The sequence below is a fragment of the Flagellimonas sp. 389 genome, from assembly GCF_018449435.1.
GTDB lineage: Bacteria > Bacteroidota > Bacteroidia > Flavobacteriales > Flavobacteriaceae > Flagellimonas.
This window is the reverse complement of sequence record NZ_JAHCMU010000008.1, coordinates 1-186845: the sequence shown is the minus strand read 5'-3', so window position 1 is coordinate 186845 and position 186845 is coordinate 1. Positions and strand designations below refer to the sequence as shown.

175 protein-coding genes are annotated in these 186845 nt (G+C 38.7%); 92 read left to right on the top strand and 83 right to left on the bottom strand.

Annotation, left to right across the window (positions count from 1 at the left end):
• The 5 genes from KIM67_RS09040 to KIM67_RS09020 all read right to left on the bottom strand — a co-directional run.
• Positions 1-497, bottom strand: a 497-nt coding sequence (locus KIM67_RS09040; protein ID WP_213831011.1) for a hypothetical protein, incomplete at its 3' end; no start/stop codon positions are given.
• 113 nt (positions 498-610) lie between these two features.
• Positions 611-1504, bottom strand: a complete 894-nt coding sequence (locus tag KIM67_RS09035) for a DMT family transporter (protein WP_213831010.1) — start codon at positions 1502-1504, stop codon at positions 611-613.
• A complete protein-coding gene (locus KIM67_RS09030; RefSeq protein ID WP_213831009.1) occupies positions 1501-1854 on the bottom strand; it encodes an arsenate reductase family protein in 354 nt (117 codons plus the stop codon). The genes KIM67_RS09035 and KIM67_RS09030 overlap by 4 nt, the downstream gene beginning before the upstream one ends.
• A 47-nt stretch (positions 1855-1901) precedes the next feature.
• Positions 1902-2594, bottom strand: a complete 693-nt coding sequence (locus KIM67_RS09025) for an aspartate/glutamate racemase family protein (RefSeq protein ID WP_213831008.1) — start codon at positions 2592-2594, stop codon at positions 1902-1904.
• 181 nt (positions 2595-2775) lie between these two features.
• Positions 2776-3078, bottom strand: coding sequence for a helix-turn-helix transcriptional regulator (locus tag KIM67_RS09020; protein WP_213831007.1), 303 nt, complete (start codon positions 3076-3078; stop codon positions 2776-2778).
• Between the two features lie 163 nt (positions 3079-3241).
• On the opposite strand from KIM67_RS09020, the gene KIM67_RS09015 reads away from it, so the two are divergent.
• Positions 3242-3793, top strand: a complete 552-nt coding sequence (locus KIM67_RS09015) for a conjugal transfer protein TraO (RefSeq protein WP_213831006.1) — start codon at positions 3242-3244, stop codon at positions 3791-3793.
• Between the two features lie 28 nt (positions 3794-3821).
• Here KIM67_RS09015 and KIM67_RS09010 read toward each other — a convergent pair whose 3' ends face one another.
• Positions 3822-4565 (bottom strand): DUF3298 and DUF4163 domain-containing protein, encoded by a 744-nt coding sequence (locus tag KIM67_RS09010; protein WP_213831005.1) that lies wholly within the window; start codon positions 4563-4565, stop codon positions 3822-3824.
• Between the two features lie 85 nt (positions 4566-4650).
• On the opposite strand from KIM67_RS09010, the gene KIM67_RS09005 reads away from it, so the two are divergent.
• From KIM67_RS09005 to KIM67_RS08990, 4 genes are all read left to right on the top strand, one after another.
• Entirely contained in the window at positions 4651-5805 is a 1155-nt protein-coding gene (locus KIM67_RS09005; protein ID WP_213831004.1) for a cystathionine gamma-synthase, read from the top strand.
• Between the two features lie 131 nt (positions 5806-5936).
• The gene (gene gdhA / locus KIM67_RS09000; protein ID WP_213831003.1) at positions 5937-7280 is read left to right on the top strand and encodes an NADP-specific glutamate dehydrogenase; all 1344 of its coding nucleotides are present in this window, start codon (positions 5937-5939) and stop codon (positions 7278-7280) included.
• 180 nt (positions 7281-7460) lie between these two features.
• Entirely contained in the window at positions 7461-8180 is a 720-nt protein-coding gene (recO, locus tag KIM67_RS08995) for a DNA repair protein RecO (RefSeq protein WP_213831002.1), read from the top strand.
• Position 8181: 1 nt separating this feature from the next.
• A complete protein-coding gene (locus KIM67_RS08990; protein WP_213831017.1) occupies positions 8182-10596 on the top strand; it encodes a TonB-dependent receptor in 2415 nt (804 codons plus the stop codon).
• A 67-nt stretch (positions 10597-10663) separates the two neighbouring features.
• On the opposite strand, the gene KIM67_RS08985 is transcribed toward KIM67_RS08990, so the two are convergent.
• A complete protein-coding gene (locus tag KIM67_RS08985; protein ID WP_213831001.1) occupies positions 10664-11017 on the bottom strand; it encodes a hypothetical protein in 354 nt (117 codons plus the stop codon).
• Positions 11018-11199: 182 nt separating this feature from the next.
• Here KIM67_RS08985 and ileS point away from each other — a divergent pair, with 182 nt between their 5' ends.
• The 4 genes from ileS to KIM67_RS08965 all read left to right on the top strand — a co-directional run bounded on the left by ileS (position 11200) and on the right by KIM67_RS08965 (position 16309).
• Positions 11200-14601 carry an isoleucine--tRNA ligase gene (gene ileS, locus KIM67_RS08980; protein WP_213831000.1) on the top strand — a complete coding sequence of 1134 codons (3402 nt, stop codon included), beginning with the start codon at positions 11200-11202 and terminating at the stop codon, positions 14599-14601.
• A gap of 5 nt (positions 14602-14606) precedes the next feature.
• Positions 14607-14990, top strand: coding sequence for a TraR/DksA C4-type zinc finger protein (locus tag KIM67_RS08975; RefSeq protein ID WP_163417429.1), 384 nt, complete (start codon positions 14607-14609; stop codon positions 14988-14990).
• Between the two features lie 75 nt (positions 14991-15065).
• Entirely contained in the window at positions 15066-15641 is a 576-nt protein-coding gene (locus KIM67_RS08970; protein ID WP_250149209.1) for a hypothetical protein, read from the top strand.
• Between the two features lie 32 nt (positions 15642-15673).
• Positions 15674-16309 (top strand): lipoprotein signal peptidase, encoded by a 636-nt coding sequence (locus KIM67_RS08965; RefSeq protein WP_213830998.1) that lies wholly within the window; start codon positions 15674-15676, stop codon positions 16307-16309.
• On the opposite strand, the gene KIM67_RS08960 is transcribed toward KIM67_RS08965, so the two are convergent.
• Positions 16306-16866, bottom strand: coding sequence for a 5-formyltetrahydrofolate cyclo-ligase (locus tag KIM67_RS08960; RefSeq protein ID WP_213830997.1), 561 nt, complete (start codon positions 16864-16866; stop codon positions 16306-16308). The genes KIM67_RS08965 and KIM67_RS08960 overlap by 4 nt on opposite strands.
• A gap of 566 nt (positions 16867-17432) precedes the next feature.
• Here KIM67_RS08960 and uvrC point away from each other — a divergent pair.
• The 8 genes from uvrC to KIM67_RS08920 all read left to right on the top strand — a co-directional run bounded on the left by uvrC (position 17433) and on the right by KIM67_RS08920 (position 30527).
• Positions 17433-19223 carry an excinuclease ABC subunit UvrC gene (uvrC, locus tag KIM67_RS08955; protein ID WP_213830996.1) on the top strand — a complete coding sequence of 597 codons (1791 nt, stop codon included), beginning with the start codon at positions 17433-17435 and terminating at the stop codon, positions 19221-19223.
• Between the two features lie 3 nt (positions 19224-19226).
• Positions 19227-21506, top strand: a complete 2280-nt coding sequence (locus KIM67_RS08950) for a patatin-like phospholipase family protein (RefSeq protein ID WP_213830995.1) — start codon at positions 19227-19229, stop codon at positions 21504-21506.
• A gap of 425 nt (positions 21507-21931) precedes the next feature.
• Positions 21932-22711, top strand: coding sequence for a DUF3108 domain-containing protein (locus KIM67_RS08945; RefSeq protein WP_213830994.1), 780 nt, complete (start codon positions 21932-21934; stop codon positions 22709-22711).
• Between the two features lie 5 nt (positions 22712-22716).
• Positions 22717-23679, top strand: coding sequence for a tryptophan 2,3-dioxygenase family protein (locus KIM67_RS08940; RefSeq protein ID WP_213830993.1), 963 nt, complete (start codon positions 22717-22719; stop codon positions 23677-23679).
• An 8-nt stretch (positions 23680-23687) separates the two neighbouring features.
• On the top strand, positions 23688-24965 hold the full coding sequence (locus KIM67_RS08935; RefSeq protein WP_213830992.1) for a peptidoglycan DD-metalloendopeptidase family protein: 1278 nt from the start codon (positions 23688-23690) through the stop codon (positions 24963-24965).
• A 1-nt stretch (position 24966) separates the two neighbouring features.
• On the top strand, positions 24967-26604 hold the full coding sequence (gene pgi, locus KIM67_RS08930) for a glucose-6-phosphate isomerase (RefSeq protein ID WP_213830991.1): 1638 nt from the start codon (positions 24967-24969) through the stop codon (positions 26602-26604).
• 169 nt (positions 26605-26773) lie between these two features.
• Positions 26774-30001 (top strand): TonB-dependent receptor, encoded by a 3228-nt coding sequence (locus tag KIM67_RS08925; protein WP_213830990.1) that lies wholly within the window; start codon positions 26774-26776, stop codon positions 29999-30001.
• Positions 30002-30092: 91 nt separating this feature from the next.
• Complete coding sequence (locus tag KIM67_RS08920; RefSeq protein ID WP_213830989.1) at positions 30093-30527, top strand: hypothetical protein; 435 nt, start codon at positions 30093-30095, stop codon at positions 30525-30527.
• A 47-nt stretch (positions 30528-30574) separates the two neighbouring features.
• Here KIM67_RS08920 and KIM67_RS08915 read toward each other — a convergent pair whose 3' ends face one another.
• A complete protein-coding gene (locus KIM67_RS08915; RefSeq protein ID WP_213830988.1) occupies positions 30575-31633 on the bottom strand; it encodes an endonuclease/exonuclease/phosphatase family protein in 1059 nt (352 codons plus the stop codon).
• A gap of 102 nt (positions 31634-31735) precedes the next feature.
• Here KIM67_RS08915 and KIM67_RS08910 point away from each other — a divergent pair, with 102 nt between their 5' ends.
• Together KIM67_RS08910 and KIM67_RS08905 are read left to right on the top strand one after the other, a co-directional pair.
• Positions 31736-34477, top strand: a complete 2742-nt coding sequence (locus KIM67_RS08910) for a TonB-dependent receptor (RefSeq protein ID WP_213830987.1) — start codon at positions 31736-31738, stop codon at positions 34475-34477.
• Between the two features lie 25 nt (positions 34478-34502).
• Positions 34503-35870, top strand: a complete 1368-nt coding sequence (locus tag KIM67_RS08905) for a DUF5689 domain-containing protein (protein WP_213830986.1) — start codon at positions 34503-34505, stop codon at positions 35868-35870.
• A 6-nt stretch (positions 35871-35876) separates the two neighbouring features.
• On the opposite strand, the gene KIM67_RS08900 is transcribed toward KIM67_RS08905, so the two are convergent.
• Positions 35877-36140, bottom strand: a complete 264-nt coding sequence (locus KIM67_RS08900) for a hypothetical protein (RefSeq protein WP_213830985.1) — start codon at positions 36138-36140, stop codon at positions 35877-35879.
• 32 nt (positions 36141-36172) lie between these two features.
• Here KIM67_RS08900 and KIM67_RS08895 point away from each other — a divergent pair, with 32 nt between their 5' ends.
• Positions 36173-36613, top strand: coding sequence for a hypothetical protein (locus tag KIM67_RS08895; RefSeq protein ID WP_213830984.1), 441 nt, complete (start codon positions 36173-36175; stop codon positions 36611-36613).
• Positions 36614-36634: 21 nt separating this feature from the next.
• On the opposite strand, the gene KIM67_RS08890 is transcribed toward KIM67_RS08895, so the two are convergent.
• Positions 36635-37165 (bottom strand): lipid-binding SYLF domain-containing protein, encoded by a 531-nt coding sequence (locus KIM67_RS08890; RefSeq protein ID WP_213830983.1) that lies wholly within the window; start codon positions 37163-37165, stop codon positions 36635-36637.
• Positions 37166-37250: 85 nt separating this feature from the next.
• A complete protein-coding gene (locus KIM67_RS08885; protein WP_163417447.1) occupies positions 37251-37862 on the bottom strand; it encodes a DinB family protein in 612 nt (203 codons plus the stop codon).
• Positions 37863-38186: 324 nt separating this feature from the next.
• Between KIM67_RS08885 and katG the strand changes: the two genes are divergently transcribed.
• From katG to KIM67_RS08865, 4 genes are all read left to right on the top strand, one after another.
• Positions 38187-40433 (top strand): catalase/peroxidase HPI, encoded by a 2247-nt coding sequence (gene katG / locus KIM67_RS08880; protein ID WP_213830982.1) that lies wholly within the window; start codon positions 38187-38189, stop codon positions 40431-40433.
• Positions 40434-40533: 100 nt separating this feature from the next.
• Positions 40534-41019: an ankyrin repeat domain-containing protein gene (locus tag KIM67_RS08875; RefSeq protein WP_313788434.1), complete on the top strand. Its 486-nt coding sequence runs from the start codon at positions 40534-40536 to the stop codon at positions 41017-41019.
• Positions 41020-41026: 7 nt separating this feature from the next.
• Complete coding sequence (locus tag KIM67_RS08870; protein WP_163417449.1) at positions 41027-41650, top strand: NUDIX hydrolase N-terminal domain-containing protein; 624 nt, start codon at positions 41027-41029, stop codon at positions 41648-41650.
• Between the two features lie 5 nt (positions 41651-41655).
• Positions 41656-42429, top strand: coding sequence for a nitrilase family protein (locus KIM67_RS08865; protein WP_213830981.1), 774 nt, complete (start codon positions 41656-41658; stop codon positions 42427-42429).
• Here the strand turns inward: KIM67_RS08865 and KIM67_RS08860 are convergent.
• Entirely contained in the window at positions 42416-44035 is a 1620-nt protein-coding gene (locus tag KIM67_RS08860; protein WP_213830980.1) for an Ig-like domain-containing protein, read from the bottom strand. The genes KIM67_RS08865 and KIM67_RS08860 overlap by 14 nt on opposite strands.
• A 72-nt stretch (positions 44036-44107) precedes the next feature.
• Entirely contained in the window at positions 44108-44797 is a 690-nt protein-coding gene (locus KIM67_RS08855; protein WP_250149208.1) for a ComF family protein, read from the bottom strand.
• A gap of 47 nt (positions 44798-44844) precedes the next feature.
• Here KIM67_RS08855 and KIM67_RS08850 point away from each other — a divergent pair, with 47 nt between their 5' ends.
• Both KIM67_RS08850 and KIM67_RS08845 read left to right on the top strand, forming a co-directional pair.
• Entirely contained in the window at positions 44845-45741 is an 897-nt protein-coding gene (locus tag KIM67_RS08850) for a hypothetical protein (RefSeq protein ID WP_163417453.1), read from the top strand.
• A 36-nt stretch (positions 45742-45777) separates the two neighbouring features.
• Entirely contained in the window at positions 45778-47319 is a 1542-nt protein-coding gene (locus KIM67_RS08845) for a glycine--tRNA ligase (protein WP_213830978.1), read from the top strand.
• A gap of 111 nt (positions 47320-47430) precedes the next feature.
• Here KIM67_RS08845 and KIM67_RS08840 read toward each other — a convergent pair whose 3' ends face one another.
• The 8 genes from KIM67_RS08840 to KIM67_RS08805 all read right to left on the bottom strand — a co-directional run bounded on the left by KIM67_RS08840 (position 47431) and on the right by KIM67_RS08805 (position 56464).
• A complete protein-coding gene (locus tag KIM67_RS08840; protein ID WP_213830977.1) occupies positions 47431-47961 on the bottom strand; it encodes a DUF4442 domain-containing protein in 531 nt (176 codons plus the stop codon).
• A gap of 5 nt (positions 47962-47966) precedes the next feature.
• A complete protein-coding gene (locus KIM67_RS08835; RefSeq protein WP_213830976.1) occupies positions 47967-48566 on the bottom strand; it encodes a DUF1287 domain-containing protein in 600 nt (199 codons plus the stop codon).
• Between the two features lie 88 nt (positions 48567-48654).
• Entirely contained in the window at positions 48655-50322 is a 1668-nt protein-coding gene (locus KIM67_RS08830) for a formate--tetrahydrofolate ligase (RefSeq protein ID WP_213830975.1), read from the bottom strand.
• A gap of 56 nt (positions 50323-50378) precedes the next feature.
• Positions 50379-53492 carry a glycosyl hydrolase gene (locus tag KIM67_RS08825; protein WP_213830974.1) on the bottom strand — a complete coding sequence of 1038 codons (3114 nt, stop codon included), beginning with the start codon at positions 53490-53492 and terminating at the stop codon, positions 50379-50381.
• A gap of 231 nt (positions 53493-53723) precedes the next feature.
• A complete protein-coding gene (locus KIM67_RS08820) occupies positions 53724-54848 on the bottom strand; it encodes a Fic family protein (protein WP_213830973.1) in 1125 nt (374 codons plus the stop codon).
• 185 nt (positions 54849-55033) lie between these two features.
• A complete protein-coding gene (locus tag KIM67_RS08815) occupies positions 55034-55546 on the bottom strand; it encodes a hypothetical protein (protein WP_213830972.1) in 513 nt (170 codons plus the stop codon).
• A gap of 73 nt (positions 55547-55619) precedes the next feature.
• Positions 55620-56129, bottom strand: coding sequence for a hypothetical protein (locus KIM67_RS08810; protein WP_213830971.1), 510 nt, complete (start codon positions 56127-56129; stop codon positions 55620-55622).
• 110 nt (positions 56130-56239) lie between these two features.
• Complete coding sequence (locus KIM67_RS08805; RefSeq protein WP_213830970.1) at positions 56240-56464, bottom strand: helix-turn-helix domain-containing protein; 225 nt, start codon at positions 56462-56464, stop codon at positions 56240-56242.
• 125 nt (positions 56465-56589) lie between these two features.
• Here KIM67_RS08805 and KIM67_RS08800 point away from each other — a divergent pair, with 125 nt between their 5' ends.
• Positions 56590-56763 (top strand): hypothetical protein, encoded by a 174-nt coding sequence (locus tag KIM67_RS08800; RefSeq protein ID WP_250149207.1) that lies wholly within the window; start codon positions 56590-56592, stop codon positions 56761-56763.
• Positions 56764-56935: 172 nt separating this feature from the next.
• Here KIM67_RS08800 and KIM67_RS08795 read toward each other — a convergent pair whose 3' ends face one another.
• The 6 genes from KIM67_RS08795 to KIM67_RS08770 all read right to left on the bottom strand — a co-directional run bounded on the left by KIM67_RS08795 (position 56936) and on the right by KIM67_RS08770 (position 63284).
• Positions 56936-57901, bottom strand: coding sequence for a DUF4365 domain-containing protein (locus tag KIM67_RS08795; RefSeq protein ID WP_213830969.1), 966 nt, complete (start codon positions 57899-57901; stop codon positions 56936-56938).
• 145 nt (positions 57902-58046) lie between these two features.
• A complete protein-coding gene (locus KIM67_RS08790) occupies positions 58047-58829 on the bottom strand; it encodes a hypothetical protein (protein ID WP_213830968.1) in 783 nt (260 codons plus the stop codon).
• Between the two features lie 111 nt (positions 58830-58940).
• A complete protein-coding gene (locus tag KIM67_RS08785) occupies positions 58941-61001 on the bottom strand; it encodes a TonB-dependent receptor domain-containing protein (protein ID WP_213830967.1) in 2061 nt (686 codons plus the stop codon).
• A gap of 43 nt (positions 61002-61044) precedes the next feature.
• Positions 61045-62112, bottom strand: a complete 1068-nt coding sequence (locus KIM67_RS08780; RefSeq protein WP_250149206.1) for a Gfo/Idh/MocA family protein — start codon at positions 62110-62112, stop codon at positions 61045-61047.
• Between the two features lie 79 nt (positions 62113-62191).
• Positions 62192-62746, bottom strand: coding sequence for a cysteine hydrolase family protein (locus tag KIM67_RS08775; RefSeq protein ID WP_213830965.1), 555 nt, complete (start codon positions 62744-62746; stop codon positions 62192-62194).
• 22 nt (positions 62747-62768) lie between these two features.
• Positions 62769-63284, bottom strand: coding sequence for a hypothetical protein (locus KIM67_RS08770; protein ID WP_213830964.1), 516 nt, complete (start codon positions 63282-63284; stop codon positions 62769-62771).
• A 129-nt stretch (positions 63285-63413) separates the two neighbouring features.
• Here KIM67_RS08770 and KIM67_RS08765 point away from each other — a divergent pair, with 129 nt between their 5' ends.
• Together KIM67_RS08765 and KIM67_RS08760 are read left to right on the top strand one after the other, a co-directional pair.
• Positions 63414-64178 (top strand): exodeoxyribonuclease III, encoded by a 765-nt coding sequence (locus tag KIM67_RS08765; RefSeq protein WP_213830963.1) that lies wholly within the window; start codon positions 63414-63416, stop codon positions 64176-64178.
• Between the two features lie 62 nt (positions 64179-64240).
• The gene (locus KIM67_RS08760; RefSeq protein ID WP_213830962.1) at positions 64241-65281 is read left to right on the top strand and encodes an aldo/keto reductase; all 1041 of its coding nucleotides are present in this window, start codon (positions 64241-64243) and stop codon (positions 65279-65281) included.
• A gap of 2 nt (positions 65282-65283) precedes the next feature.
• Here the strand turns inward: KIM67_RS08760 and radA are convergent, their stop codons facing one another.
• The 5 genes from radA to panC all read right to left on the bottom strand — a co-directional run bounded on the left by radA (position 65284) and on the right by panC (position 70256).
• Entirely contained in the window at positions 65284-66645 is a 1362-nt protein-coding gene (gene radA, locus KIM67_RS08755; RefSeq protein WP_213830961.1) for a DNA repair protein RadA, read from the bottom strand.
• Between the two features lie 258 nt (positions 66646-66903).
• A complete protein-coding gene (locus KIM67_RS08750) occupies positions 66904-68046 on the bottom strand; it encodes an alpha/beta hydrolase (RefSeq protein ID WP_213830960.1) in 1143 nt (380 codons plus the stop codon).
• Positions 68047-68078: 32 nt separating this feature from the next.
• A complete protein-coding gene (locus tag KIM67_RS08745) occupies positions 68079-69041 on the bottom strand; it encodes a lysylphosphatidylglycerol synthase transmembrane domain-containing protein (protein WP_213830959.1) in 963 nt (320 codons plus the stop codon).
• 2 nt (positions 69042-69043) lie between these two features.
• A complete protein-coding gene (panD, locus tag KIM67_RS08740; protein WP_163417475.1) occupies positions 69044-69394 on the bottom strand; it encodes an aspartate 1-decarboxylase in 351 nt (116 codons plus the stop codon).
• A gap of 13 nt (positions 69395-69407) precedes the next feature.
• Entirely contained in the window at positions 69408-70256 is an 849-nt protein-coding gene (panC, locus tag KIM67_RS08735; protein WP_213830958.1) for a pantoate--beta-alanine ligase, read from the bottom strand.
• A 102-nt stretch (positions 70257-70358) separates the two neighbouring features.
• On the opposite strand from panC, the gene KIM67_RS08730 reads away from it, so the two are divergent.
• From KIM67_RS08730 to KIM67_RS08705, 6 genes are all read left to right on the top strand, one after another.
• Positions 70359-71168 (top strand): glycogen/starch synthase, encoded by an 810-nt coding sequence (locus KIM67_RS08730; protein ID WP_213830957.1) that lies wholly within the window; start codon positions 70359-70361, stop codon positions 71166-71168.
• Between the two features lie 5 nt (positions 71169-71173).
• The gene (locus tag KIM67_RS08725; RefSeq protein ID WP_213830956.1) at positions 71174-73015 is read left to right on the top strand and encodes a DUF4270 domain-containing protein; all 1842 of its coding nucleotides are present in this window, start codon (positions 71174-71176) and stop codon (positions 73013-73015) included.
• 108 nt (positions 73016-73123) lie between these two features.
• Positions 73124-74971: a glutamine--fructose-6-phosphate transaminase (isomerizing) gene (gene glmS, locus KIM67_RS08720; RefSeq protein WP_213830955.1), complete on the top strand. Its 1848-nt coding sequence runs from the start codon at positions 73124-73126 to the stop codon at positions 74969-74971.
• A gap of 210 nt (positions 74972-75181) precedes the next feature.
• Positions 75182-77944 carry a TonB-dependent receptor domain-containing protein gene (locus KIM67_RS08715; RefSeq protein ID WP_213830954.1) on the top strand — a complete coding sequence of 921 codons (2763 nt, stop codon included), beginning with the start codon at positions 75182-75184 and terminating at the stop codon, positions 77942-77944.
• 163 nt (positions 77945-78107) lie between these two features.
• Entirely contained in the window at positions 78108-79616 is a 1509-nt protein-coding gene (atpD, locus tag KIM67_RS08710) for a F0F1 ATP synthase subunit beta (protein WP_163417481.1), read from the top strand.
• Between the two features lie 79 nt (positions 79617-79695).
• Positions 79696-79974, top strand: coding sequence for a F0F1 ATP synthase subunit epsilon (locus KIM67_RS08705; RefSeq protein WP_213830953.1), 279 nt, complete (start codon positions 79696-79698; stop codon positions 79972-79974).
• Positions 79975-80023: 49 nt separating this feature from the next.
• Here KIM67_RS08705 and KIM67_RS08700 read toward each other — a convergent pair whose 3' ends face one another.
• Positions 80024-80554, bottom strand: a complete 531-nt coding sequence (locus KIM67_RS08700; RefSeq protein WP_213830952.1) for a GNAT family N-acetyltransferase — start codon at positions 80552-80554, stop codon at positions 80024-80026.
• 37 nt (positions 80555-80591) lie between these two features.
• Between KIM67_RS08700 and KIM67_RS08695 the strand changes: the two genes are divergently transcribed.
• Genes KIM67_RS08695 through bioD form a run of 3 tightly spaced genes read left to right on the top strand, consistent with a single transcriptional unit; the run spans position 80592 to position 82743 of the window.
• Positions 80592-81746: a pyridoxal phosphate-dependent aminotransferase family protein gene (locus tag KIM67_RS08695; protein ID WP_213830951.1), complete on the top strand. Its 1155-nt coding sequence runs from the start codon at positions 80592-80594 to the stop codon at positions 81744-81746.
• The gene (locus KIM67_RS08690; protein WP_213830950.1) at positions 81746-82129 is read left to right on the top strand and encodes a DUF2007 domain-containing protein; all 384 of its coding nucleotides are present in this window, start codon (positions 81746-81748) and stop codon (positions 82127-82129) included. The genes KIM67_RS08695 and KIM67_RS08690 overlap by 1 nt, the downstream gene beginning before the upstream one ends.
• Complete coding sequence (gene bioD, locus KIM67_RS08685; RefSeq protein ID WP_213830949.1) at positions 82126-82743, top strand: dethiobiotin synthase; 618 nt, start codon at positions 82126-82128, stop codon at positions 82741-82743. Before KIM67_RS08690 ends, bioD begins: the two co-directional genes overlap by 4 nt.
• Here bioD and KIM67_RS08680 read toward each other — a convergent pair.
• The gene (locus tag KIM67_RS08680; RefSeq protein WP_213830948.1) at positions 82735-84219 is read right to left on the bottom strand and encodes a glycosyltransferase family 39 protein; all 1485 of its coding nucleotides are present in this window, start codon (positions 84217-84219) and stop codon (positions 82735-82737) included. The genes bioD and KIM67_RS08680 overlap by 9 nt on opposite strands.
• Before the next feature lie 53 nt (positions 84220-84272).
• On the opposite strand from KIM67_RS08680, the gene bioA reads away from it, so the two are divergent.
• The 6 genes from bioA (at position 84273) to KIM67_RS08650 (ending at position 91043) form a co-directional block, all read left to right on the top strand.
• Positions 84273-85568, top strand: coding sequence for an adenosylmethionine--8-amino-7-oxononanoate transaminase (bioA, locus tag KIM67_RS08675; RefSeq protein WP_250149205.1), 1296 nt, complete (start codon positions 84273-84275; stop codon positions 85566-85568).
• A gap of 6 nt (positions 85569-85574) precedes the next feature.
• Complete coding sequence (locus tag KIM67_RS08670) at positions 85575-86807, top strand: beta-ketoacyl synthase N-terminal-like domain-containing protein (RefSeq protein WP_213830947.1); 1233 nt, start codon at positions 85575-85577, stop codon at positions 86805-86807.
• A 63-nt stretch (positions 86808-86870) separates the two neighbouring features.
• Complete coding sequence (locus KIM67_RS08665; RefSeq protein WP_213830946.1) at positions 86871-87449, top strand: hypothetical protein; 579 nt, start codon at positions 86871-86873, stop codon at positions 87447-87449.
• A gap of 4 nt (positions 87450-87453) precedes the next feature.
• Complete coding sequence (locus KIM67_RS08660) at positions 87454-88890, top strand: flotillin family protein (RefSeq protein WP_250149204.1); 1437 nt, start codon at positions 87454-87456, stop codon at positions 88888-88890.
• Positions 88891-89012: 122 nt separating this feature from the next.
• Positions 89013-90113, top strand: coding sequence for a biotin synthase BioB (gene bioB / locus KIM67_RS08655; RefSeq protein WP_213830945.1), 1101 nt, complete (start codon positions 89013-89015; stop codon positions 90111-90113).
• Positions 90114-90173: 60 nt separating this feature from the next.
• Complete coding sequence (locus tag KIM67_RS08650) at positions 90174-91043, top strand: cupin-like domain-containing protein (protein ID WP_213830944.1); 870 nt, start codon at positions 90174-90176, stop codon at positions 91041-91043.
• 123 nt (positions 91044-91166) lie between these two features.
• On the opposite strand, the gene KIM67_RS08645 is transcribed toward KIM67_RS08650, so the two are convergent.
• The gene (locus tag KIM67_RS08645) at positions 91167-93884 is read right to left on the bottom strand and encodes a phosphoenolpyruvate carboxylase (protein WP_213830943.1); all 2718 of its coding nucleotides are present in this window, start codon (positions 93882-93884) and stop codon (positions 91167-91169) included.
• Positions 93885-94221: 337 nt separating this feature from the next.
• On the opposite strand from KIM67_RS08645, the gene KIM67_RS08640 reads away from it, so the two are divergent.
• A complete protein-coding gene (locus KIM67_RS08640; protein ID WP_213830942.1) occupies positions 94222-94944 on the top strand; it encodes a hypothetical protein in 723 nt (240 codons plus the stop codon).
• A gap of 76 nt (positions 94945-95020) precedes the next feature.
• Here the strand turns inward: KIM67_RS08640 and KIM67_RS08635 are convergent, their stop codons facing one another.
• The 4 genes from KIM67_RS08635 to KIM67_RS08620 all read right to left on the bottom strand — a co-directional run bounded on the left by KIM67_RS08635 (position 95021) and on the right by KIM67_RS08620 (position 98460).
• Positions 95021-95491: a regulatory protein RecX gene (locus KIM67_RS08635; protein ID WP_213830941.1), complete on the bottom strand. Its 471-nt coding sequence runs from the start codon at positions 95489-95491 to the stop codon at positions 95021-95023.
• Positions 95491-96252, bottom strand: coding sequence for a DUF3667 domain-containing protein (locus KIM67_RS08630; RefSeq protein WP_213830940.1), 762 nt, complete (start codon positions 96250-96252; stop codon positions 95491-95493). Before KIM67_RS08630 ends, KIM67_RS08635 begins: the two co-directional genes overlap by 1 nt.
• A 94-nt stretch (positions 96253-96346) precedes the next feature.
• Positions 96347-97894, bottom strand: coding sequence for a ribonuclease E/G (locus tag KIM67_RS08625; RefSeq protein WP_213830939.1), 1548 nt, complete (start codon positions 97892-97894; stop codon positions 96347-96349).
• A 275-nt stretch (positions 97895-98169) separates the two neighbouring features.
• Complete coding sequence (locus KIM67_RS08620; protein WP_036380395.1) at positions 98170-98460, bottom strand: HU family DNA-binding protein; 291 nt, start codon at positions 98458-98460, stop codon at positions 98170-98172.
• A 122-nt stretch (positions 98461-98582) separates the two neighbouring features.
• Between KIM67_RS08620 and mutY the strand changes: the two genes are divergently transcribed.
• From mutY to gldD, 4 genes are read left to right on the top strand one after another with little or no spacing between them, the layout of a single operon-like run.
• Positions 98583-99620 carry an A/G-specific adenine glycosylase gene (gene mutY, locus KIM67_RS08615; protein WP_213830938.1) on the top strand — a complete coding sequence of 346 codons (1038 nt, stop codon included), beginning with the start codon at positions 98583-98585 and terminating at the stop codon, positions 99618-99620.
• A 23-nt stretch (positions 99621-99643) separates the two neighbouring features.
• Complete coding sequence (locus KIM67_RS08610) at positions 99644-100102, top strand: single-stranded DNA-binding protein (protein WP_213830937.1); 459 nt, start codon at positions 99644-99646, stop codon at positions 100100-100102.
• Positions 100103-100127: 25 nt separating this feature from the next.
• Positions 100128-101456, top strand: coding sequence for a gliding motility-associated protein GldE (locus KIM67_RS08605; protein ID WP_213830936.1), 1329 nt, complete (start codon positions 100128-100130; stop codon positions 101454-101456).
• On the top strand, positions 101446-102003 hold the full coding sequence (gene gldD, locus KIM67_RS08600) for a gliding motility lipoprotein GldD (protein ID WP_213830935.1): 558 nt from the start codon (positions 101446-101448) through the stop codon (positions 102001-102003). Before KIM67_RS08605 ends, gldD begins: the two co-directional genes overlap by 11 nt.
• 2 nt (positions 102004-102005) lie before the next feature.
• On the opposite strand, the gene KIM67_RS08595 is transcribed toward gldD, so the two are convergent.
• The 5 genes from KIM67_RS08595 to KIM67_RS08575 all read right to left on the bottom strand — a co-directional run bounded on the left by KIM67_RS08595 (position 102006) and on the right by KIM67_RS08575 (position 107291).
• Positions 102006-102425, bottom strand: coding sequence for a hypothetical protein (locus tag KIM67_RS08595; RefSeq protein ID WP_213830934.1), 420 nt, complete (start codon positions 102423-102425; stop codon positions 102006-102008).
• Between the two features lie 25 nt (positions 102426-102450).
• Positions 102451-103320: a DJ-1/PfpI family protein gene (locus KIM67_RS08590; protein ID WP_213830933.1), complete on the bottom strand. Its 870-nt coding sequence runs from the start codon at positions 103318-103320 to the stop codon at positions 102451-102453.
• 92 nt (positions 103321-103412) lie between these two features.
• Positions 103413-105809, bottom strand: a complete 2397-nt coding sequence (locus KIM67_RS18690; RefSeq protein WP_213830932.1) for a TonB-dependent receptor — start codon at positions 105807-105809, stop codon at positions 103413-103415.
• 9 nt (positions 105810-105818) lie between these two features.
• Positions 105819-106838, bottom strand: coding sequence for a transporter (locus KIM67_RS08580; RefSeq protein WP_213830931.1), 1020 nt, complete (start codon positions 106836-106838; stop codon positions 105819-105821).
• A gap of 78 nt (positions 106839-106916) precedes the next feature.
• Entirely contained in the window at positions 106917-107291 is a 375-nt protein-coding gene (locus tag KIM67_RS08575; protein ID WP_213830930.1) for a hypothetical protein, read from the bottom strand.
• An 86-nt stretch (positions 107292-107377) separates the two neighbouring features.
• Here KIM67_RS08575 and KIM67_RS08570 point away from each other — a divergent pair, with 86 nt between their 5' ends.
• Entirely contained in the window at positions 107378-108283 is a 906-nt protein-coding gene (locus KIM67_RS08570; protein ID WP_213830929.1) for an EamA family transporter, read from the top strand.
• An 8-nt stretch (positions 108284-108291) separates the two neighbouring features.
• Here KIM67_RS08570 and KIM67_RS08565 read toward each other — a convergent pair whose 3' ends face one another.
• Positions 108292-110364, bottom strand: coding sequence for an insulinase family protein (locus tag KIM67_RS08565; protein ID WP_213830928.1), 2073 nt, complete (start codon positions 110362-110364; stop codon positions 108292-108294).
• A gap of 1 nt (position 110365) precedes the next feature.
• Positions 110366-111688, bottom strand: coding sequence for a pitrilysin family protein (locus KIM67_RS08560; RefSeq protein WP_213830927.1), 1323 nt, complete (start codon positions 111686-111688; stop codon positions 110366-110368).
• Positions 111689-111864: 176 nt separating this feature from the next.
• Between KIM67_RS08560 and KIM67_RS08555 the strand changes: the two genes are divergently transcribed.
• The 6 genes from KIM67_RS08555 to KIM67_RS08530 all read left to right on the top strand — a co-directional run bounded on the left by KIM67_RS08555 (position 111865) and on the right by KIM67_RS08530 (position 119156).
• Positions 111865-112311, top strand: a complete 447-nt coding sequence (locus tag KIM67_RS08555; protein ID WP_213830926.1) for a DUF4199 domain-containing protein — start codon at positions 111865-111867, stop codon at positions 112309-112311.
• A gap of 103 nt (positions 112312-112414) precedes the next feature.
• Positions 112415-112969: a 50S ribosomal protein L21 gene (rplU, locus tag KIM67_RS08550; protein WP_213830925.1), complete on the top strand. Its 555-nt coding sequence runs from the start codon at positions 112415-112417 to the stop codon at positions 112967-112969.
• 25 nt (positions 112970-112994) lie between these two features.
• Positions 112995-113255 carry a 50S ribosomal protein L27 gene (gene rpmA, locus KIM67_RS08545; protein ID WP_112377668.1) on the top strand — a complete coding sequence of 87 codons (261 nt, stop codon included), beginning with the start codon at positions 112995-112997 and terminating at the stop codon, positions 113253-113255.
• A 173-nt stretch (positions 113256-113428) separates the two neighbouring features.
• A complete protein-coding gene (locus KIM67_RS08540) occupies positions 113429-115030 on the top strand; it encodes a tetratricopeptide repeat protein (RefSeq protein ID WP_213830924.1) in 1602 nt (533 codons plus the stop codon).
• A gap of 170 nt (positions 115031-115200) precedes the next feature.
• Positions 115201-118077: a TonB-dependent receptor gene (locus KIM67_RS08535; protein ID WP_213830923.1), complete on the top strand. Its 2877-nt coding sequence runs from the start codon at positions 115201-115203 to the stop codon at positions 118075-118077.
• A 65-nt stretch (positions 118078-118142) separates the two neighbouring features.
• Positions 118143-119156: a phytase gene (locus tag KIM67_RS08530; RefSeq protein WP_213830922.1), complete on the top strand. Its 1014-nt coding sequence runs from the start codon at positions 118143-118145 to the stop codon at positions 119154-119156.
• 2 nt (positions 119157-119158) lie between these two features.
• Here KIM67_RS08530 and KIM67_RS08525 read toward each other — a convergent pair whose 3' ends face one another.
• From KIM67_RS08525 to KIM67_RS08510, 4 genes are all read right to left on the bottom strand, one after another.
• Positions 119159-120271 carry an alanine racemase gene (locus KIM67_RS08525; RefSeq protein ID WP_213830921.1) on the bottom strand — a complete coding sequence of 371 codons (1113 nt, stop codon included), beginning with the start codon at positions 120269-120271 and terminating at the stop codon, positions 119159-119161.
• A 102-nt stretch (positions 120272-120373) separates the two neighbouring features.
• Positions 120374-120913 (bottom strand): DUF1569 domain-containing protein, encoded by a 540-nt coding sequence (locus KIM67_RS08520; RefSeq protein ID WP_213830920.1) that lies wholly within the window; start codon positions 120911-120913, stop codon positions 120374-120376.
• A 52-nt stretch (positions 120914-120965) separates the two neighbouring features.
• Positions 120966-121784, bottom strand: coding sequence for an SDR family oxidoreductase (locus tag KIM67_RS08515; protein ID WP_213830919.1), 819 nt, complete (start codon positions 121782-121784; stop codon positions 120966-120968).
• A gap of 11 nt (positions 121785-121795) precedes the next feature.
• Positions 121796-124183 (bottom strand): TonB-dependent receptor, encoded by a 2388-nt coding sequence (locus KIM67_RS08510; RefSeq protein WP_213830918.1) that lies wholly within the window; start codon positions 124181-124183, stop codon positions 121796-121798.
• 235 nt (positions 124184-124418) lie between these two features.
• Here KIM67_RS08510 and KIM67_RS08505 point away from each other — a divergent pair, with 235 nt between their 5' ends.
• Positions 124419-125504, top strand: a complete 1086-nt coding sequence (locus KIM67_RS08505; protein ID WP_213830917.1) for a sensor histidine kinase — start codon at positions 124419-124421, stop codon at positions 125502-125504.
• Position 125505: 1 nt separating this feature from the next.
• Positions 125506-126261 carry a LytTR family DNA-binding domain-containing protein gene (locus KIM67_RS08500; RefSeq protein WP_213830916.1) on the top strand — a complete coding sequence of 252 codons (756 nt, stop codon included), beginning with the start codon at positions 125506-125508 and terminating at the stop codon, positions 126259-126261.
• Between the two features lie 8 nt (positions 126262-126269).
• Here KIM67_RS08500 and KIM67_RS08495 read toward each other — a convergent pair whose 3' ends face one another.
• Positions 126270-127373 carry an SDR family oxidoreductase gene (locus KIM67_RS08495; protein WP_213830915.1) on the bottom strand — a complete coding sequence of 368 codons (1104 nt, stop codon included), beginning with the start codon at positions 127371-127373 and terminating at the stop codon, positions 126270-126272.
• A gap of 114 nt (positions 127374-127487) precedes the next feature.
• A complete protein-coding gene (gene ahcY, locus KIM67_RS08490; protein ID WP_213830914.1) occupies positions 127488-128804 on the bottom strand; it encodes an adenosylhomocysteinase in 1317 nt (438 codons plus the stop codon).
• 73 nt (positions 128805-128877) lie between these two features.
• Here ahcY and KIM67_RS08485 point away from each other — a divergent pair, with 73 nt between their 5' ends.
• The 7 genes from KIM67_RS08485 to KIM67_RS08455 all read left to right on the top strand — a co-directional run bounded on the left by KIM67_RS08485 (position 128878) and on the right by KIM67_RS08455 (position 134974).
• Positions 128878-129519: a 4'-phosphopantetheinyl transferase family protein gene (locus KIM67_RS08485; protein WP_213830913.1), complete on the top strand. Its 642-nt coding sequence runs from the start codon at positions 128878-128880 to the stop codon at positions 129517-129519.
• Between the two features lie 37 nt (positions 129520-129556).
• Positions 129557-129817, top strand: a complete 261-nt coding sequence (locus KIM67_RS08480; RefSeq protein WP_213830912.1) for a YkoF family thiamine/hydroxymethylpyrimidine-binding protein — start codon at positions 129557-129559, stop codon at positions 129815-129817.
• Complete coding sequence (gene pnuC, locus KIM67_RS08475; protein WP_213830911.1) at positions 129801-130439, top strand: nicotinamide riboside transporter PnuC; 639 nt, start codon at positions 129801-129803, stop codon at positions 130437-130439. Before KIM67_RS08480 ends, pnuC begins: the two co-directional genes overlap by 17 nt.
• Complete coding sequence (locus KIM67_RS08470; RefSeq protein ID WP_213830910.1) at positions 130394-130957, top strand: AAA family ATPase; 564 nt, start codon at positions 130394-130396, stop codon at positions 130955-130957. Before pnuC ends, KIM67_RS08470 begins: the two co-directional genes overlap by 46 nt.
• Positions 130954-132492 carry a DUF4301 family protein gene (locus KIM67_RS08465; protein WP_213830909.1) on the top strand — a complete coding sequence of 513 codons (1539 nt, stop codon included), beginning with the start codon at positions 130954-130956 and terminating at the stop codon, positions 132490-132492. Before KIM67_RS08470 ends, KIM67_RS08465 begins: the two co-directional genes overlap by 4 nt.
• A gap of 690 nt (positions 132493-133182) precedes the next feature.
• On the top strand, positions 133183-133488 hold the full coding sequence (locus KIM67_RS08460) for a hypothetical protein (protein WP_213830908.1): 306 nt from the start codon (positions 133183-133185) through the stop codon (positions 133486-133488).
• Positions 133489-133624: 136 nt separating this feature from the next.
• Positions 133625-134974, top strand: coding sequence for a sigma-54 dependent transcriptional regulator (locus KIM67_RS08455; protein ID WP_213830907.1), 1350 nt, complete (start codon positions 133625-133627; stop codon positions 134972-134974).
• On the opposite strand, the gene KIM67_RS08450 is transcribed toward KIM67_RS08455, so the two are convergent.
• Positions 134949-137417: an ATP-binding protein gene (locus tag KIM67_RS08450; protein WP_213830906.1), complete on the bottom strand. Its 2469-nt coding sequence runs from the start codon at positions 137415-137417 to the stop codon at positions 134949-134951. The genes KIM67_RS08455 and KIM67_RS08450 overlap by 26 nt on opposite strands.
• Positions 137418-137559: 142 nt before the next feature.
• On the opposite strand from KIM67_RS08450, the gene KIM67_RS08445 reads away from it, so the two are divergent.
• From KIM67_RS08445 to KIM67_RS08430, 4 genes are all read left to right on the top strand, one after another.
• Positions 137560-137721, top strand: coding sequence for a hypothetical protein (locus KIM67_RS08445; RefSeq protein WP_213830905.1), 162 nt, complete (start codon positions 137560-137562; stop codon positions 137719-137721).
• 112 nt (positions 137722-137833) lie between these two features.
• Positions 137834-140080 (top strand): TonB-dependent receptor, encoded by a 2247-nt coding sequence (locus tag KIM67_RS08440; protein WP_213830904.1) that lies wholly within the window; start codon positions 137834-137836, stop codon positions 140078-140080.
• Between the two features lie 3 nt (positions 140081-140083).
• The gene (locus tag KIM67_RS08435) at positions 140084-140989 is read left to right on the top strand and encodes an ABC transporter substrate-binding protein (RefSeq protein ID WP_213830903.1); all 906 of its coding nucleotides are present in this window, start codon (positions 140084-140086) and stop codon (positions 140987-140989) included.
• 21 nt (positions 140990-141010) lie between these two features.
• Positions 141011-141991 (top strand): Gfo/Idh/MocA family protein, encoded by a 981-nt coding sequence (locus tag KIM67_RS08430; protein WP_213830902.1) that lies wholly within the window; start codon positions 141011-141013, stop codon positions 141989-141991.
• Positions 141992-142143: 152 nt separating this feature from the next.
• Here KIM67_RS08430 and KIM67_RS08425 read toward each other — a convergent pair whose 3' ends face one another.
• The gene (locus KIM67_RS08425; RefSeq protein WP_213830901.1) at positions 142144-142581 is read right to left on the bottom strand and encodes a hypothetical protein; all 438 of its coding nucleotides are present in this window, start codon (positions 142579-142581) and stop codon (positions 142144-142146) included.
• A gap of 187 nt (positions 142582-142768) precedes the next feature.
• Here KIM67_RS08425 and greA point away from each other — a divergent pair, with 187 nt between their 5' ends.
• The gene (gene greA / locus KIM67_RS08420; protein WP_213830900.1) at positions 142769-143245 is read left to right on the top strand and encodes a transcription elongation factor GreA; all 477 of its coding nucleotides are present in this window, start codon (positions 142769-142771) and stop codon (positions 143243-143245) included.
• A gap of 72 nt (positions 143246-143317) precedes the next feature.
• Complete coding sequence (locus KIM67_RS08415) at positions 143318-143710, top strand: HIT family protein (RefSeq protein WP_213830899.1); 393 nt, start codon at positions 143318-143320, stop codon at positions 143708-143710.
• Here KIM67_RS08415 and KIM67_RS08410 read toward each other — a convergent pair.
• Positions 143703-144053 (bottom strand): hypothetical protein, encoded by a 351-nt coding sequence (locus KIM67_RS08410; RefSeq protein ID WP_213830898.1) that lies wholly within the window; start codon positions 144051-144053, stop codon positions 143703-143705. The two genes, KIM67_RS08415 and KIM67_RS08410, sit on opposite strands and share 8 nt — an antisense overlap.
• A 3-nt stretch (positions 144054-144056) precedes the next feature.
• Positions 144057-145208: a PAS domain-containing sensor histidine kinase gene (locus tag KIM67_RS08405; RefSeq protein WP_213830897.1), complete on the bottom strand. Its 1152-nt coding sequence runs from the start codon at positions 145206-145208 to the stop codon at positions 144057-144059.
• A 123-nt stretch (positions 145209-145331) separates the two neighbouring features.
• Between KIM67_RS08405 and KIM67_RS08400 the strand changes: the two genes are divergently transcribed.
• From KIM67_RS08400 to aat, 3 genes are read left to right on the top strand one after another with little or no spacing between them, the layout of a single operon-like run.
• Positions 145332-145709: a DUF3127 domain-containing protein gene (locus KIM67_RS08400; protein ID WP_213830896.1), complete on the top strand. Its 378-nt coding sequence runs from the start codon at positions 145332-145334 to the stop codon at positions 145707-145709.
• Positions 145710-145715: 6 nt separating this feature from the next.
• Complete coding sequence (locus KIM67_RS08395; RefSeq protein WP_213830895.1) at positions 145716-147092, top strand: short-chain fatty acid transporter; 1377 nt, start codon at positions 145716-145718, stop codon at positions 147090-147092.
• Between the two features lie 34 nt (positions 147093-147126).
• Entirely contained in the window at positions 147127-147789 is a 663-nt protein-coding gene (gene aat / locus KIM67_RS08390) for a leucyl/phenylalanyl-tRNA--protein transferase (protein ID WP_213830894.1), read from the top strand.
• On the opposite strand, the gene KIM67_RS08385 is transcribed toward aat, so the two are convergent.
• The 7 genes from KIM67_RS08385 to KIM67_RS08355 are packed head-to-tail and all read right to left on the bottom strand — an operon-like array spanning position 147778 to position 151534.
• On the bottom strand, positions 147778-148458 hold the full coding sequence (locus tag KIM67_RS08385; RefSeq protein WP_213830893.1) for a DUF2490 domain-containing protein: 681 nt from the start codon (positions 148456-148458) through the stop codon (positions 147778-147780). The two genes, aat and KIM67_RS08385, sit on opposite strands and share 12 nt — an antisense overlap.
• Positions 148445-149023, bottom strand: coding sequence for a hypothetical protein (locus KIM67_RS08380; protein WP_213830892.1), 579 nt, complete (start codon positions 149021-149023; stop codon positions 148445-148447). The genes KIM67_RS08385 and KIM67_RS08380 overlap by 14 nt, the downstream gene beginning before the upstream one ends.
• A complete protein-coding gene (locus KIM67_RS08375; RefSeq protein ID WP_213830891.1) occupies positions 149010-149573 on the bottom strand; it encodes a DNA-3-methyladenine glycosylase I in 564 nt (187 codons plus the stop codon). Before KIM67_RS08375 ends, KIM67_RS08380 begins: the two co-directional genes overlap by 14 nt.
• A 54-nt stretch (positions 149574-149627) precedes the next feature.
• A complete protein-coding gene (locus tag KIM67_RS08370) occupies positions 149628-149993 on the bottom strand; it encodes a hypothetical protein (protein ID WP_213830890.1) in 366 nt (121 codons plus the stop codon).
• An 11-nt stretch (positions 149994-150004) separates the two neighbouring features.
• Complete coding sequence (locus KIM67_RS08365) at positions 150005-150973, bottom strand: sodium-dependent bicarbonate transport family permease (RefSeq protein WP_213830889.1); 969 nt, start codon at positions 150971-150973, stop codon at positions 150005-150007.
• An 8-nt stretch (positions 150974-150981) separates the two neighbouring features.
• Positions 150982-151275, bottom strand: a complete 294-nt coding sequence (locus tag KIM67_RS08360) for a hypothetical protein (protein WP_213830888.1) — start codon at positions 151273-151275, stop codon at positions 150982-150984.
• A 19-nt stretch (positions 151276-151294) separates the two neighbouring features.
• Entirely contained in the window at positions 151295-151534 is a 240-nt protein-coding gene (locus tag KIM67_RS08355) for a hypothetical protein (protein WP_163417547.1), read from the bottom strand.
• Positions 151535-151614: 80 nt separating this feature from the next.
• Between KIM67_RS08355 and KIM67_RS08350 the strand changes: the two genes are divergently transcribed.
• On the top strand, positions 151615-152538 hold the full coding sequence (locus KIM67_RS08350) for a LysR family transcriptional regulator (protein WP_213830887.1): 924 nt from the start codon (positions 151615-151617) through the stop codon (positions 152536-152538).
• A gap of 18 nt (positions 152539-152556) precedes the next feature.
• Here the strand turns inward: KIM67_RS08350 and KIM67_RS08345 are convergent, their stop codons facing one another.
• The 5 genes from KIM67_RS08345 to KIM67_RS08325 all read right to left on the bottom strand — a co-directional run bounded on the left by KIM67_RS08345 (position 152557) and on the right by KIM67_RS08325 (position 155622).
• Positions 152557-152910: a hypothetical protein gene (locus KIM67_RS08345; RefSeq protein ID WP_213830886.1), complete on the bottom strand. Its 354-nt coding sequence runs from the start codon at positions 152908-152910 to the stop codon at positions 152557-152559.
• The gene (locus KIM67_RS08340; RefSeq protein ID WP_213830885.1) at positions 152873-154309 is read right to left on the bottom strand and encodes an NADP-dependent isocitrate dehydrogenase; all 1437 of its coding nucleotides are present in this window, start codon (positions 154307-154309) and stop codon (positions 152873-152875) included. The genes KIM67_RS08345 and KIM67_RS08340 overlap by 38 nt, the downstream gene beginning before the upstream one ends.
• A 136-nt stretch (positions 154310-154445) precedes the next feature.
• The gene (locus tag KIM67_RS08335; RefSeq protein WP_213830884.1) at positions 154446-154760 is read right to left on the bottom strand and encodes a hypothetical protein; all 315 of its coding nucleotides are present in this window, start codon (positions 154758-154760) and stop codon (positions 154446-154448) included.
• 85 nt (positions 154761-154845) lie between these two features.
• Positions 154846-155238: a hypothetical protein gene (locus KIM67_RS08330; RefSeq protein WP_213830883.1), complete on the bottom strand. Its 393-nt coding sequence runs from the start codon at positions 155236-155238 to the stop codon at positions 154846-154848.
• 12 nt (positions 155239-155250) lie between these two features.
• Positions 155251-155622, bottom strand: coding sequence for a hypothetical protein (locus KIM67_RS08325; RefSeq protein ID WP_213830882.1), 372 nt, complete (start codon positions 155620-155622; stop codon positions 155251-155253).
• A 144-nt stretch (positions 155623-155766) separates the two neighbouring features.
• Here KIM67_RS08325 and KIM67_RS08320 point away from each other — a divergent pair, with 144 nt between their 5' ends.
• The 6 genes from KIM67_RS08320 (at position 155767) to KIM67_RS08295 (ending at position 162532) form a co-directional block, all read left to right on the top strand.
• Positions 155767-156453, top strand: coding sequence for a TetR/AcrR family transcriptional regulator (locus KIM67_RS08320; RefSeq protein WP_213830881.1), 687 nt, complete (start codon positions 155767-155769; stop codon positions 156451-156453).
• Complete coding sequence (locus KIM67_RS08315) at positions 156446-158113, top strand: peptidase domain-containing ABC transporter (protein ID WP_213830880.1); 1668 nt, start codon at positions 156446-156448, stop codon at positions 158111-158113. Before KIM67_RS08320 ends, KIM67_RS08315 begins: the two co-directional genes overlap by 8 nt.
• Positions 158114-158119: 6 nt before the next feature.
• On the top strand, positions 158120-159472 hold the full coding sequence (locus tag KIM67_RS08310; protein ID WP_213830879.1) for an HlyD family secretion protein: 1353 nt from the start codon (positions 158120-158122) through the stop codon (positions 159470-159472).
• On the top strand, positions 159456-160871 hold the full coding sequence (locus tag KIM67_RS08305; protein WP_213830878.1) for a TolC family protein: 1416 nt from the start codon (positions 159456-159458) through the stop codon (positions 160869-160871). Before KIM67_RS08310 ends, KIM67_RS08305 begins: the two co-directional genes overlap by 17 nt.
• 52 nt (positions 160872-160923) lie before the next feature.
• A complete protein-coding gene (locus KIM67_RS08300; RefSeq protein WP_213830877.1) occupies positions 160924-161781 on the top strand; it encodes a YitT family protein in 858 nt (285 codons plus the stop codon).
• Between the two features lie 118 nt (positions 161782-161899).
• The gene (locus KIM67_RS08295) at positions 161900-162532 is read left to right on the top strand and encodes a thioredoxin family protein (RefSeq protein WP_213830876.1); all 633 of its coding nucleotides are present in this window, start codon (positions 161900-161902) and stop codon (positions 162530-162532) included.
• On the opposite strand, the gene KIM67_RS08290 is transcribed toward KIM67_RS08295, so the two are convergent.
• From KIM67_RS08290 to KIM67_RS08270, 5 genes are all read right to left on the bottom strand, one after another.
• A complete protein-coding gene (locus KIM67_RS08290; RefSeq protein WP_213830875.1) occupies positions 162515-163234 on the bottom strand; it encodes a hypothetical protein in 720 nt (239 codons plus the stop codon). The two genes, KIM67_RS08295 and KIM67_RS08290, sit on opposite strands and share 18 nt — an antisense overlap.
• A 75-nt stretch (positions 163235-163309) precedes the next feature.
• Positions 163310-164008 carry a tRNA pseudouridine(55) synthase TruB gene (truB, locus tag KIM67_RS08285; RefSeq protein WP_213830874.1) on the bottom strand — a complete coding sequence of 233 codons (699 nt, stop codon included), beginning with the start codon at positions 164006-164008 and terminating at the stop codon, positions 163310-163312.
• A gap of 42 nt (positions 164009-164050) precedes the next feature.
• Positions 164051-164845 carry an undecaprenyl-diphosphate phosphatase gene (locus KIM67_RS08280; RefSeq protein WP_163417562.1) on the bottom strand — a complete coding sequence of 265 codons (795 nt, stop codon included), beginning with the start codon at positions 164843-164845 and terminating at the stop codon, positions 164051-164053.
• A 1-nt stretch (position 164846) separates the two neighbouring features.
• A complete protein-coding gene (locus KIM67_RS08275) occupies positions 164847-165110 on the bottom strand; it encodes a DUF3098 domain-containing protein (protein ID WP_213830873.1) in 264 nt (87 codons plus the stop codon).
• Between the two features lie 9 nt (positions 165111-165119).
• On the bottom strand, positions 165120-165998 hold the full coding sequence (locus tag KIM67_RS08270) for an ABC transporter permease (RefSeq protein WP_213830872.1): 879 nt from the start codon (positions 165996-165998) through the stop codon (positions 165120-165122).
• An 88-nt stretch (positions 165999-166086) separates the two neighbouring features.
• Here KIM67_RS08270 and KIM67_RS08265 point away from each other — a divergent pair, with 88 nt between their 5' ends.
• The 4 genes from KIM67_RS08265 to KIM67_RS08250 all read left to right on the top strand — a co-directional run bounded on the left by KIM67_RS08265 (position 166087) and on the right by KIM67_RS08250 (position 171926).
• Entirely contained in the window at positions 166087-169491 is a 3405-nt protein-coding gene (locus tag KIM67_RS08265; protein WP_213830871.1) for a DUF559 domain-containing protein, read from the top strand.
• A gap of 103 nt (positions 169492-169594) precedes the next feature.
• On the top strand, positions 169595-169849 hold the full coding sequence (locus tag KIM67_RS08260) for a SemiSWEET family sugar transporter (RefSeq protein WP_213830870.1): 255 nt from the start codon (positions 169595-169597) through the stop codon (positions 169847-169849).
• Positions 169850-170038: 189 nt separating this feature from the next.
• Complete coding sequence (gene ald, locus KIM67_RS08255) at positions 170039-171139, top strand: alanine dehydrogenase (RefSeq protein WP_213830869.1); 1101 nt, start codon at positions 170039-170041, stop codon at positions 171137-171139.
• A 91-nt stretch (positions 171140-171230) separates the two neighbouring features.
• Positions 171231-171926: a zinc metallopeptidase gene (locus KIM67_RS08250; protein ID WP_163417568.1), complete on the top strand. Its 696-nt coding sequence runs from the start codon at positions 171231-171233 to the stop codon at positions 171924-171926.
• Positions 171927-171980: 54 nt separating this feature from the next.
• On the opposite strand, the gene KIM67_RS08245 is transcribed toward KIM67_RS08250, so the two are convergent.
• Both KIM67_RS08245 and KIM67_RS08240 read right to left on the bottom strand, forming a co-directional pair.
• Positions 171981-172451 (bottom strand): Lrp/AsnC ligand binding domain-containing protein, encoded by a 471-nt coding sequence (locus KIM67_RS08245; protein ID WP_213830868.1) that lies wholly within the window; start codon positions 172449-172451, stop codon positions 171981-171983.
• A gap of 47 nt (positions 172452-172498) precedes the next feature.
• Positions 172499-173872 carry a saccharopine dehydrogenase family protein gene (locus KIM67_RS08240; protein ID WP_213830867.1) on the bottom strand — a complete coding sequence of 458 codons (1374 nt, stop codon included), beginning with the start codon at positions 173870-173872 and terminating at the stop codon, positions 172499-172501.
• 79 nt (positions 173873-173951) lie between these two features.
• Here KIM67_RS08240 and KIM67_RS08235 point away from each other — a divergent pair, with 79 nt between their 5' ends.
• Both KIM67_RS08235 and pckA read left to right on the top strand, forming a co-directional pair.
• The gene (locus tag KIM67_RS08235; RefSeq protein WP_213830866.1) at positions 173952-174344 is read left to right on the top strand and encodes a DUF423 domain-containing protein; all 393 of its coding nucleotides are present in this window, start codon (positions 173952-173954) and stop codon (positions 174342-174344) included.
• Positions 174345-174411: 67 nt separating this feature from the next.
• A complete protein-coding gene (pckA, locus tag KIM67_RS08230) occupies positions 174412-176028 on the top strand; it encodes a phosphoenolpyruvate carboxykinase (ATP) (RefSeq protein WP_213830865.1) in 1617 nt (538 codons plus the stop codon).
• Positions 176029-176079: 51 nt separating this feature from the next.
• Here pckA and KIM67_RS08225 read toward each other — a convergent pair whose 3' ends face one another.
• The 3 genes from KIM67_RS08225 to KIM67_RS08215 are packed head-to-tail and all read right to left on the bottom strand — an operon-like array spanning position 176080 to position 179144.
• A complete protein-coding gene (locus KIM67_RS08225) occupies positions 176080-176823 on the bottom strand; it encodes a uroporphyrinogen-III synthase (protein ID WP_213830864.1) in 744 nt (247 codons plus the stop codon).
• Between the two features lie 6 nt (positions 176824-176829).
• Positions 176830-177486: a DUF4271 domain-containing protein gene (locus KIM67_RS08220; protein WP_213830863.1), complete on the bottom strand. Its 657-nt coding sequence runs from the start codon at positions 177484-177486 to the stop codon at positions 176830-176832.
• Positions 177483-179144 carry a glycosyltransferase family 39 protein gene (locus KIM67_RS08215; protein ID WP_213830862.1) on the bottom strand — a complete coding sequence of 554 codons (1662 nt, stop codon included), beginning with the start codon at positions 179142-179144 and terminating at the stop codon, positions 177483-177485. The genes KIM67_RS08220 and KIM67_RS08215 overlap by 4 nt, the downstream gene beginning before the upstream one ends.
• Positions 179145-179265: 121 nt before the next feature.
• On the opposite strand from KIM67_RS08215, the gene KIM67_RS08210 reads away from it, so the two are divergent.
• The 3 genes from KIM67_RS08210 to KIM67_RS08200 are packed head-to-tail and all read left to right on the top strand — an operon-like array spanning position 179266 to position 181771.
• Positions 179266-179994 (top strand): polyprenol monophosphomannose synthase, encoded by a 729-nt coding sequence (locus KIM67_RS08210; RefSeq protein WP_213830861.1) that lies wholly within the window; start codon positions 179266-179268, stop codon positions 179992-179994.
• A 1-nt stretch (position 179995) separates the two neighbouring features.
• On the top strand, positions 179996-181330 hold the full coding sequence (locus tag KIM67_RS08205) for a dihydroorotase (protein WP_213830860.1): 1335 nt from the start codon (positions 179996-179998) through the stop codon (positions 181328-181330).
• A gap of 6 nt (positions 181331-181336) precedes the next feature.
• The gene (locus KIM67_RS08200) at positions 181337-181771 is read left to right on the top strand and encodes a DUF4296 domain-containing protein (RefSeq protein WP_213830859.1); all 435 of its coding nucleotides are present in this window, start codon (positions 181337-181339) and stop codon (positions 181769-181771) included.
• Here KIM67_RS08200 and KIM67_RS08195 read toward each other — a convergent pair.
• The gene (locus tag KIM67_RS08195) at positions 181763-182761 is read right to left on the bottom strand and encodes an NAD-dependent epimerase/dehydratase family protein (RefSeq protein ID WP_213830858.1); all 999 of its coding nucleotides are present in this window, start codon (positions 182759-182761) and stop codon (positions 181763-181765) included. The genes KIM67_RS08200 and KIM67_RS08195 overlap by 9 nt on opposite strands.
• Before the next feature lie 83 nt (positions 182762-182844).
• Here KIM67_RS08195 and tyrS point away from each other — a divergent pair, with 83 nt between their 5' ends.
• On the top strand, positions 182845-184143 hold the full coding sequence (gene tyrS, locus KIM67_RS08190) for a tyrosine--tRNA ligase (RefSeq protein WP_213831012.1): 1299 nt from the start codon (positions 182845-182847) through the stop codon (positions 184141-184143).
• A gap of 68 nt (positions 184144-184211) precedes the next feature.
• On the top strand, positions 184212-184661 hold the full coding sequence (locus KIM67_RS08185) for a hypothetical protein (RefSeq protein WP_213830857.1): 450 nt from the start codon (positions 184212-184214) through the stop codon (positions 184659-184661).
• Positions 184662-184664: 3 nt separating this feature from the next.
• Here the strand turns inward: KIM67_RS08185 and KIM67_RS08180 are convergent, their stop codons facing one another.
• The 3 genes from KIM67_RS08180 to KIM67_RS08170 form a co-directional block, all read right to left on the bottom strand.
• Positions 184665-185651, bottom strand: coding sequence for an acyl transferase (locus KIM67_RS08180; protein WP_213830856.1), 987 nt, complete (start codon positions 185649-185651; stop codon positions 184665-184667).
• Positions 185652-185717: 66 nt separating this feature from the next.
• On the bottom strand, positions 185718-186041 hold the full coding sequence (locus KIM67_RS08175; protein ID WP_213830855.1) for a T9SS type A sorting domain-containing protein: 324 nt from the start codon (positions 186039-186041) through the stop codon (positions 185718-185720).
• A gap of 134 nt (positions 186042-186175) precedes the next feature.
• The gene (locus KIM67_RS08170; protein ID WP_213830854.1) at positions 186176-186484 is read right to left on the bottom strand and encodes a T9SS type A sorting domain-containing protein; all 309 of its coding nucleotides are present in this window, start codon (positions 186482-186484) and stop codon (positions 186176-186178) included.
• Positions 186485-186845 lie beyond the last annotated feature (361 nt).

The following is a 186845-nucleotide window of genomic DNA, read 5'->3' as shown; positions in this document are numbered from 1 at the left end:
GCACACGAACGGGCCGAGAGGCGTTTGCCCGTGAGGACATCAAAGACCTCAAAACATATCCGGTACGAACCTTCGGGTAGGGTACGTCCGTAGACCGTTGGGGAAACGCCCGTAACGTTCGCAAGTTGAAAGTAAGGGGCTAGCTCCGCCGCATTGAGCGTCAACGGAATTCCCCCGTCCAAAAAGAAGGGTCCGGTGCCCACAGGATTCGTGGTACTTTGAAAATTGATACCACCTCCTTGAAAGAACAACCGTAGTTGCACTTCCCTACCCGTAATGTTCAGATCGTTGAGTGCCAGCGTGACCCGTAGCGGTCCATTGTTCTGTGAAGCATCGGCAAATGTAGAGAGTTGTGAGGGCGAGGCGCCCAAGGTCTGGACCGTAACATGTACAGGAAACGATTGGGCGTTGCACAGAAATGGGTAAGTGAATACTACAAAAAATAGTAGAATGCTATTTTTTTTACTTTGGATACTAGGTGATGGAATAGTTTTCATAAGAAATTTGAAAACTAAAAGATAGAAGACCTGACCAGATTTGAACATGGTCAATTGATGGTTGCCCTAAATGAGTTGACGGTTTAAGAAATAATAATATGATTTTAAGATTGTCAAGGCTTTGGGCGAGACTTCTTACTTGCCAGATAAACTCCTAACAAAACCAAAGCGGTTGCCAAGACTTTGATCATTGTGAGTTGGTCCTTACCAGAAAACAAAGCGAACAATATCCCAAATAATGGTTGCACATAAACAAAGGCTCCCACGGTTGACGCTTTTAGCTCGGTTAGGGCAAAAGCATTAAAAAGATAGGTCATAAAAGTAGTGCCGATAATTACAAATGCAATAGCACCATAGGCCCAGAGTGGCATGGTCGACCATTGTATTTCCAAAAACTCCGGAAGTGTAATCGGGAAGTTGATGATAATGGCAATGGTAAACAACCATTTCATTAAGGTGAACGGATGGTATTTTTCAATCAGTTTTTTAACGACGATCAAATAAGCCCCGTAAGAAGTGGCATTGACCACGAACAGAAAATTACCCAATGGAATGTTCGGTGCGTCTTGACGTATTTCAGCTCCAAAAAGTATAAGCGCCACAGCACCGATAAAGCCCAATACAATACCGAGCCCTTTGTTTAAGGTTATTTTTTCACTCAGGAAAAATGCAGATAAGATTACCACGATGATTGGGGTAATCGTAACCAAAACAGCGCTGTTAATTGGTGTTGAGAGCTCTAGGCCCTTAAAGAATGCCAACATATTGATGACCATTCCCAAAATGGAACAAACAAGAATTCTGCCCCAATCCCTTTTTTCAATTTTCTCTTTTGGTCCAAAAAAAGAAATTCCCCAAAATAGAATAGCCGCACCGACCACCCTGAGCATGATAAACCCAAAAGGTTTTATATGGGTTGGCATAACTCCTTTGGCAACCGTGTGATTAATACCATAGATAGTGGTAGCGCCAATGGCAGCCAGAATGGCAAGGGTTCTTTTGCTCATGGGTGCAGTTTGCCTTTAGCGGCTTCGACTACTTTTTTGGAATTTCCGATAAAGATTTCATCTTCAAAAATGATAACAGGCCTTTTAAGAAAAGTATAATGTTCAAGGATAAGATTTTTATAATCATTCTCTGCTAGTTCCTTTTCATGTAATCCCTTTTGACGGAAGAGCATCGCCCTTCTGCTGAACAAAGCTTCGTAACTACCTGACATGTTTTTCATTTCTTCCAATTGATTGGCTGTTATGGGTTCTGACTTAATCTCTTGCAGAACAACGTTATCAAGTGGTTCCAACTCTTTTAAAATACGCTTGCAGGTAGAACAGCTACCTAAATGATAAATTTTTTTCATTGTAAGATTGTCTTCTTTTTAAGAACTCAAAATTAATCTATGCCTTGCTAAGAAAGTGCAAAATCAACAGCTTTTTGTGCATGAATTCTTGTGGTGTCAAATGTAGTAATGGCTACTTCATCGTTAGGAATGAGCAAAGGGAGCTCGGTGCACCCTAAAATTGCACCTTCGGCACCTTGGGCTTCCATTTTTTTGATGATTTCCAAACAAATTTGCTTGGATTCAGGTTTAAATACCCCTTTTACGAGCTCATCATAAATAATCGATTGAAGTATGTCCATATCCTCTGCATCAGGAACCATTACTTCTAAATTATACTGCTCCCGAAGGATTTTGGTATAAAAGTCTTTTTCCATGGTGAACCTTGTTCCTAAAAGTGCTACTTTCTTCACTCCAGATTTTACGATAGCCTCACCAGTTGCGTGGGCAATATGTAAAAATGGAACGTCGATTGCTTGGGTGATGGCATCACTTACCAGATGTATGGTATTGGTGCAAAGCACTACCAAATCCGCTCCAGCTTTTTCGAGTTTTTCAGCATGTACTGCCATGAGATCACCAATTTTATCCCATTCGCCAGAGAAGGAATAATGTTCAATTTGATCAAAGTCCACTGAGGTTAGTATACTTTTTGCGGAGTGGGAACCGCCCAGCTTTTCCTTGACCATCTCATTTATATATTGATAATATACTTTGGAGGATTCCCAACTCATACCTCCGATAAGCCCTATAGTTTTCATATTATTTTGTTTTAGATAAATATTCAGCTCCCTCAATCTTGAAAAAACTTAGAAAATGTATGATTCTTTTTTTGAGAGACCTATTTTGCTTCTCTTGTAACAATTCATTGTATTCAATAGTACAGTTTTTCATGGCTATCAAATTTATATTTCGCTAATTATAGATATGTTATGTTAAATTTTATAAATCGGTTTTTAATGCTTCAACATAAGCTTTGATTACTTCTTCGTTTCTTCTGTAATAAGTCCACTTTCCGTGTCGGGTTGGTATGACCAGATTTGCATTCTGCATGGAGTTCAAATAGGTTGAAATTGTGGATTGTGATAATCCAGTTTTGTCCTGTATAAAACCAACACAGACCCCATCGTCAAAATGGTCAATATCTTGGTGCGGGGGAAAGTTCGCTTCAGGATTCTTCAACCATTTTAGAATGTTGACCCTGGTTTTATTGGATAGCACTTTGCTGATTTCAACAATATTCATAAGGCAAATATATATTAAATATTCATATATCTAAATAAATAGATATGATTGTTTTCATGTCTCAATAAATTATGTTTTGAAAGAGTGTATCAAATAGAACATCCAGGTTTTATTTAATCCGATTATATTTGTAATAACAGCAAGCCCCCAAATCTTTATCGATATGAAAAAAAACTGCCTACGCTATTTGGCATTTTTGGCTATGCTCATGTTTTCCTTTGAACAAGCTTATTCTCAAAGAAGCGATTTTTTCTTTGATGTAGTGCCAAGCTACAAAACAAACGGATATGGTTTAAACGCCAATATCAACTATTTCCAAAGTACCACGGATTTTTTTAGGGTATCGTTTGTCTTTGCCTCTTCTATGGAACAACCTGTAGGGGGCATTGAGTTTCCGTATGAAGATTATTTTGTGAGCCTGGGATATTTTACAACTGTGCTTACTTCTCCAAACCGGGGTTTTTTTATTTACTTTGGTGGAGGTCCCTCTTTGGGCTATAAGCATATCAATGATGGGGAAACAGATTTTCCTTTTAATGCAGTTGATGCGGAGAGTAGCTTTATCTATGGTGGCTTTGCCACTTTTGAACTGGATTTTTTCCTATCGGATACATTTTCGATAATCGCACCAGTTACAGGATTCTATCATTTTAATAGCGACCTTAACGATACTACACTTTTAGTGGGCGCAGGGTTACGTTATTATTTGGATTAGCTATAAAACCTAGGAAAAATAAAGTGGATTAGGATTTTACCTTATTTTTCAAATATTTATTTATTTCCTTGAAAGGTAAAGTTAAAAGAATAGGGCCATCTGCATAGGAAGCCACTTCGTACTGGTTATAGACAAATCGGATTCCGTCTTCCGTGTACCCAATATTTTTGGCCAAATGGAATTCATCGTCCTCAAACATAAATCCCGTTGCGTTAATGTTCCCTTCTTGAGGAATGCTTTCCTGCGCCCTGAACTTGGCTTCCGCAAGCTGCTGAAAATCTTCTAAATCTTCAAAAAGTTCCCAATTTTCCAACTCTATTCCCTTTGTTTTATCAAAATTTAAAAATGTTGTTGCGCCATACCCATGTGCTCCACCGGTAAAAATGTAGGTGTCCATTGCGAGTGTCAAGACATTTTCATCCTCATAAACAACTTCGCCATCTACTTTAGCCTCCCACCCTATGGTATCTTCAGGAAATCTGGTTGCCAGTTCCTTAAAACTACTGGTAAAAGAAGCTATTGCATCGTTCAGATTTTCAATGTCCTCTTCCTCATCAAAAGAAAGATATGCGATAATTTCTTCTTCAGTGCTACGGTTTATCGTATTTGCAATTGCAGTGTCGTCAATGGCCTTGGGAACGTCAATGTCGATTTTGGGGCAAGTTGCACAATCCTCACCAACTATTTGTAAGGGTTCAAAAGTAAGTTTATCACTGTTTTCGCAACCAATGGCTATCAATACAAGAAGGAGTACGCCTATAGATTTTTTCATATTGGAGGTTTTAGGGGCTTCAAAAATAATACATCGTTGATTACTCCAAAAGATAACGATACATTTGTACGCAGATTTAGAAAAAATGAGCAAAAAAGACTTAAAATTCAACAGTAAGACCATTCACGGGGGACAACACCCGGATAAAGCTTATGGTTCGGTTATGCCGCCGATCTATCAAACATCGACCTATGCGCAAACCACTCCAGGAGGGCATCAAGGGTTTGAATATTCGCGTAGTGCCAATCCAACAAGAACAGCGCTGGAGAATTCCTTGGCAAGTATTGAAAACGGCACGTATGGACTTGCATTTGCAAGCGGACTTGCCGCCATCGATGCAGTTATAAAGCTTTTAAATCCCGGAGATGAGGTAATTTCAACCAATGATTTATATGGTGGAAGCTATCGTTTGTTCAAACAAATTTTTGAAAAATACGGGATTACGTTTCATTTTATAGGAATGCAAAGCGTTGCTGCAATTGAAGAACGTATCAACAACAATACAAAACTTATATGGGTTGAGACACCAACTAACCCTATGATGAATGTTATTGATATTAAAGCAGTATCTGATTTAGCTAAAAAGCATGATTTACTTTTAGCGGTAGATAATACGTTTGCCACTCCTTACTTGCAGCGACCTTTGGATTTAGGAGCTGATATTGTAATGCACTCGGCTACAAAGTATTTGGGAGGCCATAGCGATATAGTTGTAGGTGCCTTGATTGTCAAGGATAAAGACTTGGCGGACAAACTATATTTTATTCAAAATGCAAGTGGAGCCGTGTGTGGTCCTATGGACAGTTTTTTAACGTTGCGTGGCATAAAAACGCTTCATGTCCGTATGCAAAGGCACTGTGAAAACGGAAAAGCCATCGCAGAATATCTGACCAAGCATCCAAAAATTGGAAAAGTATACTGGCCAGGTTTTGAGACACATCCAAACCACGATGTAGCCAAAGCTCAAATGGATGATTTTGGTGGAATGATTTCCTTTGTTCCAGATGGAAGTAGCTACGAAGATGCAATTAAAATAGTGGAGAAATTGGAAGTTTTTACGCTTGCGGAATCTTTGGGCGGTGTTGAGAGTTTAGCGGGTCATCCTGCAAGTATGACACATGCAAGTATTCCAAAAGAGGAACGCGAGAAAAGCGGTGTAGTGGATGCGTTGATCAGGTTAAGTGTGGGAATAGAGGATGCGGACGACCTAATAGCGGACTTGGAACAGGCGATAGGATAGTAAAATTTTGCAAAATTTTTAAAAAAGGCACATTCAAATTATGCAAATAGTATAATTTTGCCGTCAAATTCATAATTTATTAAAAAAGCCCTGAAGAAAGTCTAAGGGACAACAAACTAGTAATCCGTTTTATGGAAGCAAAAATCAAAGCATTTATGGATGAGATCAAGGCCAGAAATGGTCATGAGCCAGAATTCATCCAAGCGGTACAAGAGGTCGCGGAAACCGTTATACCTTATATCGTAAAGCATGATATCTATCATGGAAAGAATATCTTATTGCGCATGGTCGAGCCAGAGCGTTTAATTTCTTTTCGCGTAGCTTGGGTAGATGATGCTGGTGAGATTCACGTAAACCGTGGATATCGGATTCAGATGAATTCGGCTATTGGGCCTTACAAAGGAGGTTTAAGGTTTCACCCAACGGTCAATGCCAGCGTTTTGAAATTCTTGGCTTTTGAGCAAGTTTTCAAAAACAGCTTGACCACCCTTCCCATGGGCGGAGGAAAAGGAGGTTCCGATTTTGACCCAAAAGGGAAATCAGACGATGAAATAATGCGTTTTTGTCATTCCTTTATGACCGAGTTATGCCGTCATATTGGGCCAAATACCGATGTCCCTGCCGGTGATATTGGTGTTGGTGCCCGTGAAATAGGGTTTTTGTTCGGAAAGTACAAAAAGATACGAAACGAATTTACCGGGGTACTCACCGGTAAAGGGATCTCTTGGGGAGGTTCGTTAATTCGTCCAGAAGCTACAGGCTACGGTACCGTATATTTTGCAGATAGCATGCTAAAAACGAACAACGATTCTTTCGAAGGTAAAAAAGTGGTTATTTCGGGATCGGGAAATGTTGCCCAATATGCAGCTGAAAAAGTTTTGCAATTGGGCGGAAAAGTGTTGACACTTTCCGACTCTGGCGGTTACATTTATGATAAAGATGGCATTGATAGTGAAAAACTTACTTTTGTTATGGACCTTAAGAACAATCGAAGAGGAAGAATTTCTGAATATGCGGATAAGTATACTTCTGCAGAGTTCCACAAAGGTAAAACACCATGGGAAGTTGCGTGTGACGTTGCCTTACCATGTGCAACGCAAAACGAACTAAATGGAGATGACGCAGCAACTTTAATAAAAAATGGCTGTATAGCAGTGGCCGAAGGTGCCAATATGCCATCGACCCCAGAAGCTATCCATGCTTTCCACGATGCAAAAATACTATTTGCACCAGGTAAAGCTTCCAATGCCGGTGGCGTTGCCACTTCAGGATTGGAAATGTCGCAGAACTCTTTGCGTATAAGCTGGACAAGGGAAGAAGTGGACGAACGCCTTAAAGGTATTATGGAAGACATTCATGATTCTTGTATCGAGTACGGTAAAGAAGAAGGCGGATATTGTAATTACGTAAAAGGAGCAAATATTGCCGGTTTCGTAAAAGTAGCCGATGCCATGTTGGCGCAGGGCGTAATCTAAGGTACAAAATTAGAAATACGAAGTACGAATGAAGACCTTTCGGATTTTAAAATCCGAAGGGTCTTTTTGTTTGATGACATAAGCTTTTCTTGCAAAATATTTCGAACTAACTACATCTGATTTCTTAATTCGTACCTCAAACTTTTTCAGATTATCTTTACCTAGATTCAACTTCAGTAAATGCAGGTAACTACAAGGGCAATAGTACTTTCTTCTTTGAAATATGGTGATACCAGCCTTATCGTTAAAGCCTTTACTGCTTCTGATGGTTTAAAGTCCTATTTATTAAAAGGTGTGCTGAGTTCAAAAAGAGGCAAAGTTAAAGCCGCATATTTTCTTCCTTTGATGCAGCTGGAAATTGTGGCCGTTCATAAGAACAAAGGGACACTTGAAAGCATACGGGAAGTTAGGGTAATCCACCCTTATAAAACGCTCCATACCGATATCGTTAAAAACAGTATGGTGCTTTTTTTAGCGGAAATGTTGGGAAATAGTATTCAAGAGCAAGAAGAGGACAAGACCCTGTTCCAGTATCTTGAATATGTACTATACTGGTTGGACGAGCATCCTTCAAACTCCAATTTCCATATTTTGTTCTTGCTGAACTTTACCAAATACTTGGGATTTTATCCAGACACTACTTTTCAAGAAAAGGATTATTTTGATTTGATGGAGGGAAGCTTCTCTAAAACGCCTACCCTCAACCCTTTGATTCAAGATGAAAACTTAGTTCATTTCAAAAAGTTTTTAGGCATAAATTTTGATGCATTAAATGCGATACAAATGGGGAAATCGCAACGACAAGAGCTTCTGAAAAAAGTTATTCTATATTTTGAATTACATTTACACGGTTTCAGAAAACCGAAGTCCTTGGCGGTTTTAAACGCAGTTTTTGAATAGTATGCATAGCAAAGGTTTTATCCTCTTTTTTCTATTGATTTCTTACACCGTTTTTTCTCAAGAAATCAAGGTTTTGGATGCGGTTACGGGTAATCCAATTTCCAACATTGCAGTGTACAATAAGGATAAATCCAAAACCACGATCTCTGACTTTGATGGGAAATGTGACTTAAAGGCTTTTTTCAAAAGCGAGAAGATAATATTTAAGCATATAAGCTACCAAACCTACGCTACGACCAAGGCACAGATCGCTAAGAAAGGAAACCGGGTCTATTTGGATTTAAAACTGGAAGAACTACAAGAAATAGTGATGTCCGTATCTAAATGGGAACAGCAAAAAAAAGATATTCCACAAAAGATTGAATCCATTGATGCAAGAACCGTGTCCTTTACCGCACCACAAACATCGGCTGACTTACTCCAGAATAGCGGAAAGGTTTTTGTTCAAAAGAGTCAACTTGGTGGTGGTAGCCCTATGATTAGGGGGTTTGCAACGAGCAGACTATTGCTGTCTGTGGACGGAGTTCGTATGAACAATGCCATTTTTAGAGATGGAAATATTCAAAATGTGATTTCTGTAGATCCCTTTACCATAAAAAATACGGAAGTAATCTTTGGTCCCGGCTCTGTTATTTATGGAAGCGATGCCATTGGGGGTGTGATGAATTTTTTCACCAAAAAGCCAAGATTTTCCTTTACGGACAGTCTCACGTTTTCAGGAAATGCCAATTATAGATTTGCTTCGGCAAACAATGAAAGTACCACGCACTTGGATTTTAACATAGGCAAAAAGAAATGGGCTTCCTATACCAGTTTCACATATAACGATTTTGATGACTTGGTCATGGGAGAGCACGGTCGCGATTCGTACCTGCGGAACACTTTTGTGAGAAGGGAAAATGGAACAGATGTATTGGTACAAAATGATGATCCCAGAAAGCAGGTTACTTCTGGATACGATCAAGTAAATTTTCTTCAAAAGTTTACGTACAAACCCAATACCACATGGAATTATGATTTAGGATTGTATTACTCGGAAACTTCCGATTTCTCTAGATACGATAGATTGATTCGCCCCAGTAGTGATGGAGATGGACTTCGTTCGGCTGAGTGGTTTTATGGTCCTCAAAAGTGGTTTATGGGGAATTTTCAATTGACTAAAAAGGGGAAAAACAAATTCTATGATGGTGTTAAATTAACTACGGCCTATCAACATTTTGAAGAAAGCAGAAATGAAAGGGGTTTTCAAGAGGATGATAGGTTCACTACAGAGGAAAAGGTAGATGCACTATCCGTAAACCTCGACTTTGAAAACAAAAAAATTGGAGATCTTAGATTGTATTACGGTGCTGAATACATCTTTAACAAAGTAAATTCTGAAGGAACCCAAACAAATATAGAAACCAATGAAGTGACCGGAGCAGCATCAAGATATCCTGATGGTTCCACTTGGCAGACTTTTGCAGGGTACTTAAATGGTGAATGGCAACTGAAACCGAATTTTACCTTACTGTCCGGGGCTCGGTACAGTCAAGTTTGGGTAGATGCCCAATTTGACAAGACCTTTTTTCCATTCCCTTTTGATGAAGCGGACTTAATAACGGGGGCTTTCACAGGGAGCGTTGGATTTAGCTGGTTTCCAAAAGCTAATCTTCAAATAACATTGAACGGCTCCACAGGTTTTAGAGCTCCAAACATAGATGATATTGGAAAAGTATTTGACTCTGAACCTGGTTCTGTAGTAGTTCCAAATCCAGATTTAGAACCTGAATATGCTTACAATGCGGAAGTGGGCGTTCGGAAAAACTTCAATGACAGGGTGGTATTAAAAGGAGCGGCATACTACACCTACTTGGTGGACGCCCTAGTAAGAAGGGACTACGAGTTCAATGGAGCATCGGAGATTATCTACAATAATGAGTTGAGCAATGTACAGGCTATCCAAAATGCGGCAAAAGCTTATGTCTACGGTTTTGAACTAAGTATGGAAGCTTTTTTAAGCGATAATTGGTCCGTTTTTTCAAATTTGACCATTACCGAAGGTATCGAAGAAGACGAGGATGGTACAGACTCACCTGCAAGACATGTGGCACCAACGTTTGGAGACTTTCATCTGGTGTGGCAGAATCAGAGATTTAAAACAGATTTCTTTCTAAACTACAATGGTGAAATCAGTTTTAATGATTTGGCATTCTCGGAACGCAGCAAAGAGTTTATTTATGCTACCGATGAAAACGGCAACCCATTTTCACCTTCTTGGTACACCTTAAATTTTAGGTCGCAATATAAAATATCCAATGCCTTAAAGACAACTATAAGCTTGGAAAACATGACAAATCAACGTTATAGAACGTATTCCTCAGGTATCGTAGCTCCCGGTACAAATTTCATTTTAGGGTTGGGATATAGTTTTTGAAAACAAAAAAGGGCCTACAAAAGAAATTTCTTTTGTAGGCCCTTTTTTGTCTTTGCTTGTAGGCAGTTTAGTGCTCTACTTTTTCTTTTGCATCTTCTGCGGCCTTTTTAAGATCATTGGCTGTTTCATTGGCAGTATCTTTCATGTCTTCGCCCATTTCTTTGGCTTTATTCATGGTTTCCTCACCGGCTTTTTTAATGCTGTCCATAGCTTTTTCACCAGCATCTTTCATATCTTCACCAGCTTCCTTCATGGTATCGGCTGTGTCATCGGCCGCTTTTTTTAAATCATTACCGGCCTCTTCTAAAGAGCCAGCTGCTTCTTCTGTAGCCTCTTTGGCTTTATCTGCAGCTTCTTTACAAGATACCATAGTTGTCATGGATACTGATAGCGCAACAATTGCAATACATACTTTTTTCATTTTAAAAATGGTTTAGTGTTAATGTCGTGAAGATATGTATTTTGGTTTAAATAGGAACTTACAGCGTATCATATTTAGATTAAGCATTTTATACAAATTCAAATACCTGATTAGGAAAGCTATAATTCCCGGTAAATTTTTAATTTTGCAACCTTGGAAATCTAGAAGAAGTAGCTATACATATGAAGTTTGCTGAATATAGGGGATTGGATTTACCTAAAGTATCAGAAGAAATACTGAGCTTTTGGAAAGAAAACGGGATTTTTGAAAAAAGTGTCTCTACCAGAGAGGGGAAGGAAAGCTATGTTTTCTATGAAGGGCCACCGTCCGCTAACGGAATGCCAGGCATTCATCATGTAATGGCCCGTACCATTAAAGATATCTTTCCTAGGTACAAAACCATGAAAGGGCATCAGGTAAAACGAAAAGCGGGGTGGGACACTCATGGATTACCTATCGAAATCGGTGTTGAGAAAGAACTGGGAATCACTAAAGAGGATATTGGTGAAAAGATTTCGGTCGAGGAGTACAATGCTGCTTGTAAAAAAGCGGTCATGCGCTATACGGATGTTTGGAATGAAATGACCGAGAAGATAGGATATTGGGTAGACATGGATGATCCATATATTACGTACAAATCCAAGTATATGGAATCTGTTTGGTGGTTGCTAAAACAGATTTATGATAAAGGTCTTTTATATAAAGGGTACACCATACAGCCGTATTCGCCAAAAGCGGGAACAGGGTTAAGTTCCCATGAGCTGAATCAACCGGGAACCTATCAAGATGTTACGGATACTACGGTTACGGCGCAGTTCAAGATAAAAAAAGGAACATTGCCCATTATTTTTAATAGTATCGATGGAGAAGTTTACTTTTTGGCATGGACGACCACACCTTGGACATTGCCATCAAATACCGCGTTGACCGTGGGACCAAAGATTGACTATGTTCTGGTTCGAAGTTTCAATCAATATACTTTTGAGCCAAGCTATGTGGTTTTGGCAAAAAACTTGGTCGGGAAACAATTTACTGGAAAATTCTTTGAAGCTGAAAGTAATGAGGATTTTGTAAACTATGCAGCTACGGATAAAAAAATCCCTTACCAAATCATTGCTGAAGCAAAAGGAGCAGATTTAGTGGGCATCGAATATGAACAGCTTATTGACTATGTTCAGCCATACCAAAATCCTGAAAATGCATTTCGGGTCATTGCAGGGGATTTTGTAACTACGGAGGATGGAACAGGAATCGTGCATACCGCTCCTACCTTTGGTGCAGATGATGCTTTTGTAGCAAAACAAGCAAAACCAGAAGTACCTCCAATGCTGGTTCTGGACGAAAACAAAAATCCAGTTCCTTTGGTAGACTTACAAGGAAAGTTTAGACCAGAACTTAAGGAGTTTGGTGGTAAATATGTAAAAAACGAATATTATAACGAAGGAGAGGCACCTGAGCGTTCTGTGGATGTAGAGATTGCCATCAAACTAAAAGAAGAGAACAAGGCGTTTAAGGTGGAAAAGTACGTGCACAGTTATCCAAACTGCTGGCGTACCGATAAGCCAATTCTCTATTATCCTTTGGATTCTTGGTTTATTAAGGTCACGGATGTAAAAGACCGTATGTTCGAGCTGAACCAAACCATAAATTGGAAACCTAAAGCTACTGGTGAGGGACGTTTTGGCAATTGGTTGGCAAATGCCAATGATTGGAACCTTTCCCGCTCACGTTATTGGGGAATTCCTTTGCCCATTTGGCGCACCGAGGATGGCAGCGAGGAGCTATTGATCGGTTCGGTAGAAGAACTGAAAACAGAAATGGCGAAAGCTGTTGATGCAGGAGTACTTGAAAAAGATGTTTTTGAAGATTTTGTGGTTGGCGATATGAGCGAGTCCAACTACGAAAAAATCGATTTGCATAAAAACATAGTAGATCAAATTACTTTGGTCTCACCTTCTGGAAAAGCAATGAAAAGGGAGGCGGACCTGATCGATGTTTGGTTTGATAGCGGTTCCATGCCCTACGCACAATGGCACTACCCTTTTGAAAATAAAGAATTGATAGATGGTGGTATAGCATTCCCAGCTAACTTTATCGCCGAAGGTGTGGACCAAACAAGGGGTTGGTTCTATACTTTACATGCTATTGCAACTATGGTTTTTGATACGGTATCGTATCAAAATGTGGTTTCCAATGGTTTGGTACTTGATAAGGAAGGCAAGAAGATGTCCAAAAGGTTGGGCAATGCGGTAGACCCTTTTCAAGTTTTACCAGAACATGGGGCAGATGCCACACGGTGGTATATGATTTCCAACGCCAATCCTTGGGATAATCTCAAGTTTGATATAGATGGTATTGTGGAGGTGAAACGTAAGTTTTTTGGAACACTTTACAATACGTATTCCTTTATGGCCCTATACGCCAATATTGATGAATTTGATTATTCCGAAGCACAAATACCCCTTGCCAAGCGGCCAGAAATAGACCAATGGATCCTTTCTGAATTGCATTCCCTTATCCAGAAAGTGGATGAGGCGTATGCGGATTATGAAGCCACAAAGGCGGCACGAATGATTTCGGACTATGTTCAGGAAAACCTTAGTAACTGGTACGTAAGGCTTAGCCGAAGACGTTTTTGGAAAGGGGATTACCAAGAAGATAAAATATCGGCATACCAGACCTTGTATACCTGTTTGCTTACTGTTGCTAAATTATCGGCGCCCGTTGCACCCTTCTTTATGGACAGGTTGTACCAGGACTTGAACGCAACGACCAAAAAAGAAGATTTTGAAAGTGTCCATCTTGCAGATTTTCCAATTTTTGATGCCAAGATGGTCAATAAAAAATTAGAGCGAAAAATGCAGTTGGCCCAAAAAGTATCTTCTCTTGTACTATCTATCCGTCAGAAGGAGAAAATAAAGGTCCGTCAGCCTTTGCAAAAAATAATGATTCCTATTTTGGACAATGAGCAGAAAGAAGATATCGAAGCCGTTTCCGAACTGATAAGATCAGAAGTCAATGTAAAGCAGGTTGAATTGTTGGATGATGCTTCCGGGATTTTGGTCAAGCAGATAAAACCTAATTTTAAGGTTTTGGGACCTAGATTTGGTAGGGATATGAAAGCCATCGCAGCAGCAGTAAATCAACTAGGTCAAGAAGATATCCAAAAAATTGAGCAAGAAGGCGAATTAATGCTTGTATTGAAAAATAAAAGTATTAATTTACAGTTAAACGATGTAGAGATCAGCTCGCAAGATATAGAAGGTTGGTTGGTTGCAAGTTCTGGCTCTTTAACGGTTGCTTTGGATGTGACCATAGATGAAAACTTAAGAAAAGAAGGCATCGCAAGAGAACTGGTAAATAGAATCCAAAACCTAAGAAAAGAATCTGGATTTGAGGTGACCGATAAAATTGACATTAAGATTTTGAAAGATGGTTTTGTGGAAAATGCGGTTTCCAGTAACGAGAATTATATAAAAACGGAAACACTAACGGCAGAACTTAATTTTGAAGAAAAATTAGACGAAGGCGTAGCAATTGCTTTCGATGAAGTGAATACAAAATTGTTTATCCAAAAACACTAGAACACATGGCAGAAGATTTAAAAATAAGATACTCAGATAGCGACTTGGAAGAATTTAAAGTGCTAATCGAAGAGAAAATAGACAAGGCGAAAAACCATTTGGATTTGCTCAAGAGTTCTTACATGAACGATGGTAACAACGGTACAGATGATACCTCTCCTACTTTTAAGGCTTTTGAAGAAGGTTCCGAGACCATGAGCAAAGAGGCGAATACCCAACTGGCAATCCGTCAGGAAAAATTTATTAGGGATTTAAAGAACGCTCTATTGCGAATAGAGAACAAAACCTATGGTATTTGCCGCGTAACCGGAAAACTGATTAACAAGGAACGGTTAAAATTGGTTCCACATGCTACGCTCAGCATTGAAGCTAAAAACATGCAGAAATAATAAAAAAACGCCGAAAGGCGTTTTTTGTTTATGAGAACGCTGCTCTTCTTTCTTAGTGTTTTTTCTTTTTGTACCATGAAGGGTCAGAAGTTGGTAAAAAAAGCCTTTATCACTCCTGAAACGCAATTTATTCAAATTGATTCCCAAAATTGTTATAAGGTTAGTATTGGTACCTCTAAAAAAGAAGAGGTTACTATTGCTGGGAGCATGGAAGGAGAGTATTCCAAAGATTTATTGGTCACTATTGAGCAAAAGGGGGCCACTGTATTAATAAGTACAGGATTCCAGCCCAACTTCACTAATCCCAATGATAAACTAAGTGCACATAAGGTCATTTCTATAGAACTGAATATAAGTTTGCCAGAATACAAAGAGGTTTCCGTTTATGGAACCAATTGTAATGTTTTAGCCGAAGGGGACTATAAAAAACTCAAGGTAAAATTGGCTGATGGTACATGTTCGCTAGAAAACGTTGGGGAAACTGTTGAAGTCAATACTCAAAAAGGAAACATTTTTCTTTCTACTTCGAATGGGGATATTGTGGCAAAAAGTACGTATGGCGAAGTGCGTCGCGAGACTATTCCTAAAGGGGATAATGTATTTGTACTGAATACGGTCGAAGGCAATATCTATCTAAAGAAAACGAAATAATATCCATATTTTTACAATCTGTTTTTAAAAGCATGAATTTAAAGAAGTCCCTATCGCTCATCATTATTGTTCTTGTAGTTGACCAGATAAGCAAAATCTATGTCAAGACTAATTTTGTTCTGGGTGAATCTACATTGGTTTTTGACTGGTTTAGAATTCTTTTTATTGAAAACGAAGGTGCTGCTTGGGGAACTAAGCTCAGTGACATTTTACCGATATCAGAATCAACAGGTAAGTTGGTATTGACTATTTTTAGACTTTTTGCCATATTTGGCATTGGGTACTGGCTTTGGGATATCATAAAGAAGCAATCGCCAAAAACCTTAATTTTAGCAGTCTCCTTGATATTTGCAGGAGCTCTGGGGAATATCATTGATTCCGTTTTTTATGGGATTATTTTTGACGGTAGTAGCAACCAAGTGGCTACACTGTTTTCAAGTGAACCTTACGGGAAGCTTTTTTACGGTAAGGTTGTCGACATGCTCTATTTCCCAATGATAGATACAACTTGGCCAGAATGGGTTCCATCTGTTGGGGGAAATAAATTCCGTTTTTTTGAGCCTGTTTTTAATATTGCCGATACTGCAATCAGCACGGGTGTTGGAATCTTGATTGTATTTAATAAAAAGGCTTTTCCAAAAAGCACAAAAATTGAGCTAACGGATTAGAATTTGTAAATTCTATCTGGTGTTATGCAATAGTCCAATGTTACATCATGTTCATTTGTATCATTGATACTGGTTTCAGCCTCAAAAAGCGATACCCCAATTTTAACGGTTTCTTTTCTACAATTATTCAAAAAAGTGTCGTAGTATCCTTTACCGTAGCCAACACGATTTCCTCTTAAATCAAAAGCCAATAATGGTAAAAAAACGACATCTATTTTGTTGTTGGGAATTGTTATACCATCCACGGGTTCAGGAATCCCCCATTTATTTTTTTTAAGAACTGTATTGTCCAAAAGTAAATAGTTTTCTAAGGTGTTTTCCCCGTTCACCTTGGGTATAAGTACGTTTTTGTCTTTCCCCTGAAGGATAGCCAGTATAGGTTGGGTATCAATTTCCTTCTGTTTATTGATGCTCAAAAAAATATGGAAATAAAAAAAATCCCAAATAGGGATTTGAAGTATTCCATTCGCAAGTGTTATACTCAAATTTGAAACTTCTTCGAGCGAAAGCTCTCGTCTCAAATCTTTATATTTTTTTCTTAGCTCACGCTTCAACATTAAATGCTGAATTTTTTTGTGGGTGTTTTGGGGAACCCTTTATTTTATTTTCTGGTAGACACAGAAAAGAAGATTTTGAAGAAAAGCATCAAAATCAAATACATTCCCAAAACGATTACATAGTTCTCCATAAGAATTGTATTTATACCGTTAAATGTAAGTAAAAGAATTGAAAACTTGACCACCAAATGCACATTTTATCGATGAAATGCATCTTTTTTAATAGTTGTTTAACACTAAAGACATTTTTTTAAAAGAGTATTAAGAATGTAAGTTGTTGAAAAAAAAGACATTGCAAACGTTATTGAGGAAAGATAGGGCCATAAATAAAAAGAAAAAGATTACAAAAAAAATTGCCTTAACCATGTATATCTTGTAAAGGGCAATTCAATACTGGTAGAAAAAATGATTTCTTTTTATAAAAGTGAATATTCCAGGCGCTCAAACACGCCATTCATAAACCAAAACTCTTGAATGGTAAAAACTAATAGTATATCCGTCAATTTAATCTACAAAACACTAGTATAAAACCCTAATTTTGTTTTTAGGTCAATTACCAAGGTTTTATGTCCAACCCTTCATCCATTCACGTTCAAATAAGTGTCCTTCCAAATAATCCGGGAGTGTACCAGTTTTATGATTCTGATGATAAGATTCTATATGTGGGCAAAGCAAAGAATCTAAAAAAAAGGGTATCCTCCTATTTCAACAAAAAACAGGAATATGGTAAGACCAGAGTGTTGGTAAAAAAGATAGCATCGGTCAAGCATATTGTGGTTCCTACCGAATCCGATGCGCTGCTTTTGGAAAACAATCTTATCAAAAAACTATTGCCACGGTACAATGTTTTATTAAAGGATGATAAATCCTATCCATGGATATGTATTAAGAACGAGCGTTTCCCAAGGGTTTTTCCGACCAGAAAGCATGTTAAGGACGGTTCTGAATATTATGGCCCCTATACCAGTATGAAGACAGTAAGAACACTCCTTGATCTGGTAAGGGGCGTATATCCACTTAGGACTTGCAATTATGACCTTTCCAGCGAGAAGATAACTTCGGGTAAATATAAGGTATGCCTAGAGTTTCATTTGGGCAATTGCTTGGGACCATGTGAGGGATTGCAATCAGAAACGGATTACCATCGGCAGATTGATGACATTCGGGAAATCATAAAAGGTAATTTCAAAAGTTCCCTCAACTATTTTAAATCCCAAATGAAAGAGCTTGCCAGCAATATGGAGTTTGAGAAAGCTCAACTTGTAAAGGATAAGATAGAGATTCTGGAAAACTACCAGGCAAAATCAACGGTGGTCAACCCAAAGATCAACAATGTTGATGTATTTACGATTATCTCCGACGAAACCCATGGATATGTGAACTTTCTACAACTTTCCCATGGTTCTATTATAAGGTCCCATACCATGGAAATAAAAAAGAAATTGGAGGAAACGGATGAGGAGTTGTTAGAATTGGCCATTATTGAAATTCGGCAAAGGTTTAACTCACGATCCAAAGAGATTTATTTGCCCTTTCCGGTAGCAGTTGAAGAGAATATTAAGATAACACTCCCTAAACTTGGTGATAAACGAAGGATATTGGAACTTTCTGAACGGAATGCGAGATTTTTTAGACAGGATAGGTTCAAGCAGATAAAAATTACAGATCCAGATAGGCACACGAATAGAATAATGGCCCAGATGAAGGCTGATTTAAGACTTTCGAAGGAACCCACCCACATAGAGTGCTTTGATAATTCGAATATCCAAGGAAGCAATCCAGTGGCCGCTTGTGTGGTTTTTAAAAATGGAAAACCCTCAAAGAAAGATTACAGACATTTTAACATAAAGACGGTAGAAGGACCAGATGACTTTGCCAGTATGGAAGAAGTGGTCTTTAGAAGGTATAAAAGGTTACTCAATGAGAATGAGCCTTTGCCACAACTTATTGTTATAGATGGTGGAAAAGGACAGTTATCTTCATCGTTAAAAAGTTTGGACATATTGGGTCTTCGAGGAAAAATTGCTATAATTGGCATAGCCAAACGCCTGGAGGAGATTTACTTTCCAGAAGACCCCATACCATTGTATCTGGACAAAAAATCCGAAACCTTAAAGATTATCCAGCAATTACGAAACGAAGCGCATAGGTTTGGAATTACGCACCATAGAAATAGAAGAAGCAAGGGAGCTATAAACTCCGAGCTGGAGAATATAGAAGGTATTGGTAAGAAGACCGCAGAACAATTGTTGAAAAATTTCAAGTCGGTAAAGCGAATCAAAGAAGCCTCTATTGAAAATCTTGCCCAGTCAGTAGGCATGGCAAAGGCAAAAAAAATTTATAAGTCTTTTCACTAGCAAATGAGAATAAAACGTAACATAACTATACTACTAACTATTTTCTTTAGTGTTCTAGGCATATCCCAAACTATAGAAAGTCCAGAGGATTTTAAGGTTGGTTTAGTGCTAAGTGGTGGTGGCGCTAAAGGACTGGCACATGTTGGTGTATTAAAGATTATTGAAGAAGCGGGGGTTAAAGTGGACTATGTAGGAGGTACAAGCATGGGCGCTATTGTAGGGGCGCTCTATGCTTCCGGTTATTCTGCTACTGAACTGGATTCAATCTTTCGGGTAACGGATTTTACTAAACTGATTCAGGACGATGTTCCCAGGGGTGCCAAGACTTTTTATGAAAAAGATGATTCCGAACGATACGCGCTTGGTCTTCCTTTTACAAATTTTCATGTTTCTTTTCCGCAGGCAATCTCTGGAGGGCAAAATATTTATAATGAATTGGTAAGATTGCTTTTCCACGTTAAGGATGTTGAAGACTTCAAAGAGTTGCCAATTCCTTTTCTATGTATAGCTACCAATGTGGAAACAGGTGAAGAAGTACTGTTGGAGAAAGGATATTTGCCAGAGGCGATAATGGCAAGTGGAACCTTTCCCTCATTGTTCGAACCTTCCGAAATAGACGGGAAAATTTTGATAGATGGCGGGGTCGTAAACAATTATCCTATAGGTAAAGTACGGGAAATGGGAGCGGATTTGATTATTGGGGTGGATGTCCAACATGGTCTGTCCGATAGAGAAGCTCTATCCTCTGCTACAGAGATTTTACTTCAGATAAATAATTATAGGACAGTCAACGACATGAAAAAGAAAGTCGATGATACTGATCTCTACATCAGACCAAACATTGACAATTTTTCTGTGATTGACTTTGATAGTAGTGAAGACATTGTTCTAAGTGGTGAAGATGCTGCTATAAAAAAGTTTGCCGAACTACAAAAAATAGCACAGGACCAAGGTAACGCTCCTGTATTGCAGAATAGGATTGAACCAACAGACAGTTTGACCATAAATAGATTGATAATAAGAGGGAACGACAGGTATACAAGAGGCTATATAAAGGGAAAGCTCAGGTTTGCTTTGGCAGAGAAGATCTCTTTTGAAGAAGTTAAACAGGGAATAAGCAATTTATCGGCCACAGGTAACTTTAAAACAATACGATATCATTTAGAATCTAATGGCTTGGGAACGGATTTGATACTGAAACTGGAGGAGACCGAAACCAAAATGTTTTTAAAGTTGTCCGCACATTATGATGATCTTTACAAGAGTGCAGCCTTGATAAACTTTACCAAAAAGAACTTTCTGCTTAAAGACGATGTTGCCTCCTTCGATTTTATATTGGGCGATAATATTAGATATAATTTGGAATATTATCTGGATAAAGGATTTTATTGGAGTTTTGGTGTAAAATCTGAATTTACCAACTTTGAGACCAATGTGAATTTTGAATTGCTCAGGTCAAATTTTGATATTCCTAATATACCAAGTGATCCAAACATTCGCGAAATCAATTTGGACGTGGCAGACCTTACCAATCAAATTTACATGCAGACGGTTTTACAGGAAGAATTTGCAGTTACATTAGGCTTGGAGCATAAACTTTTAAGATATAGTACCCGCACCATAAATCAATTGGTCAATAATGATGAGGACGATTTTGTTCCCATAGATTCTGATCGTACTTTCTTTGATAATTCAAATTATTTCAGCGCTTACGGAAAGATAACGTTGGATACCTATAATGATAAATACTTTCCTACGAAAGGCCTTCTCTTTGACAGTGATTTCCATTTTTATTTGCTTTCATCGGATTTTAATGAAAATTTTAAGGAATTTTCAGTAGGTAAGGCCAGGCTTGGTACAGCATTTAATCTTTTTGACAAAGTAAGCCTTAACGTAGAAGCCGAAGGAGGTTTTAAGCTGGGAACTTCCAACGTTACTTCTTTTGATTTTGTTCTAGGAGGGTACGGAAATGATTTTGTAAACAATTTCATTCCTTTTTTTGGGTACGACTTTTTAAGTCTGCCAGGGAACAGTTTCGTGAAAGCTTATGGAAGGTTGGATTATAATTTTGCTCCCAAAAATCATTTTATGTTTTCAGCAAACTTTGCAAATGTAGATGATGATTTGTTCCGAACTGGGGAATGGTTCTCTGAACCAACTTTTTCAGGATACGGAATAGGGTATGGTTATGAATCTTTTTTAGGGCCGGTCCAAATATTTTACTCATGGACTCCAGAGATGGACAATAGTAACATATTCATAAGTGTGGGATATTGGTTTTAGAGCAACTCTTTTTGTTACTTTTCTTACATAGTGCTTTTAAACCTGCTTTTGGCAACCCCTTTTAAAAAAAGGATTTAGTACATTGGAAACTAGGGAAAACCATAAAAAAATTAAGACTTTTTCTTAATGCATTACTAATTATTTGTTTGATTTTCGCCAAAAACAGAAAAGGATAGTTAAAGTCCGTTAAAAACTTATTTTCCTACAAAAGCTTGATGTATATTTATAGAACATAAGGGGTGGTTCCCTTATAACTTTAAGTATTGGTTTTTCATAATTTAAAGTTTGGTTGGTTATTTAGGAAAAGCCCAGTTTTTAAACTGGGCTTTTTTTTATACTATTTTGGAACAAGTTTTGTTTATGTAAATGTAAACTCACTTTGCTGGAAAAGTGATTTTAGTAATTTTACCAAAACATTACAGTTTATGAAAAAGACGTTTTTCCTTTTTTCCTTAATGTTTGCAGTATATGCAACTGCGCAAGATGTGCGCCCTGCTTATAAAGCCGGGGAATGGCTTAAATTTCGTATTCATTACGGATTCTTAAATGCGAGCTATGCTACCTTAAACTTGACCAATGATAGTATAGACGATATCCCTGTGTATCATGTTGTAGGTAGGGGCAAGACCACTGGTTTTGCAAGTATTTTTTTTAAGGTTGACAATACATTCGAAAGTTATTTTGGAAGAAAAGATGGGAAGCCGTATCGGTTTATCAGAAAAACCAACGAAGGTGGGTATACAAAAGATATTGAAATAGACTTTTTCTATAACGAGGACAAGGCAATCTTGAAGGATAACAAAAATGGTAAAGAGTTTAATTTCTCTGTAAACGATGATATTCAGGACTTAATATCGGCTTCATACTATTTAAGAAACAAATACAGTCTGGATGAATTTGAAGTTGGCAAATCTATAGACATGGATATGTTGTTTGATGATGATGGAGTTTACAAATTCAAATTGAAATTTTTGGGAAAAGAAATCATTCGTACCAAGTTTGGGAAAGTAGAATGTCTTAAATTTAGACCCATTGTTCAATCAGGTCGTGTTTTTAAAGAAAAAGAAAGTCTCACGTTGTGGGTTTCGAATGATTTAAATAAAATCCCTGTTAGGATAAAGGCCGATTTGGCCGTGGGATCCCTAAAAGCTGACTTAGATGGATACAATGGCCTCAAAAACCAGTTTAAAATAATAATGAGATAGTTTTAATGAAGCATGATGAGCGAATTGAGTCCCAAATCAATAAGCTTGAGGAGAAGTTCAAAAATTCTGGTCAAGACTTAAGCTCTTATCTCGATGGGCTCCTTTACCAAAAGTATCTTACGTATTGGGACTATATCCATTTAGATACTCTCCTTAGTATCCAAGTTCCGCGGACACATTTCCCAGATGAAGAGATATTCATCATGTACCATCAGATTACGGAACTGTATTTTAAACTCATTCTTCATGAACAAAAGCAAATAGTTGAGGATAAGTCCCAAAATCTTGACTTCTTCATAGAAAAAGCAAACCGCATCAACAGTTATTTCCAAGCACTCATATCTTCCTTTAAGATCATGATCAATGGAATGCAAAGGGAGCAGTTTTTACGTTATCGTATGGCACTCCTCCCTGCTAGTGGTTTTCAGTCGGCACAGTATCGAATGATAGAGATTTATGCAACATCCTTGGAAAATTTGGTGCATCATACCGAGCGAGATTCGTTTTCCAATAAAAATAGTATAGAAGAGCTTTTTGAACATATCTATTGGAAAAAAGGAGCTACGGATATCGTTACCGGGGAAAAAACATTGACGCTCAAACAATTTGAGTTTCGATATACGCCTAGATTATTGCGAATATCCAATGAGGTCATGAGCAGTACAATCTATCATAAGTACCTTCAATTACCTAAAACATCAAGAGAAAATGAAACACTAATAAGTGCTTTAAAAGACTTGGATGTCAATGCCAACGTAAATTGGCCATTGATGCACATGGGTTCGGCATACAGATATTTAGCCAAAGAAGGAAAGGATGTAGATGCTACCGGAGGCACCAATTGGAAAGCCTATTTACCGCCAAGTTTTCAGAAAATAATTTTTTTCCCAACTTTGCACTCAGAAGAAGAAAGGGAAACGTGGGGGAAACAATGGGTAGACCACATATATAATCCGACAAATACGTAATTTTAACAATGCAGAAATTTTTTGGGGCACTTTTGGCACTTTTGATATTAGTGTCATGTAAAGAAGAAAAAGTATTGGTGCAAGATACGGCGCCAGAAGAACCACTTGAAAAGGCAGTGGTAAAACAGTTTGGATTTAATTTGGAGAAATTCAACGTGGTTCACGATACCGTACGTAACGGAGATAGTTTTGGGGAGCTGATGTTAAAAAATAAAGTGGACTACCCAAAAATTTATAACATATCCGAAAATTTTAAGGATACCTTTGATGTTCGGAAAATAATGGTTGGCAAGCCATATGTAATTTTAAAATCGAAGGACACATCAGAAGTTGCGGAAGTATTCATTTATCAAAATGATCGTATCAATTATACCGTAGTGGATTTAAGGGATAGCGTACGTGCATACAAGAGCAAAAAGAAAGTAAAATATGTAGAACGCGAAGCTTCGGGAATTATAGAAACATCATTGTCAGAAGCAATTTTGGATCAGGGTATAGATTACAATATTACGCTGAACCTTTCCGAGATATACGCATGGAGTATTGATTTCTTTAGGTTGGAAAAAGGCGATAAATTCAAGGTGATTTACAAGGAACGCTATATCAATGATTCCATTTATGCAGGTGCAGAACCTATCGAGGCAGCTTTTTTTGAACATAAGGGCAAACCAATTTACGCCTTTGCGTACGAGGCAGATTCGCTAAAGCAGATGACGGACTATTTTGATGAAGAAGCCAATAACTTAAGAAGTACATTCTTAAAAGCCCCAATAAAATTTGGGTACAGATTATCATCCAGATATAACCTAAAACGAAGAATCGCATATTATGGATACAAGGTGCGACCGCACAAAGGAACGGATTACGCCGCTCCAATAGGTACTCCCATCATCGCCACAGCAGATGGAACTGTGACCGAGTCCAGAAGAAGAGGTGGTAATGGTAAATATGTAAAGATTCGGCATAACGGAACCTACAGCACTCAATATCTCCATATGAGAAAACAGAAAGTGAAAAAGGGAGAGTTTGTTAGACAGGGTGACGTAATAGGATGGGTTGGAATGACAGGGAATACAGGTGGGCCTCACGTATGTTATAGATTCTGGAAAAACGGAAGGCAAGTAGACCCGTTACGAGAAAAATTACCAGCGGCCGAACCTATTGCAGACTCCTTAAGAACGGATTATATAGCAACCATAACCCCTCTTAAAACACAATTGGACTGTATCGAGTTTATGGCTCCAAACCCAGAACCTAAAGAAAATTTGATAACGCTCAACAAATAAAATGGCACTACCCCATATCGACCCCACTACTACAAAAGCTTGGAACGCTCTTTTAGCCCATTATAAAGAAAGTAAGGACATCCACCTTAAAGAATTATTTGCTTCAGAACAAGATAGGGGGAAGAAGTTGACCTTGCTATGGAACGATTTTCTGGTTGATTATTCAAAGAACAGAATTACCGAGAAAACGCTCAAGTTATTATTTGAACTTGCCGAAGAAGTTGGTTTAAAGGAGGCGATTTCTATGTATTTCAAGGGAGACGCAATCAATCAAACCGAAGGAAGAGCGGTTTTGCACACTGCATTACGAGCTAAAAAAGATGATAAGGTTTATATTGATGGAGAAAATATTATTCCTGAAGTATATGAGGTAAAAGAAAAAATTAAGATTTTTTCAGATTCCGTAGTTTCTGGAGAGCGAAAAGGATATACAAACAAGAGTTTCACAGATGTTGTAAACATTGGTATTGGAGGTTCGGATTTAGGTCCTGCAATGGTGGTTGAGGCACTCGAATACTATGGCAACCATTTAAAAATGCACTTTGTCAGTAATGTGGATGGCGACCATGTGAAAGAGGTGCTGAAAGCATTGAATCCAGAGACCACACTCTTTGTTGTGGTATCCAAAACCTTTACCACACAAGAGACCTTGAGCAACGCCCTGACCATTAAAAAATGGTTTTTAGAACATGCTTCGGAAACGGATATCGCAAAGCATTTTGTGGCAGTATCCACCAATACTAAAAAAATAAAGGAATTTGGAATAGCGGACGAGAACGTTTTCCCCATGTGGGATTGGGTAGGCGGTCGTTTTTCCCTTTGGAGTGCGGTAGGGCTATCCATTGCCCTAGCTGTTGGATATGAACATTTTGATGAGCTGTTGTCCGGAGCCAACGAAATGGATGAGCATTTTAAAACTGCACCATTTTCTGAAAATATTCCTGTGGTATTGGCATTGATAAGTGTCTGGTACAATAACTTTTTTAAAGCAGAAACTGAAGCAATAATACCTTACACACAATATTTAAGTCGCTTTTCGGCCTATTTACAACAAGGTATTATGGAAAGTAACGGCAAAAGTATGGATAGATCTGGCAATCCAATATCGTATGAAACCGGAACTATTATTTGGGGAGAACCGGGAACCAATTCCCAGCATGCCTTTTTTCAGCTCATTCACCAAGGCACAAAACTGATTCCTACCGATTTTATTGGTTTTAAGGAATCCTTGCATGGCGATGCAGACCACCATAACAAATTAATGGCCAATTTCTTTGCCCAGACCGAAGCTTTAATGAACGGTAAGGCGAAAGAAGAGGTACGTAAAGAGCTACAGTACCAAACGTTAAACCCTGAAGAACTTGAAATGTTACTTCCCTTTAAAGTTTTTCAAGGAAATAAACCGACCAATACTATCCTTGTCGACAAGCTTACGCCAAAAAGCCTTGGATCGTTAATTGCATTGTACGAGCATAAAATCTTTGTTCAAGGTATTATTTGGAACATTTTTAGTTATGATCAGTGGGGTGTGGAATTGGGCAAACAATTGGCAAAAAGTATCCTCTCAGATATTGAAAATCAAGAAATTGGCAAACATGATAGTTCTACATTAAATCTTTTGCAATTTTTTAAGAATTGATTTAGAATTTCGTAAAATCTACAAAATATTTAATATGCTGATTTAAAGCTTCTTAGTTTTAAACGCTACACTTTTTAATACCGTATTTCTTAACGTTATCTTAATATTTGTAAGAATTAAAAGCGAGACTTTTGCTACGCTAATTAAACACTAATAAACATTTATTAAGATGAAGAAAATTTATTTGGTCATTTTCGCCATGCTAACGGCTACAATGGCATTTTCACAGGGTGTAACCACGTCTGCAATTGGTGGTAAAATAACCGATGCAACTGGTGAGCCTTTACCAGGAGCAAGTGTAGTTGCAGTCCATGTTCCATCTGGAACGACTTATGGGGCTGCTGCGGATTTTGATGGGTTCTATCGTATTTCTGGTATGAGGACCGGAGGACCGTACAAAATTACCATATCTTACGTAGGATTCAACGATGATGTCAGAGATAATATCAATTTAGGCTTGGGTCAGACCGAAAGATTCAGTGCACAGCTTTCTGAATCTGCTACTGCATTGGATGAGGTTGTTATTGTTGCTCAGTCTAATGGTGCTTTTGATTCTGGTAAAACGGGAGCAGAAACCAACGTTTCTAGTGAGCAAGTGAATACACTTCCTTCAATATCTAGGAACATTGCCGATTTTGCACGATTAACACCACAAGCAAAGGTTACGGGTGATGATGTTATATCTATTAGTGGACAGAACAACCGTTTTAATGCAATCTACATAGATGGCGCTATCAATAATGATGCATTCGGTTTGGCTGGCAATGGCACAAATGGTGGGCAAACAGGAGTAAGCCCCATTTCTTTAGATGCTATTGAGTCTTTCCAAATTAATATTGCCCCTTTTGATGTAAGACAATCGGGGTTTGCAGGAGGTAGCATTAATGCCACTACAAAATCGGGAACAAACGAAATCATTGGTTCTGCATATGCTCTCTTCAGGAATGAAAACTTTTCGGGAAAAACTCCTGTTGATTTGACAGGTGATGATGGCGAAAGAGAAAAGCTAGACGAGTTTACAGCAAATACATATGGTGTTCGATTGGGAGGTCCAATAATAAAAGATAAATTGTTCTTTTTCGTGAACTACGAAAGACAGGAAGTTGAAACTCCTCAACCTTTTGATATTGACACGTATCGAGGAGCTGCTACTGAAAGTGATCTGTTGGGATTATCTGATTTCTTAGTTAATAACTTTGGTTATAACCCAGGTACTTTTGAAAACAGTATCGAATCATTGACAAGTGATAAACTGATTGCCAAGATTGATTGGAATATCAATGAAAGTAACAAGCTTTCTTTTAGACACAGCTATGTAAAAGCTGTGCAGTTCGATGCTGCTGCTTCAAATCAAGGTACAATCAACTTTTTAAATAGATCAATTAATTTTGAATCTATTACGAACTCATCTGCTTTAGAATTGAATTCCCAGATTGGGGATAACATGTCCAATAACTTCGTATTGGGATATACGAGGGTCCGTGACGACAGAGATCCGTTTGGAAACCCTTTTCCTTCCGTTCAGATTTTTGATGCCTCAAGTACTTCAATTTTCTTTGGTTCAGAACCGTTTTCAACCGCAAACGTATTAGATCAGGACATTTTCACTATTACAGATAACTTTCAAATCTATTCAGGACGCCATACAATAACAATAGGTACGAACAACGAATTTACCTCTGTGAGAAATGTATTCTTCCGTCAAAACTTTGGGGACTACAGATTTAATAGCCTGAATGATTTTTTAAATGGGGAACTAGCCAATAGATATCGTCATGGATATTCCTTAATAGGTGGTTTTGGAGATGAATCAGAAGGTGCTGCGGAGTTTGATATTTTTCAATTTGGATTATATATTCAAGATGAAGTTGATATCACGGATAATTTTAGATTTACATTGGGAGCCCGTATTGATGTTCCTTATTGGAAAGATGGTTTGGAGAATGAAGATTTCAATACACGAACAGTAGCTATTCTTGAAGCTAATGGTAAGGATTTGCAAGGCGCCCGTGTAGGCCAAGGAATCGATGCAAATGTGCATTTTTCTCCAAGAGTTGGTTTTAACTGGGATGTAAATGGAGATAAAACTACACAAATAAGAGGTGGTTTGGGAATCTTTACTTCTAGAGTTCCATTGGTTTGGCCAGGTGGACAATATACAAACAATGGAGTGTCGACCGGATTCATACAAAGAACTTCAAGTGACGGTCCAGTACCTGTATTTAATCCTGATCCTAACACGCAATTGCAAGATCCTCCACAAGGTTCAGGTTCGGTTGGTGGCCAAGTCGATTTATTTGCAAAGAACTTTAAACTTCCTCAGATATTCAAAACGAATATCGCTATAGACCAAAGGTTACCCTGGGATATGGTTTTCTCCGCGGACTTCATTTGGAACGATAACGTTAATACCGTTTTTTACGAGAATTTAAACCTAGAAGGCCCACAATTCACGACAACAGGTGCGGGGTCTAGACCTAATTATAGATTTAGTCGAGTAGACTCTACTTATGACGCTATTTATTTAGGTACAAATACCAGTGCAGGTAGTTCTTACAATATAACGGGAACGTTGAGCAAGAATTTCTATAGTCCTAAAATTGATGCAAACACTCAAGTTTCCTATTCATATGGTGATTCAGATGGACTTTTTGATGGTACCAGTTCGCAAAACAGTTCGCAATGGAGAAATTTAGAAACAGTAAACGGATCTAATCGTCCTGACCTATCAACTTCTGATTTCTCTCCAGGGCACAGGATTATTGCTAATTCTACACTTACCTTTAAATGGACGGATAATATTAAAACCAGAATAGGTCTATTTTATGAAGGAGCTGAAGGAACACCTCTGAGCTACGTTTACAATGGTAGTGGACTATTGTCAGATACAGGAAGCTTTTCTGCTTTGGTATACGTGCCAGGAAATGAATCTGAAGCACAACTCGTTGACCTATTTGACGATGACGACAATCTTGTCCTTACAGCGAATCAACAATGGCAAGCACTCGATGCTGCAATAGAAGGCGATGAGTATTTGAAAAGTAGACGTGGACAGTTTGCTGAGAGAAATGCAAGTCGTACCGATTGGACACATATCATTGATTTAAAATTTGCCCAAGAGTTCGGGATTAAATTTGGAGAAAATGTACACAAAATTGAACTGACGGCAGATATCTTTAACTTCACTAATTTGTTGAACAAGGAATGGGGAGTAAGAACTTTTACCAATTTTAACCAAGTACAACTACTTAACTTTGAAGGTTTTGCTGATGATGGTACAACGCCCGAGTTTACATTTGAGCCAGGTGCAGAAGACACAAAAAACATCATTGATGATGCAGGATTGGTTTCATCAAGATGGCAAATGCAGTTAGGAATACGTTATAGCTTCAACTAATTCCTAATTTTATAAGATTTTAAAAACCCTTGCCATTGGCAAGGGTTTTTTATCCCTAAAAATCACTATTTTTAATCCCTAAACCAAACCTATGGAAATTCTGCAAAACGTACATTCCTATCTAGCCTATGTGGTATTGGCCATATTGATTTTCGCATTTTTCAATGCCTTGATAGGCTGGCTTGGAAAAAAGGAATTTACTATGGAAAAAGACTTAAGAATCAGTCTTTTTGCGTTGATTCTGAGCCATATTCAACTTTTAATTGGCCTAATTCTTTACTTTCTATCTGCAAATGGCCTAAAGGCGATACAGGTATTGGGTATGGGAGGTTTAAACTCAGCTGCTCGTCTGTTGGCTTTGGAACATCCCTTGATCAACATCATTGCAATTGCTTTTATAACCATAGGATGGTCACGCCATAAAAAGAAATTTGAAAGCAGTGCCAAGTTTAAAAGCATTGCTATTTTCTACGGCTTGGGATTGCTCTTAATTTTAAGTCGTATTCCCTGGGCACAGTGGTTATAGCCCCACTAACTCCCCAAAGGGGAGGAATTCAAAAAGATATCTCTTTACTACTCCCCTCCATTGGAGGGGCTGGGGGAGGCTTTGATCAAAAACAAATACACCGGAAAATGATCGCTATACCCGCCCGTATAACTTTTACCGGAATATGTTCTAAAAGGATACTCTTTAAACTTTCCGTCAGGGGTTTTTAGGTGATTTGGGGAATAGATTGCAGCTTTCCAGTAAAAATAGGCGTCTTCACTTTTGTGGATTAGATTAGAGGTCATAAAAAATTGGTCAAAAAGATTCCATTTATCCCGGTAAGCCAAAGATCCCAATCCTTTTTTGTAAAGCCGTTCCATAGGATTAAAAAGTGCAAGACTATCCAGTTGGGTTACTTTACCAGAGGTTTTCAATATCTTTTTTAGACTATCGTCCCTAGGATCATCATTTAGGTCGCCCATGCTTATGATTTTGGCGTCCCAATGTAGCTTTTGAATGGAATCGATAATACGCTTGTTCAATAAGGCTGCTTTTACACGGTTGGGCTTGCTTTTACTCGACCCACCTCTCCTAGAAGGCCAATGGTTAACGATAAAATAAAGTGCTTCATCGTCCAGCACGCCACCTACGACCAACTGATCTCTGGTATAGATTCTATCCCCTATATCATCAAACAATAAAAGTCTATGGCTTTTAAAAGAAGTGGGCAAGAAGGCAGCTTTTTTAAACAGCAAGGCAACATCGATTCCGCGTCTATCAGGAGAATCAAAATGTACGATGCCATATTCTTTATCTTGTAGATTGGGGTGGTTTATCAAATCTTCAAGAACTTGTCTGTTCTCAACTTCACACAGTCCAATAATATCTGGAGAGGTTTCCGTTACTTCCACTCCAATTTCTGACAAAACTTTTGATATATGTTCAATTTTCTTGTCATATCGCTTCTGGGTCCAATGATAGCTTCCTACCGGAGTTCTTTCATCATCAAAGACCAAGGTGTCGTTTATCGTATCAAAAAGGTTTTCAACATTGTAAAAAGCAATGGTCCGTATCTTATAGGATTTTTGGGATTGCGCAATAAAGGGTATGCCAAGTATTACTAGTAGGTATCGTAAAAACTTCATTTATATTTTGATTTTGATCCGAAAATAAGTAAGATTGTTTTTTCTTACAAAGAATAAAGCCAATAACCCCAATTTTTACGAAAGTAACCTACTGCATAGCCTATGAGAATCTCATTGTTCTTGGTGGTGCTCTGTTGTACCACATTTCTCTGGGGACAAGGAGTCACTATCATTTCTGGAAGTATAAAAGATGCTGCAACAAAAAATCCAATTCAGAATGTTGTAATTAAGATTGATGGTTCCTCCAAAGAGTTTTTTACGGATAACCAAGGTCATTTTGAAGTAACGACTTCTTCGATAGGAGAACAATATCTAAAAATATCAGCACTCGATTTTCTATCCAAACAATTTATGGTCGCTCTAGATGGGGAACCTATAAATTTGGGAGACATCTTTTTGGAACAGGATATTACCCTAGAAAAGACGGCTAATCTTATCACCTTAACAGACAACGATATTGCTGAAGACGATGCTACTGTTTCGGGCTCGTCAGGATTACTGCAATCCACTAAAGATATTTTTTTGAATCGAGCTGCGTTCGATTTTGGACAAGCGTTTTTTAGGGTACGGGGATACGATTCCAGTTATGGTAAAGTATTGCTCAATGGGATTCCTATGAATAAACTCTTTGATGGTAGACCGCAATGGAACAACTGGGGTGGATTGAACGATGTTATCCGAAACCAAGAGTTCTCAAGTGGACTGGCACCGAATCGCTATACTTTTGGAGGGATATTGGGAAATACGAATATCAATACCAGGCCTTCACAGCTACGATCGGGAATACGTCTTTCAAGCTCCGCCTCCAATCGCACCTATAGCGGACGGCTTATGGCAACATACAACTCTGGAGTGCAGGCTAACGGATTAGCTTATACCATTTCTTTATCTAGAAGATGGGCAAAGACGGGCTATATGGAAGGCACTTTGTACAATGCCTATTCTTTCTTTGGTGCTTTGGAATATAAATTGAATCACCAGAATAGTCTAGGATTGACCACGATACTAGCTAAAAATAGACGTGGTCGTTCCTCCGCGATTACAGAAGAGGTTTTTAATTTGATGGGAAACCGTTACAATCCCTACTGGGGAAGTCAAGAAGGGAACATTAGAAATTCAAGAGAACGCACCATTTTTGAACCGTTAGTTATACTGAATCATTTTCTGCGATCAGACAAGTGTAAGTTGACTACCGGTATTGCGTATCAATTTGGAAACAACAATAGGAGTAGGTTGGGCTACTATAATGCTCCAAATCCCGACCCTACGTATTACAGATACTTGCCAAGTTTTAACGTTAACAGCCCCATAGGTGCCGATTTTACCAACGCCTCTCTGGCGAAAGAGGGTTTCTTAAGAAATCCGCAAATACAATGGGCCCAAATTTATAATGCGAATTCCAATACGGCTGCCAATGGAAAAGCAGCGTATTTGTTATATGATGATGTTGTGGAAGATAAGCTCATAGCTGTGTCAAGTTCTTTTGACTACAAAATTTCCGATAACATGAGTTTCGGCGCTGGGGTGCACTATAAAACCCTGTCTTCTGAAAATTTTGCGAGGATACAGGATGTATTGGGTGCAGACTTTCACGAAGATATGGATGCTTTTTCCAACACATTGAACGATATCAATGGTAGTGAGACCAAAACTGAAGGAGAAAAGTTTAATTATGACTATGCTTTAAATACTTCAGAAGTTGAAGCTTTTGGTCAGATGAACCTTACTTTTAAGAGGTGGAGCGGCTTTGCTTCGGGGACCTATTCTAATTTTGGCACGCTGCGCAATGGATTGTTCCAGAACGAACGCTTTCTGGAAAACTCTTTCGGCAACAGTGAAAAGATTTCATTTTCCGATTTTGGCTTCAAATCTGGGGGAACTTACTTTATTTCAGGCAGGCATTGGTTGAATGTAAATGGTGCGATCATAAATAAACACCCAACACTTCAAAATATCTTCATCAATCCAAGAGAAAACAATAACAGTGTTCCAGAAATCCAACAGGAAACTATTTCCAGTTTAGATGTAAATTATATTGTTAAGCTACCAGATGTAACGGGACGGATAAGTGCATTCTATTCTCGGTTCCAGAATACTACGGATATCAATTTCTTTTTTGTCGATTCCGGTTTGGGATCTGATTTTGTGCAGGAAGTAATAACAGGTTTAGATAGGTTGCATAAAGGTATTGAACTTGGGGTGGTGTATGAAGTTTCTTCCAGCGTAAAACTATCGTTGGTAGGTAACTTGGCGAGCTATGTTTATGCCAGTAATCCGTCCGTAGAAATAAACTTTGATACTGTAGGATTAGCTGAAGAGCTTATAGCTCCAGAAGGGAATATTGATTTAGGCATAGCTCAACTAAAGGATTTGAAATTGGCCCAAGGTCCACAAACAGCGTTTGCTTTTGGAGTCGAATACAGAAGTCCAAAATATTGGTGGCTTGGGGCAACAACAAATTACTTGGCCGACAACTATGCCAATGTTTCAACGATTACCAGAACCCAAAGTTTTTTAATTGACCCAGATACCGGTCTACGCTTTCCTGATGCCACTATAGAAAACGTTGCCAAAATTCTAGAGCAACAAAAGCTCGATGATTTTTACCTCTTGAATCTAGTAGGCGGAAAATCATGGTTGGTCAACAAGAAATACATAAGTGCCTTTGTAAGTGTGAACAATGCTTTTGACCAAACGTTTAGAACAGGTGGTTTTGAGCAAAGTAGAAACGGTAATTATGGTCAGTTAAAACAGGACAACCTCAGTGGTTCACCTTCTTTTGGACCTAAGTATTGGTACGGCTTTGGCAGAACGTATTTTTTGAATTTAGCCATTAGTTTCTAAAATTCCGCTTCGAAAAACAAGAATCATGAAGAATAGATTAGCTTACTTGATATTATTCTTATTTATTTTGTCGGTGACAATGTCATGTGTTGGTACTTCAGAATTTGATGTTCCAAAGAAAAACTGTGATTCAAATTTGACTGCTAATATTAGTTTGGAGAAAATACTTGAATCGTTCGAAGATGGTACTTTTCAAATTAAAGAAGATTGGGTTATTGAAGGTCACGTAATCTCTTCAGATGGTGCAGGTAATTTTTTTGGGGAGCTTTACATTCAAGATACAAGCGATCAACCATCCTATGGTTTTCAAATAGAAATCGATTTACGGGAATCCCATCTATTTTTTGAGGTAGGAAGTAAGGTCTTCATAAAATTACAAGGATTGTATTTGAACAAGAAAGAAGAAATGCTAAAACTTGGGAGTCCATTTTCCGCATTTGGAAATATTTCTGTTGGCAGAATACCGGCGCTAAAAGTTCCAGAGCATATTTTTTTGTCCTGTGATGCAGTTGCGGAAATTATACCTGTACCTGTCGAAATTAAAGTGTTGGAAGACTTGAAGGTCAACACCTTGGTAAGTTTTGAAGGTCTGGAAGTAGTCGAAGAAGAACTGGATAGTATTTTTGCTATTGCTAGGGAAGAAACTATGCGTACGCTACAGGATTGTGAAGAAAACAACATTGCGCTTATCAACAGCGGTTTCTCAGATTTTCAGGCTGATACGCTACCACAGGGCAACGGGAAGATTACCGGCATTTTGCTTAAAGATGGCAATGAGTTTCAAATCGTTGTCCGAGATTTGAACGATATAGCATTCACGGATGAGCGCTGTCCAGAGATCATAACGGAATTTGCATCGACCCATATTTTTATTTCTGAATTGGCAGACCCGGAAAACAATACAGGCGCACGGTTTGTAGAATTGTACAATTCGGCAAAAGAGCCGTTAGATTTGAATAAGTGGGCGTTGAGAAGATATACCAATGCCAATACCGAGGTCAGTTCCACTATCGATTTATCTGGAATGATAATCGGTGCAGAAAATACCTTGGTCATTTCTCCAAATGCCGAAGCGTTTGAACTGGTTTATGGCTTTAGTCCAGACCTTGGCGTTTCTACCAACAGTCCGGCAGATTCGAACGGCGATGACAATTTGGAACTGGTGGACCCTTTTGGTACTATCATTGACGTTTTTGGAGTGGTTGGCGAGGACGGGACAGGGACCGATCATGAATTTGAAGACGGAAGGGCATTGCGAAATATGAACATAACGCAAGGCAATCCGGTCTATACGTTTAGCGAATGGATCATTTATAACGACACTGGTGAAGCAGGAACAATAAACCAGCCCCAAAACGCTCCAGAAGATTTTTCCCCCGGCATTAGGGAATAAAAGTCATCAATGAATGAAAACAAAATAAACGGCAGATAAACCAATAACTTCTACTAAAAACCAAACGATATTGGAGGTCGTTATCCTCTTGTTCGCTTTTTTATAGGCCAGTCCGCCTGCCTTTAGTTTTTTAGCGGTTTCGCTATTGTCTCTTCTCGAAAGAGCTTCACATTCTTCGGAAAATCGAGTCAATTCTCTAGAATTACGTATAATTACCAGTAACTTATAAACCCAATAACAAAAGACGGCCCCAATAAGCAACTCTACCATTATAAAATTTAGATGTATTGAAAGATAGAAAAATGAAAACAGTTCGTGAGGACAAAACCATAAAAATAAAACCTCTATATCGATTGCTTGTTTTGGGAATCACACAATTGTATGGAGCCTTTGTGATCTTTAGATTGGGCGTTCTTGTCATAAAAGAGCTTTGGATAAACACTATTTGTGCTATTGCAGCTCTTGGTTTAGTGCTTTGGGGGTTTTATATCCTTTATAATTTTTTGAGGATATACAAGGTAAAAGAACGCAAGATTATTCTTAGGGATGAGACTTTTGTACTCTTTGGAAGTGAGCTTAGCTATGCTGATGTTGAGAATGTAACGATAAACAATGACGGTTCGGAATTGGCCATGGACATCCACCTTAGACAATTGGAAAAACCAATACCCCTGGTAGCAGTATATATGCAACTAAAGGAATTTCACGAAATATATAAGACTTTAGTAAACCAGTCCCTATAAATGGATTGGAGACCTCAAAATCTAAAAGGAATTGTAACTAAACTTTTGTCCTCCCACAGAAGCATCGGCCATTAGCCCAGCTTTTGGTAAAGCAAACACAGCTACACCATCTTTATATTTTGCATTGAAGGCAATTCCAGATTTTAGTGCCACTGCCGAAGTTTCAGCGGCAAAAGCGAATTTCCCCTCTTTAAACCGATCTAAATCTGTTTGGGTCTCAAAAAAGATGACCTCTATGATGGCTTGCCCTCCAGCTTGTAACCCTACATTTAGTTTTTTGAGTCCTGCCATTCCAACAGTTTCTCCACCTTCGTAGACGACACCATTGCCAGAAGCTCCACCAATAATAAAGCCACCTTTGCCTACATTGGGAAAAATGACATAACCTGCGGAACTGTCAAAAAAGCTTTGGAGCCCAGAATCTGCTTTCAAGAGTGTTTTCTTAGCTTCCTTGGCATCACTCATAATCTTTCTATCTTTTTTAGATTGCGCAGAAATAGTAAAAGCTAGTAATAACGTGTTTAACAGCAAAAAGGATTTAAATGTTCTCATGTCTAATTATATAAGGGATAAAATTAAAAAAAATAAGCCCCTTCAATAGTAGAAAGGGCCAACTTTTAGGTTTCTCTTAAGAGAATCAATCTTTTTTAGGAAAGCTTTCATGTGCCATAATTTCTTCCATTTGAGATACATGTCGCTCTGTATGACCGGCAGCAAAGAGTATTACCTGCAGACCATCCACAGTTCCAAAGGGAAGATCACTATTAAAACTGTTCCTTAAGTCATCTTCGGTAGTCTTTACATATTCAATATGTTCGTTTCTTTTATCAACAAATGCTTTTACGGTTTCTTCGTGAGAGCCAAACTTTCCACTTGGTTCAAACGGCTCGGAAGTTTTTACCCTATTGCTTCTGTCCTTGATGATATCCATTAGTTTTTCATCGGTTAGTTTAACAGAGTCCTTCATTGCAGGGCTTGGACCGGCAGCGACGGTTTTCTGCACGAGTCCACCGAAAGCATTTTCAGAAATAGTAAGATGCTCAACACATTCTGCGATTGACCATGCCCCTTCTTCGGGTTTAAAATGCAATTGCTCATCAGTGAGCCCGTCAAGTACATTGGTCATGTGATCACGACTTTCCATTAAATGTTTGACGGCCATTTTACGGTCATCGTCAGAAAGTTTAAAAATATCGTTACTAAAACTGAGAAGTAACAAGCCTACAATGGGCAATATCATTTTTTTCATAATGTGGTTGATTTTAAATTAGTTAGAAATGTAGTGTTTTTTGTTTAAAGACGAATCAAACGAAATGGATTGGACATTATGAAACCATTATTTTGATGCTAAAGATTCTTCACAGAGGGTATAAATCGGATCACATGAACATTTTCCAACGTAATGTATCAAATTTATCATGATATATCTACAAAGTAGATGGTTCAAAGGACTATTAAATATAAGCAATACTTATGATTTAATAGTATTTTAATATTAATTACCTATCGGGTAGACATGTGTTTTCTTAATTTTATGGAGGTTAAAAATTCACTTACTTATATCAATACTATCATGAAAACAGAATCCACATCATCAAACGGTAATGCGTGGCAAGGCAATGACTCAAGCGCTAAATGCCCCTTTCTAAGCGGAGAACTGAATCAAGCTGCAGGAGGCGGAACTACAAACAAAGATTGGTGGCCAAATGCGCTCAATCTGAATATTTTGCGTCAACACTCAAATTTAGTTGACCCCATGGACGAAGGCTTCGACTATGCGAAGGAATTTAAATCCTTGGATATGGGAGCCATTAAAAAAGATTTAACCGATTTAATGACTGATAGCCAAGAGTGGTGGCCAGCAGATTATGGACACTACGGACCTTTCTTCATTCGTATGGCATGGCATGCTGCAGGTACGTATAGAATTGCCGACGGACGAGGTGGTGGATCAACAGGTTCTCAGAGATTTGCGCCTTTGAACAGCTGGCCTGACAATGCTAACTTGGACAAGGCAAGACTATTGTTATGGCCTATTAAAAAGAAATACGGAAAAAAAATATCATGGGCTGATTTATTGATCTTAGCCGGTAATGTTGCACATGAATCAATGGGTCTGGAAATGTATGGTTTCGGTGGTGGCCGAGAAGATATTTGGCAGCCGGAAGAAGATATTTATTGGGGCTCTGAAGGAGAATGGCTTGGAAATAAAGAGCGATATAACAAAGAAGGTGAATTGGAAAATCCACTTGGAGCAGTGCACATGGGCCTAATTTATGTGAATCCAGAAGGACCAAATGCAAATCCTGATCCAGTCTTGGCCGCTCATGATATTCGTGAGACATTTGGTAGAATGGCCATGAACGATTACGAAACCGTGGCCTTGATTGCAGGGGGACATACTTTTGGAAAAACCCATGGAGCAGCGAGCGATGCTGACTATCTAGAAGCCGAACCAGCAGGTGCATCCATTGAAATGCAAAGTATGGGCTGGAAAAATAACTTTGGAACAGGTTCCGGCTCCGATACGATTACAAGTGGTCTAGAAGGCGCATGGACGGATACTCCAACAAAATGGAGCCATAAATTCTTTGAAAATTTGTTCAAATACGATTGGGAACTAACAAAGAGCCCTGCCGGAGCACACCAATGGAAGCCAAAAAATAATGAAGGCGCAGGTACGTTCCCCGATGCACACGACCCAGAGAAAAAACATGCTCCTTTTATGCTGACTACGGACCTTTCTTTACGTATGGACCCTGCTTATGAAAAGATTTCAAAGCATTTTCTGGAAAATCCAGAAGAATTTGCAGATGCATACGCCAAAGCATGGTTTAAACTAACACACCGCGACATGGGACCTAAAGAGTGCTACTTGGGCGCAGAAGTTCCAACCGAAGAGTTGCTTTGGCAAGATCCTGTTCCAGCAGTAAATCACGATTTGGTCAACGAGAGTGACGTTGCCGACTTAAAGAAGAGAATACTGGCTTCTGGATTATCCATTTCAGAATTGGTTTCAACGGCATGGGCTTCGGCTTCTACTTTTCGTGGTTCGGACAGAAGAGGTGGTGCCAATGGCGGTAGAATTCGTCTGGCCCCTCAAAAAGATTGGGAAGTAAACAACCCAAAACAATTGGCTAAAGTATTGGAGACTTTGGAGGCAGTCCAAAAGGAGTTTAATGCTTCACAATCGGGAGACAAAGCAATATCAATAGCAGATATTATCGTTTTAGGAGGGTGTGCTGCTGTGGAAGAAGCTGCTAAGAATGCCGGCCATAGTGCAGAGGTTCCTTTTACTCCTGGTCGTACCGATGCCACACAAGAGCAGACAGATGTTGAGTCGTTTGAAGCATTGGAACCACGTGCAGACGGGTTCCGTAACTATGTTAAAGGAGGGATACATGCAGTGGCAGAAGAATTATTAGTGGATAAAGCACAGCTGATGACACTTACAGTTCCTGAAATGACAGTATTGATTGGAGGAATGCGTGTTTTGAACACGAATTTTGACAACTCAAAACATGGCGTGTTCACCGATAATGCTGAATCATTTACCAACGATTTTTTCACTAACCTTGTTGATTTGGGAACTGCTTGGAAAGCAATCTCCTCAGACGAAAATGTTTTTGAGGGTACGGACAGGAGAACAGGCAAAGCGAAATGGACCGGTACACGCGCAGATTTGATTTTTGGTTCAAATACCGAACTCCGTGCCATTGCTGAGGTTTATGCATGTGATGATGCAAAAGAAAAGTTTGTAAAAGACTTTATTGCCGCTTGGAACAAAGTAATGAACCTTGACCGTTTTGATTTAGCTTGATTTTATCATAAAATCAATTAAACTATAGAAAAAGAAAATCAACGTAAAGACTGTCATGACCGCAAACGGTTGTGGCAGTTTTTTTATACCTTTCCCTATCATGATGAACAACAAGAAAGACTTCTTTGACCAAATAAGAAATGGTAACGTAAAAGCCATAGAAGAAACACTGGAAACTAATCCCGAATTATTGGAGTCTACAGATGAGAGAGGCTCTACACCCTTATTGCTATCCACCTACTACGGGCATGAAAAAGTCGCGACCCTTTTGTTGGAAAAGGGGGCAAAAGTCGATATCAAGGATAGTTCTGGAAATACGGCATTAATGGGCGTTTGTTTTAAAGGATATGTCGGAATTGCTAAATTATTGATAGATGCGGGAGCCGATGTCAATCACGTCAACGCGATGGGTGCTACCTGCCTTATTTATGCAGCTACGTTCAATCGGTTGGATATGGCCCAGTTGTTACTTGATCACGGTGCGGACAGTGCTACCAGAGATGCAAGAGGGCATACTGCATTAGATCAAGCAAAAATGCAAGACTTTAAAGAATTGATAGCACTACTGGAAACCCACACATCCTGATCACTCTATGAACCCGAAAGAGCAACTCAATCTTATCAAGCGTATCAAGTCGATTTCTGAAATAGGATTGATTTATGCCAAAGACCCTTATGACCAAGAACGGTACGAAGAATTGAAACACATAAGCCTAGAACTGCTATCGGTTGTTGGAGACGCTCCAATTGAAGCGCTGAAGGACTTCTTTGTTCCGGAAAAAGACTATCCAACGCCAAAAGTGGACGTAAGGGCTTTAGTACTGAATGAGAAAGATGAAATTTTGATGGCGAAGGAAAGTGTAGATAATAAATGGACAATCCCCGGGGGTTGGGCGGATATTGGAAGCACCCCTTCGGAAATTGCCGTTAAAGAAGTTGCCGAAGAAACAGGGATTCAAGTAGAAGTTGTACGGTTTTTGGGAGTCTACGATAAACAAGTTCATCCCCATCCACCAGAACCCTATTATATTTACAAGCTTATTTTTCTTTGTAGAATGGTGGGAGGTAACCTCAAACCTGGATTTGATATGTTAGGCGCGGATTTTTTCTCGCTGGACCATCTTCCAGAGCTATCAGAGGAACGAATTTTGGAAAGTCAGTTGAAACACTTGTTCCATTTGGCAAAATCTTCAACAACTGAAGTATATTTTGATTAGTAAAGGTGGCATCAGAACTTAAAATAGCATTAATTCAATCCCAGCTACATTGGGAAAATCCAGTAGCGAACAGGGCTATGTTTTCAAAAAAGATAGCCACTATTCCAAAAGATACCGAGTTAATTGTGTTGCCAGAGATGTTTACCACTGGATTTACCATGAATCCCCAGAACATTGATAGTGCGGAAGCTGCCAAAACCATAGCGTGGATGCAGCAAATTGCCCAAGAGAAAAGTGCGGCCATCACGGGAAGTATCGTTTTTACCGAGAAGGATAAATATTTCAATCGGTTGTTCTTTTGCTTTCCGGATGGAAAATTGGAAGCTTACGATAAAAAGCACACCTTCACTTTAGCGGGAGAGGATAAGGTATATGAAGCAGGAATTACAAAATTGCTTGTTTCCTATAAAGGGTTTAAAATACAACCCATGATCTGCTACGATTTGCGTTTTCCTGTATGGGCTAGAAATACAGAAGACTACGATGTGCTTATTTACGTAGCAAACTGGCCAAAACCGAGAATAGATGCTTGGGATACCTTGCTCAAAGCCAGAGCTATTGAAAATATGTCTTACTGCATAGGCGTAAATAGGATTGGATTGGATGGGCTTGGGCATGAATATTCAGGCTATTCGGCAGTTTATGATGTACTGGGACACCGAACCGCGTACTCGGAAAAAGAAGAGATAATATATGCAATCCTTGATAAAAAGCACATAAAGTCGATGCGCGAAAAACTAAGGTTCTTGGAAGATAGAGATGATTTTAATCTAGTATGATAAAGGTCTGCTCCAGTTCCCAATTAGCCCTAACGTCTATAATATCTGGATAGTAACTTACTTTTTCTGGCTGAATTTTATTGAGATAGCTCCCGGTATCCCAAACGCCGTTACCATTATCGTCAAGAATAACACGAATGGCATATTTTCCAGGATCTAAGTTGTTGAATTCAAAAACCTTGGGTTCTGTTGCTTTGATTTCACGCACAATCTCGCCTTGTTCATCGGTTAACTGAAGGATGAGGGGATACCGAACAGCACCACTTAAGTTTACCCGTAAGTTCCCATAATCGGCAAAACTTCCTGTTGAAAATCTGTACTCTAAAGAGTCATTTTCAATTCCAAAAAAGTCGGTGACAGCACCAGGCAAAAAAGTAAAGCGATAGCTTTCATTTGGCTCAACAGCAAAATCAAAATCAATCTTATTGCTTACAGAATCCACGACATACGTATAAGGTTCGCTTATGGAATCACTTATATAAAAATCAATTTTAGAGGAATCTATTTGGGTCACTGGAGTGTTGGCCAAAAGACTGTACGTATCCTCAAAATTGAATTTTCCACTTACGCTAGGACTCAGCTTCAACGAATCCAAACCTAATTTTCTGGTTTTTACGGTAAACGTGTCTATTGCTTCCATTTTTTCATTGCTCACGGTGAAAACAATAGAATCAATATCGGTGGGCGTAAGCCAATAGTCCAAAGTATCCTTTTCACGATCTTTTAGAACCATGGTTTTTACAGAGTCCGGTAATTGGGTCAAAGGTTCAATTTCAATATCCCTATAATCCCCTTGATACCCAAAAAGAATATGATTTTTGGCAGCGTAACTTGGAAAGGAGACACTATAGTCCGGCTGTTCTTGGAATAGTGTGAGCAAATAGATGGAATCCGTAGGAATGGTAATGGTATCCTGTAAAAATCCTATTTTGTCCTGTCTTTGGTCAAAAGTGTTGTTTTTATTGATATCCTTTATGGCGACCAACTTATATTTTCCTTCTTTTAAGTTTTTAAGCTCGAAAAGTGGAAGACTGTCCAACGTATTGGTAATATAATTAGGGGGTGACTTGTAAATCGTGGAATCTGTGTATGCTGTATCTATTTCATAAAGCATAACACTTATAAATTCCTCGGCTTTACGGTTAAAAGCATCCTTAACGGCCCCAGATAAGGTAAGGGAATCAATATAAGAACCAGTTGAAAACACGTAGGTCAAAAAACTATTGGGATTTCCTTCATTATTATCCACTATACTTTGCCCAAAGTTGATGGTATAGGTCGTATTTTCTTTGAGGGTATCCTTTAACGTAACTTCAATATACTTGCTAGCGCCACCTTGTGGCCTTACTTCTGGAGGATATTTTAAAGGTGGAGAAACGATCAATTGGTTTTGTACATCTTCCAGCTTTATAAATTCGTCAAAGTACAATCGTATTTTTTCTGCCTTAAAATTGATTGAAAAATTATCCGGTTCTGTTCGCAAGAGTTCCGGGGGTGTTTTATCTTCGGGGCCGCCGGTAGGATTTCCTCTTCTGGCACATTGCCAAAGTGCAAGTCCAAGTAGCATAATAAAAGAAAAGCTCAACAGTTTTTTTAGATACCGCATGTAAACAACTAGTGTGGAACAAAGAAACAACTAATTTAAAAATTGAAAAGAAGCATTAATAAAATTTAACCCTTATGCAACAACGGCAATACTGAGTACGGAAATACAGATTCCTTCAATTTTGAAGAGTGTTTGTGCGGCCGCTTCTATGGTTGCTCCCGTGGTAATAACATCATCGACCAACAATACATGGGTAAAATCCTTTTTTGTGTGGACATTCAATTGAAAGATATCCTTTGCATTTTCCCAACGTAACTGTCTGTCTTTTTTGGTTTGGGTTTTTGTGTTGACAACCTTTAGAAGAATGTCATCCCTATATTCAGCATTGATGGATTGTGCTATTCTTTCTGCAAACAATGCTACCTGGTTATAACCTCTTTTCTTCTTTTTTTTAGGATGCAATGGAATAGGAACCACTACATCTACATTCTTTAGCGTTTTCTCTTCCTGCAAAGAAGCCCCTATCCAATCTCCAAAAAAGCCACCTATTTGCTCCTGATTTTTATACTTCAAGTAGTGCATAAGGTTCTTTACAATTCCGTTTTTGGTGAAAAAAACGAAGGACATGGCCTTATTTATAGGAATTCTCCCATAAAAAATATGGTCTACTGTATTTTGATCAGTATAGTTATAATCGGTGAGTGGCAGCTCATGTCGACAAACTGCACACAAAATGCGTTCTCCTCTGGTTATTTGGGTATTACATCCAAAACATACCTCTGGCAATAGGATGTTGTTAATATCGTTTAGTATCTTAGCCAACCTTTTTGGAATCAAATCTTATACGTGTTAGAGTAGTCTATTAACCCATGGATGCCCAAGATAATAATTTCAACTACAAGATTATTTTTGCTGCCCTTATCGCGGTAATAGTGGGTATTTTAATAGCTTTCTATTACAGTTATGCCCAATCCAAAAACCAGATGTCTTTTCTGGAACAGGAAAAATCACTTTTAGTAAAGGATTTGACCTTAATGAAGGCTGATGTGGATCGTCTTTCCGGACTTAATGAGGTGAATGAAATCGAATTACAGACTTCAAGGTTCAAGGTACAACAATTGTTGGATTCCGTTGGACGCTTAAACTTCAGCATCACAAAATTGAAGGAAACTCGAAAAGAGCTCCGTATGTTAGGGGTGAAGTTTGATAGCTTAAAACTTAAAAACAATTTCCTTAGATACAACAATAGTGTATTGGCCGATAGGTATGAGGAGACGCGAAGGCAATTGGAAGAGGTAAGAGGAAGGGCAAGCAATATGGAACGTGCGGAATCGATCTTGCGGGAAACAAACAAAGAACTCACCAAAGAACTTAAGATAAAGAGTTACCTAAAACTTCAGAATGCTGAGGGAAGCGGGTTTCGATTACGGGCAGGCAGGCCGTTAAAAACCAATAAGGCATCGACCATAGAAAAATTACGGGGTTGCGTTACGATCTTAAGCGATACGAACGAAGACGGTACCGTGAAAGTTCTATACCTGCAATTTTTAGGTCCTGATATGAAGGTTATCGAAGACAATGCGACCACAATCTCCGTAAGTGGCAATATCTATAGCAAAAAAGTGGAAATTGTTTATACTGGGAGAGAGATCAGTGTTTGTGATGCCATTACCGTCCCAGAAGGTTCCTTGGAAGATGGAATTTACACCCTTAACGTTTTTGAGGATGAAAGACTGTTGGCTTCTACCGAATTTCAGTTGAAATAACCCATTTCTTTTTGGGTAAAATTCTATTTTTGCCCAATGGCAAATCAAGAAGACATTTTTAAGAAGGTTATCTCCCATGCAAAGGAGTATGGCTATGTATTTCAATCCAGTGAGATATACGACGGACTCAGTGCGGTATACGATTATGCGCAGAACGGTGCTGAGCTAAAAAAGAATATTCGGGAGTATTGGTGGCAGGCCATGGTACAACTCAACGATAATATCGTTGGGATAGATGCCGCCATATTTATGCATCCTACAACCTGGAAAGCTTCCGGTCACGTAGATGCGTTCAATGACCCGTTAATCGATAATAAAGATTCCAAGAAAAGATACCGTGCCGATGTTTTGGTAGAAGACTATGTCGCTAAAATTGAAGCAAAGATTGATAAAGAAGTGACCAAAGCGGCCAAACGTTTTGGGGACAGTTTTGATAAAAAGCAATTTCTGGAAACAAATCCAAGGGTCTTGGGCTATCAGGCCAAAGCTAATGATATTTTAAAACGCCTTGGGAAATCATTGGAAAACGAGGATTTGGGCGATGTAAAAGCATTGATAGAGGAATTGGAGATTGCCTGTCCGCTTTCAGGCTCTAAGAATTGGACCGATGTGAAGCAGTTCAACTTAATGTTCGGAACCAAGTTGGGAGCTTCCGCAGATTCTGCAATGGATCTGTACTTGCGTCCAGAAACCGCCCAAGGAATCTTTGTCAACTTCTTAAATGTCCAGAAAACAGGGCGAATGAAAATTCCGTTTGGCATTGCCCAGACAGGAAAAGCGTTCCGTAATGAAATTGTGGCCCGCCAATTCATTTTCCGTATGCGGGAGTTTGAACAAATGGAAATGCAGTTCTTCATTAAACCGGGAACACAACAGGAATGGTACGAGAAATGGAAAGAAAATCGATTGAAATGGCACCTTTCCCTTGGAATGGGAGCGGATAACTATCGTTTCCATGATCATGAAAAATTGGCCCATTATGCTGATGCGGCAGCAGATATCGAGTTTAAGTTCCCATTCGGCTTCAAGGAACTCGAAGGAATTCATTCCCGTACGGACTTTGATTTAAGCCAGCATGAGAAACATTCAGGTAAAAAGTTGCAATATTTTGATCATGAGTTGAATGAAAGTTATGTACCGTACGTGCTCGAAACTTCCATCGGTCTTGATCGAATGTTTTTAGCCGTTTTCTCAAATTCGTTAAAAGAGGAGGAATTGGAAAACGGTACCACAAGAACGGTACTTAAAATACCTGCGGTTTTAGCACCAACGAAAGCTGCGATTTTGCCCTTGTTAAAACGTGATGGACTTCCAGAAGTAGCCGAAAAGCTTATGGATGAACTCAAGTGGGATTTCAATGTTGCGTATGATGAAAAAGATGCCGTAGGCCGCCGTTACCGTCGCCAAGATGCCGCAGGTACACCTTTCTGCATTACGGTCGACCATCAAACTTTGGAAGATGATACCGTTACCATTCGTCACCGCGATACTATGGAACAACAACGGGTCAAACTTTCCGAAGTAAAGGAGATCATTACAAAAGAAGTCGACATGCGCTATTGGTTACAGCGTATGTAACCTTAACGCTTCTCGGTAGTTTCAAAATATACCTCCTCATGGGGAGGTCAGAATTGCAAAAAGGCAATTCTGGGAGGAGAAGTTTCTAGCAAATCATTAATGTGGGTTTTGTTATCCTCTCACCTTTCGCTTGGCCAATTTCTTCTTGTAAAAAGACTTGTCAGCCACATAAATGGTTTTTTTGACCTCGCAATACACTTTGTCGCCTGCTTTATTGGTCAAAGCTGTGGTTTTTATGATTTCCATTTCATTTTGTAAAGCGACTTTTTCCTTAATGCGATGTATCTCATCCAAATCATAAGTGAAATGGGCATATAGGTTTTCTTTGGCTGGGCGTTTAAAGAAAATTTCAGCGGATTTATCCCATACCACATAGTCCTTTCCCAAAAGATTGACCAACTGCACCATGGGAATAGGGTCTACCGCGGAAAACATACTTCCACCAAAAATGGTGTTCATGTAATTTCTGTTCTTGTAATTGATGGGAAGTTTGATGCTTATTTTTAATAAATCTTCCGCAACATAAATGATCTTCGCCGTACTTCTTCGGTACATGGGCGAGAGGTTGAAACCATACTTAAAGAGCTTATGCTTTTTAATAAATTTTGAACCTACTTCCGTTGCTTTTTGATAAAACGACATGAATTCTATTGGTTTGAAGATTGTTGTACTGCGTAACGGTAATGACCGATAATTTTAAAATCAAAAAGCATATCCTCAAGAACCTGTCCGCGACCAATATTATGGACGATTAAATTCCGTTTTCCATCGCTCGACTTTTTGTCGACCACAATACCAATATGTGTGATGGCACCGCCTAAATTCCAACAGACCACATCTCCTGGTAGATAATCACTTGCATTATCTGAAATTGATTTTTCAGCTCCTTCCCGCTTAAAATAGATCATTAAGTTGGGCACCCTTCGGTGGTCAATATTTTTGTCTGTTGTTCGCAATCCCCAGATTTTTGGATACACGTTAAAATTGGCCTTCATATCTTCGTGGACCTCTTTTTGCAAATCGATTCCCAATTTTCTGTACGCCCGTATGACAACATCGGTACAGACACCTTTGTCGCTTGGTACATCTCCATTGGGGTAATCCATAGAAAAATAGCTGGGGTCGTAGGTCACGTTCTGTTCCGTTAATTCTAAGGCAGCATCAGATAACGTGAGTTGCTCAACTGCTATTTGGGCAATTGATATATTTAAAAACAACAGTATTGGAATCAATAGGAATTGCTTCATTTGAACATAATCATTTTCAAAATTAGTTTCTAAAGATAACCGATTCCTATAACCTCATTTTGTTCTTTAAGACTTAAATGGGTAAAATCTAGAACAACCCGGTAATTTCCCCATCATCAGTAACATCGATTCCTTCTGATGAAGGGTGCGCCGGTAATCCTGGCATTCGCATAATATCACCCGTTATCGGGATAAGAAAACCGGCTCCGGCAGCTATTTCTATCTCTCGAACCGTGATGATGAAATCTTTTGGACGTCCCAATAATTTTGGATTGTCCGATAGCGATTTTTGGGTCTTGGCAATACAGACGGGTAGGTGCTCTAACCCTAAGTTCGCTATTTTTCTAAGATGTGCTTTTGCTTTTGAAGTATAGTCCACATGTTCGGCACCGTAGATTTCCGTAGCGATTGTTTCAATTTTGTCCTTAACGCTGGATTCCCATGCGTACAAGGGCGTAAAATCAGAGGCATCCGATTCAACAATATCAATAACATGTTGCGCCAGTTCCAGAGCACCTTCTCCTCCTTTTTCCCAAACTTGGGCAAGTGCCACTTTGATTCCTTTTGTAGCTGCGAATTTTTTGATGGTTTCAATTTCCTCATCAGTATCAGTAAGGAATTTGTTGATTGCAATGACTGGAGCTACTTTGAACTTCGAAATATTCTCAAGATGCTTCTCAAGATTCGGTATTCCTTTTTTCAGTGCTTCAACATTAGGCTCGGTCAAGGATTTTAAATCGGCCCCGCCATGATATTTTAGGGCACGTATCGTTGTAGTGAGAACTACAGCCTTCGGTTTTAGGCCGGCACTCTGACATTTGATATCGAAGAATTTCTCGGCACCAAGGTCAAATCCAAACCCGGCTTCGGTAACGGTATATTTGGAATGCGTCATGCCCATCAAGGTTGCAAGAACGGTGTTGGTGCCTTGCGCAATGTTGGCGAAGGGCCCTCCATGTATAATTGCCGGATTTCCTTCAATCGTCTGTACCAAATTAGGTTTTATGGCATCTTTGAGCAAAGCGGTCATTGCCCCCTCGGCCTTTAAATCCTTGGCGTAAATAGGATTTTTATCAAAAGTATAGCCAATAAAAATATTTCCTAATCGCTGTTTTAAATCACTTAGATTTTCGGCCAGACACAGAATAGCCATAATCTCGGAAGCTGCGGTAATATCGAACCCAGTTTCGCGGGGTACTCCGGATGTGGTTCCGCCCAAGCCTACAATGACATGTCGCAATGCACGATCATTCAAATCCACAACACGTTTCCAAGTAATGGTTCTAGGGTCCAATCGTAACGAATTGGTTTTACTTTGAATGTTATTGTCTATGATGGCAGCCAATAGATTGTGGGCTTTTTCAATGGCCGCAAAATCGCCCGTAAAATGTAGGTTGATGTCCTCCATGGGCAATACTTGCGAGTATCCCCCGCCCGTGGCACCCCCTTTAATCCCGAAAACAGGACCCAAAGATGGCTCCCGCAAGACCACCGTCGTTTTTTTGTTCAAGCGGTTCAGTCCTTCGGAGAGGCCGATGGACATGGTAGTTTTACCCTCGCCCGCAGGGGTTGGAGAAATGGCCGATACCAATATCAAATTGCTTTTGTTTGCCTTTTGCTTGTTGATGGCCTGCAACGGCAGTTTTGCCTTGTACTTGCCATACATTTCCAATTGGTCTGGGGCTATGCCAAATTTTTCTGCAATCTCGGAGATGTGCTGTAACGTTGTTTTTTTGGCAATCTGTAAATCGGTCATAAAAAAGGGCTTTGAAATTGATTAAGGCATTTTTTCTTCAATGTTGACTTCGATCATTATTTTGACACTTCAATTTGGTCTGCACCGTTGGCTTCCAGAATAGCATTTATTTTGGATACATCCTTTGCAAGCACTCCATTCAAATTCCCCAAGTGTTCCTCCAATTCAGCAGAAAGTTCCTTAAATACTTTGTAAGCACCATCCGTGGGTTTTGCATCCCCGTTTTCAACACTTCTGCGTAAAGAGGCCAATCGGTTGTTCAGTTTTATAGGGAAATTCAACGGATCTTGACCGGATTGATTTTTAACCTGGTACAGTTCCTCTTCAACTGCCGTTATTTTCTCCAAGAAAGGTATTATGGTCCTTTTCATGGCCTTGGCGGGAATCTTCGCTTTACTGGAATCGATTTTCTTCTTGATTTCCCGAATCTGGATAACTGCTTCATTCGCAGCAGTGGTTTTTTCCATGATATCATTCGCCAGTGTAAACTGTTCGTCCAAATCAGCTTTGGTAATACCCTTCAAATTGGGATTCATGTGTACTTCAAAAGGGTAGGTCTGTTCGTAATCCCCGCTTTTCATCCTAACTTTGTATGTGCCCAGTGGTACTTTTGGTCCTCTTGTGGGACGTGCGCTCCAAATGATCATTCCTTCAAACTCCGTAGCACCGGGATATCGTAAATCCCACGTAAAGGTGTTGATTCCTCTTGCAGTCGTAGGTTTGGACGACCCCCCTTTTTTCCACCACGGAATATTGGGGTCTTCTTCGTATTTGGGTTTACTTCCGGTAAATGTATCAATCAACTTATCATTGGCATCCAAAATCTCAAAAGTAATGGTATCCGTTTCGTTCTGAAGGTAATATTGGATAGTAGCATCGCTGATTCCCCGTATCGCATCCGAAGGGGCGAACAGCACAGCGGATTGATTTTTCATTTCGTCCTTGTATTGTCGCAAGGGTTGAATATCATCCAAAATCCAAAAGCCGCGACCGTGCGAACCCAAGACCACATCGTTGTCCTTAATGACCAAATCGCGAATGGGGGTATCGGGTAATTTTAATTGCAGACTTTGCCACTGCGCACCATCATCCATAGAAAAATAAACGCCATGTTCCGTAGCCAAAAACAAAAGCCCTTGTCGTACATGATCCTCCCGAATCGCTCTTGCAAAATGTCCGTCCGCAATGCCGTTGGTAATTTTTGTCCAGGTTTTACCATAATCGTGTGTTTTGAACACGTAAGGTTGTCTATCATCGACCTGATAACGGTTGGCAGCCACAAACAAAGTCCCCGGTCGGTGTTTTGACTCATCGATGATGCTTACACGGGAGAATTTGGGCAAACCTTCTGGGGTAATGTCCTCCCAGTTTTTGCCACCATCCCGGGTGATATGGATTTTTCCATCATCCGAACCTGCCCAAATGGTATTGCTATCATGAAAAGATGGCGCCAATGCAAAAACGGTGGCATAGATTTCCGGACCGTTCATATCCATGGTGATGACACCCCCTGTTTTTCCCAAGGTGGTAGGGTCGGCATAGGTGAGATCAGGGCTTATTTTCTCCCAAGACTGTCCATCATCGGTGGTTTTCCAAACATGCTGTGAACAGGTATACATGACATTGGCATCTTGGGGTGCGAACATGATGGGGAAAGTCCATTGCCAGCGTTCAGGTAACGCTTCGGCAGGCTCTCCGGAGAAGAATCTAGGGTATACCTGTATGTCTCGGGTTTGACCATTGCTTCGGTCGTACCGTGTTAATAATGCGCCCTGACTTCCTGCATAAAAAATGTCCAAGTTTTCGGGATGTTGCGTTATCCAGCCGCTTTCACCACCACCCACGGCATAATACCAATCTTTATTGGGACCTCTTGCTTGCATGTGGCTCCATCCGTCACTTGGCATAGCCAAAGTGCTGTTGTCTTGTTGTGCTCCCGCTACATGATAGGGCACATCATTGGTGGCCATTACATGGTAAAATTGCGTGGTCACAAAATCCTGGTCTGTCCAGCTTTTGCCTCCGTTGATGCTCACGTTGCCACCACCGTCGTTGGAATTGATCATGCGGTCGGGATTGTTGGGGTCGATCCATAAATCGTGATTGTCACCGTGTGGGGTTTTTATGATAGTGTCAAAGGTTTTACCGCCATCGGTGGATTTATACATTCGAGTATTGAGGCCGTAAACGGTTTCCTTGTCCAAGGGATCGGCATAGATTCTGGAATAATAGAATGCGCGTTGTCGCAATTTGCGTTCATCGTTGGTACGCTCCCAGGTTTTACCCGCATCTTCGGAACGGAACACACCGCCCTCATTGGCTTCCACAATGGCCCAAACCCTATTGGAATCTGCTGGTGATACGGTAACTCCGATTTTCCCGATGGGCCCTTCCGGCATTCCTTCGTTACCGGTGAGGTCGATCCAGGTATCCCCGCCATCAACGGATTTCCATAGCTTGCTATCGCCGCCACCGCCCCACATTTTCCAGGCTTTGCGGTATACCTGCCATGTGCTGGCGTATAATACATCGGGATTGTTGCGGTCGATGATGAGGTCCACCGCCCCAGCTTTTGGACTTGCATACAATACTTTTTCCCAAGTATCACCTCCGTTTGTGCTCTTGAATACGCCACGCTCCTCGTTGTCGCCATATGGATGTCCCAGTGCGGCTACGTAGACGATATCTGGATTCGTAGGATGGATTCTGATCCTTGCAACAGCTTGGGTTTCTTTTAACCCTAAATGCTTCCAGGTTTTGCCCGCATCTTCGGATTTGTAGACACCATCACCTTGGGTGATGCTTCCGCGCAACTGTACTTCGCCCATACCGATGTAAACAATATCTGGATTGGTTTCGGCAACCGCTACGGCACCTACCGAGGAGCTAGTGACCTGACCGTCGGTGACGGGTTTCCATTCGTTGCCGCCATCCACGGTTTTCCATAATCCCCCGCCTGTGGCACCAAAGTAATATTCGTTGGGTCGGGTGGGGCTTCCTGCACAGCCAAGGGAACGCCCCCCACGGTGCGGGCCAATGTTGCGCCATTCCAGGCCTTCATAAAAATTTGTGTCGATGGTAGTGTTTTGTGTCGATGGATTTTGCGCCATCAAATTGAAGGTAAGGCACAAGAACGTGAATAAGGTTGAAAGGGTGTAGTGTTTTTTCATTTTCGGAAGGTATTTTGTGTTATGTTTTGAGGTTAACGGGAAGCTAAAACGCTAACACTAAATATACTATAATCGGGGGAGTATTCCGAATGGGGAAATGGGGTATTTTGGACTGTTGGTTTACCAAAAAAATCACGAAGTTCGATTTAGATGGTCTTTTTTCGATTTTAGGGTAAAATACGGAAACGTGTCATGAAACATAAAAAATGTTTTTCATTGCTAGAATGCATTTTACTTAAACAATTTGATGTAATCATCAAACCAATATTGTTTTCCTCTTTTGGCTCCTGTAATTTCTTTAAGAATTCCGAGCTGTTCAAGCTCATTTACCAACTTGTATGCCGATGGAAGCGAGAGTTCTGTTAGTTCGGCCACTTTTTGAACATTGATCAAAGGCCGTAAATAGAGTTGGCTAATGACAGCTCGAGCGTTATTGGTTCTGGCTCCTAAAACCTGAATTTTAGCATCTACTTCCTTTTGTAATTTCATTATTTTATCAAAAGTGGCTATGCTTCCTTTTGCGGTTTCAATGATTCCAACAAGAAAGAATTTAAACCACTGTTTTATATCGTCTGAAGATCTTACCTTCATTAAGTTGTCATAATACAATTGCCTATTCCTCTCGAGGAAATCTGATAAGTAAAGTGTGGGTTTTTTTAGAATTCTTTTTTCGACCAAGTACAGTGTGATCAAAAGACGACCAACACGCCCATTGCCATCTAAAAATGGATGAATCGTCTCAAACTGGTAATGAATAAGGGCAATTTTTAATAAATGGGGCAACTTGATTTCCGTATTGTGGGAAAATTTTTCCAGGTCTCCCATCAAACCTGGAACTTCTTGATGAGGAGGAGGAATGAAGGTAGCATCAGAAATTGAGGCACCTCCAATCCAATTTTGACTTGTCCTGAACTGTCCAGGTATTTTGTGTTTCCCTCGAACACCTTGAAGCAGGACCTTATGGGCCATCTTAATGAGTCTTGATGATAAGGGTAGTTCGTCGAGAGCGTTGACTGCTGAATTAAGGGCATTAATGTAATTCTGGACCTCTTCCCAATCGTCTCTTTGTTCTTCAGCAATTTCTTCCCTGTCTTGCAGTGCTTCTTCAATATTGGTTTTAGTACCTTCAATTTTACTTGATTTGGTAGCTTCTTTTAAAACGTGCATTGAGATGAACAGATCAATATTGGGTGTATGTTCTGAGTACATGTCAAGCCGTCCAAGCTGTCTATCCGCTTGGCTTAATAGTGCTATGACTTCCATGTCATCAAGTGTCCAATCCCTATTTATCTTTTCTGGGATGAAGCTTTTGAAGGTTCCTTGATTGATATAATTACCCGCTTTAAAGTCTTTCATGCTTTTTAATTAAGAAACCTTCTAATTTAAGAAAAATTAAAAAAACTTAAATAACGAATTTAATTATTTAATTTGGGGAAAGAATTCTTTAATAGGGTGCAGGCTTCTTAAGTGCAGCTTAACCGTCCCGTACAACCGTTGATTACGGATTTGCTTTTTTCATGAGGAGTTGTTGGTTGTCAATACTATTGTGTCCTTTTTCTTAAAAGGGCTATTTCTTTCTCTAAATCCGATTTTGTCCTTAATTTTCGTTCTTTTTTTCTCTTTTCAACTTGGGATTCAGATTCCTTTGTATTCGACGGTGGTGGTATAGGCAGTCTAGTAACCGAAATATTGTTTTCAGGATGTTCAAAGCTACGTGTGAGGCCACACGTATTTATTTCCAAGAGATTTTCAGCATTGAAATTTCCATAGATCAGCCATTTTCCTTTTTCGTTGACGGTTGGCCCACAAAACTTATCATTACTACCGTTATACACTGTTCCAATAACATCTACACTGAAGGACTCCAAAACTTTAATTTTGAAAGTTCTATACAAAGTATCTATTTCTACAACCTCCCCAATAAAAATAGACTCCGAATTTTCAAATTCCAATTTTTGCAGTTCGGGCAGCTTTTTGAACTTGCAGATACAGGCAAAAGATTTCAGGGAAATTAAAGTTCCAAATACCAGTACTATGATTTTTGTTGTTTTCATAGGCTATTTATTTAGCGAGTAGTTTTGAAGTTGACAAATTACAGCTATAAACTATAATTTTTGTTGAGCTTAGTTATTTCTTTTTTATAATTTTATACAAGTGATAAGTCGAAAGTAAAACTGTCATTAGTGCAATTACAATCGAAAAGAAAAGACTAGAAGATTTTCCGTAAACTCTTTTTTTATCCAGTTCCACAATCAAGGGGTCGGTCCGCGAATTGTCGGTCTGCAAATAGACCCTTAGTTCTTTCCCAATTGCATTTTCGTTTAGAAAATTCTGCCAATGTCCTTGAAACTGGTCAGTTAGTTTATAGGTCTTTCGTATCCTATCTGAAGTTATAAGAACCAATTGTTTTCTGTTTCTATATCCAAAATACTTATGCTGTTTGTGTTTATATGTTTCAACAAACACTTCGCTCAATGTTCCATATTCTTGGGTGAGTTCTTTCTTATCTGTAATAATATTTGGAATAGCATAAAAGATTGATATAAATACCAATGCAATATTTATAAAAACCCATTTAAATTTATCAATTAATATTTCCTGCTTATTCAAGTACAATAGTTCCAACCATGATTTCATTACCAACATTTCCAACAGGAAATTGTCCACCCAAGACTAAAGATAATCGATTGCAGGAATTTCCACTCGTAATTTCCTGTTGATTATGCACCGTGCTGGCAAACGCCAATCTAATCAAACCCCTTACTGAAAAATTCTTCAAGGGTCATATCGAATGCTTCGGCTATTCTGAGCAGACTGGTGAACTGCATGTCCGTTCCCGTTTCATACCTTCCATATTGCGCCCTATGGATTTTGTTGTCGAATGCAAAATTTTCATAGCTGCTATATCCTTTTTCGATTCTCAGGGATTTTATCCGTTTGGCGAGTTTCTCGATTTCCTTTGATTTGTCCATGTTGGTAAAGAAATCAAGACAGCTATTGATTAGTTACTACTAATTAGTAGTTATTTGAATATTTTTAGATAAATTTGATAACACGAATTTCCAGTTTGATGTTTGGAGAAAAACAACAAAAATGTTTGAACGACCTAATTGTGGATTCCTACGGTTCTCCTGAAGAGTTGGCAAAAATCCTTGATCTGGGAATCGAAATGCTGTTCTATCTGGAAGCGGATACCTTTGAGCGTAGGGAAGTCCAGCATGTGGTTTCCGCGCTACGGGACATCAGTATTGTCTTGCGGAAACGGGATTGAATGTTCTGAAACCGCTAGGATTTTCAGAAGTAGGTGAGAAGGGCACCATTACTTACATAGCCATGTTAGATATAGTTTTATATATTTGAATTTCCATTGGTTCCCATACTGTCTCACTTTGATAAGGCGACTAAAGTACGATGGCTCAAAACGAGTATAGTTATATGTGGAATCAATGGATATTTTTTTTAGATAATGGTTCATAAACCGAATAGAACCAAGTCTTACTATCGATAGTACCTTTTTTAGGATTTAACTTCCTTTTTCTTTTTAATATTACTTGAATTAAACTGTCTTGACGAAAAGGGAAAATAACTTTTCTTTTAAGAGCTAAATAATCAGTTATTAAATGCGTTCCATCCTTTAATTCCACTTTTAGTTGTTTAATTTGATAGCATTTATTTGTTGTGGTAATAATTTTTTTTGCAACACCTAATAATGAAAATGAGTTAACAATTCTATTTATTTTTCTATCATTTCTTGTCAAGTGTCTCCAACCAACTCTCGAAATTATTATTTCTCCTAATTGAGGATGTGACCTTTCAGAAACGTCACTTTTAGACCACTCTAAATAAAATTTTTTAGCATTAGTTTTGATGCTATCCTCCAACTTTAGATAACTAAAATCTTCATTTTTTGTGTCTAAGAATTCGATTTCCTTACTCACAAATATTCGACCTTTTAGATTCTTAAACTCTCCAAAACTATGTTTTCCAAATCTTTGATTTTTTGGAACAAGAATAATACTCCTGTTTTCATCTGAATAAGATTTTTCATCCTTTAAATCAGTCCACCAAGCTTTTTGAGTGTAATAATCTACATATATTAAAATTATAGGTGATGATAATCTGTCCCATTTTTCTCTATGTTTTTTAATGTAGTCTTCGCCGACATTAACACCAAAATGTACAGGTCTTTTTTTTGTTTTTTTAAAATATCCTGAACCTGTTCCGCATTTTACTTGAGCAAACATTATTTCTCCAGTATCTATTGCTTTTTTTCTGAAGATTATCATTGCATCAACTCCGTTGTCATTGATATGAGAATAAGGTTGCCAGCCGTGCTTTGCTTTTCCTTGAGTGATAATTTCTGAAACGGACATTCCCGTTGAATCTTGAGGTCTTGTATCTCGTATCATTTTAAATTATACCCAAAGGTTTTAGCTATGAATAGTTGCGTGGTTTAGTGATTAGCTTTACAAGTGCACACCAAACTGAGAATCCGTAAGGGTTTTCAGGAGTAAGCGAGAAAAAGCAATTACTTATATCCACTGTCGGCAATAGTTATTTATTTAAAGTACTTTTCAACAAGTCAATTTTCTTTTGTGCGTCTAGAATTTTTTGTCTTTTTCTCAATTCCTCTAATTTTTCGTCTAAAATTATTTCAATTCCAACTCTTAGTGTATCAAAGTTTTCAAGGCAAGTTTTTTCGTCCAATTCATGCACACCTAAACTTAGGATTGAATAAATTCCTTTGTTAGAGACTAAGAAGACAGGTAAGAAATCGGATAGAATCTCGATTTTTTCATCCATTCTTGATTTTTTGAATAATTCTTCATCAATTTTTTTATCATTTTGGGCTTCTGTATAGGCCTCATTTATTAGGTGCTCGAATACTCTTCTTAAATACACGAACGAACCGATGCCTACTCCATTAGCTGCCAATCCGATTGCCTTTGTAAATTCTCTTAGCTTGTCTTGTGATAGCAACTTTTTGTACTGCTTTATTTCATGAACATGAAAGTCCGCTACAGTCGGATGTTGCCCATATTTAATTAATACTTTTTCTGCAGGTATCCATCTACAGTAGAATCGTAAAACATCTGAATATCTCCTACATTGTATTTGAATTTCAGTATATCCGTCATTTTGTACTTTACCATTTGAAAACTCAAATCGTTTAGATATTGAAAATGTAGATTGCTTTTTCCTAATTGGATTATATCCCTCAATGTCATGTGACGAAAGCCATCGAAAAAGAGGCTCGAACTCATTTGTCCTTTCAGTTTCTGTTATTTTCAGAGGTGTATTTATTGGTAAATCAAAAAAGAAATATTCTAAATTCATATTTAAGTTTTGTAATTATTGCAACTTGTTTATTTGCATGTAATATTCATCAACGTACCTCCAAATATAGCAGATAAACGCTATATTTTGTAAGACTTATCTTAGGGTGAGTCAAAAAAGATACTGCAACCGTACTCCACCAAAATAATTCCTGTCATTGCCAGGATAAAAGTAACGGGGTTCCGCTCCGCCAAAGCCAACGGCATTGATCAATACCGATTGCGCAAAGACGGTATCAAAAATATTGTTGACCCCAACATTCAGCCCCAAGGAGAAGTTGTTGGCCAAGGTGGTCCGGTAACTCAATTTGGCATTGAACACATTAAAGGCTTCCCTGTTTAAACTATTGGCATCCGTCAAGGGGATTTCATCCACAAACTGATGGGTCACGTTCAACCATAGACCATTGGCATGCTGCACATCGAACCCCGAGCTTATCCGGTGCCTTGGAACTCCTGTAAGCGGATTGCCGGAGAAATCGTTTTCCCCATCCACAAAATCGGTAAAGCTATGGTCGCTGAACGTATAGCTGAGGTAGGGCGAAAACACCAATTTCTTGGAGAGGTTGTACAGGTACTTGGCATCCATTTCCAAACCTTGGTGGCGGGTCTCGCCCGCGTTGCTTCCAATAAATTGGTCTTCGCCCACACGTTGCGCCACCAATAGGTTGTTGATGTTCATTCGGTACAGCGTAAGGTTCAACGACAGTCTTTTTTTCAAGAACAGCAATTGGCTTCCCAATTCATAATTGGTGCCTGTTTCCTGGGCAATATCGGGATTGATCACCCCATCCGGGGTCAGGCTTTCTTCCAGACTTGGATTGGAAAATCCTCTACTGACATTGGCATAGAGTTGCCCGTTCTCTAGCTGGTACTGTAATCCAAAACTCGGCAGGAGTATGGGGTCAAAATTACGTTCCGCCGAAGTGCTCTCAGCCCCTTCATTGAACAGGTCCCTAAAGTTGTAATTGGTCTTGTTCAGGGTCATGCCCAATTGTGCGGAAAGCGATGGGGTAATGGGATGGGTCAACGTTCCAAAGAGATTGAACTGCCTGCGAAACTCCCGGTTCCTGCTTATACGCTCTCCAAGCAAACTTCCGTTGCCATTGTTGTCCGCAAATAAATTCTCAAAAGTGCCCCAGTGGTATTCGTCCTTGTACAGTTCGCTCCCAAACGAATATTGCACTTTCCCCAGATCCCCTTCAAAGACGCTCCTAAACCCAAATCCGTTGGTGAATTCGTCCAAGATGTTAAATGGGCGGGGTTCGTAATGGTCCAGATAGGAATAAAAAATACTGGTGGTATTCTTCAAGGTCTTTCCAAAGGTATACGTATGGTACAGCCCTGCCAAAACATAGTTATTAGCTTCAAAACCCTGTGCGGCCAGCCAGTTCCCCGCGGCACGTGTTGGGTCTTCGTCAAAATCCGTCTGGTTGATGGAACTTGGTATCTGTGCGGTGTAATCAATATAGTTCAACAGCAGACCGACCGTGCTTTTGGCACTTAACTTGATGTTGGAATTCAGCAGAAACCCGTCCCGTTCAAAACGGTTGTTTTGGCGATAGCCATCGGTTTGTAGGTGATTGTAGCTAAACGTCAGGTCAAAATCCTTTTCGGCATGTTGAAACAACAGGTTGTCCTTCAGCATTCCGTAAGAACCAACGGTAAAGGTATTGGTCAAACGGGTCTCGTCCACTGGGGGCGATTTGGTATCCAATAAAATGGTGCCTCCCAGATTTGAGCCAAAAGCGGTTCCCTTTGGCCCTTTTATGACTTCGACCGAACCCAAATTTTCCAGGTCAAAAGCTTCAATGGTAGAGGAACCGGTACCATTTGTTACGGGGATTCCGTTAAAATATAGGCGGAGCTTGTCCGTACCAAAAGGTGTTCTCGCCCCAATGCCCCGCACCGTAATTCTATTGGTGTTCAAAGCTCCCGAAAGCACATACACCCCCGAAATCTGATTGATGGCCGCGGATACATCAATGGGACTGAATTTTTCAAAAGTGACCGAATTGATGGTGGAAGAAGGGGTAATGCCAATGGCCTTCTTGTTGGGGTTGTCCTCGGTAAGGATGATTTCATCCAACTGCGTAATGGAATCCTTTTTAACCGTCTGACCAAAAGTTTGTACTACCATAAGCAGCAAGAGCATGGGGAGAATACCTTTCATAGTGATATTTGGGATTATGCGTAACAATCGAAGAAGCGTAGTATTATTTTTTTAGTTTGATGGTCTTTCCTTTTTTGGCACTTTCCCTGGCCGCATCCAAAATTTCCATGACCACCATATTGTTTTCCAGAGCGGATAAATCGTACGGGGAAAGTTGATGTTTTCCTTTTACAACGGCCGCCAATAGCGAAAAGGGGTCGTTCAGCGGATAATCCCGCTCCGGTAGGTCCATTTTTTCTTCGGAAAAGCCATCATAGCCCTCTGCGATGCGAATTCGCAGTTGATTCCTGTTATCGGTATAAAGCGCTCCGGTAAGTCCGTAAATTTCCATATCCTTCCTGCCGATGGGCCAGTTCCAAGAGGCTTCAATACTAGCCTGTGCATCATCATAGGTCAGCAAAATGGTGGCATCGTCATCCACGTTCGGATTGTTTTCGGGCTGCAGTTGTTGGGTAACAGCGGTTACCGTATTTGGTTTTTCCCCATTTTTCAACCAGGTCATTAAATTGGCACCGTAGCATCCAAAATCCATAAGGGCGCCCCCACCATTTTCCACAGGGTCCAGCAACCAATCCAAAAATTCACTGTTGATGCCCAATTTTAAGGGTCCACGATGTCCATCGCGAACAATGACCTTTCTTACATCCCCAACCTTTCCCTGCTCCAATAAAGCTTTTGCCTTATGATTGGTGGGGTACCAGGTAGTTTCATAATTGGTTAGTAGGTGAATGTTGTTTTCTTCTGCCAAAGCCTTCATTTTTTTGGCATGTGCCAAACTGACCGCCAAGGGTTTTTCTACCATCACGTGGATTCCTTTTGGGGCACAGGTTTCCACTACTTCTAAATGGTCGAAAATGGTTCCAAAGGCCGTCACCGCTTCGGGTTTGGTGGCAGCGATCATTTCTTCGAGGGAATCGTACACCAAATCCATGGAATAGCCATGTTGTTCTGCATACCTTTTCGCTAAGTCCCGATTGGGCTCCGCAATGCCCACCAGTTCGATATCGCCAATATCCTTTCGTCCCAAAATCCAATGCACATGGGTGTGGGTGAGCCCAGCAACACCAATTCTAAGTGGTTTTTCTTGGGATACTACAGGGAAACTATTCATGATGAGATATACAAAGGAAACTAGGGCTAAGCGAAACATAAAAAGGTTTGAATGACGGGAATACAGAATAAAAATAACACTAATTGTCCAGTTCTTGCAGGAGTGTCGTGGTATCTTTTATGGTTGCAAATTCATCTTTAAGGTTGGCCAATGCAATTTGATGAACGGTCTTTGCGGAGATAGATTCTCCATCGATTCCAATTTTATTGAACGAGGCCGTGGCATCGGAAATCAATGTGGTGTTAAAGCCGAGGTTTGATGCCATTCGCGTTGAGGTGGAAATGCAATGCTCCGTGGTCAATCCTGCAATAACCAAGTCTGTTATGCCTTTGGCCTTAAGCTGGGATTCCAGGTCGGTTCCTATAAAAGCGCTGTTTACATTTTTTTGTACAACGGGTTCACCATCTTTTGGTGCTACCAATGGGTTGAATGCATTGCCTGCTTTATTGGGGTGCAAGGGTGATTCCGAATTTGTGGAACAGTGTTGAACGTGAAACAAGGGCAAGTTTCTCTTTCTGAATTCATCAAGCAATCTGCTGCAGTTTTTTTCTGCATCGGGATTGCTTCGTTCTTCTCCGTAGAAATCGGTTTCCTGTAAACCGAGTTGGATATCGATCAATAAAAGTGCTGTCATTTATGTAAATTAAAATTAGCGATTAAAACCTAAAACCAATGGAGAGCCCCCCTCGATACATAAAGGTGTCCTGAAAATCCTCTGGATTAATGTTCCTTCCAAAACCGCCAAAGATTTCCAGGGTAAATTTCTCGCTCCGTGTTGCCCATTTGTTTCCTAGGCCCAACCCCAAAGCTAAGGTACTGTATGTGTTGTCCCTAAAGGCATTTGGGTCATCAACTTCATCTTCCCCAGTGTAATAAAGACCAAAAGCTTCGGCAAAAAAACCGCTACGGGGCTGGTAGCCAAAATACGCCCTAAAATTGGGTCCAATTCCAAAGTCTCCGTTATATTCCGTGGCATCGCTATTAAAGTATACTGTACCGCCAATACTGGTATCCTCACCAAGAAAATATTCATAAGAACCTTCTACAGCACCAGTGATTAAAAATAATCCGGCGTTCAGTTTTATTTCGTGGTCGTTGTTAAATCTTGGATAGGCCTGGGCATTCATGAAATAACAAGAAAGAAAGAGGCCTAAGAAGAATAGTTTTTTCATGATTTTCGTTTTTTAAGTCCAATAGTAGGAATCAATTAACGTTCCATACTTCAAATTTAAACCATGTCCGTTGAAAAGTCGAATTTTAAATAGCGAAACACAATAGCTATTTTTAACAAAAATTTGAAGATGAAGATAGTATCCTACAATGTCAACGGAATTAGGGCAGCGCTTAACAAAGGATTTATGGAATGGTTGCAAACTGTAAACCCAGATGTGGTCTGTCTGCAAGAAATAAAGGCACTAAAAGAGCAGGTGGATGTGTCTGTTTTCGAAGCCGCTGGATATAAGTTCCATTATTGGTTCAGTGCGCAAAAGAAAGGATACAGTGGGGTTGCCTTGTTGTGCAAGGAGCAACCTGACCATGTGGAATATGGCACGGGAATCGATTACATGGATTTTGAGGGGAGAAACATTAGAGCGGACTTTGGAGATATTTCGGTTATGAGCATGTACCTGCCTTCTGGAACCAATATGGCACGGTTGGAACACAAGTTGACCTATATGGCAGATTTTCAGAAGTATTCCGATGTGCTCAGAAAAGAACGCCCCAATTTAATTGTTTGTGGGGATTACAACATTTGCCATGAAGCCATGGACATCCATGATCCTGTTCGAAATAAAAATGTATCGGGATTTTTGCCCGTAGAGCGGGAATGGATCGGAAATTTTATTGAAAGCGGGTTTATTGACAGTTTCAGACATTTTAACAAAGAACCGCACAATTACACATGGTGGAGTTATCGCGCTAATGCACGTGCCAACAACAAAGGTTGGCGATTGGATTATGGTATGGTGAACGAGACGTTAAAGGATAGATTGAAACGGTCTGTTATTTTATCGGATGCAAAGCATAGCGATCATTGTCCCATTCTTTTGGAAGTAGAAAAATAACGATAGCATTAAGTATAAACGTAAGTATTGAGTAATTTTGCCAATCTAAAAAAGATAGCTAAATGAAATACACCAGACTCCCACACACTGATATTAAAGTGAGCAAAATTTGTTTGGGGACGATGACCTGGGGACGGCAGAACTCTGAGGAAGAAGGTCACGAACAAATGGATTACGCTTTGGAACAAGGAGTCAATTTTTTTGATACGGCAGAATTGTACCCGATACCGGCCAAAAAAGAGCTTTATGCGGTCACTGAAGAGATTATAGGAAACTGGTTCAAAAAAACGGGTAACCGTGATAAAGTCGTTCTTGCCTCTAAAATTGCCGGGAGGGGAGACTATACCAAGTTTATTAGGACAACTGGTTTTAGCAAAGATTCCATTATAAAGGCGGTTGAAGGCAGTTTACAACGTTTGCAAACGGACTATATTGATTTGTATCAGTTGCACTGGCCAGAACGAAACGTGAATATTTTTGGACAACGAGGATACAATGCCCACGCCATAGATCCATGGGAAGATAACATTCACCAAGTTTTGGAAACATTGCGGGATTTGGTATCCGAAGGGAAAATAAGACATATTGGAATTTCTAACGAAACGCCTTGGGGAACCATGCGTTTTTTGGAAGAGAGCAAAGTTCATAGAAGTCTGCCCAGAATGTTGACCATTCAAAACTCGTATAACTTGTTGAACCGAATTTTTGAGGTTGGACTTTCTGAGATTTCAATACGTGAGCATATAGGACTATTGGCGTATTCCCCCATGGCTTTTGGGGTTTTAAGTGGAAAGTATCTTGGCGAGATCAAACCTAGAAAGGCCCGGATTACCCTTTTTCCCAATTACACAAGATATAGCAGCGATACTGCTACACAAGCTACTGAAAAGTACAATCAATTGGCGCAGGAACACGGTTTGAGCTTGGCACAAATGGCGTTGGCCTTTGTTAATACACGACCTTTTTTGACCAGTAATATCATTGGGGCGACCACTATGGAGCAATTAAAGGAAAACATTGAAAGTATAGATGTGGAACTTTCCGATGAGGTTTTGAAGGGAATCGAGGATATCCATAACGAAATCCCCAACCCTGCTCCATAAAATTAGATAAACAGTGTATTCACGACATCTTCAATTTTAGAGACCAGTCGTAAACGTATGGTTGTGTTTTTAATCCCGATTTTGTTGCTTTTGGAAACATAGATTGTGGAAAACCCCAATTTTTCTGCTTCTAAGATGCGTTGGTCAACACGTTGTACGGGACGTATTTCCCCTGCTAGACCTACCTCCGCAGCAAAACAGGTTCCTTTTTCAATGGGAATATCCGCATTGCTGGATAAAATTGCGGACAATACGGCCAAGTCGATTGCGGGATCATCTACGGAGATTCCGCCGGTAATGTTTAGGAATACATCTTTTGCCCCTAATTTGAAACCTGCTCTTTTTTCCAAGACGGCTAAAAGCATGTTCAGTCGTTTGGCATTGAATCCGGTTGCAGAACGTTGCGGGGTTCCGTAAACTGCCGTGCTGACCAAGGCCTGTATTTCGATAAGCAGGGGTCGCATGCCTTCTACCGTTGCGGCTATCGCTGTTCCGCTAAGGTCTTCTTCATTTTTTGAAATCAATACTTCGGATGGGTTGTTTACTTCACGCAAACCACTTCCCTGCATTTCATAGATTCCCAATTCTGCCGTAGAGCCAAATCGATTTTTAAGGGAGCGAAGAATTCGGTATACATAGTTACGGTCGCCTTCAAACTGAAGAACAGTATCTACCATATGCTCCAAAATTTTAGGTCCTGCAATGTTGCCATCTTTGGTGATATGCCCCACTAGAATAACGGGCGTACTACTTTCTTTTGCAAATTTTATTAGTTCTGCCGTACACTCGCGTATCTGTGAGATACTACCTGCGGCGGATTCAATATAATCGGTATGAAGGGTTTGAATGGAATCGATGACGACCAAATCTGGTTCCAAAGTACCAATTTGTTGAAAAATATTTTGTGTCTTGGTTTCGGTGAGGATATAGCAAGTTTCGCTATTCGGATGAATGCGGTCAGCTCGCATTTTTATTTGCTTTTGGCTTTCTTCACCAGAAACATACAGTGTCTTGTAGGCGAGCTTCAAAGCTATTTGCAAAAGCAGCGTACTCTTACCAATACCGGGTTCCCCTCCCAAAAGAATCAATGAACCAGGTACAATACCTCCACCAAGTACCCTGTTGAACTCTTTATCCTGGGCATCTAATCGAATTTCTTTTTCGTTGTTGATTTCTGCGACACGCAAAGGAGTAGCAATTTTTTTTATTGTGTTGGATTCGCTTCTCCAGCTTTTCTTGTCCTCTTTTTGAATGACCTCTTCAACAATGGTATTCCACTGTTTGCAAGATGAACATTGTCCTACCCATTTGGGATATTGCGCACCACAGTTTTGACAGAAAAAAGTTGTTTTGGTCTTAGCCATGAGCCGGTCTTGGTTTTGGCTAAAGATACTGGTTTTGATAGATTTTTAGACTCATGGATTATTCGATTTTTGGAGCTTTGGATTGTTAGGTCGCTCAACCTAAAGTTTTATATTCACTTGCTATCCAAAAAACAGGTAATCGAAGAATCGAAACATCAAACAAAGAATCCTTCGACAAGCTCAGTATGACATGGAATAATCAAACCAAAACCATATATCTAAAAATCTAACCTATCCAACAATCCAATAAATCGGGGTTTAATATCCAAAGTCGGCCTTAAGGGCATCTATTTTTTCAAGGGCCATATCCTTCGTTAAAAAGTCTATCTCTTCCATCTGAAAAGCTTTTTCAAATGCTTTGAAAGCCTTTTTTGGTTCCCCTAGTTGTTCAAAATACTCTCCTTCAAAATAAAAACCTAGCATGGTATCGGGGAATAGTTTTTTACATATATCCGACAAGGGCTTTAACGATTCAAAATCTTCTTTTTTCAAGCTTGCAGCATAAATAGCCATAATATCATTGAGTTCCATAGGTTTTTCAAAACCAAAGAGCTCTTCGATCATGTTATATCTATCCTCAAGATAGTTAATGACCGGATCATTGGAAACCAGTATTTCGGTTTTATATTCTTTTGGACTGATAGGTTTGAACATTTGGAACGTTCTTTCCCATGCTTTTCCCAATCCGTAGGTAATGACCGAAAGTTCGCTTGCATTGGGATATTCATCAGAATAATAGTGGATATTTTCTTTTTCCAAACTTTTAATACCTCTGTCCAGCTGTAAAATGTTATTGGTGATTTTATCCCTGTTACCTGCTGTTATAAGATTATAAAAGATGTGTTTGTCCATTGTGGCCAAACGCTCTGGGATTCTGCTTTCCATTTCTGGAGCCAAAAGCGGTGAGATACTTATATACGAGTTGAACAATGAATGGTCTTTAAACAACCAATAGTTCATGAAATTCGCAGTGATATCGTATCCTATGACCATTTTGAAAGGTGCAGTACTGTATTTTGTATCAATAGAAGGTATGATTTCCATGCCCAAAAATTCGAAAAAGAGTTTTCCTTTTTCAGTTGGCAGACCTGTTTGTTCATCAAAAGCACAATCTTCCCAACGTAGCTCATCTTCCAATTGGTCTATGCCAATGATTATGGTTTGCGGCATTCCTTGAAATTGACTGTTGAACTTAGAGATGGCCACAACTTGGTCAAAAAGATATTCGGCATCCAATACCAAAATCAAGGGATATTTTTTTTCTTCGGAATAGTCTTCTGGGAAATAGTAGGAAACGTTTCTTCTTTCCTGCAGTTTAAAGGATTCGAAAATCTCTTTTTTTACCTGCGCGCCAAGATTGGTGCATAGTAGGCCTATTAGTACAAATAGACATTTTTTCATCACGGTTAAGTTTTTAGGCGGTCGGGGTCTACCTATTTTCTATTTATTAACGGTAATATGATAAAGGATATTGTGCCAAAAACGACCACCATTAAAGTTTGTGCAGTCCACATGATCCAACCATATGCGTCACCAGAAGTTTTACTTACACCATATACGGACAAGGCAGCAGTGACTACAATGGGGAAAAGCCCCAGACCACCATTGGTTGCGGCCATTGCAAAAGCACCGGCTACAAATGCTACCAAGAAGGCGCCTAAGGGAAGATCGGTAGTTTCGGGAACCGTGAATTTAATGACCCAGAACATGGCGATATAGCAAGCCCAAATAAAAAGTGTGTGAAGAATAAAAGCCCACTTGTTCTTCATTTTAAAAATGCTCAAAACACCCTCTAAAAGACCGTTAAGAAACGTTTTGACCTTTATTGCGAAGGTAGAAGTCGACTTTCTAATGATGCGGATAGCGATTAAAAGACCTAAAATACCTGCAAGTAAGAGGACTAACGAGCCTACTAGACCTATCCCTTTTTCTTCAAGGATTCCCAAAATTACATCGGTTTGAAAAAGCAGAGCGGTTAGGATAATTAACATGAGCATAATGACATCTATGATACGTTCTGTGACAATGGTGCCAAAACCTTTCTCAAAGGGAACGTTCTCGTATGTGGTCAATGCCGTGGCCCTTAGAAATTCCCCAGACCTAAGAACTAGTGTGTTCGCGAAATAGCTTGTAAGTATTATTAGGACATTATTGATGAGCCGTGGCTTATATCCAAGAGGATACAAGAGATAATTCCAACGAACGGCTCTTGAGATATGGCTTAGTATACCAATGAATATTGATAAAAAGACCCATGTTAAGTCAGCATTTTGAATAGACGCGAGAATCTTTGTCCTATCCTCTGCTGAGGTCGATGTATAAGAATAAAAAACCAAGCCAGCTCCAATAAGTATTGGAACAGCTACTTTAAGAATTTTTTTGAGGGACGGACTCAAAACTAATTTAGGAGATTGGTTTCTTCATTAGGAAAAACCAAAGCGGGATTAAAGGATTTTGCCTCTTCAATATCCATTGTTGCGTAGGTTATCAATATAAGGACATCGCCAACGGCTACTTTGCGGGCAGCAGCTCCGTTAAGTGTTAGTTCTCCGGAACCTCTGGGTCCGGGTATTGCATAAGTTTCCAATCGCTCACCATTGTTATTGTTGACAATTTGAACCTTTTCGCCCCTAATAATATTAGCGGCATCCATTAAGTCTTCATCAATGGTAATGCTGCCAATGTAATTTAAATCGGCGCCTGTAACCTTTACCCTGTGGACTTTGGATTTTACAACTTCTATTTGCATGGTGCAAAATTAATTAATTCAATTTTAGATTGTCTATTAAACGAACGTCATTTGCATAAACGGCAATGAACGCCCTATATTTTCTTCCAGCTTGTACCTTTAGTATGGGTGTCAATGTGTCCTCATCCGCAATTTGAAAATACTCTAAATCTAGCAGGATATTTTTTTCGAACTGAAGCTTGACCCATTCTGAAATACTATGTGCACTTTCCGTGCCAAATTTTGTTTTGGCAGTCAACAGCGTTTCGTATATGAATTTAGCTTCGGTTCTTACTTTAGGGGAGAGTCTCTCATTACGTGAACTCATTGCCAATCCATGAGGTTCACGTTCTATTGGGCAACCTATAATTTCAAATGGTAAATCCTTTGATTTAACCATTTTTCTAATGATTTGGAGTTGTTGAAAATCCTTTTCTCCAAAATATGCCTTATCGGGAGCAACCGTTCTTAGTAACGTCTCTACAATAGTGCCGACTCCATCAAAATGTCCTTCCCTAAATTCACCTTCCATTACTTTGTCCAATCCATCAAATTGGTAGGTTTGCGAAACTACATGATTCCCATAAATATCACTTACAGAAGGAGCAAAAACAATGATTCTTTCTGAAACTTGTTTTAAAAGGGTTAAATCTTTGCCCAAGCTTCTAGGGTATTTATCCAAATCATCCTTTTTATCGAATTGGGTCGGATTTACGAATATGCTTACCACAACTAAATGATTCTGATCAAGGGCACTACGTATAAGAGAAATATGCCCTTGATGCAATGCTCCCATTGTAGGCACCAAACCAATGGTATGTTTGGCGTCCCTCTCTTTTTTTAGGTAAGGATGAAGCTCCTTTTTGTTATGAAATACAAGCATAAAGCTGTTCGAAAACGTGCAAAAATACTATAAATACTGCTAATCAGCATAATTTTTGTACTTTTGCACCTACGTTTTTCAGATAAGAAAAAGAAAGTGTTTATGAATGGTAAAAAGATATTGTTTGTATCTTCTGAATTAGTTCCATACCTCCCAGAAAATCAAGTTTCCTTAATGTCCTATGAAACTCCTAGAATGGTCAATAGCAATGGGGGACAGATACGTATTTTTATGCCGCGGTACGGAAATATAAATGAAAGAAGACATCAATTACATGAAGTGATACGGTTATCGGGGATGAATTTGGTCATCAATGATATGGATATGCCGCTCATTATAAAAGTTGCATCCATTCCAAAGGAGCGTATTCAGGTATATTTTATAGATAACGAAGAGTATTTTAAAAGAAAAGCGACGTTTACGGATGCGGATGGGAATTTGTTTCCTGACAATGACGAGCGTGCTATTTTCTTTGCAAAGGGCGTTGTGGAAACTGTGAAAAAATTAAACTGGTCACCAGATATTATCCATGTTCACGGTTGGATGGCCTCATTATTACCTTTATACCTACGAAATTATTATGCGGACGAGCCTTTGTTTGCGGATAGTAAAATCGTAACCTCTGTTTATGATAAAGGTTATGATGGTGAATTGGATGGCGGTATGAAAGGTAAAATAGCTTTTGACGGCATGGAAGAAGAAAAAATTGCTGCGCTTGCCGTTCCCGACTATAATAATTTGTTAAAGGTAGCAGTAGATTATTCCGATGCCATTATTTTAGCTTCGGAAGAAATCTCTGATGACTTGAAAAATCATATTGAAAATCTCTCCAAACCAGTGCTGCCTTATGTTTCACTTCAGGAAGCAGAAGAAGCATACACGAATTTCTATAAAACAGAAGTTTTAAATTAAGTTACATGAAATTTTCTAGGATTACAGGAGTTTCAACCTTGGTTGTAGCTCTACTAATAATGTTGACCTCTTGTGAGGAAGAGCTTGGAACTATTGGTGAGGGCGTAGTTGCAGGAGAACCTTTTACAACAGATAGTGAGGTATTTGATGTTTTTGCATATAATAAAGGTATAGCAGCGGTACAGACGAATAATTTGCCTTTATATCAATTAGGAGTATTCAATGATCCGGTTTATGGGAAAAGAACGGCGAGTATTATATCTCAGATTACGTTGCCAAGTTCAAATCCAACATTTGGTGATTCATCACAAGCCACTGAAGATAATGCTGACAATGATGATTCAGCGTCTACCATACCCGAGAATGAAGAGGTTACTAAGGTTACGTTGTATATTCCATTCCAAAGACCGCCAGACTCATTGAGAGATAGCGATGGTGATGGGGTAGAGGATGCACTTGATGATGATCCAGATGATCCTAATTCCGATACGGATGGGGATGGAGTAACCGATAACGATGAGCGTATTCTGGGTTCTAACCCTCTTGACCCTACTGAAGATGGAACAGATACTGATTTTGTTCCCAATTCTTTTTCTGAAAGATTTGATTTAGATAGCATTTATGGACCTTTAACTAAAACTAACAATGGATTGATAGAAGGGTCATTTAATTTAAAAGTGTCCAGGTCTACATTTTTTCTTAGGGATTTTGATCCGAATACTAATTTTGAGCAACGGCAACAATATTTTTCCAACCAGGACCTCTCAGGTTTTGTTTCCGATGTCTTTTTTGATGGTACGGTGGAATTTTCTAATGAACAAACTCCGGTTCCAGGAGAAGATGATCCTGACACCCCTGATGTGGATGAATCTACAACGATAGTTGACCAAATTGATCCCGGTATCAGTGTTGATTTAGAGACTGCTTTCTTTCAAGAGATTTTGGATAAAGAAGGACAATCGGAATTGTTGAGCCAAGCTAACTTCAATGACTTTTTTAGAGGTGTACAACTAACACCGGGCTCTGATATGGAAGAGTTACTGTTTTTACTCGATTTAAGACAGGCTACAATTACGATAACCTATAATTTCCAAGACTATAATGCCACTGATGAGGCAGTGGAAACCGTAGAACGGGATTTTGTATTGGGCTTTGTTGGAACAGGTTTTACAGGCAATGCTGTCAATACTTTGGAGAACGAAGAATTTCCAGCAGACATTTCAGGAGCTTTGGATAATGGTGAAAATGCATCCAGAATATTCCTAAAAGGTGGACCTGGGACGATTACGGAGATTCGATTGTTTGGGGAAGAAGAAGATTCTGATGAAAGAGGCCAAGAGTTCATTAACCAAATAAAAGCTAACAATTGGATTATAAATGAGGCCAACTTGGTGTTTTCCGTGGACAGAAATACCTTGGATGCAACAGGCGGCGATGTTATAGAGCCACCAAGACTGTATTTGTACAATGGTGAGACGAATCAGGCAATATATAATGCATCCACCGAACAGAGTGATTCAGCGGAACCTTTGGGCATTTTTTTAAATTATGATGGGATATTACAAACAGAAAGTGAAAAAGGAGTTCAATACAAATTTAGAATCACCGATCATATCAACAACATAATCGTTAGGGATTCCACAAATGCAAAGCTTGCACTTACCGTAAGCTCGAATGTTTTTATTACAAATGTTTCCGAAGCTATGGGAACAGTTGAACCGGTTATTGATGTTCCCATCATGTCCACCGTCAATCCATTGGGAACTGTACTTTTTGGCAGCAATGTGGATTCGGCTAACGAGGGCAAAAAATTAAAATTGGAGATTTTTTACACCCAAGCTAATTAAAACACACCATTCAAAGACTTTTTTTGTTATATAACATATAGAATTATCTATTTTATTTAATAGGTTTTAGATTTGCAAATCTAAATCACTAATTAATATCATCATCTTATGTGTGGAATTGTAGGTTACATTGGTCATCGTGATGCATACCCAATCATCATGAAAGGATTGCAACGATTGGAGTACAGAGGCTATGATAGTGCAGGGATTGTACTGTTCGATGGAGAAAACACACATCTTGCCAAAACCAAAGGAAAGGTTGAGGACCTAAAGAAGAAATCGCAAGCAACAATAGATACTGTTGGAAAGTTAGGGCTTGGCCACACACGATGGGCCACGCACGGTGTTCCAAATGATACCAATTCACATCCGCACTATTCAAATTCTGGAGATTTAGTGATTATCCATAATGGAATCATAGAAAATTATGAGTCCATTAAAAAAGCATTGATAGGTCGGGGCTACACTTTTGAATCAGATACGGATACAGAAGTATTGGTAAATCTTATTGAAGAGGTAAAGAAAAAGGAAGATGTCAAACTTGGAAAAGCGGTTCAAATTGCTTTAAACCAAGTTGTAGGGGCTTATGCCATTGCCGTGTTTGATATAAACAAACCAGATGAAATCGTAGTTGCCAAACTGGGGAGTCCTTTAGCGATTGGGATTGGAGAAAATGAATACTTTATTGCTTCGGATGCTTCCCCGTTTATTGAATTTACCAACAACGCGGTTTATCTGGAAGATGAGGAAATGGCCATAGTCCGTGTAGGTAAGGAGATAAAAATGCGCAAGATTAAAGATGACGCAATAGCTTATCCTAACATTCTTGAACTTCAATTGAACCTAGAAGAAATTGAAAAAGGAGGTTATGACCACTTTATGCTCAAAGAAATTTATGAGCAACCTAGGGCGATCTTGGATACGTACAGAGGACGATTGCTTGCTGACCAAGGTCTGGTCAAAATGGCAGGAATAGATCAAAATTTAGAGAAATTTCTCAATGCCAACAGAATTATCATAGTAGCTTGTGGAACTTCGTGGCATGCCGGTCTTGTTGCAGAATATATTTTTGAGGATTTGGCGAGAATTCCGGTTGAGGTGGAGTATGCCTCAGAATTTCGTTACAGAAATCCAGTAATCACAGAAAATGATGTTTTAATCGCCATCTCCCAATCCGGGGAAACGGCAGATACGCTCGCGGCAATAAAATTGGCCAAAGAAAAGGGAGCTTTTGTATTTGGCGTATGTAATGTGGTGGGGTCCTCTATAGCTAGGGAAACCCAAGCTGGGGCTTACACACATGCAGGACCTGAAATTGGAGTGGCGTCAACCAAAGCATTTACCACACAGATTACGGTACTTACATTGATTGCTTTGAAATTGGCTCACGAGAAGGGTGTTTTTTCAAAATCAAAATATCACGAATACTTGACAGAGTTGGAAGGGATACCTGCCAAAGTGGAAAAAACATTGTTGTCAAACGAAATCGTAGAGAAGATTTCAGAAATATATAAGGATTCAACCAATTGTCTTTATTTAGGGAGAGGATATAATTTCCCAGTGGCCTTAGAAGGAGCACTGAAATTAAAAGAAATCAGTTATATCCATGCAGAAGGCTATCCAGCAGCTGAAATGAAGCATGGACCCATTGCCTTGATCGATGAGCAGATGCCCGTGGTCGTAATTGCTACTAAAAAGGGACATTACGAGAAGGTTGTTAGTAATATTCAAGAAATTAAGTCCAGAAGCGGTAAGATTATTGCAATCGTTACCGAAGGAGATAAGACCGTAAAAGAATTGGCCGACCATGTGGTCGAAGTGCCAGAAACCTCAGAAAGTCTAGCACCTTTACTTACTACAATTCCTTTGCAATTGCTTTCGTACCATATTGCGGTCATGAGAGGATGTAATGTAGATCAGCCTAGAAACTTGGCAAAATCGGTTACCGTGGAGTAACTTTCAAAAAACAACGATTACACATAAAAGCACTGTTATCAGTGCTTTTTTTTGTTAAAATCTTAGAGATAACCCCTTTTTTTTGGTGAAAAAGTATTATGCATGCATACTTTTTTTCAATTTTATGTAAAGCAACTAAAAAAAAATGTATCTTCCGCCTGCAATGATTTACATTAACTTAAAACTAAATTAACTCAAATAGATAAGCCAATGAGAAGACTAATGATCATTTCCCTCATGTTTTTTGGTGCTGTCTCTTATGCACAGACCACGGTACAGGGAACAGTAGTTGACGAAAGTAATGAACCTATTCCAGGAGCAAATGTAGTGCTAGTGGGAAAAGCCGAAGGTGCTACCGCTGATTTTGATGGTAAATTCACATTTGAAACTTCACAACAGCCACCGTTTAAATTAAGATTTACAAGTATTGGCTATTCTGATTTTATTGCAGATGTAACTACAAACAATCAAACACTTACGATTACACTTGCTGAAGCATCAACACTTCTTGATGAAATTGTAATTTCCGCTTCTAGAACACCAGAACGTATTTTTGAGTCTCCGGTCTCGGTAGAAAGATTTGGTTTAAAGGATATACAAAATACTTCAGCAGAATCCTTCTATGGCGGATTACAGAACTTAAAAGGAGTTGATATCAACACAAATAGTTTAACGTTTCAATCCATAAATACTAGAGGTTTTGCAACATTTGCCAATAATAGATTTTTACAATTGGCGGATGGTATGGACAACTCAGCCCCTGGTCTTAATTTTGTTTTAGGAAACTTGGTTGGGATGTCCGAACTGGAAGTTCAAAGTGTTGAAATCCTACCAGGCGCCTCTTCTGCGTTATATGGAGCGGGTGCTTTTAATGGTATCCTATTTATGCAGAGTAAGAGCCCTTTCGATTTTCAAGGAATCAGTGCTTACGCAAAAACAGGGGTAACTTCCCAAGAAGCTGCAGGCACTAATGCATATTATGACTTCGGTATAAGGGCGGCACATGCTTTTAGTGATAAGTTGGCCATAAAAGCCAATCTTTCCATCCTTAAAGGAGAAGACTGGCATGCAGTTAATACTACTGATATTGCAAATCCCAGCGCCGATAGAACTGACCCAAATTACAACGGTCTTAACATTTACGGAGATGAGGTAACGACATTGTTGAATTTTGACACAGCTGCAGGATTACCTGCGGGAACGGTAGGCTCTGCTAATGTTTCTAGGACAGGTTACACAGAAAGTGAATTGGTAGATTACGGTGCAGAAAGTGTCAAAACGGATTTCTCGGTTTTTTACCGTCCGTTCGCAGATGATTTCGAGATTATCTATCAAGGAAGAGTTGGTCGTGGTAATACGATTTATCAAGGGGCAAACAGATATGCAGTTCGAAATTTTATCCTTCAGCAACACAAAATAGAATTCAGAAATAAGAACTTTTTCTTAAGAGGGTACATAACTTCTGAAAACTCTGGAGATTCTTATGATACCCGTTTCGCTGCAATTAACGTAAACAATAGATGGAAGTCCAATGAAGATTGGTTTAGACAATATGCCCAAACATATATCCCTACATTTTTGGGAGGAATTCAGCAAGGAGGGTTGTCTAGGGAAGACGCTTCTGTTCAAGCACATGCAGCAGCAAGAGTAGCTGCGGATACGGGCAGGTTGATTCCGGGAACACCAGAATTCCAAAGTGCATTCAATTCGGTAATTGCTGATGGTGATTTGACAAGGGGTGCACGTTTTATTGATAACACCAAGTTTCGTCATGTAAATGGTAATTATAACCTGGCCCATTTAATCGATGATTGGGCAGATATTCAGGTAGGGGGTTCATTTAGGGAATATGAATTGAACTCTGGGGGAACAATATTCACAGATTTCGATGGTCCTATTAAGTACAATGAATTTGGAGCATATGCTCAATTGCAAAAGAAGTTTTTAGAGGAGCGGTTGAAATTTACAGGTTCCGTCCGCTATGATAAGAACGAATTCTTTGATGGCTTTTTATCTCCTCGGGTTGCTTTGGGCTATACCGCTGGCGAAAAGAGAAACCATAATTTTAGGGTTTCGGCACAACAAGGTTTTAGAAACCCCACAACTCAAGATTTATTTATTGGATTAAATGCAGGGTCTGCTGTTTTAGTAGGTTCCGCACCAGCTAACTTGGACAGAGATGTGAGAACTTTTAATCTTACTGAAGATGGTCAAAATTTAACCGGGCAATCTTCAGTGCAAATTGTAGGTAGAGCTGCTTATGAGAATGCTTTTTCGGTAACTTCTGTTCGAAATGGAGCTCCGGAAGCGCTGAACTCTTCCATTATTCAACCAGAGGAAATTACAACGTTCGAAGGAGGGTATAGAGGTCAGATAGGAAAGTTTACGATAGATTTAAGTGGCTACTATAACCGATATAAGAATTTCATTTCAACTGTCAATGTACTAGTTCCATTATATGGAACAGTGGGAGACAACAGCCTTTCGCTTTTAGCGTTGCAGAATGGAGATAGAGAAGCCTATCAAGTATACACCAACTCAGAGGCTGATATTGATTCCTGGGGAGGTTCAATAGGTGTTGACACTAAAGTACTCGGTAATTTTGACTTGGGTGTAAATTACACATACGCCGAATTTGATTTTGATAGGGAACGGTTTCCAGATTTTGAAACCAATTTCAATACACCAAAGCATCGTGTTAAGGCCTCTTTTGGGAATACAGAGCTATTCAAGAATTTTGGTTTTAATGTAAACTACAGATGGAGCGATAGCTTTTTCTGGGAAGCAACATTTGAAGATGGTGATGTACCGGCCTATACCGTTCTGGATGCACAGATCAATTATAATGTTCCAAGCATCAAATCCATTTTCAAGCTAGGGGGTTCAAACCTTTTGGGAGATGAATATTTTCAAGCTATTGGTACAGGTTTAGTAGGTTCAATCTATTATGTTTCTTGGACAGTTAATCCATAAGCCATAACTATATAATACCATGAAAGGCACTGATTTTTTCAGTGCCTTTTTTGTTGCCAAAAAAAGAGATTATAAGTTTCAGTTTAAAAGTGGAAAAGTATATCTTTGCAGCCGGAAAAAAGGCAGTTTTTTCCTTCGTATTCAATTAAAAATAAACAGAGTAATGTCTAAAGTTACAGGTAAGGTTGCACAGATTATAGGCCCCGTCATTGATGTTGAATTTGAGTCGGGAACTGAAATCCCAAAAATTTATGATTCTCTTGAAATCGATAATGCCGATGGCTCCAAGTTGGTGTTGGAAGTTCAATCCCACATAGGTGAAAACACGGTTCGTACCATTTCTATGGATTCTACGGATGGTTTAAGTAGAGGTGTTGAAGCCCATGCCACTGGAAGTGCAATTCAGATGCCAATAGGAGAGGATGTTTATGGACGTCTTTTTAATGTGATCGGAGATGCTATCGATGGAATGGAGAATTTGCCTAAATCTGGCGATAATGGACTTCCAATTCACAGAGAGGCTCCTAAGTTTGAAGATTTGTCAACTTCTACCGAAGTACTTTTTACAGGAATCAAAGTAATCGATTTGATCGAGCCCTACGCAAAAGGAGGTAAGATTGGATTGTTTGGTGGCGCCGGTGTTGGTAAAACTGTATTGATTCAGGAATTGATCAACAATATTGCAAAAGGACACGGTGGCCTATCCGTATTTGCCGGTGTTGGTGAAAGAACACGTGAAGGAAACGATTTGCTTCGCGAGATGTTGGAATCTGGTATTATTAAATATGGAGATGACTTTTTGCACTCCATGGAAGAAGGCGGATGGGATTTATCCAAAGTGGATAAAAACGCGATGAAAGAATCTAAAGCTACTTTCGTTTTTGGACAGATGAACGAACCTCCTGGAGCACGTGCCCGTGTTGCACTTTCTGGATTAACCATTGCCGAATACTTCCGTGATGGTGCTGGTGATGGTCAAGGAAAAGACGTACTTTTCTTTGTCGATAATATCTTCCGTTTTACCCAAGCTGGTTCTGAGGTTTCCGCACTCCTTGGAAGGATGCCTTCCGCAGTGGGTTACCAACCTACTTTGGCGACAGAAATGGGTGCTATGCAAGAAAGGATTACATCAACAAAAAGAGGTTCCATTACATCTGTACAGGCGGTATATGTACCTGCGGATGATTTAACGGATCCAGCTCCCGCAACAACATTTGCCCACTTGGATGCTACAACGGTACTTTCACGTAAAATTGCTGAGCTCGGGATTTATCCAGCTGTGGATCCATTGGATTCAACTTCAAGGATTCTTACTCCGGAAATTTTAGGAAAAGAGCACTATGCATGTGCACAACGTGTAAAAGAGTTATTGCAACGCTATAAAGAGCTACAGGATATTATTGCTATCCTTGGTATGGAAGAGCTTTCAGAAGAGGATAAATTAGCAGTAGGTAGAGCAAGAAGGGTACAACGTTTCTTGTCCCAGCCTTTCCATGTAGCAGAACAGTTTACGGGGATTCCCGGTGTATTGGTTGATATCAAGGATACTATCAAAGGTTTCAACATGATTATGGATGGTGAGCTAGACCACCTGCCAGAATCGGCCTTTAACCTTAAAGGAAGCATCCAAGACGCTATTGAAGCAGGGGAAAAAATGCTAGCAGAAGCATAACTTGTATCTGTAGTTAGTATAAAGTAACTAGAACTTCTCAATACTAACTACTCAATACTAACTACTTAATACTAGAGCCATGTATTTAGAAATTGTATCACCAGAAGCTACTTTGTTTGCAGGAGAGGTAACATCGGTTACCGTACCAGGGGTAAATGGAGAATTTCAAATGTTGGAAAATCACGCACCGATCGTTTCGTTATTGCAAGAAGGTAATGTAAAAGTTCAAGGAGATATTACTATTGATGAGGACTTTCAAAATAAATTTTCTAAAGGCGCAAACGGAGAAACGGTACTACCGATCTCTAGTGGCACTATTGAAATGAAAGAAAATAAAGTGATTGTTTTAGCGGATTAAGCTATTCAAACCTAGAATAATAAAAGAAGCCGCTCATTGAGTGGCTTCTTTATTTTAGTATAATAAGTGACCATTCTCTATTTTGGGTCTTGTACTGCTTTAGATCTTTGAAACCAATTGCCTTGTGTGCACTTATAGAACGTTTATTGCTTGAGTCCACTTCCGTTATAATGCAATCAAATTCTTTAGATAGTGTATGCTTCATGTGGGAATAAAGGCCTTTAAAAACTCCTTTTCTTCGATAAGGTTTAGCAATGCATATTTGTCCCATAACCATGTATCTGGTATTTGTTTTCATGGTTTTAGAAATTTCTTTGAACATGGGCTTCAAGACATCGATGGTATTAGCGAACTTAGGATGCATAGAAAGTGCATATCCAATAACAATATCATTTTCAATAGCGATGATATGGCCATGCGTATCGTTCATTTCCTTTAGAATTTGTAAGGAATGCTCCACGGTCACAAATCCTTCATTATCCTTTTCTGCCTTCGTTAGATTTTTTGGGAGATTTTGTTGTTGTAAAAGAAGAATCTGCTCAAGTTCTGTATCTGTTGATGCTTGTTTATAGGTAGCCATACCTCGTATATTTCAATAAAGATAGTACTTTTGAAACATGGTAAACCTCCCAAAAAAATTAGAACAAAAGCTTGAAAAAAGAAGGCTGGAAAATGCTTTGCGGGTTTTGCCAGAAGCGCAACAATTGATTGATTTCTCTTCCAACGATTATCTAGGATTTGCAAAGAAAAAAGAATTTTCAAAACAAGCATTAAACCTTTTGGAAAACTTGAACTTGCCAGAAAATGGGGCCTCTGGTTCTCGATTGCTTACAGGAAATCATAGGTTGTATGGAAAGCTTGAAAACCTCTTGGCCTTTTACCATAAATCAGCCTCTGCTCTGGTCTTTAATTCGGGATACGATGCAAACATTGGTTTTTTTGAAGCTGTTCCCCAAAAAGGAGATTTTATATTTTATGATGAGTTGGTGCATGCAAGCATAAGGGATGGTATTAAAATGAGCAATGCCAAAGCATATAAGTTTAAGCATAATGCTATAGGAGATTTGACGGAGGGCATTGAGCGGAGCCGAAATGCTCTTGATATGAACGGGGAGGTATATGTGGTCACCGAATCGGTTTTCTCCATGGACGGCGATTCTCCTAATTTAAAAGCATTGTCAGATTTTTGTACGGCGCATGGTTACTATTTGGTTGTTGATGAAGCGCATGCTACTGGTATTTTTGGAGAAGGAAAAGACTTGGTTTGTCAATTGGGCATTGAAGAGCAAGTCTTTGCACGAATTATAACTTTTGGAAAGGCATTGGGAAATCATGGTGCAGCCATTCTTGGAAGTGATGCTTTAAAAACATATCTGGTTAACTTTGCCAGAAGCCTTATTTATACAACAGCCCTTTCTCCGCATGCTTTAGCTTCGATTTTGACTGCATATTCCTATTTGAAAAAGGGAAGTGAAAACGAACGGCGAAAACTTCAGAAAAACATAGAGTTTTTTAAAAATCAAGCTAAACTTTTGGGCTTGTCAGAAGACTTTATAGAAAGTAATTCTGCCATCCATTGTATCATTATTCCTGGAAACGAAAAAGTAAAGCAAGTCTCAAACAAGCTTCAAAAAGAAGGATTTAATGTGAAGCCTATTCTTTCGCCAACAGTAAAAAAAGGGCAGGAAAGACTTCGTTTTTGTTTACATGCATACAATACAACAGAAGAAATATCAAAAGTTTTATCAACCACAAGAAACCTCATAAAATAATGGAACAGGAATTTTTCACGTTGGGCAGTTTTGAGTTTCCTGCAGATGTTCAGATTATAAAAGGAAAACTGGAATCTGAAGGTATACAGGTATTTTTAAAGGATGAAAATACCATAAATTCAGATCCATTGATCAGTGGAGCCATTGGTGGTGTAAAACTATTGGTTTATTCTACGGATAAGGACATCGCCCAGAAAATATATGATGATGTGCGAAACTACGCTACCGATAAGGATGGAAAACCAATTGTTTGCCCTAATTGTGGCGCTACAAAATCAGAGATATACTATTTAAGAAACAGCATATTTTATAAGCTCTTCCCATTCTTTGAGCCAAGAAAGTACAAATGTGCCCAATGTAACTTTATTACCAAACCACAATGACAAAATTCTTTATTACGGGTTCATCAACAGATGTTGGTAAGACCATAGCATCCGCAATAGTTGTAGAAGCGCTGGAAGCTGATTATTGGAAACCTGTACAAGCAGGGGATTTAGATTACTCCGATAGCCACAAAGTTGGAGAACTGATTTCCAACCCTAAGACCAAAATCCATAAAAACAACTATGCACTCAATACTCCTATGAGTCCACATGGGGCTGCCGAAATTGATGGAATAACCATTGATTTGAAGAGAATTGTTCCGCCTGAGACAGAAAACCATTTGGTAATAGAAGGTGCGGGAGGGTTATTGGTCCCGCTGAACGATACGGATACTATTTTTGATTTGATACAACCAGATTATAAGGTCATTGTAGTGTCTAGACATTATCTGGGCAGTATAAACCATACGCTGCTCACGATTGAAAAACTACAGGAACGGAATTTAAAAATTGGGATTATTTTTAGTGGAAATGAACACCCGTCTACGGAAAGTATCATTCTAAAGAAAACGGGGGTTTCTTTTCTTGGACGAATCAATGAGGAGGAAGGCTTTGATAAAGAAATTGTAATGAAATATGCGTCGCAATTTAGAAGGCCTTTGTTGTTATTCTAGTCTTTGGTATACTAAGCCTCTATCGATTGTTTTGACCAAGCGATAATGTTTACGTAAATAATCATCGATATACGTATTAAAATCAACCATTTTTTTATCAAAAATCTTTTTTCCTTTACGTGCTACTATAGTCTTGGGTTGCAAAACATCCAAAATATATTGTAATTCCTGCATACCGGTTTTTCTTGGATTTTTCATATAAGGAAATAGTTCTTCTCGACCTATACTGCTTGGGTGTGTTGCCGCTTTTGTAGGCGGGCCTTCCCCCAACACCCAATACCCTATATGGTATTCTGTAAAAAATATATTTTCAGTTTCAAGGTTGTTCGTTTCAATATATTTGGGCAGGTCAATTCCTTCCCCATTATAAAAAGTGCCTTTTTCCAATTTATTGGAAATGATATTGGCATACTCTAAATACGATTCAATAGGAATTAAAAAAAGAAGCAAAATAGCACCGCCCAAAAACTTTTTAGGTATTGCCGGGAACTTATCAACTGCGATACCGATCGGAATTAAGATAAATGGAAATAATTGAATTAAATAATGTCCATTAGCTTTTCCCGCTTGAATAAAAGAGAAGAGAATACCTATTATTATTACAACAACAACCTGTAAGTTTCGTAATTTAAAATTAATGATTTTGAATGCGTGTCCTGCATACAGTAACATAAGTATGACAAGGACAAAAGGCAACGGTTTTAAAACAGAATGATGCTTTGAACTCGAGTAAGCCAAAGGTGCTTCAAAAACAGATTGCCACCATGTACTTGTTTCTCCTTCTAAATAGTAGGGTATGGCGGTAAAAATAACAATAGCAACAAAACCAACGCCCATAACGAATAGTCTCTTGAACTCATGCAAAATCTGTTTTTCTTGAATAGCTTTCCAACTTAAATAGAGTCCTAGGGTAAGTAATGGATAAGCCATATTTAATTTGGACATTATGGAAAGGCCAAAAAGAAGCCCAGCTATAAAAAACCACTTTAGAGAGTGTCTGGTCAGCAAAACATAGATTCCAATTACAAAGAACACTGTGCAGATATGCTCGGACATGACCCCTTGTAAACTGCCGAAAAGACTTTGTAAAAAGACAGTGAAAATGGCACACCAAAAGCCAACTTTTTTTGACATTGACTTGGAGGCAATACCGTAAGTGAAAAGTGCAGTAATCGCTACTAAAAAAGTGCCAAATAATCGAATGGCAAAAAAGCTTTTCCCAAAGGCGTAGATTACCATGGCAAATGATAAAAAAGTAATGGGCGGCTTTAAGTCCCAAAGATGAGTATAAGGCAAATGACCGTCTACCCACGATTGTGCCATTATGATAAATGTACTTTCATCACGATCTATGTAATCCCTAAAAAAGAAAGGAAACCGAATAAAAAAGGCTATAGAAAAAACTATAAAAAAAACTGTCTTCCAATTAAGGTTTTTATAATTGGGAGTAAGAAATTGAACAGCTTTATTTAGCACTTTTAGGATTGATTTTTTTGTGTTTTAATTACGACCTTTGCAAGATAGATAAATTGAAGCTTTTGATTAATACTGCTGCATTGGAAAAATTATCGGACAGGGACAAAAAACACCTTTGGCACCCTTTGACCCAACATAAGGTCCATCCGGAAATGCTTGCTATTACAAAAGCAAAAGGAGTAATCTTAACTGATGAAGCGGGTAAGGAGTACGTTGATGGTATATCTTCATGGTACACCTGTATGTACGGCCACTGCCATCCTTATATCTTGGAAAAAGTGGGCGCGCAAATGCAACATTTGGATCAGGTCGTCTTTAGTGGATTCACCCATGAACCTGCCGTAAAATTATCAGAAGAACTTATCAAAATCCTTCCCGAAAATCAAGAAAAACTCTTTTTCTCCGATAACGGATCTACAGCTACCGAAATCGGAATAAAAATGGCGTTGCAATATCATTTTAACCGAGGCGAAAAGCGTAATGTGCTTTTGGCATTCGAAGAAGCATTTCACGGAGATACCTTTGGTGCCATGTCAGTTTCTGGTCTATCCGTTTACAATGGTCCTTTTAAAGATTTTTTTATTGAAGTGGAGCGAGTTCCAGTACCTACCACAGACAATATAGAAGCCATTCTTACACAATTACAAGTTAGATTGGAGCAAGGCGGCATCGCTGGGTTTATTTACGAACCTTTGGTACAAGGTGCAGCGGCAATGAAAATGCACGACTCTGTTGGTCTTGACAGAATGCTATCACTTTTAAAAGAATACGATGTCCTCACTATAGCTGATGAGGTAATGACAGGGTTTGGGAAAACCGGAAAGTTTTTTGCTTCTGACCATCTGGAAACTAAACCTGATATCATGTGCCTCTCAAAAGCATTGACGGCAGGATTAGTGCCCATGGGGCTCACAACATGTACACAACAAGTGTATCAAGCGTTTTATAGTGATGATATTGCGAAGGGCTTGTTTCACGGACATACCTACACGGGCAATCCATTGGCCTGTGCCGCTGCGCTATCAGCTTTGGAATTGCTTCAGACCGATGAAATCCAAGAGAATATTAAAAATATTATCTCATGGCACAAACAGTTTGATGTATCCATTAAAAACCATCCAAAAGTAGCTTCAACCCGTCAATTGGGAGTAATATATGCATTGGATTTGAATGTGAAAATGGAACGCTATGGCAATTTAAGGGACAAACTGTTCAAGCACTTTATGGATAATGGGGTGTTTTTGCGCCCGCTAGGAAATACCATATACATTTTAGCACCTTACATTACCACCAAAACAGAAATGGAACGTATTTACGGAGCTATTAAATCGACACTGGAACTGGTGTAGGAAAACATGTTGAAAGAACCTATTTCGATTACCGCAATAGCCTCAATCTCATCATTGGGGAACTCTTTGGAAGAAGTCTGGAATTCTTACAACGATTCCAATCATAGACTTTCCGCAATTGAAATTGGAGCACAAAGGGTTTGGGCCGCTACATTACCTGAAACCTTAACGTTGGAAATAGAACATCTGAGACAATCGGATGCTAAGTACAAGAATTTAGACGATTCGGTTCTTTTTGCTATCCATGTTTCTAGAAAAGCAATTGAACAGGCAGGCTGGAGCGGTAAAACGGATTTTGGAATCAATATTGGTTCATCTAGGGGGGCAACAGCGCTTTTTGAAAAATATCATGAAGACTTTTTACGGGAAGGAAAATCGTCAACCTTATCATCACCTACAACCACCTTGGGGAACATATCATCTTGGGTAGCACATGACCTAAAATCCAAAGGACCGGATATCTCTCATTCCATTACCTGTTCAACGGCTTTGCATTCCTTGTTGAATGGTATTGCTTGGATTCAGTCAGGAATGTCCAATACTTTTTTGGTAGGGGGCAGCGAGGCGCCATTGACTCCTTTTACGATTGCCCAGATGCAAGCTTTAAAGATTTATGCCCCCTTTGAATCTTCTCAGGGAACAAACTTGGTGACTGAGCGTAGCCGAAGTCACAGAATAAATCTCTCGGAAGCTGAGCGAAGTCGAAGCTACCCTTGCCAAGCCTTAAACTTCAATAAGAAAAAAAACTCCATGGTCCTTGGGGAAGGAGCGGCAATGGCTTGTTTGGAAGGGGGAAAACAATCAAATGCATTAGCTTTGATTCAAGGTGTAGGGTATGCCACGGAACCTCTAAAGCACAATGTATCTATCTCTGCGGATGCACAATGTTTTCAGGAGTCCATGAAAATGGCTCTCAGCAGTTTATCTCCAGAAGACGTGGATGTGATTGTGATGCATTCCCCGGGTACTGTGAAAGGAGATTTATCCGAGCTAAAGGCCATTGAAAAAGTTTTTTGTAACAAATTACCTTTTTTGACTACTAATAAGTGGAAAGTGGGACACACTTTTGGAGCCTCCGGAATGTTGAGTGTAGAAATGGCTATTTTGATGCTTCAATATCAAAAACACATTCAACCTCCATTATATCGGCAAGAAGTAAAAAAAGAATCCATACAAAAGATAATGGTCAATGCCGTAGGGTTCGGTGGGAACGCAGTTTCCGTTTTACTTTCTGTATAAGACCTGTAAAAATTTACGGTAAAGTCTTATCTTGACCAAAACATCAACTTAATACTTTTAACTATGGAAAACTGGTTTGCCGCGTTGACTTTATTTGAAAAAATCTATTGGATCATTGCCATTACAGGTTCTGTTGTTTTGGTGATTTTTGTTATCATGACATTCATCGGTGGAGAAGTAGATGACCTTAGTGGTGATGTTGACACAGATATCGATGCAGACGGCGGAATATCATTTCAATTTCTTTCCATTAAAAACCTTATGGGATTTTTCACCATTTTTGGATGGTCAGGAATTGCTTGTTTGGATAACGGATTGTCTAAAGGTATCACTGTAGTTGTATCCATCTTTTTTGGATTGTTGATGATGTTTCTTATGGCATCTTTATTTTATTATTTGAGCAAGATGCAAAGTAGCGGAACCCTGAAGCTTAAAAATGCCTTAAACCAAATTGGGGAGGTGTATTTGACCGTTGGGGCGAACAGGTCCAAAATAGGTAAAGTGAGTATCAATGTACAGGGAACCTTGCGTGAACTGGAGGCATTGACCGATGAGGATACAGACCTTGTCCAAAGTAATGTGGTCAAGGTAAAAGAGATTACCGCGAACGGAATATTGATTGTTGAACTTTTAAATAAATAACCAAATGTTACTATTATTACAAATGCAAATGGGAGGAAGCGCCTCATTGTTGGGTATTGGCTTTGCCGTACTATTTTTCTTTATCATCATCATTTCCTTTATAAGAAGGTATAAAAGATGTCCGTCCGACCGTATTCTGGTAGTCTATGGAAAAGTGGGTACAGGTAATTCGGCGAAGTGTATCCATGGTGGTGCCGCTTTTATCTGGCCCGTTATTCAGGATTATGAATTTCTGGATCTAACACCTATTTCCATTGAAGTTGATTTAGCGAATGCCTTGAGTAGACAAAATATTAGGGTAAATGTTCCTTCAAGGTTTACCATAGGTATTTCTACGGAACCCGGGGTCATGCAGAATGCCGCCGAGCGACTTTTAGGTTTAGGAATGCAGGAAGTACAGGATTTGGCCAAAGAAATCATTTTTGGTCAGTTGCGTTTGGTCGTCGCTTCTATGGATATCGAAGAAATCAATTCAGATAGAGATAAATTTTTGTCCAATATTTCGCAAAGTGTAGAATCTGAATTAAAGAAAGTAGGTCTTAAACTGATCAACGTAAACATTACCGATATCGTAGATGAGTCGGGATATATAGAAGCTTTGGGTAAAGAAGCTGCGGCCCACGCCATAAATGCTGCACGTAAGTCAGTAGCCGAAAAAAACAGGGATGGGTCTATTGGTGAAGCAAATGCAGTACAGGATGAGCGCACACAAGTGGCGGCTGCAAATGCAAAGGCCGTAGAAGGAGAGAACATTGCTAAAATCGATGTAGCCAATTCAGATTCATTGCGTAGGCAACGAGAAGCAGAAGCAGAACGTACCGCTATCGCAGCCGAAAAAGTACAAGCGGCAAAGGCCCTTGAGGAGTCCTATGCCGCGGAAAAAGATGCGGAAATTGCAAGAGCTGAAAGAGAACGTAGTTCCCAAATGGCGGATATTGTAGTACCTGCTGAGATTGATAAAAAGAAAGTTGAAATCGATGCAGAAGCCGAAGCCGAAATGATCCGTCGAAGAGCAAAAGGGGAAGCCGATGCCATTCTTTTTAAAGCCGAAGCCGAAGCAAAAGGTATTTTTGAAGTCTTGACCAAACAAGCAGAAGGTTTGGACAAAATTGTGCAGGCGGCAGGGGATAACCCAAAAGATGCAGTACTCCTATTGATTGCGGACAAATTGCCAGAATTGGTTGAAAAACAAGCAGAAGCAATCAAAAACATTAAAATTGATAAGGTCACGGTTTGGGATTCTGGCGCTAAGACCGAAGATGGTAAAAACTCAACGGCTAATTTTATCTCAGGTATGTATAAGTCCGTACCGCCATTGCAGGACATGTTCAATATGGCAGGAATGCAGCTTCCCGAGTACTTAAAAGGGAAGGATACCACTGAAATGTCGGATAAAGAAGAAAGCAAACCTACTTCAGAAAAAAAGGATACATCAGAATAAACTCTTGCAAAACTGGCAGATAAGGCGATGATAATTATCATTGCCTTTCTTTTTTTAAGAACTTAAAATTGCAGTCTTTTAGGAATAACACCTATTTTTGAAAATAGATAGAGCCTTACCATATGAGCGAATTAAGACATAATTGGACCAAAGAAGAAATACTTGAGATATATAATAAGCCGTTGATGGAGTTGCTTTACGAAGCAGCAACGGTACATCGTAAGTACCATGACCCCAACACGGTTCAGGTTTCTACCTTAATTTCCATAAAGACAGGAGGATGTTCGGAGGACTGCGGGTATTGTCCGCAAGCCGCAAGGTACCATACAGATATAGATGAGAACGACTTAATGACGGTACCCCATGTAAAAGCGCAGGCACTTAGGGCCAAGGCATCGGGGAGTTCAAGAGTTTGTATGGGCGCTGCATGGCGTAACGTTAAGGATGGCCCTGAGTTTGATCAGGTCTTGGAGATGGTGCGTACCATTAACAAGCTGGATATGGAGGTTTGCTGTACTTTGGGCATGTTGACCGAGAATCAGGCAAATCGCTTGGCAGAGGCAGGCTTGTATGCGTATAACCACAATTTGGATACTTCTGAAGATTACTATAAAGATGTTATCTCTACACGTGCTTTTGAAGATCGTTTGGATACTATAGGAAATGTGCGCAAAAGCAACGTTACGGTCTGTAGCGGTGGTATTATTGGCATGGGAGAAAAACTGGAAGATCGCGCGGGAATGTTGGTTGCATTGGCTTCACTAAACCCTCAGCCAGAATCAGTGCCTATAAATGCATTGGTTGCCGTAGAAGGAACTCCCATGGAAGATATAGAGCCTATTTCAATTTGGGAAATGATTCGTATGGTAGCAACCACGCGTATTGTAATTCCTAAAACACAGGTTAGATTATCTGCAGGAAGGACTGAAATGAGCAGAGAGGGACAAGCCATGTGTTTCTTTGCCGGAGCCAATTCCATTTTTGCTGGAGATAAATTGTTGACTACTCCCAACCCAGATGTAAACGAGGATATGGAAATGTTTGGACTATTGGGGCTAAAACCTCAAAAACCTTTTGAGAAAGTTTCCCAGCCCAAAACGGTTGAAGCCTCTGATTCCCAATTCCAAGCTTTGGGCGAAAAACCCAAGTGGTCACGCCCGGGACATAAGATAGAACGTAACGAAGAAGCCAAACAAAAGGCTAAATTAGTCCCGAAGGAGTAACCTTAGGGGTACAATTTAAAAACCTTTTAGTAATTTTATAGTTTCAAAATACCTGAGATTTTGGAACTTAACCTTGAACAAATTCCTCGTGTAAAGACCCTTTCGAAGAAAGAGTTTATCGCTATGTACTTCAAGCCCCAGAGGCCTGTGGTAATCGAAAGTTTTATTGAAGATTGGCCCGCATACTCTAAATGGAACCTAGAGTATATTAAACAGGTTGCAGGTGAAAAGATGGTTCCTCTTTATGATGATAGGCCTGTAAAACATGATGAGGGCTTTAACGAACCCCATGCTACAATGAAAATGCGGGATTATATAGACTTGTTAAAAAGCAAGCCTACCAAGTATCGTATTTTTCTTTGGAATGTTATAAAGGAAGTTCCTCAGCTTCAAAAAGACTTTAGTTACCCAAACTTTGGATTGCGATTAATGAAAGGATTGCCCATGCTCTTCTTTGGAGGAAGAAATTCCCATACATTCATGCATTATGATATTGATTTGGCCAATATCTTCCATTTCCATTTTGAAGGAGAAAAGCAATGTATACTTTTTCCACAGTCGGAAACCAAGTTCTTGTACAAGATTCCACATTCGCTCATAACACGGGAAGACATAGATTTTGCAAACCCCAACTTTAAAAAATGGCCTGCATTGAAGAACGCCAAAGGATATGCTGCTAAATTAGAGCATGGCAACGTTCTATACATACCAGAGGGATACTGGCATTATATGAAATACGTAACTCCGGGTTTTTCAATGAGTCTGCGAGCTATTGCCAGAAAACCCAAGAACTTCAGCAAGGCTGTTTATAATATTTTTTTTATGCGGCACTTCGATAATCTAATGAGAAGGATTAAAGGTCAAAAGTGGATAGATTGGAAAAATGAAAAAGCCATAAAGCGTACGCATAGTCTATTCGTAAAAAAGTAGATTTTTAAATGTTGTTAGACCAGTTTTTACTCATGTAAAAGAAAAACTTTGGGCATCGGTACAATATGGATAACGACACCCAAAGGCTTCAATACATGTCCAATAGATTGACAGAATTCTATCTTAACCAGTACTTTTTAAACCGCCGGATAGCGCATTTACCAACAATAAAAGCATTAACAACAATTGACTGTCCTCTTGTTGTTCGATTCTTTTCTGCTGTCGCCATTTTTCGAGCGATTTTATCTGGATCATGTGCAATACTTTTAGTGCCTCTTTTCTGAGTTTGTTGTTTTCCAGTTTGGAGACTCTACGTTTTTCTATGGATGAACCCATCAGATTCCCGATTTGTTTTAAGCACGCATCATAATCGGTCAGAATAAGTGACATTAATTCACTTCTTACGGTGGAGTTTTCAACTAGATTGGCAAACACCTTCATGATTTCGGTATTTGAGCTTAAAAGATTTGTTTCAATTTGAATTAGCCCGAATTTTAAAAAGGGCCATTCTTCAGCAGCAGCTTTTAGGCGTTCAAAATCCTTAGGGTACTGCTCTTCAAACTTGCCAAGAGCTGCGCCGGTTCCAAACCATCCGCTAAGGTTGAATCTTGATTGATTCCAACTGAATACCCAGGGTATGGAGCGCAAATCATTGAGTGTTCTCTGCCCAGTTCTCCGTGCAGGTCTGGAACCGATCTTACTTTGTTCCAATACATCTATAGGAGTAGCTTGGCTATAGAATTCTATAAACTTGGGATGGTCCAACAATTGTCTGTAATTACTTCTGGACATTTCTACAAGACGGTCCATGGTGTCATATAATTTTTCGTCTTTATCCTTGTCCACAGCTATCATTGCCTGCCTAGCCGTACCGGAAATCATCATTTCTAGATTGTAACAGGCATTTAAACGATTGGCAAATTGATTGGCAATGGTTTCACCTTGTACGGTCATTTTAATATGTCCGCTCATGGAACCGGCCGGCATGCTTTCCAAAAACCGATGGATTTTCCCGCCGCCTCTACTTATAGTTCCACCGCGTCCATGGAAAAAACGAAGTTGAACTCCAAGTCGGTTACTCATTTCCGTAAGTTTTTCCTCTGCTTTATAGATAGTCCATCGACTGGTCAATATACCACCATCCTTATTACTGTCACTATACCCCAACATGACCTCCTGTACAAACGATTTTTTCCCCTCTCGCATTTTTTCAACTATGGAATGGGTCAAAAATGCTTCTAATATTTTGGGTCCGGCTACTAAATCATCTATGGTTTCCAATAGTGGTACTACGGGTAACTTAGCATCCTTTAAACCTACTTCCCTCAAGAATAGAAGAACAACGAGCAAGTCGCTCAAGCTTCGGGTCATGCTAATGATTACAGAACCAATACCATCTGTTCCGTATAGGTCTACATAGTTTTTTACTTCCCTAAAGTATCCCAACACGTTGTCTGCTTCTGGTCCACAAGGCGTACCAGCTATAAGAAAAGGTCGGTTACTTTGCAATTCTTGATCAATAAAGGATAATCTTTTTTCTTCATCCCAATTGGAATAGTCAAAATCTGTAAAGCCAGCAGTTTTGAGTATCTGACTAATTGCTTTTTCATGATATTCACTATTCTGTCTTATGTCCAGCTTTGCTAAATGAAAACCAAAGCAGCTTAGGGTCCGTTCAACTGGCAGCAGGTATTCTTTAGCAATCCTATTTGCCCCTAATCTGATTAGAACATCCCTTAGCTTTCTTAACGCAGCAGCTAAATGATCTGGTCGTGAATAATAACATTCTTCACCAAGTTCGAAACGTTCGTTTAGGGTATTGTCCAAGCGAACAATCAACAAATTGATGAACTGTCGCAGAGGTTCGGAATGATTACGTTCCATGGCCTGCTGACCAGCTTCTCCCAAACTTTTAGCACTTGTGTTTAAATCAGCAAGAAACTCAGAGGGAACTTTATTAAGATACTCTGAAAAGCTAAGTTCCTTCGCTAACTGAACCAGTTCCTTCCTCATAATTTTCAATGCTGAATATCGATGTAGTTTAAGGGTGGAGGCGGTAAACTCCGGCGTCACGTAAGGGTGTCCATCCCTGTCCCCACCGACCCAACTTCCAAACGCTAAGTTGGGATATTGTTCTGGACGTTCCAGAAGTTTTTTGGAAAAACCCATGTACTCCCAAGCATCGTTCAAACGCTGATCGGTTAAACGCAAAGCTTCTGGGAATACGTTTTCAAAGTAGTGCATCACATTGCTACGTTCATCTTCCAATCTTGGTTTTTGTAGGTATATCTCACCTGTACGCCACCAACGTTCCAACAAGCTTTTGATCTCTTGTTTTATTAAAGCTCGCTCTGAAGTGGACCAAAGGGGATTTTCGTTTTTCACCAATAGTACATAAAGCTCTCGGTGTATATCCAATACGGTCAGTCGTTTTGCTTCTGAAGGATGCGCAGTTAGTACGGGCATTACCTTAATCTTGGGCAATAGGTCTGCTATTTCTTGCTCCTTAATCCCAGAGGTATTCCATAATTTCAAAGTTTCCCCCCATGACCCACGAATACTTTCCAGACCGAATTGGGTTTCTGTTTTTCGACGAAATTGAGTGGCTGCGTTTTCTTCCACTGCATTAAGTAATTCAAAACAAATGCCGATCGCCTGTGCAAGTTTTTCATCTGGAATGCCAGACTGATTTTTAGGGGATGGATTATTTTCGAGTGGAATCATTGCCGCTAAGTCATTTTCGCCAAGTGATTCCAGCATTTCTTTGAATGTAGCTATGAGATAGGTAAAATCTGTTCTGATTTTTTGTAGCCCTTCGAGTTCTAGTGTTTGTTTATCCATAGGGTATTGTAAGGTTTAATTGATGTTTGCCAATAGGAATTTACTCAGCAAATTCCATGTAATAAAATTAGCTAATCAATCAGGATTTAATATGTATGTATATCAGTTTTATGTTTTTTTTTTGGAAACATAACGAAGGGTTTAAAATAAAGGAAAGTCGCTCAACAAGTTGAAAAATTTTACTGATATCAATAAGCTGGTCCAAAAAGTTTCAATAGCGTTCAATCCCTAGTTTTTATTAACATTTTTAACCAAAATTTGGCTTCTATTTTACTTTGGGTTTTTATAATTTTAAGTTGTAAACAGCGCTATTTATTAAGTGATACTTTTTTAAAAAATGACTTTTGAAACAACATTGAACAACTATTTTCCCGGGAGTATTTCCCTAGAGGATTATATACATCAAACCCATGAAAAATTGACTCCATTGGGTTTTACAAATGAAAACACTTTTGCTTGCGTTAGTGTATGTCGAGATGAAATCACTAAACCGCTTTTAGATCAAACCGACCTTGTGTGGGGAGAGGTGTTTAACTTTTCGAGTTTGGCTGGGTCGTTAACACTGGGCAAAACCGGTTTTGCTGCTGCATCGAGCCATGCTCCTATCATTGATGGACTGGAACGCTATATTTTTATTGCTATGCCACATATTGCCATAAGCGAAAAAGGCGAGATAGGTATTGTGTATCGCGAAGGTAGATCAGGGGCTTCCCATGCCTGTGGTGCTTTGGAAGCAATTATTGATGAAATAGGAAATGGAAAGTTGCATTTACAATTGGATATGGATGACATTGAACAAAGTATTTTAAAAACAAAGATTTTTGAGAAACTTCAATATGGGGAAAAACCGAACTTGGTGCGTATAACTAAAATCGCCCATGAGATAATAGTAGAGGATTTGGAAAGGCTTATTCAAGTGTCTGAGAAGGAGCCTTACGATTATGCTGTCTTAACGGGTATCATGATTCATGGTCCTGAAGAAAGTAACTACGTATATCCGCAAAGTTTTTATGCGGTAACCATGGAAAATAGAGAAGAAAAAAAGAGTTTGGTATTGTAGTTTTCAACTGGAGAAGTGGCAGCATCCGAGTATTGTGCAAATATTGGATGTTGCCCCAACATTTTCATGGTCGATTTTAAATCAGTTCCTTTAATTTTTCATAGACCAGATAACTTTCCCATCCCCGGTAGAGTAGATAATCGGCTAGTTTCTTTTTCTTTTTTAAAGGATTGGTCTCTGTAATTTGGTTGAGTCTTTTTTGTGCTAGTTCGTCTAGCGTACTTTGATATATACCATCATCAATTTCGGCTAAAGCACTTTCTATATTGTATTTTGAAATTTGACGAGACTTCAGTTCGTTAATTATTCTGTTTCTCCCCCATTTCTTTATATTGAATTTTCCTCTTGCAAAACTTTTTGCAAAGCGTTCTTCATTTAGATAATTCTCTTGTATGAGATGTGCTAAAATATGGTCTATTGCTTCTGGAATCATTCGCATTCCTTTTAATTTTTCATACACATCTTTGTGACAACGTTCTTGGTAGGCACAGTATGATTCCAGTTTTCTGGTAGCCTCGGTTACTGAATAAGCTTTTGAAGGGCCCATTAATTATTTAAGTAGGATATTAGAAAAGCAATAGCAAAGAGTAGTGCTAATAGAATAATAATAAAAGCAGTAAACATAACGATGAACAGGAAAAATTTTAAAATGGAAGTTCCCAAGTCTAGTTTAAATAATTTGCCAAAGCTGTAAAGGTAGAGAAAGAAAGTAATGAATGTAGTAATAGAGTAAACAAGGGGATGTGTTAATAAGCTGATATAAAAGAAAATAAAGATAAAGATAAAACTGGTGCCTTGAATGTAGGAATTGAACACTAGATGTTCGGCATAGTTATAGGTTTTACGATAAATAAAATACGTAAACAAAGAATAAACAGGAATAAGAATCAGTGTAGTGATATTGAAATACTCTATAATCTCCCCTTTTACTTTTTGAGTATTCTTCAATTGATTACCTCCATAGAAGTCTTTCATCTTTTCACTGAACGCTTGGAGGTGTTCCATAAAATTATCAAGGAACAATGTAAACGAAAACAGGACCAAAGTTGCACCTATAATCAAATAGGTAAAAGGATGCACATATTTTTTTCTGACTCCTTTTGTATATTCTTCTAGAACTATATGAGGGCGGACTACAAGTGATCGTGCTGTAAACAAGTATTTATTGTCCCATCCAAAGATAGTTTCGACGACTTCGGACAATATTCTTTTTAACGTGATTCTGTTTTTAACAACTTTGGCTCCACAGTGAAGGCAAAAAGAAGCTTCTTTAGAAATGGTTTCATGGCAATTAAGACAGTCGGGCATTAAAATTGGTTTGGCTGAGAAACTCAATGTACGAAAAAAATAAAAATATAGTTAAAACAAAAAAAGCGACACCATTTCTGGAGCCGCTTTGGTATTATCTAATTGTTTTACCGTCCTTGTCTTTAAAACGATATTCAAGGTAGGTATATGCATCCCTTGGTTGAATCTTCACCCATTTCTTATATTCTAGGAACCACTTATAACGTGGAGATGGGAAACCTTTGGTCAGGTAAGCTGCAATGAAGGGATGTATATTCAGAACAATACTATTGTTCTTTTGGTTCCCTTTCATGATTCGCTCTAGGTCGTGATTGATTTTATCGATCAATACGATTGGTGCTTCTACTTCTGCACCTGAGCCATTGGGATTTACCTCACTGGTCTTGATATTCATTTCTGGACGAACCCGTTGTCTGGTAATCTGAACAAGTCCAAACTTACTGGGGGGCAATATTTTGTGTTTAGCCCTATCGTCTTTCATTTCATCTCTTAGATGGTCGAACAATTTTCTTCTATGATCACCTTTGATCATATCGATGAAGTCCACTACAATGATTCCGCCCATATCACGAAGCCTTAGCTGTCTCGCAATTTCAGAAGCTGCTGATAGATTTACTTCTAGAGCTGTATCTTCTTGGTTTTTTGCTTTGTTGGAACGGTTGCCACTGTTTACGTCTATTACATGTAAAGCTTCAGTATGTTCTATAACAAGATATGCGCCACGGCTCATAGAGGCCGTTCTTCCGAAGGAGGTCTTTATCTGACGTTCAATACCAAACTTTTCAAATATGGGCGATGTGCCAGAATAATGTTTTACGATTGACTCCTTTTGTGGGGCGATTTCATGTAAATAATCTTTGATTTGATTATAAAGTGTCTCATCATCAACATGTATTCCCGTAAAGGAATCGTTGAACACATCCCTAAGTATGGATGAAGCCCTATTGAGCTCTACTAGTACTTTGGATGGATGAGGCGCTTTTTGCAATTTCTTGCACATTGCCATCCATTTGGACGACAAGTCCTGAAGATCTTTGTCCAGTTCTGCAACTTTCTTGCCTTCTGCGACGGTACGTATGATAACACCAAACCCCTTTGGCTTTATACTCTTTACGAGTCGTATAAGCCTGTCTTTTTCTTCCTTGGTTCCTATTTTTTGTGATACGGAAACACGGTCAGAAAACGGAACCATTACCAAGTAACGCCCTGCTAAGGAAAGCTCTGAGCTAATTCTTGGTCCTTTGGTGGAAATGGGTTCTTTTACAATTTGTACCAATAATGACTGATTGGCCTTAATAACCTCGTTAATACTGCCATTCTTGTCTATATCTTTTTCAAATGGAAAATCTTTTAGGGAGTAGTCTTTTAACTTTCCCGTTCTAACTTTTTTAATGAATTGCAACATGGAGGACAATTGCGGGCCTAGGTCATGATAATGCAGAAAAGCATCTTTTTCATAACCAACATTTACAAATGCCGCATTAAGGCCGGTAACGGGTTTTCTTATCTTCGCTAGGAAGATATCCCCAACGGAGAAATTGTTGTCGTCCTCGTCTTTGTGTAATTCTATTAGTTTTCCATCCTTTAGTAAGGCAAAATCGACTGCATCAGGACTAGATCTTACGATTAATTCTCTATTCACCTGAATCGATTTTTATTTATCCCAGAATTTATGCTAAAGGGATAAATGATTAAACAATATATAGAATCGGTTTTCTTGCAAACCGATTGAAATTCTTCTTTTTTGAATCTCTATGTCAAAGAACGTATGTGTTGAAAATAAAAAAGTAGTTGTTACAACTACTTTTTCTTGTGTCGATTAGCTCTACGGCGCTTTTTACGCTTGTGGGTAGCTACCTTATGTCTTTTTCTTTTTTTACCACTCGGCATATGGTTGTTTCTTTTACGTTAATTATATTATTTTACTTGAACATTGCTTTTTACACCTTCAACAAAAACTTTTGCCGGTTTAAATGCAGGTATATTGTGCGCTGGGATTTTAATAGTTGTATTCTTGGAAATATTTCTTCCGGTTTTTTCCGCCCTCGTCTTAATGATAAAGCTTCCAAAACCTCTTAAATACACATTATCACCATTCTCTAAGGACGATTTTACCTCCTCCATAAAAGATTCAACTGTTGCTTGTACGTCTCCTTTTTCAATACCTAGTTTTTCTGAGATTCTAGTTACAATATCTGCTTTCGTCATTTCGTATTATTATTTTCTTATTTTTTAGGCTTGCAAATATAAAAATTAAAATTAATCTTTTGTTTAAAGCCTTTAATTTTAAGTATATAAACTACTACATTTAACCTATAGTATTTTCCTTGATGTCTTTTTCCCAAAAAATCTTGAAATGGTATGGCCAACATAAGCGCGAACTTCCATGGAGAACAACGAATGACCCTTATAAAATTTGGCTTTCGGAAATCATGCTCCAGCAAACACGAGTTGCACAGGGCATGCCCTATTACCATAAATTTTTAGAAGCTTTCCCCACAGTTTACGACTTGGCAAATGCAGATGAAGAGCAAGTACTAAAGCTTTGGCAGGGCCTGGGATATTATTCTAGGGCAAGAAACTTGCATGCTACGGCTAAAATGGTCGTAACAGAACATGGAGGTCATTTCCCCAATACCTATGAGGGGCTTAAATCGCTGAAAGGTGTTGGGGATTACACTGCCAGTGCAATAGCTTCAATATGCTTTAATGAGCCAGAACCTGTTGTGGATGGCAACGTTTATCGTGTGCTTGCCAGATATTTTGGTGTGGATTTACCCATAAACAGTACGACAGGGGTCAAATATTTTAAGAAATTGGCGCGTGATGTAATGAACGCAGAGAACATTAGGGACTATAATCAAGGGATAATGGAATTTGGTGCCATACAATGTGCTCCCAAAAAGCCATACTGTCTCTTGTGTCCTTTAAATGATAGTTGTGTGGCCCTACAGGAAAACAAAGTTGGGGGCCTTCCTGTTAAACTAAAGAATACTAAAATCAAAAATCGCTTTTTTAACTATTTGATTTTTTTGGACGATAAGAAACAAACATTGCTAGAGCAGCGAAAAGGAAAGGGGATATGGCAGAATTTATACCAATTTCCGCTTGTTGAGTCCCATAACGTAATGAATATTTCAGAATTAAAGGAGCAGATGGGCAATCATAATGACTTTCCGGATTATGCAAAAGTGCTATTGTATAACGAACAGCCTATCGTTCATAAGCTTTCCCATCAACATTTACATACCAGATTTTGGATTTTACAAACAAAGGCGATTTTGAAGAAAGGCATTTCATGGGAAGATATTATATCTTTTCCCGTTCCTGTTTTGATTGCAGATTTCATTAAGACATATAAAATTTAGTACTTTTGACTAATTAAAGAATTATGAGCGGAACATTGAACAAAGTGATGCTGATCGGGCATTTGGGAGACGAAGTGAAAATCCATTATTTTGAAGGTGGGAACTGTATTGCAAGATTTCCTTTGGCTACCAACGAAACCTATACCAACAAGCAAACAGGGGAACGGGTTACGAATACGGACTGGCATAACATAGTCATAAGAAATAAAGCCGCGGAAATATGTGAAAAGTATTTGAGCAAAGGCGATAAAGTATACTTGGAAGGAAGGTTGAAAAACCGACAATGGCAAGGCGAGGATGGCAATACCAGATATACTACCGAAGTTCACGTACAGGACTTTACCTTTCTCTCCACAAAGAAGGAAAGTATGGCGAATGCACAACAAGGATCTGGAACAATTCCACAGAATGAGCCTGCAAGACCTACGCCTAGTGCTGCACCTGTTGAAGAAACAGAACAGGATGATGATTTACCATTCTAAACACTAAGATTAAAGTACTTAAAATTTGGACCCTGACCCTTATTGTCTGGCATTTTTTTTAACCACCTTAGACAGTATCTTTTTAATAAAAGTGGCAATTCTTATTTTGCTCCTGTGCTGTTCTGCACTAATTTCTGGTGCCGAGGTAGCCTTGTTCGGGCTTTCGCAAACAGATTTGAACGAGCTTGAAGAAAAAGAGACGTCAAAAGGAAAACTCATTGTACAACTGCTGGAAAAGCCAAAAAAACTATTGGCTACTATATTGATTACGAACAATGCCATAAACATCGGTGTTGTTTTGCTGTTCAGTTCTATTGGGGACACAATTTTTTCAGAAATAGATCAAACGCTGTTCGGAGTGGTTTCTGTGCGTTTTCTTTTAGAAGTCGTAGTAGCTACATTTTTAATTTTGATGTTTGGGGAAATACTGCCAAAAATATACGCCAATAGAAATAGGCTTCAATTTTCAAGCTTTATGTCTATCCCCTTAAAGGCTTTGAATACTGTATTTACACCTTTAAGTGCCCCAATGCGCTCAGCGACTCTTTATCTTGAAGAAAAGCTGGGAAGACAAAAATCAAACTTGAGCGTAAACCATTTATCCCAAGCATTGGAGCTGGCATCCGAAGGCGATACGACGAAAGAAGAACAGAAGATATTAGAAGGCATTGTGACTTTTGGGAATACCGATACCAAACAGGTAATGCGGCCGCGAATAGATATTTTTGCGCTCAATGAAGAGATGAAGTTTCCTGAGGTAATTGAGGAAATTAAGAAAAATGGCTACTCAAGAATTCCTGTTTTTTCAGAAAACATGGATAATGTTCTCGGGGTATTGTACGTTAAAGATTTGTTGCCTTATATAGAGCGAAAGACCTTTAATTGGATGTCCCTGATTCGTGAGCCTTATTTTGTTCCGGAAAACAAGAAGCTGGATGACCTACTGCTGGAGTTTCAAGAAAAAAAGAACCATTTGGCGGTGGTGGTAGATGAGTATGGAGGAACTTCTGGAATCGTAACTTTAGAAGATATTATTGAAGAAATCGTAGGTGATATTAGTGATGAGTTTGATGATGAAGATTTAATATTTTCCAAACTGGATGATTATAATTATGTTTTTGATGGAAAAACGACCTTAAAGGATTTTTACCGTGTCGTTAAGATTGAAAATGAAGAACTTTTTGAAAACAATAAAGGAGAATCTGAGACTATTGCCGGGTTTGTACTGGAAATTTCTGGAAGCTTTCCAAAGTTAGGAGAGAAAGTTTTATTTGAAGAGTATAAGTTGGTTGTGGAGAGTTTAGATAAAAAAAGACTAAAACGCATAAAAGTAACGTTGCCCCATGAAGCATAGCTGGATAGTATGTCTTATTGCACTTATCTTGATTACTGGTTGTAAAGATGAGGTCTTGCCAAAACCCAATGCCATGTTACGATTGGATTATCCAGAGGCAAAATATAAAGAAATTCAAAACGATTGCATCTATACTTTTGAACTCAATACCTTATCAGAATTAAAGGAAAACAAGGATTGTTCTTTGGTCTTGGACTACCCTATGATGAATGGTGCTGTCTACATAACCTATAAGCCCATAAAAGAAAACCTGAACACTTTGCTTACCGATGCTCAAAAGCTATCCTACGAGCACGTAGTAAAAGCAGATAATATTGTAGAACAACCTTTTGTAAATGCCAAAAAAGATGTTTACGGCATGTTTTATGAAGTTAGCGGCAATGCAGCGTCCCAATCACAGTTTTATGTCACGGACAGTATCGACCATTTTGTAACTGGGTCGCTGTATTTCTATGCCAAGCCAAATTATGATTCTATTCTTCCCGCTGCGGTTTACTTACAAAAAGACATCAGGAGAATTATGGAAACATTGCGTTGGAAAGAATGAGCCTATTCTTTCTCTAGTAGCGCCTCCGCCCGTTCGATACTGGAATTTATCTGTTCTTTTAGGGCCTTAACGCTTTCTTCCTCTTCGTCCAGCCATTTTTGTTTCTGTTCGGTGAGTTCTTTTCCCTTTAGAATCTCATCGGAATCAAAACGACTGCCAAACGATTTCATCCAATCCATCATGGCTACATTGGAGTTTTGTAAATCTTTCATTGCAGCTTCGTATTGTTGTCCCGTTTCTGTGGTATCAACTTTACTTTTTAGTTCACTGACCAATTTTCCCAATGTTCCCATCTTGGGCATTACTTCATCATGAACTGCCATTACTTGTTCCATTTGTGTTGATTTTTCTGAAGTTTTCTCTCCTTGTCTACAAGCAGTTATCAAAAACAGAAAGGCGATTAAAAACAAATTATATTTCATTTTTTAGTTCTTTTTTTCAAAAATATTATTTTTCAATGTACGGTGCTAACCCCTCGTCAAACATCTTTTCCGTCATAATGGTCACTACACGGTCGGCCTTATCTGGGTGACCACCTTCAAAAGGGGGTTTTGGGTCATATTCTAGGTTCAATGCAACAAATTCGGCATAGTTTCTTCCTAGAATCTTATCCATAAGTGCCAGGCTCATATCTATACCAGCGGAAACACCGGCACTCGTCCAGTATTTTCCATCATTGGTATAACGTTGTTTAATAAATATAGCACCGTATTCAGCTAATGTTTCATCAGCGCGATACCAATGTGTAGTTGCTTTTTTTCCTTCCAAGAGCCCTGCAGCACCTAGAATCCAAGCTCCCGTACATACACTCACTGTATATTTACTGTTCCGATCAATTTTACGAACCCACTCTAGTAATTTTTTGTCCTTTGTTGCTTCATACGTTTGAATGAATCCACCAGGTATGACCAGCATATCCAACTGTTCAATATCATCGATTCCATGATCCACCTCAATTTTGACGTTATCATTACTTGTGACAGTTCCTTTTTCTCGCCCAATGAGAAGTTTTTTGGTGGGGTACATACTGTTCAACACTGATAGCGGGCCCAGTGCATCCAGAGTAAAAAATCCATCGTAAACCAAAATCCCAATGGTTTCCAGAGTATCTGTTGGAGCTTCATAAATTACGGCCATGGATTCGGCATGTCCCATATTTTGCAATTCTTCATCAGAATAAGGTGTTCCATCTGATTTTAGATTACGTTCTTTTTTTTGCGTTGTTATCTCCTCTTTTACCAAAGCGGTTGATGATATTTTTTTTTCTTGGCATCCTAAAAGGACGATTGTCATTAGGATAAAGATTGTATTTTTCATTTTGAATTTATATTTGTAGTAGTTGTTATATGAGATATTTAAAAGCGATATGACAATAAAAAGAAATGACTTTATAAACACCCTTTTTTAATTTAAAATCGATACGTCAGTGTGCTGCCAAAAGTCAACGGAGCTGCAGTACGAACATTTCTACTTCCAAAGCTGGTATCTGCGTTACCAAATGCTAGATAGGTTTCATCGGTCAGGTTTTGACCCCAGAATGCCAACGTATAGTTTCTAAATTCCAATGTTGCCCTAGCATTGAGCAAGGTATATGAGGATTGTTCCAAGGTGTTCTGAATATCTGTATAGTAATTACCTAAACTCTTAACCTCACCCCTTAGCGTTCCTTTTAATCCTTTTGAAAGGCTTGCCGTGTACTGGGTACCAAGAAAAAAGGTATACTCTGGTGCATTGCCCAACGAATTCCCGCTGATATCAGTAAAAAACTCTTCCCCGGTTTCAAAGTTTGTTCTTCCCAACAAAAAATCTTGGTATTCTGTTTTGGTATAACCAAAACTTGCATCGAGTTGTAAGCCATTAACTGGTATGTAAGATGTCTCTAATTCTAAACCCATGGATTTTGCATCACCAACATTTTCCCGGGCAAAAGTCGAAGGTGCTACTAAGTTGAAAAACTGAATATCTGTCCAATCAATATAAAAAGCAGCTGCACCCAATCTGAATCTATTATCAAACGAACTAACTTTATAGCCCAGTTCGAAATTATTGGAATACTCGGGGTCAAATGTCTGGTCTATACCTTCTGGCAATCGCTGTGCATTTATGCCTCCTGCCCTAAATCCACGGGTATAACTGGCGTAGATGTTGGAATTTTCGTTAGGCGTAAATGAAATTGCTACTTTTGGTGAGATTGCTGAATAATCTCCTTTTTCGGTAATTTCTGGATTAGGTTCGATAAAATCCCCATTTAAAAAAATAATGTTACTGTTAAACGTAGCTTCACGTTCTTCATAATCGTATCGTAGTCCTCCCGTAAATTGAAGTTGTTCGTTTGGCTTAAAACTAAATTCCCCAAAAACCGCCAAACCTCTGTTGAAACCTTCATTTTTGGAAATAAGGTTGGTTCCTCTCGGAAGTTGAAAAAAATCAGCTTCTGCATCGGTAAGCTCATTGGCTATATTGGTCGAAGGCTCAAATGCATTTTGTGTAAAACCAAAAAGCCCTCCGGTGTATTGCCAATTGGAATCGGTTTCAATAGAATTGATTCTAAACTCTTGACTCCATACTTCCTGTGGTGGAAGTTTTTCTCCAATTTCGCCATCTACAAATGAATGGAAAAATCCAGGGAAATCAATATCCTCAAAGGCCAAAACGATATTTTGGTATGTGGTTAGCGAACTCAGTGTATGGTTTTTACCATAATATTTCGTGACAAAGGCAGTGTTTACGATATTTCTGTTATGACTTCCCAATCGGCTCAAGTAAATCTTATCTGGATTTTCAAAAGCGATTTCTTCATTGGGTTGCGAAACAAAAAAACCTGAAGCATTGGACCAATCTTTTTGCGATTTTACATTCAATGAAAACGTGAGTTTTTTGGATGCTAACCACTTTAAACTAAGATTTCCATATAGGTTACGATAATCGCCCACTGTTTCCCCATCTAAAGATGGATCGGGAACCAAAGCCAAGGAAGCATCGTTTTCCCAATACCCATTTCTATCCTGAAACAAGCCAGTAAACCCAAAAAATAATTTGTTTGCTATCAAAGGTGTTCTTAACCCAAAAGAATGTCGTTGTAAGTTGAGGTTTCCAAAACCGACTTCCCCAAAGCCTTCAGTCTTATTTCCAGGCTGTTTTGTAACGATATTGATGACACCGCCCATAGCATTTCTTCCAAATAGAGTTCCTTGAGGTCCTCTCAGCACCTCAATACGTTCAATATCTGTCAATGCAAAACCGTTGGCAAGAATATCCAATTGGTTTACATCATCAATATAGGTTGCCACAGCAGGATTTTCGCTAAAAACCTGAATTCCCCTGATAGACTGGACGGCTTGAAAAGGTACGCCTGCTTCTTGGTAAAGGTAATTAGGTATTATAGCTGTAAGACCGCCTAGATTTATAGTTTGTGTATTCTCAATGGTCTTGCTGTCCAATGAACTTACAGAAATAGGGGAAGAAACCAACGTTTCTTCCCGTTTTCGTGCAGATACGACCACATCCCCTAAAACCGTGGTTGCTTCCAATAAAGTAATATTGATTTCTGATGAATCATCAATTGCGATATTCTGGGTTGCATATCCTATAGCTGATACAACTAAAGTGTTGGCAGAAGCTGTAAACTTTAGTACAAACATTCCCTCCTTATCGGTCGCAGCACCTAAATCACTATTTAGAACTTTAACATTTGCCAAAGGAATTGGATTGCCAAGCACATCTCTTACGGTTCCTTTAACTATTATTTGTGCTGTTCCTGTCATAATTGCAAAGACAGAGAACAGTACTATACATACATTTCTCATAGCTCAACTTTAAAATGCGTATTGGGTTCCGAATGTGATGGTTTCTTTGGTTCTTAACTGGATTCCGTTCAAATCTTGATACAATGGATATCCGAATTCAACACCAAACCTCAGATTTTTGAGCTTGCCAGTTGGAACGTATGTATTTATTCCTATTCCAGAATTGATTAAAGTCCCACCAGAATTATTGGTGTCCGCAGTAATGACCATCATTGGGTTTAGATTTGGGTCAGTTCCTTCGATTTCGTCTACAATAAGACCTTCCAACCTGACGGATATACTTACCCAATCACTTGCCTTTATGGCAAACCAGTTATTCAAACTATAACGATTTCCGTAGCGATATTCTCGGTCGTTTTCCCCAAAACGGAAAATTCCCCGTATTTGCGAACCCCATGAAAGGGATTCATTTTGACCTAAATAGGTAAGTGCTAAATTAGGGTCAATTGTTCCGCTACCTACTTGCATGGGATAGGGCAATTCAACCTCATTAGGGGTCGATGCTGGTGTGACATCGCTTTCCGTGATACTTCCTGTTGGAATAGAAAGTCCTATTTGCCCGTGAAGTGTTTGCTTGTTTTTATTGAAGAACCTGTAAAGAGCCGACAGTTGTATGTCTCCAAAACCGCTTGCTTCGGTGGTGAACGTCCCACCCATTTGGGTAATATGGTCCATTTCCATGGACAGGTAATTGAACATGGCCATTAGCGTAATTTTATCGCTTGGTGCATACATAGCGCCCAACATGTGCATGTTCATTGGCATTTTTGTTGGAGTGACCATGTAATCAGCCAAGGCATTATCAAAAGAAGCATTATCGCTTCCTTGTTTTAGCTCATCCATGTTCATGTACATGTAGCGATAGGAAAACATCCATTCGCCTTTACCATGCATATGGTCGCCCATTACTGAGATAGGGGCATGCCCATCAGGCCTTCCTGCTGACCACTTTTCGGATTTGTTTGTTGTTTCTTGTGCATAACATGCAACGGTGGCCATGAATAAAATGGCCGATATATAATTTTTCATCGGTTTATAAAATTGAAGTGTAGGTGATTGTTTTACAACGTATGTTGCATCACCCTAAAAAATGTTTGTAAGCGTACGTCAGGAAAGAACGCTTGGCGGATGAAAATTAAAGGTACAAAAGAGATAGGTGTAAGAATTCTGATAATCAAAGTGATTTTGATTTGGAATTATATGTGCCTTATTGGAATTAAAGAACAACAAATCAACAAAACCTATTGGGTATTCTTCCATGGTGATTTTTGGAAGGCCTTGTTTTTTTTCATCGTTTTGCTCAGAAAGTCGTTGCATTAAATAGCACTTTCCATTACATTGAAGCTCTACTTTGTCTTTGTTTACGCAAAGAAATTCAGCAATATAATCTTCATAGATAATGTACTCCAACATTGGACCAACGGGACGGACCATTGCTACAAGATAGAGGAGTACAAACCAATAAATGATCGCTTGTTTCACTTTTGCTGTTTAGGCAATGCTAAATTAAAGGATAAAAGATAAAAAAGTCTTAAATAAGCTGCACTTTTGCAGCTTATTTTTAAACTGTGGGAGAACAAAATCGTAAGTGGGTTTATCTTATCGTACTTTCCATAATTTGGGGTACGTCGTATATATTGATAAAGAAAGGATTGGAAGGGTTTAACCCAATTCAATTGGGAGCAATTCGTATAGTTATGGCCGCTCTTTTTCTTTTCATAATAGGATTTAAATCCATAAAGACCATTTCTAGAAAAGAATGGCCATGGGTTGGAGTTTCGGGTATTATAGGGAGTTTTGTGCCTATGTTTTTATTTGCTTTTGCAGAAACGGAAATTGACAGCGGCATTGCTTCGATTCTAAACTCTCTGGTTCCACTTTTTACACTGTTCATAGGACTGTTTATTTTTGGTATAAAATTTACCCAAAATCAATTTATAGGAGTTGCCGTAGGTTTGATAGGAGCGGCACTTCTCATTTTTTTTGGCACCGAAATAAACCCTGACCAAAACTATTGGTATGCAGGATTGGTCGTTGTAGCCACTATTTGTTATGCGTGCAATGCAAACATCATTAAAAGTAAATTGCAGGATGTATCGCCTATGGGAATTGCAGTAGGTAACTTTTTGGTCATTTTTATTCCCGGACTTTGTATTCTGATCTTTTCAGGTTTTTTAAAGAAAGAGGTGGTTTCTGGCCCTTATTTTCTAAGTTCTCTGGGGTATATTATTTTGCTGTGTATTTTGGGCACTTGCGTTGCAAAGGTCATGTTCAATAAGCTGGTTAAAATTTCTTCTGCGGTCTTTTCCGTGTCCGTTACTTATTTGATTCCGATAGTAGGTGTCTTTTGGGGTATCGTCGATGGAGAAAAATTTGCGTTTAGGCAATTGCTTGCAGCTGTGGTAATTTTGATAGGGGTTTATGTCGTAAACAAAAAAAAGACGCCACAAAGGACGTCTTCTCTTAAAAATTAAATGTAATCTTATTCAAAATCCGAAGCGGAAACCCCCTCGTTTACTTTGATTTCCTTTACAATAAACTCAAAATTTTGAGGCCCCATGGTCTGGGATAACTTGAATGGAAATTTAATGCCAGATACTTCTTTGTAGTCACTATATTCTAGTGTATTCATCATTTGCTGTCCTTGTACCTCTTCTGTATTCACTTCCTGAAGTTTTAAACCAGTTTCCATATCATAAAAAGAAGATTTTTTATCCGTTATCTTAAGCTTGTACGCTTTTTTCCCACTTACTGGCTCCACACCTTCCAAGGTTATGTTTCCAGCAGACAAATAATTAAGCTCTGGAAAGGCAGCGGATTCCTCTTTAATTCTGGTAACTTCTTCGGGAGAAAGGTCTTTTCTCTGACCTTGGGCTACCATATAGCCTTTGTCTCCATCGAGAACTTGTTTTTGCATGGAATTGCCCATCACTTTTACGTCTTGCATAAACTGGTCCTTGGTGGTTTTCTTCATTTCAAGTTCCAACTTCATTCCTTGCATTTCTGCTTCTGCCAGCATTGCGTAGGAGCTAACACCTTCCAATTTTTCTTTTCCACCTATGGCCGCTATATATTTTTCTAAGATAGCTTCTACAGTGATCCCTTCTGGAGCATCAGCTTCATAATCTGGTTTCTCCGTTTTGGTCGCATATACATCATAAAATAGAGTGGGAACGGCTTTGCCTTTGAATTCTACCTTTTCAAGATTTTCCAAAACTTCGCTTCCTTTTCCTGTAACTACTATTCTTATGTTATCTGTAGAAAGATGTTTTTGTGCCGCTTTTTGCACATCGGTTATGGTTACGGCTTCTATCCGCTCCAAATATGTTTTATAAAAATCTTTTGGCAAATCTTCAGTTTCTATGTTCAATGCATAGTTGGCAATAGTTTCTGGTTTTTCTAAAGCCATAACGAAGCTTCCCGAGTACTTTGCTTTAGCATTTTTAAGCTCTTCATCGGTTACGGGCTCGTTTACCATTTTGTCGATTTCCTCTAAAATTTGGACTACGGAGCTATCCGTTACGGCATTCCGTACTTGTGCAAATGCGGAGAATCGCATTAAGCTGTACTTGTTATCCCTTATCGAGGAATACGAACCGTAGGTGTACCCTTTATCTTCCCTAAGATTTTTGAACAACCTTGCTTGCGAGCCTCCTCCAAGGATTCTATTGGCCAAAAGGGCGTCAAGGTAATCCTCGTCCTTCATCTTTAGGTTCGTGATGTTTTGAACGGATACTTCGGATTGTACCGCATTGGGCATATCCACAAAATTTATCTGGGTATATTGCGCATCTGTAGGTTTTGTGTAACTAAAGGATGGCGGGGTAGCTTTGGACCATGGCGTAAAATATGTAGTTACCAATTCCTTTACCTTATCAAGTTCCACATCGCCCAAAACAACCAAATAGGCATTGGCAGGAACAAAATTGTTTCTGTAATACTGCTCTACATCTTGTAACGATACATTGTTTACGGTTTCCTCTGTGGTCATTTCACCATAAGGATGATTTTTGCCATAGGCTAAGGCTAATTGCACCCTATTCGCAATAGCAGAAACGTCTTTTTCTTCAGATTTTATTCCTGTGATAAGCTTATCTTTCTCTTTGTCGAACTCCTCTTGTGTAAAATTTGGGTTCAAGGCTGCATCTGCCATAAGCTCCAAAATTCTTGGGAAATATTTGGAAAGGCAGCTTGCAAAGGCACTTTGGTCCCCAATGTTAATGTTTGCTCCCAAAAAATCCACTTCTTCGTAAAAATCATCTTTAGGAATGGATTTTGACCCTTTACCAAGCAAGCTAGAGGTCAAGTCCGAGACTCCGGCCTTGTCACCCTGTAAAATAGGAGGATTGTCCAAAGTCAATTGCATGGAAACCCGTGGGAGTTTATGATTCTCTACAACCATGACCTTAAGACCGTTGTTAAGCTCAAAACGAACAGGTTCTTTTAAGTTGATTTTTGGTGCAGGACCCGGTTTTGGTTGTTTGGACCTATCTATTTGTGCGTACGATACTGTCATGAAAAAGGACAGTAAAGAAAAAATGATATACTTTTTCATCTTAATTAGCTTCTTTTTGTTCTGGCAAATATTCTAACTCCACCCTTTGGTTTACCTTTAAGTACTTTTTGGCAACTTCCATAATTTCCTCTCTTGTAATGGAGCGGTAAATGTCTATTTCTGTATTGATGAGATTAGTATCGTCTCTTAACATGTAGTTTTCTGCTAGAGAATTGGCAATGCCTTCAATACTGCTATTGGCATTAACGAACCTGTTTTCAAACTTATTCTGAAGTTTTTGATAGTCTCTTTCTGAAATCAACTCCATTTGTACTTTCAAAATTTCTTCATCTATTTCATTTTTAAGGTCTTGGATTGAATTTTCTCCTACAGGCAGTGCACCTACTACGTAAGAACTAAAATCCTCAGCTGTAATTGGCACGGAAAATATTTGAAGTGCCATTTTCTTTTCATCAACCAATTTTTTATAGAGCTTGGAACTTTCCCCATCACTTAAATACGTTGATATCATATCAATAACATAAGCATCCCTTTCGGCTTGTCCCGGAGTCCTGTAGGCAAGCAAAATAGCTGGAATCTGAATATTTGGGTCGTAATACTTTGCCTGTTTAGTTATGGTTATAGGATCTTCAACAATAGTATTTCTCTTTATTTCAGCTCCTTTGGGAATTGGCCCAAAATAATCGGAAATCATTTTTTTTGTCTTTTCCTTTTCAATATCACCAGCGACCACGAGTACCGCATTGTTGGGTACATAATAGATTTTATTGAAGTTTTTAAAATCATCCAAAGTTGCGCTTGCTAAATGATCTAGGGAGCCAATTACGCCCCACTTGTATGGATGTTTGGTATACAAGTTTTTAAGTAACACCTCAAAGAATGCGCCGTAGGGAGAATTATCGACTCTAAGCCTTCTTTCTTCCTGTACTACTTCTTTTTGTGTGTCCACCCCAATTTGTTCTATAACGGGATGAAGTAGTCTTTCGGATTCTAACCAAAGTCCTGTTTCTAGGCTATTGGATGGAAAAGTTTCATAATAGTAGGTACGGTCAAGAAAGGTATTTGCATTTCCGCTACCTCCGTTGGAAGAGACTATTTTGTCCCATTCTCCACGCTTAATATTTTTGGTTCCTTCGAAAAGAAGATGTTCAAAAAAATGTGCAAACCCTGTTTTCTGAGGATCTTCGTCTTTGGATCCTACATGGTACATTACCGCAGTAGTTACTACAGGCGCAGAATTATCTTGGTGTAAAATAACATGCAAGCCATTGTCAAGTTTGTACTCTTCAAAGCTGACTTCTTGTGCTACAAGAAAATTACCCACGATAAGCACAAAAAGTGTTGATAGTAAATGTCTTTTCATAATATGGTCTTTGTGTTTATACATTAATAGTGTTAGTGTGAAATCAGTGCTGTATGTTACACTAAAATAGATTGAAATTTAAAGGATATATGGAATACCAAACAAGTCTTTAACAAGAAATTTAGTATAATTCATGAACAATCAGTAAATTATACATCCACCAAAAAAATATTAAAATGAAAAAATTAACCCTGCCAATTCGTTTTGGAATAGTTACGAGTGCAAGTTTGATAGCATATTTTTTAATATTATCCTTGTTGGGAAAACATACCAATGTTTTTTACAGTCTTTTCAATGGATTTATTACTGGCTTTGGGATTTATGAAACCATTAAATATACAAAGTTGAGGTTGGGAAAAGATTTCTCGTACGGAAAAGGCTTTACCGCAGGCATTACTACGGGCTTTATCGCTACCCTATTGTTCACCATTTTTTTTGCATTGTATTCCACAGAGCTGAATTCCAAATTTCTCAACGAGCTTTCAGCGGTATGGGCAAAAGATTATGCCAATTTCGAAGGTATTGTTTTCTTTACTGTCGCTATAATGGGATTTGCTACCGCCTTGGTTTTAACACTTTCTTTTATGCAACTCTTCAAAACCTCTAATAATCCTAAAAAATAATCTTTCAAATGAGGGAATATTACTTGTGAATTAAGGATTTAGCAGTATATTTGCACCCGCTAATTTTGATAAAGCACAAATAATTTAATCTAATTAATGCATTATGTACGCAATTGTAGAGATGGCAGGGCAGCAGTTTAAAGTTGCAAAAGACCAGAAAGTGTACGTTCACCGTTTGCAAACAGAAGAAGGTAAGAAAGTAACTTTTGATAAGGTACTTCTTTTGGACGATGCAGGTGACGTGACTATTGGCGCCCCGGTCATAGAAGGTGCGGCTGTTGAGGCCAAAGTAGTAAAACACCTTAAAGGAGATAAAGTAATCGTCTTTAAAAAGAAAAGGCGTAAAGGATACCGTGTAAAAAACGGACACAGACAGTCTTTAACAGAGATTGTAGTAGAAAGCATTGTTGCCAAAGGCGCTAAAAAAGCTGCTCCGGAAAAAGCCAAAGCAGAAAAGCCAGTTGCCGAACCAAAGAAAGTTAAGGAAACCAAAGCCAAAGAAACCAAGGTGGAAGCTCCAAAGAAAGAAGCTCCAAAGAAGACTGAGGATTTGAGTGCTAAAACGGTGGCAGAGTTGAAAGAAATGGCAAAGGCTAAAGGAATTTCTGGAATTTCTTCCATGAAGAAAGCAGAATTGATAGAAGCTTTAACGAAATAAGACAAGAACTAAAAAATAAATATCCATGGCACATAAGAAAGGTGTAGGTAGTTCAAAAAACGGTAGAGAATCAGAATCGAAACGATTAGGAGTTAAGATTTTTGGTGGACAAGCTGCTGTTGCTGGTAACATCATTGTTAGACAACGTGGTACCAAGCACAATCCGGGTGAAAACGTATATTTGGGTAAAGACCATACATTGCATGCGCGAGTAGACGGTATTGTAAAATTTCAGAAAAAAGCGGGTGGAAAATCATTTGTTTCCATTGAGCCATTTGAAGCTTAACAGAAAGCTTTTATACGACACAAAAAACCTCGCTATTTAGCGAGGTTTTTTATTTTATATCCTTTTTCTGCTCAATATGACATAACCCATTTTTAAAGGTTTCATAACCTAAAGGTGATATTCCTCAGTAAGGAAATAGCTTTACTTAGTCCTCAAGTACATCTAGGTCTAGAATGGGTAGAAACTTCAAATCCTTTAACAATACTATACTAGTTTTGTTTTTTGTTCATCTTGCTGGCTATTGCCAACAAAGTGAAGTTGACTTTTCATCAGATAAAAAACTAGATTCAGTTTTTCTTCATTTACAGAAACAGTTAGAAGAATCAAGATTTAGCCAGGTATCATCTCGAGCAATAGTTCAAAATTATATAGCACTGGGGGAGTACTATCATGTGCTAGGACTTTCTTCGGAGGCCATTAGCCAACTTAATCAAGCTTTGGAGGTTATAAGCGCTGATTCTGACCCTAGCCTTTATATCAAACTGAACAACAACATAGGTGAAGTATACCTTTCGCTCAACAATTTTGAACTGGCCGAACAGTATTTTACGGATACTATGAAGGTTTCCACGGAATTGGACCTTAAAAATGAACAAGCTGAATCCAAAAGTTTACTGGGAGCCTGTTTTGAGAAAAACGGGAAGTACGATAAAGCATTACAATATCAAGAGGAAAGCTTGTCGTTGTTTGAAGTGCTGAACGACGAAAATGGAGTTGCCATGACCAACGAGAATATTGGAAGCATCTATGAAGATTTGGAAAAGTTTGATTTAGCGTACCAATATTTCGCAAGAGCTTACGATTACTTGCAAGGTGCTAATTCGGACAAAGAGATCAATGTACTTAACAATTTAGGAGATGTCTATAGAAAAACCGGGGATTATAACACAGCATTGATTCAGACCAATACAGCTTTGGAGATAGCGGTTCGGTTAAAAAATCACCATCAAATGGAAAGTGCCCATAAGGATTTATCCAAGACTTACGCACTAATGGAAGACTACGAAAAGGCGCATGAGCAATTAAAGGAATCGGATAGAATTAACAATGCAATACGCAATGCGCAGAATACCGATCAATTGAATGTTTTCCAGACGATTTATGAAACCAATAAAAAAGAAGCACAGATACAATTACTTAAAGAGCAGAACAAGGTAAGTACAGCCAATCAAAACTTGCTTTGGGTCGCTCTTTTTGCCATTGCTGCAATCCTTACTATTCTTTATAGTTATTTGGGAAGAAAACGAAAAGCAAAGATTAAGATTCAAGAATATAAACAGCGTATGTTGAAGGCGGAGTTGGATAAAAAGGAAATTCAGGAAGAAAATTTGCAACGCGAAGTTCAATTGAAAGCCTCGTCTTTATCCAGATATAGTCTGCATTTATCACAAAAGAATAAAATACTGCTAGATTTATCCAATACCCTCAGAAACATTGCTTCTAGGCAAAACATGAACATGCATGGAAAAATAAAACAGCTTGTAAAGGAGATAGACGTCAATCTAAAGCAGGAAAATGAGTGGGACGAGTTTATGAGCTTTTTTAAGGAGATACATCCAGAATTCATTAAAAAGCTTTCCTCTTTGTCCCAGAGCAACTTGTCGCCGGCAGAGCTTCGGTTGGGAATGTTATTGCGCCTAAATCTTTCATCAAAAGAAATAGCGACTATTTTAAGGGTGACCCCAGATAGTGTTAGGATAGCAAGATATCGGTTACGTAAAAAACTCCCCATTGACCAAAAAGAAGAATTGGTAAATTTTATGATAGAACTTTAAGCTAGTTTCCATCCCTTCTTTACAAAAGGTTAGCACAATGTAAACAAACTGTAATTGTTGCCTTGTTGTTTATGTTGAAATAGAGTTTTGTTTCCCTTTTGTTTTCGTTTAGTTTAAATCATAACGAGTTGATATACATAGCTTTGAATTCCAATTAAACGTAAATGTATATGAAACCGATTGACCTGAAAAAATTATTGTATGTAACGTTCTTTATGTTGTTAGGCTTTGCCAAAAGTCAAGCGCAAACCGGAAATATCCAAGGAACGATTTCCGATGAAAATGGAATTTATGTGCCTGGTGCAAATGTGATGGTAACCGACCTTTCAAAAGGAGCGATTACAGATTTTGATGGAAGATTTACCATAGTAGCGATTCCAGAGGGAAACCATACGCTCGAAATTTCATATTTGGGCTATTCCACCATTCAGCAAGAAGTAACCATAACTGCCAACAAAACCACTTTGGTAAATCTTACGATGAATCCCAAGAACCTTGAATTGGATGAGGTACAAGTAACGGCTTATGGATTAAGTGGACAGGCCAAAGCCTTGAATACGCAGAAAACCAACCTGAACATTACCAATGTAGTTTCCACGGACCAAATTGGAAAGTTCCCAGATGCTAATATAGGTGATGCCGTAAAGCGTATCCCAGGAATTACCATGCAGGTGGATCAAGGTGAGGCCAGAAACGTAATCGTTAGAGGTTTATCGCCTCAATTGAATTCGGTAACACTGAATGGAAGCAGGATTCCCTCTGCTGAAGGCGATAATAGAAATATACAGATGGATTTGATTCCTTCGGATATGATCCAGACCATAGAAGTGAACAAGGCGGTTACTCCAGACATGGATGGAGATGCTTTGGGTGGTTCCATAAACTTGGTCACTAGAACAGCGCCCCAAGGTTTAAGGGTTTCTGCAACCGCAGGTTCCGGAATCAATTTTATTACGGACAAGCGCATTTTGAACGGTTCATTTTTAATAGGTGACCGCACCAAAAATGGAAAATTTGGTTGGATGCTCTCCGCTTCCATAAACGATAATGATTTTGGCTCGGATAACGTCGAAGCAGAATGGACGGATGAATTTGAATTCAATACTGGTGAAACAGAAATTGTGGACGGCGAGGAAGAAGCCGTTATCGATGCGGTCGATGTTGACCCTTATACCAATGTCACAGAACAGCGTACTTATTTGGTACAACGCATTAGAAGAAGCTTTGCTGCCAACTTGGATTATCAAATTGACGCTAATAACAACATTTTCTTAAAGACCATGTACAACTGGCGGGATGATCGCGAGAATCGTTTTGTACTGGCACAAGAAATTTTAGATGCAGAAGATATTGAAGAAGGTGATTTTACGATTACCAATGGAGTGCCTACAAGATTTCCTGCAGAAATTGTCCGCGAAACCAAAGGAGGAATCGATAGTGATAGAAATGAAAATAGAAGATTGGAAGACCAACGTATGCAAAACTATAGCTTAGGAGGCAATCACTTGTTCGGTAATTTAAAAGTAGATTGGATGGCTTCCTACGCGAAAGCGTCCGAAGAACGCTTGGATGAGCGCTATGCAGTTTTTGCTTCCGAATATATTGTCAATAATGATAACAGCAATTCCGAATTTCCGATAATGACCGCTGAAAATCCATCAGATGCGAACGATTTGGAGAGTTTTGAATTTGATGAACTGACCAATGAAACCCAGTATACAGAGGAAGAGGACCTTAATTTCTTTATCAATTTTGAGCTTCCGGCAGACTTTTTCGGAAACGGGGACGGTTTTATAAAGTTCGGTGCCCGCGGACGCTTTAAAAATAAGATAAGGGACAACAATTTCTTTGAATTTGATCTAGAGGAAGAATTTCCGACATTGGCAAGTGTGCCCACAAAAGATTACACGGATCCAGATTATTTGGCGGGAAGCCAATATGCGGCGGGACTTTATGCAGATGAGGCTTGGTTAGGGACGCTCAATCTTACCGAGGGGGAAGCTGTACCCGATGAATTTTTAAGAGATAATTTTGACGTTGAAGAAAATGTTTGGGCGGGCTATGTTATGGCCAACCAAAAGTTATCGGATAAATTTAGTGTTTTGGCAGGGCTCAGGGTCGAAAATACGAACATTACAGCAACAGGAAACAATATCTTGAACGAAGAAGAAGATCAAGGTGACATTACCGAAGAAAGTTCATATACAAACGTACTCCCCGGTGTCCATTTTAAATATGATTTATCCAATAGAACCATATTGCGATTTGCTTGGACAAATACCTTGGCAAGACCTAATTATGTGGATTTGACTCCTTTTCTGGACGTTACGGAGGACGAAGAGATCTTTGTTGGTAATCCGAAATTAGACCCGACCACCTCAATGAGTTTTGACTTAATGGCGGAACATTATTTTGACAATGTAGGACTGATTTCGGGAGGATTCTTTTACAAGCGTATCAATGATTTTGTTTATACTTTTATTTCCGAAGCGCCCGATGATGCCTTTGGTGAAGGTACCACTGGTTTTGATGTCTTTCAACCGTTGAATGGAGATGATGCCACGATTTTTGGTGCTGAACTCGCTTTTCAACGTCAATTGGATTTCTTGCCGGGATTCGCTAGAAACTTTAGTATTTACTTGAATTATACCTATTTAACATCAAGTGCGGATGGCATTCGAAATGAAGATGGTGACGAACGTACCGATTTGGATTTGCCGAACACAGCACCGAACATGTTCAATGGGTCGTTGGGATATGCCGATAAAAAATTCAGTGCAAGACTTTCGCTAAACTTTTCCGACTCTTATATCGATGAGATTGGCGGTAACGATTTTGAGGATAGGTATTACGATACCCAGTTATTCTTGGATTTTAACGCAACGTACGCCATCACTTCCAAGCTTAGACTTTATGCCGATTTAAATAATATTACCAATCAGCCCTTGCGCTATTTTCAAGGGATAAGCGAGCGTACGCAACAAGTAGAATTCTATAGCTCACGATTGACATTTGGTTTAAAGTACGATTTGTTCAAGAAAAAATAATCTATCCAAACCAGCCTAAAATCTATTCTTAAAATTAGATTTTAGGCTACTTTTATCCTATTCCAATGAAAAACAAATACGCATATTTTATATTGATTTTGGTAGTGGCGGCATGTAACCAAAGCAAACTACCAGCAATAGCACCAGATGTAATTACCCAAAACACACTTAATGATACTGATGACCCAGCAATTTGGATAAATCCAGAGGATACCTCAAAAAGTATTGTTTTTGGAACCGACAAAGAAACAAACGGAGCTATCTATGCTTTTGATTTGGATGGAAAAATCATAGAGGATAAAACCATCAGGAATATTCAACGACCCAACAATGTTGATGTGGAGTATGGTTTTCAACTGAATGATTCCACAACAGTGGATGTTTTGGTTTTTACCGAGCGTGAAAAGCAGCAAATCAGGCTTTTTTCTGTACCTGATATGAAACCTTTGGATGGTGGAGGATTTCCGGTTTTTGAAGATGAAAGCGCATATGACCAAAAACTTCCTATGGGAATTGGACTCTACAAATCTCCAATGGATAGTCTCATTTATGCCATTGTCGGTAGGAAGGCAGGTCCAAGTGAAAATTATTTATATCAATATAAGTTCACCGCAGATAGTACAGGAGTACAATCCAATTTAGTAAGAAAGTTTGGTAAGTTTAGCGGTCAAAAGGAAATTGAGGCCATTGCGGTGGATGATGAAAGCGGGTTTGTATATTATTCTGATGAAGGCATTTGTATCCGAAAATATTACGCAGAACCATCAAAAGGCAATGAAGAAATATCATGTTTTGGTGCTGAACATTTTTTAGAGGATATCGAAGGTATTGCCATTGCAACCTATCCTAACGGGGAAGGCTATATTATTGTCTCTAACCAACAACAAGGCGAGTTCAATATTTTTTCAAGAAAGGAAAATGAATTTCTAAAAGCTGTAAACCTGAGCACCCAGGAAACAGATGGTTGCGAAGTCGTTACTGTTCCTTTAAACGGTACTTTTAAAAATGGTCTTTTCGTGGCAATGAACGATGAAAAGAACTTTTACTTTTACGATTTAGGTAAATTAATGGAAAAGTAGGTCTAAAAGTTCAATTTTCTTTTTCTAGCAGTGATCTGCCATGTATCTGTCTTTTGACCATTTTCGATTACCGATACTTCATCGTGCAGATTAATGGTAGGACAAATATGATATGGAATTCCGTATAAAACATCACCGATTTTGAGGTCTTCCCAGTTCTGTACTTTTAGAACTCCGTGCTCTTCACTTTGCGAAAGAAGTTCGTACCCGTCTAGATTAAGAAACTTAATTCTTTTGTCGATAGGATTTTCCGGTGCTACGGATTTATGGCCTAAATCCAGGGTCACAATGCCCTCGGTAGGTTTTGAAATGATTCGGGTTACCAAAAGTGCAGCATAGTTAAAGTTCTGTTCTGTTAGCTTTTCACTATAGCCCCAATCCCAAAGAACGCAGGTTCCAGGACTGGTGATTCGGTCTTCATTTAGTAAATGGGAGGTGAAGGAAGGTGTACCGCCACAAATTAGTTGAAGGTTTGGATACTCATTTTTTAGGCTTTGGAAGTAATCCGTTACTGCTATAAATCCGTTTTCTATTTTTTCGTTTCGGGTGGCAAAACTGTTATCCCTCAGGTGACCATCGTATACATGAAATCCTTCAAAGTTTAACGATTTACAGTCCTTTAAAAAAGTGATAAGTTTATCCAAGCCCGGGCCCATCTTGATTCCCGAACGATTCATTCCATTGTTGATGTCAATATAAATATTGATTTTTAACTCTTGCGCACTGGCTTTGGAGTTGAGTAATTCCGCTGTTTCAGTAGAATCGATTAGGGTCGAGAACGTAGTTTTCGAAAAATGTGAAGCCAATGAAAGCAATCGGTCTACTTTGGGCCCTACCAATTGGTGTGCAATTAAAATAGCATTTGCTCCTGCTTCAGCAGCAATCTCTGCCTCAGAAATGGTCGAAGCCTTAAAATTGGAAATTCCTGAATCCAAAAGTAACTGCATCACTTTTGGCATTTTGTTGGTCTTAACGTGAGGCATCAATCTTTTGATATTACCCTTCATCAAAGTGATCATCTCTTGAATATTATGCTCTACGTGATTTTTAAAAATAACCACGGATGGTGAATCCACTGTTTCAATATTCTGGATTTCATACCAATTGTTTTTCATTACCGTCAAAGTTTATAAAGCGAACTATCCCTTTTCTGATTTTAGAACCAATGTAACCAATTGTTCGATGAATACAAGTTGGATTGGGCACTTTAAATCTTTCTATTCTTTTAAAATGTCTTTTATGATTTTTAAGTGATGATGGGTATGAACCTTTAAAAAGCGTTTGGTCTGTTTTTTATTAAGTACGTTAAAATAAGGATGCTTAAAATGGGCTTTCGTATCTAGGGATTCTATTTTCACCAAATTTTTACTTGCTTCTTCCAATTGAACGTAAAGACTATCTTTAAAAATCACCTTGGGAGGCAATACTATTTTTGGGGATTGGGCTACACCACGCGTAAAATCCCCATAGGTAAAAACAGCTATTCTGGTAAGATTGATGTTAAATTTGAATGCCTTTGGGTCTGACTTTTCCAAAGCTTCGCAAATTTTATTGATGGTTTTTAAACTATGGTCCAAATGCCAAGCCACATCAACTTTGGATACCAAAGTATCGATACTGTCCTTATGAGGAATATAGTGCTCAATTTCTGAAAACTGCTTATCCAAAAAATTAGTTTCTAGTTCGGAATTTCTAATCAAAACAACACAGGTTAAAATGATTGGTGCCAGTAAATATATAAAAGTACCTTTTCTCATGTAAAGTTGTTCTTGAATACCCTCAAAGTAACGTCAGCTTTCTAATATAACTTTACGATTTCACTTTTTGATGTTTGGTCATATTACCCATTACCATTTCCATGATTTTTATCTTCCCCCACCGCGGTACGGTACGTAAACCAAGAATTAGAATTTTCGTCAGAGCACCTGGAAAAATGGTAGATTTTTTCCCTAGGGCCTTTAAAATGGGTACAGCTATTTCTTCAGGTTTTAAGGCACTGCCCATATGCATGTTGGCTATTGTTGCAAAACCACTGTTAACGGGTCCTGGTGCGGCAGCCAATACGTCGACATTATAAGGTTTAAGCTCATGGTACAATGCTTCGCCCAAAGATTGTACATAGGCTTTTGTAGCTGAATAATTAGCGGCATTTGGCACTCCTTGAAAACCGACTATGGAACTCATAAGTATGATTCCACCCCTTTTCTGCTGAGCAAATTTTCTTCCAAAGTAATGGGTAAGCATCATTAGGGCCAACGAATTCACTTGAAGCATTTGTATTTCGGCTTCTAGGTTTGAACGAATAAATACACCAGATGTTCCAAAACCCGCAGAAGCTATAAAAAGCCCAATTGGTAAATCCTCAAGTTCTTCAATAAGTTTATAAATGCCCGTAGTGGTCGAAATGTCAGCTACGACTACTTCGGTGATAATTCTAAAATCATTTTCAAGATGGTTGCTCAATGCCTGTAGCGCTTCTTCATTTCTGCCGCTCAGAACTACATTGAGACCAGCTTCCGCCACTTTTTTTGCCAACGCTTCCCCGATGCCGGAAGATGCTCCAGTAATTAAAGACCAAGGTCCATAAGTGTTCAATAATCTATGCTTTGTTCGAGAGGAAAGTTTCATTGATTGGAGGTTTAAAATTGAAATTTGTACCCAAAGTCAGGAAAGAAACCTATTTGATTCACTTGGTCAACTTGATTGGTCAAGCGATTGTAACGTCTTACAAATGCATTTTCATTATTGGTCACGTTCTGTAAATCAACATAGAACTGATGCGACCTCTTTTTTGTACTGCTGTTCAAACGAATCCCAAATTTGACATCCCAACGGAAATAATCATTAAAACGCTCACTGAATGCTAGATTTTCTTGCTGCACTTCAAAACCTGCTTCTTGGGATGCTTCCAAATCGATAGGTGTAAAATATTGCCCGCCTGAAGTTGCTAAACGAGTATCCACAAAGAGCACGTTACGCCCAGAAGCCCCGATTTTAAATTCTCTACCGATCAAAAAATTGACCACATAGCCATTATTGAAAGGACTGTTTCGCTCAATACCATCACTGCCTTCGTATCTGCTTTCAAAAAAAGACCCTGTTAATAAACCATAATATCCTTTGCTGAAAAACTTTTCCAAGGTGAACTCTATGCCACGATTAAAACCGGTCCCATCGTTTACCAATGATACCCTGTCATTGTCAAAAACAAAATCGGCGCCTTCGGTTAACGAGGAATAGCTAGATGGAAAGGGTTCCACTAAAGCATTGTCAATATCTTGATAATAGACTTCTATTTTGCCACGCCAGTTAGCTGCCAATTTTATATCGTAACCCAATACATAATGGGAACTACGAACAAAATCCAAGTTACGGTTAGTCTGTATTGTTTCACCATTGCTATTTTCATTAATAAAAAGCAAAGGCAACGGGGCAGGTTGATGGTGTAGACCATAACCAAAGCTGAGTGTTTGGGAATTGGAAAAATTATATTTGATTCCGGCTCTAGGTTCAAATACAAACTGCTCGTTAAGAGAACTGTATAGGCTGTGCAATCCGGCGTTGAGTGTTATGTTTTCCGTTAACCGGAATCGTCCTTGCAGGTACGGTTGTACCACTGCAAAACTCTCATCAACATCTCTAACGGTAGCAAAATCTGGGTCTCCATCTCCATCAGTATCGGGTTGCTCTTCCCTGTCTCTAAGCAAAGATTCTAGGCCAAAGTTCTCTACCAAGATTCCGCTACGCAGGGTCACTTTGTTGCTTAGCTTACTATTAAAAAGGGTTGAAAAAGTAAGTCTGTTTTCTAGGTCATCGGTATCGAAAAAAGGAATAACCCGTTCGTCAGGTGTATCTTTATTAAAATAACGATCAGCGTTTACCTCGCTCTGCGCCAATGAGCCCCCTACAATAGTTTGTAAATAGGTGTTATTACCAAGATTGATGCGATGCTTTATGCCCAATACCCCAAAACGTGATTCAACAAAAAGGTCTTCGTCCTCGGCGGCGAACAAATCATCCTCATCGATTTCATCCCCTAGAAAGTCTATGTTGGACGTCGCCAAAATGCCAAACAGGGAGAAGTTTCCCAATTTTCCTTTTCCAAAGTTTAGGTTGAAGGATATATCCGCATAATTGGGAACTGCAGTAGATGCTCCACCAGCCCCACCACCAATAAGGCCAATCAGAGAATAACGAGCAGCTAAAAGAAAGGAGCCGTTGTTATCACCCATTGGGCCTTCAGCAGTAGCTTCCAAACCTGTAAAAGCTCCCGCTTGCGCAGTGAATTCATAGTTATCGACATTCCCGTTCCGAAAGCCAAGGTCAAAAATACCACCTAGTGCATTGCCATATTCCGCGGGGAATGCAGAAGTGATGAAATCTGAATTTTTTAGCATATTCGGGTTGATGGCAGAGACAGGACCTCCCGTAGTGCCAAAAGCTGCAAAATGATTGGGGTTGGGGATGGGAATGCCCTCAACCCTCCAAAGTAATCCTATTGGGGAGTTACCTCTTACCACAATATCATTTCGGCTATCATCTGGAGTGGATACCCCTGCAAAGTTTGCAGCCAATCTACCAACATCGCTTCGCCCACCAGAAAAACGAGTTACTTCCTCAATTCCAAATTGACGGGCAGATACCGTAGCAGACTTGTTCAAAGGCCTGTCTTTATTGGTATCCGATGTTAGCACAACCTCGTCTAGCTGATTAAAAGATTCCAATAGGCTAATGGTAAGGCTTACATCTTTTCCAGACGTAACGATTACATTCGGGATGGTTATGCTTTCATAACCGATATAACTTATCTGTACAGCTTGCCTTCCCAAGGGAACGTCCTTCAGAATAAAGCGACCATCAAAATCCGAGATTGTTCCAGTTGCCACTTCAATATTTAAAAGCTCAACAGTGGCGCCTTGTAGGGGCTGCTCAGATTGCTTGTCGATTACAATTCCTTTTATTACTCCGGTTTGTGCCATTCCCGCTAATCCAACGAATGCGAATAATGCTAAGACAGTTTTTCTCATAGTTTTTTGATTAATTGAGCCAAAAGTGAACCATCATTGTTTTTGCAGGAAATATGATTGGTTGGAGTGTTGGATTTACTTTTAAAATGATAAATAAGAAAGTGGATGGTATATAGATAGTGAAATGGAGATGAATACAATTCAACAACAATAATGACAATACAAGATGCAATAGAACGTATGGGAGGTTAGAAAATCAATTAAAAAAACGGACTTGTGTATCTTTAACATACAAATGAAAAATGTTTTAGAAAAAAGAAGAGTATACAAGTTTTTGTTCCGATGGATGGTCGTGAACGTGGTTTTCTTGCTTATAAAAATATCCGTTGAACACGACCGAAAAGAAATCGATTCTTTTTTGGATTCAACTACACTATTCTATTATCTGACGACCTTCATGTTCTTTATGGTTACATGGGAATTTAATGATTGGTTGATAAAAAGAGAGCGAAAAAGGGCAAAGCTCAATTTTAAAAATAGTTTGAAAATATTTGGGCAGACTATGGCATTACTACTGCCTTTAAGCGCAATTGTTTATTTTTTGGCACTTTTTCCACTTCGTGAGGTAATAGGCATTATTTGCGAAGATCCTTTTTTAGAATTCAGAAGCGATTTTTTTAGGGCAGCGCTTATTGGTTCTACAGTTGTTTTTATCAACCTTTTCTACTTTACGATGAAGCAAAAAGAGGAAATGGAAGAACAAATGGAAAATCTTAAAAGAGAAATGCTAGCCTCAAAGTATTCTTCATTAAAGACCCAAATAAGCCCACATTTTCTGTTCAATAGTTTAAACACCTTAACCTCCTTGATGTATGAGGACAGAGATTTGGCCTCTGATTTTGTGACTAGACTCGCATCCAGCTATCGCTATATTTTAGAGAACAATGAAGATGATTTGGTGAGTCTAAAGAAAGAGTTGAATTTTCTGGATGCTTTTGTTTTTATGATGGAGGTTCGGCATAAGAATGCGGTTTTCATTAAAACCGACATTAAGGTTTCTTCAGAAAATTACTGGATTCCCACATTGACACTACAGATGCTTATTGAGAATGCTTTAAAGCACAATCTATATTCTAAAGAAAAGCCATTGCATATCTCCATTAATTCTATTGAAAAGAGTGCTCTGGCAATCAAGAACAACCTCCGAAAAAGAACGTTAAAATGCGAAACGACCAAACTAGGTCTTGAAAATATAAGGAAGCGATATTCCTATTACACTAACAAGCAAGTACTTGTTAGGGAAGAAAATGGTTTTTTTGAGGTAATTGTTCCACTTTTGGATAAGAATATCAAGGAAACGAATATTTTGGCCATATCATAATATGAAGGCAGTTATTGTTGAGGACGAGGAATTTGCATCAAAAAGACTGGCACAGCTGGTGGAACAGCTTGCACCAGAAATTGAAATAGTCGCTAAAATCAACTCGGTAGAGGGAGGAACAGCATGGTTCAAAAAAAATGACTTTCCCGATTTGATTTTTTTGGATATTCAACTCAATGATGGATATGGGTTTGATATTTTGGATGGCCTTGAAGAACACCCACCTGTAATTTTCACCACTGCGTATAATGAATTTGCGATTAGGGGCTTTAAATATAATGGAGTAGACTACTTGTTAAAGCCCATTGTTAAGACGGAATTAAAAGTAGCGTTAGAAAAATTCAAAAATAATATCACGAGAAATGGGCATACGCCCACAAATGATTTAGAGCATTTGAAACAACTTTTCCATAAAGAATATAAACATCGCTTTATGGTCAAGGTGGGAAACCAGTTTAGATTGTTCAATGTGGAGGATATAGCCTATTTTAAATCTAATGAAGGTTTAATTTGTCTTCATACTCATTCGGCCCAGTCTTACCCAATAGAATACACCATAGATCAATTGGAAAATATTCTAAATCCTATTCATTTCTTCAGGGTAAATCGCAAGTTTATGGTCTCGGTAAAAGCCGTAGTTGAAATTCATAGCTACTTTAATAGCCGACTCTTGCTAAAACTATTGCCAAAGGAGGAGGAACAAGTAATCGTATCAAGGGAACGTACCACCAATTTTAAACGGTGGTTAGATATGTAAAAATCACTTCACCACCGCTGATTTTTAAAACCGTTGGTCTTCGCAAATTCTACTGTTGCCACTAAGTAGTCTTCTAAATTATATTTGGGTAATGGTAAAATGCTTTCTAAAAGGGTAGTGTCCCATTCATACGGTTTCGAGGTTAAGTATGGTGTCAGGTGTATACCGATGGTCTCATAATAAAACTGTTCCAATGAACTTTCAAATTCAGTCGCAGTAGTTAGTAGTTCTTGCGTGAGCTTAAAATTTTTAAAATTAACTGTTTCTAGAATTTTTGAGATCCCATTAAAGATATTGGTGCCTTCAGAATTAACAATATTGAGTTGTTGAACATCGGTATCAAATACTTTGGCAATTACCTTGGCTGCATAATCTGTAGGGATAATATTAAGCTTACTATCAATATTCGCTTGTATCCGTACAGAGTCAAGAGAGGTGTTTCTGTAGAAAAACTTTGCAAAAAGATAAAACACCATGTACTTTGAAATAAAGAAACTTGGTTTGTCCAAAATATTTCCACCCAATACACTAGGACGTAGTATTTGAATTGGAATTTCTTTTGTAGCTCCTTCTTTTACCAAATACTTTTCTGCTGCATGCTTGGATGCTTCGTAGAAGTTGCGATATTCTTTCTGTTCTATGTTTACATAATTATCATTTAGCAATCCGTCCAATTTACCGATGGAAAAAGCGGTGCTTATATAAATGAATTTTTTAAGGTAGGTCGAGTAAGCTTCAAATATAGCTTGGGTGAGTGCAAGGTTTTCTCTAAAAATTTCTTCTTCACTATCAGGATTTACGGAAAGGTTAACGTAACCTGCTGAGTGAATAAAGTAATACTTTTTGCTTTCCTCAAGAAATGTGATAGGTTCCAACAATACATCTGCATCAATAACGATTATTCTTTTGGTTATCTCTTCTTTATGCATCCCAATAAATTTTGGAGCTGCACTGCTATCAATCATTTTTAAAACTCTTTCTTTTGGGGAAGTTGATTTTTTCTTTCGTACAATCAGGTACACTTTTTCCAGTGTATTGAATCTATTTTCAAGCAATGAAAACAGCACTTGAGAGCCGAGTGTCCCTGTTGATCCGGTAAGGATAATATTCATACGAGAACTATTAAAGTTGTAAATATCGCACATAAAAATAAACCCTTGCAGACCTGCAAGGGTTTATTGGCTTTATCTGTACTGGATATCCTTTTAAAAGAGAGGATAAATTTACTAATACCTGTAATATTCTGGTTTAAAAGGTCCTTCAACCGTTACACCAATATATTCAGCTTGGTCTTGCTTAAGTTCCGTTAGTTCGGCACCCAAACGTTCCAAATGTAGTTTGGCTACTTTTTCATCAAGATGTTTTGGAAGCATATAGACATCATTTTCATAGTTGTCGCTGTTGTTCCATAATTCAATCTGCGCCAAAGTCTGGTTTGTAAATGAATTGCTCATTACAAAACTAGGATGTCCTGTTGCACAACCAAGGTTGACCAATCGACCTTCGGCCAGAATGATAATATCTTTACCATCGATTGTGTATTTATCGACTTGTGGCTTTATCTCGTCTTTAGTATTACCAAAAGTACCGTTCAGCCAGGCCATATCTATTTCATTGTCAAAATGTCCAATGTTACAGACAATTGCCTTATCCTTTAAAGCACGGAAATGCTCCTCACGAATAATATCTTTGTTTCCTGTTGTGGTAATCACAATGTCGGCATTACCGATTACAGTTTCCAATTTTTTGACCTCATACCCATCCATGCAAGCTTGTAACGCACATATTGGGTCAATTTCGGTAACAGTAACAATAGCGCCGGCGCCTCTAAAGGAGGCAGCCGTTCCTTTTCCTACGTCACCATAACCTGCAACCACAATACGTTTTCCGGCCAGCATGGTATCCGTGGCACGGCGGATGGCATCTACAGCACTTTCTTTACATCCGTATTTGTTATCGAATTTTGATTTGGTAACGGAATCGTTCACATTGATTGCCGGCATGGGCAATGTTCCATTTTTAACCCTTTCATACAAACGGTGTACTCCAGTGGTAGTTTCTTCTGAAAGTCCTTTGATGCCAGAAGCTAACTCTGGGTATTGGTCCAGAACCATATTGGTTAAATCCCCACCATCGTCCAAAATCATATTTAGAGGCTCTCTATCTTCCCCAAAGAATAAAGTTTGCTCAATACACCAATCAAATTCTTCCTCGTTCATTCCTTTCCAGGCATATACGGGAATTCCAGCTGCAGCAATAGCGGCGGCGGCATGGTCCTGGGTAGAAAATATGTTACAGGAACTCCAAGTTACATCTGCCCCAAGTTCTACCAAAGTTTCGATCAAAACCGCAGTTTGAATGGTCATGTGCAGACACCCAGCTATACGAGTGCCTTTCAGAGGCTGTTCGTTTTTATACTCTTTTCGCAATGCCATAAGACCGGGCATTTCGGCTTCGGCAAGATTAATTTCTTTTCGACCCCAATCCGCTAAAGAAATATCTTTCACTTTATAAGGTACATAGGGAATAGTCTTTGTATTCATAGCTTTATGTAAATTTACTTTTGTAGCTTAGCTTTAACAGCCAGCAAAGGTACAAAATACTTAACTTTTAGTCGTGCCCCTTTACAAAACCATAACAGTCTCGTCCACCACCCAAGTTTTTATTTGGAATGTCACCGAATCTGAAAACGAACTACAGAAAAATATTAGTCTAACGCCACATTGTCAAAAAAGAATGGACGGCATGAAATCCCAAGCGCATCGAAGGGCTTTTCTGAGTATACGGCACCTTTTGGCAGAAGCAGGTTATACGGATAGTGACTTATTTTATGATGATTCAGGGAAACCACATTTAAACGACGGAAATCACATTTCTATAACCCACTCACATGATTTTACGGGTATCATAATCAGTAAGACCGATGAAGTTGGAATAGATATTGAAAAACAGCGCGACAAAATACTCCGTATCGCACATAAATTTACGCCCGTACATGAATATCGAACTTTGGCCAATACTGAAGCTGTTGTACGAAAGTTGACCATAGTTTGGGGCGTTAAAGAATCTCTTTACAAAATCTATGCGCAAGAAGGGCTCAGTTTTTTAAAGCATATAGATGTCATGGATTTTGCGTTCGATGATAAAAGAACGGTTGCAAAAATTTCGTATAAAGGACAAAAATCCCATTATGATGTAGCGTTTTTGGAATTTGCAGGTTTTACTTGTGTATATGCCTTGCGTATGATAGGCGGATAGGATTTCCTTTAGTAGCTTTGCCATTAATTTTTGATTAATGAAAATATCCGTAGAACTTGCGCTAACTCCGCTACAAGATGACTTTGAAGCGCCAATCATAGATTTTATCCAAAAACTCAGAGCTTCTGGACTTACTATTTTAGAAAATCCATTGAGTACCCAAGTCTATGGGGAGTATGATGAAGTAATGGAGATCCTCCATAAAGAGATAAAAGATACTTTTGAAAATATTGAACACATACTACTTAATATGAAGATTGTAAAATCTGATAGAAGCGGGTATGAGCCACATTTTTGATTGGATTTTTGCCCAATACGAGGGTGTGCCAACACATTTGATCGTGTTGGAAATGATCGGGGTGGTTTTTGGGCTGCTCAGCGTTTGGTACTCCAAGCGTGAGAATATCTTGGTTTTTCCTACGGGCATCATCAGTACAGGAATCTTTGTATATATCCTTTTGGTCTTTGGCCTTTTAGGGGATATGCTCATTAATGCGTATTATTTTATTATGAGTCTTATAGGCTGGCATCTATGGACGCGCAAAGTTGATGAAACCCATTTTGTTCCCATCACCAAGACCACATCAAAAGAAAAGAAATGGTCAGTATTGCTTTTCATTGGTGCAGTCGTTTTTGTAACCCTGGTTTACGTTTTCTTCGAAAAATTCGATACGTGGACCGCTTATGTGGATACCCTAACCACGGCTATCTTTTTTGTGGGAATGTGGTTGATGGCCAAGAAAAAATTGGAGAACTGGGTCTATTGGATCATTGGTGACATTATCACCGTGCCCCTATATTGGTATAAAGGACTAATATTTAGTTCCTTGCTGTATTTTTTATTGACTATAATTGCCATTTACGGTTACAAAGCATGGAAGAAAAACTTGGGCAAGAGCCCTCAAACCTTATTAAAGTAGTTCTTTTTGGTCCTGAGTCTACAGGAAAAACTACGTTGTCACAACAGTTGGCAAGACAGTATAACACGGTTTGGGTACCCGAATATGCACGTGAGTATTTACAGGACAAATGGAACAACGAGCGTAAAACCTGCGAGCCGCATGATTTATTGCCTATTGCCCAAGGACAAATCCGATTGGAAAATGAATTGACCAAGAAAGCTACGGATTTACTCATTTGCGATACCGATTTGCTGGAAACAAAAGTATATTCCGAAGCGTATTATATAGGACAGTGTGATCCTATTTTAGAAAAGTATGCTTTAAAGAATACATACGACCTCTACTTTTTGACTTATATAGATACCCCATGGGAAGCGGACGACCTTAGGGACAAGCCAGATGAAAGGGAAAAAATGTTTGCATATTTTCATGACACATTAAAAAAATACGATCGGAATTTCGTTATCTTGAAAGGAGATAAAAAGACAAGGCTCAAAACCGCAGTAGAACACATAAATAATCTTTTACAACAATGATCGACTTTAGTCAGCAGGACTTAGAACAACTGGAACAAAAAGGAATTTCCAAGGAAAAAGTAATGGGTCAGATCGAAACATTTAAAGACGGAATCCCATTTGTGGAATTGAGAAAGGCGGCTATTGTTTCAGATGGTATTTTGAGGTTTTCTGAAAAAGAGGAAAAGGAACTCATCCAATATTTTGAAAGCGTTCGTGGTGATTTGGAACTTTTGAAATTTGTGCCAGCTTCAGGAGCTGCTTCCAGAATGTTCAAGGCGATGTTCAATTTTTTGGATGTATATGATCCTTCCAAAGAAAAACTATCAGCCTATACTGAAAGAACTGGTGATACAGCGGTCCAAAAGTTTACATTTGAAATGAAAGACTTTCCGTTTTACAATCAAATTATGGATAGAATCTCAGCAAAAGCAAAAAATTCAGACGAAGAAGCCTATCTCTTTGTGAAAGAAATGCTTATAGAAGATGGGCTCAACTATGGGTTTTATCCAAAAGGGCTGTTGCCATTTCATAAATACGGTACTGAAAGTGTAACTCCGTTCGAGGAACATTTAAAAGAGGCAGCACTTTACGCAAAAACAGAGGGTAAGGCCAATCTACATTTCACCATATCTGAGCAGCACGATGCTATGTTCAAAAAAGAACAAGCTCAGGCAGGACCAAAAATTTCCAAGGATACGGAAACCCAGTTTAACATCACGTATTCCAATCAAAAACCATCTACAGATACGATTGCCGTAGATATGGAGAACAGACCATTTAAAAATAATGACGGATCAATTTTATTTAGGCCCGGAGGCCATGGTGCTTTAATAGAAAATTTAAATGATCAAGATGCTGACGTTATTTTTATAAAAAATATCGATAATGTAGTCATTGATGATAACTTACAAGAAGTGGCCGACAGTAAGAAAATGTTGGCGGGTGTTTTAACTAAAGTTCAGGCGAAGGCGTTCGAATATGCTAAAATGCTTGAGCACAACAGTATTTCTAATGAACAACTTGATGAAATCAAGACGTTTTTAGAAAATAAGTTGAACGTAAGGTTCCCCAATGATTACACGAATTTAAATCTAGAAGGGCAAGTAGCTGTAATGAAAGACAAAATCAATTGTCCTATTCGTGTATGTGGAATGGTGAAAAATGAAGGTGAGCCAGGTGGAGGACCTTTTTGGATAAAGGATAGTGAGAATGATGTTTCGCTTCAAATCATAGAGTCGGCCCAAATTGATACTTCCAATAAAGAACAAGCGGCCATATTAAAAAACGCAACACATTTTAATCCTGTTGATTTGATATGTGGGGTACGAAATCACAGAGGCGAGAAATATAATCTATTGGACTTTATAGATACAAAACAAGGTTTTATCACAGAAAAGACAAAAGAAGGCAAAGAACTAAAAGCACTGGAACTTCCAGGGCTTTGGAATGGGGCCATGGCGTTTTGGAACACTATTTTTGTAGAAGTGCCATTGGTAACTTTTAATCCCGTGAAAACGGTGAATGATCTTTTAAAACCTACGCACCAAGTTTAAAAACTAAATATTTTCTATTTAAAAAGGGACCGTTACCAATAGTTGTTGGTAACGGTCCCTTTTTTTAATGTGACTAAAATAAAAAAGCAGTGTCTTATAAATAAATTGGAGCGGTTTTTAAGTTTGTGACCGAACTGATTAGAAGAAATTTAAAGCATCTAGATGAGGGTGTCTAGATTTTTTGGTTGATTGATTTGGTAGAAAGGTCGTACACTGTGCGGCCTTTTTATGACAAAGAATCAAAAACATTATGAAATACCCAGAAATTAAAAAATGATCTATAAAATAGTTTTGGCCATCAGTATTCTATCGTTTGTGATATCAGTTTTTTTGGTGGCATCTTATTTGAACAAGGATTATAGAAAAAATAAAGAAAAATAACTAGGATGATGCTATGCAAACACTAACCTTGTATTGTCCGTTCCCAGTGGTACCTAAAATAATTGTATTCTTTTAGAAAATGGTTATATGGTGCTAGGGAAGTTGAAAAGGCTGCTTTGGCAGCCTTTTTTTGTATAAAAAATACACATGAAGATACTGTTGTATACAAAATTACACAGTATCCTGTTTTTTACAAATATCATAATCAATTCATTATTAGGCACTTAAATTGAATAGAGCAACAAAGAAAATGTTGGCACTAGATTTTCATATAGATAAACAAGTTTAATTTTTTAAAACATATATATCATGAGAAAGTTATTTTTTGCAACTGTTTTATCTTTTGTAGGTCTTACAGCAATCGCCCAAGAAGAAACTGCTGAGCTACAAGCAGACGAAACAACTGTAGCAACTGCAACACAGGATTTTGAGGAAATCAGTGTTTCCGATCTTCCAGAAGCTGTTACAGCTGCTGTGGCAAAGGACTATCCAACGGCTACTGTAAATAAGGCCTATAAAAATGCATCTGAGCAATACAAGTTGGAGCTATCATTGGAAGATGGTACTTCTGGAACATTGTATGCTGATGCCGAAGGAAATTGGATAGAAATCTAATTACAATTTTTGATTAATCGTGTTAGGTTAGTTTGGTTAAGGAGAGGTCTGCTCACGTGGGCCTCTCCTTTTTATGATAATTTTACCACGCTCTTAAAGTCCATAACTTTATCCTTATCGTATATTAGATTAAGGTATGCCCAAAATCTTAATCATTGAGGATGACACAGCTTTTTGCCAAATGCTCCATAAGTTTTTGGCCAAGCATAACTTTGATATTTCTACAAGCTATACGATTACGGATGCCAAACAGAAATTAAAGTCAAGCCTTTTCGATATTATTCTATCCGATGTTCGGTTGCCCGAAGGAGATGGCATAGCACTACTTTCAAGAATAAAATCTGAATTCCCAAGTACACAAGTAATTTTGATGACCGGTTACGCAGAAGTGAAAACTGCGGTAAGCGCCATGAAAAAAGGGGCGTTCGATTATATTTCCAAACCTTTTACCCCAGAAAACATACTCAAGATAATTACCAGTGCCCTCAACACCAAGGCACCTGAAAAAGCACGACCTGTAAAAACCGAAGACACCAATGACCGATCAGTTGCATCGGCCCAATCGGGAACTATCGTCGGAACCAGTGATGTGTCCAGAAAATTACAGCAGTATATAGATTTGGTGGCCCCAACAAGCATGTCGGTCTTAATTACTGGCGAAAGTGGTACGGGAAAAGAAGTTACTGCCAAAGCCATTCATGATAAAAGTAAGCGGAAAACCAAGAATTTTGTTGCCGTGGATTGTGGCGCCATCCCTAAGGAAATTGCGACCAGTGAATTTTTTGGACATGTAAAGGGAAGCTTTACCGGGGCTATCGATGATAAAATGGGTCATTTTGAAGCTGCAAATGGAGGTACGCTCTTTCTGGATGAAATAGGAAATCTTTCTTATGAGAACCAAATACAATTACTTAGGGCGCTTCAAGAAAGAAAGATAAAGCGCGTTGGTAGCACAAAAGAAGTTTTTGTCGATGTACGCATTATAACCGCGACCAATGAAAATTTATTGGATGCTGTCGCCGAAGGTAGTTTTAGAGAAGATTTATACCATCGTCTAAATGAGTTTTCTGTTGAAATTCCATCATTGAAGGAGCGTGTTGACGACTTGTTGTTGTTTGCCAAATACTTTTTGGATAGTGCTAATAAGGAACTTGATAAGAATGTAATCGATTTTTCCGAAGAGGTCAAACATTCATTCCATAACTACGCATGGCCTGGAAACCTTCGGGAATTAAAAAATGTAGTTAAGCGCGCTGTTTTGTTTACAGAAGGAGATACGGTACATTTAAGTTCGATTCCTAGTACCGTTGACAGTGTGGTTGAGAGCTCTTCCCAATCCAAATTTTCTAAATCGGACTATGAAAAGGAAAAGATTCTTAATGCCTTGAAGCAGACCAATTTTAACAAGAGCAAGGCTGCCAAGCTTTTGCAAATCACTAGAAAGACACTCTACAATAAAATCAATCAATATCAACTGGAAGTGTAGGCAAAAAATCATGAATTGCTTTTTCCAGATTTAAAATTGAAAGTTTCAGCCTTTCAAATTTCCGTATTGTTTTTTTGTGCGTGGCATCATAAGAAAGATGTTCAAATTTTTCAAGAATAGGAATGGCATTTTCCACTTTTAACTGTCGGAACATGGGCAGCATCTTATGCGAAATGGACTTTATTTCATCATAACTAAGATTTTCAACTGCAGTAGAAAGTCGGTATAAATTATCACGGGTATCCTGTAGAAAGCTTTCCAAAACCTCATATATACTTTTTGGACTGTCTAAAAAAGACGAGATGATTTCTAGACTAAACAGTTTTGAATTTGACTGAATTGTATTCTCGTTCAAACGAATTTCAGGAGGATTATGGTTGCTAAAGTCCAAAAGGGTACCAAGTGTATTCAACAGGGCGTCATGGGAAAAAGGTTTGGGCAACACTTCTGAGAATCCTTTATCCAGGTAACTGTCCTTGTCAACATTCCTTTGGCCGGTCATTGCAATTATAGGCTGATTTTCATAATGCGCAAAGAGCCCCGACTTTAACCTTTCGACCACTTCGTATCCATCAACTATGGGCATTTGAATATCGGTCAAAACCGCATCATAATGAAAATCATCAAGGTGTTCAGCATCTTCAAAGTTGGAAAATGCCTTAACGGGCATATGATGCATTTTGCACACTTCTTGTAAGAGTTCCAACAACGTTTCGTCATCATCAAAAATTAGCAAGGCAGGCTGGTTTTTAAGATTTGTGTTTTGTGTTTTTTCAGTATTGACTTCCGCGTTTGAAAATATAAGAGGTAGGGAAAGCGTAAAGGCACTTCCTTTATTTTCCTCACTTTCCAGATACAAGTCTCCACCCAACAAGTTTGTCAGTTTTTTAGAAATGGTCAACCCCAGACCATACCCCCCGTACTTCTTTTCTATAGAATCACTTGCTTGGGCAAATTCTTTAAAGATTCGTTCTTGCTGTTCTTTTTCAATTCCTATTCCTGAGTCGATAACAGTGATGTTCACAAAAGGACCGCTATCATTTTCCGTTATGTGAGCCTTTACTTTTACAAAACCTTTGTCCGTAAACTTAAAAGCATTCCCTAGCAGGTTGGTCAATATTTGGCGTACTCGAAAAGGATCTCCAATTATGGGTTTTTTCAATGCGTCAGGAATTTCCATGGAAAAAGCTATTGATTTTTTCTGATAGCTTTCTTCAAAACCAGAAGCAGTATCCGCAATTAAATGGGAAAGTAAAAATGGTACTTTTTCTATCTGTATTTTTCCTGATTCCAATTTTGAAAAATCCAAAAGGTCATTTACCAGATTATCAACATATCTTGAAGCGGATTTAATATTCCGAACATATTGTCGTTGATTGGTGCCCAAATCGCTATGCTCCATAAGCTCAGTGTAGCCTCCAATGGTATTCAATGGTGTTCTAAGGTCATGGCTTACCGTAGATATCAATTGTTCCCTACTTTTTAGCAAAGATTCGGAATACTTCTTTTCCTTTTCCAACTGTTCCCGGTAACGTTGCACTTTCCAAAAATCTCGGGTAATCAAGAAGGTAAACAACGAAACCACGATTAAGCCCAAAATAACGGCGATCCCGGTTAAACGAATACTTCGTTTTAGTATTTGTTCCTTATTAAGGTTATCCAGATAAGCGTTCATGATGATATCTTGTTCAAAGGCTGAAATCATACTGCGTAGTTTTTGGGAAAGCTCTAGGTCCGCCTTATAAATTTGAAGTTCTTTTTTAATCACAGATCGCTCCATTCTTGCATTCTCCAATTTGGCACGTTGCAATATGGATTTGGATAGTTGCAAAAGCGAGTCTATGTCTGCGGTCGGTGCACTCTCTTTATCTTCCGATGGAATATTGTTATTGAGTATGGCCACATATTCTCTAATAGAATTTTGTGTCTCTGGAGATAGCTGTTCAAAGTTGGGAACAAAAGTCTCTGGGGTGATTCTTCCCATGTCCACTTCCATCTTATTGAATTTTTTCAGCAAGGAATCAATAGGGGCACTTTTGGTATTTCTAACTTTTAGTTTTCTAAGCTCTGCATTATTATAAACTTTCTGTTGCAGTAGTTTTTGAACACTGTCCAGTTTTAATACCTGGTTGGAGCTGGTGGCCAAAAGCTTTAAACTGTCAATAGAAATGAAGATGGAATCTACTTTCCGGGCATAAGCTGTTAGATTCCCTCTTTCCTTGGTCTGCAGTGCCAACTTTGATAAGTTTTCGGCTTCGTACAGTTCGGTCAACAAGGAATTGGTTTTTAATAATTTGATATTATCCTCCTCTTTGCTCTGTGAAGCGTTATAATCCTGGAATTCTGAATAAACGAAAAAGGCAGCCAAAAACGCCAACACACCTAAAACTAGATAGCTGGTAATTATTTTAAATGTAAATCTACGTTTGGATTTGGGGTACATAACAAGCACTCTACCATCTATATACGAGAAAGAATAGGGGTATGGGTCGTTTTTAAAAGTTAATTAACGTCGTTTTTGCTATGAAAAATGAATACGGCGAATTACATTTGCCCCATCTCAAAGGGGTGCTTAAACCTCGAACTTGAATTGGGCAGGTCCTAAAACAAGTTCAGGACGAGCTGAGATTATACCCAATGAACCTGGGCGGGTAATGCCGCCAAGGGACAGAAGAGCATTGAAGAGTAAGCGTCATTCTGAATTCCTATCTGCCGAACAGGTAGTTATTTCAGAATCGTATCATTAAAGAATGAGATCCTGAATCAACTTCAGGGTGACGAAAAAACTCCTTGGGTCGCTCAAAAAATCAAGTATTAACAAGGAATAATGGCCCCTTTTATTCGTAAAATCATTTACGAATGAAACCATTCTATTCAAATTCTTATGAAGAAGCCATCAAACGCAAAGATGGTTCAATGCGACGGTCAAAAAATGAAAAAAGACATCGCATCAAAACAATGTTCGCAGCTTTTGCCAGCTGCGGATTGGCACTTTCAATAAGTGCTCAAGAAAAGCCCAAAGATTCTTTGGAAGGAAAAAAAATTAATCTAGATGAAGTTGTAGTCTCTGCTTCGCGGGCTACCGACAAGATTCCGGTGACATTTACCAACATTGACAGGGAAGAAATCCAGAAAGTAAATTTAGGCCAGGATATTCCTGTACTGTTGAATTACATGCCCTCGGTGGTCTCCACTACATTTGATGGCACTGGAATAGGTCCTACCGATTTTCGAATTCGAGGTGCCGACAACTCCCGTATCAACGTAACGATCAATGGAATTCCGTACAACGATGCCGATAGCCAGACTACTTTTTTTGTTAACCTTCAGGATTTTGCATCATCTATCGAAAACATCCAGATTCAACGAGGCGTGGGAACATCCACAAACGGAGCAGGTGCTTTTGGGGCAAGCGTCAATATTTTGACGGACAATTACTCAGAAGAAGCTTTTGGACAGCTATCCAATAGCTTCGGCAGTTTCAATTCTAGAAAACATTCCGTTCGTTTTAGCACTGGATTGCTGAACGACCATTTTGCCTTCTCGGGAAGACTTTCCAGAATAAAGTCAGATGGTTATATCGACCGTGCCTTTTCAGATTTAAGGTCCTATTTTTTAGATGGGGTATATAAAGATGAAAATACCTTGATAAAAGCGGTAGTTTTTGGAGGTGAAGAAATTACAGGATTATCGTTTTTTGGTCTGAATGCTGCTGGACTCGGAGAAAATAGAACCTTTAATAATGACGGACTTTACCTTGATTCTGATGGTAATGTTCAGTTCTACGATAGGCAGACCGATAATTACAAGCAAGACCATTATCAATTACACATTACCCAACAATTTGACGAGAACTGGACAGGGAACATATCGCTCCACTATACAAAAGGACGTGGGTTTTTTGAGCAATACATAGAATCGGATCCTAGTTTTTTTAATGGAGATTTAGCCTTCTACAGACTGCCAAATTTTGAATCTAATGGCGAAACAATAGAACGTTCGGACTTGGTTACGGAACGTTTTTTGAACAGTGACTTTTACGGCACCGTATTTAGTTTGAACTACAAAGACTCCAAATGGGATGCCGTTTTTGGTGGAGGTTTCAATCGTTATGACGGTGAACAATTTGGTGAAATCACGGCTGCCGAATTTGCTCGATTACCGAGCATTCCTTTCCGTTTTTATGAAAATGGTAGCGATAAAAGAGATTTCAATGTGTACGCAAAAGCTACCTATCAACTTAATGAACAATTTTCGTTGTTTGGCGATTTGCAGCTAAGAACAATTGATTACGAAGCTTCAGGAACGCTGTTCGACCCAAGTGGTGCATTGAACGTAGATGAAAATTTCTCATTCTTCAATCCAAAAACCGGAATAACTTATAAGCCTAATAATCAGAATAGCATCTATTTCTCTTTTGCGCGTGCGAACCGCGAACCAGCACGTGTAGATTTTGAAACTGGTACCCCAGAACCTGAAAGCTTGAATGATTTTGAATTGGGTTGGCGTTATGTCTCACCAAATTTTCAATTGAACACGAATGTGTATTATCTCGACTTTAAAAATCAGTTGGTATTAACGGGAGAATTGGATGAGGTAGGTTTTCCCATTCGTCAAAACAGTGGTCAGAGCTATCGTTTAGGTTTGGAAATCGATGCTAATATCACATGGGATAAATTCAGTATTCGACCAAACTTGGCGGTCAGTACCAACAAAAACCAAGATTTTTTGGTTGAAGATGGCACAGATGGTTTTACCAATTTGGACAATACCAATATTTCGTTCTCGCCAGAGATTATTGCCGGAAATATTTTTACGTACAATGCTTCAGATAACTTTAGTGCAAGTCTGTATTCCAAATATGTAGGAGAGCAATTTATGACGAATACAGATTCTAATGCCATAGACGCTTATTTTGTGAATGATGTGAACGTGCAATATACGTTAGCGAACATTTCAATTTTAAAATCGATAGTATTTACAGGACAAGTGAACAATATTTTTGATTTGGAATACGAAAACAACGGCTATGTGTTTTTTGGAGAATCGTTTTTCTATCCACAGGCGGGCATCAATTTTCTTATGGGAGCAACTTTAAATTTTTAAAACATGGATAAGCTGAAAATAGAACTGGATTGGACCGCAAACACGAACCATACAGGTTTTTATGTGGCAAAAGAGAAAGGTTTTTATCGGGAGTATGGAATTGATTTGGAAATCAACACACCGGAAGCAGACGATTATAGCAAAACACCTGCTAAAAAAGTAGAATTGGGAGAAGCTGATTTAGCACTTTGTCCTTTTGAGAGTGTTTTGAGCTACAATACCAAAAAAGAAAGGTTTGACGCTGTAGCTATTGCAACAATTTTTAGAGAAGATATTAGTGCAATAACTGTTTTACAGGAAAGTAAGATAAACACACCTAAAGATTTAGATGGAAAAGTTTATGCTTCATACAGAGCTCGTTACGAAGATGAGATAGTGAAACAGATGATACGGAATGATGGCGGCATGGGCGATATTAAAATTGAATACCCAAAACGATTGGGTATTTGGGACACGCTCATAAACGGTTCGTTGGATGCTACCTGGATTTTCACCAATTGGGAAGGCGTTCATGCCAAATCCAAAGGGGTTGCACTACGAAACTTTAAAATGGGAGATTATGGAATTCCTTATGGGTATTCTCCTGTGATTCTAGCTGGCAGGGAAAAAATCAATGCTAATAAAAAAGGATATAAAGACTTTTTGAATGCTACAAAGCAGGGTTTTTTGTATGCTAAAGAACATCCACAATATGGAGTGGATTGCATTAAACCATATGTAGCCAAAAGTGATGCTGATATTGATCTGCTAGAGAGTCAAGTTTTTTCGAATAGATTTTATGGTGATAAAAACAATTGGGGCATTTTGGAAAAAGAGAAGGTCGATTTATTCTTAAATTGGTTGTATGATAACAATCTAGAAACAGCCGGTTTGAAGTCTGAAGACTTAGTCTTTGCAAATTTGCTGTAATGGATTGAAAAATAACATGATATGGATAATTTAAAACCGTTGCGTTGGGGAATCATTGGTTGTGGAGACGTTACCGAAGTAAAAAGCGGTCCACCCTATCAACTGACAGATGGTTTTGAATTGTCCATGGTTATGCGGCGTAATGTAGAAAAGGCAGCGGATTATGCCAAAAGACATCAGGTGCCGTTTTGGACGACCAATGCGAGTGAGGTCATTGAAAACCCCGAAATAGATGCCATTTATATAGCTACACCACCAGACACCCATAAATTGTATGGTCTTCAAGTGGCAGCAGCTGGAAAACCTTGTTGTATTGAGAAACCTATGGCGCCCAGCTACGCAGATAGTCTTGAGATATATAATGCCTTCAAAAAAAAAGAAATCCCACTTTTTATTGCCTATTATCGCCGTTCCCTACCTAGGTTTACCAAAATAAAAGAGTGGTTGGATAAAGGCTTTATTGGGGATGTGTGCCACATTCGTTGGTACAAGAGCAGAACACCAAGCGAACTGGATTTAAGCGGAACATACAACTGGCGTACCGACGCAAAAGTTGCTCCAGCTGGTTATTTTGATGATTTGGCAAGCCATGGGCTTGATTTGTTCATCTATTTGTTGGGTGATATAAAAGATGCAAAGGGTTTTGCCGTGAACCAACAAGGATTATATTCCGCAAAAGATGCGGTCACGGGCAGTTGGATTCATGAAAATGGAATAACCGGAGAGGGTAGTTGGATTTTTGGAGCGAATAAACAACAGGACAAGGTTGAGATTTTCGGTTCTAAAGGTGAAATACGGTTTTCAGTATTGAACGAAGCCCCATTGAAACTTATAAGCCCTGACCATAAAGAATCTTTACATATTGAACACCCAACACATATACACCAATACCATGTAGAAAATATGCAAAAGCATTTGTTAGGGATAGCACAGCATCCGTCTACTGGAGCATCGGGATTACATACCAGTTGGGTAATGGATAAAATCTTGGGGAATTTATAGGGTTATTGTGACAGCTTTGTTTTTTTGCTTAGGGCTTAGGGCTTAGGGCTTAGGGCTTAGGGCTTAGGGCTTAGGGCTTAGGGCTTAGGGCTTAGGGCGAAAGAATCCCAAGCACGCTATGCATAAAGTTGCAGTGTATAATTATTTTTCATCTAATTGGAGATGGTTACAATATTTCCACTTTGCGTGGCCCTGTAGAAAAGCAAATCATAATAGCGATTTCCGTCATCTGGTCTGTCCAATTGTTGCCCGGTAAAGAGGTTGTACGTGAAATCTTCACAGGAACAAACTACATTTTGCCCATCAATGGTCATGGTAGAACAATTATTTGGAGTATGATTGGGACAACTTGCTTCAAAAGCTACATAAGTATCCAATCCAGATTTGATAACAAAAGCACCTCGTGTACCAACGCCACTATTTCCTACATAAACGGGATTGCCAATATTGTTTAAATCATTATATAGCGGTAGGTTTAAATTTAATTCAAACCTAAAATTCACCTCTTGGAGGAAAGGATTTCGATTGGTGCTATCAGAATTGCATGAAACTGAAAAAATCAATAAAATAAAGCCCCAGAAGTACCTCATAGTGTGAATTTCAAAACATTACTTCGGCAAATTTGGGCAAAAATTACCTATATTTGCGTTAAATCCTCGATAAAAATCCTATGCAAGTCATAGAGGTGTTCGAGGATTTTTTGTATTTACAACGATAAAGCGCATTGGGAAAATTTTCATTTTCTCCAGTGTCCTTTTTGCATTAAAAAATGACGATATGAGTAAAGTATCTTATTATACAGAAGAAGGATTAAAAAAATTAAGGGAAGAACTCAATTACTTAAAAGATGTTGAGCGACCCAAAGCTTCACAAGCCATTGGTGAAGCTAGGGACAAAGGAGATTTATCTGAAAATGCGGAATATGATGCCGCTAAAGAAGCACAAGGACTTTTAGAAATGAAAATCTCCAAAATGGAAGAAACATTGGCCAATGCAAGACTTATTGATGAATCGCAACTGGATACATCAAAGGTTTTGGTACTGTCTACAGTAAAATTGAAGAACCAAACCAATGGGATGGAAATGAAATATACATTGGTAGCAGAGAGTGAAGCAGACTTAAAAAGTGGTAAAATATCGGTTACTTCCCCAATTGGAAAAGGATTATTGGGAAAATCTGTTGGCGACGTTGCTGAAATTACCGTCCCCAACGGAACGTTAAAGTTCGATATTTTGGAGATTACACGAGATTAGCGGATACTAATTTGCTATATTTAATCCTGTCACCCGACAGGATTTTTTGTTTAAAACCAAACCATACCAAGCATGCCAAGTATTTTTACCAAAATAATCAATGGAGACATTCCTTGCTATAAAATCGCAGAGGATGAAGACAGTTTCGCTTTTCTGGATATAAATCCTAATTCGAAAGGACACACGCTATGCGTGCCCAAAAAAGAAGTGGATAAACTATTGGATTTGGATGAAGCGTCATATACCAAGCTTATGATATTTTCCAGAAAAGTAGGAAAGGCCATTGAAGCTGCAATATCCTGCGAGCGAGTAGGTTTGACCGTGATCGGGCTGGAGGTTCCCCATGCACATGTGCACCTTATTCCGTTGCACAGCATGACAAACGCCACTTTTCAGCATAAAGAAAAATTGGAACCTGAGGAATTTGAAGCTATTGCAGAAAAAATAAGGGAAAAGCTTACTTAACACCTTCCAAATAAAAATAAACACCTGCCGTCACTCCACAAATTGCCAATATCAGAATGATAAAGAAGAGCGTGGTAAACCGTACCGAAGTCTTATCGGGGGTTACTAATTTATTGTAGTACTCGAATACCCGCTCAATATCAGGAGTCCAGTTCACGGGATAGATAATTGAATAGCATTTCTTGCATTTTATCTCATGGGTTACCTCGTCAGTAGTTTTATGGTAAAATGCATTATAGGTGTGTTTTTGGTAAAAGGTAATTTTTAGCTCTTGATTAAAGCATTCTGGGCAATTATTGGTGATTTCGGCGTCCTTGATCGCAATCTTTTTATCCTTTGCCATAGCTTATTGAATAGTTGCACGTAGGGAAATTTGCATGATTGTTCCTTCTTTGCTAGACGAAAGTACTTTAATTTTTCCTTTGTGATATTCCTCCACAATTCTTTTTACCAGTGAAAGGCCCAGTCCCCAGCCCCTTTTCTTAGACGTTACTCCTGGATTAAAAATGCTTTGAAAATTACTTTTTGGGATGCCGTGTCCTGTATCCGAAACCAAAATATTTACGTATTGGCCCTTTTTTTCAATTTGAATAGTGATGTTGCCTCTCCCTTTCATAGCGTCTATACCATTCTTAACGAGATTTTCTATGCTCCAATTGTATAAAGGTGGATTTAAAAGCACCGGTACTTCATCAATTTCAGAGCTAAAAGCAAAATGGATGAGCTTTGAGCTTCTTCGTTTTAAATACTCATAGGCTTTTTCGGTTTCAGCCACAATATCATGAACTTCCAAATCCGGAATAGAACCAATTTTAGAAAAACGGTCTGTTATGGTTTCCAATCGGGTAATATCCTTGGCAATTTCTTTGGTAATATCCGGATTGATATTTTCAGACTTCAATAGTTCGTTCCAGCCCAAAAGGGAAGTTAAGGGGGTGCCAATTTGATGTGCGGTCTCCTTTGCCATGCCTGCCCAAAGTTTATTTTGTTCGGATGCCTTGTTGGTCTTAAAGAAAAAGAAAATGACCGTTCCAAAAAGAAAGATAATTAAGAGCAAGGCCAAGGGATAATATTTCAACTTGTTTAAAACCTCGGAATTTCCATAATATAGGGTTTCCAACAGCTCTCCCTCCTGAATAATTTGAATGGGCTCATTCTCACTTTCAAATTGCCGTATTTTTTTTTTGATGTAAATACTATCGGTCGCTTTTTCAAAAGAAATATTGTGCGTTTTAATAGAACCCTCTTCATTGACCAGAATCATTGGGGTAGACGTATTATTGCCCATCACTTTTAAAGTAAGGTTCCCTAATTCTTGATCTACGGAAGATTGGATGAGCTCCAATTGGGCGGTTGCCCAAATTTCCATCTTCAACCGTTCTTCCTCTTTAAAATTCTTAAAAAAACTGTTGGTGTTCCATAAGATAAGGCTTACGATGACAAATGCCGAGATCAATAAGATGATGTTGTAGGCCTTTTTCCTTGGGTTGATGCTCATTTTTGTTGCAATTGTGACTAAAGATAGCGGAAAATGTAAAAATATGTTGATACTTCGTTACTTGACATGGTTTTAATTAGGGCTCATTTTATGTATTTTTGGCACTTATAGAAAAGTAGAAAAATGGAAGTTCAAGGAAGAATCAAAATGATAGATGAGACCAAAACCTATGGCAATAATGGTTTCAGAAAAAGAGAATTGGTTGTAACTACAGAGGAGCAGTATCCCCAACATATTTTAGTTGAATTTGTACAGGATAAATGTGATTTGCTCAATAACTATAGTGTTGGACAAATGGTGAAGGTAAGTATAAATTTAAGAGGGAGAGAATGGGTGAACCCACAAGGTGAGACCAAATATTTTAACTCTGTACAGGGTTGGCGTATTGAGAACCTTCAAGAAGAGACAAGTGGAGAGAACATACCGCCCGTACCACCTATGGAAGCTTTTGAACCTGCGGATGATCTTAACGAGGGTGACCACGACGATTTGCCTTTCTAGCATACTTTGGGTCTTACCAAAAGTATAGCACTGGTTTTTAGAAGGTTTTTACCTTCTCCATTTACAATTGCGGTACTTCTTACGTTCCTAACCGTTATTTTGGCACTGGTTTTTACTGAAAATATTTCGGATAAGAATCACTTTGTCCAAATTTTATCGTATTGGGAAAGTGGGGTGTGGAATACTAGTTTGTTGGTGTTTGCCTATCAAATGATGCTCATTTTGGTATTGGGGCACGTGTTGGTGTTGAGCAAACCTATGGAACGGTTGATTTTGAAAATCACCAAACTCGTAAGCAATACATCCAATGCCGCTGTTTTGGTCGCTTTGCCCACGATGTTGGTTTCATTTTTTAATTGGGGGCTCGGACTCATTTTTGGTGCTATTTTAGCCCGTAAGGTTGGCGAATATGCCCAAGCGAACAACATTCTCATCAATTACCCTTTGGTAGGTGCCTCTGGCTATGTTGGGATGATGGTTTGGCATGGAGGAATAAGCGGTTCCGCTCCAATAAAAGTTTCTGAATCGGGTCATCTGGATAGCTTGATGAAAACTATCTCCGATGGCACAATACTGGCACAGTTGCCTGAAACAATTTCTACCTCGCTTACTATTTTTAGCTATTGGAATCTTATTCTGTTCGTAATTGTTGTGCTTGCTATAAGTGTTTTAGTTTACTATTTGGGTAAAAGAACAACACCTACTAAGGTCGATCTAAAAGAATATAGATTTACTTCCATTGCAAAAAGTAATCTAAAAGGAGCTGAAAGATTGGATTATTCAAGGGTAACTGCCATAAGTTTTGGAGCTTTGATTTTGGGAGCTTTCCTGATTCAATATTTACCAGCGTTACAAAGCTTGAACATTACTCCTAACTTACTTAATTTCTTTATGCTTGGTCTGGCGATTGTATTGCATGGCAACTTCAAAAGTTTTTTGAGTGCCGTTGAAGAAGCAATTGGCGATACTGCTGGGATATTGATACAGTTTCCGCTGTATTTTGGTATCATGGGCATTATGGGAAGTAGTTGTATGATTACGGGTATTTCAGATTTTTTTGTGTCTGTGAGCACGGAAACAACGATGCCCATATTTACTTTTTTTAGCGCAGGATTGGTCAATATTTTTGTTCCCAGCGGTGGAGGGCAATGGGCCATTCAAGGGCCGTTGGTTCTTGAGTCTGCATTAAAAATGAATGTGCCGCTGTCCAAAGCTATAATGGCACTGGCCTATGGTGATCAAATTACGAACATGCTGCAGCCTTTTTGGGCTTTGCCACTTTTGGGCATTACCAAATTAAAAGCCAAAGAAATTTTACCCTATACTTTAATTTTTATGTTGATTGGAAGTCTAGTGTATATAGGAGGACTTCTTATTTTTTAGTCTCTTTTTTCGTATTTTTAATAAAAACTGCAAATTGGAAAAAGATAGGAAAAACCTTCCCCTCTCCTTCTTAGGGGATAGGTTGGAATTCCCCCCAGTTGAAACTGCAAATGAAGATGGCCTTTTGGCTGTAGGGGGTGATTTGTCCCCAGAACGTTTACTTTTAGCGTATAAAAACGGCATTTTCCCTTGGTTCAATGAAGACGCATTGATCATGTGGTGGAGTCCAGATCCGCGGATGGTTTTGTTTCCAAAGAGAATCAAGATTTCAAAAAGTATGCGAAAGATTATTCGAAATGGAGATTTTACATTAACCCATAATACATGTTTTGATGAGGTGCTGGAAAAATGTGCCAAGATTCAGCGTAAGGGACAGGATGGAACATGGATTACCAATAATATGAAGGCTGCTTACAGAGCACTTTTTGAGCTGGGTTTTGCCAAATCTATCGAGGTTTGGCAAGACGATAAATTGGTTGGCGGACTGTATGGTATTGATCTAGGTCATGTATTTTGCGGTGAAAGTATGTTCAGTAGTGTAGCAAATGCCTCTAAATTTGCATTTATACAGCTAGCTGCTACACTGGAAGAAGAAAACTATAGGTTCATAGATTGTCAGATGCATACTGACCACCTTGAAAGCCTTGGGGCCGAACTGATACCACGAGATGCCTTTATTAGGATTTTAAAGGGATAATTGGATGTTGGTCAATAAGAAGACTACATTTTGAGGTAGGCCAGAAGTATAATCTTCCATTCGGTATTCAATGCCTCCCTGTACCTTTAATCCGCCTGGCAGTTGCCATCCCACTTGACCGCTAATTCTAGTATCGTATTCAGAAGAATTTCCTTTGGCCACACTCAATAAGTTTTCAAATCCCCCAACAAAATAAGGTTCGCCAACATTCAACTTTTCTCCCTTTAAAGGAAAATCAACGGCAAAGCGATACCTAAACCTATGTGTCGTCAACGGTTCCGTGATACGCTGTTCAGCTCTAAACCTATGACCAAATCGTATTACGAACGGTCGTTTTGTAAAGTTGTACTGTTGGGTAAGGCGAAGTTCGTTAGGATTATCTTCAAAATTATTTCTAAATCGATATTGAACCCCCAATGCTATACTCTTGTTATCCGCCAGTTTTAAATTTGAAAAATGAACTAAGTCCACGTGCCTTATCCTAGCCCCAAAATCTCCTTCTTCAATAAAGAAACTTCGTTTTGCCATTGAAAGGTTGTGGGAATACGTTTTGGACAAACTATAATTTATAGCAGCTTGTGGTTGCAAATACCCGGTCAGGTTTTCTTGGGATGCTAAAAAAGATGTCCAAAGAAAACAGCTAGGTAACAACCACCTAGTAGAGAACATGGTCATAGGAGGATGATAATGATTTTCTAAGCTTTATAAATTCACCCTTGGCATTAAATAATGCCTCATAGGTTTGAAAGCCCTTTTCAACTTTTGCCGCAAAGACCAGTTCATAGTTGATATAGGGTAGAATTAGATTTTGGAAGGCGTGGTGAATGAGTTCTTTTTTGGAGGTGCCATTAACAGGATATTGCTGTTGTATTTTTACGATACGGACTTTGCTAAATTTGTTCTGGAGATACTCATTAATGTTATCCCAACTCTCCTCTGGTATATCTTTCTCCTTGATGATAATTTCAATATCCTCCAATATGCCCTGTTCATCGAATTCCACACTGTAATGCAATTTTCCTTTCTTGAATTTGGCCTCAAAACTGTTTTTAAGGCTATCGGTTTCCTTATAAAAACGTATCCTTTTTGATGATGCCAATTGTTCGGCAATGAGCTCGTAGGCATTGGTAGGGAATTCTGATTGTGCTATGCGATATTCCTTCTCATATTTATTTTGCCCCCAACATGTGAATGTCAGCAGCATTAATCCAAGACATAGCCTATACTTCATCATATCTAAAACAGCTTACCTCATGATCGTTTACCATTCCCGTAGCTTGCATATGGGCATACATAACCGTGCTTCCTACAAACTTAAAGCCGCGTTTTTTTAAATCTTTGCTGATTGAATCCGAAAGCGGTGTGGTAGCAGGCGCATCTTTGTAATACACTACCTTATTTTTGAGAGGTTTTCCGTTCACAAAACCCCAAATATATTCGCTAAAGCTCCCAAATTCTTTTTGCACTTCCATAAATGCCCTGGCATTGGAAACCGTAGCATTTACTTTTAATTTATTCCTTATGATACCAGCATCATCAAGAAGTTCATCGATTTTCTCCTGATTGTAATTTGCTATTTTTTTGTAATCAAAATTATCGAATGCCTTTCTAAAATTATCACGTTTCTTCAAGACGGTAATCCAGCTTAATCCTGCCTGAAAAGTTTCCAAAATAAGAAACTCGAACAAGGTGTCGTCATCTTTCACGGGCACCCCCCATTCCCTATCATGATACTCTTCGTAAAGCGAATCGCCTTCGCACCAACCACAGCGATGTTTGTTCATGGTTAAATTTTAACCTAAAGGTAAGGGAAAATATGCTTTTCTTTCAGCACTAAACTATAGTGGGATAAGCTCTTTGGAAATAATGGCATCGTCAATGGCTGCGTATAGTCTACTCTGCCCTCTAAAGAAGTCATTCTTATCTTTTCGTTCTAGGATTACCTTCTCTTTTTTATTGGAGAGTTCCAATATTCCAATGATGACCACCAGTTGGCTCATTATTTTGTGAACAGGTATTCTAGAAGCTATTTCTGAAGTTTCACCGTTGACGGAATCATGTATGTACAAGTACGATTTGTTTACGGGATTTCCAATCTTAAAAAGTTCACCAAGTTTAACCTTGTAGTTTTTATGGTAAGATTTGGAAGATGTTTCATTAAAACCGGTATCGGGAAAAATAGCAGGACGTTCTTTCTTCTTCATTCATCATTGTTTTAAGATTGAAAACTTTGGATAATGAACAAATAGAGGGGCATTCCCAATGTAATGTTGAAAGGAAATGTAAAAGCCAAAGCCATAGGGACATAAAGACTTGGATTTGCTTTTGGTGCCGCTATGCGCATGGCGGCGGGTACTGCAATATAAGACGCACTGGCAGCTAAAATGGCAAATAGAAAACGGTTACCGACACTTTCTGTGATAAACTGACTGAACCAAGCAACCAAACAACCATTAATCACGGGCAAACCAATAGAGAATACCAAAGCAAACCAGCCTTTCTTAATGAAATCGTTCAATTTCTTCCCACTGGTGATTCCCATATCCAATAGGAAAACTGCTAGGAAACCTTTAAAGATATCTGTGGTAAAAGGTTTAATTCCTTCCGCCTGATGCTCATTCGCCAAAAAACCAATGGCCAAACTTCCCAGAATTAATATAACGCTACCGTTGGTAACGGAATGGTGCAATACCTTTTTAAAGTTACTACCTTTCTTGTTACCTTTTTTAAAGAAGGCCATTAATAATACTCCAATGATTATGGAAGGCGCTTCCATGAGAGCCATAACTGCAACCATATGCCCACCAAACTCAATGTTTTCAATTTCCAAAAACGAAATTGCGGTTACAAAGGTCACTGCACTCACAGAACCATATGCCGCTGCGATTGCACCGGAGTTTTCAACACTAAATTTTCTTCTGAGTATAAAATAAGCGAATACAGGTACCGAGATGGCCAAAAAGATACCAAATAGCAACGACCATATAATTTCCATACTAAAGTCGCTATGGGAAAGTTCAAGTCCTCCCTTAAAGCCTATTGCAAATAGTAGGTATAACGATATAAATTTTGATGAGTTTTGAGGAATTTCTAAATCACTTTTTAGTTGAACTGCAACTATGCCAAGAAAGAAAAATAATAAGGCAGGATTGGTTAGGTTATCAATTAGAAGGTGTAAATCCATTAACTTTTTTATTCTTCCAGGGATATTTTGAGAATACCATCAATTCGAAGTCTTTTTCCCTCGTTTCTCAAACTATTGATGAATTCCTTTGCGATTACTTTCTCTTTTTCCAATTCTAGGATTCTCTCATCTGGATACTTGGTATTGGCATCTCTGTCTCCTTCGCACCACGATATACGCTGAAGCTTGTGAAAGTTTATTTTTTCGTCTATTAGGGCAGTAATTACATCGCATGCCTCTGATGGGGTAAAACTGCCATCTACCAATTGTATTTTTTGCTTTGTTTCGATTGTAGTTTCCATTTTGAAAATTTTTAAAGTTTTAATATTTTTTTGTTTGTCTTTTTCCAATCATATTGATTGACAATAAGCCGAATATGATAGACATTGAAATACTTAACCAGCCAAAGAAAAGAAAGTCGTTTAAGGCGGAAAGGATTAAAATTCCGCCAAAAAGAAACCCCATTAAAGCGTAGTATATAGGATAATATTTTTCCTCTTCGCTAAGTTTGGTTCTTTTAGCCTCAATTTTTTGAACTAGAGATGTTGATTTACCGAACATATTTTATTTTGGTGCGAAGTTCAATGATATTTATCATATATTTTTATTTATATTTATTATAATTTGCATAAAACAATTTTATGAATTATACATTGCACCAACTTCGAATATTTTCTAAAATAGCTGATAAACAAAGTATTACAAAGGCCTCTGAAGAACTTCATCTAACACAGCCTGCAGTTTCCATCCAATTAAAGAATTTTCAGAACCAGTTTCCAATTCCTTTGACCGAAGTGGTTGGAAGACAGCTTTTTGTTACGGATTTTGGAAAAGAAATAGCATTGGCGGCCAAACGGATTCTTAATGAGGTGGATAGCATAAACTACAAATTGCTCACATTTAAAGGTGAGTTGGCGGGGAAACTAAAAATATCGGTAGTCTCTACGGGAAAGTATGTCATGCCTTATTTTCTTTCTGGATTTATGCGCGACAACTCGGGGGTTGACTTGAGCATGGATGTTACGAACAAAACACAAGTTGTGGAAAGTTTGGAAGAGAACCTAGTCGATTTTGCTTTGGTGAGTGTTTTACCCGATCATTTGAATTTGGAAAAGATAAGCTTGATGCGAAACGTGCTGTATCTCGTGGGAAATCCAAAATATTTTGAAAAAGTCAAATTAAGTAAGAGCGCATTCTCAAAAGACACACCTTTAATTTTAAGGGAAAAAGGCTCGGCTACCCGTGCAGCAATGGAAAATTATTTGCTCGAAAAGAGCATAACCATAGCCAAGAAAATAGAGTTGACCTCTAATGAAGCTGTAAAGCAAGCAGTCATAGCTGGTCTGGGTTGCTCTATTATGCCTTTAATTGGGCTTAAAAATGAATTGAGCAATGGTGAAATAAAAATAATACCGTTAAAAAACCTCCCCATCACTACAATGTGGAACTTAGTTTGGTTAAAGAATAAAAAGCTATCACCGGTTGCCTTGGCATTATTGGATTATCTAAAAAATCAAAAACAAGAAGTTATTGATACCAACTTCGAGTGGTTTAATCAATATTAAATAGAAAATATAAGGGTGCTATTTTATCTTGATATTAAGAATGCTCCGTATTTCCAGTGTTTGACCTTTGTTTCTTGCTTGTACTACAAGTTCTGTAACTTTCTGTTTTGCAGCTTTAAGGTCTTCTATTCTTTTTTGCGATTTCTCCGGGTCACTGTTTTGGGTTTCTTTTAGGTTTAACAGTTGGACCGTATGAAACTTGATTTTATAGTTGAGCAGGGAAAGGAGCACTTCGGCAGATTCAGCAGGGTCAAATTCACCCTCTACCAAACGCACATTATACGTTCGGCATTCATCTTCGTTAGAAATGCTCTTTTTCTGCAATAATTTACTTTTACTGCCCTTGAGCCATTGAAAAAGCTTGCTTTCCATTAAAAAAGTAAAGATTTTCTGTTTTTATAACATCAATATCATGTGTGATTGCCCTACTTAACAGCTCAACAACTTCTGAGTTTTTGATAGAACCTTCGCCGGTTATGGCAAAACGACATCTCCAGTGGTCCGTACAGAATGTTTCCTCGAATCCGTTTGGCCAGACTTTCACCCCTCTATTTGTAATGACTTGTAGCTTTAATTTGTCATTTTCCATTTTTTGAAGCTGTGCTGCAATTTCATCAGGGTTTGTCCCCGACCAGTGAGCGAAAATATCAACTCCTTTCAATTCTTTTGAAACAGGTTCTTTTCTAACAGTACTGGGCAGATTAAGTGGGCCTGTTTGTTCGTAAGAAACACTTTTCAAGGTTTTAGGTTTCTCACCTAAATTGGCAATTACCGCAGCGGCAAATTCTTTGGTGCCGACTTTTTCTTTACTGGTTTTCTCGTCAAAAATATCGTAGGTATGCGTGCCATCTTCCATTGTTTTCAACCATGCGTTTTCAACCTTTTCCGCAATATCGTTTTGTCCTAAGTGATTCAGCATCATAATGGCACCTCGCAACAGTCCAGATGGATTGGCCAAGTTTTGTCCTGCTCTACGTGGTGCCGAACCATGGATAGCTTCGAACATGGCACAACTTTCTCCAATATTGGCAGATCCTGCAAGTCCAACTGAGCCTGTAATCTGTGCAGCTACATCAGATAGTACATCTCCATATAGGTTAGGCATTACGATTACATCGAATATTTCTGGTGTATCCGCCAATTTCGCAGCACCTATGTCTATAATCCAATGTTCGTTGATTATTTCTGGGTAATCCGCGGCAATTTCATCAAACACTTGATGAAAAAGTCCATCGGTTTGTTTCATGATGTTGTCCTTGGTAAAGCAGGTAACTTTTTTTCTGTTATATTTTTTGGCATATTCAAAAGCGTAGCGCACTATTTTTTCACAGCCCGGTCTACTAATCAATTTAAGGCATTGAACGACTTCATCGGTTTGCTGATGCTCTATTCCAGCATAAAGGTCTTCTTCATTTTCCCTAATAATTACGACATCCATTTCTGGGTGTTTAGTCTTTACAAATGGATGTATACTACGGCATGGTCTTACATTGGAATAAAGTCCAAGAGATTTTCTGGTGGTTACGTTCAAACTTTTATAACCTCCGCCTTGTGGAGTGGTTATCGGAGCTTTTAGAAAGACCTTGTTCTTTCTTATGATGTCCCAAGATTCTTTGGATATCCCAGAAGTGTTTCCCTTTAGATATGCATTTTCACCTACTTCTATCTCATCCATTTCTAATTGTGCACCTGCTGCTTTCAGAATTTGTAACGTGGCTTCCATTATTTCTGGGCCAATTCCGTCACCTTTTGCGATGGTAATTCTATTCATTTGTTAAATTGTTTTTGGCAAAAATGCGAATATGTTATTATATAATTTTATTTATATTAATTATGAAAAACATTAATTGTTTTTATGTTTACAAAATAATATGCTTTTTTAAACTACGGATAGGGACTTTTATCGTTTAAACTTTTTCAGTACGTACCCTTAGGGTGTCACCTTGGAGTTCATCCATATAAATGATGGGCATAGCGTAGATAAGTGGTGGGTGTTCAGTAAACTTTTTTTGAATCCTTTGGTTTATTTTAGTGAATAACAAAGCTTTTGTTGTGCCCATAACCAGTATTTGCTCAAAACTCTCTTTTTTATTGTCGTTTAATTGTTTGTATACTAATTTATTTGACACAATGGCATGGAGAACCAACTTCTCTTCGAGCAAAAAATCAACTATTGCTGTAGCTTGTTCAGGGGAGTAGCAGACAATATGCAGTAAAACCATACGATAAAGAAATAATCAGCGAATACGTAAAAGGAACGGAACAGCTCCTTACGCATTTAAGCCATATCCAAGTTTTAATATAGCGCTACTTGGTCATTGATTTCTTGTTTCCTCTTTCCCGTATTTGAATTTCACCGCTTGCAACAGCCGAATTCAGGTCTGCGGTCAATGTTTTGTAGACCCTAAAAAACTTTTTCCCGTTCGCTTTTTTAAAGGTGATTATAGGGTTTTCATCATTGGATATTTTGGTGACGGTCACCACGGAACTTTTTAAGGTTTTCATATCTGGCACACCACCACGCTTAATGATAAAGTTTTTTCTGGGGACATTAATGTGTTGATAGGATGAAGCTGAAGGTGTATCAATAAGGAGTTCATCCCCAACCTTTACCAAGTCGGAATAGTCCTCTTGCTGTTGTGCCATTAAACTGTACGCTGATAGTACTAAGGCAATTAAAAATAGGATAGGCTTCTTCATGTTTACATAGATTTAAGGTTGATTTATATTTTTCATATTATTTTTTACCAATACGGCTTTTAGTGTAGGTGTATAGCCATAAAAATCTTTTCCATCTTCCCTGCGCATTACTACCTGGGTACTCCCATCTGGCATAACATTCATCTGGTCAATGACAACAACATTTCCGTGAAAGTTCATAGTAAAACCAAAACCAGACGATGAACTCAGTGAGTTGTTCATCACCACTACATCAGAATAAGGTATTTCCAAAAGCAATCCTTTTTCCAAGTCCCCTCTACTTTCTGTAAAGTGTTTAAAAGAAATATGATGGGATCGGTCTTGTGCCATCAGTTGAAAACTTAAAAAAATAGTACAGATAATAAAGAGTAGTTGTGTTTTCATAGCTTTTGCTTTTAAGATAGAACGTATTAAATATAGTGAATATCTACTTTTAAAAAGTATTGCTACTGTTAATAAGTAGTTAAACTATTATAATTCAATAGTATTACTGTTATATTTGCTTTCAAAATTTAATGTTTTGTATACATGGAAAGATTAATGCAATCAATACGGATAGACATAAATAATAAGATTTATGTAAAAGACCCCGAATCTTCTAATCTAGGCAAAAGAATAATTGAGCAAAGCATTTTAATGATAGATGAGATGGGCTTTGAAAGTTTCACTTTTAGAAAGCTTGGAGAGCGTATCAAATCAAACGAAAGCTCTATCTACCGTTATTTCGAGAATAAACACAAGCTGCTACTTTATTTGACCTCTTGGTATTGGGGGTGGTTGGAATATAAAATGGTTTTTGCTACAAATGGTATTGCAGACAAAAAGGAAAAACTACGTGCTGCAATAGAAATTTTAACCCAGACCGTTGAGGAAGATATATCGTTTTCACATATTAACGAAATTTTATTAAGTAAGATAGTGATTAATGAATATTCAAAATCTTATCTTACAAAAGAAGTTGACCAAGAGAATAAAGAAGGCTATTTTATCATATACAAAAGGTTGGTAAACCGTCTATACGAAATGATTGTAGCTATGGACAATGATTATCCTTATCCATCTAGTTTGGCCAGTACAATACTGGAAGGATGTCTTCACCAATATTTTCTCAAGGAACATTTTCCTATGTTGACCGACTGTAACCAAACAACTACTCCAACACAATACTTTACAGACTTGGTCTTTAGGACCTTAAAACCAAAAAATAATGCCTAAAACTATTCTTACGGCTTGGCAGCGTTTGATCAACATGCTAAAATTGGATAAGAAGGATGTACTACAAGTTTTTTATTACGCCGTTTTTGCCGGCTTGGTAAATCTTTCATTGCCTTTGGGCATACAAGCAATAATTAATCTCATTCAAGGAGCGCAAGTAAGCACATCGTGGGTGATTTTGGTCATCTTGGTGACTTTGGGAGTTGCTTTTGTAGGTATTCTTCAATTAATGCAGATACGTATCATTGAAAATGTTCAGCAAAAAATATTTACTCGTGCCTCATTTGAATTTGCATACAGGTTTCCAAAAATCAAAATGAGCGAACTTCGAAACTATTATCCGCCAGAATTGGCCAACCGTTTTTTCGATACACTTACAGTGCAAAAGGGACTATCCAAAATTTTGATAGATTTTCCTGCAGCACTGCTACAGATAATATTTGGATTATTATTACTGTCCTTCTATCATCCCTTCTTTATTATTTACGGTTTGCTGTTGCTGTTGCTCATTTATGTGGTTTTTAAATTTACGGCGCAACGAGGTCTTGAGACCAGTTTAGATGAATCCAAGAATAAATATAAAGTGGCCCATTGGATTCAAGAGGTGGCAAGGTCTATCATCAGTTTTAAGTTGTCTGGAGGGACATCCCATGCCATTGATAAGAATGATACCCTGGTAGCTAACTATTTGGATGCACGCGAGAGCCACTTTAAAATCTTGGTGCTTCAGTTTATTCAGATGATAGGTTTTAAGGTTTTAGTGACCGCGGGACTTTTATTGATTGGGGGATTGTTGGTCTTGAACCAAGAAATGAATATTGGACAATTTGTTGCTGCCGAGATTATTATTCTATTGGTTATAAGTTCTGTTGAAAAAATGATATTGGGTTTAGAGACTTTTTACGATTTGCTGACTTCTTTGGAAAAGCTGGGGCAAGTAGTGGATAAAGAGCTTGAGCCTCAAGGAGGAGAAAAACCGTTTACCGAAAAACAAGGCTTCACAATTGAATTGGATGGTATAGGATATAACGTCCCAGATAGGGACAAGAAGATTATTGATAACGTTTCTTTGACGATAACTCCTACCTGTACAGTTTTGTTACAGGGGCCAAGCGGCTCTGGAAAGTCTACCCTATTAAGGTTGATGGCTGGTATTTTAGAACCGGATGAAGGAAAGATATTTGTAAATGATGTAGCACTACAGGGTGTGAACCTTAATTATTATCGTTCCCATCTTGGAAAATCCTTGAGCGAAGAATCCCCATTTGAAGGTACAATTCTCAACAACATTACATTTGGGAATAAAGCTATTCCACAAGAAGATGTGTATTGGGCATTGGAGAAAACAGGGTTAACGCAATTTGTAAAAGATCAACCTCAAGGGTTGAACACAGTTCTATATCCTGAAGGAAAACAGATTCCCTATACGGTTTCAAAGAAGATTGTGCTGGCACGCAGCATTGTGACAAAACCTAAGCTACTCATCCTAAAGGATCCCTTAGATCAGTTTGGAGATGATGAATCAACCGAGATAATGGACTTTTTAACAGATAGTTCCAATGGATGGGCATTGGTAATTGTAAGTAAGAATCCTAAGTGGGTAACACGCTGTGGGCGCATTATTACTATGGAAAATGGAAAATTGATTAACGAAAGATAATAAGCTATGCTAAATATCTCACCCAACAAGTTGAACGAAAAAATTGACTTAAGTAATTACAAGGCTGTTAAAAAAGTCTTTTATAGAACCCACTACAAACAGTTTAATAGGTTTTTGGCATCTTTTTTCATCATTGCTTTTATTATACTGTTCTTGCCGTGGACCCAGAATATCTCTGGCAAAGGGTTTTTGACGACATTGACACCTGACCAACGTCCTCAAACCATACAGTCACCCATTCCAGGTAGGATAGAAAAGTGGTATGTAAGAGAAGGTGATTATGTGAAAAAAGGAGATACAATACTTTTTATTTCTGAAGTGAAAAGCGAATATTTTGATCCAAATCTTATAGAGCGAACTGGGCAGCAGATTAAAGCCAAATCCATGGCCGTGACTTCATATGAGGAAAAAGTGAAGGCGTTAAATATGCAGATAGGTGCTTTGTCCAACGAAAGAGGATTGAAATTGGAACAATCAAGGAACAAACTGCTTCAGTCCAAATTAAAGGTAAAGAGCGACAGTATTGACCTTGAAGCTGCAAAAACCAATATTTCTATTGCAGAACGACAATACGATCGTGTAGTTCAATTGGAGAAAGAAGGTTTAAAAGCGATAACCGATGTTGAAGAAAAGCGTTTAAAGCTTCAGGAAACACAAGCTAAGTTGATTTCTCAGGAAAATAAATTATTGGCAAGTAAGAACGAAGTTATCAATGCACAAGTTGAGATCAGTAGGGTAAATGCAGAATATACCGATAAAATCTCCAAGGCCCAAAGTGATATGTTTACCGCGCAGTCCAATCAATTTGACTCTGAGGCCCAGGTTACGAAGTTGGAAAACTCACGTACCAATTACGAAATGCGTAATGATATGCTCCATATTAGAGCACCTCAGAGTGGTTTTATTAATAGGGCAATACAGTCCGGTATTGGTGAGACTTTTAAAGAAGGAGACAGATTGGTCGGGATTATGCCGGCCAATTATGAGATGGCCGTGGAAACATTTGTGGATCCTATAGATTTGCCTCTGTTGCATCTAGGTGAAAAAGTACGTATACAATTTGATGGTTGGCCGGCAATAGTCTTTAGTGGTTGGCCCAATGTATCATACGGGACTTACGGTGGAGTAGTTGTAGCTATAGAAACTTTTATTAGTGACAATGGTAAATACAGGATTTTGTTGGCCCCAGATGTTGATGATCAGGAATGGCCAAAAGATTTACGTGTTGGTTCTGGTGCAAATACCATGGCGCTTTTAGAAGATGTGCCCATATGGTTCGAACTCTGGAGACAGTTAAATGGCTTCCCCCCAAATTATTATCAACCTCAAAATACCATGGCCGATGCTAAAAAGAAATAAGAAGCATACCCTGTTTGGGATTCTCTTTTTTCTGTCGATTCTTTGTATTCAAGCACAGCAAGACTCCATCGTGCTTAATTTTAAGGAATATCTGGGTTATGTAAAAAAGTTCCATCCTGTTGCAAAACAGGCACAGTTGACCATACCAATAGGTCAGGCCAACCTAATGAAAGCAAGAGGTGGCTTTGATCCAAAAATAGAGGTGGATTATGAACGCAAGGATTTTAAGGATATTGAATATTGGGACAGGCTCAATACCACGTTCAAGGTTCCTACATGGTTCGGTATTGAACTAAAGGGTAATTTTGAGCAAAATCAAGGAGAATTTATCAGTTCGGATGAATCAGTTCCAGATGATGGACTCTATAGTGCTGGAGTATCCATGTCTTTGGCAGAAGGTTTTTGGATCAATGAACGAATGGCTACCCTAAAACGCGCTAAATTATTTAGGGAACAATCCAAGGCAGATCAGGACTTATTGGTCAACGAAGTTTTATATAAGGCATCTTTGGCTTATTTTGATTGGTTAAGGGCATACAAAGATGCAATGATTTTTGATGATTTTCTGGAGAATGCAGAGGTCAGATTTCAAGGGGTGAAACAGAGCGCCCTAGCTGGCGACATAGCGATAATTGATACCGTTGAAGCCAAAATTGCTGTCCAGAACCGGGCATTGGGCTTGGAACAGGCCAAGGTAAGGTTGATGAAAAAATCCTTGGAGCTATCTAATTTTTTGTGGATCAATGATGTGCCGGTAGAATTGGAGCCCGAGGTAATCCCCGATGAGAATGTTGTCAGTGAGATTGATGCAACCCTAGAAATCATGGGTAAACCCTTGGACAGCTTTACTTTGGAGAATCATCCAAAGTTAAGGTCTTTGGAATTTAAGATTGATGGCTTGGATGTGGATAGACGGTTAAAAGCCAATAAACTATTGCCCGTTTTGGATGTAGAGTATAATTTCTTAACAGAAACACCAGATCGTATCAATTCTTTCGATGTTGGTGAATATAAGGGAGGGATAACGTTTCGATTGCCCTTGTTTCTGCGAAAGGAACGCGGCGACTTAAAGTTGGCAAAATTTAAGCTACGTGATGCGCGATTTGAACGCGACAATGCATTGGTCGAAATTCAAAACAAGGTTGTGGCCATTTATCAAGAGTTGGATTCCTACACCACCCAAAACCAATTGATTGCCAATATTGTGAGGGATTATGGAACGCTGTTAAGTGCGGAAGAACGTAAATTCAGTTTTGGGGAAAGTTCTTTGTTCCTGATCAATTCAAGGGAAAGTAAGCTCATAGATGCCGCGTTGAAACAAAACGAGGTACAGAACAAGTTTTTTTATACAAAGGCAAAGCTCTTTAAGAGTTTGGCGATTAACCCAGAAACTTTATAGTTGATGTAAATAGTAGACTAAGGTATCCTGGAATTTAAACAAATACGCAATAATGAAAATAAATTCACACATAAAGGATACTTTTTTTATCATCACAGGGATTTTTTCGGCTGCGTTTGGATTGGAAAGCTTTTTATTGCCGAATCGATTTATAGATGGTGGTGCTACAGGGATTTCTTTATTGGTTACAGAAGTCACCAATTTGCCGTTGTGGGCGCTCATCATTTTGGTCAACATTCCTTTTCTAGTTTTAGGTTACAGAGTATTGGGAAGACAGTTTACCATAAAAGCGATTTTGGCAATTTTGGGATTGGCCATGGTTTTGGTATTCATTCAATTCCCCGAAGTCACTCAAGACAAATTGTTGGTAGCTGTCTTTGGCGGTTTTTTTTTAGGAGCAGGAATAGGACTTTCTATACGGGGAGGCAGTGTTTTGGACGGAACAGAGGTGTTGGCCATTTTTTTAAGCAAAAAGATGGGAGCTAAGATTGGGGATGTCATTATTTTGATAAACATTGTAATTTTCCTTGCAGCGGCTTATTTGCTTTCCATTGAAGCGGCTCTATACTCCATGCTCACCTATTTGGCAGCTTCAAAAACGTTGGATTTTGTGCTCGAAGGAATCGAAGAGTACACTGGGGTTACCATAATTTCTCCTAAAAGTGAAGAAATCAGGGTAATGGTGACCGAAAAGTTGGGTCGGGGACTAACTATTTATAAGGCAAGCGGTGGTTACGGTAAAAAAGGGGAGCACAATCAATATGATGTAATTTATACGGTAATAACACGATTAGAGATAAGAAAATTAAATATTGAGCTCAACCGTATAGATCCCAATGCTTTTGTTGTTATGAACAGTATAAATGATACTAAAGGCGGAATGGTCAAAAAAAGAATACTCAACGATTAGCATTAAGATAGCGTGTTTTCATTTTTTGGTACTGTAAGGTATTGGCATGTAATACAACCAATGATAAAAATCAGAATTTAAATAGTATTTGACAGTTAATTTTGAAAAAAAGTATACAATGGTTGTAGTTGAAAAAAATATGAAGAGCGATAAAAAAGATTTGATTCAAAGAAATATTGCCAATGGTATGGATTATAAAACTTACCGGGACTTAGTCCATGATTTGGCACAAAATGAAAGAACTACTGGCGAAAATCAATCAGAATCGCTGATTAACTACACGCAACTCAACGACCGCAGAATGAATCGTTGGGATAAAACATTGAAAATGCCTTTGGAAATTGAGGCCAAAATAGCAAACCTTACCAATAAACTTACTTTTTTGGTCATTAGCGAAAGCTGGTGTGGAGATGCATCTCCTGCTTTGCCGGTCATTAATAAAGTTGCTGAAAAAAACACCAATATTGAACTCAAAGTCGTACTAAGGGATGAGAATTTGGAGCTCATGAACGAATTCTTGACCAATGGCTCCCAGTCCATACCTAAACTCATTATATGGGATCAAGAAAAAGAAGAAGTTTTTGGGGAATGGGGTCCAAGATCAGGTATTGCAACGAAGATGGTCGAAGCCTATAAAGAAGAACATGGAAAACTTACACCGGAGTTCAAGCAAGACCTTCAGGTTTGGTACAATAAAGATAAAGGGCAAACTATATTAAACGATTTGATAGCATTACTTCCTTTGGAATAAATAGGTGATAGTTCCAATCTGTGAATTTTTGGAATCTGGGCTAAATCTAGCTTTTAATGCGTAAGCGATTGCATTATCCACCAAGCACCCGTTACTGGTCCCTGAGCTTTGGTCATTAAAATCTGCTTCGATGACATAACCAGATGCATCTACTTTAATGTTGATGACTACTTTTCCACCTTCAATACAAGTATAGATAGGTGGTGGCAGGGAATAAGCATTTCGGTCCAGTAAAGAATAGGAGATAGAGGTGCGTTTATCCTTCAAATTATTGGTGAATTCCTCTTTTTGGGCTTCACGTTCCCCTAATTTTTGTTTTTTCTCTTCCCGTTTTTTAGCTAATTCCTTTAAATGCTCGGCGTACTCACTGTCCGAACCTGAAAACTCGCTTTGATCATTGGTTAGGGCGCGCTCTTCTAAAATCTCTTCCAAGGTCTTTAAAGGCTCTGGATTGCCCACAGAAGGTTTTGCAGTTTCGTTAAAGGCCATATGACTTTTAATGGGGTCGTTGTTGGCCAACTCCTCCATTCTTTCTTCTTCCTCCCTTAACAGTTCCTCAATATCCTCATCTGCCAAACTCATTTCAATCACATACTCTTCCTCTTTGACTCCACCTAAGTGTATGTTGTAAAGCAACAACACAATAAGGGACATAGAGAAAAAAGTTATTAAAAATGATAACTGGTTTCTGTTTAGGTTCATGGTGATATTATAACCGCTTTTTTCTGAAATTATTTTATTCCAATAAGTATACCTAAGTTGTTTTTCTTACCCTATTTAACTTTTAGCCTCAAGATTTTCCTTGAAAACAGCTGGTATTACAGCATTAAGTACGTTGAAATCCCCTATTTTGGTTCTTCTGAGGGATGATAAATATGCCCCTGATTCTAAAGATTTTCCAAAATCATGAGCTAAGGAACGAATGTAGGTTCCTTTGCTGCAAACTACCCGAAAATAAACTTTTGGTAGGCTTATTTCCGTGATTTCAAATTCGGAGATTGTTATTTTTCGTGATTTGATTTCGACTTCTATTCCCTCTCTTGCAAACTCATAGAGACGTTTACCATCCTTCTTTAGTGCCGAGAATACAGGGGGAACCTGTTCTATTTCTCCAATAAATTTTACTGTTGCTTTACGAATAAGTTCTTCAGAAAGGTGTTCTGTCGGAAAAGTTTTATTTATCTCTGTTTCCATATCAAAAGACGGTGTGGTAGCACCTAATGTAAAAGCGCCCGTGTATTCTTTTATCTGTCCTTGAAGCTCAGGAATTTTTTTTGTGAATTTGCCCGTACAAATAATGAGCAAGCCTGTAGCCAAGGGATCTAAAGTGCCTGCATGGCCAATTTTTATTTTTTTAAGCCCAAATTTTTTTCGGATAGCCCATTTTAATGCGTTGACCGCCTGAAAAGAACTCCATTCCAAGGGTTTGTCTATCAGTAGTATTTGGCCGTTTAAAAAGTCTTCTTTGGTTTTCAAACTGTTTCCGAGTTTAGTTTATCCAGGAGTTTGTAAGATAGCCTACCCCCAAATACTCCAAGCAATGGCAATAAGACCAACAATTAGACAGTATATGGCAAAATAAGTAAGCTTGCTTTGGCGTACCAATTTAATCATCCAGGTACATGCTGCAAGTCCTGCAATAAAAGCGGCAATAAATCCTGCTCCCATGGCAGCGGTTTCCCCACCTTCAAAGTTGATGTCGCCACTTAAAATATCCTTGGCTACTTTGCCGATTATCAAGGGAACGACCATTAAGAAAGAAAAACGAGCGGATTTTGTTTTATCAATCCCCAATAGCACTGCAGTGGAAATTGTGGCTCCACTTCTTGAAATTCCAGGTAGCATCGCCACAGCCTGTGCCAATCCTATCACAAAAGCACTTCTGAAAGAAACCCCTTTTTCTGTAGTTTTCGCTAAATCAGCTAAATACAACAAAACTGCTGTTATCAGTAACATAATACCAACTATGATAATTGCTCCATCAAAGAATACTTCCATGAAATCCTCAAGAAAAAAGCCCACCAGAGCAGCTGGAATCATCGAAACAATAATCTTTAAAGAGAATTGTGTCTGTTCGTTCCATGAAAATTGGAACAACCCCTTTATAATATCCCATACATCTTTTCGGAAAACAACAATGGTACTCAGTGCAGTGGCAAAATGTAATACTACAGTGAACAAAAGGCTTTCCTCTGGTAACGAGTCATTCCCCAAGATGGCCTTTCCCAATTCTAAGTGTCCGCTGGAGGAAACTGGTAAAAACTCGGTCAGACCTTGAATAATCCCAAGGATAATAGCATCGATAATGTCCAAATTATTCTTTGTTTTTGTTAGGGTTCAACAAAATCGCATATACTTGAATACCAAGCCCAATGAGAACCAACGTTGGAGCCAAACGTATTCTTCTAAAATTATAAATATCTGGATTAAAAACATTTGGGTCATCACTACCACCTCCTGTCATTAGAATAAAACCCAATGCAATAAAGGCCAGCCCAATAAAAAGAAAGATGTAGTTTTTCTTTTGAAAAATGAATTGGGATGTTGGCTTTTGGACATTCTTATTTTTCTTACTCATGGTGTAAAGTTAATAATAAAGATCGTCAGTCCTTAGATTCAAAAAACGTTGTGTGGCAATATGCGTACTGGCCCAAGAGATAACGACTCCGAGGGCAAAGACACCTACAAACAACGCTAGCAATACTACCAAATCCTGAAAAAGATTAAGTTCTGGAAAATTGGAATTTACATAATAGAGGACAACCCCCAAGGCAATAAGCGCTAAGGTCGCACCTAGCATCCCCAATTTAATATTCGTCCATATAAAAGGCCTGCGTATGAATATTTTAGTCGCACCGACCATTTGCATTGTCTTGATGATAAAGCGTTTGGAGTATATGGACAAGCGTATGGAACTGTTGATCAAAAGCACAGCGATCAATGTGAAAATGGCACTGGCAACAAGAATCCAAAGACTTATTTTTCGAACATTATCATTGAGCAATGAAATTAAGGGCTTATCGTAACTAACTTCGTCCACGTAGGTTTTGGAGGCGATATCATCTGCGATTGCCTCAATCTGTTCGGGAGTTACAAAGTCGGCCTTTAAATTAACGTCCACGGAGTTTTTAAGCGGATTGTATCCAAGGAAATCGGTGAAATTTTCCCCGATATCTTCGCTATACTGTTCAGCGGCATCTTCTTTAGAAACATAATCGGCAGATTTGGTATGTTCCGCAAGTGCCAAGCTTTTTTGCAATTGTTCAATTTCCACGGGCTTTGCATTATCCTTTAAAAAGACAGAAATGGTTATCTGCTCCTTAAAATGATCTGCCATCTTTTTGGTGTTCAAAACAAGAAGCCCTAGGGCACCGAGTAAAAAAAGTACCAAAGCAATGCTCAAGACCACTGAAAAATAAGAGGATATTAGTTTTCTTCGTTGATATCGTTCAATATATTGGCTCATAAAGGAAAATCAATACGTAAAAATAGAAAAGTAAATCGTAATTAGGGGATTAAAGCTATTTTTGCAACTCGAAAAAGATGAAATTACCATGAACTATAATTTTCGTGAAATTGAGGCTAAGTGGCAAAAATACTGGGCGGAAAACGAAACTTTTAAGGCTTTAAATAATTCTGAAAAGCCAAAGTATTATGCACTTTCCATGTTTCCTTATCCTTCTGGTGCGGGACTGCACGTTGGACATCCATTGGGGTATATTGCCACTGATATCTACGCACGATATAAGAGGCATAAGGGATTTAATGTTTTGCACCCTATGGGCTATGATTCTTTTGGTTTGCCCGCAGAACAATATGCCATTCAAACAGGGCAACATCCGGCAATTACTACGGAAGCTAATATTAAGCGCTATCGTGAACAGTTGGACCAACTTGGTTTTTCGTTCGATTGGAGTCGTGAAGTGCGCACATCCAACCCTAGCTATTATAAGTGGACGCAATGGATTTTTATTCAATTGTTCAATTCATGGTACAATAAAACAAGTGACAAAGCCGAAGAAATTTCAGGTCTGGTCGCTCTTTTTGAAAAGGATGGAAATGAAGCGGTAAATGCGGCCTTCGATGATGATACGCCTATTTTTAACGCAGAAGATTGGAACAGTTTTTCAGATAGGACCAAACAAGAGGTCCTTCTAAAATATAGATTGACCTATTTGGCGGATACCGAAGTAAATTGGTGCCCTGCATTGGGCACCGTTTTGGCCAATGATGAAATCGTAAATGGAGTTTCTGAACGAGGCGGGCATCCGGTCATCAGAAAAAAAATGACGCAATGGAGTATGCGTATAACCGCATATGCCCAGCGATTGTTGGATGGTTTGGATACCATTGATTGGCCCCAGCCACTTAAGGATTCCCAAACCAACTGGATCGGTCGCTCAGAAGGGGCTTCGGTCACTTTTAATGTCCTCCCCCCAGCCCCCTCCATTGGAAGGGGAGCCAATATTAGGCTCACCGGGAATTCCGCAATCATAGGAATCTTGCTTGAACGTGCAAAAGAAATGCGTAAAAGGCCCACACCTGCCGAAGCTAAACTTTGGGAGGCGTTGCGGGGTAAAAAATTGAATGTAAAGTTTCGACGACAGCACCCAGTACATAATTATATTGTTGATTTCATAGCGCTGGAAAAAGGTTTGATCGTTGAGGTCGACGGTAAGATTCATGAATACCAACTCGATGCAGATGCACAACGAACCTTGGAATTGAAACAGAAAAAAGGATTCAAGGTTATTCGCTTTACAAATGATGAGGTGTTGCATGATATTGATGGCGTTGTTTCAAAAATTAAAGAGGTGCTGAACTCCCTCCCTTCTGGGGAGGGTTGGGGTGGGGACCAAATAGAAGTCTTCACCACCCGTCCCGATACTATTTTCGGTGTAAGCTTTATGACTCTGGCTCCCGAACATGAATTGGTATCTAAAATTACTGCACAAGAACAAAAAGAGGCGGTCGATGCCTATGTGGAGGCTACGGCCAAACGTTCTGAACGTGATCGGATGGCAGATGTAAAAACCATTTCGGGAGTTTTTACCGGGGCTTATGCCGAGCATCCGTTTACCAAGGAACCAGTTCCTATTTGGATTGGGGATTACGTATTGGCCAGCTATGGGACAGGGGCTGTGATGGCAGTTCCTTGTGGAGATCAGCGCGATTATGATTTTGCAAAACATTACGATATTGCAATTCCCAATATTTTTGAGGGAGTAGATATTTCTGAAGAAGCTTTTGCCGACAAGGCAACCACAGTTATCGCGAATTCAGACTTTTTAAATGGGCTTGATTATAAGAAAGCGGTAAAAAAAGCGATTGAAGAGCTTGAAAAACTAGGACAAGGAGAGGGAAAAGTGAACTACCGTCTTCGGGATGCGGTTTTTAGCCGCCAACGGTATTGGGGCGAACCTTTTCCAGTGTATTATGTAGATGGAATGCCACAGATGATTGCCGATGAGCATTTGCCGTTGGAATTGCCCGAAGTTGAAAAGTACCTGCCTACGGAAACAGGCGAGCCACCTCTGGGAAATGCTACACATTGGGCTTGGAATAGTATTGAGAATAAAGTAGTGAGTAATGAGAAAATAGACAACAATACTATCTTTCCTCTTGAATTAAACACCATGCCCGGTTGGGCTGGAAGTTCCCAATACTTTAATCGGTACATGGATCCACATAATGATAATGCCATTTATTCCAAAGAAGCTATCGAGTATTGGGAAGACGTAGACCTTTATATTGGTGGAAGCGAGCATGCAACCGGACATTTGCTCTATTCCCGATTTTGGCAGAAGTTTTTGTTTGATAAGGGAATAGCCCCAAAAGAGGAATTTGCCAAAAAATTGATCAATCAGGGCATGATTACTGGAACGAGTGCTTTTGTTTATAGATTGCGGTTTCAAGTGAAACCTGGATATAAGACCAGTCTGGAGAATATTTTGAAAATAGTTGATAATATGCCGGTCGTTTATTTATCCAAAAATCTTTTTGATCAAAACGTAAGAGATAAGTCTAAAAATGCAGGTGAAAATGCTTTCTTGGAAAAACTACTTGAAAAATATGCGAATGCAGATAAGGCTTGGACACACGATATTTCTGTTAAGTTTTCTAGATTACATGTAGACGTAACTTTTGTAAACGCTTCAGATGAGTTAGATATTAAGGCCTATCAGAATTCTATTCCTGAAATGCAGAATATAGTATTCGAATCTGAAGGGAATGGAAACTTCGGTTTAGAGCGCGAAATCGAAAAAATGTCCAAATCCAAATACAATGTCGTCAACCCCGATGCCATTTGTGAGGAATATGGAGCGGACAGTCTACGTTTGTATGAAATGTTCTTGGGACCTTTGGAGCAATCTAAACCTTGGAACACCGCTGGTATCACGGGAGTACATTCCTTCCTTAAAAAGTTATGGCGTTTATACCACACGGGCCCTAACGGGGAATTCTATGTAACAGATTCCCCTCCTTTGGAGGGGCAAGGGGAGGCTCTAAAATCGCTGCACAAGACTATTAAAAAGGTAGAAGAGGACATTAAGAATTTTTCGTTCAATACCTCGGTTTCCACGTTTATGATCTGCGTTAATGAGCTCACTTCCCAAAAATGTACCAGCAAAGCTATCTTGGAACCTTTGGCCATTCTGGTTTCACCTTATGCGCCTTACATAGCTGAGGAACTCTGGGAAAAATTGGGATATACCGAATCTATCGCAGAAGCGCCCTTTCCAAAATTTGAAGAAAAGTACTTAGTGGAAAGTAGCAAAGAATACCCTATATCATTTAATGGAAAAATGCGATTTACGATGCAACTTCCTTTGGATATGGCAAAAGATGAGATTGAAGCTGCTGTCATGGGTCACGAGAAAACCCAAGCGCAACTCCAAGGACGTACCCCCAAAAAGGTAATCGTAGTTCCCGGGAAGATTGTGAATATCGTAGGATAAAGTGAGCAGCATGGCGTTACGCTGAACTCGTCTAAGCGTACAGTATATAAAAGTTTGTCATACTGAGCTCGGCGAAGTATAACAAATACAAATAGTTAGCTTCATGGAAACCATCGAAATTATTGGACTCATCGCAGCCACATTGACCACCTCTGCATTTGTGCCACAAGTGTACAAGGCATTAAAGCATAAATCTACGGCAGATGTATCACTTACCATGTACATTGTTCTGCTTGCAGGGCTTATCCTTTGGATAATTTATGGAATCCATTTGGAAAGCTTGGCCATTATTTTGGCGAATGTGATTACGGGTATCTTGGCCGTAACAATGCTTATTTTGAAAATAATTCATAAATAACACTACTACTAAAAAACACAGGATAAATTTTTAAAATATTATTTTAATAAAAGTACACCCCTATTTTTTAAGGGGTATTGATATAAAAAAATAACTTTTTATCGATTTACCCCTATTTTTTATCTAATCTAGCTTTTATTTTTAAAATTTTTACAGCACCTTTGACTTGTTAATCAAAATAATAACAAAATGATTGTAGGTGTACCTAAAGAAATCAAAAACAACGAAAGCCGTGTTGGGATGACTCCAGCAGGGGTTTTTGAATTGGTAAAAAACAACCATACCGTTTACGTGCAAGCAAGAGCAGGGGAAGGAAGCGGATTTTTTGATAAAGACTATCAACAGGCCGGAGCTACTATTTTAGGAACAATCGCTGAGGTTTATGCGTCGAGCGATATGATCGTAAAGGTTAAGGAGCCAATCGCTGAAGAATACCAACTCATCAAAGAAGGACAGATAGTATTTACCTATTTTCATTTTGCCTCTAGTGAAGCATTGACCAAAGCCATGATAGCCAGTAAGTCTATTTGTATTGCGTATGAAACTGTGGAGGATGATGAAGGGACATTGCCATTGTTGACCCCTATGTCAGAAGTTGCTGGTAGAATGGCAATTCAGCAAGGGGCAAAGTACTTGGAGAAACCCGTTAAAGGAAGAGGGGTGCTTTTGGGAGGTGTTCCAGGAGTCGCACCGGGCAAAGTTTTGGTGTTGGGAGCGGGTACCGTAGGCATTCAAGCTGCAAAAATGGCAGCAGGTTTAGGCGCCCATGTTACTATTTTAGATGTGAACATGAAACGACTTCGCTATGTTAACGATGTTATGCCAAGCCATGTTGTGACCGAATTTTCAAGTGAATTCAATATCAGAAAACTTATAAAGACCCATGATTTAATTATTGGGGGAGTCCTTCTAAAAGGAGCCAAAGCTCCAAATTTGATTACGCGGGATATGCTAAAGGAGATGCGTCCCGGAACTGTAATCGTAGATGTTGCCGTAGATCAAGGCGGATGCGTGGAAACCACTAAAGCAACTACACATGAAGACCCCATATACATTATTGATGACGTTGTGCACTATTGCGTAGCGAATATGCCTGGGGCAGTCCCTTACACTTCTACAGTTGCCTTGACGAACGTAACACTGCCCTATGTATTAAAGTTGGCAAATATGGGATGGCGCAGTGCTTGTAATCTCGATAAGAACCTTTCAAAAGGTCTTAATATTATTGAAGGTGAAGTGGTTTATGAAGAAATAACGGAAGCTTTTAACTGGGAGCCCGCTATGGCTTAATACACATTTTGTCAGTAAATGGACCCTGTCCTAAAATGGCGGGGTTTTTGCTTTTTAGTGGTATATTTATAAGAATTAAAACAGAAAAGCTATGATGACATATTATATATTGATCGGTGGAATTGCACTAATAAGTTGGTTGGTCAGCAGCCGATTGAAGAGCAAGTTCAAAAAATATTCTAAAGTTCATTTGCGAAATGGCATGAGCGGTGCTGAAATCGCCCAAAAAATGTTGGATGATCACGGAATCAGTGATGTTAAGGTAATATCCACCGCGGGGATGCTTACCGACCATTACAATCCAAAAAACAAAACCGTAAATCTTAGCGAAGGTGTTTACAATCAACGTAATGCATCTGCGGCAGCAGTTGCTGCGCACGAAGTGGGTCACGCTGTACAACATGCACAAGCTTATGAGTGGTTGACCATGCGCTCTAAACTTGTTCCCGTCGTTAGTGTTACTTCAGGAATGTCCACCTGGGTTGTATTTGGTGGATTGATGTTGGGAGCCGCTGCTGGAGTTGGTCTAGGATATTACATAGCAATTGCCGGACTAGTAATGATGGGGTTTGCCACATTATTTAGTTTTGTCACCTTACCTGTGGAATACGATGCCAGCAATAGAGCTTTAGCGTGGTTGAAACAAAAAAACATGGTAAGTCAAGAAGAATATGCTGGTGCCGAAGATGCCCTTAAATGGGCTGCCCGAACATATCTGGTTGCCGCTTTAGGAGCTTTAGCGTCTTTGGTTTATTGGGCGTTCCAAGTTTTCGGTGGAAGGGATTAAGCCTTTTGTTACAAAGAATAGAAGACCTGTTTGGAGAAATTCAAACAGGTTTTTTTAGATTGAAATTTGCCGGTCAATCTGTTGGTTTAAGGAAATAAAGGTTTCAGTTCTGGAAACACCTTCTATTTGCTGGATTTTTTTATTCAACAATACCATTAAATGTTCATTGTCCTTGCACAATACCTTGATTAGGATGGACCAGTTTCCAGTAGTATAGTGGCATTCCAATACCTCGGGGATTTTTTCAAGTTGTTTTACGGCTTGCGGATTGGCCATGGCCTTATCAAGAAAAATACCGATATAGGCCATCGTGGTATATCCCAGTACTTTAGGATTTATAATGAATTTAGAGCCTGATAAGAGACCAGAACTCTCCAGCTTACGCAATCGTTGGTGAATGGCCGCCCCAGAGATTCCTATGTTTCGGGCAATTTCCAAAATTGGCCTTCGCGCATCTTCCATTAAAAACCGTAAAATTTTTTTGTCGATTCCATCAATTTTTACTGAACTGTTAGGAGTTTTCACAAGATTGATTAAAGATTGAAGCTAAAGATACCAAAAAAGGTTAAAAACTAATTACCAATGGAATCTGGATTATAGCCTAAATAGGGTACTTCGTATTCCCTAAACTTAATTCCATACGATTTGAGTTCTGAAAGTATAGGGCCATACACCTCCTTTTTAATGGGAATTTGAACGCCTGGAGTCATGATGTTACCGTTAAGAATATGGAGTGCTGCTATTGCTACGGGCAAGCCAACAGTTTTTGCCATAGCAGTATGGCTTTGGTTTTCACCAAGTACGACCATGTTGGCATCTATTTGTTTTTTTTTACCGTTAATTTCGTAACCAAACTTATGGTACATCACGATCATATCCTTTTCGTCTTTTTGTAATGTCCAGTTATCTTCAAGGATATACTGAAGCATTTGGGCGGGAGTGGCATTCTTTATCGGTATTTTTTTTGTGTCGTCAAAAAGATTTAGCTCTAGTAACTTTCCCCATCTAATATCATCTTGGTCAATTTTAAGGTAATGCCGAAGCTTTAATTCCACAGAATCTGTTGGGGAGTAGGGTAAAAATAGGTTGATAAATTCCCGATACGACATGCCTTCAGAATTTTCTACGGTATAACTATCGTCCGTCAACCCAAGAAGAACGAACATTTGCCATGCCTTGGAAAATCCAACCCTGCGCATAGTTCCGCGGTACAATGTTAAGGCATCCTGCAAACCATAAGCGTTTCTGTATTTTAAGGAATCTCGATTGGGGTATACTTCAAAAGCGCCGTATCCGTCAATGTTCACTAACTCGGTACGGCGAAATAGTTTTTGATAAGGGATGTACTTATATGTTCCTTCTTGGATAAATTTTGCTGCACCACCTTGACCTGCAACAACTACATTTCTCGGATTCCATGTGAATTTGTAATTCCAAAGATTGGAATCGTTTTCAGGGGCTACCAATCCTCCCGTAAACGATTCAAAAAGTAACATTTTTCCACCTTTGTTGGTAATTCTATCAATGATTTCCATGGCACTCATATGGTCAATACCAGGATCAAGACCAGCTTCATTGATAAAAACAAGCCCATTTTTTTTGGCATCGCTGTCCAATGCGGCTATTTCCTTGCTCACGTAGGATGCAGTAACCAGATGTTTCTTGAAGGTGATGCAATCTTCAGCTATTTTAATGTGCAGCCGTGGAGGTAACATAGAGATTACAAGTGATGTCGAAGCAATGACATTTTTCCTTTGCTCATCATTAAAGATATCCAGTTCTATCACGTTACAATTTGGATGCGAGGCAATATGTTCTGGAATGTGTTGAGGGTTAAGGTCTCCTATGGTTAAATACAGTTTCTCTTTATTGGATTTTTCGAGAATATAATCTAACAGGTATGCAGTGGACTTTCCTGCTCCAAGTACCAAAATAGTGCGAACCATGGGTTTTGTTTACTTTTGATTAAAACGAATACTAAAGTATCAAATTGTTATATTTTTAAATATTTAAGCTCTTAAAGTTATGAACAAAACAATTATACTGATGGGAATTATTTTTGGATTTTTGGCGATAGTGTTAGGTGCTTTTGGTGCCCACGGGCTTGAAAAAGTGGTTGATTCAAACTCAATTGATACTTTTGAAGTGGGCGTACGCTATCAGATGTACCATGCATTGTTTTTACTTTTTCTCGGGTCATGGGATGGTTTGCTTCAAAAACAAAAACGAATCGTGTTTATCTTCGTTCTTCTGGGTGTTCTTCTATTCTCTTTCTCCATCTATCTTCTCGCTATCAATAGTTTAGTTGCTTTCAATTTTAAACAAATAGCATTTGTAACCCCCATAGGCGGTACTTTTTTAATTATAGGGTGGTTTCTTTTAGGATATTACATTTTGACTAAAAAACAGCATAAATAAACCATCAAAAAAGTGGTAAAATAGTATAATTTTCTAGTTTTGTACCAACTAAAAAAACTACAAAAGCATGGAGGCCCACATTCCAACAACGAAATCGATTTCGTTAACCCAGTATGGAATACAACATACGAACGTACATTACCAATTATCCCCTCAGGAATTACAAAAATTGACCATTGAAAAGGATATGGGCAAAGAAGCTTCTTCGGGAGCCTTGGCAGTTAATACGGGAGAGTTTACGGGAAGGTCACCAATGGATCGTTTTATCGTAAGGGATTCCATTACAGAAGAAAAGGTTTGGTGGGGAGATATCAATATTCCCTTTGAGAGTGAGAAGTTTGATATGCTCTACGATAAGATGATTGCCTACTTGAACGAAAAAGAACTTTTTGCGCGCGATTGCTATGCTTGTGCCGATGAGGGTTATAAGATGAATATTAGGGTGATCAATGAGTATCCATGGTCCAATATGTTTGCGTATAACATGTTTCTTAGACCGAACGAAGAGGAACTAAAGGATTTTGAACCTGAATGGACCGTAATAAATGCTCCTGGTTTTGTTGCCAATGCCGAGATTGATGGAACACGACAACATAATTTTGCCATCTTGAATTTTTCAAAAAAAATAGCATTGGTCGGAGGCACAGGCTATACGGGCGAAATAAAAAAAGGGATATTCTCTGCCTTGAACTTTATCCTGCCTGTTTATAAAAATACGTTGCCCATGCACTGTTCTGCCAATATTGGGGATTCTGGGGACACTGCACTTTTCTTTGGTCTTTCCGGTACTGGAAAAACCACACTCTCTACGGACCCTGACCGAAAGCTCATTGGCGATGACGAACATGGATGGACGAAAGATAATATGGTATTCAATTTTGAAGGTGGCTGCTATGCAAAGGTCATCGATTTGTCACAAGAAAAAGAACCGGAAATCTATGCAGCAATCAAACAGGGAGCTATTTTGGAGAATGTAATTATGGATGATAAGGGTGTAGTTGATTTTTCAGATACTTCCATTACCCAAAATACAAGAGTCAGTTATCCTATTTATCATATTGATAATATACAACAGCCTTCTATAGGCGAGAATGTAAAGAATATATTCTTTTTAACCGCGGATGCCTTTGGTGTTTTACCTCCAATTTCCAAGCTTACACCTGCACAGGCTGCATATCACTTTATTTCTGGATATACTGCAAAAGTTGCTGGTACGGAAGCTGGCGTGGTTGAGCCGCAACCATCATTTTCTGCATGTTTTGGAGCGCCTTTTATGCCTTTACATCCTGCTACCTACGCAGAAATGTTGAGTAAAAAAATGCAAGAGTCCGGGGTCGATGTTTGGTTGATCAATACAGGTTGGACCGGAGGACCTTATGGTATAGGTACCCGAATGAAGCTAAAATACACAAGAGCTATGATAAGTGCAGCCCTTAGCGGTGACTTAGGACTTTATAGCTATGACAAATACCATATCCATTCTGTTTTTGGAGTGGCACAGCCTAGAGAGTGTCCTGGCGTGCCAACTTCAGTGCTTAGCCCAAGAGCAACATGGAACAATGATGAGGATTACTATAAGACGGCATTTAAGCTCACCAATGCCTTTAGGGAAAACTTCAAGAAATTTGAATCTTATGCCAGCGAAGAGATACGGCGAGGCGGTCCGCAACGCTATGCTTTTTAAAATAAAAGGCCCCGCTAGACGGGGCCTTTTATTTTAAAATGTTCTAACCAGTTACTTGTTCACGCTGGTTATATATTTTTGTAACGCCATGGTCATTGACGGTGTTTCTGGAGTGGGTGCCTTAATATCTATTCTAAGACCTGCCTCTGTAGCAGCATTTACGGTACTGTTGCCAAAAACAGCGATACGCGTACCATTTTGTTCAAAATCCGGAAAATTTTTCAATAACGACTCGATTCCAGAAGGGCTAAAAAATACCAAAACGTCATAAGTCACTTCTCTTAAGTCAGATAGGTCGCTTATTACCGTTTTGTAAAAGATACCTCTTTTCCAATCCACTTTAAGTTCATCTAAAGCTTGTGGAACAATGGGCTTTAAAATATCTGACGATGGTAATAAGAATTTTTCATCCTTATATTTTTTTATAAGCGGAACAAGTTCGTTGAATGTTCTTTTTCCCACATAAATTTTACGCTTTCTGTAAACCACATACTTTTGCAAATAATAAGCAACAGCTTCTGATTGACAGAAATACTTCATGGTATCAGGTACCTTAAAACGCATTTCTTCTGCAATTCTAAAAAAATGATCGACAGAATTTCTGCTTGTAAGGACAATTGCGGTGAAATTGTTTAAATCAATTTTTTGCTGCCTTACGCTTTTTGCTTCTACTCCCTCTACATGTATAAAAGGTCTAAAATCTACCTTTACTTTTTCTTTTTCAATTAGGCGTGAGTAGGGAGAATTTTCTATTTTGGGTTCTGGCTGGGAAACCAAAATTGTTTTTACTTTCATAAGCTTTCAATCTTTTAGATAGCTTCCAATTATCACTAAGGGTGCAATTTCGAGTGCGCAAAGGTACAAAATAAAATAGAAAAAATAGGGAATGATCGCTTTTTGATAGTTCTTCAAGACCTTTGCCAACCCAATGATATTTATGGAGGCAATTAGGGCCGAAGTAAAGGAAATAATCATTTTTGAATCCTTTATAATGTAAATAAGAATCACATTGGTCAAGAACATAATCAGGCTACTGTAGTTGAGATAAGAGATTTTAGTGAATAGTAACTCAGAAATCATTTCTTGTGTATTGAATACAAATCCTTTGGCGTATTGCAGGGATATTTTCACTAATTGGAACAATACCAACACTCCCATAATTATAAAAAAAGAGGAAGGTTGCCCATCTAACTGTACAATAGAAAAGGTTTTTTGAACCAAAAAAAGGAACAGAGAAAAGTTAACCAACTGGAAAATAGTTAACAACACCTGAAACCAACTTAAAAGGCGTCCTTTTTTATTGTAAACTACAGTATATCTGTTGTTGAACGGCAATATGATGAAACTCAAAAACTTGTTTTGAAAAAGATACTTGCCCAGAGCTAGTACAACCAAGCTGAAGAAAAGAGCAATGGTCATCCAGTCCAAAGATTCAACAGTTTTATAAATAGGGTTCATTGGTCAATTTTAGTTGGGATTCCGTTAAGTCCCGGTAACAAATCATTCTCAGATATTCCAATACGGAAATAGTAAAGGTTTTCCTCTTTTGGTTTAGGTAAATTGAAGCTAAAAAAAGCGGTGTCTCTTGATTTTAACAACGGGCCATTCTCAGCAATAGCTTCAACAGTGATCGGCACAAGTGTTTTAACCTGTTTATAACGATTGGAAAAAGCTGCAGAATATTTTAATTTGTTCAGAGCAATTTCAAAAGGATAGGGGTTATATACCTTTAATGTATAGTCACTGGTACTACCGCTAATCTTTTCTACAATGGCCTCCAATTTTCGATATGATTTAAAATTATCCATAAAAACACCATAAAAAACAGTGCTGTCAGGGTGAGCATATGATATATCACCGCTCTTTCTATATTTAGTTACATAGAGTATTTTTTTGTTTTGTACCCTTCTCTCAGAACCATCAATAGAATATTGGTTTTTTCTATACATGTGGTTGTTCAAGGAATACGTGGGGTCTCCAGAATAAAATTCGTACATAGGCGATTTTCGATATGAATTTTCAAAAACTATGGGAATATTACCTGCTTTTGATTTTAAATCTTGTACCCATGTTGTATTCCCATGTGTTTCAAAAAGTATGGGGAGCAATGGTTGGTGCACGAGCCATACCCTTGCATATAACAATAGAACTAAACTCGCTATTCCCATTCTAAGCATCCATTTTCTGCTTTTTGTGTTTTCAATGAGGTGGTTGAAGGCTATTATCGCCATAGGTATTGAAACAATAATAATCCATTGGGTTTGTACCCGTCTGTTAAAGCTTGAAATAAAAAAGAAAATAAGAACGCCGTATGTTAAATAGATTAAGGCCTTGGAAAATTTATCGCTGATTTTCATTTTAAAAAGCGACAGATATACCCAATAAAACATCAATCCAAAAATCGCAATTAGATTCACAAAATACCCAAGGGTGAACTTTGAAAAAGAATATGCTTGGTTAGGACGTTCATAGAGATGATATTTTATGGAAACAAAGTCATTTTCATAAAGCCATAAAAAATGTGGTATGTAGCAGGCTAAAGCTATACCAACTGATAGCCAAGCATACTTGTTTGTCACTAGTTTAATGTTTGAGAGCAGTATAAACAAAATGACCAGAACGGCATGGTACTTACTGTACATGAGAGCTGCCATTACGATTCCCATAAAAACTGAAACCAAAACACTTGGATTATTTAAAAACCGCTTGTAGAGTAAGAGAAAAAGCGCCGTAAAAAATAAGAGTGGTGTGTCTGGCAAGGTTAAAAATCCATAGGCATTCATTAAGGTCATCGAGAAGACCAAAAGAAAAAAATGAACTACATAATCTTTCTTTTTTTCGTTGTCAATAAGCATCCATAAAATAAGATAAGTCCCAACCGAAAGCAGACAGCTCATAAAGCGTACCCCCAATTCTCCATCAAAGAAAATACTGCTTAACTTTATTAAAAAGGCCACCATGGGCGGATGATCAAAATAGCCCCAATCCAAATTCTGTGCGTAATACCAGTAATACGCCTCATCATAGATGAGTTCCGTAAAATAGGACTGAACAATATTGAGAACAAAAAGAAAGGCAAGTAGAATAAGAAAAAGCCTAGGAAACTTTTGGATCATCAAATAGATTTTAACAACTCCAAAGTTACAAATATTGGATTACTAGAAGCACAGTAATAGGTGCTGTAACTTTTTAAACCGTTTGAGAAAACCTTATTTTTGCATTCTAATCTTTATCTAAATGGCCAACGGTTTAGTTATTATACCAACTTTCAATGAGATTGAAAATATAGAGGCCATTGTAAAAACAGTTTTCGATTTAAAAAAGGATTTTCATGTTCTTGTAGTCGATGACAATTCTCCAGATGGTACTGCCGAAAATGTGAGGTCAATGCAAGAGCAATTTCCAGACTGTCTTTTTTTAGAAGTGAGAAAAGAAAAATCAGGTTTGGGAACTGCTTATATACATGGTTTTAAATGGGCTCTTGAGAAGGACTATGAGTATATCTTTGAAATGGATGCAGATTTTTCGCATCGTCCTACAGATTTACCAAGACTGCACAGAGCCTGTTTAAATGGTGCTGATGTAGCCGTTGGGTCACGTTATAAAAAAGGTGTGAATGTGGTAAACTGGCCGCTGTTTAGAATCCTGTTGTCCTATGGGGCCTCTTTCTATGTAAAAATCATAACCGGAATGAAAGTGCACGACCCCACTGCAGGTTTTGTGTGCTATAAGAAGGAGGTATTACAAAACATTAATTTAGATGCGGTTAGATTCATAGGCTATGCATTTCAAATTGAAATGAAGTATAGGGCATACCTAAAAGGCTATAAAATCGAAGAAGTTTCCATCATTTTTACGGATAGAATCAATGGAAAGTCAAAAATGAATTCTGCCATAATAAGAGAAGCTATTTTTGGAGTCATTGCAATGAAGTTTAGAAGTATATTTTATAAAAAGAGTTTTTGAAATGGCAAAAATAATAGTGAAGAATGCGAAGGTCATCAATGAGGGTGGCATCATGGAGACCGATTTACTTTTGGAAGAAGATATTATAACGCGCATGGCCAAGGATATAACGGATGGTAATGCAGATGTTATTGATGTAAATGGAGATTATGTATTACCTGGCATCATTGACGACCAGGTTCATTTTAGAGAACCAGGGCTTACCCATAAAGGTACTATAGGAACTGAGAGCAAAGCTGCGATTGCTGGTGGAATAACCACTTTTATGGAGCAGCCCAATACTAATCCGCAGACTACGACCATAGAAAAGTTAGAAGAGAAATTTGCAATGGGCGCCAGAGATTCTTATGCGAATTATTCTTTTCTTTTTGGGGGTACGAATGACAACTTAGAGGAACTGAAAAAGCTCGATAAAAATGCATGTTCGGGGGTTAAACTTTTTTTAGGATCGTCTACAGGGAATATGTTGGTGGATAATGAAGAGGTTCTTGAAAAAATCTTCAGTAATACGGAAATGGTCATTTCTACACATTGCGAAGATGAGGGGACCATACGGGCGAATATGGAAAAATATCAAAAACAGTACGGTGATGATATCCCGATAAGCCTACATCCTATAATTAGGAGTGAAGAAGCCTGTTACCTATCTTCATCAAAGGCGATTGCCTTGGCCAAAAAGACAGGCGCTAGATTGCATGTTTTCCACCTTTCTACCGGGATTGAAACTGATTTGTTCACCAATGCCATACCGTTGGAAGAGAAAAAGATAACTTCAGAAGTATGCATACACCATCTATGGTTTTCCGATGAGGATTATGCAGATAAAGGAACATTCATTAAATGGAACCCAGCGGTAAAAACGAAAATGGACCGAGAGAAACTCTGGGAAGCACTTCTGGACGATAGAATAGATGTAGTTGCTACGGACCATGCCCCACATACGTTGGAAGAAAAGAATAATCCCTACACCAAAGCGCCATCCGGTGGGCCCTTGGTTCAGCATGCGTTGCAGGCTATGTTGCAAAAAGAAAAGGAAGGAAAAATAAGTTTGGAGAAGATTGTGGAAAAAATGTGCCACAATCCGGCCAAATTATTCGATATTGATAGACGAGGCTTTGTACGTGAAGGCTATTTTGCTGATTTGGTACAAGTGAATCGCAACACTAAAAATCAGGTTGAAAAATCAAATATTCTGTATAAGTGCGGATGGTCTCCATTTGAAGGCACAATGTTTGATTCTAAAATAGTTCGCACCTTTATCAATGGCCATTTAGCGTACGAAAACGGAAAATTTTCGGCAGAAAGAAAAGCCAAAAGACTCACATTTAATAGGTAAGGAAAAATGAAGAAAATCATAGTATTCTTTTTAGGGCTTCTGTTTTTTTCTTGTGGTGAGAAAGTAGTTGAAAAGCCCGAGAATTTAATTCCAAAGGAAAAAATGATTGCCATTTTACACGATCTGGCCATTTTAAAAGCAGCTACAACATCCTATAAGCAACTAATGGAAAGCCAAGGAATCACGACCATGGAATTTCTATACGAAAAGCATAAAATCGATAGCGCTCAATTTTCCCAGAGTGATTTATACTATGCTTCCATACCTCTGGAATATGAGTCCATTTACGAAAGTGTGTCGGCTAAATTAGAGAAGAGACATAAAAGATTGGAAGATGCCAAGAAAAAAGTAAACGATAGTGTCAAAAAAGCTAACGAGCTAAAAAGAGATTCTATAAAAAACTCAAGAATAAAAAAGGATAGTATCGTAGAATCAAGTTAAATATTTAGAACAACAAAAATGTATCGTTTCATTCAAATCCTCAAACTGAATATTGATAGTGGATTTTAGCTTTTTGTTGCTATATATTTCAAGTTTATAAAATCCTTTGACCATATTTTTTGTAAGTCTGCGGCGTTTTCCCAAAAAATTGGAACGTAACCAATCCAAGCGCCAAAAACATTCCAAAACCCAAAAAGGTATTTTCTTAGAAGGTGCAGTCACATTCAAAAAAGAACTAATTTTTTGAAATAGCGCTTCATAGGACATATTCTCATTTACAAGAATAAATCGTTCTCTTTCCACATCGGATTCCATCAATTTTATCATGGAAGTGGTTACATCGGTTACGGAGACAAAACCCGTTCCGCCTGGGATAAATGTTTTTTTGCCTTTTGCGGCATATTTAAAAAAAGTTCCGCTCCCGGTATGCCAAAAACCGGGTCCAAGCACAACTCCTGGATTAACAATAACTATGGCAAGACCTTCTTGAGAACCACGCCAAACTTCAAGTTCAGCTTCATGTTTCGTAAGTCCATAGACAGAAACGTTCACGTCGTTCCATTCACTATCCTCGTCTACCTGCTTATTTTTAACACTTGGTCCAATAGCAGCAATAGTACTCACATAACAAAGCTTTTTTATGTTATTTTCAATACAGAGGTTAACAATATTTGCCGTGCCTTCGATATTATTTTTGACTAAGGCAGTATAATTTTTTGGGTCAAAGGAAATCATCGCTGCACAATGATAGACGTACTGAATATCTTTAAAAATGGCTTCTAAGGAAATAATGTCTGTGATATCTGCTTGTACCCAATCTATTTTTTCCAATAAAACAGCAGGATTGTTCGTATAATACCCAAAAACTTTTAGAACAGTATCAATAGATTTTTTGCTTCTGTAGCAGGCCCGGATGTTTTTGCCTTCCTTCAGTAATTGAAAAAGTAAGTGTGAACCAATTAAACCAGTACCTCCGGTGACCAAAATCATGCCATAAAAATACCTATTTGCAATGGAATTATGTAGCGATTCAAGAACTTCATTTTATATTTGCAGCTATTCTCAAAAAGCATATGAAACCAAATAATTTTGTTCAAGAACTACAGTGGAGAGGAATGGTGCACGATATTATGCCAGGAGCCGAAGAACATCTTATGGAAAAGATGCAGGCTGCCTATGTTGGAATTGACCCCACGGCAGACTCGTTACATATTGGACATTTGGTCAGTGTTATGATGTTAAGACACTTTCAGTTAGCGGGGCACAAGCCTTTTGCACTGGTAGGGGGAGCAACAGGTATGATAGGAGATCCATCTGGAAAATCGGCCGAACGCAATCTTTTGGATGAAAAAACGCTGAGGCAGAATCAAGAAGCAATTAAAGGGCAACTAGGTCGTTTTCTGGATTTTGAAAGCGATGCCGCGAATGCCGCTGTTTTGGTAAATAATTACGATTGGATGAAAGATTTCTCCTTTCTTGATTTTATCCGCGATGTTGGAAAACATGTCACCGTGAATTATATGATGGCGAAGGATTCCGTCAAAAAGAGACTTTCCTCTGATGCAAAGGAAGGGATGTCGTTTACAGAGTTTACCTATCAATTGGTACAGGGGTACGATTTTTTGCACCTGTTCCAAAACCACAATTGTACGTTACAAATGGGCGGTAGTGATCAATGGGGAAATATCACTACTGGAACAGAACTCATTAGAAGAATTGGTGGTGGTAAGGGTTTTGCCTTAACCTGTCCTTTGATTACAAAAGCAGATGGTAGCAAGTTTGGTAAAACAGAAGGCGGGAATATTTGGTTGGACGCGGAAAGGACGTCTCCATATAAGTTCTACCAGTACTGGTTGAATACATCGGATGAAGATGCGGAAAAATACATCAAGATATTTACATTTCTGACCAAAGATGAGATTACTGCCCTGATTGCTGAACACCAAGAAGCACCCCACTTAAGAATACTACAAAAAAAATTGGCTGAAGAAATCACGGTACAGGTACATTCAAAATCCGACTTGGAAAATGCCATACAGGCTAGTAGTATCCTATTTGGGAAATCAACCTCTGAAGATTTGAAGCTTTTAGATGAAAAAACGTTTTTGGATGTTTTTGAAGGTGTACCGCAAGCCCAGATTGCTAGAACAGAGCTTGATGTTGGTTTGGATATGATAGGTGCTTTGGCCGCTAAAACAGGATTTTTGGGTTCTAACGGGGAAGCCAGAAGAGAGTTGAAGCAGAATTCCATTTCTGTAAACAAAGAGAAAGTGAAGGAAGACTATCACCTTACTGCTTCAGACCTTATCAATAATAAATTTGTTTTGCTCCAGAGAGGAAAGAAGAACTATTTTGTGCTGGTCGTTGATTAGGTTAAATTTTTCAAAATTGCGCAACCAAATGACTGTTTTTTGGTCTTTGCTTTATAAAACCTAAAACAATGAAAGCTTTTACGGTACTCTTTTCTTTTTTTTTAGCAGTTAGCTCGTGTAACACAAATGATACAAACGAGGCTGAAGATCAACCGGTTCCACTTAAGGGTGAAGCCCAAAAATGGGAGTTGGTAAAGATGACGGGTAGTATGGTCAATTCTGAAACTACGGGTGATGCCATGGAATGGCAAGAGAATTATTTTTTAAATCCCAACGGTAGTTTTGAAAAGCAACGAGTATATGATGGAACTACCACCAAGGCAACAGGTTCATATGAGCTTATTGTACAGGAAGATGAAAAGTATTTTGAATTGACCTACGAAACCGGTAAAGAACTTATTGCCAGTTGTTCTAGGAATGGAAAAGAAATTTTGGTACTAAATGGGAGCGATGCATTATATGCCACTTGGAATGCATGTGATGGTCCTGGATTGGAATACCGTTTGGTCAAAGAGTAACTGTTATAAGGCCATGAGATTGCAACCTCGAATGTCGGATTGGTCAAACCTGCCTAAAATTTCAAAACTACCATCAACATAGGTCTTTCCTAAGTCTTGGGTGGCAATAAATGAGCACGAATCGACATTCGCAAGATCAATGACATTAATCCCACCAGACTTTCTATGGGACTGTATGGAGAGCGGGTCTTCGGTATCCCGGGTAAGTACCTTCATCCATGGTGGAGTTTTAAATATCCCGTTTCCTTTGGAATATCCTTGCGATAATAATTCGGTCATTCCATATTCGGAATGAATGTGTTGGATGTTGAAAGCATTTTTAAGAATGCCGTGAAGTTCCTCGCGTATCAATTCTTTTCGCCTTCCTTTCATACCTCCCGTTTCCATAACGATGGTATGCTTTAAATCCATGGGAAACTGTTCCGCCAAATCCAATAAGGCAAAAGAAACGCCTATTAAAAGTGTTTTGGTTTCTTCTTTTTCCAGTTGTAGTAATTTTTCCTGAAGCATTTCCAAATCGTAAAGATAGAAACCGCTACTGGAGTGTTGGGATTTAGAGACAAAATCATTGGTCATATAAACCAAAGACGAGCCTTCTCGTTCCAAGTAGGAAGGTAAAAGTGCCAAAGTACAAAAATCCTCAACAGGACCATAAAAATGTGCAAAACCCTTTCTAAAACTCTCTAGATATATAGAAGTGTCCCTAACATAATGTTTGCTGGAGATACTGCCGGTCGTGCCGCTACTTTCAAAGATAATTTCTGGTTTGTGTGGGGATGAGGTAATTTTATGTGTTTTAAAGAATGCTATCGGTAGAAAAGGAATTTCTTGTGAGGCTAATACGTTGGAAGGTGTTTTTTCAAGGTGATTACAGTACTCATGGTACGTTGGATTTTGTTGGTATTGAAACTGGAAAACCTCCAATGCCAATGCCTCAAATTCGGATGGGTTTGAAATTGAAAAAATCTTTTGGATTCTTGTACGCTCCATAGGGAAGTAAAAGTATCCAAAAATAAAAGCCCTTCAAAAAGAAGGGCTTTTTTAGTTTCATAACCTTTACTTGACCACCAGTTTTCTGGTCATGGTCCTTTCCTGTTCGGTGACTTGTAATACGTACACTCCTGGAACCAATCTTGAGATATCCAAGGTATTGGTGGCAATTCGGTCTGTTAGGACAACTTCACCAAACACATCGTAGATTTTAATTTGTTTACTTCCGTTGGAAGAGGTGGTAATATAGATTTCCTCGCCATAGGCAGGGTTCGGGTACATTTTAAAACCCTCTAGTTCTTGAACCTGTTCTGTATTTACGCTGACCAATTCTTGGCCAAAACTGAATAGGGGTAATGCCATAATAAGAATTAAGTAGATTTTCTTCATATATGCCGATTTGGGATAATAGCAATATAAAAATAGGTTAAGAGCACTATTTTACCTATAAAATGTTGTGAAACAAAGATTTATGTAGGTGAACCTTTAAAATTAAGGATAAATAGATATGAAAAATAGAATAACTACTTGATAATAAGCTTTCTGGTCGCTACTTTATTAAGTTCAAATACCCTAAGAATGTAAACGCCCTTGTCTAAAGTAGAAAGGTTTAATTCTTTTCCTAGGATTGTAGTTTGCAGTACTTGTGTACCCAAAACATCAAAAATCAGAATCTGTTTTGGGGCATTTTGAGCGGTCTCTATGAATACCTTACCCTGTGGAGCAGGGTTTGGGTATAGCTTAAAGCCGTCAATATCCGCACTACCCTTTGCGTTTTGGGAAAAACAAAGCGTGCAAACAAAGAGAAAGAATACCAAGTAAAGTTGCTTCATAAAGTATTGGTTACAAAGGCTATGCCACAAATATAGATAATTTGAACCCCGATTTTAAACCGTTCAACGAAAAATGATTCACTTTTCGATAAAGTGTAGCAAAGGGAAGCCACGTAACTGTGGCTTTTTTACACTATTAAATCTCTTCTGGAGGCGGGGTAATTATAGGCTTATAATTTAGTGCCGTATCAACAACCTCTTCGACTGATGGATTATATTCATCAGGGTTGAAATTTCTAACATTATAGTTTTCAGGATAGAAAAAAAGGTTTGCTCCGTCTGGGTGTAGCCTTACCTGTTTTAGGACGTTGCTAAATTCATAAAATTATGATCAATGTTCATCGTTTGGGGGAAGAATTCT

Coding starts and splice junctions, on each gene's coding strand:
- KIM67_RS09035 (WP_213831010.1), bottom strand. CDS start 1,504: ATGAGCAAAAGAACCCTTGCCATTCTGGCTGCCATTGGCGCTACCACT.
- KIM67_RS09030 (WP_213831009.1), bottom strand. CDS start 1,854: ATGAAAAAAATTTATCATTTAGGTAGCTGTTCTACCTGCAAGCGTATT.
- KIM67_RS09025 (WP_213831008.1), bottom strand. CDS start 2,594: ATGAAAACTATAGGGCTTATCGGAGGTATGAGTTGGGAATCCTCCAAA.
- KIM67_RS09020 (WP_213831007.1), bottom strand. CDS start 3,078: ATGAATATTGTTGAAATCAGCAAAGTGCTATCCAATAAAACCAGGGTC.
- KIM67_RS09015 (WP_213831006.1), top strand. CDS start 3,242: ATGAAAAAAAACTGCCTACGCTATTTGGCATTTTTGGCTATGCTCATG.
- KIM67_RS09010 (WP_213831005.1), bottom strand. CDS start 4,565: ATGAAAAAATCTATAGGCGTACTCCTTCTTGTATTGATAGCCATTGGT.
- KIM67_RS09005 (WP_213831004.1), top strand. CDS start 4,651: ATGAGCAAAAAAGACTTAAAATTCAACAGTAAGACCATTCACGGGGGA.
- gdhA (WP_213831003.1), top strand. CDS start 5,937: ATGGAAGCAAAAATCAAAGCATTTATGGATGAGATCAAGGCCAGAAAT.
- recO (WP_213831002.1), top strand. CDS start 7,461: ATGCAGGTAACTACAAGGGCAATAGTACTTTCTTCTTTGAAATATGGT.
- KIM67_RS08990 (WP_213831017.1), top strand. CDS start 8,182: ATGCATAGCAAAGGTTTTATCCTCTTTTTTCTATTGATTTCTTACACC.
- KIM67_RS08985 (WP_213831001.1), bottom strand. CDS start 11,017: ATGAAAAAAGTATGTATTGCAATTGTTGCGCTATCAGTATCCATGACA.
- ileS (WP_213831000.1), top strand. CDS start 11,200: ATGAAGTTTGCTGAATATAGGGGATTGGATTTACCTAAAGTATCAGAA.
- KIM67_RS08975 (WP_163417429.1), top strand. CDS start 14,607: ATGGCAGAAGATTTAAAAATAAGATACTCAGATAGCGACTTGGAAGAA.
- KIM67_RS08970 (WP_250149209.1), top strand. CDS start 15,066: ATGAAGGGTCAGAAGTTGGTAAAAAAAGCCTTTATCACTCCTGAAACG.
- KIM67_RS08965 (WP_213830998.1), top strand. CDS start 15,674: ATGAATTTAAAGAAGTCCCTATCGCTCATCATTATTGTTCTTGTAGTT.
- KIM67_RS08960 (WP_213830997.1), bottom strand. CDS start 16,866: ATGTTGAAGCGTGAGCTAAGAAAAAAATATAAAGATTTGAGACGAGAG.
- uvrC (WP_213830996.1), top strand. CDS start 17,433: ATGTCCAACCCTTCATCCATTCACGTTCAAATAAGTGTCCTTCCAAAT.
- KIM67_RS08950 (WP_213830995.1), top strand. CDS start 19,227: ATGAGAATAAAACGTAACATAACTATACTACTAACTATTTTCTTTAGT.
- KIM67_RS08945 (WP_213830994.1), top strand. CDS start 21,932: ATGAAAAAGACGTTTTTCCTTTTTTCCTTAATGTTTGCAGTATATGCA.
- KIM67_RS08940 (WP_213830993.1), top strand. CDS start 22,717: ATGAAGCATGATGAGCGAATTGAGTCCCAAATCAATAAGCTTGAGGAG.
- KIM67_RS08935 (WP_213830992.1), top strand. CDS start 23,688: ATGCAGAAATTTTTTGGGGCACTTTTGGCACTTTTGATATTAGTGTCA.
- pgi (WP_213830991.1), top strand. CDS start 24,967: ATGGCACTACCCCATATCGACCCCACTACTACAAAAGCTTGGAACGCT.
- KIM67_RS08925 (WP_213830990.1), top strand. CDS start 26,774: ATGAAGAAAATTTATTTGGTCATTTTCGCCATGCTAACGGCTACAATG.
- KIM67_RS08920 (WP_213830989.1), top strand. CDS start 30,093: ATGGAAATTCTGCAAAACGTACATTCCTATCTAGCCTATGTGGTATTG.
- KIM67_RS08915 (WP_213830988.1), bottom strand. CDS start 31,633: ATGAAGTTTTTACGATACCTACTAGTAATACTTGGCATACCCTTTATT.
- KIM67_RS08910 (WP_213830987.1), top strand. CDS start 31,736: ATGAGAATCTCATTGTTCTTGGTGGTGCTCTGTTGTACCACATTTCTC.
- KIM67_RS08905 (WP_213830986.1), top strand. CDS start 34,503: ATGAAGAATAGATTAGCTTACTTGATATTATTCTTATTTATTTTGTCG.
- KIM67_RS08900 (WP_213830985.1), bottom strand. CDS start 36,140: ATGGTAGAGTTGCTTATTGGGGCCGTCTTTTGTTATTGGGTTTATAAG.
- KIM67_RS08895 (WP_213830984.1), top strand. CDS start 36,173: ATGAAAACAGTTCGTGAGGACAAAACCATAAAAATAAAACCTCTATAT.
- KIM67_RS08890 (WP_213830983.1), bottom strand. CDS start 37,165: ATGAGAACATTTAAATCCTTTTTGCTGTTAAACACGTTATTACTAGCT.
- KIM67_RS08885 (WP_163417447.1), bottom strand. CDS start 37,862: ATGAAAAAAATGATATTGCCCATTGTAGGCTTGTTACTTCTCAGTTTT.
- katG (WP_213830982.1), top strand. CDS start 38,187: ATGAAAACAGAATCCACATCATCAAACGGTAATGCGTGGCAAGGCAAT.
- KIM67_RS08875 (WP_313788434.1), top strand. CDS start 40,534: ATGATGAACAACAAGAAAGACTTCTTTGACCAAATAAGAAATGGTAAC.
- KIM67_RS08870 (WP_163417449.1), top strand. CDS start 41,027: ATGAACCCGAAAGAGCAACTCAATCTTATCAAGCGTATCAAGTCGATT.
- KIM67_RS08860 (WP_213830980.1), bottom strand. CDS start 44,035: ATGCGGTATCTAAAAAAACTGTTGAGCTTTTCTTTTATTATGCTACTT.
- KIM67_RS08850 (WP_163417453.1), top strand. CDS start 44,845: ATGGATGCCCAAGATAATAATTTCAACTACAAGATTATTTTTGCTGCC.
- KIM67_RS08845 (WP_213830978.1), top strand. CDS start 45,778: ATGGCAAATCAAGAAGACATTTTTAAGAAGGTTATCTCCCATGCAAAG.
- KIM67_RS08840 (WP_213830977.1), bottom strand. CDS start 47,961: ATGTCGTTTTATCAAAAAGCAACGGAAGTAGGTTCAAAATTTATTAAA.
- KIM67_RS08835 (WP_213830976.1), bottom strand. CDS start 48,566: ATGAAGCAATTCCTATTGATTCCAATACTGTTGTTTTTAAATATATCA.
- KIM67_RS08830 (WP_213830975.1), bottom strand. CDS start 50,322: ATGACCGATTTACAGATTGCCAAAAAAACAACGTTACAGCACATCTCC.
- KIM67_RS08825 (WP_213830974.1), bottom strand. CDS start 53,492: ATGAAAAAACACTACACCCTTTCAACCTTATTCACGTTCTTGTGCCTT.
- KIM67_RS08820 (WP_213830973.1), bottom strand. CDS start 54,848: ATGAAAGACTTTAAAGCGGGTAATTATATCAATCAAGGAACCTTCAAA.
- KIM67_RS08815 (WP_213830972.1), bottom strand. CDS start 55,546: ATGAAAACAACAAAAATCATAGTACTGGTATTTGGAACTTTAATTTCC.
- KIM67_RS08810 (WP_213830971.1), bottom strand. CDS start 56,129: ATGAAATCATGGTTGGAACTATTGTACTTGAATAAGCAGGAAATATTA.
- KIM67_RS08805 (WP_213830970.1), bottom strand. CDS start 56,464: ATGGACAAATCAAAGGAAATCGAGAAACTCGCCAAACGGATAAAATCC.
- KIM67_RS08795 (WP_213830969.1), bottom strand. CDS start 57,901: ATGATACGAGATACAAGACCTCAAGATTCAACGGGAATGTCCGTTTCA.
- KIM67_RS08790 (WP_213830968.1), bottom strand. CDS start 58,829: ATGAATTTAGAATATTTCTTTTTTGATTTACCAATAAATACACCTCTG.
- KIM67_RS08785 (WP_213830967.1), bottom strand. CDS start 61,001: ATGAAAGGTATTCTCCCCATGCTCTTGCTGCTTATGGTAGTACAAACT.
- KIM67_RS08780 (WP_250149206.1), bottom strand. CDS start 62,112: ATGAATAGTTTCCCTGTAGTATCCCAAGAAAAACCACTTAGAATTGGT.
- KIM67_RS08775 (WP_213830965.1), bottom strand. CDS start 62,746: ATGACAGCACTTTTATTGATCGATATCCAACTCGGTTTACAGGAAACC.
- KIM67_RS08770 (WP_213830964.1), bottom strand. CDS start 63,284: ATGAAAAAACTATTCTTCTTAGGCCTCTTTCTTTCTTGTTATTTCATG.
- KIM67_RS08765 (WP_213830963.1), top strand. CDS start 63,414: ATGAAGATAGTATCCTACAATGTCAACGGAATTAGGGCAGCGCTTAAC.
- KIM67_RS08760 (WP_213830962.1), top strand. CDS start 64,241: ATGAAATACACCAGACTCCCACACACTGATATTAAAGTGAGCAAAATT.
- radA (WP_213830961.1), bottom strand. CDS start 66,645: ATGGCTAAGACCAAAACAACTTTTTTCTGTCAAAACTGTGGTGCGCAA.
- KIM67_RS08750 (WP_213830960.1), bottom strand. CDS start 68,046: ATGAAAAAATGTCTATTTGTACTAATAGGCCTACTATGCACCAATCTT.
- panD (WP_163417475.1), bottom strand. CDS start 69,394: ATGCAAATAGAAGTTGTAAAATCCAAAGTCCACAGGGTAAAGGTTACA.
- panC (WP_213830958.1), bottom strand. CDS start 70,256: ATGCTTGTATTTCATAACAAAAAGGAGCTTCATCCTTACCTAAAAAAA.
- KIM67_RS08730 (WP_213830957.1), top strand. CDS start 70,359: ATGAATGGTAAAAAGATATTGTTTGTATCTTCTGAATTAGTTCCATAC.
- KIM67_RS08725 (WP_213830956.1), top strand. CDS start 71,174: ATGAAATTTTCTAGGATTACAGGAGTTTCAACCTTGGTTGTAGCTCTA.
- glmS (WP_213830955.1), top strand. CDS start 73,124: ATGTGTGGAATTGTAGGTTACATTGGTCATCGTGATGCATACCCAATC.
- KIM67_RS08715 (WP_213830954.1), top strand. CDS start 75,182: ATGAGAAGACTAATGATCATTTCCCTCATGTTTTTTGGTGCTGTCTCT.
- atpD (WP_163417481.1), top strand. CDS start 78,108: ATGTCTAAAGTTACAGGTAAGGTTGCACAGATTATAGGCCCCGTCATT.
- KIM67_RS08705 (WP_213830953.1), top strand. CDS start 79,696: ATGTATTTAGAAATTGTATCACCAGAAGCTACTTTGTTTGCAGGAGAG.
- KIM67_RS08700 (WP_213830952.1), bottom strand. CDS start 80,554: ATGGCTACCTATAAACAAGCATCAACAGATACAGAACTTGAGCAGATT.
- KIM67_RS08695 (WP_213830951.1), top strand. CDS start 80,592: ATGGTAAACCTCCCAAAAAAATTAGAACAAAAGCTTGAAAAAAGAAGG.
- KIM67_RS08690 (WP_213830950.1), top strand. CDS start 81,746: ATGGAACAGGAATTTTTCACGTTGGGCAGTTTTGAGTTTCCTGCAGAT.
- bioD (WP_213830949.1), top strand. CDS start 82,126: ATGACAAAATTCTTTATTACGGGTTCATCAACAGATGTTGGTAAGACC.
- KIM67_RS08670 (WP_213830947.1), top strand. CDS start 85,575: ATGTTGAAAGAACCTATTTCGATTACCGCAATAGCCTCAATCTCATCA.
- KIM67_RS08665 (WP_213830946.1), top strand. CDS start 86,871: ATGGAAAACTGGTTTGCCGCGTTGACTTTATTTGAAAAAATCTATTGG.
- KIM67_RS08660 (WP_250149204.1), top strand. CDS start 87,454: ATGTTACTATTATTACAAATGCAAATGGGAGGAAGCGCCTCATTGTTG.
- bioB (WP_213830945.1), top strand. CDS start 89,013: ATGAGCGAATTAAGACATAATTGGACCAAAGAAGAAATACTTGAGATA.
- KIM67_RS08645 (WP_213830943.1), bottom strand. CDS start 93,884: ATGGATAAACAAACACTAGAACTCGAAGGGCTACAAAAAATCAGAACA.
- KIM67_RS08640 (WP_213830942.1), top strand. CDS start 94,222: ATGACTTTTGAAACAACATTGAACAACTATTTTCCCGGGAGTATTTCC.
- KIM67_RS08635 (WP_213830941.1), bottom strand. CDS start 95,491: ATGGGCCCTTCAAAAGCTTATTCAGTAACCGAGGCTACCAGAAAACTG.
- KIM67_RS08630 (WP_213830940.1), bottom strand. CDS start 96,252: ATGCCCGACTGTCTTAATTGCCATGAAACCATTTCTAAAGAAGCTTCT.
- KIM67_RS08620 (WP_036380395.1), bottom strand. CDS start 98,460: ATGACGAAAGCAGATATTGTAACTAGAATCTCAGAAAAACTAGGTATT.
- mutY (WP_213830938.1), top strand. CDS start 98,583: ATGTCTTTTTCCCAAAAAATCTTGAAATGGTATGGCCAACATAAGCGC.
- KIM67_RS08610 (WP_213830937.1), top strand. CDS start 99,644: ATGAGCGGAACATTGAACAAAGTGATGCTGATCGGGCATTTGGGAGAC.
- gldD (WP_213830935.1), top strand. CDS start 101,446: ATGAAGCATAGCTGGATAGTATGTCTTATTGCACTTATCTTGATTACT.
- KIM67_RS08595 (WP_213830934.1), bottom strand. CDS start 102,425: ATGAAATATAATTTGTTTTTAATCGCCTTTCTGTTTTTGATAACTGCT.
- KIM67_RS08590 (WP_213830933.1), bottom strand. CDS start 103,320: ATGAAAAATACAATCTTTATCCTAATGACAATCGTCCTTTTAGGATGC.
- KIM67_RS18690 (WP_213830932.1), bottom strand. CDS start 105,809: ATGAGAAATGTATGTATAGTACTGTTCTCTGTCTTTGCAATTATGACA.
- KIM67_RS08580 (WP_213830931.1), bottom strand. CDS start 106,838: ATGAAAAATTATATATCGGCCATTTTATTCATGGCCACCGTTGCATGT.
- KIM67_RS08565 (WP_213830928.1), bottom strand. CDS start 110,364: ATGAAAAAGTATATCATTTTTTCTTTACTGTCCTTTTTCATGACAGTA.
- KIM67_RS08560 (WP_213830927.1), bottom strand. CDS start 111,688: ATGAAAAGACATTTACTATCAACACTTTTTGTGCTTATCGTGGGTAAT.
- KIM67_RS08555 (WP_213830926.1), top strand. CDS start 111,865: ATGAAAAAATTAACCCTGCCAATTCGTTTTGGAATAGTTACGAGTGCA.
- rplU (WP_213830925.1), top strand. CDS start 112,415: ATGTACGCAATTGTAGAGATGGCAGGGCAGCAGTTTAAAGTTGCAAAA.
- rpmA (WP_112377668.1), top strand. CDS start 112,995: ATGGCACATAAGAAAGGTGTAGGTAGTTCAAAAAACGGTAGAGAATCA.
- KIM67_RS08540 (WP_213830924.1), top strand. CDS start 113,429: ATGGGTAGAAACTTCAAATCCTTTAACAATACTATACTAGTTTTGTTT.
- KIM67_RS08535 (WP_213830923.1), top strand. CDS start 115,201: ATGAAACCGATTGACCTGAAAAAATTATTGTATGTAACGTTCTTTATG.
- KIM67_RS08530 (WP_213830922.1), top strand. CDS start 118,143: ATGAAAAACAAATACGCATATTTTATATTGATTTTGGTAGTGGCGGCA.
- KIM67_RS08525 (WP_213830921.1), bottom strand. CDS start 120,271: ATGAAAAACAATTGGTATGAAATCCAGAATATTGAAACAGTGGATTCA.
- KIM67_RS08520 (WP_213830920.1), bottom strand. CDS start 120,913: ATGAGAAAAGGTACTTTTATATATTTACTGGCACCAATCATTTTAACC.
- KIM67_RS08515 (WP_213830919.1), bottom strand. CDS start 121,784: ATGAAACTTTCCTCTCGAACAAAGCATAGATTATTGAACACTTATGGA.
- KIM67_RS08510 (WP_213830918.1), bottom strand. CDS start 124,183: ATGAGAAAAACTGTCTTAGCATTATTCGCATTCGTTGGATTAGCGGGA.
- KIM67_RS08505 (WP_213830917.1), top strand. CDS start 124,419: ATGAAAAATGTTTTAGAAAAAAGAAGAGTATACAAGTTTTTGTTCCGA.
- KIM67_RS08500 (WP_213830916.1), top strand. CDS start 125,506: ATGAAGGCAGTTATTGTTGAGGACGAGGAATTTGCATCAAAAAGACTG.
- KIM67_RS08495 (WP_213830915.1), bottom strand. CDS start 127,373: ATGAATATTATCCTTACCGGATCAACAGGGACACTCGGCTCTCAAGTG.
- ahcY (WP_213830914.1), bottom strand. CDS start 128,804: ATGAATACAAAGACTATTCCCTATGTACCTTATAAAGTGAAAGATATT.
- KIM67_RS08480 (WP_213830912.1), top strand. CDS start 129,557: ATGAAAATATCCGTAGAACTTGCGCTAACTCCGCTACAAGATGACTTT.
- pnuC (WP_213830911.1), top strand. CDS start 129,801: ATGAGCCACATTTTTGATTGGATTTTTGCCCAATACGAGGGTGTGCCA.
- KIM67_RS08470 (WP_213830910.1), top strand. CDS start 130,394: ATGGAAGAAAAACTTGGGCAAGAGCCCTCAAACCTTATTAAAGTAGTT.
- KIM67_RS08465 (WP_213830909.1), top strand. CDS start 130,954: ATGATCGACTTTAGTCAGCAGGACTTAGAACAACTGGAACAAAAAGGA.
- KIM67_RS08460 (WP_213830908.1), top strand. CDS start 133,183: ATGAGAAAGTTATTTTTTGCAACTGTTTTATCTTTTGTAGGTCTTACA.
- KIM67_RS08455 (WP_213830907.1), top strand. CDS start 133,625: ATGCCCAAAATCTTAATCATTGAGGATGACACAGCTTTTTGCCAAATG.
- KIM67_RS08450 (WP_213830906.1), bottom strand. CDS start 137,417: ATGTACCCCAAATCCAAACGTAGATTTACATTTAAAATAATTACCAGC.
- KIM67_RS08440 (WP_213830904.1), top strand. CDS start 137,834: ATGAAACCATTCTATTCAAATTCTTATGAAGAAGCCATCAAACGCAAA.
- KIM67_RS08435 (WP_213830903.1), top strand. CDS start 140,084: ATGGATAAGCTGAAAATAGAACTGGATTGGACCGCAAACACGAACCAT.
- KIM67_RS08430 (WP_213830902.1), top strand. CDS start 141,011: ATGGATAATTTAAAACCGTTGCGTTGGGGAATCATTGGTTGTGGAGAC.
- KIM67_RS08425 (WP_213830901.1), bottom strand. CDS start 142,581: ATGAGGTACTTCTGGGGCTTTATTTTATTGATTTTTTCAGTTTCATGC.
- greA (WP_213830900.1), top strand. CDS start 142,769: ATGAGTAAAGTATCTTATTATACAGAAGAAGGATTAAAAAAATTAAGG.
- KIM67_RS08415 (WP_213830899.1), top strand. CDS start 143,318: ATGCCAAGTATTTTTACCAAAATAATCAATGGAGACATTCCTTGCTAT.
- KIM67_RS08410 (WP_213830898.1), bottom strand. CDS start 144,053: ATGGCAAAGGATAAAAAGATTGCGATCAAGGACGCCGAAATCACCAAT.
- KIM67_RS08405 (WP_213830897.1), bottom strand. CDS start 145,208: ATGAGCATCAACCCAAGGAAAAAGGCCTACAACATCATCTTATTGATC.
- KIM67_RS08400 (WP_213830896.1), top strand. CDS start 145,332: ATGGAAGTTCAAGGAAGAATCAAAATGATAGATGAGACCAAAACCTAT.
- KIM67_RS08385 (WP_213830893.1), bottom strand. CDS start 148,458: ATGTTCTCTACTAGGTGGTTGTTACCTAGCTGTTTTCTTTGGACATCT.
- KIM67_RS08380 (WP_213830892.1), bottom strand. CDS start 149,023: ATGATGAAGTATAGGCTATGTCTTGGATTAATGCTGCTGACATTCACA.
- KIM67_RS08375 (WP_213830891.1), bottom strand. CDS start 149,573: ATGAACAAACATCGCTGTGGTTGGTGCGAAGGCGATTCGCTTTACGAA.
- KIM67_RS08370 (WP_213830890.1), bottom strand. CDS start 149,993: ATGAAGAAGAAAGAACGTCCTGCTATTTTTCCCGATACCGGTTTTAAT.
- KIM67_RS08365 (WP_213830889.1), bottom strand. CDS start 150,973: ATGGATTTACACCTTCTAATTGATAACCTAACCAATCCTGCCTTATTA.
- KIM67_RS08360 (WP_213830888.1), bottom strand. CDS start 151,275: ATGGAAACTACAATCGAAACAAAGCAAAAAATACAATTGGTAGATGGC.
- KIM67_RS08355 (WP_163417547.1), bottom strand. CDS start 151,534: ATGTTCGGTAAATCAACATCTCTAGTTCAAAAAATTGAGGCTAAAAGA.
- KIM67_RS08350 (WP_213830887.1), top strand. CDS start 151,615: ATGAATTATACATTGCACCAACTTCGAATATTTTCTAAAATAGCTGAT.
- KIM67_RS08345 (WP_213830886.1), bottom strand. CDS start 152,910: ATGGAAAGCAAGCTTTTTCAATGGCTCAAGGGCAGTAAAAGTAAATTA.
- KIM67_RS08340 (WP_213830885.1), bottom strand. CDS start 154,309: ATGAATAGAATTACCATCGCAAAAGGTGACGGAATTGGCCCAGAAATA.
- KIM67_RS08335 (WP_213830884.1), bottom strand. CDS start 154,760: ATGGTTTTACTGCATATTGTCTGCTACTCCCCTGAACAAGCTACAGCA.
- KIM67_RS08330 (WP_213830883.1), bottom strand. CDS start 155,238: ATGAAGAAGCCTATCCTATTTTTAATTGCCTTAGTACTATCAGCGTAC.
- KIM67_RS08325 (WP_213830882.1), bottom strand. CDS start 155,622: ATGAAAACACAACTACTCTTTATTATCTGTACTATTTTTTTAAGTTTT.
- KIM67_RS08320 (WP_213830881.1), top strand. CDS start 155,767: ATGGAAAGATTAATGCAATCAATACGGATAGACATAAATAATAAGATT.
- KIM67_RS08315 (WP_213830880.1), top strand. CDS start 156,446: ATGCCTAAAACTATTCTTACGGCTTGGCAGCGTTTGATCAACATGCTA.
- KIM67_RS08310 (WP_213830879.1), top strand. CDS start 158,120: ATGCTAAATATCTCACCCAACAAGTTGAACGAAAAAATTGACTTAAGT.
- KIM67_RS08305 (WP_213830878.1), top strand. CDS start 159,456: ATGCTAAAAAGAAATAAGAAGCATACCCTGTTTGGGATTCTCTTTTTT.
- KIM67_RS08300 (WP_213830877.1), top strand. CDS start 160,924: ATGAAAATAAATTCACACATAAAGGATACTTTTTTTATCATCACAGGG.
- KIM67_RS08295 (WP_213830876.1), top strand. CDS start 161,900: ATGGTTGTAGTTGAAAAAAATATGAAGAGCGATAAAAAAGATTTGATT.
- KIM67_RS08290 (WP_213830875.1), bottom strand. CDS start 163,234: ATGAACCTAAACAGAAACCAGTTATCATTTTTAATAACTTTTTTCTCT.
- KIM67_RS08275 (WP_213830873.1), bottom strand. CDS start 165,110: ATGAGTAAGAAAAATAAGAATGTCCAAAAGCCAACATCCCAATTCATT.
- KIM67_RS08270 (WP_213830872.1), bottom strand. CDS start 165,998: ATGAGCCAATATATTGAACGATATCAACGAAGAAAACTAATATCCTCT.
- KIM67_RS08265 (WP_213830871.1), top strand. CDS start 166,087: ATGAACTATAATTTTCGTGAAATTGAGGCTAAGTGGCAAAAATACTGG.
- KIM67_RS08260 (WP_213830870.1), top strand. CDS start 169,595: ATGGAAACCATCGAAATTATTGGACTCATCGCAGCCACATTGACCACC.
- ald (WP_213830869.1), top strand. CDS start 170,039: ATGATTGTAGGTGTACCTAAAGAAATCAAAAACAACGAAAGCCGTGTT.
- KIM67_RS08250 (WP_163417568.1), top strand. CDS start 171,231: ATGATGACATATTATATATTGATCGGTGGAATTGCACTAATAAGTTGG.
- KIM67_RS08240 (WP_213830867.1), bottom strand. CDS start 173,872: ATGGTTCGCACTATTTTGGTACTTGGAGCAGGAAAGTCCACTGCATAC.
- KIM67_RS08235 (WP_213830866.1), top strand. CDS start 173,952: ATGAACAAAACAATTATACTGATGGGAATTATTTTTGGATTTTTGGCG.
- pckA (WP_213830865.1), top strand. CDS start 174,412: ATGGAGGCCCACATTCCAACAACGAAATCGATTTCGTTAACCCAGTAT.
- KIM67_RS08225 (WP_213830864.1), bottom strand. CDS start 176,823: ATGAAAGTAAAAACAATTTTGGTTTCCCAGCCAGAACCCAAAATAGAA.
- KIM67_RS08220 (WP_213830863.1), bottom strand. CDS start 177,486: ATGAACCCTATTTATAAAACTGTTGAATCTTTGGACTGGATGACCATT.
- KIM67_RS08215 (WP_213830862.1), bottom strand. CDS start 179,144: ATGATCCAAAAGTTTCCTAGGCTTTTTCTTATTCTACTTGCCTTTCTT.
- KIM67_RS08210 (WP_213830861.1), top strand. CDS start 179,266: ATGGCCAACGGTTTAGTTATTATACCAACTTTCAATGAGATTGAAAAT.
- KIM67_RS08205 (WP_213830860.1), top strand. CDS start 179,996: ATGGCAAAAATAATAGTGAAGAATGCGAAGGTCATCAATGAGGGTGGC.
- KIM67_RS08200 (WP_213830859.1), top strand. CDS start 181,337: ATGAAGAAAATCATAGTATTCTTTTTAGGGCTTCTGTTTTTTTCTTGT.
- KIM67_RS08195 (WP_213830858.1), bottom strand. CDS start 182,761: ATGATTTTGGTCACCGGAGGTACTGGTTTAATTGGTTCACACTTACTT.
- tyrS (WP_213831012.1), top strand. CDS start 182,845: ATGAAACCAAATAATTTTGTTCAAGAACTACAGTGGAGAGGAATGGTG.
- KIM67_RS08185 (WP_213830857.1), top strand. CDS start 184,212: ATGAAAGCTTTTACGGTACTCTTTTCTTTTTTTTTAGCAGTTAGCTCG.
- KIM67_RS08180 (WP_213830856.1), bottom strand. CDS start 185,651: ATGGAGCGTACAAGAATCCAAAAGATTTTTTCAATTTCAAACCCATCC.
- KIM67_RS08175 (WP_213830855.1), bottom strand. CDS start 186,041: ATGAAGAAAATCTACTTAATTCTTATTATGGCATTACCCCTATTCAGT.
- KIM67_RS08170 (WP_213830854.1), bottom strand. CDS start 186,484: ATGAAGCAACTTTACTTGGTATTCTTTCTCTTTGTTTGCACGCTTTGT.